Here is a 223,038-nt window from a genome sequence, read left to right on the forward strand (position 1 = left end):
GCGAACGGAAGGTGGCGATTCTCGGCGTCGCATACAAGGGAAACGTCGGCGACACGCGAATGAGTCCCGGGCTGAACCTCGGAGACGAACTCCAAGAGCGAGCGGTGGGCGAGTCGCCCCTCGAGACGCGAGCGGACGGCGACGAGCCGATTCACCTCTCGTTTCACGATCCGCACGTGACCGACCAGTCGCTCGCCCTCGAACCGTTCGACGAGGCGGTGGCGGACGCCGACGCGCTCGTCGTGTCGACCGATCACAAGGAGTACGAGACGCTGGATCCGGCGGCTGTCGAGCAGAAGATGGCGGGCGATCTCGTCGTCGACACCAAGTCGATCCTCGACGAGGCGGCGTGGAACGCAACCGATCTCGAGTTGATCCGACTGTAACATGCCCCGCACAATCATCGTCACCCAGAATTTTCCGCCGGACAGTTTGGGAAACGCTTCTCGCATCCACGACAACGCGAGGCATCTCGCTGCGGACGACGAGTGGGAGGTGACGGTGCTCGCTCCGCCACCGACGTTCCCGTTCGGGTCGTTCGAGCGCTCGTGGGAACGCTCTCGGACTTACGAGCGAGACGGCATGACCGTCCACCGACTGTGGGCGTGGCAGCCGACGACCGAGGATCCGGGGCTCGCCAGCCGCCTCCTCTACTACGTGCTCTTCCCGCTCCACGCGCTGCTGTGGCTGACGATCAACTATCGGTCGTTCGACGTAATCTTCCTCTCGTCGCCGCCGGTGTTCGTCGGCATCGCCGGGCTTCCGTTCGCCCTCCTCGATCGAAAACCGCTGGTCGTCGACGTCCGCGACCTGTGGATCGACAGTGCGATCGAACTGGACTTTATCGAGGAGGGCGGCCTCTTCGAACGATTCAGTCGAGCGTACGAGCGCGTTCTCCTCGAGGCCGCCGATCGGATCACCGTGACGACCGCCCTCCTCGGGTCGCGGCTGGCGGCCACCTACGGCATCGACGAGGAGAAGATCCACCACATCCCGAACGGCGTCGACGTCGATCGGTACACGCCCACCGAGACGGAGACGGAGGGGACGAAGACAATCGTCTACACCGGTAACGTCGGTCACGCACAGGACCTCGAGTCGTGCATCCGTGCGGTGGGGCGACTCGAGCGCTCGGACGTCGTCTTCCGCATCGTCGGCGACGGCGACCGAGCCCCCGCACTCAAGCGTCTCGTCGCCGAGGAAGGGTTAGAGGACGTCGTCGAGTTCGAAGGCCTGGTCCCGCGAGAGGCGGTGCCCGGCTACATCGAAGACGCCGAGGTCGGCCTCGCGCCCATCAAGTCCGACGAGGCGCTGGAGTACGCGGTGCCGACGAAGACCTTCGAGTATCTGGCCTGTAAAGTGCCGGTCGTCGCGACGGGATCCGGCGAGATCGAGTCGGTGATCGAGTCCTCCGGCGGCGGCGTCGTCGTCGACAACGATCCCGACGCGATCGCGACGGTTCTCGATCGGTATCTGGACGACCCGCAGCGACGCGAGCGGCTCGGCGAGCGGGGACGGCGTCACATCGAAGCCCACTACGATCGGGCCGCTACCGCTCGACGACTCGGAACGGTCCTCGAAGACGCCTGCGGAGGCGGTTCGGGGACGTCGTCGCCGCGAGGGCGACCGGCGACGACCGAAGCCGAATAGCGTCTCGAACTGTCGCGACGTCGTCCGACCGTTCTACTGATTCACGAGCGTCTGCAGGCCCTCCTCGAGATCGATTTCGGCGTCGAAACCGAGCATCCGCTCGGCCCTGGAGACGTCCGCGCGGCTGTGGCGGATATCGCCCGGGCGACCCTCGACGTGTTCGATCGGGGAGTCCGAGCCGGTCAACTCGCGGATCGCCTCGGCGAGTTCGTTGATCGTCACGCTCTCGCCGGTCGCGACGTTGAACGCCTCGCCGACGGCGTCCGTGGTCGCCGCAGCGATGTTAGCCCGCACGACGTCGTCGACATGAATGAAATCGCGAGTCTGCTGTCCGTCCCCCTGGACGGTAATCGGCTCGCCGGCTCGAGCCTGTTCGAGGAAGATACCGATGACGCCGCTGTAATCGCCGCCGGACTGGCCCGGACCGTAGACGTTGAAGTACCGAAGGGCGACAGTCGGCAGATCGTACAGCTCGTTGTATAGCCGCGTGTACCGGTCCGCGGTCAGTTTCTCGAGTCCGTACGGCGACGAGGGGGCCGGGGTAGCGTCTTCGGAGACCGGAAGGGTCTCCGGCGCACCGTAGATCGCGGTACTCGACGCCGTGACGACGCGAGATCCCGCCTCTCGTGCGGCTTCCAGGACGGTTACCGTCCCTTGGATATTTCTCGAGTTGCTCTCGATCGGATCTTCGATGGACCGTTCGACGCTCGGATTCGCCGCCTCGTGGAACACGATATCGGTCCCCGTCATCGCCTCGCGGACCGTTTCCCGATCGCGAACGTCTCCCTCGATGAACGCGGCATCGTCGGGGATCTCTCCAGCGCCCCCCGTCGAGAGGTCGTCCAGTACGCGTACGTCGTTGTCGCCGACGAGCGCCGAGGCGAGGTGGCTCCCGATGAAGCCAGCACCGCCCGTAATCAAGATGGTTCGTCCCGCAAGCGAGTGAGAGAGTGTGTCCGACATCGGTCACCTCCGAGCGAACTGCTCGAGAGTGGTACTCGTCTCGGGTCGGTTCCACCACGTGACGTTCGGATAGAGGAATTTGAGCCCGTCGTAGTAGGTGAGGGAGGACTCCTCGTCCGCGTAGATACAAGAGATGGGGACTTCGTCGATCCCCGCACCGAGCGAGTCGAACGCCAAGATCTCTTCGACGCCGATCTGAAAGTCGTTCGAGAACGATCGATACGGCGTCTGTGCGAGTACGTTCGCGTCCATCGCCCGATAGCCACACGGCGGATCGTGGACCCGTTTCCCGAGCCGGAGGCTCGTCGCCAGCGCGACGATCCGGTTCCCGAACCGCCTGTCGAGCGGCATCGCATCTCGAAAGGACGGATCCGCGAACCGATTCCCGAGTACGTACTGGCAGTCGGACCGTTCCAACTTCCGGGAGAACCGATGGAGTTCGTCAGGATCGTGCTGGCCGTCGGCGTCGAGGCGGAAGATCACGTCGACGCCGAGTTCGATCGCACGCTCGTAGCCGCGTTTGATCGCGCCGCCGTAGTCGCGGTTCCGTTCGTTCGACAGTAACAGTGCGTCGGTCGCTTCGACGCGAGCGGCGGTCTCGTCGCTCGAGCAGTCGTCGACGACGATCGTGTGGTCGACGAGTCCGGTTTCCCCGATCCGGGCGATGACGTCCTGTACGTGCGATTCCTCGTTGTGCGCCGGAAGGACGGCTGCCGTGTCTGTCATGAGGATGATGGCGAGGACGATTCCCGCTTCCGTCGCTGCTCGAAGTACTCGATCGTCCGTTTGATACCTTCGCGGACCGTCGTCGTCGGTTCGTATCCCAACCGGGTTTCCGCGCGGGAAACGTCGGCACACCGGCGTTCGATGCGGTAGGGTCGGGGGTGTTCCACGTGTACTGCTTCTGCGCCGTCGACCACGTCGGCAACTGCCATGGCGAGCGATCGGATCTTGGTCTCGGTCCCCGTTCCGATGTTGAACGTCTCGTTCCGGCCCTCCGGACCCAGCGCGGCTATCGTACAGTCGACGGCGTCGGAGATGAACGTGAAGTCTCGCGTCTGGTGACCGTCGCCGTGGATCTCGATCGGCTCGCCCGAGAGCGCTCGGTCGACGAAGATCGGAATGACGTAGCCGTACGCCGAGCTGTCCTGACGCGGACCGTACGCGTTGAAGTACCGAACGATCGTGTGATCGAGGTCGCGTTTCGACGTGTACGCTCTGACGAAGCGTTCGCTCGCCAGTTTCGCGACGGCGTAGTTGGTTTCCGGAGCCAGCGAGTCGTCTTCGTGGTACGGAACGTCCGGGACGTCGCCGTACACCTCCGACGTCGAGGCGAAGAGGACGCGGTCCACGTCCGACTCGGCGGCCGCGTCGAGGACGGTTCGGGTTCCGTCGATGTTGACTCGGAGTACCTCGAGGGGCTTCTGGAGGGTGCGACGGACGCCCATCATGGCCGCCATGTGGACGACGACGTCGTGACCGTCGACTGCGTCTCGGACCGCAGCCGTATCACAGACGTCGGCGTTCACGATCCGCTCGGACGGGAGGAAGGAGAGATGTCGCTCACTACCGACCGAGAAGTCATCCAGAACGGTCACCGTGTTCTCGGACAGCAACTGTTCGGCCACGTGGCTGCCGATGAATCCCGCGCCGCCGGTCACCAGCACGCGCTTGTCGCTAATCATCCGTCTCCCTCCGATTCTCTCCCCGTCCATCCGCCTGAACGCCGCTCGTCGGTTCGGTGACCTGCGGATGCTGCGACCAGTTCGGATCGATATCGCGCGGGCGTATCAATCCGCTCTCAGCGACGGCGTCCGGATCGAGCGTCTTCTGGGGGTCGATCAGAATCGGATCGGGAGCCATCGCGGCAGCCAGTGCCGACGGATCGAACCGATGGAACAGGTCATGCCCCGTCGCCACCACGACGACGTCGGCGTTACGTACCGCCGCGATCACACTCGAGTTGTTTCCGATGCCGGTCTCTTCGATCTCTTCACCCGGCGGATACTGGGAATCGAACGCCTCGACGGAGACGTTCTCGTTCCGAAGCAACTCGATCAACTCGACTGCCGGACTGTTTCTGATGTCTTTGACGTTCGGCTTGTACGTGACGCCGAGCACTGACACGACAGTAGACGAACGGGACTTGCCGACGCCGTCGATCGTCTGCAGGATTTTGTCCGCGTACCACTTCGGCATCGAATCGTTGATTTCGCGGGCGGCCGGGATCAACGCTAGATCGGCCCCTCGTTCTTCCGCGGCGGATCGAAAGTAGTGCGGATCGATCGGCAAACAGTGGCCGCCGACACCGAGTCCCGGTTCGTAGCGATGGAAGTTCCACTTCGTATCGGCCCCATCGATCACCTCCGAAATGTCGATGCCGAGGCGCTCCGTCGCGGACGCGAATTCGTTTACCAGCGCGATGTTGACGTCTCGTTGGATATTCTCGACCAGTTTCGTCGTTTCGGCGACCTCGAGTGACGATACCGGGGCGGTGGTATCAGCGATATCCTCGTATAATTCCGCGGTCAGGTCACGCCACGCGTCATCGATCGACCCGACGACCCGCGCCGTTCGTTTGGACTCGTCGTTCCCGGGACTATACCGCTCCGGGACGTGTGAGACGCCGAAGTCGGAACCAGCGTCGAGCCCGGAACGCTCGAGTTCCGGGAGCACATCGTTTCGCGTACAGCCCGGATAGACGGTGCTCTGGACGACGACCAGGTTGTCCTCCTCGAGGACGCTCGATACGTCCCGGGCGGCGGCCTGAACGGCGGAGAGATCCGGCGAATTGTCCGCAGATAATGGTGTAGGAACACTGATAACGTACACGTCCGCGCTGGCGGCCTCCGATATCCGCGTCGTCACTTCACAGTTCCCGTCGTCGATATGCTCCTCTAGCTCTTCCGTTTCGAACGGCGAGTTGCCGTCACGAACTGCCTCGACGAGCGCGTCGTCCGTATCGACACCAACGACGGGATACTCCGAGCGACTGAACGCCAGTGCGGAGTTGTATCCGACGAAACCGAGGCCGACGCACGCGACGCGAACGATCTCGGAGAGATCTCCCGTTTGGTCGGTGTCGGCAGGATCGGACCCCGTCTGGTCGGTGTCGGCGGGATCGAACCGTTTCATCGGACGATTCCCCGGCGCTGTGTCCGATTCCTGCTTTTCCGTGAGGCGCTTTTACTACTATCGCGTCGGCCCGTGGACGTTCCCGGTGACCGACCGAGCATCGGGGGCGACGTTCGGACGAACGATCGGTGAGAGGCAATTGCTGCTGTATGTATAGACTGTGCCGGCATAGCTACCGGGTCTAGTGGGGTTCCGCGCAAAAGCGTCGTATACTGTTACGGCGATCGCCCACGTATTACGTTATATCATCGCCTCCGCATATCAGAACGGCGATTGCGCACGAATCGTTTTAGCCGGCAACAGTTTGTTTCTCGGATCGTAATTTACTATAATATGTCAAAATTGCAGCCGCTGTATGCTAGTTGTCATATATAGCACCAAATCGGTTCGAACGGGCTACTCTGATCGTCGATATGGATCCACTCATCCCCTCTCTGGCGGATATGAGCTTTTCTCACCCCAGTATTACCAATTGCTATATCTCCGGTGTGTGAGTGTCATACTCGCCGTGGAATCGACCGACAGAATTCGAGATATCCGTCGGAAATAGCGCATAGTTCGTTATTTTGTGGTAATCCTCGATAACTGCGACTTACCGCCGTCGACCGGACCGAAAGCAACCGTCAACGATACGACGGTTTTAGGTCCTCGCTGCGCACAGAGTACTGTCAATGACTACCGAACGTCGGCTGTGGTTCGTTCGCGGACAAGTCGCCTGGATGGTCGTGACGATACTCGCATTATCGGTGCTGAGCGTGTTCTCCTACGAGTCGTTCTTCATCGTCTCTCTCATCGGTTTTCTCGTGGTGACGGAACTGACTGCGCCCGCCGTCGCGACTCCGGCGTGGCGCAAGCGGGTACGGTGGCTCATTGCGCTCGGATTGGTCGGGTTCGCACTCGTCATTGCCAGACGGATTTCCGTCACGGTATCCACCGGTCTCGTGGCGTGGTGAGACCTCGGACCGCAACTGGTACACTGCGCGAAACTCCGACGGCTCCCGCCGCTGAACCGATCTCGAGTGCCCGCTCCGTCGCGTCTCGCCTCGTCGACGGGTGGACACCGTGAGCGAGTTCGGTCGTGGGATCGGGACGGGGAGACGGGTGATCGCCGCGTGTGGAGTTAGTCTCCGCTCGCGAGCGGATTCGAACTCGTTACTCGGAGAGACAGTTACGGATCGGTATCATCGTCAGACGCGTTCCACTGGCAGTTCACGACCCACTCGGTCCGATCGTCCCCCGGCGTGACCTCGAGTGAAACCGGTCGCTCGAGACCGGCGGCGAACCCGACTGCGAGGAACGATGCAATCGGATGATCGAACCGATCGACGTCGCCGAGTGCGCTCCCCGATATCGCGATCGTGGCGCTCCCGCGTCCGTCCGCGTAATCGACGCTGGGATCGACGCGCTCGGCGAGTTCGAACTGCTCGACGAGGGCGTCCGCGAGGGAGACGGCGAGTTCGGGCGGTGCGTCGGGGAGATCATCGGACAACGTCCGGTCGAACTCCCGAAGGAGACCTGCACCGGTCGACTCGAGGATCACTCCTTCCTGTCGACTGTCGTCTCCACAGATCGATCCGTCGAGCGTGTCGGGAACGTCATACTCCGATCGTTCGGGAACGAAGAGCCGAGCTCCGTCGCGGCCGTCGGGGACGTAAATATGCTCGTCTCTGAGGCTCAACTCGTCGGCAATGGTCGCACCGTTGGTTGCGACGGCAGTGTAAATCCCCTCGCAGACCGCTGCATCGAGGAACCGGCCGTATGAGAGGTAATACGTCAACAGACCACCGAACAGCCCGGTAGCTCCGATGGCAAACAGCACTCCCTGTGAATCGCGAAATACGATCGCAGCCAGACCTGACAGCGCGCCGAGGAGAGCCAGACAGAGCCCCATTCGTCGATATGGGGACCCGTTCGGAGTGTTTCCGCCTCGAAGTCGCTCGTTCTCTTCACGAAGCCGCTCGTTCTCTTTGGTCAACAGAGTGACCCGTTCCGTGAGTTCGGACCGATCCGCCTCGTCGACCTGAACCGCGATGCCGTCGGTGTCCCGCGAGAGATCGTCTCCGTCGAAATTATTCGCGCTCATGCGTTGCTCGATATGAATCGGCGGTCGCGTCGATCTCGCCCCCGGTGAGGGCGCTGATTCACGAGAGCGTCTGCCGGTTTCGTCTCGATGAGGGCGGCGAATCCACCACCTCTCCGACCGAACCACCGCGGGCGAACGACGCTATCAACGTCGTGACCGGAAGCGGGGCGATGAGGTCGCCGGCGCTCAGCGGTCTTGGAACGGACGGAGTCCGGATCGACGCGACTCGAGGACGCAGCTGAGATCGCTGCCGGTAGACACTCGTCGAAGAGCAGTAATCGACCCCGATCGCACGTGAGACGCATATTCTCGTGCTATGCCGAACGGATGTTTGAAACCAGTGGTCGTAACAGAGCGGTATGACGATATTATTCCCCTCGTCACGAGGTCCGCGACGAGACAGTCTCTCTCAATATCTTGTTGTTGGTGATCGCAAAGTCAGACCCTGTACTGGAATGGGGACGGTACGCAGACCGGTCACCTCGCCGTCGAGTCGTTCCGGCGAACTCCGCCTCGCGATCCGACTTCCATCGATTCGAACGTCCCCGAACGGACGCCACGACGGATCGAAATCCGGCGCAGATACGACAGAGCCCGTGACTGTCGGCCGGCCAATTTTACGGGCCGACGACGTGGTCGGCAATTGATGACCGCCGATCGACCGTCCCGCCCCCGTCGGCTCGACAGAGTTCCGATAGATCTCGTCGGAATACTCGCCGTGACGTTACTCGTAAATATCGCTGTCTTCGCACCGATCTTTCGCGAAACGTCGCTCGACGTTCCCCTGGGATTCCTGTTCGTTTTCTTCGTCCCGGGGTACGTTCTCGTCGCGACTCTCTTCCCCGAGGCCGATCGGTCTGCTGCTGGCGCGGGACCGTCGGTACCCGATGATCGAACCGCCTCGGTATCGAACTCCCCGTGGCAGACGGAGATCGACGGTTTCGAACGGATCGTTCTCTCGTTCGGTCTGAGCGTCGCTATCGTTCCCGGTTCCGCACTCCTCCTGAACTACACGCCGTGGGGAATCGGGCCGGTATCGCTACTGGCCGCGACGACGGCCATCACGCTGCTACTGACGATCACGGCCACCGCCCGACGGCTGCGACTTTCCGAGGAGGAGCGGTTCCGAGTACCCGTCCGAGGCTGGTTGACGTCGGTCCGATCCACACTGGTCGGCCCGACCGATCGAGGCGAGACGGTAATTACCGTGCTACTCGTTGCGTCGATCTTGCTCGCTGTCGGCGGTGTCGGCTATGCGGCGACCACTCCTTCCGGCGGAGAGCAGTTCTCTGAGGTGTATCTCTTGAGCGAGGACGGGGACGGTGAACTGGTCGCCGGGGAGTACCCGACCGAATTCGAACGCGGCGAACGTCAAGAACTGGTCGTCGGGATCGAGAACAACGAACACGAGACGGTGAATTACACGACTGTCGTCGTCGAACAGGCCGTCGAGTCGGACGGTGACGACCTCGTCATCACCGACCAACAGGAGATTGACCGGTTTGAAACGCGACTCGATTCGGGAGAAACGTGGCGGCAGGAACACGGTATCGAACCGACGATCGGCGGCGAGAACGTCCGCTTTTTGTGGCTAGTCTATCTCGGTGGTGACGTTCCGGAGGACCCGTCAATGGAGAACGCAGCGTATGCCGTCCATCTCTGGGCCGACGTAGACGAGTCGAACGGGGACCCCTGAGACCGGGCGAACGAACTCGAGCTCTCGAGCGATAACGCCGAATCGAACCGGAGCGAGACTGTGTACTGTCCGCCGAGTGTAACTTCACTCGCTCGGGATCTGAATCGCCATTAGAACCTGATATCGGACGATCAGTTCAAATCCTGTATTGATAGGAGCGAAACGATCGGAGCGGCGCGTGTGAACAATTGTTCTTCTGATGGATAGCAGCCGTCCGACCGCGAAGACGGCTACTGACCCGAGAAGCGGCGAGACTTCACCGAGCGGTTCATCCTCGTTCGTTCGACGCGGCGACGAAACGGCGTCACGGTTCTGTCGTACGATAAGAAACTATTTACCGAATTTCCATAATGTTGCCCCGAATATACGAGACATATTGTATATTTCGCCGACAATACTTTCAGAGGTTCAAAACAAGCGGGCGTAAGCGGAGTGAATATGGATGTGAAGACGGCTATTGTACTAGCTGCTGGTGAAGGAAATCGACTGCGGCCGCTCACTCGGAACCGACCAAAGCCGATGCTCCCCGCGGCGACGAAACCGATTCTCGAACACGTCTTCGATCAGCTCGTTGATGCCGGACTCTCGGAAATAGTCGTCGTCGTCGGATACAGGTGTAATCGCGTCCAGTCGTACTTCGGATCGACGTACCGAAACGTCCCGCTCACGTATGTCACTCAGGAGAAACAACTCGGAACCGGTCACGCCCTACTTGCCGCTGAATCCGCTGTAGACGGCGGCTGTCTCGTTATCAACGGAGACCAGATCGTCGATAGCCGAATCATTCGGGAGACGATAGCAGGACACGAAAATGACTCCGCTGCGACCCTCGGGTTACTGCAGCGCCCAAATATCGAAGAGTACGGCGGCGTCATCGTTGACAACGGACGCGTAACGAGCATCGTCGAAAATCCCCGCGATGACCGCGACTACTTTCTCAACGCCGGCGTCTACGTTCTCGAGCCGGCAGTGTTCGATGCAGTTCGAACGGCAGAGCCGAGCACCGGCGAACATCACTTGGTAGACGACCTGTCAACACTCATCGACTCGGAAGAAATCGTCCGCGGCGTGGTTTCCGAGGGGCTCTGGGTAGATGCTACCTATCCCTGGGACCTGCTCGACGTCTCGTTCGAGTTGTTCGACGCAGGAGTCGTCGATGGCAGTCGACCGCCTGACAGTCGCCACGGGACGACCGTTCACGAGTCGGCGGTGATTCGCGAACCGGTCGTCGTCGATCAGGACTGCGTCGTCGGACCGGGTTCCGTCGTCGGACCGTACGTGTGTCTCGGCGAGAACGCGACCGTCGGCTCGAACGCGGTCGTCGAAGAAAGCGTCATCGACGCCGACACGCGCATCGAAGCCAACGCGACGGCGCTCGAGTGCGTTACCGGCGTCGGCGTGACGATCGGGGCGGGATCGATCATCGGCGGTGGCCCCGGGGACGTTCGCGTCGAGGACCGAATCTTCGAGGACGAATCGCTCGGCGCGCTGCTGGCGGATCGAGCCAGCGATAGGGGCGGAGTCACGTACGTCCCCGGTTCGATCGTCGGCCCTGACGTGGACGTGCATCCGGGAACGACCGTTCGCGGAACGCTCACTGAGGGCACGGAGGTGCGGTCCTAATGTGTGGTATCATCGGATACACCCCGACTCGGACGGACCACCACTCGAATAGAGATATCCTCAACGTGTTGATGGATGGGCTCTCCGACCTCGAGTACCGGGGATACGACTCGGCGGGAGTGGCGATCGCGAACGCGTCGGTCTCGGTGTACAAGCGAAACGGGGAACTGTCGGAACTCGAAGAGATGGTTCCGAACGGACCGATCGACGGATACGCCGGAATCGGGCACACTCGGTGGAGTACGCACGGCCCGCCCTCGGACGAGAATGCCCATCCACATACCGACTGCGACGGTTCCGTCGCAGTCGTTCACAACGGAATCATCGAAAACTACCGAGTACTCCGCGACGAACTCGAAGCCGCAGGCCACGAGTTCGACAGCGAAACTGACACCGAAGTCATTCCACACCTGATCGAAACGTCGCTCGAGCAGGGAGCAGACATCGAGACGGCATTCCGACGCGCGATCGATCGGTTGAACGGAAGTTTCGCCGTCGCAGCGGTATTCTCCGGGTCCGAAGCGGTTTACGCGACGCGAAACCAGTCGCCGCTCGTCCTCGGAATCGGCGACGACGGCTATCACTTGGCGAGCGACGTCCCGGCGTTTCTCGAGTACACCGATCAGGTCGTCTATCTGCAAGACGATCAGTTCGCGAAGCTCAGTCCAGCGGGCGTCGAGATCTCCGACAAGCGAGGCACGGTCGTTGACATGCCCGTCAAAACGGTAGAGTGGGACCCGGAAGAGGCCGGCAAGAGCGGTTACGATCACTACATGCTCAAGGAGATCAACGAGCAGCCACGAGCGATTCGCAACTGTATCCGCGGACGGACCGACGAAATGGCCGGAACCGTGTCGATCGACGAACTCGACGGAATCGATCGACCGAAACGCATCCACCTCGTGTCCTGCGGGACGTCTTACCACGCCTCACTGTACGCTGCTCGGCTGTTTCGCGCGGGTGGCATTCCGGCCACGGCCTTCTATGCGAGCGAATACGATGCGGGCGCGGTACCGATCGACGGAGATACGCTCGTCATCGGCGTCACCCAAAGCGGCGAGACGGCCGATACGCTCGGTGCACTTCGGGATGCGAATCGGAGGGGTGCCGAGACGTTAGCGGTGACGAACGTAGTCGGTAGCTCGGCGTCGCGCGAGACCGATCACGTCATGTACATTCGCGCCGGCCCGGAGATCAGCGTCGCTGCAACGAAGACCTTCGCCTCCCAGCAGGTCGCGCTGGCGATGCTCTCGAGTACCCTGACTGACGAGTGTTCTCGCGAGTTCGTCGAAGGACTTCGAGCGTTGCCCGACCAGATTCAGTCGATTCTGGACCAGTCCCGTGCGACAGAGATCGCCGACGTCTACGCGAACTCGGACGCGTATTTCGTCATCGGCCGCGGATACAGCGCACCGGTGGCGCTCGAGGGCGCGTTGAAGATGAAGGAGATTACCTACAAACACGCCGAGGGCTTCCCCGGCGGCGAGTTGAAACACGGGCCACTGGCACTGGTGACCGAACGGACACCAGTGATCGCGATAGTCACCGGTGAATCGAACGCCGAGGAGATGATCGGGAACATGAAGGAAGTCGAAGCTCGCGAAGCGCCCGTGATCGCGGTGACGGATTCGCCGGATGTAGTCGAGAATTACGCCGATCACATCTTGCGAATTCCCCAGACGGCGTGGCAGTTCACACCGATTCTGGCGAACGTACAGTTACAACTGCTCGCGTACTGGACTGCGAATCAACTGGGCCGTTCGATCGACAAACCCAGAAACCTCGCGAAGAGCGTGACCGTCAAATGAGTACCGGTTACGCGATCGGCTGAATTCGACCGTCTGACCGACTGTCCTACTCCTCCCGCTTCCCCTTCTCGTCGCCGGATTCGTCCCGATGCTCCGTCAGGGCCTCGTCGATGGTCAACTCGCCGGCAGCGACCCGACGGGCCAGCACCTCGTCGATCGCTCGGTTGTGCTCGCTCGCTTCGCGCGAGCGGTCCTTGATGACCTGAATCTCGCCCTCCGTCGGCTCGATCTCGCGGGCGTCGACCACCTCCCCCTCGAGCCGAGCGATGTTGACCGCGGCGAGGACGTCGCCCATCCCTCGGGCCCCCGTGCCGAGATAAGGAGTCGTTCCGGTCTCGTCGACGAGTTCGACTTTAAGCGCATCGAGCTCGTTGACCAGTTTCGCGCTCTCGAGGCGGGAGCCGTCGCCGATCCGGACGACCGGGGACGGCGCGTCGGCCGCTTCGCGCTGAATCACGTCGACGGCGTCGCCGAGCGGGACCTGGAAGGTCGCGACGATCGTCTCGCCGGTCAGGACGGCGATACCGGGCCGCTGGCCCGGGTCGACGCCGATGATCGTCCGCCCACCGTCGCCGCGAACTGCGGCCAACGCCTGATCGACCGCGCGCCGGGGGTCGTCCGGATCGGCGACGATCGTCGTCACGTCCGCGAAGTCGTCGGCGTCGTCAGTTCCAGTGACGACGACGGTGGCCCGTTCGGGGAGGTCCTCGTCGGGTTCGACGGTCGTAAACGTCGTTCCGCGGTCGCGGAGCTCGTTGACGACGCCGTGGTACACCTCGAAGTCTGACGTTGCGACGACGATCACACCGAAGGGTTCGCCCTCGCGACGAATAAACGTACTCGAACGGTCGGTATCGACCGCGGGCCGACCGGGGATCGGGTGTCACGAAGACATAACGTTACGCGTTGGACTGAGAATCGACCGGGATGCACACAGGTCAGTGGAGATAGACGTGTGCGAGGAATGCGGAGCGGTGCGAGGGTGGGATGGAACACGCTTAACCGCTACGCGAGCACCCCGCTCGTCTGCATCACGAACCGAGTCAGTAGTGGACGTCCGATACCGATACCGATCTCCGGCCCGTTCCGGGGCCTTTTTGCGCGTTCCCTGTCAACTGAAACCGTGACCGACGAGCCGATTTCAACCGGTTGTGGCCCGGTCGACGAGTTGCTCGGTGGGGGGTTCGAACGCGGGACCGTCACGCAGTTGTACGGCCCGCCGGCCGCCGGGAAGACGAATATCGCGCTGTCGGCGGCCGTCGAAACGGCCGTCGACAGCGGGACCGCGGTCTACATCGACACCGAGGGCGTCTCGGTCGACCGCTTCCAGCAGTTGCTCGAGGCCAAAACCGGCAACGGGCCGTCTCGAGACGGTGAGGAGACCGACGACATCGAAGCCGTCGCCTCGCGAATCGTCATCGAGGACGTCCTGGACTTCGAGGAACAGGCGGAGGCCGTCCGCGACGCCGAGGAGTTCGCCGAGCGCGCGGAACTGATCGTCCTTGACAGCGCGACCGGCTTCTACCGCCTCGAGCGCACGGCAGACGGCGACGAGGGCGAGGCGCTTCGGAGCGTCACCCGGCAGGTGACGCATCTGCTCTCGCTCGCACGAAAATACGATCTCGCGGTCGTCCTGACGAATCAGGTCTTCGCCGATCCCGACTCCGATCGAACCCGCGGACTGGGCGGCAACACCTTAGAGCACTGGACCGGAACGGTCGTCCGCCTCGAGCGCTTCCGCGGCGGGAAGCGACGCGCGACCCTGGAGAAACACCGCTCGAAACCCGCCGGCGAGTCGGTACAGTTCCGGATTACCGAGACCGGGCTCGAGGGCGAAGACGGAACCGGCCGCGCCTGACTCGCGTCGTCCCGGCGCGCCGATCCTCGCAGCGCTCGCCTCGTTTCGCGGCTGAATCCCTGCACTGCCCGCCTCGTTTCGCGGCCGAACCGTCTCTCGTGTCCACGCCGGTATCGATCGTTTCATCGACGCGAACCGCCCACAGACGACTCGATCCCGATTTCGACACTGCGGCAAAAATACGCGACCGTCGGTTCGATGACCCGGTCCGATGGCCTCGAGCACGGGTGACCGATCAGATCTGGTTGAGCTTCCGCAGGAGTTGGCCGCGGTACTCCTGGTCGCTGGTGACGCCCTTGAGTTCGAGGACGTTGCGCTCGAGTTTGTCGAGTGCGACCCGGAAGGAGTTCTCCGCGCCGTACCCTTCACCGGTGCCGGCGACCTGGTCCTTGTTGGTACGCAGGCGGATCTGACACTGCACGAGCGGGGTGCCACGGAGCTTCTCGTTGTGTTCGTGGAAGCGGACGTGGGCGTGCATCACCTGCATGTCGGCGTACTTGTCCGAGACGTCCTCGATGCTCTGGACGATCGACTCCCGAGTGATGGTGTCGAGCATCGAGATGTTCGTGATCTGGACGTCCATGTGTTCCTCCTCGGTGAACGTCAGCGCGCGCAGGACGTCCGTCTTGGTGATGACGCCGATGACGACGCGGTCGTCGTCCGCCGGCGTGACCATCAGTCCCGCGTAGTCCTTGTCGAGCATCGTTTCGACGGCATCCTTGGCGGTGGCGTCGAGCGTCGTCGTCTCGACGGGACTGTTCATAATGTCGTAGACCGGGACGTCGAGCAGGCGCTGCGTGTCGCCGACCCGATCGCCGGTCGTCGTCGTGTGGTTCTCCCGAATGACGAAGTCGGCGATGTCGTGAGTCGTCACGACCCCGGAGAGGTAGCCGTTCTCGTTCATGATCGGGAGTCGAGAGATGCCGTGCTCGCGCAGGAGGTTGATCGCCTTGCCGATCCCGTCGTCCTCGGTGAGCGTGACCGGATCGGCGGTGTAGATGTCCTCGACGGTCAACGTGTCGAGGTTCTCCAGGACCGCCTCGAGAATGGCGTCGTCGGTGATGACGCCCCAGAGCTCGCCGTTCTCGAAGACCGGCGCGACCTTGGCGTTGCTCTCGACGAGCACGCGTGCGGTCTCTCGGACGTCTTCCTGCCGGTCGACCTTGGGCGACGGCGTGCTCCGGCTCGGTTTGGTGAGTGCCGCGACCTTGGCGTCGTCCTCGACGTGGGATTGGAGGATCTCCCGCTCGCTGATGACGCCCTCGTACTCCCCGTCGTCGGTGACGATGATTCCCTTGGGGTTGCCGTTCTCGAACATTGAACGGACCTTCCCCATGCGTGTGCCGACGTCGACTTCGATGAACTCCGTGGTGGCGATATCAGCGATATTCATCCTTCTAGGAGTACGTACTGTCGCAGAGGTATTTAACGTACTGCCCGTTTTATCCAGGGAGGACCAGCCCGGGGGTTTTTGCATCGGCCGTTGAATCGGCTGCCGATGCCCGATATTAGCGTCTTCGGTCGCTACACCTACCTCGTCACGGAGATCGTCTGGGGAGTCGTCGCCGCCCTCCTGCTCCGTCGCGCGAACGCGCTCCGGAAGGCGGCGGTCACGATCCTCGCGCTGTATCCCATCGCCTACGTCTGGGACCGATACACTCTCGCCGTGGGCGTCTTCGACATCAAACTCCGAACCGGCGTCGACGTCGCCGGCATCCCGCTCGAGGAGCACCTGTTCATGGCGGTCGTCCCCGGACTCGTCATTGGGATCCACGAGACGATCTTCGGCGACGGAGCCGCGGACGGCTGAGACGCCCGCTCTCCGGCTCTCGATAGACGATCTCGTCCTCCTCTCACTGAGTGGAAACGCCGTCTCACGACGTGTAAGCGACCGCGACTGTCTTGTGCCGAGCGGTGGACGCTCGATTCAATGGACGGTCGGTGGTCCGCGGCGACGGCGCTCGACACGGCAGAGAGCACTGACCGCGCCCTGCTTCGGGGCGTCGTGAGTCTCCTCATCGCCGTCGCCCTCGTCTGTTCGCTCGCGCTCGGAACGGCACTGTTCGCACCGCAGCTCATCGACGGCCTCGGCCTCGAGAGCGACGTCTCTCCGAGTTCCGAGCCGCCGCCGGCCGGCGAGCGTAACCCCGCCGTGACCGACCCGGACGACCCCGGGAACTCGAGTTACGAAACCGACGTCGAGACGGTCGCCTCGCCCGCCGTCGAGGACTTCGTCCACGCCGAGATCAACGAGCGTCGGGCCGAACACGGCCTCGAGCCCCTCGAGTGGGACGGAACGGTCGCGTCGGTCGCCCGCGCTCACACCTACGATATGGCCCGCCGGGAGTACTTCTCACACACGAACCCCAACGGAGAGGGGCCCTACGACCGGTTCGAGGACGTCGACAGCTACTGTCAGGGCTACGGTGAGAACATCGCCATGACGTGGGTCGATCGGCGCGTCCAGCGATCCGACGGCGACGACGTCGTCCGCTATCGGACCGCTGAGGACCTCGCGACCGGGCTGGTCAATCAGTGGATGAACTCCACGGATCACCGACACGCGATCCTCGAGGAGGGCGAGACGCCCCGCTGGGATCGCGCCGGCGTCGGCGTCTACATCGCCGAGGACGGTTCCGTCTACGCGGGCCAGAACTTCTGTCGCGAATGGTGACCATCGGTCGGACACACTGTCTCGAGCCGTGATAGTTGTGACAGAAACGGCGTGACTGGACCGGCCACAGGAACTGCGAATCACTTACACGTTCTTAGACCTGACCGTCGTACGGACCGTATGGAAATTCCCGAGACACTCACCGCGATCTACCGGACGGCGAGTGACCGCGATCTGACCTTTCTCGCCGCCGGCTTCGCCTATTACGCGTTCGTCTCGCTGATACCGCTCGTCCTGCTCGCGCTCGTCGTCGGCTCGCTGCTCGGCGGCGAGCAGGCGGCCCAGCGGCTGATCACCGTCGCCGGCGACTTCCTCCCGGCGTCGGGCGAGCAGCTGGTCACCGAAGCGCTAACGACCGAATCGGGTCGCGCCGAGGCGACCGTCGTCGCGTTCCTCGTCGCTACCTGGGGCGCACTCAAGGTCTTTCGCGGCCTGAGCCTCGCGTTCGATAAGGTCTACGACGAGGTGGCCGAAGACACGCTCGTCGATCAGATCAGGGACGGACTCACCGTGATCGTCGCCGGCGCGGTCGCACTCGTCCTCATGATCGGGATCGGCGCGGCGCTCCGTCTCGTTCCCGAGAGCGTGCCGTTCGCCGGTCTGCTCGGCTGGGTTGCCCTGCTGGCCGGGCTCGTCTTCGTCTTCCTGCCGATCTACTACGTCCTCCCACCGATACCGGTCGAACTCGGCGAGGTCCTCCCGGGCGCGCTCTTCGCGGCCGTCGGCTGGACGATCCTCCAGCTCGGCTTTCAGCTCTACGCGGCGAACGCCGGTCAGTACGAGGCCTACGGAGCCGTCGGTGCCGTCCTCCTGTTCGTCACTTGGCTCTACTTCGCCGGCATCATCATTCTCGTCGGTGCCGTCCTCAACGTCGTCCGAGCGCGTCCGCCGATCGCCGAGTAGGCCGTCCCCGCGTCGGCCTCCGTCTCGGCCCGCCGAGCCCTGGGGGAAGGATTATGTCCCCGGCAGCGACAGAGAATCACAATGAGCGACGAGCAATCGACCACCACCGCGACCGACGACCCCGGCGCGGCCGACGAGACCGATTCGACGGGCAGTCCCGAACCCGGCGGCGGTCCCCAGCGCGTCGTCTCCGACGAGAGCGTCGACGACATCCTCGAGTCGCTGGATTCGACGGCGTCGGACAACGCAGCGGTCACGACGAGCGACTCGAACGATTCCGTCACGACCGCGTTCGACGAAGAGGAGATTCCCGAAGCCGACGAGACGGCAGCCGACGACGCCGATCAGTCGGCGGCGGAAACGACCACCGCGACGGCCGACGACACGACCGCCGAAGCTGAAACCGAGACGGAGACGACCGACGCTCAGTCCGACGAGGGATCGACCGCGACCGACGCCGCGACGGTCGACGCGGCCGCGTCCTCGCTCCCCGACGACGCCTCGCTCGAGGATCTCGCCGCCCGCGTCGAAGACGGAACCGTCACCGGCGCGGACGTCCGCGCGTCCGAATCCGGCGCGGATCGGGAGTCGACCCCCGAGATCGACGACGTCGACCTCTCGATGGACGACCTCAAGACGAGCCAGAGCGGCGGGACCGATACCGACGACGCGTTGCCCGACGACGCCGGGCCGCTCGCCGGGTCGGTCGACCGCGACTCGGTCCCGACCTCGTCCTCGAGCGACGATGGGAGCGACGGGGACGACAGTCCGGGACTATTCGGCCGACTCAAGCGCCTCTTCTCGCGATAAGAGCGGGTCTACGGCTCCGATTTCTTTCCATCTCCGCTCGAGGGTCATCGACAGCGGCCGGAGGCGTCGGTTTCAGCTCACGAGCGTGATCAGGACGAACAGCGTCGCGACCGAGACGAGCGTCGTGACGAAGACGTTCAGCGAGGCGAACTCCCTGTCGCCGCCGAGTTCGTTCGCGAAGACGAACGTGGAGACGGCTGTCGGCGTCCCGAGCATCACCACGCAGGCGGTAAACGTCGCGGAGTCGACGGCGAGCGCGGAGAAGACGCCCCACGCGATGAGGGGCATCAGACAGATCTTGAGCGCAACGACGGCGGCGGTCGCACCGACGTCGATCGAGGGGAGGTCGACCTCGAGGGAAGCCCCGACGCAGAGCAAGGCGACAGGTAACGCGAGCGAGCCGACGGCGTCGAGACCGGTCGCGGCGGGCGACGGAATCGCGATCCCGATCGAGCCCACGGCCAGCCCGGCAATCAGCGTCAGCAGTACCGGGTTGGTCGCGAGCCCGCGGACCTCACGCGCGATCGACGTGTCGGCCCCGTTGAAAATCGAGAGCACCACGACCGTCAGCGGTACCTGCGTCAACGACATGACGCCCAGCACGACGCTCGCGATCGCCGTCACCGCCGGATCGAAGGTTGCAGCGACCAGGGGAAGTCCGAGGTAGCCCAGATTCGAGTGATAGGATTGGATGATCGCGACGCTCCGGCGCGCCCGCGAGCCGCGGTTCCGGTGGACGAGCCAAGCGACCCCCGCGGTCGCGAACAGCACGAACAGGAGTCCGCCGAGCAGTGCGGGGGAGAGGAGTTCCCCGATCGACCGATCGTAGGTCGAGACGAAGATCAGCGCCGGGAGCGCGACGTAGTAGGCGAGGGCGTTCAGCAGTTCGGTCCGGCGCGTATCGAGAATGCCGGTCGTCCGCAATCCAGCGCCAACCACCAACACGACGAGCAACGACAACAGCCGACCGACGACTTCCATGTCCCGGCCGAATCGACTCGCGGGTTTGTACCGTTCGATCCCGCTCGGGGGTGGGACGGCGTTTCACACCCGTCCTTGAGTCTGAGGGGCCAAGCCGACGGAGAGTCTCCGTTCATCGTCACAGTAATGACACTTAGTTTGATATATGAGACCAATGTCATCGGACGCAGCACGCCAGTGGGCCGGGAGACGAGAAACAACGAACCTGGTCCTCGGAACGAATATCGTAGTGCTCGCAGCCGGATTCATCCGGCTCGGCGACGTCGGTCCGTGGACGGGGAGCCTCTACAGCCACGAGTAGAGTCCTGCCTGCACTCACGAACGCGTCGCTCGCCGTCGGAGGTGTTCGCGAAAGAAGTAGTGGGTTGGAGCAGATTTGAACTGCCGGCTCCTCCACACCGTTCAAAGCGATTGTAACCGATTGGACTCCACCAACCAGTCCAACATGGCAAACATTGAAGAAACGCCGAGAGCGGTCGTAGAACAGTTTCAGAAGGAGCGAGAGCATGAAGTACGGGAAAGTACTCTCATCAATCAGAAGTACCACCTCCGTTCCTTTATCGAATGGACAGAGGAAACTGGACTCGAACAAATCGGGGCTCTGAATGGATTTATACTGAATCAATATAAGACATGGAGAAGAGAGAATTCAGAAATCAATGAACAGACGCTCTACAATAATCTAACCACATTACGTGCCTTACTCGGATGGTGTGAGCAACGAGAATTGGTAGAAGAAGGTCTGACTGAAAAGCTGGATATTCCTAAGCCAGAGAATCCGGTCAAAAATGAGACAATCGCACCCGAGCGAGCAAATCAGATTTTAGAGTACTATCATCGGTTCGAATATGCCTCTCGTGACCATGTCTTGTTCTATCTTCTCTATCACACGGGAATGAGAGTTGGTACTGTCCATGCGTTAGATGTGGGTGATTGGGAGTCAGAAGAAGGGTTACTACATATTCGACACCGTCCAGAGCAAGGTACACCGCTCAAGAACGGAAAAGATGGACAGCGAGCTGTGGCTATCTCCAAAGATGGTCTTATAACTGCTCTTTCAGACTATATCCGACACAACCGACTCGAGAAGGTAGATGAGAACGACCGGAAGCCCCTCTTTCCTACTAGACAGGGGAGGGCTTCGACACAAACACTTCGACTGTATGTAGAACATCTCAGCGAACCTTGCCAATATACTGGAGAATGCCCCCATGGGAAGGATTTAGAATCATGTGACGCACGCCGAAAAATGCGAGACTCATATGAGTGCCCATCGGCAGTAAGTCCTCACCCAATTCGGCGGAGTGCGATAACAGACCATCTGAATTCAGATGTACCAAAGGATGTGGTTTCTGACCGCATGAACGTAAGCCAGAAAGTGCTGGATAAGCACTATGATGCAAGGACAGAAGAAGAAAAAGCGAATACACGGAAGCAATACCTTGACAACATATGAAATGAAGGATTGGTAAGGAATAGTCATAAAACTACCAATTCAGTTCCTTTATCCGACGAGAAGGGAAATCGTTAATCTTGTAACCATATGTTCTCCCACCAATAATTATTATTGGTGATAACTTATATGGTTCTCTAATATCCTTTTGCGGAGGACTTATTTAAGAAGCGTCAGTCGCTCTCGCTCCCTCCGCTTCCCGTCGAATAAGTTGACTTAATGAAGGTTCTGCAAGTAAGGATTCTTCTTCATTGCTGCCTTCACTTATAAGAATGCAATAGGGTTTATATACCCCCTCTATCTTGCCACCGGTTTTCGAACGATCGATAATTCCTATCTCTGATACGGTCTCTATATGACTGCTGTTCTAATTTAGCATACTGGCGTTGTATCTCACTTTCACACAAATCAATACTCTCTGCTATATCTGAAAAGAGACTATCCTGATGTTCCTTTCTCTGATTATAGTGGTACGTGCGATTAGTATCATCTCTATGTACAGAAAGGGCACAGACGCAAAATGCTACAAGTTCAGCCTTGACACCACAGGTTTGGAGATCAATCTCCATGAACCATCGGTAGGATCTCTCACATTGCTTCTTTGTGAGATCTAACTGTGCCGATAGGGATTTAATCAAGTGGCTATTAAGTTGGTATGTGATGTATTCTTCATTATTCCATTTTAGATTCTGTATTCCTGAATTATAAGCGTCTAGATGTTTGTATTTCTCTGAATTGTAAGAGTTAGAATTTACATTAGATATGTCGTGAATGCGGGTAGCATTGTTAGTATCTGGTTTTGTTAGAGAATATTCCAATAATTCTATCAATTCAGTGTTGGTGAGCCATGGTCTATTTTGTTTCGCAGACCAATCACTAAAGGTCTGGACTTTTTCTTTTGGTCTTTGCGCATTAGAGGCCATTGTCATGATGCAAGAGGGAGAAATAGATGGCTCTCCAAAGTGGATCGCCTAACGCAAAATTCCCTCTCTTACAAAGAGAGGGTATCAACTTAACATCTTTGATATCTCTGGAGCCAGTGACAAAATCTGATTATTTTCTAGAGGGGTTACTTACACTCATACGTTTTCGAATTCGCTCAATGTTCCAACCCTCCACTGCCTTCTCGTCAAATGAAGGACACCTATACATATTATCATTAAATATATATTCCTAAGAACTTCAGAAATGGTATGGTCTCCGCAAAAAAGGCAGGAATTGCATTTTGGTTTAAGGCGTTTGGTATTAGTCTAGTTTTCTCTTTCCTTATTGGTCCACTCATCTCCTCTGGAAACTTTGTACTAGTGTATTTAACAAGTGCTGTGGCCGGCCTTTCCATTGTAATAATACTGTTTAGAGATATAGAGAAATTCACTAAAAAGCTCATTTCGGAGTCACGGGCTAAGGAACCAAGTCGGAAGACTGACTCGAATTGGAAAGGCGGTACAAATTCTGGAAATACTTCGGAAGACGGCTGGTACAAAGATGGAAGCCAAGAAGATGCAAAGGAAACATACGAAGAAGCCACTTCTGGAAATAAGAGCTAGTGCGATCGAAGTATAATGTGACCTATTGATAGAGTTGCCCTGTTTTTCCTGTACTGATAGAAGAGAGGTCTAAGACCATAGTATACCTAAGAAGGGAGATGCTGCCTGTTATGCCTACTCTTTTATTTTGCCCTCTTCTAGTATAGGGGAGTAAATATATATGGCTACAATCTAACTTCCTATTTGGATCTAATCGGTAGCACTCGCTGGGGATGGTTGCTTCCCGCAATGAATTGAGAGCAAAAACTCCGATCTCAGAGGGGAATCTTAGGAAAAAGTCCCCTCCGTAATGCGGTTCACACGACCGGAGGGAGTGTAGTGGGTTGGAGCAGATTTGAACTGCCGGCCTCCTCCATGTCAAGGAGGTGTCGTAACCAGACTAGACCACCAACCCTGGTTGCGCTTTCGTCCGTGGCGTCCGTCGCCACCTCGTCTGCAATCAATCGTTGCTCCCCACACCAATTGAAGGTTTCGAATCGGTTGCCGTACGCGAGTCTCCCCCACGCACCCGGTCGATACGCTTAAGTCGATGTACTGATTTGGTCATTACAAGACAACTACGTACATTGGTGTTCACTATGCAGGAATACGTCGAACGAGTCACGGACGGGGAGGATCTCACGCAATCGGACGCTCGAGCCGCCTCGACGGCCGTTTTCGAGGAGGCGACGGAGGCACAGATCGGCGCACTGCTGGCGGCACTGCGCGCGAAGGGAGAGACGGAAGCCGAGATCGCGGGCTTCGCGGAAGGGATGCGCGACGCGGCCCGAACGATCACGCCCGAGCGAGAGCCGCTGGTCGACACCTGCGGCACGGGCGGCGACGATTACGACACGATCAACGTCTCGACGACGAGCGCGATCGTCGCGGCCGGAGCCGGCGTCCCGGTCGCCAAGCACGGCAACTACTCGGTCTCCTCCTCGTCGGGCAGCGCGGACGTCTTAGAGGAGGTCGGCGTGAACGTCGAGGCCGAACCGCCAGCCGTCGAGGAGGCTATCGAGGACGACGGCATCGGCTTCATGCTCGCGCCGGTGTTCCATCCGGCGATGAAGGCCGTCATCGGGCCGCGCAAGGAACTGGGCATGCGGACGATTTTCAACGTGCTCGGCCCGCTGACCAACCCCGCCGGCGCGGACGCACAGGTCGTCGGCGTCTACGATCCCGATCTCGTGCCCGTGCTCGCGGACGCGCTGTCCCGGATGGACGTCGAGCGCGCGCTGGTCGTCCACGGCGCGGGGACCGACGAGATCGCTATCCACGGTGAGACGGTCGCCGCCGAAGTGACGGGTTCGGAGGTCGAGGAATACACCCTCGAGCCGGCCGATCTCGGGCTCAAGGAACACGACATCGAAGACATTTCCGGCGGCTCGCCCGAAGCGAACGCCGACGACATGCGCGGGATCGTCGAGGGGACGGTCACCGGCGCGAAGCGAGACGTCATCCTCGCGAACGCCGGCGCGGCGATCTACGTCGCCGGCGAGGCCGACTCGCTCGAGGCCGGAGCCGACGCGGCCCGGGAGGCGATCGAGTCCGGTGCGGCGGCCCGGAAACTCGAGCGACTCCGCGGCGCGACGCCGGAGCCGGTAGAGGAGGGACGATGACGCGCGTCAAGATCTGTGGACTGACCAGCGAAGTCGACCTCGAGGCAGCGATCGACGCGGGCGCGGACGCGGTCGGCATCATCTGTGACGTCTCGGTCGACACGCCGCGGGAGGTCTCGGTCGAACGGGCCGCGGCGCTCGCGGCGGCCACCCCGCCGTTCGTGACGAGCGTGCTCGTGACGATGCCCGCCGGCCCGAAGGAAGCGATCGAACTGGTCGAGGAGGTCGAACCCGACGCGATTCAGATCCACAGCGACATCCGGGTCGGCGACCTCGCCTATCTGCGCGCGAAACTCGAGACGGAACTCCTGCTCGCGGTCGACGCCGACGACGCGGCGACCGCCGAGACCTACGATGACGTCGTCGACGGCCTCATCGTCGACACGCCGGGCGAGGATGGGGGCGGTGGGACGGGACGGACCCACGACTGGGACCGGACGCGGCTGGCCGCCGTGGACCTCGACTCCCCGCTGATCCTCGCGGGCGGACTGACGCCCGACAACGTCGGCGATGCGGTCCGAACCGTCGAGCCGTTCGCCGTCGACGTGGCCAGCGGCGTCGAGAACGACGGCGGCGTCAAGGACGTCGACGCCGTCCGATCGTTCGTCGACCGAGCCAAGAACGCCCACAGACCGGCGGAGCCGTAACCGTGACCGGACACGACTCCGATTCGGTGCCGGCCGACCGGCCGGCGTTCGACATCGACCGGGAGACGTTCCGCGACCACGCGGGCACGAGCGAGGACCGGGCGGATCAGCCGGTCGTCGTCCACACCGTCGCGACGCTCGAGGTCGAGACGACACCGCTGTCCGCCTACGCCGCGCTCACCGGCCGCTCCGAGGCGATCGATCGCGAGCGCTCGCCGTACGCGTTCCTGCTCGAGAGCGCGGAGAAGACCGCCTCGAGCGATCCGGACGGGGCCTTCCGGCCGAGCGCTGCGGACGCCGAACGGCACGCGCGCTACTCCTACGTCGGGTACGATCCCGAGGCCGTCGTGACGGTCGAATCCGGCGAGGCCACCGTCGAGGCGCTGTCCGACGACGCGCCGCTCGACTCGATTCGGACCGACGCCGAGGGCGACACCGTCGACGCGCTCCGGGCCGCGATGCCGGACGTGCGCCTCGAGAACGCGCCGGACCACGACCGTCAGCATCTCGAGGGCGGATTGGTCGGCTTTCTGGCCTACGACGCCGTCTACGATCTCTGGCTCGAGGAGGTCGGCTGCGAGCGGCCGGACTCGCGGTTCCCGGACGCGCAGTTCCTCCTGACGACGAAGACGCTGGCGTTCGACGAGCGCGATGGCACGGTCTCGCTGGTCTGTACGCCGGTCCTCGAGGCCGACGACGACCCCGACGCGGTGTACGACGCGCTGCAGGCGGAGGCCGCCGAGGTCGCGGCGACGCTACGCGAGGCTGATCGACCCGAGACGGGCGGATTCGTCCGCGAGGACGAGGTTGCGGGTCCCAGAGACGAGTACGAGGAGAGCGTTCGGCGGGCCAAAGAGCACGTCCTCGACGGCGACATCTACCAGGGCGTCATCTCGCGGACGCGAGAGCTCTACGGCGACGTCGACCCCATGGGCTTCTACGAGGCGATGCGCGAGGTGAACCCGTCGCCGTACATGTATCTGCTCGACCACGACGACCTGACCGTCGTCGGGGCCAGCCCCGAGACCCTGATCTCTGTCCGCGGGCGCGAAGTCATGTCGAATCCGATCGCCGGCACCTGCGACCGGGGCTCGAGCCCCGTCGAGGACCGCCGACTGGCGGGCGAGATGCTGGCCGACGGCAAGGAACGCGCCGAGCACACGATGCTGGTCGATCTCGCGCGCAACGACGTGCGCCGCGTCTCCGAGCCGGGCTCGGTCCGCGTCGACGAGTTCATGAACGTCCTCAAGTACAGCCACGTCCAGCACATCGAGTCGACCGTGACGGGAACGTTGGCGGCCGACTCGGACGGGTTCGACGCGACTCGTGCCTCGTTCCCCGCCGGGACCCTCTCGGGAGCCCCGAAGATCCGGGCGATGGAGATCATCGACGACCTCGAGTCGAAACCTCGCGGCCTCTACGGCGGCGGCGTCGGTTACTACTCGTGGACGGGCGATACGGACTTCGCGATCGTCATTCGTACAGCGACCGTCGAAGAGGGCGCGGCGCCACGCGCCGCGGATGAGCGAGCGGGGAGGGACGACCCGCGAGACGAGGGCGACCGGGATCGAATCACGGTCCAGGCCGGCGCGGGGCTGGTCGCCGACAGCAATCCCACCGCCGAGTACGAAGAGACCGAGCAGAAGATGGGCGGCGTCCTCGCCGCGCTCGAGGAGATCGAGCTCCCGGCCGGCGAGGCCGGTTCGGACGCGGACCGCGAAGCGACGCCGGAGGTGGGGCAATGAGCCCGGCCGCGACTGACGAGGCGGCTGCGACCACCGACGGAGATGCGGACCCGATCACGGTCCTCTTCGTCGACAACTACGATTCGTTCACCTACAACCTCGTCGAGTACGTCAGCCAGCAGGCCGGCACCGAGACCGAGGTGCTAAAGAACACCGCCTCGCTCGCGGACGTCCGCGCCGTCGACCCCGACGCGATCATCGTCAGTCCCGGCCCCGGCCACCCGAAGAACGACCGCGACGTCGGCGTCACGATGGACGTGCTCCGGGAACTCTCGCCCGAAATACCGACGCTCGGCGTCTGTCTCGGCCTCGAGGCCGCCGTCTACGAGTACGGCGGAACCGTCGGCCGCGCGCCGGACCCAATCCATGGCAAGGCCTCCGCCGTCGACCACGACGGCGAGGGCGTTTTCGAGGGCCTCGAGCAGGGCTTTCGAGCGGGTCGCTATCATTCGCTCGTCGCGACGGAAGTGCCGGACTGTCTCGAGGTGTCGGCGACCGCGGAACACGGCAGCGCGGAACACGGGTCCGCCGACTCTGCGGCGGAACCGCAGGACGAGGAAACGCTCGTTATGGGCGTCCGCCACGAGGAGTATCCCCTCGAGTGCGTGCAGTTCCACCCCGAGAGCGTGCTCACGGCGGCGGGTCACGACGTGATCGAGAACTTCCTCTCGAACGTCTAGACGCGAATCGAGCCGCGGCGCTCTGGAGACGGATCGAGTCGAAAACGGATAGCGTTCTCGTAGCGGGGCGATTCGTCACTGGTATCGTCAGTTGTCCGAAGCCGTCTCAGACGCCGGGGAGCAACTCGAGTTGCCCGACCGCGTAGAGGGCCGCGAGGACGACTGCGGCGACGATGCCGACTCGGACGGCCAGTTTGATCGCGATTCGGAGCGCGATGACGGCGACCGCGAAGGCGGCGAGGACGGCCAACACCAGTAGGATCGGTGGTGCCGACGTCAGTGCATCGATCATACGCTATTTCCCACGCCCCAGGGACGTAATCTTTCTGGATAGCGTGACTAACTCGTGACGACGACTGACTCACAGAGACACATTTTCAAAAGAGAAAATCACGGGACTGCGACGCCATCTCGTCGGTTACAGTCACTTTCAGTCCGGTCTGAAAATCGTTAAGGCGGTCCGCAACGTAGGTATCGTTGACCACACAGGCGGCCGTTTCGGCGGTCGCGGCAGACTGAATCACGACAGGTTACAGAGACATCTCTGAAACTGAAGTTGTATTACTACAAGAAAAGTAGGACAACAACACCACGTTTTATGAGGGATGCATGAATACCGAACCTTCGTCACGAATGATGAGAGCAAGGAGCCCGACCCACGCCAGAATCGACACGCGGCGGCGGTATAGCGACGAGGTGACCCGCGCATGAGCGACGCCGAACTCTCCGCGGCGGATCTCACCCTCCCGATCAAGCGCACCGACGGGGACACCCTCGAGGAGCGATTGACCGACAACGCCTACAACAACATCCTCCCGGCTCGCTATCTCCGAAAGGACGCCAACGGTGACCTGATCGAGAGTCAGGAGGACCTCTTCGACCGCGTCGGTAAGAACATCGCCCTCGCGGAAGCGGTCTACGAGGCCAAAAAGCAAGACCGCGAGATCACGGTCACGCCCGACCAGCTGAAGCCCGACCACCCGCGCCGAGACGAACTCGCCGAGGACGTCTTTGGCGAGGGTGTCACAGCCGACGACGACGTCGAAGCAGTACTCACCGAGCGCAACGTCAACAAGTTCGCCTACGATACGATCGTCCCCGAACTCCCCGACGAGGTACGCGACCACGTCGAGGACGTCGCCGAGACCTTTACCGACGGGATGGAGTCGCTCTCCTTTATGCCGAACTCGCCGACGCTGATGAACGCGGGCGACGAACTCCAGCAGCTCTCTGCCTGTTTCGTCATGTCGCCCGACGACGACCTCTCGGATATTCACGAGACCGCCAAGAAGGCGGCAGAAGTCTTCCAGTCCGGCGGCGGCGTCGGCTACGGCTTCTGGCAGCTGCGTCCCTACGGTGACTCGGTCGGCTCGACCGGCGGCATCGCCTCCGGCCCGATCACCTTCATGCGGACCTACGACCAGCTCTGTGAGACGATCGCTCAGGGCGGGACCCGCCGCGGTGCCCAGATGGGCATCATGCGCGTCTCCCATCCCGACGTCATCGAGTTCATCCACGCCAAGAACAAGGACGTCTCGCTCGCGCACACGCTGCGACTGAACGACCCCGACGACTACACCTACACCACCTTCTCGGAAGCCCTCGAGGAGGCCCGCGACCTGATCGACGAGGACGGGCGCGTGCCCAAACACCTGCGAAACGCCGTCGAGGGCCACCTCTCGAACTTCAACATCTCCGTCGGCGTCACCGACGACTTCATGGAGGCCGTCCAGAACGGCGAGGAGTACACCTTCACCAACCCGCGCACGGAAGAGCCTCACATCGCCACCGAGGAGACCAAGGAGATGTACAGCCGGTACGATCTCGGCGAGCACGTCGAGGTCGGCGAACCGCTTTCGGTCCCCGCGGAACTCGTCTGGGAGCGCATCGTACAGGGCGCCCATGAGAACGGCGAACCGGGTGTCATCTACCTCGAGCGAGTCAACAAGGAACACTCCTTCGACGTCGAGAAGGAAGACGACCACCGGATGCTCGCGACGAACCCCTGTGGCGAGCAGCCCCTCGAGGAGTACGAGGCCTGTAACCTCGGTCACATCAACCTCTCGACGCTGGCGGATCTCGACGCCCCCGACTGGCGCGTCTGGTCCGACGAGCACGGCGACGAGTACGACTCACAGGAAGCGGCCGTTTCGGCCTTCCTCGAGGAGGCCATCGACTTCGAGGAGTTCGACGAGCGCATCGAGTACGGCACGCGTTTCCTCGAGAACGTCGTCACGATGTCGGACTTCCCGGTCGAAGAGATCGAGGAGAAGGTCCGAGACATGCGCAAGATCGGTCTCGGCGTCATGGGTCTCGCACAGCTGTACGTCCAGCTCGGAATCAAGTACGGCAGCGACGAAGGGAACGAAGTCGCCAGTCAGCTGATGACCCACATCAACCACGGCGCGAAGGCCAAGAGCCACGAACTGGCCGAAGAGCGCGGGTCGTTCAACGACTGGGACGAGTCCAAGTACGCGAACCCGACCGAGTACCGCGAGTGGTTCGAGCGTCAGACCGGCGAGAGCGCGGACGACTGGGAGGACGGCTTCCCCATCCGTAACCACAACGTCACGACCATCGCCCCGACCGGGACGACCTCGATGGTCGGCAACACGACGGGCGGCTGTGAGCCGATCTACAACGTCGCCTACTACAAGAACGTCACCGACGACGTCCAGGGCGACGAGATGTTGGTCGAATTCGACGACTACTTCCTCCGCGTCTTAGAGGACAACGACATCGACGTCGACGCCGTCAAGGAAGAGGCCCAAGAGCAGATGGCGACGAACCAGTTCGACGGCGTCGAAGGCCTCTCGACCGTGCCGGACGCGATCGGCGAACTGTTCGTCATCACCAGCGACCTCACCGCGAAACAGCACGCCGCAGTGCAGTGTGCCTGCCAGAACGGCGTCGACTCCGCCATCTCGAAGACGGTCAACGCGCCGAACGACTCCACACTCGAGGACGCCAAGGAGGTCTTCGAGTGGGTCTACGAGAACGGCGGCAAGGGCGTCACCTACTACCGCGACGGCACCCGCAGCAAGCAGGTGCTGACCACGCGGGCAGACAACGCCGACTTCGCCGACGAGACCGAGGCCGCTCAGGCCTTAGTCGAACAGATCGACGAGATCTTCGGCGGGCTCGAGGCCTTCCTCGAGAGCGAGGAAGTCCGTGATGTCCTCGAGGAGGACGTCGGCTCGCTGGTCGACGACGACGACCGTCAGCCGGTCGAGATCGACTTCACCGAGAAGCGCGAGCGACCCGACGCGCTACAGGGCGTCAGCCAGCGCATCGACACCGGCTACGGGAAAATCTACGTGACGATCAACGAGGATCCCGAGACCGGCCAGCCGTTCGAACTGTTCGCGAACATCGGCCACTCCGGCGGCTTCACGAACTCCTTCACCGAGGCGCTGGCGAAGGTCATCTCGACCTCGCTGCGCTCCGGCGTCGACCCCGAGGAGATCGTCGACGAACTCTGTGGCACGCGCAGTCCGAAGGTCGCCTGGGACAAGGGCGAACAGATCCAGTCCATCCCGGACGCCATCGGCACCGCGATGCGCCGATACCTCGACGGCGAGATCGACAAGCCGTACCCGAAACAGCAGACGCTCGAGGAGTCGGCCGACGCCGAGATCGCCGACTACGACGGTCCCAAGACCGACGGCGGCGCGGCCGCCGCGCAGGGCGATTCGGCCGCGGATGACGACGACACGACTCAGGACCTCATCGACGCCGGCGAGTCGCCGGAGTGTCCCGACTGCGGCTCGATGACGCTGTACTTCTCCGAAGGCTGCAAGACGTGCGAATCCTGTGGCTGGAGCGAGTGCTGAGCGCTGACTGAGGCCGTTTCGGCGACGTCTTTCTGCATCCGGTTCTCCTCTCCCCTCTCGTTTCGCGCTCGCCGAACACCGGAAACACTACACTTAGCATCGGCCGGCGAGAACGCTATCGTATGACTGTCGACGGCGAGACGGAGTCGGACGGTGGTGTCGATACGGACGGCTCGAGCGATCGGACCGCCACCGGCCCGCGCTGTCCACACTGCGACGCGGCGATGTACAAGCGCCACTGCAAGTACGTCTGTCCCCAGCACGGGGTCATCATCGATTGCAGCGATCCCTTCCGCTGAGCGCCGTCTCTCGAGTCTCTCGAACGAGAGAGAGGCCGTCGCGGACGACTTTGGTCGAGGAGTTACTGATCTGAGGAGTCGCTCGCCGGGGATTCCGACGACGAGTGATCGGCATCGGAGTTCACCTCACGGTCCGCTTCCGAATTCCATCCTTGCGACTGCGGGACCCGTCAGTGACGCCGTTAGCTGTCCGTTGATCGGCTCGCACTGTCCGCGCCGTCCGTCCGCGTTCGGCTCCCCGTCCGAATCCTGTGGTAGGCGGGTCCGGCGAGGAGGAGAACGGCGGCGACGCCACAGGCCAGCGACAGCGCCACACCGACGCCCTCGAGCCCGCTCGCGGTGATCGTCGCCGCCGAGGCACCGACGACGACCGCGGCGACCGTCCACGGGAGTTCGCCGATCACCGTTCCGATCACCAGTCGGCGAGCCTCGATGCCGCTGACCGCGGCGGCACACGTCGCGACGTCCGAGGGAATCGGTGCCAGTCGCGAGGCGATGACGCCGCGGAGCGGGCCCGCCGTCTCGTAGTAGCGCGCGACGGTCTCGCCGGCCCGCTCGAGGAGACCGCTGTCGGAGTCTTCACTGGATACGCCGGCGGTTCGAGGGTCGGCGTCTCGAGTCGCCTCGGCGTTATCGGTAGCCAGCCAGCGCGCCGCGACGAAGACGGGAAGCACGGTCACGACGACGCCGGCGAGTGCGACGGGGATACCGACGGCGACGCCGTAGCCGTAGCCGACGACGACCGCGAGCGGCGTCGTCGGCCATGCGAGGAGGGGGCGCACGAGGTAGAGGCCGGCAACGAGGAGGCCGAACAGGAACGGATCCGCGGCGACGGCGTCGACGGTCCCGACGATCGCCGACGGCGAGACGAGCACGCCCGCGGCGACCGCGCCGCTGGCCACGGCTACACCTGCGAGCGCGCGCGTTCGAACCGACCACATCGACATCGGTCGACCATTTCGCTCGAGTACTGAAACCTTTGTGTCTCTCGCGGGTCGCGAGGGGATTTCTGGTGTGGAGAGCCCTACGAGCCGGTGCAGATCGAGCGCCGGCGGGACGAGTGGCTCGAGTGGCCGTCACTCGCGGGCCCCGTTCCCGTGGGATCTGGCCGCAGTCGCCGACCTAAAGGAAAGGGCTTTTATAATCACACTGGATACGAATGAGTGCAGACAGAGACCGCGAGCGTGGGTAGCCAAGCCAGGCCAACGGCGCAGCGTTGAGGGCGCTGTCCCGTAGGGGTCCGCCGGTTCGAATCCGGTCCCACGCATCGCATAGGTGGAACACTCCACCACAAACCGATGCAGGTGATCTCCCTCCGAGGACATCACCCACGCATAATTCCTTCCGACGCTACACCGACGAGCGATAGCTTCGGTTATCACGACGGTTACTACTCGAGGATTAGGGTACCGTCGAGCCGAATCACTCGGCGGGGAATAGATCACGTCAAGTGATGAATACTTTTAGCAATGATGGACGAGTATTCGAATATGAGCTGGCAACTGCTGTTCAGTTACACGACTCTCGTCGGGCTGTTGTTCCTCGTCGCCGTTGTGGCCGCATCGTACGCGGGAACGACGATCGCACTGAAGCGGTTTTTCGGATCGGGAACCCGGAAACCCGCAGATAACGACCCTCGATAACTGTTCGAGCCGCGTTAGCGGACCGGCGAGCGGGTCGCCCACCGGAGAGAGCAACCACTTTCCCGTTGCACTCGAACGTCCACACATGGAATACGTCCCTCGAGAGCGCGTGCGCCTCCTCACCGGCGTGTTGAGCGTCGTGTCGCTGGCGGTCGTCTTCGCGGCCGCGGGCGGACGAATTCCGTCCTCGAGCGTGCCGGCTGCCCCGGAGTGGGTCCTCGAGACGATCCCGCTCGTCAACGCCGTGCTCAGCGCCACCGCGATCGGCACGATCGCGGTCGGCTGGCGGGCGATCCGTCGCGGGCGAATCGAGCGCCATCGCGTCGCGATGATCGCCTCGTTCGGGCTGTTCGTGGCCTTCCTCGCGCTCTATCTCTACCGACTAACCGTGACCGGCGGGCCCCAGCCGTTCCCCGGCCCAGATCAGGTCTACCAGTTCGTCTATCTGCCGCTGCTGGCGATTCACATCTTCCTCGCGATCGTCTGCATCCCCCTGCTCTACTACGTGCTCTTGCTCGCGCTCTCCCGTCCGATCGCGGAGCTTCCGGACACGAGTCACGCCCGCATCGGCCGCGTCGCGGCGACGCTGTGGCTGATCTCCTTTTCGCTCGGGATCGTCGTGTTCGTCCTCCTGCACGTCGTCTACTGACTCGAGTCACCGGAAAACCGGACGTCGGCCCGTTTCGGACTCTGTCGGAATAGTTCAGTCGAGAATGTCACCGATACGGCGGGGCTCGCCCTGCAGGTTCGGCTGTTCGGCGACGATCTGCAGCACTTCGTGGTCGGTCACGTCGTAGTAGGACTTCTCGGTCGCTTCCTCGATGAGCTCCTGCTCGAGACGGAACTCGGTGCCTTCGTAGACGACGTCGACTCCCTTGTCGTCGAATGCGAGTGTAGTCATGGCCGAACGTACGGGGTGGGGTAGTAAAAGCGAGGCGACTGTGATCGACGGCTGAAACGATACGAGGCCGAGAACAGCGGACGGGCGTCAGACGCACGACTGACGACGCGCGAGCTTTATTAGGTGGTACTCCCTTTGGGCCCGAGTGTGGCCTTCAGCAGGGATCCGCTCGACGAACTCGTCGTTCCCGACGGCACGGAAACGCAGGAGCGCGACCTCGTTACCGACGGGGATATCCTCGTCGGCGGGCGCTCGAGCATCGAGTTCGGCGTCCGCGGCGGGAACGTGCTCGCCGGCGAATCGGCCGAGTTCGGCGGGGCGATCGAGGCCGGCGGCGACTGCCGGCTCGACATGTGGTGTGACGTGGCCGAGAACGTCCTCGTCGGCGAGGACGCCTACATCGGCGAGCGCGTCCACATCGGCGGCCGACTGAAAGTCGCCGGCGATCTCGACATCGGCGACGACGTGGAGATCGAGGACGGGTTCGAAGCCAACGGCTGGATCGTCATCCGGAACCCGATGCCGACGATCGTCTTCCTGTTCGTCTACCTCAAACACCTCCTCCTGCTCGGCGAGGAAGACGCCGCCCAGCGGCTCATCTCCGAAATGGTCGACGACGAGGGGGACGGTGAACCCGACGCGGAACCGCTCGTCGTCCCTCGGAACGCGACCGTCGGCGACGACGCCTGGCGCGTCTCGACGCCCGCGACGATCGGTGACGACTGCCGACTCCACGGCAACGTCCGCGCCGAGACGATCGATATCGGCAACGATACCACGATCTTCGGCAGCCTCCGTGCCCGCGGCGACATCACCGTCGGTGCGGGGACCAAGATCCACGGCGATCTGACCACCCGCGACGGCGACGTCACGATCGGAGCGGATGCCCGCATCCTCGGCGACGTTTCCTCGGCCGACCTGGAACTCGGTCCGGACGCCGAGGTCGACGGGACGATCCGCGCCGACGGCGAGATCACGATGGGCACGACCGAGCGCGACCCCGAGTAATTACCCCTTCTCCGCCGCTCGAGTTCGTTTCCCCGATAGCCGCCGGTCCACGATGACCCTGCTAGCAGCGCCTCTGGCGGACGCTATCGCGCGAACTGAACGGCGAATCCTGCTCTCCAGCGACCGCTCGGCGCGGGTAGCGGTTTCTCTCGGCGATACGGACCCCTATTCTTAATACTGAGACTTACGACAGGGTATGACGAGCATGGGAGAGAACAACAAGCAAGTAGAACGGAGGGTGTCATGCGATCGATCGTTCTGACGAAGGGCGTTCCGGACTTCTCGGAGGGAGCCGTCTCGTTCGACGAGGACGGTCACTTAGAGCGGGGGAAGACGCCGACGGTGATGAACCCGAACGACGAGTTCGCGCTGCAGGCTGCACTTCAAACGAAGGTCCGCCACGGCGGCCACGTTAGCGGGATGAGCATGGGGCCGCCGGGATACGGCGACGTCCTCCAGGGGGCGATGGAAACGGTCTACACCGACGACAGCTATCTCCTCTCGGATCGAGAACTCGCCGCCTCCGACACGTGGGCGACGGCGATCACGTTGAGCGCCGGCCTCGAGACGTATCAGGAGGAAGTCGCCGACATCGACCTCGTCTTTGCGGGGTTCAAGACGGCGGACGGAGAGACCGGCCAGACCGGGCCGCAGACGTGCTGGGCAATGGACTGGCCGATCGTCACACACGTCATCGCGCTCGACATCGACCCCGACGAGCGGACCCTGCGCGCGAAACGGCTCGTCGAAGGGGATATCGACGAGATCGAGACGGTCGAAGCGCCTTTGCCCTGTTTCGTCGTCACCGATCCCGAGTTCGAGCCGACCTATCGGAAGGCGTCCCATCGATTGACGCACAAAGAGCTCCGGGCCGAAACCGAGGAGCGGGCCGCCGAACACGACGACCATCTGACGACGTGGGATCACACCGATCTGAACCTCGATCCCGACTACATCGGGCTCGACGGCTCGCCCACGATCGTCTCCTCGGTCGATCCGATTCCCAAAGCACCGTCCGAGCGGGAGGCGACGATGATCGATCCCGACGACGGCATGGACGACGTCCTCGAGGAAATGCAACCCTACGCCGCGGGGGCGGGTGATTAGAATGACAGCACTAGATCCGAACGATCACACGGTCGACGAACTGACCGAGAAACTCGAGACGGTCGACGACGAGGACGAACTGCAGGCGATCCTCGAGGCCGAGCGGGCCGGCCAAGATCGAGCGACGGCCCGGGAAGCGGTCCACCGGCGGCTCGAGGAGATCGGTGCCGAAGCCGACGGCGTCGCGGGAGACACGGAGACCGAAGGCGAGTACGAGGAGACGAGAGAGGACGTCGGCGACGAAGCAGAGGGTGAGGAGGTAGACGAAGACGAAATCGACGAGTCGGAAACCGACGAATCGGAGACCGAGCCGGACGGAGCCGATGCGGAAGAGGCGGAGGAAGACGACGGGCTTTCCCACCCGACCCGCGACAAGAAACACGTCCGGGCGCTCGAGGACGGCGACTACGCGGACATGTGGATCTTCTGTGAGACCCAGGGCGGGGAGTTGCTCGACGTCTCGAAGGAGATGCTCGGGAAGGGCCGCGAACTGATGGATCAGTTCGAGGCGGACTACGGCGACGAGGAGGACGTCGTCGCGTTCCTGATGGGCGACGACTGCGAGGCCCTCGCCGAGGAGTGCATCGCGTACGGGGCCGACGTCGCGGTCTACCACGAGGACGAGCGCCTCGAGCGGTTCCTACACAAGCCCTACACTGAAATCGCGTCCCACATGGCTCGCGGCGAGGGGACCGTCGAGAGCACCGACTGGCGCGAGTACGACAAGCCGCGCTATATCCTGTTCCCGGCGACGAACAACGGCCGCGACCTCTCAGCGAAGGTCCAGGCCGAACTCGACTCCGGGCTGGCCTCGGACTGTTCGGACCTGTTCATCGAGGAAAACGAGATCTCGAACCCGGTCAAGACCGGCGAGCCCGGCGTCAAGAAGACCGTCGAGAAGGTCCTGCACATGAAGCGGCCCGACTTCTCGGGCTTCGAGTACTCGACGATCCTCTGTCTCGACAACCCGGATCGGGACTTCCATCCGCAGGGAGCGTCGGTCATCCCGGGCAGCTTCGAGCCGATGGAGCCGGACGCCGATCGCGAGGGACTGGTCGTCGAACACGAGATGGAGCTCCCCGACGACTGGTTCCGCGTCGAGATCACCGAGCACGATCAACTCGAGGCCGGTATCGATCTCACGGGCCACGACGTGATCGTCTGTCTCGGCCGCGGGATCGCGGACGATCCCACCGAGGGGATGGAGCTCGGCCTCGATCTGGTCGACGCGTTCGAGGACGCCGAACTCGGCATCACGCGGGGCATCGTCACCTCCTCCTATCAGTTCGAGGGTCACGTCGAGGCGTACTCGAAGGAGGAGCGCCAGATCGGCGAGACCGGTCAGGTCGTCGCGCCGGACGTCTACATCGCCGCCGGCGTCTCCGGCGCGGTCCAACACAAGGTCGGCATGGACGAGTCCGACACGATCATCGCGATCAACACCGATCCCGACGCCCGCATCAGGGACTTCAGCGACTACTTCGTCGAGGGGGACCTCTTTGAGGTCCTGCCGCGCCTAACCGAGGCGATAGAAGCGGGCGAGACGGATCTCGGGCCCGAGGCCGTCGCCGACGGAGGTGACGACGATGACTGACGACTACGAGCACTACGAGGCCGTCGTCGTCGGCTGTGGGCCCGGCGGGGCCGCTGCGGCCGCGCGGCTGGCCGATCACGGCGTCGAGACGCTCGTCTTAGAGCGGGGCACCGAGGCGGGCTCGAAGAACGTCTCCGGCGGGCTGATCTACGCCGAGGAGTCCGCACCGTACACGCTCGCGGACCTCTTCGACGGCTTCCGCGAGGAAGCGACCGAGCGTCCCGTCACGGACTACTACATCCACAACGTGGCCGGGAACAACGTCAAGACCTACGACCTGGCCGACCTCCACGAGCACGACACCGACTGGTGTGACGCCGTGCTCCGGCGGGAGATGGACTCCTGGCTCGAGCAGCGAGTCCACGAGAAGACGAGCGAGACCGGCGGCGGCGTCCTGACGAACGTTCGGGTGAACGGCCTGCTCCGCGAGGACGGGGAGATCGTCGGCGTGACGTGCGACGAACTTGATCCCATCGAGGCGGACCTGATCGTCGCGGCCGACGGCGTCAACTCCGAACTCGCCCGCGACGCCGGGCTGATGGACTGGGAGGAGCCCGAGGAGTGGTTCCAGGGCGTCAAGGCCGTCGTGGACATGGATCCCGACGCGATCGACGATCGGTTCGATATCGGTTCGGACGAGGGTGCCGCTCACCTGTTCTCGGGCGACCTCTTCGAGGACGTCCGCGGCGGCGGTTTCCTCTACACGAACGAGGACTCGCTCTCGATCGGGACCGTCTTCCACCTCGACAGTCTCGTCGAGCAGGAGGCCGAACCCCACGAACTGCTCGACGCCCTACTGACCCATCCGCTGCTGGCGGGCTGGTTCAAAAACGAGTATCACGAGCGGGAGTACGCGGCGAAACTCGTCCCCGACTCGAAGAAGGTCGCCCACCGAGAGCCTTACCGCGACCGCCTCGTCCTCGTCGGCGACGCCGCCGGCCAGATGCAGGCCCAGGGGCCGATCATCAAAGGGATGAACCACGCCGTCACCGCCGGCGCGCTCGCGGCCGACGCCTTCGCCGTCACCCGCGGCAACGGCGATCCCGAGGCCGCCGGCCGGCGATATACCGAGATGCTCGAGGACTCCGGCACGATGGACAAACTCCGGCCTCGGCGGTACGAACTCTCCCGGACCGTCGGCGAGCGCGACGCCGTGACGAACGCCGTCGAGCGAGTCCTCGAGTCGCCGATCGGCTCGCTCGCGGTCGGGAACCCGATCGCGGACCGTCTGCTGCAGCGGGCGTACAACTCGCCGTTCCTCGTGTCGATGCTGCCCGACACGAAGACCGGCTACGTCTCCCTGCCGACGCTGATCGCCGAGGAACACGGCAAGACGATCCACTGGGAGAACGATATCGAGCCGCCGAGCCTCGAGGAGCGCATCGGCGACCTCACCTACGACACCGACGTGGGCAACCCCCACATCGAACTCAGGGACGAGTCGTTCGACGCTAGCGGCGCGGCGGTCACCGCCTGCCCGGTCAGTGCACGGGACTTCGGCGGCGGCTGTTACCGCTCGGAAGCGGTCAAGACCAACGGTACCGAGGAGACGCTGGTCAGCCTCGACACCCAGCCCTGCGTCGAGTGTGGGACCTGTGCGATCGTCGCCGACACCGAGTGGGAACACCCCCGCGGCGGCAAGGGCGTCGAGTACCGCGAGGGATAGGATGAGTCGGTACGGTCCTCGAATCGCCGCGCTCGCGCGCCGCGCCGAGCGCGAGCGGGCGGCGTTCGACGACGGCTCCGGCCCGGCGGATTCGGCGGACGCGGTGACGGACCCCGACGACGCCGACGTCTACCTCCGAGAGGGCGCAGGACCGGCCATCTGGCTCTACGTCGAGGCCCGGACCGGCGGTCGCATGGTCCCGTTCACTCGCCCCGAACTCGCCGCCTTGGAGGACGCCATGAACCGCTGGTTCGAGTGTTACGCTCGCTGTCACGGCGTCGCCCTCGAGGCCGAGTTCACGGTCCGCGAAGCGGCCGAACTCCTGCTCGAGACGCGAAACGTCGTCGATACGGCCCAGTTGCTGACGCGCGTCCCGGAGCGAAACCCGGGGTTGAACCGCGACTGACGACGCCGTCTGTTCTCTCAGCGATAGTAGCCACTGAAACGATTTATATACTGATCACAACGCTGTCGTGCGATCAGATATGCAATGACTTTCAGTGGCTACTATAAGTGCGACGGCCGGAATCGGAAATCGGCGATAGCCCCTCTCAGACCGCCCCGTACTTGACTCCCACGCAGTAGACGGGTATTCGACTATTCCCGTTGAGCGCAAAGTCAACCTGATGGCACGAGACGATCGGTTATCCCGACGGCGAATGCTTCAGTTGACTGGTGTCGCGAGTTCGACGGCGTTCATCGCAGGCTGCGGCGGTGGTGGCGGTGGCAACGGTAACGGCAACGGTGGTAACGGTAACGGCGGTGGCAACGGTGGCGGTAACGGCGGCGGTAACGGCGGCGGCGGCGACGGGTTCGAGATCGAGCCCGGTACGACCATCGAGTTCAGCGGCCAGACCAGCCACTGGGAAGGTCTCGCACCCTCGTCGATCGAGGGCGAAGAGAACCCGACGCTCATCCTGCAAGAGGGCGAAGACTATACGATCGGCTGGACCGAGGGCAACAACCAGCCACACAACATCGAGATTCGCAACGACAGCGACGAAGTGATCGACGATCTCTCGACCGAAGTGGTCTCCGAGCCGGACGACAGCCAGATGCTCGACATCACGGCGAGCAGCGAGATGGCCACGTACGTCTGCCAGCCCCACGAGACCCAGATGGTCGGTGATCTGCAGATCGGTGGCGGCAGCGGCGGCGGCGGTAACGGTGGCGGCAACGAGACCGAAGGCAACGAAACTGAAGGAAACGAAACCAGTGGCAACGAGACTGAAGGCAACGAAACCGGTGGCAACGAGACTGAAGAGAACGAGAGCGAGTGATCGGTTCCGTTCGGTGGGATGCGTTCCGGGAACGCCTCAGTAGATGAGTTCGTCGTCGTTCTCGACCATGTACAGGGTCCGCGCGGCGATGTTGACGGTGTGATCGCCGACGCGCTCTAAGTCACGAATCGTCAACAGGAGCCGCGAGACGTCCTGCAAGATCTGTTCGACCTCGTCGGCCGACTCGAGTTCACGCTCGATGAGGTCCCGGACGACGATCTCGCTGGCTCGTTCGGCGAACTGGTCGAGTTCGTCGTCACGGGCGGCCAGTTCCCGACACGTATCGGTGTCCTCGGTGTCGTAGGCGAGCATCGCATCCTCGAGCATATCGAGGGTCAGTTCGCCCATCTCCTGGACGTCGACGTCGGGGAACAGGTCCCGTTCGGCGTCCATCGTGTACTCGCCGAGGTTGGTCGCGAGGTCGGCGATCCGCTCTAAGTCGGTGATGATCTTGAACGAAGCAGCGATGAACCGCAGGTCGCTCGCGACCGGCTGCTGAAGCGCGAGCAGGTCGATGCAGTCCTGTTCGAGGTCGAGATACATCCGGTTGATCTCGCCGTCGCCCTCGATCACTTCTCGGGCGAGGTCTTCGTCTTTCTGCTCGAGCGCGTCCAGTCCCATGCGAAGCCGTTCCATGACGACCTCGCTCATGTAGAGGACGTCCTCACGGAGCTCCGTGAGCTTATCTTGGTACGATTGTCTGGCCATACCTGTGAAAGCTCGCTCGTCACTGATAAAGACTGCGTGCGAACCCCCTCTCACCGCCGGAACGGGGTCAAGAGCACTATGGTGACTTCCGAGCTCGTCGAACCGCTGGGGTCTTCTCAAAGAGACGACTGAGCTCGGAGACGAGACCGGGGAGGGGCCTCGATCGGTACCGGTGATTCGCGATGTGAGGGCCGGTACAGCCACGGCGCGGAGACAACCGGACCGACGAGGCCGGTCAAGCGATCGCGTTATCGGAACCACTCGAGTCCCGGTCTCGGAGCGGACACGGGCACTCGATACTCGAAATCGTGTTTCATAGCGAGCAGTCCGCCGAGGATCACGGTCACTGCGACGGCCGCCGTGAGGGTATTGAGGAGCAGCCAATCGAACGACGCCCCGTACAGCGTGTCGTCGACGGGAGCGAGTAGGCGGACGCCACCGCTCAGGAGATCCATCACGATATGGGAGCCGAATCCGACGGCGGCGGCGCGCCACGGACCGAAGTACGAGAGCAGCCCGACGACGACGACCCCGACCAGAAGCGAGTGTGTCAGTGCCCGATGGCTCCAGAGAAGGCTCTCTCCGTACCCGATATCGGCCAACAGCGGAAAGATGACGATATCGATGTCGGGGAAGGCGGCGGCGAGCGCCGCCACGAGATACGGTTCGGGCCGTTCGGCTCGAAAGAGCAGCAATACCAATGCTAGACTCAGCAGGATATGGACCCCGTCGGCGACCATCGTTCATCCACCCATGTTATGTCGGATAATAAGCGACATGGTCAGGGAGAGACACTTATTCGCCCGCGAAACTGTTCAATTCGACTCATTCGAAATATCGGATTCGAATGAGAAAGGCGACGGGAGGACGCTTCCGATGGAAAACCAAACCGACCGCGCGACCGACCTACCCGAACTTGCCGGTGATGTAGTCCTCGACGCGGTCGTGCTCGGGGTTCTCGAAGATCTTGTCGGTGTCGTCGAACTCCACGAGTTCCCCGCCGGTCAGGAAGACCGCCGTCTTATCGGAGATGCGGGCGGCCTGTTGCATGTTGTGGGTGACGATCACGACCGTGTACTCCTCGGCGAGGTCCTCGATCAGGTCCTCGATCTTCGAGGTCGCGACCGGATCGAGTGCGGACGCGGGCTCGTCCATCAGGATCACGTCCGGGTCCGGCGCGATCGCCCGTGCGATACAGAGCCGCTGTTGCTGGCCGCCCGAGAGGTCCAGCCCGCTCGAGTCGAGTTGATCTTTCACTTCGTCCCAGAGCGCGGCCCGACGGAGCGCTTCTTCGACGACCTCGTCGTGGTCGCCGCTGATCCCTTGGACGTTCAATCCGTAGGCGACGTTGTCGTAGATGCTCTTGGGGAACGGGTTCGGCGCCTGAAACACCATGCCGATCTTGCGCCGGAGGACGACTGGATCGACGTCGTCGTCGTAGACGTTCTTTCCTTCGAAGAGGAGTTCGCCCTCGACCCGTGCGGCGTCCACGAGGTCGTTCATCCGATTGATACACCGCAGGAAGGTCGATTTCCCACAGCCTGACGGACCGATAATCGCCGTCACCTTCTCGGCCGGAATTTCGATGTCGATCGACTGCAGCGCCTGCACGTCGTCGTAGAACACGTCGAGATCGCGTGATTCGATCACTGCCCGAGTCGCGTCGCCGGACGGGCTCGTGCGGCCGTCGATGTCGATCGACGAATCGACGAGGGGTTCGGTCGTCGGATCGGATCCCTCGAGGTCGTTACTTGCGAGGCTCTCACGCCCCCCATCGGTCGATTGGGTGTCAGTGCGGCTGTCCGAGTCGGTCATTGGATCTTGTGTCATGGGTCAGTCCCTGCGTTGATACTTGTTGCGGATGATGATGGCGGCGCCGTTCATCAGGAGGAGGACGACCAACAGCGTGACGACGCCGGCCGCGAGGACGCCGTGTTGGAACGCTGCGTCGATCTCGCTCGACCAGGTGTAGATCTGTCGAGGCATCGCGCTGAACTTGTTCGTGAACGACGTCGGCGCGATGCGAACGACCGCTGGTGCGCCGATAATGAGCAACGGAGCCGTCTCGCCGATCGCCCGTCCCATCGCGAGGATGTTGCCCGTCATGATTCCCGGCAGCGCCTCCGGGAGAACGACGTTACGAGTCGTCTGCCATTTCGTCGCTCCCATTCCGTACGACGCCTGTCGCATCGAGTCGGGAACGGCACTGATCGCTTCCTGCGAAGAGATGATGACGATCGGGAGGATCAGCAATCCGACGGTAAATCCGCCGACGAGGGCGGTCCCGGAACCGAGCCCGCCTCGTCGAATGAACAGCGCCAGCCCGAGAACCCCGTAGACGACGGACGGGACGCCGGCGAGGTTACCGATGTTGACTTCGATCAGATCGACGAGACGACCCCAGCGTCCCCGCTCCGGGGCGTATTCCTCGAGATAGACGGCCGCTCCGACGCCGACGGGGAACGCGGAGATGACGATGACGAGCAACATCATCACCGAACCGACCAGCGGCGGATAGAAGCCCGCGTCTTCGGGCGTTCTCGACGGAGCACTCGTGAGGAACCCCCAGTCGAGCCACGGGTTCGGACCGGTGAACCCGAGCGCGTCAGTGATGATCACGCCCGCGATGATACCGCCGCCGACGAGCACCGGGAACGCGAGCCCGGCGACGCCGGTTCGACGGCGAACGACGCTTTCGACGTAGAGACCGACCGGAACGCCGGTGATCGTCACGAGCAGCATCCAGACGAACGGGCTGAGGCCGACGGCGGGAGCGATCCCGAGGCCCGCTGCCGCCCCCACGACGGTTAATGCCGCAGCAACAGCGCCGTCGCGGTCGCTCTCGCGCTGTCGGCGGACGAACCAGCCGACGGCGAGCGAGACGGGCCCGACGAACGAGCCCAACAACGCGAGCGACTGCGTCGGCAACATCGGCAGGGAGAGAATGACGTCGGGAACGAACCAGAGTGAGAGGGCCGGAGCGCCAAGGACGACTGCGAGTCGCTCGAGGTCAGCCTCCGGTCGAAGCCGGCCGTGCGCGTACACGATCGGGGCGGCGGCGACGAGTGCGACGAGAATCGAGAGCCACAGATAGACGCTGACGATGTGTTCGAAGGTGATGAACACGCCACCGGTGAGCAGGAGAGCGACGACCGGCAGCCCGAGTGCGATGGTCGCGGTCTCGCCGGCCCTCGTGTCGCGGGTATAGTAGTATCCGATCGCGATCAGTGCGGGGAGAAGAACCGTCGCGGCGAACGTGAGGAGCCAGCCGGGATCGGCCGAAAGCGGTTGGAACGCGTCGTTCGCGACGTACAGGAGGAGAACGAAGACCGAGAGCAGCGCGAGCAGGGTCGCGCCGAGACAGAGGGCCTTGAACGTCTGGCCGCGAACACGGCTGACTGCCTCGTTCGCGCCGTACCACGTTCCGGGACGCTGGTCGGTCGCCATTATCGATCCGCCTCCGTCGTTTCGTCGGTTCCAATCATTGGTACTCCTCCTGATAGCGTGCTGCGACGTAGTCGCTCGCGAGGTTCATCGCGAACGTGATCGTAAACAGCGTCAGTCCGAGAGCGAACATGCTCAGATACGTCGACGAGCCACCCGTCGCGTCGCTCGTCACCGCGTTGACCATCCCTGCGGTCATCGGCTGACCCGAACTGAGCAAGTTGTCGAGCGGGTTCGAGAAGTTGAACATCCGCGGTCGCAGGCCCGCAGCCATGACGACGATCATGGTTTCGCCGATCGCCCGGGAAAGCGCGAGGATGAACGATGAGAAGATACCGGAGACGGCCGCCGGGATGACGATCCCGGTCGACACCTCGTACTTCGTCGCACCCATTCCGTACCCCGCTTGCCGGAGCGAGTCCGGGACGGAACTCATCGCGTCCTCTGACAGCGACGATACCATCGGGATGATCATTATCCCGACCATGATCGACGCGCTCAACAGATTGAACGTACTCACTGGAATCCCGACCCACTGCAGCGCAGGGGTCAAATAAACGAGGGCGAGGTACCCGTACACAACCGTCGGGATCCCGGCGAGCACTTCCAGCGCTGGTTTCAGAACGGATCGCATACGGGCACTCGCGTACTCGCTGAGGTAGACGGCGGCCGCGACGCCGATCGGCATCGAAACGATCGCCGACACGACGGTGATTATCAGCGTCGCAGTCACGAGCGGCCAGACGCCGTAGGTACCGCTGTCGCCACGGACGAACCACTCGGTCTCGGTGAAGAACTCGACCGGAGAGACCAGTCTGAAGAATGCGATCGCGTCGGTCGCGAGCGTGAAAATAATGCTCGCCGTGACGAACACCGTCAACGCAGCGCAGCCGAACAACAGCCACTTGTAGACGCGTTCTTTGACGACTCGACCCGACGATGACCGCGTCAGGTCGACGTCTATCGATCGCTCACTCATTGATAGGGGGTAATTGGATGACCATCGTGAATCGTTCGGTTCGCCGCGCTCAGTTCACTGCGCTCTCGAGCTTCTCGAGGTTCGACTGAACCTGGTCTTCGCTCGCCGGAACGTAACCGACGTCGCTGACGGTATCGGTCGACGACTGTTCGATGTAGAACTCCACGAAGTCGTAGACCGGATCTCGCTGGAGCGATTCCTGACTGACGTAGATGTACAGCGGCCGTGCCATCGGGTACGAGCCGGACTGTGCGGCATCGAGGCTCGGCGGGGTACAGTCGCCGTCTTCGCTTTCGCGAATTTCGAGCGCCTTTAGATCGGCCTCGTTCTCTCGGTAGTACGCGTAGCCGAAGTACCCGATCGCGTTTTCGGTCGACGAGATGCCCTGGACGAGCTCGTTGTCGTTTTCCGTGCTCTCGTACTGCGTGACGTGACTTCCGTCGTCGCCGATCACGTTGCTCGTGAACCAGTCGAACGTTCCCGAGGTGGACGGCGGACCGAAGCGTTCGATCTCCGTATCTGGCCAGTCGGAATTGACCTCGGACCACGTTTCAGCACCGCCTTCGCTCCAGATCTGGGCGAGTTCGTCGTAGCTGATGCAGTCGATTGGAGAGTCGTTGTGAACGGCCACGGTGAGTGCGTCGGCACCGATCTGGAACTCAAGAGGCTCGACGCCGTTGTCCTGACAGGTCTGGCGTTCCGCGTCCTGGATCTGTCGTGATGCGCCGTTGATGTCGGAGTCGCCCGGACAGAAATTGTTGCTGAACCCGCCACCGGTCCCGGTCGAGTCGGTGGTGACGTTGATACCGTCGTTTTCGGCCATGAACGCCTCGGCGAGCGTGTCAGAAACCGGGAACACCGTACTGCTCCCCGTAACGATGACGCGCTCGTTTTCACCGTCACCGGTGTTTTCGGTACAGCCGGCGAGCGACAGTGCGCTTACTGTTCCCGTCGCAGCGAGGAACTTCCGTCGAGAGAACGAGCGAACTGAACGGTCCGTCTGCGTATCAGTCATTACGTGAAGGTTCGACCCTATATAGAAATACGATGCTATGTTAGCTATATAGGTCTACATACTCGGCCATAGCTACGGATGGCCCGGGCCCCGTCCCGAAATTCGGCCCGTTGAGGGCCTTCGGGCCCTTTTTCGACGATACGAGAAACGGGAATGGTACATATTATTATATAACCGAGTATAGAGATGAGATACTATAGATTTCATAAAACTATAGTGGTCGATCGGCAGTCGCTGACGATCACTCGTTCAACGCCCGGGAGACGATTATTCCTCGGAAAATCGACCGTACAGATTTAGTCGCTCGAGAACCGATCGACGGAAGCCGCTATCTGGCGCAGAATCGGTCATCGTCCGGAGTCGAATCCCTATGCGTCGACGATTTCCGCGAGTGTCCTCAGGTTCGCCTCGGCCTGCTCGTCGCTCGCGGGCACGTAACTGACCTCCTCGGCGATCCAGTCGGCCGTCGAGTTCTCGAGGTAGAATCGGACAAACTCGCGGACCTCCTCGCGCTGGAGGGCCTCCGCGGAGGGGTAGACGAACAGCGGACGGGCCATCGGGTACGTCCCGTCACTGGCCGCCTGCAGGCTCGGTTCCCCGCAGGCGTCGCCCTCGTTCGCTTTGATATCGAGCGCGGTGACCCGGTCTTCGTTCTCCGCGTAGTAAGAGAAGCCGAAATAGCCCATCGCGTACGGGCTCTCCTCGAGCCCCTGGATGATGGTCGTGTCGTCTTCGGTGCCGACGTAGTCGCTCCGATGGGTGCCGACCTCGCTGACGACGGTCTGGGTGAACCAGTCGTACGTTCCGGACGTCGTGTCGGGGCCGTAGAGTTCGAACTCCTCGTCGGGCCAGTCCGGGTCGATCTCGGCCCACGTCTCAGCACCGTCCTCGCTCCAGATCCGGGCCAGTTCGTCGAACGACAGACAGTCCGCCCACGTGTTTTCGGTACTGACGGCCATCGTCAGCGCGTCGCCCGCGATCTGCATCTCGACCGGCGTGACGTCGTTTTCCGCGCAGTGGTTTTTCTCCGTGGACTTGATTCGCCGGGACGCACCGTTGATATCCGAATCGCCCGGACAGAAGTGCCGCTCGAACCCGCCGCCGCTTCCGGTCGATTCGACCGTGACGGTCACTCCCGGATTCGCCGCCATGAAGCGGGCGGCCATCTCATCGGAAATCGGATAGACCGTACTCGAGCCCGTGACTGTCACTTCGCCCGAGAGTTCCTCGTTCCCCTCGGGTTCGCCCTGATCGGTGGTCTCGGACTCGTCATCGTCGTCGGTATCGGACCCGAGACAGCCACCGAGCGCCGTCGCGCTTCCCACACCTGTCGCCGTAATGAATTGCCGCCGCGAAACCCCCTGGAGAGCCCCATCGAACTTGTCTGTTCTCATCACGTGAACGACACGGAAGCATATAAAAATACGATGCTATGTGTCGTATATATCGATCAATAGCTCCTCATTCGGGCGTGACATCCGCCTCGCAGTGAACGACGAGGCTTCCCGTACTGTACGGTTAGATTTCGCCGGCCGACGGTCTAATCGGTTTCCTCGGTGGTCACTCGAGAATATTCGTCCGGTGCCGGTCCGCTCAACGATGGTTCCCGATGAATCACAGCAATTCCGTTCGACCGACGGTCACGGTCACGCGAGTAACTCTTCGCTACTCTCGAGCGCGTACAACGTCCGGGCCGCCACGTTGACCGCGTGATCGCCGACGCGCTCGAGGTCACGGACGATCACGAACGTTCGCGAGACGTCCGTGAGTACGTCCTCTATCGGCCGGTCGTCGGACGCGTTCCGGCTCGGCCGTCTGCCGATTCGACCGTTGCCGTCGATGCGGACGTCGATGAGAGTCTGGACGATACGCTCCATCACGATGGCACACCGGTCGTCGAGTTCGTCGTCTCGCTCGGCGACCGCGAAACAGGCCGCGGCGTCGTCCGTCACGAACGCGTCGATCGCGCCTTCGAGCTGCTCGAGTGCGAGTGCTGCGATCCGTTCGAAGTCGACGTCGGGAAGCGTCGGCGCGGTTTCGGTCGAATCCACCGTATACCCCGCCAGGTTGGTCGCGAGATCGCCCACCCGCTCGAGATCGGTGACGATCTGAAAGGCGGCGACGACGAATCGGAGGTCACCGGCGACGGGCTGGTACAACGCGAGTAGGTCGAGACACTCGTGTTCGATGTCGAGATAGCGATCGTTGACCGCATCGTCGCCGGCGATTACCTCGCTGGCGAGCGTTCGATCGTCGGTGAACAGCGCGGTGATGGCGTCGGCGAGTCGCTCGGCGACCAGATCGCCCATCGCGACGACCGCCTCGCGGAGGCGCTCGAGGCGCTCCCGGTAGCCCGGTCGGGTCATCACCCGAACTTGCCGGTGACGTAGTCCTCGACGCGCTGGCTCTCCGGGTTCTCGAAGATCTTGTCGGTGTCATCGAACTCGACGAGTTCGCCACCGGTCAGGAAGACCGCCGTCTGATCGGAGATCCGGGCGGCCTGTTGCATGTTGTGCGTGACGACGACCACCGTGTACTCCTCGGCCAACTCCTCGATCAGGTCCTCGATCTTCGCGGTCGCGATCGGATCCAGAGCGGAGGCCGGCTCGTCCATCAGGATGACCTCGGGATCGACGGCGAGACAGCGGGCGATACACAGCCGCTGTTGCTGACCGCCCGAGAGGCCCAGCGCGTTGTCGTCGAGTCGGTCGCTGACCTCCTCCCAGAGGGCCGCCTGTTCGAGACACCGCTGGACGAGTTTCCGTTCCCGCTCGCTCGAGTCGTCTCCGAGCAGCCGCGCGAGGAGCCCGGTTTCGATGTCGCCGTGCTTGCGCGGGCCGTAGGCGATGTTGTCCCGAATCGTTTTGGGGAACGGGTTCGGAGACTGGAACACCATCCCGACGCGTTTGCGGAGTTCGACGAGATCGAGACCGTCCTGATAGATCTCTTCGCCCTCGAGTTCGACCGAACCGTCGACGCTGGCGCTCTTGATCCGGTCGTTCATCCGGTTGAGACACCGAAGGAACGTGGACTTCCCACAGCCTGAGGGGCCGATGAGCGCGGTCACGCTGTTCTCGGGGATGTCCATGGTGATTCCCTGGAGCGCCTGTTCGTCGCCGTAGTAGACGTCCAGGTCCTCGACCGAGAGCTTCGGTTCGCCCCGGAACTCGTAGTCGGTCCACTCCGTCTGTGTCTCCTCCTGGGACTCGCCGGCCGTGGTCTGCGTGACGGCGTCGGCCGATCGGACGTCCCGATTCGATTCCGCCGGATCGTGGCTCGCGTTTTGCGTATTGCTCATGCTTGTAGTTTCTTTCTGAAGTATATCCGCGTGGTAATTCCGATCACGTAGAACGACAGGACGACCAACAGGAGGACGAACGCGGTCGCCCATCCGTATCCCGGATCGTCGCCGACGACGCCCGTCGTGATCGCACCGTACAGCTGGTAGGGGAGCGCGCTCGAGCCGCTCAACAACGCCTCGTTGACGATGAACGGCGGCGAGGTCGTGAGTTCGAACGATCCCATGATCGCCGGTGCCGAACTCCGCTGGGGGTTGTCGGCGGTGACGATCAGGATCGGCGCCGTCTCCCCGGCGATGCGGCCGATGCCGATGATGATTCCGGTAACGATTCCGGGCATCGCCGAGGGTATCGTGACGGCCTTGATCGTCTCCCACTTGGAGACGCCCAGCGCCGCGCTGGCGTCCCGGTAGTCGTCGGGGACGCTCTTGATCGCCTCGCGGCTCGTGATGAGCACGAGCGGGAGCAGCATGAACCCGAGGACGATCATCCCGGCCAGCAGGCTCGTGTTGTTCCCGAGTCGCGGGACCAGAAACGCGTAGCCGAACAGGCCGAAGACGACGCTGGGCGTGCTCCAGAGCCCGTTCGTCGCGATGTCGATCACGCTCGTGAACCGCCCCTCCTCGGCGTACTCGGTCAGGAATATCGCTGCGCCGACCCCGAGGGGAACGGCCATCACGAGGGCGCCGACGACGAGCCAGAACGTGCCGATGATCGCCGGATAGATCCCCTTCTGATCGAGGACCACGTCGTAGCCGTCCATTACGAACGGCCAGTGGAAGTGCAGTCCCGGACCCATCTCGATACCGTCGACTGCATACCAGAACCCGTTCTTGACGATGAAGGCGATCAGCAGGAGTAAGACCAACAGGATGAGCGCGGCGTTCGCGCCGATCAGGAAGAACGCCCCTGCCTGTCGACCCGCCGCGCCGAACCCTTCGAAGGCGTTTGCCGCGGCCCACGCCGTGACGAAACCGGTGACGATCGCTAGCAGCGGAATGAGGACGGTCCCGTTGAACGTCACGCCGAACCCCGCCGGACTCCAGGCCCAAGCGGGCGTCAGTACGTCGAACAGGATCAGACCGCCGATGACGACCGAAAACAGGCCGGCGGGGACAGTCACGCCGAGATCCTCTCGTGCGAACACGATCGCACCGGCGACCGTGAGGCCGGCGGTCAGCGCGAGGGGCGCCCACACGAGACGACCGAATCCGAACGTCTGTGACGTGATCAGCCCGACCCCGCTGAACGCGACGAACCCGAACCCGCCCGCGACGCCGAGGCCGGCCGATCTGTCCGGGGTCGTCTCGACGACGCCGTATCGGGAGCCGACGCCGACAGCGAGGAGACAGCCGCCGGAGACGAACAACAGCGCCGTCAGCACAGTCTCCAGCCCGATACCGAGGACCGTCGATCCGAGGGAGCGTTGTCCGGCCAGCGCGAGGCCGCCGACGACGAACGCCGCGAGGAACGTCGCGATCGGAACGATCGAAAGTCCGGCCAGCGTGGCCGAATACTCGACAGCTAACGGGTTCCGCGACTGGTTTCGTAGAGTGCGTTCGCTCATAGTTCACCTCCGAGCTTCCGTTTGACGCGCGCCTCGATCAGCTGGGCAGTGATACTCAACGCCATCACGGTCAGAAACAGGATCACGCCGGCAGCGAACAGCGCCTGCATGTGGAGGCCGTGTGCGTTACCGTACTGACTGGCGATGAGGCTGGTCAGCGTCACCGTGTTGCCGAAGACGTTGTAGAGCGGCTCCGGTAACTGCATCACGTTCCCCAGAATGACGGTCGCGGCCATCGTCTCGCCGACGGCGCGGCCGACGCCGAGCAACACCGCGGCCGAAATTCCCGAGAAGGACGCGGGAAGGGTGACGCTCTTGATCGTCTGCCACTCCGTCGCGCCGATCGCGACGGCCCCGTCTTTCATGTGATCGGGCACGCTCGAGATGGCGTCCTCGGCGACCGATGCGACCGTCGGGAGCGCCATCAACCCGACGACGACGCCGACGACGACGATGCTGCCGCTCGAGGTGAGGCCGAAGTTGTCCATCATGTAGCCGTTGATGATCGTAAACCCGATGAACCCGTAGACGATCGAGGGGATTCCGGCGAGCGTTTCGACGGCCGGTTTCACGATCTCGTGTGCCCACGACGGTGCGATCTCGCTGATGAAGATCGCCGAGGCGACTCCGAGCGGAGCGGCGACGAGCGTCGCCAGGATGGTCGTCAGGACGGTGCCCCAGATGGCGGGATACAGCGAGTATCTGTCGTCACCGCGGCTCCAGTAGTTCCCGTTCGTGTAGAGGATGTCGAGTCCCATCCGTTCGAACGCGGGAAACGAGCGGAGAAACAGGTACGCAGTGATGAGCACGAGGACGAGCGCCGTCGAAATGGTCGCGAGGAACATCAGTCCCTTCGCGGTCGTCTCTTGGTGTGCGAACCAGCCGTACACGGCCACCACGAGAAACGCGAAGACGAAAAACACCGTCACTCCCGGAGCGAATAGAAAGCTCAGTAGCGAAGCCACCAACGCAGCGCCACCCGCGACGAGGACGGGCGATCGCCCGCCGTCTGCGTTGCGGTCATCGATACCCGACGAATCACTCGTTCGTAATGAATTCAACATTGGTGAATCAGTTCGTACAGTTGCGAAAGCAGTAGACGTCGTGGTGCTCAGTTACTCGGCTCGGGGAGTTTGTCCAGCTGGGTTTGCTGCCGCTCGTCCGTCAGTCCGAGGTAGTCCGCGTTTTCGACGAAATTCTCCTGACCGTAGTCGTGCAGGATCATCCGAAGGAACGCGGCCTCCTTGTCCGACGTGTCCTCCCAGGTGTAACAGTGGAGGTCGCGTGCGAGCGGATACGACGGGTCGGCCATCCGCTCTCGAGTGTACTCCGTGCCGTCGATCACGAGATTGACCATCGGCGCGCCGTCCGAGATAAACGCGAGGCCGGCGTAGCCGATCGCGTTGTCCGAGTTCTCCAGTACCGTCTGGACCTGCTGGTTCTCTCCGTGACGAGCGTCGACGCTCATGTCGGCGTCGGGATCACCGAGCACGTTGTTTCGGAATGACGTGTCCGTCCCGGAGCCCTCGGCGCGGCCGATGACCTGAATCTCCTTAGAGTCGCCACCGTAGTCCTCGACCTCGGTCCAGTTGCTGATCTCTCCCTGATAAATTCCCCGCACTTCCTCGATCGTAATCGATTCGAGACCGGCATCTTTGACCTCGCTGCTGACCATGATCGGCTGTGCGTCGACGCCGACGACGTGATCGACGAAGTCCGAGAGTTCGTCCTCGCTCCGGTCGGGGAACTCGGCCGCAACGGGGGCGCTCGCATCACCGATGTCTACCTGCCCGTTCTCGAGTTTCTCGAGGCCGACACCGGTGTGGTTCAGTCCGATCGAGGTCTCGAACGGTGGACCATCGCCGTCCGACTCGAAGCCGTAGAGACCGCCCCAGTACTCCGCGAGGTTCTGATCGGTATCGATATCGTAGTCGCTTGGCATCCAGTAGTCCTCGTCGCCGGCGGGCGGATTCGAGTTCCACAGCGATCCGGCTCTGCTCGTGATCGGGTAGACCGTCGACGAGCCGTCGGCCGAAAGCGACTCAGTGCTACTTCCGTCGTCGCTCCCGAGACAGCCGGCAGCCGTCACCGCACCGATCGCACCGGTCGCTGCGATGAACTTTCGTCGCGATACCCCGTCGACAGAGCGTCCGAACTGGTTGTCTGCCATCACGTGGTCAATTCGAGAGGGTATAAAAATACGATGCTATGAGCCGTATATATTACTCAGAGGGAACATACTCCTATATAGGTCTCAATCGGGGCGTCGGAAACGGTCCGGTCAGGCCTGCTACCGATCGTGTAACTAACGGAACACGGTCAGACGACGACGATCGGTCAGTGACTCGGCCCGCGAGCTACCGCCGTCAACGCCGGGCATCGAACACGACAGACGCCGTCCCGGTCGGTGATCCGACGTGAGTCCCCGCCCGTTGACTCCCGCCGCGTGCGGACCCAGAGTCGGGTCGTTCGCGCCCGTCTCCGGCACAACGGCGAGCGGATCAGAAATCGAACTATATCTATATACGACTATATTAGGCACTATCTATACGGGTATTGATACGGATATCTTCTCCTCAAGAGCGATCGAAACGACCGTTTCTGCGGCGGCTGTGTCCCGATCGGGGCGAGACTCTATAGAGACATGTATATTTATATTCCGGCATCCAAAACCCCGGCACATGGAAACGCGCAAGGTGCAGGTGACCGGCGGATCGACGTACACCGTCTCCCTGCCGAAGACCTGGGCGACGGATAACGACGTCAGCGCCGGAACGACCGTCGAGTTCTACCCCGAGGACGACGCGCTCTTGTTGACACCTCGCGACGAGACGGACCGACAGGAGGGCACGCTCGACATCTCGAGCCTCGAGGGCGAGCGCCTGACCCGGGCCGTGATGACGATGTACGTCAGCGGCTTCGACATCATCAGACTCGAGGCGGGCCGGATCACGACGGACCAGCGCCGGGCGATCCGCGACGCGACCCAGGGCCTGGTCGGCGTCGAGGTGTTAGAGGAGACGACCGACAGCGTGGTCATTCAGGACCTGCTGGACTCCTCGGAGCTGTCGATCGTCAACGCCGTCACGCGCATGCGCCTGATCGCCCAGTCGATGCTCGCAGACGCCGTCCGGGCGCTGATCGAGAACGACGACGACATCGCACACGACGTGATCGAGCGCGACGACGACGTCGACCGCCTCTGGCTGGTCGTCTCGCGGATCTTCCGCGCGACGCTTCGGTCGCCCCGCGCCGCCGAGGAACTCGGCGTCCCCCGCGAGGACTGTTTCGACTTCCACTCGAGCGCTCGCCAACTCGAGCGCGTCGCCGACCACGCCGCCAAGATCAGTAACATCGCGCTCAAACTCGACGAGATCCCCGAGCCGGTCGCCGAGGGCCTCGAGGAACTGCAGGCCGACGCCTCGACCGTCCTCGAGAAGGCGATGGACGCGCTGTTCGCTGACGAGACCGAGGAGGCCAACCGGCTCGGGCACGAGGCCCGCGAGGCCGTCCTCGAGATCGACGAGCACACCCGCCAGATCGACGACATGCTCCGGGACCTCGAGCCGGTGCAGGCCCAGTCACTGGGGTTGATCGTCGACTCGCTGTCCAGAAGCGCCGACTACGGCGGCAATATCGCCGAGACGGCGCTCCAGAAGGCCGCACCGCGACCTTGACGAGACGATCATACCGCGTGCGATCATTTTGCTCCGGGATCTCGCCGTAAATGAGTGAGTGGTGCTAGTGAACGGGTGTATGGTCCAGTGGATTTTGACGGGGATACGTGAGGAGAGAAGTGTCCTGCTACCGTGGCGACAGGGAATCGCCACGCCCTCCCCAGCCGATTCGCTCACGCCTCCGGCGCTCGCTCATCCCTCGCGCAGTGTTATCAACCGACCTCACCATCGTTCGGTCGGCCGACAGTGCGCGCCACTGCACGCCGGTTAATTGGTCCGGAGTAAGACAGCGAGCTCCTGTACTGACCATGCGTTTCAGGAGATATTCTTCACGAAGAACTCGTGTGGCCCTCTACTGATCGTCTCTCGGCACGCCTGCTGGACCCCGTGACGGATGCCGAACGGCTCGAGTCGGCGTCCGGTGCGTTCACTTCCGCCCTCCTCCGGGAACGCTTTTTACGCCCCGACTCGAAAGGCGAGTGATGGAACTCGACGATCATGCCGAGGATCTCGCCTCCGACCTCGGTGTTGACAAAGAGGAGGTCAAAGACGACCTGCAGAACCTGGTGGAGTACAGCGTCCCGGTCGACGAGGCCAAGCAGAGCCTCCGACGGAAGTACGGCGACGGGTCCAGCGGCGGTGGCGGAACGCCGTCCGCGAAGGACATCGCCGAGATCGCGCCCGACGATAGCAACGTTACCGTCACGGGCGTCGTCCTCACCGCGGGCGAGCGATCGATCCGCTATCAGGGCTCCGATCACGTCATCGTGGAAGGGCGACTGGCCGACGAGACCGGCGTCATCGACTACACGGCGTGGGAGGACTTCGGCCTCGAGCCGGGCGACACGATCACCGCGGGCAACGCGGGCGTCCGCGAGTGGGACGGCGAACCCGAACTCAACCTCGGCGAGAGCACCTCGCTGTCCTTCGAGGCCGACTCGCTCGAGGTTCCCTACGAGATCGGCGGCGACGCTCAACTGGCCGACCTCCGGACCGGCGATCGTGCGGTCACGATCGAAGTCACCGTCCTCGAGTGCGAGCTCAAGACGATCGACGGTCGCGACGGGGAGACGGACATCCTGAGCGGCGTCTTCGGCGACGAGAGCGGCCGCCTCCCGTTCACGAACTGGGATCCGGCCCCCGAAATCGAGGACGGCGGCACGGTTCGCATCGAGAACGCCTACGTCCAGGAGTTCCGGGGCGTCCCCGAAGTCAACGTCTCGGAGTTCTCGACGGTCACTGCGCTCGACCGAGAGATCGACGTCGGCAGTAACACCTCGACGATGGACGTCGGCGACGCCGTCGCCACCGGCGGGATCTACGACGTCGAAGTCGTGGGCAATCTGCTCGCGGTCCGGGACGGCTCCGGCCTCATCCAGCGCTGTCCGGAGTGTTACCGGGTCATCCAGAAGGGACAGTGTCGAACGCACGGCGACGTCGACGGGATCGACGACATGCGCGTCAAGGGAATCCTCGACGACGGCACCGGCACCGTCACTGTCGTCCTCGACGACGAACTCACCGAGCGAGTCTACGGCGGGACCCTCGAGGACGCCTTAGAGCAGGCTCGCGAGGCGATGGACCAAGAGGTCGTCGCGGATCGCATCCGCGAGCGCATCGTCGGTCGCGAGTACCGCGTGCGCGGTCACCTCTCGGTCGACGAGTACGGCGCGAATTTGGACGCCGAGATCTTCGAAGAGAGCGACGACGATCCGGCCGCCCGTGCGACGGCCTTCTTAGAGGAGGTGGACGCATGAGCGCGAACGGCAACGGGAACGGCGACGGTGACGACGAGATCCCGGGACGAGAACTCGCGTACCGACTCTTCGCCGCCGAGTACGACGACGCCTCGCTCTCCTACGCCGAGAGCGACGAAGAGCGGGCACCCAACTACGTGATCACGCCGACCGGTGCACGACTCAACCGCGTCTTCGCCGTCGGGACGCTGACCGAAGTCACGTCGGTCAACGACGAGATGGTGCGCGCCCGCGTCGTCGATCCCACGGGCGCGTTCGTCGTCTACGCCGGCCAGTACCAGCCCGACGAACTGGCGTTCTTAGAGCAGACCGAGCCGCCCGCATTCGTCGCGGTGACGGGCAAAGCTCGGACCTTCCAGCCCGACGACTCGGATCAGGTCTACACCTCGATCCGCCCCGAGAGCATTGCCACGGTCGACGCCGACACCCGGGACCGCTGGGTCGTCAGTGCGGCCGAACAGACGCTCGACCGTATCGGGACCTATGCTGGAGCCGCAGAACTCGGTGTGACTGACGAGGCGCTGACCGACGCCCTGCTCGAGGCCGGCGTCGAATCCGGTCTCGCAGCGGGGATTCCGCTCGCGCAGGACCACTACGGAACGACGCCGTCGTACCTCGCGGCGCTCCGGAACTGCGCCCTCGAGGCCTGCGAAGTCGTCGCGGGCGACCGCGATCAGGTGAGCGGGCTCGACGTCGCACCGGATGCGACGAGTCCCGAGTTCGACGCGACGTTCGTCTCACTCGCCGACCTCGATGGCGTCGATATCGAGGCGCTCGAGGCCGGTGTCGAACCCGAACCCGACGCCGACGCCGACGCAGCGCCGACGGAACCCGTCGCGGCCGCGGCCGGCGGGAGCGGCGCGGCGGCCGACCCCGAGGACGCACATTCGGGCTCCGCGGCCGGAACGGCGACCAGTGACGGTTCCGACGTGACCGAAACTGCCGACATCGACGTCGAATCCGAGACTGAGACCGGAACGACCGAGATCGAGTCCGAGCCCGATACCGACGCGGCCGAACCCGACCTCGAAGCGGACTCGAGCGAGACCGACGGATCGGTCGTCACCGACGACGCCGATGACTCGAATGTCGCCGCCGATGTCACCGAGACGACGGCTACCGAGTCGGCGGCCGACCCCGAACCGGTCGGTGACGAGACCGACTCCGACGGCGAGACGCTCGAGACCGAGCCCGCCGAGACGACGGCCGACGCCGCCGAGGGGTCCGACGACGTCGCCGAGTCGGCGGCCGACGACGGCGACGACGAACTCGGCGATTTCGACGCCGGCGACGTCGACGACAGCATGTACGAGATGGACGAGGAGGAACGCGAACAACTCGAGGAGGAGTTCGGTGCGGAGTTCACGACCGGGAGCGAAGTCGAGGAGCCCGGCGAGGCCGATATCGACGTTCCCGACTCGGAAGACGTCGACGCCGGCGAACCGGCTGGCGAATCGGCATCGAGCGAGAACGGGTCCGCAGCCGACGACGATACCGCCGGTACACAGGCCGCCGACTCCGACGACGATCTCGGCGCGCCGCCGGAGTCCGGACTCGAGGCCGAAGCCGAATCGGAACCGGAATCGGGCGCGGACGAGCCAGCGACCGACGACTCCGAGGCCGACGACTCCGAGGCCGAACCGGCCGACGACGTCGACCTCGAGGACTACGTCGTCGAAACGATGGAGGAACTCGACGACGGCGACGGTGCCGACCGGACGACGGTGATCGAGCGGGTCGCTGCCGACACCGGCGCGTCCGCCGACGACGTCGAAAACGCCATTCAGGACGCCCTGATGGGCGGCCAGTGTTACGAGCCCGACGACGAGACGCTGAAAGCGATCTGATCGGGCGACGATGCGAGACGATCCCCGACGTGCCGCTGCGGAGTCCGCGTCGACGCCCGCTCGAGTCGAACCCGTTCCCGGTGAACCGGCCGCGACCGCGGTAATCGGGGGCGAACGCGCCCTGCTCGTCGCCGACTATCACGCCGGCTACGAGGCCGGGCTGCGATACGAGCGCGGCGTCGACGTTCCCAGTCGGGCACCTGACCGGCGCGAGCGACTCGTGTCGCTGCTCGAGCGCACCGACCCCGACCGATTGGTCGTCCTCGGCGACCTCATGCACTCGATCGGCGACCCGGGCGGGGCCGAACGCGGCGAGCTCGAGGTGCTGTTCGAATCGTTCGCGGCCGATCTCGCAGTGACTGTCGTCAAAGGCAACCACGACGGCCGGATCGAGACCTGGCTCGCGGATGGCGACGATATCGAAGCGGCCGTCGACGTCGTCCCAGGCGATGGTATCGCCCTCGGCGATGTCGGGATCTGTCACGGGCACACGTGGCCCTCGCGGGCCGCCCTCGAGAGCGACGTGCTCTGTCTGGGTCACGAACATCCCTGCGTCCGACTCGAGGACGAGGTCGGCGGCAGCCGCGTCGAACGCGCGTGGCTCCGCGGACGGCTCGATCCGGCCCCGTTTCGCGACCGGTCCGAATACGAGGGGGTCTCGTGGCTCGAGCGTGCTGACGAATCGCCGCCGAAGGCGATCGTCGTACCGGCGTTCAACGACCTCGTCGGGGGGACGTGGATCAACGTGACCGGACAGTCGTTTCTCTCGCCGTTTCTCCCGGCGGGGCTGGCCGAGGGCGAGGCCTACCTGCTGGACGGGACGCGGCTCGGACCATACGACTCAGTGTGACGAACGTCGACTTCCCGCGTTCGGCTACCGCTGGACCGTCCTCGATCTGATCTCGTCGCCCTCGCGCCACTGATAGTAGTGATATTCGGTGTCGCCGATTTCCGTCACCGAGACCGTCGCACGCTCCGGGACGCCCTCGGGATACGCGTCCGGATCGGCTGCCGATTCCGATTCGCTCTCGCCTCGCGCTTCCTTCCACGCAGCTACGTCGTCGATGTACGCACTCACTGTCCGGAGCGTCGCTGCGTCTCGCTCGAGGAGTTCCGCGAGTACCTCGCCGTCCACGCCGTCCAGTTCCGGTGGTGGTGTCGGTCGCTCGTCCGCGGTCATATACGCCGATGACGGACGGTCGCCGTAAAACGTCGTCTTTCGCCTCGAGATCGCTTCGCTCGAGACGCTTGTGATCAGTTGACTCGGTCCATATTGAGTCCTAGTATCCGTTGGTACCCAATTACGTGTGGATTTATATACACGAACGAGGTGCCTATAGCTGACAATGAGTTCACAGCAACACCGCTCCGCGACACAGATCGATCCGGTTCCCGACGACCTCGAGTCAGCACAGGCGAAACTCGTCTACATCTATCTCGACGTGGTCGAGGGCGCAACGGTCGACGAACTGGAGGAGATACTGGCGATGAAGAAGATCAACATTCTGAGTATACTGAACTCGCTTTCGAGTGCCGGCTACGTCGAACGGACCGGGTCGGAGTACGCCGCGAACTGACCGGGAGGCAGTGCCACCGACAGCGTCGAGTCGTTGTTCTCGCCGTGCCGTCGAAAATGAAATCGATTCGCGGGGAGTCGCTTCGGTGCGGGCATCGGGTTCCACGCCGTCGGAGCGACGGTGCCGAGAGCCAGCGGTCGTCGCAGTCGGTCAGTTAGAACGTCTCGAGGTAGCGGTCGAGTTCCCAGTCGGAGACGTCGACGAGGTAGTCCTCGAACTCCTGGCTCTTGGCCTCGACGAACTTGGGTCCGACGTGCTCGCCGAGCGCGCTGTAGATGACTTCGTCCTCCTCTAAGGCCTCGACGGCCTCGCCGAGGTTCGTCGGCAGCGTGTCGATGCCGTACTCCTCGCGTTTCTCCTCGTCGAACTCGTAGATGTTCTCTCGGACCGGGTCGGGGCAGTCGAGGTCGCGCTCGACGCCGTCGAGACCCGCGTGGATGAGCGCCGCGAGCGCGAGGTAGGGATTACACGATGGATCGGGGAAGCGGGCCTCGATGCGCGAGGCGGCCGGGACGCGGGCGGCCGGCTTGCGGATCAGCGCCGAGCGGTTACGGTCCGACCAGGCGACGTAGACCGGTGCCTCGTAGCCGGGCACCAGGCGCTTGTAGCTGTTGACGGTAGGGTTCGAGACCGCCGTGATCGCCGGTGCGTGCTCGAGGATCCCGGCGATAAAGGAGTGGGCGGTCTCCGAGAGGTCGAACTCGTCGTCCTCGTCGTGGAACGCGTTCTCGCCGTCCTCGAACAGCGAGAGGTGCGTGTGCATGCCCGAGCCGTTGATGCGCGGGATCGGTTTCGGCATGAACGTCGCGTGCTGGTCGTGCTTGGCGGCGATCGCGCGGACGACGGTCCGGAACGTCGCGACGTTGTCGGCCGTCGAGAGCGCGTCGTCGTACTCGAAGTTGATCTCGTGTTGGCCCTTGGCGACCTCGTGGTGGCTCGCTTCGATCTCGAAGCCCATGTCCTCGAGGCCGTAGATGATGTCCCGGCGAACGTCGCTGGCGAGGTCTTTCGGCGCGAGGTCGAAGTAGCCGCCGTGGTCGCCCGTCTCGGTCGTCGCGCGGCCGTCCTCGTCCTCTTCGAAGAGGAAGAACTCCGGCTCGGGTGCGGCGTTGACCGTGTATCCGAGCTCGTCGGCGCGCTCGAGGGCGTTCTTGAGAACGCGTCGCGGATCGCCCTCGAAGGGCTCGCCCGTCGACGTATCGATGACGTCACAGATCATGCGGGCCGACGCGCCGTCCTCGCGGTTCTGCCACGGGAGGACCGCGAACGTGTCGGGATCGGGTTTGAGCCGCATGTCCGACTCCTGAATGCGCACGAACCCTTCGATCGAGGAGCCGTCAAAGTAAATCCCCTCGGTGAAGGCCTTCTCGGCCTGTCGGGCCGGCACGGAGACGTTCTTGACCGTCCCCAGAATGTCGGTAAACTGCAGGCGAAGGAAGTCGATGTCTTCCTCCTCGATTTCGTCCAGTACCTCCTCTTCCGCAGCGGTCAGATTTCCGTTCGTCATCTTCTGCTCGCCTAAGCCAACGGATTCTACTATTAAAACTCTACTGTTGTTGGCGAATATCCGCAAATAGCTCGAAAAGTGGTCAAACGTACGTTGTAATATGATATATTCGGAGTGCGGATGACATCGGACGAAAAACTCACGTCAAAATTGAATAGTCGTTCGGATGCCGCCATCACCACCGTCGGTAATTGTCGCTTGCGGTCGGTCCGGCCGTCGCTCGACGAATCGGTTAGCGGGTTCCGAAACGCCCGCGGATACCAGCGGTCGCTCCGACACCGACGAACGCGGCCAGACTCGAGACCCCGACGTCGACGCTCACTCGCCAGATCGCCGCCGACGCGCGGACCGCCCGCTCCCAGGCCACCAGTGGTCCGTTCGTCGCTCGCTCGCGCGATGAATTGGTCGACTGCGGCCGTTTCGCGAGCGTCGTCTCACAACCGGGGCAGACGTACGCATCGTACCGGTCTCGAGATTCCACTAGCCAGTCACCGTCGACCGGACTCGAGTGGTCGCACTCCCAGCAGAACAGCGTCGCTTTCCGGGGGGTCGGCGCACCGTCGTCGTGGTCAGTTGCGGGCCGAGTCATCGAGCGTTGGTACAGGACCCAGCTATAAAGTCACACTCCGTAATCAGTTCACACAATACAATTTCCCGGTGAATCTTCGATACGACACCGTCAACCGAGCCGGGAAATGCGCAGTGGTCACGTGACTCTGGCCCACGAGTGACCGACGAGGCCGTCGCTCTCGAGTCGCCTCGACGTCCGTCAGGGGTTTCCGCCGAGGATCCGTAGCCGCGACTATGGCCGCAACCAGCAAACCGAGCCGATTTGAGACGGGCGAAGAGCTCGACGAGTTCGTGGCGAGCCACGACGTTGCGCTCGTGGAGTTCTACACCAGCGGCTGTGCGCTGTGTCAGGCGATGGAACCGGTACTCGGTAACGTCGCCCGCGCGACGGACGTCGCGATCGGAATGGTCAATCCCGGCGACGACATCGAACTCGTCGACCGGTTCGACATTCGGTCGGTGCCGACGCTGATCCTGTTCGAGGACGGAGCGGAGACCGCGCGGCTGGCGGAGGGGTTCCAGGGCGGTGACGCGGTGACCGACTTCCTCGAAACCCACGTTCCGACCGCCGTCGACGCCGACTGAGGCGAGTAGTCGACGGCGCGTCGATCGACACACCCTTCTCACCGCTCACTCGAATTCGTCTATCGTGTCCGACCGGCGACGGTGGTCGACGAGAACGGCTCGCCCGACGGCCGCCACCACCTCGGCTCCTGAGATCGCCGGTCGACAGGGAGAGGAGACGGCGGCAGAACGGACGATACCGAACGGTCGCCCGCCGGACTCGAGATTCGAATTGATCGATTGCGCGTGCGGGCACGAGGAAGGTCTGCCGCCCGCGTCGAACTCGTGCGGCTACTCGTCGGGCTCGAGTTCGCTCGGATCGAGGTCGCCTGCGAGGTACCGCTCGCCCGCGTCGGTGATCTCGTAGACGCCGGGCATGTGGCGTTTCAGGAGGCCGTACTTGGCCAGTTCTCGACACCGGTAGGCCGCGAACTTCCCGGGGCAGATCCCCTCCTCTTCGAACTGGCTCGGCTCGAAGACGTCCTCCGACTGTATGAACTCGAGGATGCGCCCGTCGGCGGCGTCCATCCACCTGGCGTCGATTTCCGATCCGGCGTCGGCATAGATCGGGGCTCCGGCCTTCGTCTCGACAACGTGTCCACCCTCCGCGTGGCTGTGAGCCTCCGTTTCGACCGTGATATCGGTGTCTGTCTCGACACCGGTGTCCCTCTCCGCATCGGCGTCGGAAGTGTGGTCGTCCATGTGGGGACGTTGGATCCCCTTCCAGGAGTATGTTTACGTCTCGGTTCGCCGGGAGAGTACAGCGCGGGCGTCTCGATCGGTACGGCTCCCCGGTTTCGGACGATACGCTGCGCGTGAGAGGAAGAACGCGTCCGGTTACGACTGCGACCGCTCCGGTACGTCGTAATCGACGTGAACGTTCGGGGTGGTCGCCGGCGTCCGGCCCGTGATCCCGCGATCGACAAATGTCACGTCAGTCAACTCGCCGCTGAACCGAACCGTCACCGTGCCGTTCTCGACCGTTCCCTCGACCGTCGTCCCCGAGAGGACGGTCACGTCAGTCACCTCGTCCTCGTCGGCCGGTTCGATCTCGCCGTCGACAGTGAGTTCGAAACTCGAGGGCACTCCCTGACCGATGATCGTCAGCGTGTTCGGGAGGGTGCTCGCACCGGCACTGTCCGCTCCCGTCCTCGTCGCTGCGACGGTCGCCGTCGCGGTCGTGTCGGTGCTGTAGAATGCTGCGTCCTCGGTCTCGCTCTCGGCTGCGACGACCCCGGTATCGGGGTCGACTGTCGCTTTCTCGCGTGCCATATGGTGGGTAGAGTCGGGTATGACAGTATAAGCCTTCTCACTGAACTAACGGTCGGATCCGACGAAATATATCCTCTCGAGCGGAACGTCGACGAAATTTTGAACGAACGCGCTGGATTTCGCTCTCGTCGATCGAGGGCATCGACCACTCGCTCCTCGTTACGATTGCAGGGGCAATGCTTGTCCCAGCGATTACCGTAGTCGATGGGTATGGATTCGAAACGGCCCGACGTCCGACTCGACGACAAGCCCGATGAGGACGGTCTCGTCACCAAACGGGACCGAGAGGATCGATCCGCCCGCTCGCTCGTCGACAGGATCCGCGAGTACTTCAGTCGCTGATTCGAGGGCGGTCAACGGGCCGAGAGCGTTCAGTCGGCGTCCTCGAGGAGTCCGAGTTCGGTGGCGACGAGATCCGCGATGCGGTCGGCGACATCGGGATCGACCTCGGCGACGTCGTCGCCGTCGTGGAGCTGGTTATTGTGTCGTTCGATCGCGTCGGCGACGTCCGAGAGCGGAACGCGGGAAGTCGTTTCACAGTCAGGACAGACGACCGGGACGCGCGGCGCGTCCCCGTCCGACTCGCTTGTGTTCGTCATTTGTCGGGTATCTCGCGTCGACCGGTAAAACCTAATTGGTTCGAGCGACGGCTGAGTCGCGTCGCCGTTCGGAGCGGTCAGCCGGTCAGCATTGCTATGCTATACCAAGTCATATCGGCCGTTCACCGAATTCTGCCGTCCGTTTCCGCCGCTTTTCCCGCGAATTGGCCAGCAGTATTATTGTGGTCCGAGCGAACAGTCAGGTAGACGGGGGGTACGACAGTCTGTCGGTGGGTGACCCCATCCGATCCGTCCGCCCCGTCGTGACGTGCGAGGAGCTCCATGGTTCCCGGCTACATCTGTAGCCGTTCCCTGTCTTTCGGCCGACTCGTCTCTCGCCGAGTCGTGACACCGTACTGGATTCCGTCCGAATCGAACTGTGACCCGAACCGACGCGCCTCGAGTCCGGCGTTAGCCGCGGTTGCGGTGGCGCGCAAGGACGGCGACCGACAGCGCAATGAGGGCCGCGAGCGCGCCGAACCCGGGCATCGGACTGTCGTCTTCGGGTTCGTCGTCGATCTGCTGGTCGCTCGCGTTCGTGGTGTCGTTCGTCTCGTCCGTCTCGTCCATCTCGTTCACGTCCGAATCGGTCGTATTCGAGCCACCGGGGTCGGACCCGCCGCCGGTCGCTGCGTCGAGTTGCAATACGACGACGACTTGTCCGTGAGAGGCCTCGGTCCGGTAGGTCCAGCCGCCGCCGGCGTCCTCGTAGGGCTCCGCGGCGGTGACCGGATCGATGTCAGTGTCCCAGCCGTCGCCTTCGGGGACCTGCTGGATGTATCCGGCGACGTCGATCTCGTCGGCGTGTTCGCCGCTGATCTCCGCTTCGCCGTACTCGATAGTCGCGTCTTCGGGATTCCCGTGCAGTTCGATACAGTGAGAGTCCATGTATCCGTCACCCTGGGCGACGTCCGGGCTCGTTCCGAACTGGTCGGCATCGAGCGGGCGATCGTAGTGGTCGGTCATGGGGAACTGGACGGTCATCGGATCCGCGTGAGAGTGCCAACTCGTGACGTCGTTCGTCGGGATCGTGACGGACGTGTTCGGCACCGACTCGCCGACAACGTGATCACCGTTTTCGTTGACTAGCGTGACACAGACCTTACCGGAGCCGTCTCCGAGGTACGGACTCCGGTACTCGTCACGCGGGTTCTCGTAGCTGACCCAGCTGCCGTCCTCGGCAGCTGCCTCGAAGTAGGGATCGCCCGGCTCCGGTGCGGGCTCGACGTACTCCTCTTCGGAGACGGAACTGTTCGAATCCGGATCGACGATACCCGCGGACGCGCCAGCTCCCGTCGCGATGAGACTCCCGATTACGGCCAGGCCGAGTCCGAGCGCGAGCAGCCCGCGCCACCCGCCGGGAAACGGACTACGCGATCCTCGTGATCCGAGCATGGTCACTTCCCGCCCCCGGTTTCGGTTCCGTGTGAATTGATCGGACAACTGTTCCGCGACGACGACTGTCGTGTGACAGTACCGGTCATCAAACTGAGGTACCGGATTCGCCGTTCTATATATGAGCAGCGTACCCGGGGAGTAGCAGGCTGCTACCCGGAGTAGGCGGCCGTTTGAACGATCAGTTGCAATCGAAACCGGTCGCTACCGGACTCACCGTTGGAATGGGTACCGGACTCGCCATCGAGATCACTCGCGGCCGGTATCGCTTCCGACCCGGCTTGCGAACTGGCCTCCTGCTCCGTGGGTCCGCATCGTCTCTGGGAGCGAGAGTTGTTGTATGTAATCCAGCTTGGTGTGGTTAGATAGTATAGAGTTCTGGTAGATTGGATTCAGTTAAACTTAACACCCATCATTTGGCAGTGAGTGGTATGGCAGAGAACGACAGTGATTTCGAGCGTATCTTGACGAAGAAAGACCTCTTCGTGCTCGCGTTCGGTGCGATGATCGGCTGGGGATGGATCATCCAGACCGGGTTCTGGATCGACGAAGCCGGTGTGACCGGCTCCGTTCTCGGCTTCGTCGTGGGCGCGATTATGGTCAGTATCGTCGGACTAATTTACGGCGAACTCGCCTCCGCGCTGCCGTTCGTCGGCGGAGAACACGTGTACAGCTTTCGGGCGCTCGGTCCGCTTTGGTCGTTCGTCTGCACGTGGTCGCTCGTCCTCGGCTACGTCGGCGTCGTCGTGTTCGAGGTCGTCGCACTGCCGTCCGCGATGGCATATATCGTCCCCGGATTCAACGTCCTCGAGCTCTGGACGGTCGCCGGTGAGCCGGTGTACGCGTCCTGGATTCTCGTCGGCGGGATCGGTGCGATCGTGATGACGGCGCTCAACTATCGCGGCGTGAAACCCGCGGCGCAGTTCCAGACGTTCCTGACGCTCGTCATCGCCCTCGCCGGGATCATGCTCGTCGTCGGGGCACTGTTCAACGGGCAGACACAGGCGAACCCGCCGCTCTCGGACGTCGGGACGGCCGGCGTCGCCACGGTCGCGATCATGACGCCGTTCATGTTCGTCGGGTTCGACGTGATCCCGCAGTCGGCCGAAGAAGCGGACGTCCCGCCCCGTCTCATCGGACTTCTCATTCCGGCGTCGGTCACGCTGGCCGCACTGTTCTACATCGGCGTCATCTGGGCGTCCGGGCAGGCGATGCCCGGCGTCGAACTCGTCGAGAGCCCGCTGCCGGCCGCCGCAGCCATGGAAACGATCTTCGATAGCCAACTAATCGGTCGTATCATGGCGCTGGCCGGAATCGCGGGGATCCTCACGAGCTGGAACTCCTTCCTGCTCGGGGCCAGTCGTGCCGTCTTCGCGCTCGCCGATTCCGGCATGATCCCGAAGCGGATCAACACGCTCCACCCCGAGTACAACACGCCCTCGACCGCCGTCCTCCTCATCGGCGGCCTCTCGGTCTTCGCACCGCTGTTCGGCGAACAGATGTTGGTCTGGATCGTCAACGCGAGCGGGCTCGGCCTCGTCGTCGCGTGGTTCCTCGTGGTCGTTTCCTTCTTCGTGCTCCGCCGTCGCGAGCCCGAACTGAACCGACCGCTCGAGCTCCCGTTCGGCTACGCGTTCGGTGCCGCCGGACTCGTCCTGACGCTCGGATTCATCGGGCTCTACCTCCCGGGCGGCCCGTCGGCGCTCGTCTGGCCCTACGAATGGGGGATCGTCCTCTTCTGGGCGCTGCTCGGCGTAGTCCTCTACGGCAGCTCGTCGACGGACGCGGACCTCGAGCTGGCGGATCTGGAGACGGAGGAACTCGAGTAGTCGGTTGATCGAGACCGACTCGTTGACCCGAACGGCTCCTCGAGCGGCCGAGGCGACGATTCGACCGTTCAGTCCTCGTCGACCGTCGACTCCACGAGCGTTTCCAGTTCGAAGTCGTTCAGCGGATGCGGTTCGTCTTTGACGGTTTCGACGACGAACTGCGAACTCGTCCGAACGACTTCGTCGATCGCTTCGTAGTCGCTGATGAGGCGATGAACCATCTCGCGATCCGACAGGTGAGCGATGACGATGAAGTCGGTATCGCCCATCGTGAAGTACACCTGATTGACGCCCTCGATGGCAGCGAGTTGCTCCCCGACCTCCTCGTGATACTGTTTGTCGTACTCCGCGATGACCTCCGAGATGACCGTGATCTCGAGGCCGAGTTTCTCGAGGTCGACGTCGAACAGATCGTTGGCCACGATCCCGTCCTCTTTGAGTTTCGTGAGTCGATAGTGGACGGTCGACTTCGGAATGTCCGTGTGGTTCGAGATCTCGTCCGGACTGCCCGTTCCCAGTTCCGCGATGGCCTGTAGAATGCGAACGTTTCGCTCGTCCATATCCCGCATGAGGGAGCGGGCGAATAAACAACGTTCGAACGTGAGTCGCGATAGCGGACGAAAGTCGAATCCAGTTCGACGGTTCGATCGACCGACCGTCCCGAGTCTGTCGGTTGATCGGCGAACGCCCCCTCGAACTGCGCCATATATCGGACTAAGTACTATATAGTATATTTTATTAGGATAGAGTCCAGGTATAGCCACTATGTCCGAACAACAATCCGATTCGTCCGTCGACGGGAGATCGAATTCGTCCGTCGAGTCGACGTACGACGACCACGTGATGCCGATCTGGAAATCGCTCGACATCCCCGTCGAGCGGGCCTCGGGGTGTACGCTCGAGGACTTCGAGGGCAACGAGTACCTCGATCTCTTCTCGGGGATCTCGGTGACGAACGTCGGGCACGGGAACGACGCCGTCGTCGACGCCGCGACCGAGCAACTCGAGGAGTTCGTCCACGGCTGTTCGTACGTCCATCCCAACGAGCCGGTCGCGGACCTCGCCGAACGGATCGCCGACGTGACGCCGGGCGATCTGCAGAAGAGCTTCTTCTGTAACTCCGGGACGGAGGCCGTCGAGGGGGCCGTCAAGCTCGCGCGGAAGTACACCGACTCGAAGGAAGTGATCGCACTCGAGATGGGATTCCACGGCCGCACCCTCGGCAGTCTGGCGCTGACGGGGAACAAGGCCTACAAAGAGGGGATGGCCCCGACGCTCAACGACGTCGCCCACACCGCGCCGCCGTACGGCTACCGCTGTCCGCGCTGTGACGGCGATGAGTGCGACGCCAGTTGTGCCGACGAACTCGAGCGGATCATCGGCTCGCACACCAGCGGCGATCTCGCGGCGGTCGTCGTCGAACCGGTCATGGGCGAAGCGGGGATCATCGTCCCGCCGGAGGGGTGGCTCGAGCGGGTTCAGGAGATCGCCCACGACCACGACGCACTGCTCATCGCCGACGAAGTCCAGACCGGTTACGGTCGGACCGGCGAACTGTTCGCGAGCAGCCACTTCGACGTCGAACCGGACATCCTGACACAGGCGAAGGGGATCGCGAACGGTCTGCCGCTCGGCGCGTTCACTGCCTCCGAAGAAATCGCGGACGCCTTCGAGTCCGGCGACCACCTCTCGACGTTCGGCGGCAACCCCGTCGCCTGCGCCGCCGCGCTGGCGACCATCGACGAACTGCAGGACGGAATCGTCGACAACGCCCGCGAGCAGGGCCAGTGGCTCGAGACCGAACTCGCGGCGCTCGAGGACGAGTACGACGTCGTCGGACAGACGCGCGGACTCGGACTGATGTGGGGCGTCGAGCTCGTAGACCCGGGAACGACGGGGCCGCGGAACGTCGCACCGCGACCGGACAACGAGCTGGCGTCGGCCGTCAGCGACCACCTCCGCGAGGAGTCCGACGTCGTGATCGGCGTCGGCGGCTACTACAAGAACGTCATGCGCTTCCAGCCGCCGCTGACCATCTCGCGCGAGCAACTCGAGTACGCCGTCGACGAGCTCCGGACGGCCCTCGAGACGGTCGCCTGAGTCGTCGAGAGCGCCGGGGTAGCAGCGAACGCGGAGGGAATTTTGAGAGAGGCCGTGACGGTACGCCGACGCGGCGGCCGACCACCGGCCGATCGACGGCGCGGCAGGAGTCAGTTCGGGACGGTTCTCGAGCGAGACGTATCGCGGTTCGGGGACGCTTTCTGTGGCTCCAGCGCGTGGCTCACCCGTCGGGATCGTCTTCGAACGAGACCGTCGACAGCGACCCGTCGACGGCGGTGAACTCAGTGCTCCCGCACCGACAGCCGTCCCGACTACCGATCGGACGGAGTTTCTCCTCGGCTAACTCGAGCGCTGCGTAGAGGGATCCACACTGCTCGCAGGCGGCTATCGTTCGTCGATTATCGTCGCTCTCGTCCATCGTCGCGGTGGTACGTCGGGAAAGTGACTACAAGAATTCGCCGTGAGCACGAGAGCGACATCGAGAGTGTTACTACGGCCGAAACAACAGCCGAGTATCGTCGGTCGACGCTCTCGGCGGCGACTCGAGCGATGGCCAGTATGCGGCTGCAGACGCGCCGAATAGGCCTCGGGAGCCGAAGCGAATCCGCCGTCTAAGGGCGGGAACAGAGCGCGAGAGCGGCGATACCGTAACCGGATTCGCGCGGGAGCGGGCCACGCGAGCGCCGGCCGACCGCTTTTCTGACGGCTGGTGATAGCTCCGGCCATGAGCGACGACGGACCGAGCCGCGACCGGGTACAGGACCGTTCCGAACAGCGTAAGTCCGAGCGGGCCGACCACACCGAATCGATCCTCGAGGACGTCGAGCGCCACCTCGGTGAGATGGAGTATCCGATCACGAGCGAGGAGATCGCCTCGGAGTACGGCAACGAGCCGATCGACATGCCCAACGAGACGGAGTCGCTGGGGAGCGTCTTCGATCGACTGGCGGGCGAGCAGTACGAGTCGCCCGAAGAAGTCCGCGAAGCGGTCTACGGCGAGATCACCGGCGAGGCCGGGAGCCCCAACGAGGCCAACGCCGAACGCGATCTCGACGAACTGGACGAGGAGAAACAGGGCTCGCTCAGTGAGAGCGGCGGCGGCACGTACTGACCGCCGGGACAGCGACTCGTCGAACGCCGTTTCCCGCCCGAGCACCGTGCTGTCGGGCGGATTGCGATAGCAGAACGGATTTACGTTCGGGTCACCTGTTTTCGCGTATGGATTACGAATCGAGTCTCGACCGAGCGATGGAGGACGTCCCCGATATCGGGGGCGACGAACAGCGACTGCAGATCCCCGACCCGCAGCCACAGAAAGACGGCGCGTTCACGCGAGTGACGAACCTCGACGAGATCGCCGGCGTCCTCTCGCGGGACACCGAACACCTCCACCGGTTCATCCAGCGCGAACTGGGGACCAGCGGCAAACTCGAGGACGGCCGCGGCCGATACAACGGGACCTTCTCGCAGACGGACCTCGACGCGGCGATCGACGCCTACGTCGACGAGTACGTCCTCTGTTCGGAGTGTGGGCTGCCGGACACTCGTCTCGTCCGCGAGGATCGGACGCCGATGCTGCGCTGTGACGCCTGCGGTGCGTTCCGCCCGGTCACCAAGCGCTCGACCAGCAGCACGCAGCAACAACAGCAGGACGCCGTCGAGGAGGGCAACACCTACACGGTCGAGATCACCGGTACCGGCCGCAAGGGCGACGGCGTCGCCGAGAAGGGCAGCTACACGATCTTCGTCCCCGGCGCGGAGGAGGGCGACGTCGTGGACATCTACATCAAGAACATCTCGGGCAACTTGGCGTTCGCCCGCCTCGACTGACGCCGCGATTCGATTCGTTCGATTTTCTCGACGACCGCCGACGAACCGATAGCGCAGCGGCCGTCACCGCGCGGATTCGGGGATCGCGTCCGGCAGGCAGACGACCTTTTCGCGCCCGAGCCGGTAGCGGTCGATGACATCGCGCTCCTCTAAGTCCGAGAGGAGGCGGCTGAGCGTGGCGTGTGCCCAGCCGTAGCGGTCGGCGAACCGCCGCTGTTTGATCCGACCGCCGTGTTCGACGAGGACGGCGCGAACGTACTCCTCGGGCGTGACGCCGTACTCGAGGACATCGCTCCTGCTCGTGGGGCCGCTCTCGGGATCGACGATTCCGCTCGCGATCGAATGGTCGTCGTCCGATCCCGCCGACTCCTCGCCGGGAGGGCCGTCGTTCGGGGGATCCGCGGCGGCCTCGAGCCGTCCCGATCGCGCCGCGAACCGTCGCCGGTATCGAGTCGCCGATTCCGCGGCGCGTCGGGTCGCTCCCGCGGGGTCGACCGAGTCGAGACAGATCCGAACCGTCCGTTCGACGGCGGTCACGAGCCGGGAACCGATCGGTGTGCGTCGTCGATTCATCGTGTTTCCCGCTGGCGACCGTGTACTCAAAGCGGTATGCACAAAACCGTCCAAACAACCCCCGCCGGGATACCGCGAAATTAAAGTTAGGTTGTGCTAGTCACACTGGTGTGGGAGTATCGTTCGACCTCTTCGGAACGCTGGTGACCGCCGACCGCCCGGACGACCCGGCCGACGCCGTCGCGACGGAACTCGCGAAGCGAGACGTCGCAGTCCCCGACGACTGGGCCGCGGCCTACGCGGAGCCACACGTCGACGCGCCCGAGGGCGCGGAGGTGCCGCTTCCAGCCCACGTCTCTCGCGCGCTCGCGAGTCGCGATGTGGACTACGAGCACAACGCCGCCAGGCGGGCCGTCGTCGCGGCGTTCGATCCGACCGTCGAGACCAGACCGGGCGCGCTCGAGGCGGTCGACGCCGCTCGAGAGCGGGGGCCGGTCGCGATCTGTTCGAACTGCAGCGTCCCGGAGTTAGTCGGCCGCACGCTCGTCAGGTCCGACTTCGAGCGCGACGATTTCGACGCGATCGTCACGAGCGTCGGCTGTGGCTGGCGCAAACCCGCGCCCGAAATCTTCGACCAGACCGCCGACGAACTCGGCGTCGCCGCCGCCGACCTCGTCCACGTCGGCGACGATCCGCGGACCGACGGCGGGATCGAGGCCGTCGGCGGCACGGCGCTGCTTCTCGAAGATCTCTCGCTCACGGACGTGCCGGCGCGACTGGCGGCGCTGACGCCGGACGAACACAGCAGTAATGACTGAGCGCCCCCATTCGGACGACAGTATGGAGGCGAAGGCGGCGTGTTAACGACGCTCGCGGTCGTCGGGCTGGCGTTCAGCCTCGATCTGTTGATCGGCGAACCGCCGACCGCGATCCATCCGGTGGCGTGGTTCGGTCGACTCGTCGGCGCGGTCGATCGGCCGTGGAGCGACGACGAGCGCCGCCAACGCCTCGCCGGGGTCGCGATCGCCGCGCTCGCCCCGCTCGTCCCCGCCGCGGTCGTCGGCGGAGTCGTCCTCGGAGCGACCGCGTTCGGACCGACGGCCGGCGGTATCGCCGCCGCGCTCGCCCTCTTTCTGACGACCAGTCTGCGCTCGCTGCTCGAGCTCACCGAGGACGTCATCGCAGCGACCGAGGGGGTCGTCGCGACGGGAGCGAGCGACGGCTCGGAAGGCGGTTCGTCGTCCGATGGCCTCGAGCGGGCCCGCGAGCGGGTCCGCGGGTTAGTCGGTCGAGACACCGCGACGCTCTCAGCCGGCGAACTTCGCAGCGCTGCCGTCGAGAGCGCGGCCGAGAACCTCGCGGACGGGCTGGTCGCGACGCTGGTGCCGTTCGCGGTGCTCGCGCCGATCTCGCTCCCGGCCGCGGCGGCCGCCGCCGCGTGGATCAAGGGCGTCAACACGCTGGACTCGATGTTGGGCTACCCCTCGAAACCGATCGGCACCGCGAGCGCGCGACTCGACGACCTCGTCATGTACCTGCCCGCCCGACTCGCGGCCGCGGCGATCGCCGTCGCCGCGGTCGATCCGTTCGCGATCGTGCGCGCCCGACAGTGGGCGCGCGCGCCGCCGTCGCCAAACTCCGGCTGGCCGATGGCGACCCTCGCCTGCGCGCTCGGCGTTCGGCTCGAGAAGGCGGACGTCTACGTCCTCAATCCCGATGCCGAACTCCCGACGGTAGCCGACGGCGAGCGGGCCGTCACCGTCGTCGGCCGGGCGGCCGTCGTCTCGATCCTCGTCGCCATCGCGCTGGCGATCGCCGTTCCGGAGCTCGCGGGGGGCCTCGAGACGAACTGGCAGTCGATGACGGCCTCGAGCGCGGGGTCGACCACGGGGGTGAGACCGAGATGGCTGTAATAGGCCGCTGGATCGGTGCCGTTCGCGGCGCGCTCGGCTTCCTGACGCGGCTCCCGGTCGGCTACCGCGACGGCGACTGGGACGCGTTTCGATCGACGCCGGCGGCGTTTCCGGTCGTCGGCCTCGTCGCGGGTACGCTGGCGGCGATCCCGTTGCTCGCCGCCGGGACGCTCGCAGCGCCGACCGTTGCGCTTGGCTACCTGCTTTCGGTCTACGCCGTCACGGGAATTCACCACCTCGACGGAATCGCGGATCTCGGCGACGCGCTGGTCGTCCACGGCGACCTCGAGCGCCGCCGCGAGGTGCTGAAGGACACGACGACCGGCGTCGGCGCGCTGCTCGCGGTGGCGATCACCGTCGCCGCGCTGGCACTGGGCGGGCTCGGTCTGGCCGACCTCCCCGTCCTTGCGGCGGTCGGCGTCGCGGTGGGAGCCGAAGTCGGAGCGAAACTCGGGATGGCCGCGATGGCCTGCTTCGGGCGTGCCGCTTACGAGGGAACGGGCGAGCAGTTCACCGACGCGAGCACCGCCGGCTCGTTTCTCGTCCCCGCAGCGATCGCCCTCTCGGCGGCCGCGTTCGTCTGGCCCCACCCGGGCGCGGTCGCCCTTCCCGGTGCCGTCGCCGGAATCGGCCTCCCCTGGTACTGGGCGAACCGCTCTCTCGGGGGCATCAACGGCGACATCTTCGGCGCGGCCAACGAGATCGGCCGCGTCGCCGGCGTCCATCTGGGGGTGATCGCGTGGACGCTCTCGTGATGTGCGGCGGAAAGGGCACCCGCCTCGAGAGCTCCCGGGAGAAGCCCCTGCACCCGATCGACGGGACCGCGATGGTCGACCGCGTCCTCGCGGCGCTCGAGGCGAGCCGGGTCGAGACGATCTCCGCCGCCGTCTCGCCAAACGCGCCGGCGACGCGAGCCCACCTCGAGGAGCGCGACGGCGTCGCGACGATCGAGACGGCCGGCGAGGGCTACGTGGCCGATCTGATGGCCGTCCTCGAGCCGCCCGAACTCGAACCCCCCGTCCTGACCGTCGCCGCCGATCTGCCGCTCCTCGAGGGATCGGTCCTCGACCGAATCCTCGCGGTTCACGGCGACAGCGACGCCTCGCGGACCGTCTGTGTCCCCGCGGCGCTCAAGCGGCGACTCGGCGTCAGCATCGATTCGCGACTCGAGTCCGACGATCACCTCGCGCCGACCGGGGTCAACGTGGTCGGCACTACCGACGAATCCACGACGATGACCGACGTACACTACGATCCACGACTGGCGGTGAACGTGAACCGACGCGAAGACGCCCGTATCGCGGCCGGCATGCTGCGGAACCGGTCCGCGGAGGATCGCTGAGATGCGCGTCCTCCTCCCCGCCGGAACGACCGAGACCGCGCTGATCGACGGCATCAGCGCCGCCGGGGCCGCCCCGGAGCTGATGGAACACACGCCCTCTGCGGACGTCGAAATCCTCGAGTACGGGGAACCGGTCGCGTCGCCGGTGACGCCGGTGAGCCCGAACGGCTGTCCGACGCCGGCCGCCGTGACCCGTGCGGTCAGAGAGGTCGTCGACTTCGACGTCTCAGTGATCGATGCGGGACTCACCCAGTCGACGGCCGCGCCGACGGTCGACCTCGGCGGCGAACCCGGGGCCGACATTCGCGAAGCGGTCGCCGTGCCGGACGCGAACGCCGCCTTCGACCGCGCCTACGACTACGGCGCGAGCCTGCCGGACGAGCGGCTCGTGATCGGCGAGACGGTCCCCGGCGGGACGACGACTGCGCTCGGCGTCCTCACCGCGCTCGGCGAGCCGACTGGCGTCTCCTCGTCGCTCCCGGAGAACCCGATCGAACGCAAACGGCGAGTCGTCGACGAGGCCCTGGCCGCGAGCGACCTCGAGCCGGGTGACTGCGAGGGCGAGCCGCTCGCGGCGATCGAGGCGGTCGGCGATCCCGTCCAGCCGACGGTGGCCGGGATCGCGGCGGGCGCGCTCGAGTCCGGCACCGCGGTGACGCTCGCCGGCGGGACCCAGATGGTCGCGGTCGCCGCCGCGTTGCGCCACGCGGGAGTCGACGCGCCGCTGTCGATCGCGACCACGTCGTTCGTGGCCGACGAGCAGGGCGACCGGCTCGCGGACGCCTGCGACCGGTTCGACTGCGAGCTGACCGTCACCGACCCCGGCTTCGACGGGCGCGATCACGTCGCAATGGCCCGCTACTGCGCCGGCGAGGCCAAGGAGGGCGTCGGGATGGGCGGCGCGCTCTCGCTCGTTCCCGACGGCGAGATGGGCGCGGTCAGAGATCGGCTCGAGACGGTCTGTCGCCGGCTCGGAATCGACGCCGAGGGCGAACCGAGCGCCGAGAGCGGCGAGGGAACCGGTGATCGAACGGAGGGCGGCCATGGATCCTGACGCGATCCGAGGTGGCGAGCGGGTGCCCCACGGCGGCGAGACCGACCGCGACCTGCTCGACTTCTCGGCCAACACCAACCCCAGAACCCCCGAGGGCGTCGGCGACGTATACGCGGCCGCGCTCGAGGAGTCCCGGCGCTACCCGGACGACGACTATCCGGACTTTCGCGCCGCCGCCGCCGACTTCGTCGGCTGCGATCCCGAGCGAGTGATTCCGACGCCGGGCGGACTCGCCGCGATCCGGCTCGCGATGGAAACCGCCCTCGAGCCGGGCGACGAAGCGCTCGTTCCGTATCCCAGCTTCGGGGAGTACGCCCGCGAGGTCGAGCTACAGGGGGCGACGCCGCGGTTCGTGCGCTACGACGACCTGTGTGAACTCGGCCCCACCGTGCTCGAGCCGTGCGCGCTCGCCGTGTGCTGTACGCCGAACAACCCGACCGGGGACGCGATCGATCCGGACGCGCTCGAGTCGTTCGCCGCCCGCTGTGCGGACGCCGACACGACGCTGCTCGTCGACGAGGCGTTCCTGGGCTTCACCGATCTCCAGTCGATGGCTGGGCTGGACCGCGAGAACGTCGTCGTCACGCGCTCGCTGACCAAACTGTTCGGGCTGCCGGGGCTCCGGGCTGGCTTCGCCGTCGCGACCGGCGAGCGGCGGGACGCGCTCGAGACGGCTCGCCGCGCGTGGTCGCTCGGGACGCCGGCCGCTCGGGTCGGGACACACTGCCTGCGACGGGACGAGTTCGTTCGCGAGACGCGCGCTCGCGTCGCCGGCGAGCGCGAGCGGATGCGCGAGGCGCTCGAGGAACGATTCGACGTCCACGAATCAGACGCGCCTTTCCTCCTCTGTGACGTCGGCGACCGCGACGTAGCGACGGTGATCGACGACGCGCGTGCGTCCGGCGTCGCCGTCCGCGACGCGACGACGTTCCGTGCGCTCGACTCCCACGTCCGCGTCGCGGTCACGGATCGGACGGCCAACGACCGCCTGCTCGCCGCCCTGGGCGTCCGCAATCGCGAGGACGCCGATTCGGAAACGGAGTCATGACCGAGTCGGACCCGGATTACGACGCGCTCCGACGAGACGGCGTGCTTCGAGTCACTCGACCGGACACCGAGTGGCTCTCGACCGGCTGGAACGGCGGCCGCTCGACGACCGACTGCGCGTACAACGTCTCGGTCCCGGAGGGGTGGGATCGGACGGATCTCGAGACCTACGTCGACGACCGCCTCGAGCGGGCGGGATTCGAGACGAGCGCCGGGACCGCGGCCGCGGCCGGACCGGTGCTGTTGACCGGCGTCGATATCGCGAACGCTCGCGGCGCTCGCCGCGGCCCGGTGACGGCCTACGCGACCGCCGGGATTTCGAACCCCGCCGCGCTACCGATGGAGCCGACCCCCACCGACGAGTCCGATTCCGCCGAGGGCACAGCCGACGACTCGGGACTCGAGCGGGGACGAGGGACCGTCAACGTTATCGTCGGAACGACGCGGGCGCTCGCACCGGGCGCGCTCGAGAACCTGATCGCGGTCGCGGCGGAGGCGAAGGCGGCGACGCTGCTCGCTGAGACCGGTTTTCCGGGAACGACGACGGACGCGGTCGTCGTCGGCCACGATCCGTCGGGTTCGACAGCGAATTTCTCGGGCAGCGGTACCGAGGTCGGCGCGGCGACGCGCGCCTGCGTCCGAGACGCCGTCCGGGCGTCGCTCCGTGCCCGCTACGCTGCCGCCGACGCGGACCTGCCGGCATCGGTCGACGATGCGACCCACGGCGTTTCGACGGACGGTCGGGCCAACGTTTTTCGCCCGGCGCTCGCGACCGATCGATCACAACCTGACAGTTAACCCGTCGCGAGCCTAATCGCCGGCCGATGGTCGAGGACGACGATCCGTCAGCCGAAGCCAACGATGCGTCAGCGATTCGGTCGATCGCGCTGTCGCCGGAGGACGCCGTCGACGCCTACGTCTACAGTCGAGAGAACCCGGGCGACGCCGTTCTCCGGGTGACGCCGCCGTTCCACGGGCGAATGCGGGCCCGAATCCACGTCTACCGCGTCGACGACACCGAACTGACCGGCGCGGTGCACCTCTCCCCCGAAGCCGTCATCGCGGACGACGTCGTCGAAGCGTACCCCGACCTCGAGTCGGCGGTGGCGGACGCGGACGACGACCCAAGCGAGGCCGATCGGATCCGCGAGGACCACACCGAGGCCGTCGCGGAGTGGCGAGCGCGCGCTCGCGAGTCGATCGTCGATTCGGTCGCCCTCGAGACCGACGACGGACCCCGCCGCGTCGACCTCAAGACGCTCGGGTAGCGAGATCGCGATCGCGGCGGTCGGCTCAGACCCGTGCGATCCTCGTCCGCTCGGCGGACCGGGTCGCTGTCCCGTACTTTCACTTTCACTCCGGACGGATCGGTTTGACGTACTATCAGCCTAACTGAGATGTATGCCACTGACCGTCGAGAAGAGCGACGAACGGACCGATCGCGACGCGCGACGTCACGGACGCGAGTCTCGATCGCCCGCGAGCGACGACGGGGAGACACGGCGACAGCGCCGACGGATCGACGTCAGCGACCTGCACGCCGCCGGGATCGGCGAGTTCGTCCGATCGAACGTCGAGACCGACGCCGTCTCGCTCGAGCACCGCGGCGGCCGAACCTACCTGCTGCTCGAGGAGTGAGAGGCCGATCGGTCGGGTTCGGGACCGGTCCCCCGTATCGTTTTGCGCCGGTCCGTGGGAGGGGAGCGCATGTCGACCGCTCGAGGTGACGAAGCGGACCGCTCGCCCGACACCGCGACGCGACGCCGGCTACTCGCGGTCGCGGGAACGACCGGACTCGCCGGACTGACTCCGGGACCGAGTCTGGCCCGAAACGGCGATGGGGCCCCTCGAGTCGCGCAGCCCGACGCCGACCGAGACGACTCTGTCTCCGAGCGACCGTTGTTCGACGCCCACACGCATCTGATCCCTCACGAAACGCTCGATAGGGACTCGCTGTCCGCCGACGGACTGGTCGCCTGGATGGACGACCACGGGGTCGACCGCGCCGTCGTCCACGCGCTCGAGTCACCGGAGAGCTATCCCGTGCAAGCGCCGAGCTGGTGGGTCCTCGAACAGGTCGCCGCGTACCCCGATCGGCTGGTCCCGTTCTGTTCGATCGATCCCCGGACGCTGGTCTACGGGGACGACGCCGTCAGGGAGCTGCTTGAAGGGTACGTCGAACGCGGCGCGCGCGGGTTCGGCGAACTCAAGCCCGGCCTGCCGATCGACGACCGGCGACTCGAGACGATCTACGAGTACTGCGCCGAGTACGGGCTGCCGATCCTCTGCCATCTGGACGAGAAGGCGCTGCTGGACGATGTCGGACTACCGGGGTTCGAAGACGTCCTGGCGTCCTATCCGGGCGTCGATTTCATCGCCCACGCGCACTTCTGGTGGGCACACATCTCCGCGGACGTGACGGCCGCCGACCGGGGCCGCTATCCCGAGGGCGCGGTCGAGCCCGGGGGCCGCGTCCCCGAACTACTCGCAACGTACGACAACGTTTACGGCGACCTCTCGGCCGGCTCGGGCTGGAACGCGCTGACTCGAGACCCGGCATACGCTCGAGCGTTCCTCGCGGCCCACCACGAGCGACTCGTCTGGGGATCCGACTACCTCGCTCCCGGACAGGAGATCCCGCAGCTCACCGTGTTCGACCGATTCGATCTCCCGGACGAAGCGTGGGCGAACATCCGCTCGCGGAACCTCGAGAGTGTCCTTCGGTAACGGGGCCCGGCGACTCACTTCGGCAACGCGAACGCGTTTCGGCACCTCGAAAAACGGTATCTGGGGCGTTCAGAGCTGCTGAATCCGAATCTCGTCGTCGGTGATCGATTCGACGCGATCCGCGTCGAGCGGGTAGGTCTCCGCGTCCTCGTCGCCCCAGCCGAGCTTCGATTTGATTGTATCGGTGATGCCGGGGCTGAGATCGATGTGGGCGGTCCCCTGGCTAACGTTTTGTACGATTCCGATCTCCTCGCCGTTCGCGTTGACGACTCGTTTCCCCTCGTCGTCGTCCGTGAAATTCGCGCACATACGGTTTCCGTTCCGTGCAGTAGTCGGGTATAGACTGCCCCTGCATCTGCCCCGAGGCCGTGATCGCACGGCGTCCACGGGGATCATCGCCGTCCGACGTACCGTCGTTGGAGTCGCTCAGAACCGCTGTAATCGGATCTCGTCGGCGGTGATCTCGTTGATATACTCCTCGTCGAGTCGGTAGTTCTCCATCCCGTCGGCGACGTCTCGGTCCCGACGGAGACGCGACTTGATCGAGTCGGTCATCTCCGGGCCGGGTTCGACGTACGCGACGCCCGCGTCGACATCCTGAACGACGCCGATCTCCTTCCCGTTCGTGTTGACGACTCGCTTCCCTTCGTCGTCGACCGTCAGGTTGGCGCACATGGACGGGCGTTGGCCGAGCGGCGGGGTATACGTTGGACCGACATGTGCGTGGGTGCAGGGACCGTGCTCAGTTTGGGGCTGGGGACGTCCGCCATGCTCGAGGACCCCGTTCCACCGACACCGAGACGACGGCAAACCGGTACCACTAATCTCCCGGAATCGAGACCGCCGATAATGAAACTCGCGCGGATCGCGACGGACGACGGGCCGGTCACGGGACGGTACGAGGACGGCGTCGTCCACACGGACGACGGCGTCTACGAGATCAGTACGGACGACGACTTCCTGCCGCCGTGCGAGCCCTCGGCGCTGTACTGCGTCGGGCGCAACTTCGCGGCGACGCTCGACCAGATGGAGTACGAGCGACCCGACGAACCCGACTTCTTCATCAAGCCGCCGGCGTCGCTCGTCGGCCAAGGGGACCCGATTCCCTACCCCGAATTCAGCGACGAGGTAACCTACGCCGGCGAACTCGCAGCCGTCATCGACGAGCCCTGCCGGAACCTCTCCGAAGACGAAGTACCCGACGTCGTCCGCGGCTACACGATTCTGAACGACATGGACGCGCTCGATCAGGGCGGTCGAACGGCCCGCAAGGCGTTCGACGCCTCCGGCCCGCTCGGTCCGTGGATCGAGACCGCCGTCGACCCGACGGAGATCGACATGCACACCGACGTCGCGGGCGAGCGCCGCCAAGAGGCCAACACCGAACTGATGCTCTTCGACCCGTACGAGGTCATTTCGTACCTCTCCCGCCACTTCACCTTCCGCCCCGGCGACGTGATCTCCTTCGGCAGCCCCGCCAACCCCGGCCTCGTCGAACCCGGCGACACCGTTGAGATCACCTACGAGGGCGTCGGCACGCTCCGAAACACGGTCGTCGACTCGAGCGAACGGGAGAAGCTGTCGCTCGAGTCGGAACCGTCTCGCACATAGACGTGAGTTCGGACACGTCACAGCACGCCGACCGATCCACCCGCGGGTGGGACTGAAAGGGGCGACATCGCTCGATAACGGACGGCGATGCGAGCGCTGACCGACGGGAAGAGCGCAGCGAGCCGCCCGAATCGAGCGATTCGGGGCTTTCGGGGTAGCGTCGTCGTCGTTGTGACTCCCGCAAGAGACGGGTAGAAAGGCACTTGGGTCCGACCCGCCTCTCCACGGTCGTGAGCGCTGACGCTACGCGACGCGTCGAGGTGTACCCCGACCGCGAGGTCGTCGTCGAGTTCGACCCCGACCTCACCTTCGAGTGCGTCGACGACTGCACGTGGTGCTGTCACCACGGCGTGCTCCTCTACGACAGAGACCTCCTCGAGTTGGCCCAACGGGCGAATCTCTCCGAGACGACGACGGAGTTCCGCGGCGAGAAGTTCGTCACGCGCGAGGGGAAAGACCGTGAGGACCACGTCGCCGAGGACGGCTCGGCCTGTGCGTTCCTCCGGGAGGACGGCCTCTGTTCGCTGCACCTAGAGGAGGACTGGAAACCGACGCGGTGTTCGGTCTTTCCGCTCGGCGTCTGGCTCGAGGACGGCGACCTCCACGTCGACATTCGGGACTCGGCCCACGAGCACTGTGAGGGGCTGAACGTCAGCGAACGAAGCGTTATCGACAACCTCGAGGCCTTTCTGCCGGAACTCCTCTGGGAGCTCGAGAACCCGGATTCGGACCGCGAACTCTAGGTCCTGTCCGGTAGCGTTCGATGAATAGACGATGAACAGTCATTCGAGATAATTGACTGATATATAGACGGACAATACTGTGGGGTGAGATACCACGTCTCTCCAAGCGTTTAAACGTCTGCCGCACATAGTTAAAGTGTGACAGAAGACTCCGGGCGACGGAACCTCCGTATGCCCAACAGCGATGAAGTATTCGCCGTCGTAACCGAACACCTCGGTGGCAATCACGTCCGCCTCCGCTGTGAGGACGGCGAGGAGCGACTCGGCCGCATCCCGGGTCGCATGAAATACCGTACCTGGATCGAGCAAGACGACATCGTCGTCGCCGAGCCGTGGGACTGGCAAGACGAGAAGGCCACCATCGAGTGGCGCTACACCGGCCAGGACGCAGATCAACTGCGTCGCGAAGGCCACATCGATTGATCCCCGGTATCGGGTCCGGTAACTACTAGATTTCTCTCTCGATAGATCGCCCGTAGCGGCCGCGCTGGCGCTCGTCTTCGTCTGCTTGATGAAACCCGAACGATACGAGCGGTGATCCCGACCGACGAGACCGGAAATAAACGACGCGTGCTAACAGAAGTACACCCAGTAGGAATGGTCCTCTGAGCACGTAACTGTCGTATACTCGCCGAACGCCGCGACCGATTTCCGCACTTTCACGTCCACCTCCTCACCGGGGAGCGAGACGCTCGCGCGCTCTCCACAGTGGGGACAGCTGACCTCCCGCGTTGCGACGGTTTGCATTTCGATACACCGTGTTACTGTACGTCACGGACGAGCATAAACTGCACACCCCGTTCGGAGAGTGAGCCGACCATCACGGGTCGAGTCGCGGCCGGTGAGTTCGCGGGAGGCGGCTACCGCGTCGCTCGCTTCCACTCGCGCAGGCCGACGATCTCCTCGTCCACGACCGTCGACTCCGCCTCGGTCGCCGCCCAAACGAACATCGGCGCGACGGCGTCCGGATCGCGGCCGTTCCCGCCCGAGAGCGCCGTCGCGACGACGCCGGGGTCCAGACACCCCACCACGTACTCGGTGTCGGCGGCGAAGCCCCGCGCTACCGCCTCCGCGGTCGCCTTCGAAATCGCGTAGGAGCCGTACCCCGATGTTCCGTCTCGAGCGACCGAGCCCGTCGGCACGAGCACTCGCGCATCGTCGTTCAGGTGCGGGAGCGACTCCCGGATCGTCGCGTACACGCCGCGACCGTTCGTCCGCCAGTGATCGTCGAACGCGGAATACGATTCGTCGTCGGTCGGCGTCGCCCCCGCCTCGCCGTGATAGACGCCCGCCGCGGGAACGACGATATCGATGCCGGCCGCCTCGCCCGTCCGCGAGGCGGTCTCGGCCAGCCGCTCGACATCGTACTCGTCGCGAACGTCGGTCCTGAGCCCCGCCGCGGTGGTACCCGCATCCTCGAGCGCGTCGACGGTGTCCTCGACCTCGTCGGCGTCTCGAGCGCCGACGACGACGGTCGCTCCGTCGGCAGCGAACGCCTCGGCGACGGCGCGTCCGATGCCGCGCGTTCCACCGGTCACGATGGCCGTCTGGTCGTCCATACGATCATTACGGGATCGACCCACAGGAACCCACCGGGCGGGGTCGACGGTCGCGACCGACGCGAACCCGGCGCGGTCGTCCCGGCGTCGCACCGTCGATAGATCGGATTCCCTACCTATGTATGATACACGTTTAACAGCGGTCCGATACTCACGGTCGACTATGCAATCGCTGGCCGGTGAGTCAGTCGTCGTGATCGGAAGCGGGATCGGCGGGCTCTCGACGGCCTGTTACCTCGCCGACGCAGGTGCGGACGTGCGCGTCATCGAGAAGAACGAACAGCTCGGCGGGCGAGCGAGCCGGCTCGAGAAGGACGGCTTCAAATTCGACATGGGACCGTCGTGGTACCTGATGCCCGACGTCTTCGAGCGGTTTTTCGCCGATTTCGGCCGGACGCCGAGCGAGTACTACGACCTCGAGCATCTCGATCCCCATTATCGGATCTTCTTCAAAGACGGCGATCGGGTGGACGTCACGCCCGACTTAGAGCGGACGAAAGACGTCTTCGAGGAGTACGAGTCGGGCGCGGGCGAGGCCCTGGAGCGCTACCTCGAGAAGTCGAGGGAGAACTACGAGGTCGGCATGGAGCACTTCGTCTACGAGGACCGGGAGCGCCTGCGGGACTACCTGGATCTCGACGTGGCGCGACAGGCGCGAGGCCTCTCGCTTCTGGGGTCGATGCAGGGCCACGTCGAGAGCTACTTCGACCATCCGAAGCTCCAGCAGATCATGCAGTACACGCTGGTCTTTCTCGGTGGCTCTCCGACCAACACGCCGGCGCTCTACAACCTGATGAGTCACGTCGATTTCAACCTCGGCGTCTGGTATCCCGACGGCGGGATCGGCGCGGTCATCGACGGCATCGCCGAACTGGGCGCGGAACTCGGCGTCGAGTACGATCTCGAGCGGCCAGCGACGGAGATCAAGGGCCGCACGGGCGGGTTCGAGGTCGAAACGCCGAGCGGACCCGTTCAGTCGGATCTGGTCGTGAGTAACGCGGATTACGCTCACACCGAGCAGGAACTGCTCACCCCCGAACGGCGCGGCCACGACGCGGACTACTGGGAGAAGCGGACCTACGCGCCCTCCGCGTTCCTGCTCTATCTCGGCGTCGAGGGCGATGTCGACGAACTCGCTCACCACACGCTCGTGCTCCCGACGGACTGGCAGGATCACTTCGACCAGATCTTCGAGGATCCCCAGTGGCCCGACGATCCGGCGTACTATCTCTGCGTTCCCTCGGAGACCGACGACGACGTCGCCCCCGAGGGCCACAGCGCCCTGTTCGTCCTCGTCCCGATCGCGCCCGGCCTCGAGGACACCCCCGAAATCCGCGACGGGTACCGGGACCTGATCCTCGCCGACATCGCCGAGAACGCGGGCACGGACCTCCGGGACCGGATCGTCCTCGAGGAGCGGTTCTCCGTCGCGGACTTCGCGAGCCGGTACAACAGCTACGGTGGGACGGCGCTGGGACTGGCTCACACCCTCCGCCAGACCTCGCTCTTCCGGCCGCCGCATCGATCGAAAGAAGTCGACGGACTCTACTTCGTGGGCGGCGATACCACGCCCGGAATCGGCGTCCCGATGTGTCTCATCAGCGGCGATCTGACCGCGGAGAAAGTGCTCGAGGATCACGGTCTCGAGGGCTGACCGTGTCGGACCCGCGAGGGAGCGATCGGGCCGATCGACCGAACCGAACGACTCACAGAACCGAACTGCCCGTCCGCGGCGGACGGCTCGCGCGCTCGAGACATCACTGATGACCTCGGAACCGACGGCAACGGGCGAGGGAAACGTCGGCGAGCAGCTGTCGTACCTGCTGACGCTCTCGCGGCCGCGGTTCTGGCTCTATCTGGCCGGCCCGGTCCTCGTCGGGGCGGCCTACGCCGCGGCGTCCGTCGAGGACCTGTTCGCGCCGGCACCGATCGCGTTGTTCGCGTACTTCCTCCTCCCGGCGAACGTCTTCCTCTACGGGATCAACGACGTCTACGACCGGGAGATCGACGCGGCGAACCCGAAGAAGGACGATCGGGAGGCGCGCTATCGGGGGCAGCGATCCGTTCCGGTCGCCGTCGCCCTCTGTGCGGCCCTGCCGCTGCTGTTCGCCCCATTCCTCGAGACGGCCGCGATCCCGTGGCTCGTCGCCTTTCTCGGCCTCGGCGCGGCCTACAGCGCCCCGCCGGTCCGGTTCAAGACGACGCCGCTGCTGGACTCGGTCTCGAACGGCCTCTATATCGCGCCAGGCGCGGCCGCGTACGCCGCCGTCGCCGGCGCACAGCCGCCCGTCCTCGCTATCGTCGGCGGCTGGCTGTGGGCCATGGGGATGCACACGTTCTCGGCGATCCCCGACATCGAGCCCGACCGCGAGACGGGGATCCGAACGACGGCGACGGTGCTCGGAGAGCGCCGGACCTACGCCTACTGCGGCGCGTGCTGGCTGGCGAGCGCGGCCGCCTTCGGCGCGCTGGACGTCCGGCTGGGCGCGCTCATGCTCGTGTATCCGGGACTCGTCGTCGCGATCACCACCGCTGGCGTCGCCGTCGACCGCGCCTACTGGTGGTTCCCGGCGATCAACACCGTCGTCGGCGCGCTCCTGACCGTGGGCGGCCTCTGGAGGCTCCTCTATGGGTAGCGAGGACCCGACGCGCTCGCCCTCGAGTCCGAAGGCGGACACGGACGGGGACGCGGGTACGGACGTCAACCCGGGCGCGGACGTCAACGCGGGCCCGGACGGGGACGCCGACTCGAGACGGCACGCCCGCGAGCGCGACGGAGTGGCCGGCGACCGACGCGAACGCGATGGCGAGGACGACGCGTCGAAGACGCGGGGATCGAGGGGGCCGACCGAGACGACACGGGAAACGGTCCAGCGGCGTCTCGAGGCGCTCGTCCGCGAGAACCGATTCACGATCGCGGTGGTGTTCCCGGTCGTCGGCGCGGTGACGCTAGTCGGCAGCGCCGAAGGAGCGCTTCCGGCACCGCTCGCGTACAATCCGCTGTTCATCCTGTTCGGGACGCTGGTGATGCGTTCGCCGCTGGTCGTCGCCCTGCTGCCGACGGTCGACCGGCGAGCGGTCGGGTTCCTCGGACTGTTGACGGCCTACACCTACGCTATCGAACTCGTCGGCGTCCGAACGGACTGGCCCTACGGCGCGTTCGAGTACGGGATTCGGCTCGGGCCGATGGTGGGCGGCGACGTGCCGCTGGCGCTGCCGCTGTTTTTCGTCCCGCTGGTGCTCAACGCTTACCTGCTGACGCTGCTGGTCCTCCGGGACCGAGCCGCGAGCGTCGTCCCCCGATTGCTCGCGGCGATCGCCGCCGTCGTCGCGGTCGATCTGGTGCTCGATCCCGGAGCCGTCGCGATCGGGTTCTGGGAGTACGTTCCGCCTGGCGGCTACTACGGCGTCCCCCGCTCGAACTACTGGGGATGGCTCCTCTCGGGGACCGTCGCCGTCGTCCTCGTCGATCGCGCGTTCGATCGCGCGGTCCTGCTCGAGCGCGTCCGGACCTGCGAGTTCGCACTGGACGATCTGGTGAGCTTCGTCCTGCTGTGGGGCGCGATCGACGTGCTCTACGGCAACTGGCTGGCCGCCGGCGTCGCCGGCCTGTTCTGTCTCGGACTGTTCCGCACGAATCGCTACGATCTCGCGATGCTGATGACGGTGCTCCCCGAGCGGTGGCGCGGCCGATGACCGACGGCGATTCGATCGTTCGCCGACCGACGGGAGAGCATGCCGGCACACCACTTTTGCTCGCGCCTGTCCTGTCATTGCTATGGCAACCCGCGAGTCTATCGAGTGCCCCGTCTGTCGGGAGCTGCCGGCCGCCGATCAGCAACTCGAGGAGCACCTGCTCGCCGAACACACGAAACGAAAGCTCGCGAAGTTCATCGTCGCCGAAACCACCGTGCTCTCGAACGAAGACGTCTCCGAGTAGCCCACCGTCGCGGGACCGCAGCTGGTCCGTTCAGACGAACAGACTCGAGAGGGCGTCGCCGAACGCGAGCAACAGTATCACGGCGGCGAGCGTCAGGGCGAGCCACACGCCGAGACCGATCGCTGTCGTTCGGGCCATCCGCCGTTCCTCGTCGATAACGTCGGAGTTCGACTCTACGGACATACACTAGCGTTCGGACGCTGAGACTACGAAAGGAAGACCGCTATATCGTGGGATTTGATAACCCGATCGTTACGACCGGGTCGGAACGCCGTCCCCGTGCTCCGGATGCCGACGGTCCCGGTCGGTCGTCGGCACCGCCGAGACCCGCTGAAACACCGCCTCCGGATCCCGATTCCAGTGCCAGTGCCAGCGCGTCTTCGCCAGACACCACAGCTTTCGGGCCGTCGACAGCGACGGCTCCCGCGAGAGTACGTCGTACTCCTGGTTGCGGATGACGGTGTGGTGTTCCGCGTAGAGGACCGCCGCCAGCAAGACCGGAAGCTGGCAGTCCGCCGGTAGGTACCGGATCCCGGCGACGCCCTCGCGATAGAGCTCCTCCGTGCGCTGGAGTTCGGCGGCCATCACCCCCGCGAACGACTCGGAGTGTTCGAGTCGCTCGATCTGTGCCGGGTCGACCCCGTGGTCCCGAAGCGTCTCCAGCGGAACGTAGATCCGGTCGCGCTCGACGACATCCTCGCGGACGTCCCGCAGGAAGTTCGTCATCTGGAACGCTTCACCGAGTTTGACGGCGTGGGGGATCGCGACGTCCTCGGCGTCGGGTTCCATGATCGCGGTCATCATCACGCCGACCGACGCGGCCGATCCACGCATGTAGGACTCGAGGTCGCCGTAGGTCTCGTATCGGCTGGTCTCGATGTCGGTCGCCATCGCGTCGACGAACGTGTCGATCTCCTCGTCGTCGATCCCGTAGCGCTCTCTGAGTTCGCCGAACGCCTCGAGTACCGGATCGTCCGGCTCGCGCTCGCCCAGTGCCTGTGCCCGGAGGTCCTCGAGCTGGGCCCGCTGCGTTGCCGGATCGACGCCGTCGGCATCGTCGACGACTTCGTCCGCGATCCGGAAGAACGCGTAGAGGACGTGGGTCGCGTGACGCACTCGCTCGGGGAGAAACCGCGTCGCGAGATAGAACGTCTTCCCGGTGCGTTTCTGTATCGCCTTGCCTGCGTCGATGTGTTCCTGTTGCATTCTCTGCCTCGTTGACCCTGCCCACAGCGAACGGATGTATACGGTACGACAGATGCATATAAAATAACCACCCCTCACTATGTTCAGTCGACCCGGAAACGGCGTGCAACGGCGGCGTCGTTACTCGAAGAGTTCGTCGAGCAGTTTCCGCTGGGCGGTCCGCAGGTGCTGGTGAAACGTCGACCGGGAGATATCCATCGATTCGGCTAACTCCTCGCCCGACACGTCGCGGGGCCACTCGAAGTAGTTCGCGTAGTAGGCCTTCCGGAGCACCGTAAGCTGGCGTTCGGTCAGCGAGGACTCGACGCGCGTCGCGACGCCCTCTCGAGTCGGCGTCGGCTCCTCGGTCTCGTGGTAGCTGACGAGTTCGACGCGATCGTATCGGCGCTCGAGCAGGTCGTACGCCGAGCGGGCGGAGCGCCCGTCCGGGAGTTCGACCGTGAGGTCGGCGACGGCATCGGCGACCGTCAACTCCTGAATCACCGCGCCGTGTTCGCTCAGCGCCGTCACCAGCCCGTCGTCGGTTGCGACCTCGAGGACGGTGCCGCCCGCGTTTTTCGAGAGGATCGTCACGTCGCGTCCGTCCGCGGTCGCGTCGGCGACGTCCTCGGCGGCGATCTCGCGATCGGCGTGCAGGAAGACGAGCGGCGTTCCGTCTCCGTCGTAGGTCACCCCTCGGTAACCGATCTCGGCGTCGAGCGTCGCCGACAGCGCCGTGACGAACAGCGACGGGTCCTCGATGGCGACCTCGATCGAGACGACGGTCTCGGTCGTGAGCATCCGCCTGACCTCGAGCGCGTTCATCGCGGTCGCGATCGTCTCGGCCAGCGACTCGAGCACGAGGCGTTCCCGCTCGTCGAAGGCGTCGGTCTCCGCGGCGAAGACGACGAGGACGCCGTAGGTGAGATCACCGTACGAGAGCGGCAACGCGATGACCGACTCGACGTACTCGCCGACCCCGGCGGGCCACCATCGGTCGGCGTCCGCGAACGACTCGAGGTCCTGGATGACCGTGGCCTCGCCGTCGGCAAACGCCCGAACGGCCGGATGGGTGTCGTCGGTCCCGATGACGAGTTCGTCGTCCTCTAAGGGAACGTCGCCCCGACTGGCCCACTCGCGAGGCGAGAGCCGCTGGTCCGTGACGTCCGCGCGGCCGATCCAGGCGAGGGCGTAGGGGTCCGTCTCGGCGAGACACGCACAGACCTCGCGTTCGATCTCCTCGCGAGTCCCCGCGCTGACGGCGGCGTCGGTGACGTTCCGGACGAGACCGTCGACGCGCTCGAGGACGTGTTCGAGCGCCTCCCGCTCGTCGCGTACCTGCCGGGCGTTCTCCTCGGCGGCGATCTCGGCCAGTTTCCGCTCGGTGATCTCGAGGTGGACGAGCGAAACCAGTCGCTCACCGTCGTCGGTGAAGGAACTGGCACGCATCATGAACCAGCGTTTCTCGTCCGGCGAGTGACACGGGTACTCCATCTCGAAGGAGTCCCGCTCGCCCGCGAGAACGGAATCGATCCCCGCGGCCGCTCGGCGGGCGTGTTCGTCGTCCGCACTCGCGGCGGTCGCGACGTAGTCGATGCCGACGTGGTCGTCGGTCTCCGGTCCGAATTCGCGCCAGGAACGGTTCGTCAGCAGGATTTCGCCCTCGTCGTCGATGACGGCGACGGTGATCGGGAGCGTCTCGAGCGTCGCTGCCGCGAGGTCGTGCCGGGAAACCATCGCTCGGGGATACGGCCTGCCGGGGCTTAACACGATTGGCGCGTTCGCCTCGGAACGGGCGCGGAGATCGGTCCGTACCCCCACTGTCGGCACCGCTTCCAGTCCGCTCGTGCCGAATCGGCCGACGACCGTCGATAGTCACCCATATTGTATCCTTGCCATCATGTTAACCAATATTTATGTGTTCGTTTGTGGACTGTTCCCACGGAGATCAGGCGGAGGAGGGTCTGCCCCACCGTAGCGCCGATTCGAGCGCCGCATACGGGCGGCCGTCAGCGATGATGACCCCCGCAAACGCTCGACGACGATGGCCGACCAGACGAGGAGATCTCCGATCGAACCGACGGGAACCGACGGACCGAGTCGACGACGGCCCGTCTCGTCGAATTCGACCCGATCGAGTCGTCCCGTCCACGCTCGACCCTGTCACCGACAGCGCGCTCGCGATCGATCGTCACGCGGCGATCGGTCGCACGGCCCGTTGGCGTCCGTGACGTTCTCCGACCGCTGAACAAACGCCTATGTGGATCTATGGCATACCTCGAGACATGGCAAGCGACCAGATGACACACGATCGGTCACGGTGTCGGAACTGCGGCTTCGAAGCGCCCGGCGGGGGCGACGAGTGGCGGCGAATCGAGGTCCCGAAACTGGGCCGGATGACTCAATGTCCCGATTGCGAGAGCACGGACGTCATTACCAGTCGGTGACTGCGACTCCCTCGGCGGCTTCAGTGGGTCGGTTCCCGGTCCCGACTCCGCCGGGATCGACGGACGGGTCGACCGCGCAGACAGACTCTTGAGTGTCTCGCTCCTACTGGCGTCCATGAGCAACGAGGCAGATCACGTCCCGACGAGCGACGACGAGTGGCGCGAGCGACTGAGCGACGAGGAGTACCGAATCCTCCGCGAGGCGGGCACCGAGACGCCGTTCAGCGGCGAGTACGTCGATCACAAGGACGACGGCTCCTACGCCTGTGTCGGCTGCGGAGCCGAACTGTTCGATTCGGAGACCAAGTTCGACTCCGGCTGTGGCTGGCCCAGTTTCTACGATGTCGACGACGACCTGGTCGAGACCCGAACCGACACCAGCCACGGCATGCGCCGCACCGAGGTCGTCTGTGCGAACTGCGGCGGTCACCTCGGCCACGTCTTCGAGGACGGCCCCGAGCCGACCGGCAAGCGATACTGCATCAACTCCGTCGCCCTCGAATTCGACGACGAGTAACGTCGGCAGTTCGGGGTCGGAAACCGGGCCGTCGTGGCGTCGAACTGTAGCGAGTGCAGGCACCACGTTTTTCGAGATACCTGGCCCACCTCCGGCCATGTCCGACGAACGACCGACCGCCGAAGAGCTGCGACAGGGGATGACCGTCGAAATCGTCCAGGACGACGCGGATCCGCAGTCCGAGGACACAGAGCCGATCATCGGCGAGGTCGGGACGATCTACGGCGACGAGCCCGAAGGACCCCACGTGAAGCTGAAAAGCGGTGTTGTCGGCCACGTTCAGTCGGTCGTCCCCGACGAGTAACCTCTCTCCCTTGATTTCCGTCTGCCCACTCGTCGGGACGATCCGATTCTATTGCCGGCCGAAGCGGTTTCCGGCGCGTCGTTGATCCGTGGCTATGCGCGCCTCGAGTCTCACCGGACTCGCCCACGACATCGCCGCGGTCGCACGGGAACGCCAGCTCAGCGTCACCGCTGCCGGCCTCGCCTATCACGCGTTCAACACCATCGTTCCGCTGGTGATCCTCTCGCTCGTCGGCGTCTCGCTGGTCGACTCACTCGGGCCCGTCCTCGAACTCCTCGTCCGGGGGACGGGCCTCGAGGACTCGGTGACGGGGAGCGACCTCGAGGCGGTGACCGGTGACGGCGGGGGCAGAACGCGGGCGGCGCTGTTGGCGTCGGGAATCTTCCTGTGGAGCGCGGCGCGGCTGTTTCAGGCGGCCAACAGCGCGTTCACGGACATCTACGACGATCGACGGGAGCAGTCGTACGTGGACGCGGCGACGACGGTGACGCTCGTCACGGTGCTGAACGCCGTCCTCCTGACCGCGACGGTCGCCGCGGGCGTCGCGCTGGTCGGCGTCGTCGGCATCCGGCTCCCGGCGAGCAATGGCGGACCATTGACGACCCTCCTCAGTACGGTCGCGCTGGCCGCGCTCCTGTTCGTCGTCTTCCTCCCGATGTACTACCTCTTCCCACATCCCGAGGTCTCGCTCCGGGAGGTGGTGCCGGGAACGGCGTTCGCCGCGCTCTCGTGGACCGGCCTCGCCGTCGGGTTCCGGCTCTACGTCGCCACTGCCGAGAGCGTCGCGCTGTTCGGCATCGCGGGTGCAGTCCTCCTCGTTCTGACGTGGGTCTATCTCGGCGGGTTCTGTCTCCTGTTGGGAGCCGTCCTCAACGCGGTCCTCGCCGACCGCGTGGACCCGGAAACTGGGTGGGTTCCGCTGCGGGACGTCTGGTCGAAGTACGCCTGAGGAGTCGATCGGTCGATCCGACTCGCCGGAGCTGTGTCTAACTTCGGCCGAATTTGGTTTGAGAACTACAGAATTAAATCGCATTTATCCGAATGTTCAAACAACTATTCGAGAGTTATCGATACATTCATGGTAGATGGGGCGTTACTTCTGAGTATGGTGTCCGAAGCAGCGTCGGTCGGAAGCCGATCGAGCGATACGGACGATGTCGTCGCGGCCGTCGACGAGATCGACGGAAACCCGCACCTTGTCATCGCCGATATCGCACGGGACGAACGCTGGATCGCCGTGACCGAGACCGATGCCGCCGCGCTCGACGAGTGGCGATGATCGCTTCTGACGCGTGCTGACCGACGACCTGTCGCTTTCCTTCTCACTCACCGGTTCCGTCGTCGCGAAACGCAGCGCGAATCGTCTTCGCCCGCGTCTCGCCGATCCCGTCGATCCGCGTGAGGTCTTCGTCTTCCGCCTCGAGCAGCGCTTCGACGGTCGGATACCGATCGTACAGCGTCGCCGCGAGTTCGGGGCCGATTCCGTCGATACAGCCGTACATCCGCTTTGCCGTCGGTTCGCGGCGACTCGGCACCGAACCGACTGGTAACTGGGCGGTCGTCGGCGCTTCCGCGTGTTTCCGTCCGAGTCGGATCGCGAAATCGATCAGTTGCCGGCGGTCCGTACAGGGGATGACGGGCACCCCCTGCCGGGCGGTGATCGACGCCATCGACCCGCGGATCGACGCCGGGGATACGTTGGTTCGAAGCGCCTCGAACTCGGCGAAGTCACCCTCGAGTAAGACGTAGGAGTCATCGTACGCTGCGGCCATTCGCTCGACCTGATCCGTGAGGTCCGACCCGTGCCGGCCCATGGCACTGGTGACGTAGTCGCGGAGCGTCTTGCGTTCGAATCCGACCGAACCGATCGCGAGATCGCCCGAGGACAGCCGGTCGACGGCAACCTCGGTGACGTCGGAATGGGATCGGACCGCCTCGACGAGGCCGGCGGGCTCCCGATCATCCACGGTGACTGCGACGCGCATACGCGCCGTACGCGCTCGAGCGGTGAACGGGTGTCGGTCGATGATCGGCCCACGGTCGGCGATCCGTTCCGTGACGAGAGCGATGCTTTCTATCTCCAGGGGCCCGTAGCAGGGACGAATGGCTTCCGCACGAACGCTCGACGATGCCCGACTCCTCGTCGTCGCGCCTCCCGACACGAGAGCCGGTCTGTCACCGGACGCGCTCGAGGACGAGGTGACCGACGTGACCGCAGTGTCGACCGCGGGCGCTGCGCTCGAGCACCTCGAGACCGAGTCCGTCGACTGTCTCCTGACCGCGCAGTCCCTGCCGGACGCAGCGACGACCGGACTCGACCTCCTCGAGGCGGTTCGCGAGCGCGACCCCGATCTCCCGGTCGTGCTCGCGCCGATCGACGGCGACGAGTCGCTGGCCGGCGCGGCGATCGACGCGGGCGTCACGGCGTACGTTCCGCGCGACGGCACCGCCGACGGTCCGGCTGAGGACTGCCGGACGGCGATCGAGCGGGCGCTCTCGACGGGCCGCGAGCGACGAGACCAGCGGGAGCGCGCTCGCCGATTCGACGCGATCTTCGGGGATCCGGAGACGTACTCGTGGGTGCTCGAGCCCGACGGGACCGTTCGACGGGCCAACGAACCGGCGCTCGAGGCGATCGGCGCGGCTGCGAGCGACGTACGCGGTCGGCCGTTGTGGGACCTGCCCTGGTGGCGGTCACCCACCGACGGGGAAGCGGCGATCGAGGACGCGATCGAACGGGCGGCGGCCGGCGAGGTCGCACACCGGGAACTGACGCGCGTTCGCGCCGACGGTGGCGGTGCGACCGAGCGGGACGGGAGCGGCGCTTCGAACGAGGCTGCAGATCCGACCGAGGCCCGCGCGTTCGAGGTGACCGTCCGGCCGGTCCGCGACGAGTCCGGCGACGTCGTCTCGCTGCTCGCGCGAGCGACCGACGTTACCGATCGCGCCCGGCTCGAGCGGGAGTTGCGCGAGTCCGAGGAGCTCCACCGGGTGACGCTCAACAACATGACCGATACCGTCCTCATCACCGACGACGACGGCGAGTTCACCTACGTCTGTCCGAACGTCCACTTCATCTTCGGCTATTCGGACGACGAGATCCACGAGATGGGGGCGATCGACGAGCTGCTCGGCCCGGATCTCTTCGATCGCGACGACCTCGAGGAGGCGGGCGTGCTCACCAACATCGAGTGTACGACGACCGACCGGGCGGGCCGCGAGCACACGCTGCTGGTCAACGTTCGCGAGGTCTCGATTCAGGGCGGGACGACCCTCTACAGCTGTCGGGACGTGACGAAGCGAAAGCGCCGCGAGGAGGCGCTGACGGCGCTCCACCGGACTGCCCGCGAGCTCCTGTACGCCGAAACCGATCGCGAGATCGCCGACAGTATCGTCGACGACGCGACGGACGTTCTCGATCTCGAGGCGAGCGCCGCGTACCTGTTCGACACGGACGAGAACGTGTTACGACCCGCCGCGTCCTCGCCGGGGATGGAGCGGCTACACGGCCCGACCCGCGACCACCGGGCGACGGACGATAGCATTCCGGGGCACGTCTTCGTCGACGGCGAGAGCCGGTTCTTCGCGGACGTTCACGACTCCCCGTCGCTCTCCCATCCCGGGACGGACCTGCGAAGCGCCGCGTACGTCCCGCTCGGCGATCACGGCGTCTTCGCGGTCGGATCCGCGGAGCCGAACGCGTTCAACGACGTCTCCCGGGAACTGACCGACCTGCTCGCGGCGACCGCGGAGGCCGCGCTCGATCGGGTCGAACGGGAGCGGACGCTGCGCGAGCGGGACCGCGAACTCGAGCGCCGGAATCAACAGCTCACTCGCCTCAACGGAGTCAACGAGATCATCAGGGACCTCGATCAGGCGCTGGTCCGCGCGGAGACCCGCGACGAGATCGAACGCGCCGTCTGCGATCGGCTCACGACTGCCGACCGGTTCTCGTTCGCGTGGATCGGCCAGCCCGACGCCGCCGGTGACCGCCTCGAGTCGCGCGCTCACGGGGGCGAATCCGAGGGCCCGCCGTATCTCGACGGCGTGTCGCTCTCGCTCGCCGACTCGAGCGAACCCGCGGTCGAGACGGCGAACGACCGGGCGGTGACCGTCGTCTCGAACGTCGCCGACGGACTCCGCGACGAGCCGTGGCGGCCGGCGGCACTGGCCCGCGAGTATCAATCCGCCGCGAGCGTCCCGTTGTCCTACGACGAGTTCACGTACGGCGTACTGACCGTCTACGCCGACCGACCCGAGGCGTTCGACGACATGATCCGCGCCGTCCTCGCGGAACTCGGCGAGACGATCGCCTCGGCGATCGCCGCGGTCGAGCGCAAGCGCGCACTGGTCTCCGACGCGAGGACGCGACTCGAGTTCGAGGTGGCCGACGACTCGTTCGTCTTCGCTCGGCTCGCTCGCGAGAGCGATTGCGTGCTCTCCGTCGACGGAGGCGTTCGACAGCGCGAGGACGGCGCATCAGTGCTCGCGACCGTCGACGGTGCGTCGCCGGACGCCGTCGCGGCGACGGCCGAAACACTCGTCGGCGTCGAGCGTGCCCAGGTCGTCAACAGCGGCGGAGCCGCCGACAGTGACGACAGCGAGGCGACAGACGACACTGATAGCGACGAGACCGGCGGTGCGATCCTCTTGTCCCTTTCGCGGCCGGGTCTCGCTCTCCGACTCGCGGACCACGGCGTGGTGTTGCGAGGCATCGAGGCGACCCCCTCGAGCACTCGCGTCGTGGTCGACGTTCCGCGATCCGTCGACGCGAGGGAGAGCGCCGACGTCGTCTCGACGGCGTTTTCGGCCGTCGAACTGCGGTCGAAACGGACCGTCGAGCGGACGACACCGCGGGACTTCCGCTCGGAACTGCGCGAGCGACTCACCGACCGCCAGCTCGAAGTCGCCCAGTTCGCGTACCACGGCGACTACTTCGAATCGCCGCGCGAGAATTCGGGCGAAGACGTCGCCGATGCGCTCGATATTTCGCCGGCGGCGTTCTACCGACACGTCCGAACCGTCCAGCGGGCGCTCTTCGATATCGTGTTCGACGAGATCGGGATACCGGCAAAGCCGTCATCGGGGGTTGAATAGTGAACGGCACTGCGTCGGCGGCGCTAGCTATCTGACGGACACGTTCATCCTAATATCCCTATTATTCCTAGGTGCGACAACAGCTGCGAGCACGACTGCTCGCCGTCTCCCCCATGAACCAGAAAGACGCGGAACTCGATACGCAGACGGAATCGACCTACGAATGCTTCGATTGCGGAACCGTCGTCCGTGCGGCGGCGCCGGACGCCTGTCCCGAGTGCGGTGCCGAGATGCGGAATCGACGCACACCGATCGAGTGAGCATGTCCTCTCAGGAACGTTCGTCGACGCCGACCCGGGAAGCGACGGCCGCATCGACCGATCCGGAGACTGCACTCGAGACCGCGCGCCGACAGCTCGACCGCGTCGCCGCCCAGTTAGACGTCGACGACGCCGTCATCGAGCGCCTCGAGCATCCCGCAGCGGTCCACGAGGTGACCGTCCCCCTCGAGCGCGACGACGGGAGCGTCGAGGTCTTCACCGGCTACAGGGCCCAGCACGACAGCGTCCGCGGCCCCTACAAGGGCGGGCTGCGGTACCATCCCGACGTGACCCGCGACGAGTGCGTCGGCCTGTCGATGTGGATGTCCTGGAAGTGTGCGGTGATGGACCTCCCCTTCGGCGGCGCGAAAGGCGGCATCGTCGTCGAGCCCAAGTCGTTGAGCGACGACGAGAAAGAACGGCTCACGCGTCGGTTCGCACAGGAGATCCGCGACGTGATCGGGCCGAACACTGACATCCCCGCGCCGGATATGGGCACCGACCCGCAGACGATGGCGTGGCTGATGGACGCCTACAGCATGCAGGAGGGCGAAACGATTCCCGGCGTCGTCACCGGCAAGCCGCCGGTCGTCGGCGGCAGCTACGGCCGGGAGGAAGCGCCGGGTCGGAGCGTCGCCATCGTCACGCGGGAGACCTGCGAGTACTACGACTACCCGCTCGCCGAGACGACCGTCGCCGTCCAGGGCTTCGGCAGCGTCGGCGCGAACGCCGCCCGCCTGCTCGCGGAGTGGGGCGCGACCGTCGTCGCCGTCTCAGACGTCAACGGCGCGGTCTACGACCCCGACGGGATCGACGTCGCCGACATTCCCTCTCACGACGAGGAACCGGAAGCGGTGACCGAGTTCGCGACCAGCGTCGGAGACGGCACTGACGGCGTGCGCCGGCTCTCGAACGACGACCTCCTCGAGTTAGACGTCGACGTCCTCGTTCCGGCCGCGGTCGGCAACGTCATCACCGCTGACAACGCCGACGCGATCGCCGCCGATATCGTCGTCGAGGGCGCGAACGGTCCGACGACGTTCGCCGCCGACACCATCTTAGCGGAACGCGGGATTCGCGTGATCCCGGACATCCTCGCGAACGCGGGCGGCGTCACGGTCAGCTACTTCGAGTGGCTCCAGGACATCAACCGCCGCGCGTGGTCCCTCGAGCGGGTCAACGAGGAACTCGAGTCCGAGATGGTGACGGCCTGGACCGCGCTGAAAGACGAGGTCGAAGAGCGGAACGTGACGTGGCGCGATGCTGCGTACGCGGTCGCGCTCGATCGAATCGCCGAGGCACACGAGATGCGCGGCCTCTGGCCGTAACTGAGCGAGTTTGTCGAATCGTGGTGGGACCGTTTCACTTGTCACTCTTTGTTCAGAGGGAACCACGAAACGCACGGTGCGTACAGGTGTCTCGATAGCGTCAGCTCGGTGTGTAACCGTCTGAAAAATCAAGATCGTTGTTCGTCGCTGTGAGCGACGGTGTGTCCCGGTATTACTGCCGGACGACGTTCGCCGCGCGAGGTCCCTTCGGCGAGGACTCGATGTCGAACTCGACCTCAGTACCTTCCGTGAGGTCCTCGCCGCCGACGTCCTCCATGTGGAAGAAGACGTCTTCGTCGTCGTCGAGGTCGCCGTCGTCAGTCGAAATGAAACCGTAGCCGCCTGTGTCGTTGAAGAAATCAACGTTACCGTTTGCCATTACAAACAAATGTAGGGGTGAGTGAGGGATAACCCTTCCGAGGGTCGAGGTACCACGACTCCCCGTAATACATTTGCAGACGAACGTACCGAATCGCTCGACCCGATTCGCTCACGACGTTCGCGAAGGCCTCGCACGGCTTCGTGCCACGACTCACAGTCGTTCGCGGTTCCCTGCGCTCACCGCTTCCAATACCGAGGCCGTCACTTCGTTCAGGCCTCGCAGTTCGCCGTAGTCCAGCGCGCGCCATCGCATGTAGGGTAACCGATTGCTGCAGTCCGTCGTTCGTCCGGATCGACCGGGAGCCCGGTTCACGATTCTCGATCCAGGTACTCGAGCGCCTCCTCGTCGCTCACCTGACCGAAGGTCCGGTAGAACTGGCCGACGGCGCGGAAGTCGGCGGGCGTCTCGAGGGCGATCACCGCGTCGGCCTCCCGCTCCAAGTCGTCGACGGCCCGCGGTGAGCCCACGGGGATGGCCAGGCCGACCCAGTCGGCCCCGGTGTCCTGGACCTGTCGGAGGCAGGCCGTCGCGGTCGCGCCGGTCGCGACGCCGTCGTCGACGAGCAGGACTCGCTGTCCCTGCAGGTCGGGCAGGTCGTCCGTGTCGCGGTATCGGTCCGCCTTCTCGCGCGCGTTGTCGGCTTCCTCGGCCCGGACCTCCTCGAGATACTCCTCGGAAGCGTTCACCCGATCGATCAGATCGTCGTTGTACCAGACGCTCCCGTCGCTCGCGACTGCGCCGAGCGCCAACTCGGGGTTCTGTGGTGCCCCCATTTTCCGTGCGACGACGACGTCGAGGTCGGCGTCGAGCGCGTCGGCGACCGGCCGCGCGACGGGCAGGGCGCCGCGGGGAATCCCGAGGACGACGTCGACCGCGAAGTCACGGGCCTCGAGTTCCGCTGCGAGGCGTTCGCCCGCGTCGGTTCTGTCGTCGAACATGGTTCTGGGGAAGACTACGGCAGCGGTATACTATGCGTTTACGTCGCACACGCCGGGCGGACGCGAATCGAACCGGAACACGCCTGCCGAACGCCTACACGGTGTCGTTTCGGGAGGGGTGGTATGGGACGGCTCCAGCAAACGCTCTCGAACGTCAGCGACGAGACGGGACTCGACAACGGTCGCGTCGGAATCGTCGGCGGGAGCGTCGCGTATCCGAACCAGCCGGCGCTCGTCGGACGAGCCGCGCTCCGGACCGGCTCCGATCACGTCCGGGCGTTCGTCTGCGAACCGATTTACGAGATCGTCGCGACTCACTCGCCGGACCTGCTCGTCGACCGCCACGGCCAGGAGGAGTTCTACGACGGCGCGATCGAACGCACGCTGGAAGTCAGCGAGTGGGCCGACGCGTTCGTGATCGGTCCCGGTCTCGTCGACGCCGAGCCCGATGCAGTGCGCGAGGCGGTCGATCGCATCGAGATTCCGATCGTCGTCGACGCGCTGGCGATCGAACCCGCGCTCGAGGCGGACCTCTCGAACGCCATCCTGACGCCCAGCGGTGCCGAGGACGACCCGATCTACGAGGCCTACGGCTCGCTCGAGACGTTTTCGGAGGAGACGGGCGCGGTCATCACGCTCACGGGCGACGTCGACGAGATCGTCGCCGAGGGCGAGCGGATCGAAAACGAGACGGGAACGTCGGCGTTGACCGTCGCCGGAACCGGGGACACGATGGCCGGCATCATGGCCTCGCTGCTCGGCCAGGGGATGGATCGCCGCGAGGCCGCCGAACTCGGCACGTGGGTCCTCGGCAAGACCGGCGAACTCGCGACGGCCGAGTACGGCCCCGGCGTCGTCGCGACCGACGTCATCGAGCGGATTCCGAAGGCGATCCGCTAGCCGTTCCGGAGTCGACTTCACTGGTCGATCGAGAGCGACGGATCCCGTCGGCGTCGAAGTCGCCCGCGAACGATCGGCGTCACCGGAAACACCCCGACGCTGACTCGCTCCAGCTCGAGGACGTCGAACGCGTCGTGTCCGACGAACCGCTCGACCGTCTCGCGGTTCAACTGGCAGCCGCCCGCAGCACGTTCCCACACCGGATTCAGGCGGTCCTGTGCCCGCGCGCGCCAGCCGTCGTTTCGGACGTGCTCGAGGAATCGCAGTTCGCCGCCGGGTTTCAGGACGCGGGCGACCTCCTCGAGCGCCGCGTCGGGGTCGCCGATGGTACAGAAGACCAGACTCGAGAGCACCGCGTCGAAGGCGTCGTCGGCGTACGGCAGCGACTCGGCGCGAGCGTCGCGGAGGTGGACCTGCACGTCGGATCGCTCGGCCGTCCCGGCCGCCCGGCGTCGCATGTTCGGATCCGGCTCGACCGCGTGGTACTCGAGGTCGGCATCGCCGGCGTCGGCCGCGTAGGGAATCATCGCGCCGGTGCCCGCGCCGAGGTCGAGGACGCGCCCGGAGAGGTCGGCCGCGAGGTATTCCCGGTGCGGACCGATGAGGAACCGGTCCGGCATGAACCGGTCGTAGAGGGCTGCAAACAGTGGGTGTTCGATCCGCCGCTCGCCCATCGTGCGCCGTGACTTGCAGTCTGCCATCCGTGTCTCGGTGCAACTGACGGCAACCTGACTGAAACTCGTTTTCCCGTCGGTACTCGAGACCTCGTGCACGAGTTCGAGAGAGACCGTTCGGTGGCCCGATCGGCAGGCAGGATAGGAGAGACAAGACGTCACTGTAACAGCCGAATTGAGCAGCCGGCGTTCGGTGGCGCGCGCTGGCGGCCGGCCGAGCGGTAGCGAGGACGGCCGACGATACTGCGCGAGGGATGAGTGAGCGAGCCTGCGAGCGAGCGAATCGGCTGGGGAGGGCGGTGGCGATTCCCCGTTGCCACGATAGCAGGACGCTCCGTTTCACCCGTTTCCCGCAGAATCTATCTCACTCGAGAATCTATCCCACTCGAGAAGGCGCATCGTCTCGAGTGGTTTTATGGCCGGAGGTCCCGGTAACAGCCGTATGCCCGACGATCGACTGCGCATGACGCCCGGTCCGACCGAGGTGCCGGCGGCCGTCCGCGAGCGGATGAGCGAATCGACGCCGAACCCCGACGTCGAGCCCGAGTTCTTCGCGTTCTATCGCGACCTCACGAGCGAACTCGAGGCGATCTACGGCGGCGACGATATCGCGATCCTCGGCGGCGAGGGCATCCTCGGGCTCGAGGCCGCCATCGCGTCGCTGGTCGAACCCGGCGACCGGGTGCTGTGCATCTCGAACGGGCTCTACGGTGAGGGGTTCGCCGACTTCGTCGAGATGTACGACGGCGAAGCGGTGCTCTGTGACGCGCCGTGGCGGGAGCCCCTCGATCTCGATGCGATCGAGTCCGAACTCGAGGACGGGTCGTTCGACGTGGCGACGATGGTCCACTGCGAGACACCGACGGGCGTCCTGAACGACATCGAACCGGTCCTCGAGGTGCTCGAGGACCACGACGTCATCAGCGTCGTCGACGCGGTCTCTTCGCTCGGCGGGGTTCCGGTCCCGACCGAAACGATCGACGTCTGTCTCGGCGCCTCCCAGAAGTGTTTCAGCGCGCCGCCGGGGCTGACCGTCTGCTCGGTTAGTGACCGCGCCTGGCGAAAGATCGAGTCGTTCGAGACCGAGAGTCTGTACACCGACCTCGAGCCGTGGCGCGACGCCGCCGACGAGGAGTGGTTCCCCTACACCCACCTGTCGTCGAACCTGTACGGACTCGACACCGCGATCGACCTGCTGCTCGAGGAGGGGCTCGGAGACGTCTTCGAGCGCCACGAGGCGGCCGCGACTCGGTGTCGCGAGCGTGCGGCCGAACTCGGGCTCTCCGTCTACCCCGACGACGCGCGGTCGTCACCGACCGTGACGGCGCTCGAGGTCCCCGGCCGAGCGACGGCCCTCCAGCAGACCCTAGCCGACGAGCACGATATCGTCCTCGCGACCGGCCTCGGCGACCTCGAAGCCGACGTGCTCCGAATCGGCCACATGGGCCACAACGCGCGCCTCGAGCGCGTCGACCGGACGATGGACGCGCTCGAGGCCGTCCTCTCGGTCCGAGACTGAACGGTCACTGTACTCGATTGGTTCCGGATCGCCTCGGCGGCCGACCGTTCCGAAATCGATCACTTCCTGACGGTCTGGCGAACTTGCCGTTCATTTCGCTCGCGAATCTATTTCCGAATACAATTAGTACTAGTGTTGTGGTCGGCGAACTGCCACGCCAGTTCAGTTTCTCGTGGACAATTGACCAATTCCCACTATCGATCGTATATTCTAAACGGGCCCTACAGCCGTTCTATCGGGAATTTTATCCTCTTTGACGGAAACCGCCGTTCCCTATCCACGGAAGAAATACAATTAAAAAACAGAGCTAGGGACCCTAATAAAGACAAATAACAATTAAGGTCATTGGACCCCCTGGATTTGTGTAGACGTAGCATGACACAGATAATCTGGATCATCGCGGCAGTACTGGTCACCTTTACCGTCGGCTACGTGGGGTACTCGCAGTACCTCACGCAGTTCGTCGAACTCGACGAGGAGGCGGAAACACCGGCCCACAAATACGAGGACGGACAGGAGTACGTCCCCTCGAAGAAACCGGTCCTGTTGGGTCACCACTACTCGAGTATCGCGGGTGGGGCCCCGATCGTGGGACCGATCACGGCCGGTGCCATCTGGGGGTGGGTGCCCGCGTTGCTGTGGATCGCACTCGGAAACCCGCTGATGGGTGCCGTTCACGACTTCGTCTCGCTGTCGGGGAGTCTCCGTCACGAGGGGAAGTCGATCGGCTATATGATCGGTGAGTACGTCGGAAAGGGCGGCAAAAACATGCTGTTGTGGTTCGCGTTCCTGACGATCATGTTGGTCGTGGCAGTGTTCGCACTGGTCGTGGGAATCGTCTTCAACGCGTATCCACAGGTGGTAACGGCGTCCCTGCTCTACATCGGGCTGGCACTGGTGTTCGGCGTCTACCTCTACCAGTTCAACGGCCCGTTCATCCCCGGGACGATCCTGTTCGTCGGGGGCGTCTTCGCGGCCGTCTGGGTGGGGCTCGAGTACCCGCTGGCGCTGTTCGCCGGCGACTACCCGGCCGGGACGATCGTGCTGCTCGGCGGTGCCGGCGACTGGGTGCCGGGAGCGGCCGCGCTCGGCGGTAACACAGCGGGATGGATTCCGGTCGTCATGATCTACGCCGCGATCGCGAGTGCACTCCCCGTGTGGGTGTTGCTCCAACCGCGCGACTACCTGTCGTCGTTCCTGCTGTACACCGGTGTCGGTGGGGCGATCGTCGCAATCATCGTCGGAACGCTCCTCGGAACGTCGTCCAGTCCGCTGGTCATCGACAGTTCCATCGGCGCGTTCGAAGGGTTCTGGGGCGTCGAAGGTGCCGGATTAGCACCGCTGTTCCCGCTCCTGTTCATTACGATCGCCTGCGGGACGATCAGCGGATTCCACTCGCTCGTGTCCTCCGGGACGACCGCCAAACAACTCGACAACGAGACCGACGCCCGCTTGATCGGATACGGGGGGATGCTCGGTGAAGGGCTCCTCGCGGCGGTCGCGCTCTCGACGCTCGCGGTGGCTGGCTTCGCCGACCCCGCGGGCGGGATCGGTGCCGCACTGCCGAACTTCGCCGAAGGCGGCGGTATCATCCTGACGAGCCTCGGTATTTCCGAGACCGTCGGCGCCGTGTTCATGGCGCTCGTCCTCTGTAGCTTCCTGCTCACGTCGACCGACACGGCCGTCCGTCTCGGTCGGTACATGATGGAAGAGCTCGTCGGCACGCCGGCAGGGCGCACCGATACGGGGCTGAACCTCGATCCGCGCTCGATCGCACGCGGTCGGTACACGAACCCGATCGTCCAGATCGTTCCCGCGTACCTGCTCGTCGTCTCCGGCCAGTGGGTCGTCCTCTGGCAGCTGTTCGGCGGCGCGAACCAGCTGCTCGCGGCGCTGGCGCTGCTCACCGCGACCGTTTGGCTCGCCAACTGGGACGACAACAAACAGCTCATCTCGACCGGCGTCCCGATGGCGATCATGGTCACGATCACTATCCTCGGGCTGTCGATTCTGGTGTTCTACGAGAACCTCTACCTGAACCTGATTCAGGGTGGCGCTGAGACCTTCGGTGCACAGATCTCCGCAGTCGTGCAGATGGCTCTCGGTCTCGTCCTCATCGGCCTGGCGCTCGCGCTCGTCAGGCTGGGATACAGGAACATTCAGACCGTCCGCAGTGGACCCGAGCGGCCTGCGGCCGAACCGGGCGACGACTAACGGCCGTCGATTCACGTTCGTTTTCTTTCAGCCGCCGGCTGCGACACATCGGGAGAACAGTCCGACCTCACCGCCGCGTCGCTACCGCCAGAACCGCTTTGCGAACCGCGAGAGCAGTCCCTCCTCGGGCGCGCTCACGGTCTCCCAGAGGGTAAACGCCTCCACGACATCGGCGGCCTCGCTGCCGACGTGATCCTCGGTATCGGGGGCGACGACGACGAGGTTGATCTCGTAATGACCGTGATAGCCGAACTTCAGTAACGTCCGGTCGCGGAAGCCGGCGACGAACTCGCGGACGTCGTCCGGAATCTCGTCGGCGACGAGAACGAACGTGAAGTCCGTCCCAAAGTGTTCCTCGTCGGCGACGACGCGCTCGTCGGCGAGCTCGTGACCGAGGTCGACGAGTCGCTCGAGTTCCGCGACCGTCGGCCGGGAGTCGCGTCGGGCGAAGAGATACTCCTCGGCCTCGTGGTCGGCGTAACTCAACGCCGGGTGGAAGAACTGTTTCTGGCTGAGCACGCGCATTTCCCCGTAGAGGTCCCATCGTTCGCCGCCGACGCGGCGATCCTTCTCGAGGTCGTAGTTGTACATCAGCCGGTCGGACACCCGATCGAGATACTCGTCGTCCCAGTCGGGCACCGCTTCGCGGATCTCCGCCGGCAGTTCTGCTGGTTGCGTTTTTTCGCTCATCGTGCGTTATCGGGGTGTGACAGTGATCGCTCACGATCCGACTGCGATTCCGTTCTCGCCGGATCCGTGACCCGTCCTCTCATACCACCGGTTACCGTCGGGGTATCAAATAATCGTCGGTGGAACGGATGTCGAGACCTCACCTGTCGTCGGTCCGCGTCGACACAGCCGATAGGCTTTAGCCGCCGGAGACGGAATATCGTGCAAGATAGTCCCATGGGAGGAAAGAAAACCGAGTCCTGCGGCCGCTGTTCCATGTCGACGGTCGTCGACGTCGCCTCGTCCGACGACGAAGACGACGATGCCGAGGCGAGCCGAGATCCGTTCGGCGAGGCCGCCATCGAGATCGACGACGAGGAACTCCGACGGGTATCGCCGGGCGCGTGGGCCGGACGCGTAACCGAGCACCTCGACGACCTCGGTCGCCAACTCATTTACGGCCGATAGGCGGACCCGGCGAGTCCGCGCTCACGCCATTGTCACGAGATACGTCATCGCGAACAGCAGTATCGCCGCCGTGGCGACGTTGATGAACCCGAACTCGAGGAAATCCAGATACGAGAGTCCCCAGACGATCGACCACGCGAACAGCGTCGACAGCACGGCGTTCATCGCGATCAGGACGCGAGGGTCGCCTTGTGAGGACGACACGCCGGCCTCGAATCCGTCCCTGTCTCCGTCCCGTTCGGTGTCACCATCGCTCATACAGGGAGAGGACGTCAGTATCACTTATACTGTTCGCTGTCAATACCGACCGTCTCGACCGCCGGAGTCGGCAACTGCGGCCGAACCGTGACAGCGCACGGTATAGCTCTTTATCGCTCGACGGTCAACGACCCGTATGCGACTTCGAAACCGTCACGGCGCGTCCGTCGATCCCGTTCCGTTTTTCGTGGTCGTCGGGCTCGCCTTCATGATCCTCCTGTCGTTCGGACCGCTGTACGGACAGGCCCTGGGATTCCCACTCGAGATCGCGATCGCGCTCTCCGCGGCGGCGTTCACCGTCGCCGCCGTCGCCGCGTTCTATCGACAAGTATGGACATTCCGGCCGGAACACACCAGCGCCGTGCCGTCCGCAGTTCGCGCCGAACGACTGTTTCAGCTCATTCCGATTCTCGCGGCGCTCCTCGTCGCGCTCGCGGTTCCGCTCGTCGTCGGCTAGTCGACCCTCCCGCGACGGACGGGATTGCGCGCCCGTCACGCGCCAGCGGTCATGAGACAGTGACACACATCCGCATAATACTATTGTCGTCCCCGGTGAACCGTCGAATATGGGTCTCATCGAATCGATGAAATCGGCGCTCGCGTCGCCCTCGCCGAAAGGCCGTCCCGACGACGGCTCCGAGGGTGCCTACTGGTGTGACGACTGCGCCGTCCGAATCAGGGATGTCGATCTCGAGGGGGAGCCGGTCTGCCCGGACTGCGGCGCGGAGATGCGCTTCGAGCGCTCGACGGGCCGGGACTGCGCGTGCTGATCAGGATCAGGGCTCCCGAACGACGGCCTCGTCGCCCTGTGCTTCGGGGAAGGGTCCGTCGAACTTCGTCTCCCACTCCGCGTCGGTGACCAGCGCATCCTCGAGCGCCGCCCGGAGTTTTCCCTCGTCGTAGTCGGTACCGATGAAGACGAGCTCCGTCCGGCGATCGCCGTGTTCGTCGTGCCACTCGAGGTCGGGTCGGTTCGATCGATACATGTCGCGCTCGACCTCCGGGAGGCTCGCGATCCAGGGCCCCTGTGCGGTGGCCCTGACCGACGGACCGGCCTGGGCGATCGAGACGCGCATCTCGTTGTCGGCGAGCCAGGCGGTCCCCTTCGAGCGGACGATCGATCGCGGAAGCTCCCGGAGGAACGCGGCGAATCGCTCGGGATGGAACGGCCTGCGGGACCGATAGACGAACGACGAGACGCCGTATACCTCGTCTGGGTGGTGGTGGCCGCGGTGGTCGTCCTCGTCTCGCCGGCCGTCGTGATCAGCGTGCCCGCTCTCGTCGTGGTCGTGATCGTCGTCGGCCGACTCGAGCGCTCGCTTCCAGCCCGGAAGGTCGTTCACGCGCCCGGGATCGAACAGGCCGGCACCGAGCAGCCGGTCGGGATCGACCCCCGAGAACTCCGTCGGGATCGTCTCGGCCTCGGGCTGGAGCGCGCGGACGAGTTCCTCGGCCTCCGCGAGTTCCGCCTCGCTACAGAGATCCGCCTTGTTGAGCAAGACGAGGTTCGAGACTTCCACCTGCTCGACCAGCAGATCCGAGAGCGGCCGGTCGTCCTCGTCTCCCCGGCGCTCCGGCCGCTCCTCGCCCGCGAAAGCCTCGAGGAACGCGGGCGTGTCGAGGACGGTCACGAGCGTGTCGACGTCGTAGAGCGCGGCGACACGGGATTCGGTGGTGAACAACCGAGCGACCGGAGCGGGCTCGGAAATCCCCGACGACTCGACGACGAGGTGATCGAACGACCGATCGCGAGCCAGCCTGACCACGGCGGTCTCGAGGTCGTCCTGGAGTTCACAGCAGATACAGCCGTTCGAGAGCTCCGCGACGCCGTCGTCGAGCTCGAGTTCCGAGCCCTCGGCGACGAGTTCGGCGTCGACGTTGACCTCGCCCATGTCGTTGACGAGGACCGCCAGCGTCCGATCGCCGGCGCTCGAGAGCAGGTGATTGAGCAGCGTCGTCTTGCCGGCACCGAGACTCCCCGAGAGGATGGTCACCGGGATCTCCCCGTCCGTGTCCGTCTTCATATCCGGATACTGGGATCGGAGCGCCTTGAAAGCGAGCCACGAGAGTTTTTGCCGTTCGGTACACAGATACGGGCATGGACCTGGCCGATCGGATCGAAACGTTCCGTGAAACACTCGACGAGTGGCTGCGGGGGCTCTATCACGGAATGATCACGCATCCGTCGTACGAGAAGATCGAGAAGGAAGCCGAGGACGCCGAGGACGCGTTCATTCTGGCGTGTTTCCCGGACGCCTTCGGCATCCCGTCGCCGGTTTCCTACTACACCGCGGAACTGCTCCCCTACCTCGAGGACGAGTTCGAATCGTGGGAGCGACGGCTGTGGGACCGCGGAACGTACCTCGAACGAAAAGGACAGCAGTATCACTTCTGATGGAACCGTTCGTCTTCTTCGGCGGCAAGGGCGGCGTCGGCAAAACGACCGTCTCGTGTGCGTACGCGCTCCGCTGTGCGCGCGACGGCGAGCGAACCCTCGTCGTTTCGACCGACCCCGCACACTCCGTCACCGACGTGTTCGACCAGCAGTTCGACGACTCCCCGCAGCCGGTCGGGGGAGTCGACGGGCTCGACGCGATGGAGATCGATCCCGAAGACGAGGTGACGCGTCACCTCGATGAGATCCGACAGGACCTCTCCGAGCAGGTGTCGGCGTCGATGGTCAACGAGATCAACCGCCAACTCGAGATGGCTCACGGCACGCCGGGCGCCTACGAATCGGCCCTGTTCGACCGGTTCGTCGACGTGATGCGGAACTCCGATCCGTACGATCGCGTCGTCTTCGACACCTCGCCGACGGGCAGCACGCTCCGACTGCTCGGACTCCCCGACCTGCTTGAGGGCTGGATCGACCGACTGATGCACAAGCGACGGACGAGCATCGACCTCTTCGAAAAGGCCGCCGTCGGGAACAACGAACCGCGCCGCGTCATGGAGGGCGATCCCGTCCTCGCGCGACTCCAGGGCCGAAAGGAGTTCTTCGAGTTCGCCGGCTCGGCGCTGCACGACGACGCCGCCTTTTTCCTCGTCCTGAACCCTGACGAACTCTCGTTGAACGAGACCGAGCGTGCGATCGCCAACCTTCAGGAGAAGGATCTCGCGGTCCGGGGCCTCGTCGCCAACAAACTCACGCCGTCGCCCGATCCCGACGAGGACGGCCGCGGCGCACGCTACCTCCGCGAGCGCGTCGAGACGGAGACGGAACGTCTCGAGACGATCCGCTCGGAGTTCGAACCGCCGCTGGTCGCCGAAATCGGCTGGCGGAGTTCGGAAGTCAAGGGCGATCTCCTGGCGGATGTCGCCGACGAACTCGACATCGAAACGACCGCCGAGCCGCCGACGCACGTCTAGCTCGAGTCGGCGGCACGGATTTGCTACGTCCACTCATACCACTCCGCCGCCGGACAGAAACCCGTTTAGGCGGGCCGCACCACCGACGGATAATGAGTACGAGTTACCGAATCGGACTCGTCGGCAAACCCTCCGTCGGCAAGTCCTCCTTCTTCAACGCAGCGACGATGAACGACGTGCCCGAGGGGGCCTACCCGTTCACGACGATCGATCCCAGCGTGGGCGAGGCCTACGCTCGCGTCGACTGTGCGGCACCCGAGTTCGACGAGGAGTGCACGCCGAACGTCGGCTACTGCGACCACGGGACCCGCTTCGTCCCGACGAAACTCGTCGACGTCGCCGGGCTGATCCCCGGCGCACACGAGGGCAACGGGCTGGGCAATCAGTTCCTCTCCGACCTCAACGAGACCGACGTGCTCGTCCACGTCGTCGACTTCTCCGGGAAGACGGACGCCGAAGGCGAACCCACCGAGGGCCACGACCCGCGAGACGACATCGGGTTCTTAGAGGAGGAGCTCGATCAGTGGTATCTGGGCGTCTTAGAGAAGGGGATCAATCGATACGAGTCGGGCTACACTACTGAGGACGACGCTATCGAGGAAGAGCTCGCCGAACAGATGAGCGCGTTCAAGACGACCGAGGACGAGATCAAACGACTCATCCGACGCGTCGACGTCGGCTTCGATCCCGCCGCGTGGGACGAGGACGACCAGCTCGCGCTCGCCCGCGAGATCCGGAAAGAGACCAAGCCGATGGTCATCGCGGCGAACAAGATGGACACGCCCGAGGCACAGGAAAACTACGAGGAGATTACCAGCGATCCCGACTACGATCACCTGACGATCGTCCCCTGCAGCGCCCACGCCGAGAAGGCCCTCAAGTCGGCCGACCAGGCCGGTGTCGTCGACTATCGGCCCGGCGACGCTGAGTTCGAAATCGTAGACGACGTCTCGGGCGAGCAGGAACAGGGCTTAGAACAGATTCGCGACTTCCTCGACGAGTTCGGCGCGACGGGCGTTCAGGCGGCCCTCGAGACGGCGCTCTTCGACGTGCTCGGCGTCACACCGGTGTTCCCCGGCGGTGCGAACGGGTTGGGGAACGAGCGGGGCGAAGTGCTGCCGGACTGTTACCTGATTCCGCCGAACTCGACCGCGGAGGACTTCGCCTACAGTCTCCACTCCGACATTGGCGACGGCTTCCTCCACGCAATCGACTGCCGAACGAACCGTCAACTGGGCAAGGACTACGAAGTCGAGTCTCGAGACGTGATCGAAGTAATTACGACGAACTGATCGACGGGCGGGTCGGTCGTTCCCTCGCGGGACCGTCCGCTCGTTGCCGCTCGAGTTGTACTGAGGAAGCGCGTGGAGCGGTACTATCGTCGCATATCACGTGATTCTCGACGACGAAACACCGAATCCGCTCTCTGCGATCCGTCGGGTCGCGCACAAATACGGAGAAGCATCAGTTTGCGAGACGTCGACAGCTCGGTATCGATCCGAACGGCATGTCATCGTCCGGCGCAGTCGGGCGGCCGATCGGGGTCGAAACCGAGGTCTCCATTAGTCCCGTGACGGATGAACGTAGCCGATCGACCGGACGTCGCCGTACCGGAGCGTCGCGTACCCGATCTCGTCGGCGTCGACGGAGACGGTATCTCCCTCCGCGAACTCGCCGTCGATCTCCTCGTCGAGATCGATCTCGGTGGATTCTCCGGCTCCCCGGACATGCAGCGTGAGTTCCGACGCGGGAACCGAATCGCCGCCGACGTGTTCGATCGTCCCCTCGTCCTCGTCGAACTCGAGTTGGACCCGCGGTCGCGGATGGGTCCCGCCGACGCGGACGTCGTCCTCGCCCCAGACGACGGTGACGTTCGCACCGACCTCGACGTCGTCGACCTCGATCGTCGCCCCCGAAGAGACGGTCTCCGCCTCGTCGGCCCACTGCGTGTCGGCCGGCTCGTCGTCGATCAGCAGTTCGTACTCGTCGGCCGGGCGTTCGCTCTCGTCCTCGAATCGGAGCGTCGCAGAGAGCGTCTCGCTCTCGAAGTCGTAGTCGAAGTCAACGGCACCCGGCGGTCGGGCGCGGAAGTGTCCGATACTGTCCTGGTGAGTCGTTCCGTCCCAGCAGACGAGGACGGTGTCACCGGGGCGGATATCCTCAACGGTCGCCTCGTCTCCCGTACTCATCGTTCCGGACCACGGCTGGACGGTCGTTCGCGGCTCGGGACCGTCCTCGCGGGGTCGGTACGCCGGCCGTTCGTCGTAGACGACGATGGAGACCTGCTCGCCGTCGAGCGGGAATTCGTCCGCGTACTCGACGGTGAGCGTCCCGGCGTCGACGTCGTAGTCGTACTCGAACTGGAAGTGACTGAGGATCGTCGTCCCGCTCGAGCTCCCGCCGAGTTCGTGGTCGTGACGGAGCCGGATCGACAGGTTCGGCTCGACGTCGTCCATGTCGATGACGATCGTATCGCCTTCCTCGAGGGTGCCGTGACCGTCGGCCCAGATGTCGCGGTCGTACTCCTCGCCGCCGACTTCGAGCGTGAGGTCCTCGATCGGGGTCGGATCGCCGCGGCCGATCTCGATCTCGAGAACGTCGTCGTCGAGGTCGACGTCTCGCTCGGGCCGGAGATGTCCCGGACTATCGTGTTCGCGGACCTTTCGCTCGGCCGCGAGGTCACGCTCGACGGTGACGGTCACGAGGGAGCCGTCGACCTCGACCGTGGGATCGCCCGTCGTCGCCATGTACGACAGTTCGCCCTTGAGCGATTCGACCAGTTCGTCGGTGACGTTGGACGCGTCCTCGAAGGCGATCGCGTTGTTCATCTCGATCGTATCCGGATCGAGCACGGTTAGCGCTTGAGCGATGTATTTGACGGAAACCTCGTCGCTGGCGTTCGGCGGTTGATAGTCGTTACCGATCTGGACGTTGTAGCCGGCATGCTCTCCCTCGAAGAGGTCGAAGGCCTCCTCGAGCAGGGGGTCGGCGTCCAGCAGCCGCTCGGCTTCGCCCGCATTCGCGGCGAGGGAATCAGCGATCGTCTCGGTATCTTCGGCGAGCACGGCGACCGTATCGGTGACGGCGGCGACCATCTCGTCGGTCTCGTAGCGTTCGTACTCGACACCGCCGTCGGTCTCGCGCGTTTCGCCCTCGCTCTCGAGGTCGAAATCACCGGTGAGGACAGTGAGCGGCGAGGAATATCCGTCTCCAGTCGTATAGATGGTAGCCTGTTTCGAGATGGACTCGGCGTCGATCCGGAGCCGTCCGGTGGTGGGGCGGGGCTGATAGGGTTCGTTTGCCTTTCGTCGGCGCTCGAAGTCGATCACTCTCGCCATCAGCGAGTCCGAGTGAGCCGAGGCCGGGAGATACTCGAGGAGGCTATCTACGGATTCCGACTCGGCGTCGTCACCGGACTGGGCAGCCGTGTCCGTCGCACTGACGGCGTTTCCTGCCAGTGCAATGGTCATCGTCGTGCCGATGCTGCCGAGGAGGGTACGGCGGGGACACTGTGGCATACGAGTCGTATTTCTTCCCACCCATATAAGTAGGTTTTCATTACATTCTGTTTCGTTAACCACTCCCGCCGATCGGAGCGGACAGTCGAACCGACTTCCCCCGGTCCAGTCGCTCGAGAGCGGGGGACCGAGAGCGAAGAACGAGTCGCAGACGACGGCGCAGTCGCCGCGAACCCCGCTTCCCGTCGTCCTCAAGCGAGTTCGGTTTCGATCGTCTCGAGGATACCCTCGAGCTCTCCCCGTCGCTTCCAGGCGGCGATCCGGTCGCCAAACGGCAGCGGGGCGGCGAGTCCGACCGCCGATCGGATCGTCACTCGGGTTCGCTCGGCGTCGACGGACTCGGTCTCGAGCCACGTCTCCATCTCCGAGAAGGGGCCGTGTTCGCCCTCCTGCGTGTAGTAGATCGCGTCCTCGCGGTCCTCGAATCGCAGCGGCAACCGGATACCGGGGCCGCTGGCGACGACGATCGTCGCGTCGTCCTCGTCGTCGACGGTCTCGACCGAAAAGCTTCCCTCGGCTTCGACGATCGCCGCCGGCTCGAGCCATGCCGATAGCTCGGCCGAAGAGACGTCGACGACTCGAGAGACCGATACCTCGCGCATATCGGTTCCGTCCCACCGAATCACCATAAAAACCGTCGTACCGGTGGAATCGAACGCGATCGTATCGACTCCGCACGGGACGCGCCCGCTTTCTCTCCAGACACGCGTCATCGGCGGCCGAAGGCGTCACCGGCGGGGCGACGCGAGTAGCGGCGACGACCGTGGTGAGGCGACAGGTTCTCGTCGGCGGCTCACTACTGATCCGATAATGAGTGTGCGGCAGCCGTCCGCCTACCGGCCGACCAAACCCGACGTCGCGGTGTTCGTCTCCGGTATCATCAGCATGGGGCTGGAGATTCTCGCCGGCCGAATCATCGAACCCCAGTTCGGCAGTAGCATCTACACCTGGGGGAGCATCATCACCGTCTCCCTCACCGCCCTCAGCCTCGGCTACTGGCAGGGCGGCAAACAGGCGGAGAGCGCGTCCACCCGGCGACTGATCTGGCTCCTACTGGGAACCGCTGGCTACGTCGCGATCATCATCTACGCGCGCGATCAGTTGTTGCTCTCGGCATCGGTGCTCCCGCTCCCGCCGCGATTCGCCTCGCTGCCGGCCGCGATCATCCTCTTCGGGCCGCCGACCTACCTGCTGGGATTTATCAGTCCGTACTCGGCCGAACTCTCGCAGAAAGAGGGGACCGGTGAGGCGTCGGGCCACGTCTACGCGCTGGGGACGATCGGCAGCATCGTCGGCGCGGGCGCGACGACGTACTTCCTCATCCCAGCGCTGGGTATCGACGCGATCGGCCTCCTGTTCGGATTCATCCTCGTCGGCACCGCGTTCGCGCTCACGCTCCCCGCTCTCACGCCGAAGCCGGCGGTCGCGAGCATCGCCGTCGCACTGTTGCTCGTCGTCGCGGCCGGCATCGGTCCCGTGGCGTTCGACCACCGCGGCGACGTCGTCTACGAGACGCAGACGGCCTACCAGGAACTCGAGGTCATCGACGACGGCGATACTCGAACGCTGTACCTAGACGGGGCCCGTCACAGCGCGATGGACCTCGAGGATCCCGACCGACACGTCTTCGAGTACACGCGCTATTTCCACATGCCCATGCTGATGGTCGACGACCCTGCCGAGGTCGAGAACGTCCTGTTCATCGGCGGGGGCGGGTACACCGGGCCGAAGGACTACGAGCGGACGTACGACGTCGACGTCGACGTCGCCGAACTCGATCCCGAGGTCTCCCGGACCGCCGAGGAGTACTTCGGCCTCGAGGAGAGCGAGAACCTGACCGTCCACACGGAAGACGGCAAGCGGTTCCTCCGAGAGACCGACAAGAACTACGACGTGATCGTGCTGGACGCCTACCAGAAGGATCAGGTCCCGATTCACCTGACCCAACTCGAATTCATGGAACTGGCCGAGGACCGGCTGACCGACGACGGGGTCTTCCTCGCGAACGTCATCTCCGCGCCCAGCGGTGCCGGCTCGGACTTCTATCGCGCGCAGTACAAGACCATCGACGAGGCCTTCGCGTCGACGTACAGCTACCGCACGTCGAACTGGGACTCGGTACAGAACATCGAGGTCGTCGCGACGAAGGAAGACACCGACTTCACCGCGGCCGAACTCGCCGAACGAAACGACGAGCGCGAGCTGGGGATCGATCTGAGCGACGAGATCAACGCGTCGCTCGACGAGCCAAACACCGACGACGTACCGACCCTGACCGAAGATTACGCGCCCGTCGACAATCTGCAGGCGTCGACGGTCGGTCAGGAGTACGTCATCGAGCAGACGGGCGAGGAGGAGACGCAACCGGAACCCGCGTCGATCGTCATCGGGTCGGAATTCCCCGACCGCGCGCGGCCCGCGCCGGAACTCGAGTCTATCGCCGCCGAACCGGGGCCGCTCGAGCCCGCAGCGGCGTAGAGCCGCGAGCGGCGTCAGTCGGGGAGCGGCGTCCAGCCGCGCGGTCGATACTTACTCGGACAGCGTCTCGGACTCGAGGGGCGTCGCCGTCCGCCAGTAGTGATCGAGCGAGTCCTCGGCCCACGCCCGCACCGCGTCGTCGTCGGTATCGACGGAGGCCCGCAGGACCCCGTTCTCGTCGCGCAAGAGGAGGTAGACGACCTCGTCGACGATCATTATCGCGATCGGGACGCCCTCTTCGCGGACCCTGATCTCGACGTCCTCGGCCGCGAGCAGCGCCTCGAGTTGCTCTCGGAGTTCGGACTCGTCGGCGAGCGCGTCGATCGCGCTCCGGCCGAAGACTCCCTTGAACCGCTGGTCGCCGGCGGTGGCTCGCTCGCGAACGACCCGCAGCGTCTGTTCGTTGAACGTGTGGGAGAACGCCCGGACCTCGTCGGCCTCCCGGAGGAAGCCGAGCAACCGTCCGAGGGGCGCGTTGGGTCGCGTCGCGCTCGGAACGGTGATCGTCGCGTCCGCGAGCCGCCGGAGATCGAAGTCCATCGCGTGCGTGGGCAGGTAGTCCACGATCTCGCGGAGCCTGTCCTCGGTCTCGAGGATTTCCTGAAGGTCGGTGAATCCCTCCGCAACCAGTCGGCCGGTGGCGGTCGCGACGTACTCGCTGCCGTCGTGTCTGATCCACGATCGATCCTCGAAGTCCCCGAGAATCCGTCCCAGGGTCGCCTGCGAGGCACCGGTCTCGTCCGCCAACTCGGTGCGCGTGCGCCGGCCCTCCGCGAGTAGCCTGAGCACCTCGACGCGGTTCGACGAGAGCGCGAGGAACTCGATTTCCTCGAGCGCAGATTCCATACTGACTCTCGTGTCCCTGGTGATAAACAGGTTTCGCACCGTGAAACTGTTGCAGGGTCTGAAAGTATATTGCGTGTGCCGGCTCTTTCTCGCCTCGTCGCACTATCTTCCCGTGAAATATTTTCTGAACGAAACTATAAACCCGTAGCTCGTACGTGTGAGTACGATGATTTTCGCTATTCACGCGTCGACCGATATCGGTTCGACGCAGACGGTTTCGACGGGGGTGACGGCATAATGGTGTCCCGCCGCACTGCCGTTTTCTTCGCCCTCTCGAGTCTGTTCTTCGGCGGCACGTTCGTCGCCGCGAAGGCCGGACTCGCGTACTTCCCGCCGCTGCTGTTCGTCGCCCTCCGGTTCGACGTCGCGGCCGTCCTCATGCTGGCGTACGTCGGCCTGACCTCCTCGCGAGCGGAGTTGATTCCCCGGACTCGCGGCGACGTCGCGGGCATCCTCGCGACCGGCGTGCTCGCGATCGGCCTGACGAACGCGCTGTTGTTCGTCGGCCAGCAGTACGTCACCAGCGCTGTCGCCTCGATCATCTATAGTCTCAATCCCATCATGACGCCGGTGTTCGCCGCGGTGTTGCTCTCCGACGAGCGCCTCTCCCCGCGGGGCGCTGCCGGACTGCTGCTGGGACTCGTCGGCGTCGGACTCGTCGTCAGCCCCGATCCCGCGAACCTGCTGGGCGGAGCCGTCGGCAAGGGGATCCTGTTCGTCGGCGCGATCGCCGCCGCGCTCGGCGCAGTGTTGATCCGCCGGGCCGACAGCGACCTCTCGAGTACGGTCCGGGTCGCCTGGGGGCTACCCTTCGCTGCGGCGCTGTGTCACCTGCTGGCCTGGTCGGGCGGCGAGTCGGCGGCCGCGATCACGTGGACGACCGAAGCGGTCCTAGCACTGGCGTACGTCAGCGTCTTCGCGGGTGCCGTCGCGTACATCGCCTACTTCGGCCTGCTCGACGAGACCGGCGCGATCAGCGCGAACCTGATCTTCTACGTCGTGCCCGTCGTCTCGACGCTCGGCGGCTGGGCGTTGCTCGACGAGACGATCGACGCGCTGGCCGTCGCCGGTTTCCTGACGATCTTCGCCGGCTTCGCGGTGCTCGGCAGCAAATCGATCGACGTTCGCTCGCTGCTCCCGAGCGTCCCGTCCGACGCGCCGCTCTCCGACGAGGATTCGCCGGTCAGGGAGGAACCGCGCGGCTACCGCTCGGACTAGCGAGTCCGTTCTCTCCGTCGGTTTCGGTCTCTTACTCGAGTCGCCGTCCCCACCGCCGATCGATTCCTAGCTATCAGAAGAGCGAGAGTTCGCCGGTCACGCTGTCGACGCGGTCGTCCGCCGCCGGCCCGACGGCCAGCGCGGTGACGGTTCCGGGCTCGAGTTGGGTGTGGCCGGCGTCGCGGATGACGGCGTTGGGAATCCCCTCGCGGTCGGCGATCTCGGCGAGTTCGTGGAGTTGGCGTTCGCTGTCGCCCTTCAGCACGACCTTTTTCTGACCGCCCTGCTTCCACTGGCTCTGTAGCTGGCTGTCGGCCTTCTCGTAGGCCGACAGCGACGCGTGGGCGACCTGTGCGGCGAGCTTTCCGGTCCCCATACCGATGTCCGTGCGGGCGACGATGGCCTGTTTCATGACCGAGACGAGAACGGGGAAACCTTTAGCCGTACCTATCCCGTCGACCGTCGGTCAACGGGCGGTTCCCGTGCCTCTCGGCGAATCCCGTCCGATTTCAGCGGACGAACCGGTCGGTCGATGGGTCAGCACCGGGTCAGCGTTCGCGACGAAATTCGTCTCCGTCCCCCAGAGGGGTGCGGTATTCGTGTTACTATCCGGGTGAAAGTGCCTTTTTTGCATGTGGGACGGTAACATTCATCTGGAGGGAGTAACGAAACCGAGACGAGGGCCGAGAGCGGTCCTCCCCGTTCGGCCGGCTACGGATCGTTCGAAACGAAACCATGAGTCCACGCGACACCGATGGAGGTGGGAATATCCGCGTCGATTACACTGAATACGAATCACCGTCTCACGCGCTCGCAGTGACGATAGCCGCAGTAGAAGACGTCCACGTGACCGAACTCGATCCGCTCTTCGATTACGTCGATCTCGAGGCCCTCAATCGGCTCGTTCAACGGACGAACGCGGGCGAGACCCTGGCCGTAGACGTGACCATCGACGGACACGACGTTACGATCAGGGACGACGGATGGTTGACCGTTGACGACTCCAACACGTAACGGTATTCGAGGGCGCATCCGGTTTCCGCGAGTGACGATCCCGGTCGACCCGCGTCAGTGGATGACTTCACAATCGAGGATGAACGTCCGTTCCGTCCGTTCCGCCTCCGGACCCGCGTCGACGAGGGTCGGCTCGTCGACCGACTCCGCGAACCGATCGGGATCGGGTTCGACGCGCTCGAGCATCGCCGAGAAGACCGAGCCGCGACGACCGCTCGCCGAGACGACGCCGCCGTATTTGCGCTCCTCGAACGACGTTTCGTCGGGGTCGGGGAACTCCTCGCGGATGATTTCCGCGGTCTCCCTGAGGTATTCCGCCGCCTGTTTCTGGGAGTAGAGACTCTCCTCGTAGTACGTCTCGGTGTGGTCGTCGTCGAGCTCCTCGGAGCAGTGCTCCGGCGATTCGTAGCGGACCGACTCCGTCGTCGTGTAGCCGCTGGCAAAGCGGATGTTCATCGTGAAACTGTCGGGGTAGCGGAGGACCAACGGAGCGTACAGCATGTCCGTAATCGTGGCCTGCTGCTGTGCCCGCCACGCTCCCTCGAAGTAGTACGCGGTGAGCGCCCCGATCCGGTCGTCGCGCTCGCCGCGGTGGTACGCCATCGCGACCTCTTCGTAGTCCTCGCCGGCGATCTGTCGGAGCCGTCGCTCGAAACTTTCCGAAACGTGGTCGATCTGTGCTTCGTAGGCGTCCAGTACGGACGCTCCGGGATCGGCGAGCAGCTCCGCCTTCCGCTCCCGGGCGGCGGCCACGTTCATCATGTTCTCGTGGAACACCCGTTCGGCCGCCATGTCCGGGAGCGGGATTCTGACCGCTCGCTGATGCAGAACCCTCGTGTCTCCGGTGAACCGTTCCTGCTCCCCATCCATGTCCCGGCCTTCGTCGCGCGGCGTTATAATGGATTAGGCCGTTCGAGAGCGGCATTTCAGACGTTTATCACTATCAGCTAGTACCGATGACGTGGCCGCTCGACAGAGCGTGACGGTTGGTATCTCATCTACACCCTCGAGATGCGCGGCCGGGTCGCGGCCGCGTTCCGGAACCGGCCGCGGACCGAGGAATTTAGGGCCCCGTACTCGCTCCTACTCCGTATGATCCTCTCCGATGCGGACATCCTCGAGCGCCTCGAGGCCGGCGACCTCGTCGTCGAGCCGTTAGACGACCCGGAACTGCAGATCCAGCCCGCGAGCGTCGATCTCCGACTGGGTCGGGAGTTCCTCGAGTTCCAGCGGACGAACATCCCCTGTATTCACCCGAACTCCGAGGACGAGGTCGACGATTACGTCACTGAAACCGTCGTCGACGATGACGACGATTTCATCCTCCATCCCGGGGACTTCGTGCTGGGGACGACCCACGAGCGCGTCGAGATCCCGGCGGACCTGATCGCCCACGTCGAGGGGCGCTCCTCGCTGGGTCGGCTCGCCGTCGTCGTCCACGCGACGGCCGGCCTCTGCGATCCCGGCTATCGGGGCCAGATCACCCTCGAGCTGTCGAACCTCGGCTCCGCACCGGTCGCGCTCACGCCCGGGATGCGGATCTCGCAGCTCACCTTTACGGAACTCAAGACGCCCGCGGAGCGACCCTACGGCAGCGAGCGCGGCTCGAAGTATCAGGATCAGGACGGCCCGCAGGCCTCCCGCATCCAGAGCGACGACGAGTTCGGCGGCGACCAACTCGAGCGCGGAGACTGAACCCGCTCGCCGGAGACGGTCGAACGACGACGGCTGAACACGCCGGCAGGGGATACAACCCCGGGTCGCTCGTAGCCGCGGGCACTGATTGCAGATGTCTCTCGCGAACTACGAACTCCACGAGCGACTCGACCGCCTCTCGACGGCGTCGGCCGACCGAGACGTGCTCGTCACGCTGACCGTCCCGTCCGAGGAATCGATCGGCGAGGCCCGTCGACCCGTCGAGACCGACTACGCCGAGGCGACGCAACTCGACGAGCAGTCCATGGCCCGGCCACTCGTGAACGCCCTCGAGGAGACCCGGAGCCGCCTGAACGAGTACGACGAGATCCCCGAGCGCGGGCTGGCGATCTACGCCGGCGTCGTCGACGGCGACCTCGTCGCGACGACCGTCGACGACCTGCCCGTTCCGATCGAGGAGTTTAGGTACGAACACGGCAACGAGTTCGATCTCGAGCCCCTCGAGGACGTCACGGAGCCCGAGTCGACCTACGGACTGCTCGTCGTCGAACGCGGCGGGGTCGCGCTGGGGCGGCTGGACGACGAGGGCGTCGAACCGATCGAGACCCTCGACAGCGACGTCCCGGGCAAATCCAGCGCCGGTGGCCAGTCGGCCGAGCGGTTCGAGCGCGACCGCGAACGCCAGAAGCGTGACTTCTTCGACGCGATCGCCGAGCGCGCCGAGATGGAGTTCCTCGGCGACGATCCGGTCGACGGCGTCCTCCTCGGGGGGACGACGGGCACCGTCGAGGACTTCCGCGACGAGGCCGACCTCGACCACCGGCTCGCGGACCGCCTCGTCGGCGAATTTCCCGTCGAGTACGCCTCCGAACAGGGCCTCCGACAGCTCGCGGCGAAGGGCGAAGATGCGATCGACGAGCGCGACCGCGGTGACGTCCGCGAGACGCTCGGGGCGTTCTTCGAGGCGGTCCGAGACGACGACGAGCCCGTCGCGTACGGCGTCGACGAGGTCGACGACGCCCTCGAGTACGACGCGGTCGAGACGCTGTTGCTCTCGACGGGTCTCGAGGGCGGCGAGCTCCAGGAGTTGGGCGACCGAACGGCCGAACAGGGCGGCGAGACCGTCGTCGTGCCGGACGATTTCCCGGACGGGAGCCGGTTCCGCGACGCGTTCGACGGCGTCGGCGCGCTGCTTCGGTTCCCGATCGACTGACGGGGCGGCTCGGGCCGGTGGGCGTGCAGTTCGATCTGCGATTCTCTTTGCAGTACTCGGAGCGCTACGAGAACGCGGGCGCAATGGTACTCGAGCGGCTCGAAGACGGCCCAGCGCCAGCCGATCTCAGAGGGCGTTCCCGAAAATTTCCTCGAGGTCGTCCCGGGAGACCCGCCGCGGGTTCCCAACCAGCAGTCGCTGGATGTCTTCGGTCTTCTCGGCGAGCCGCGGGACGTCGGCGTCCTCGACGCCGAGATCGGTGAGTCCCGACGGGATGCCGATGTCGGTCGAGAGCCGTTCGACGGCGGCGGCGGCGCGCTCACCTTTCTCGCGGTCGGCGAGCCCGTCGACGGGTTCGCCGAGGAGTTCGGCGACGCGGCCGTAGCGGTCGAACGCCGTCGGCGCGTTGTATCGCATGACTTCTGGCAGCAACACGGCGACGGTGACGCCGTGGGGCGTGTGGTTCTCCCCGGCGACGGGGTAGGCCATCGCGTGGGTCGCGCCCAGCCCGGCGTTCGTAAAGGCGATCCCCGCGAGGAGGCTCCCGAGGGCCATATCGCGCCGAGCCTCGACGTCCGAGCCGTTGTTGACCGCCCGACGCAGACTCCCGCCGATCAGTTCGATCGCCTTCTCGGCGTAGAGATCGGTCATCGCCGTCCGGCCGCCGTAATCGGGGCGGTCGGCGGCGGTCTCCGGCGCTTCCTTCGCGTCGTAGCGGCGAGTCGTGTACGCCTCGATCGCGTGCGTGAGCGCGTCCATTCCCGAGGACGCGGTGATCGCGGGCGGCAACGACACGGCCAGCAGCGGATCGACGATCGACAGCTCGGGATAGAGGTGGCGACTCGAGATGCCGACCTTGAGTTCGCGGTCCGGCAGCGAGACCACGGCCGCGGGCGAGCTCTCCGATCCGGTTCCGGCGGTCGTCGGCACCGCCGCGACGAGCGTCTCGGAGTCGGGGACCGATTCGCCGCCGCCGATCGGCGGCGCGACGTAGTCGAGCACGTCGCCGTCCGCGGCGACGAGCGCGCCGGCGACCTTCGCGACGTCCATCGAACTCCCGCCGCCGACGCCGACGATCGCATCGGGACCGACCGCCGCCGCGGTCTCGATCGCGGACTCGTAGACGTCGACGTCCGGATCGGGCTCGACGCCGTCGAAGACGTCGATCGCGGTCTCGGCGGCGACCGACTCGAGGACGGTATCGACGATTCCCGCGTCCCGGAGCTGTTCGTCCGTGATCACGAGCAGACTCGAGACGCCGCGCTGTTCGAGTTCGGACCCGAGTTCGTCGACCGCACCGCGACCGAATTTGATCGCGTCGGCGATCGCGAAGTCCCACACTGAATCGGACTGATACATCGTTCCGAAGGAGTATTCGGCGGGTTTACTTAACTGTGTGGAGGGGCCCCACGGCGGGGACCGGCGAACGCGGCGTCGCGGCGTCAGTACCAGACCGTTCCGGCGTCAACGTTGACGTCCTGTGCGGTGATCCGCCGCGCGTTCGGGCCCAGCAGGAACGAGACGGTTTCGGCGACGTCCTCGGCCTCGACGAGTCCCCCGAGCGCCGCGTCGTCGGTGAAGACGTCCCGCTTCGCCTCGTCGAACGAAATCCCCCGCTGCTCGGCCTGGTTCTCGATCACGCGCTCGATGCGCGGTCCCTCGGTCGCGCCGGGACAGACGGCGTTGACCGTGATATCGTCGTCGCCCAGTTCGAACGCGAGCGTCCGTGTGAGCCCGATCACCGCCATCTTCGAGGCCGCGTACGGCGTCCGGTCCGCGAGCGGTCGCTTCCCGCTGATCGAGGAGATGGTGACGATACTCGCGCGGTCGCTCTCCCGCAGCAGCGCCGCGGCGTGTTTCGCGACGAGGAACGGTCCTCTGGCGTTGACCGCCATCGTCCGGTCCCAGTCGTCGGCGTCGACGTCGGTGACGGGAGCCGTCGGTCCGGCGATGCCGGCGTTGTTGACGACGCCGTCGAGACCGTCGAACGCCTCCTCCGTCCGCTCGATCAGGTTCTCGACCGACGACTCGTCGGTCACGTCGGTTCGGACCGGTAGCGCTCGATCCCCGGCGTCCGCCATCGCCGCCGTCTCCTCGATCCCATCGCTGCGCGCCGCCAGCGCGACGTTCGCCCCCTCCTCGAGCAATCGGAGCGCGATCGTTCGTCCGATACCGCCGCTCGCACCGGTGACGATGATCGTTCGGTCGTCGTGCATGCGAACCCCGTTTCTCGCGGTTGACAATAATTCCTCTCCCCGACGATCGAGGTACGGCCCCTCTCTACGGCTGAATCCGAGATAACTGACCCAGTGTTTTATAGAGTGTCAGATAGATGATCGGGCCGGACAGATGGCAGAGTCAACCGAGTACCTGAAAGCGGCGGGGAGCGCTTCGATCGAGATCGACCGGGAGGTCACGGACGCGGTCCACGATATCCTCAGCGAGGTGAACGACCGCGGCGACGACGCCGTCCGCGAGTTCACCGAGCGGTTCGACGGCGTGGACGTCGACGAGTTCCGTGTCGCCGACGAGGAGATCGAGGCGGCGGCCGCGGACCTGACCGACGCCGAGACGGAGACCATCGACAACACGATCGAAAACGTCCGCGAGTTCCACGAGGAGCAACGCGACCACATCGAGGGCTTCGAGCGGGAGTTCGAGGAGGGCGTGCGCCTCGGTCAGCGCATCGTTCCCGTCGAGTCGGCGGGCACGTACGTCCCCGGCGGTCGCCACCCGCTCGTCGCCGCGCCCGCGATGTCGATCGTCCCCGCGAAAGTCGCCGGCGTCGAACGGGTCGTCACCTGCGCACCGCCACAGGACGACGGGAGCATCCAGCCGGCCCAACTGTACGCCATGGACCGAGCCGGCGCGGACGAGATCTACAGCATCGGCGGCGCGCAGGCCATCGGCGCGATGGCCTACGGCACCGAGTCGGTCCCCGGCGTCGCGAAGATCACGGGGCCCGGCAACGTCTTCACCACCGAAGCGAAGCGGCAGGTCTTCGGCCACGTCGGCATCGACTTCCTCGCCGGCCCCTCGGAGGTGCTCATCCTCACCGACGAGACGGCCGACCCCGAACTGGTCGCGACCGACCTGCTCGCACAGGCCGAACACGATCCCAACTCGCGGCCGATCCTCGTCTCGACCGACCGTGACGTCGCCGAGGCGGCCGTCGAGGCCCTCGACGAGCAGGCCAACGACCTGCGCACCGAGGACGTCGCCCGCGAGTGCTGGGAGGAGAACGGCGAGGTCGTCGTCGCCGACGACATGGACACCGCCGTCGACGTCGTCAACGACTACGCGATCGAACACCTGCAGGTGATGATCGACGAGCCCCGCTCGATCGTCGACGACCTCACCGACTACGGTTCGCTGTTCCTCGGCGAGCACTCGCCGGTCGTCTTCGGCGACAAGGCCGTCGGCACGAACCACAGCCTGCCGACCCTCGAGGTGGCCCGCTACAGCGGCGGGATCACGGTCGACACCTATCTCAAGACGCTCACCCATCAGGAGGCGACCGAAGCGGGCGCCGCCCGCATCGCGCCGTGGGCGGCCGAGATCTGCAAACTCGAGGGGACCCACGCCCACCAGCTCTCGGCAGAAGCGCGCCTCCGCGACGACATCAGTCCCGACTACGGCCCCCAGGAGTGATCACTACGGCCGCCAGAAGTGATCGATCGACCCGCGGTCGGCTCCCGTTCCCGCTCGAGTGGGAGCGAGCCGAGTATCGTCCGGGTTCGACGCTCGTCACCGGCCCGACTCGTCCCGGCCGTTGCAGGCACCACGGGCTTGCTTCGAGTGCCGGTAGCCGACGGTATGTGCGCCACGTTTACCGACGACGATCTCGGCAAGCCCGTCGAGAACGACAACGGCGAGGCGGTCGGCGTCGTCACGGTAGTCGACGGAGACGTCGCCCACGTCAGACCCGATCCGTCGGTCGTCGAGTCGATCAAGTCCTCGCTCGGCTGGGAGAAGGGAGCCGAGGAGACGATCACGCTCGATCGCGGCTCGATCCGGGACATCACCGACGACGCGGTCCGACTCGAGGGCGGGCTGCCGATCCGGGACGAATCGGGGACCGAACCGAACGTCGAGCGCGACGAGTCGCCGGACGGGGAGCCGGAGACGGAGCCCGTCGGCGGCACGAGCGGGATCGACGAGACTGAAATCGCCGAGGACATGGCGGACGACGAGGGTCTGGACGCGGCCGAGGAGATGGACCAGATCGAAGAACAGGGCCGAGGCGCGACGGTCGATCCGACCGAACTGGCGGACCGCGATTCGGAGCTCTCGGTCCGGCGCGACGAGGACCTCGAGCGGACGGACGCAGCGGTCGACGTCGACGAGGACGCCCAGCGAACGGACGCGGCCGTCGAACCGGGCGAAGGGGCGAGCCGCACCGATGCCGCAGTGGATCCGGACGCGCTGCGCGAGACGGAGGCGACCGATCGAGGCCCGACGACCGAGGACGGCGCGCGGTCGGTCGAGGGCGGGCCCGAAACGGAACGGCTCACGGACGCCGGCTCCGACACCGAGAGCGACGACCGCGAGGACGAATAGGCACGCGAGAGCGGGCGCGAGCAATCTGCTCGAGCCGGACCGAGACGGCGGATATCGCTCACTCCTCGTCGAGCGTCCGCAGAATCCGGTCGGCGACGTCGGTCGTCACGTAGTACGTATGCTTGCGGTGGGTCTCGTCTTTCGGCTTGAGCTTCCGCTCGGTTCCCTTGATGATCGACCCCTCGTAGGTCGTGACGAGTCCGACGGCCTCCATCGCCCGGTAGCGGTGCCGAACGGCCGTGAGGTCGAGTCCGAGTTCGTTCGCGGTCATCCGCGGGTAGTCCGGGCCGCCCCGCGAGAGGCGGCGAGCGAGGCGTTCCGTGCCCTCGATCCATCGGAGGAACCGCCGCTTCCCCTCGCGTTCCTCGAGAAACGATAGTATTCCCTCACCGTCGTCGGTGAGCCGATAGGCGGGACGCGTCCGGTCACCGTCCGCGGGACGCTCCGCGAGCAGGCCGCTCCGTTCGACCGCCGCGCACAGGTCGACGACCGTCTCGTGGTCGGCGTCCAGCGCGCCCGCCATCGAGCGCGAGTCGTCCGTCCTGACCGTCTCGAGGTGGTCGAGAATCAGGACGGCGAGCGGCTCCGGCGGCACGGCGGCGAGTTCGCCCGCGACCGCTTCCCGTTCGTCGAGCTTCGCTGCGAGTTCGCCGGCGCGTTCGTACCGCTGCTGGGCGTTCTCGGCGGCGCTCCGATCGAGGTCCAGCGTGACCTCGATCGAGTCGCCGGTCGGGGTCTCGAGCTCGAGCGCTAGTTCTCGATCGTCCCAGTGCTCGCCCGGCCGGTCGCGCGCTCGCTCGAGGGCCTCGGTGACGGTGTCGATCCGCGTGAAGATCGTCTCGGCCTCCGTCCGCAGCCGCGCTACGTCCGCTCTCGAGGCGATCATCGACGGTACGAGTCTCGGGATCCGCGCCGGAAACGCCTTGTGGTAGCCGTCTCCGCCGTGACTCGCCGGGCAGGCTACTAAGGCCGTCCTCGTGATACGTTCAACGGCTATGAACTGGACAGGCGAGACCGGCGGCGACGAGGGCGTCGACGTCGCCGGCCCGACAGACGCACAGTCGATCGTGTTCGTCCACGGCGCGATGTTCACCCGGAAGATGTGGTTGCCCCAAACGCGCGAACTCTCAGAAGAGTATCACACCGTCGCCCCCGATTTACCGGGTCACGGCACCCGGGCCGGCAAGCCGTTCCGAATGGAGCCGGCGATCGACGTCCTCGAGGAGGTTTTCGAGACGCACGTCGACGGCTCGGCGGTGCTCGTCGGGCTCTCGCTCGGCGGCTACGCGGCGACAGAGTACGCCTACCGCCATCCCGAGCAGGTCGACTCGCTGGTGCTGTCAGGGAGCAGCGTGAACCCGGTGAACACGATGCAACTCGGCACGCGGCTGACCGGCGGACTGACGCGGCTCCTGACCAAACCGGACCTCGGAAAGCGCGCCGGCGAGAAACTCGCGGCCCGCTGGGTGCGAAACCGGGAGCTCCCGCCGGACATCGAGCGGGAAATCATCGACTCGGGGTTCTATCCCAAGCAGTTCGGCGACGCGGCACCGGACATCGCGGGCGAGGACTTCCGGGCGAAGCTCTCGAGTTATCCCGGCTCGACGCTGATCCTCAACGGGGAGAACGACAAGCTCATGCGCCGCGGCGAACAGGCCCACGCCAAGGCTGCACGGGACGGCCGGGTGGAAGTGCTCGCGGGCGTCGGCCACATCTGCAACCTCCACCGGCCGGCGACGTACACGGATCGGGTCCGCCGGTTCGTCCAGCAGACCGTCCCCGCACAACGGTAGGCGTCGCGATCGTGCTCGCCCGAGCCGGATATCGATTCGAGAGCGGTCTCGCGAATGAGCAGGGATTCGAACGCGGAACTAGGTCGGTGACAAGAGAGCCGTCGGACCGTCGAGCGCGAGCCGCGTCCCTCAGGAGCGTCGCTCGCCGACCAGGTTCCGGATCCGGCCGGGGATCCCCAGCAGGGAGATCCCGAAGCCGAACAACACCATCAGGACGTAGACGCCGAGCGTCGAGGTCCAGACGACGAGCATCGCGAGGACCGCCCAGACGCCCTCGAGGAAGTAGAACGCGGCGATCGACATCGCCGTCCCGTACAGCAAGACGAGATACGGTCCCCAGTCCTGGGCGTGGCCGCGCCGTACCCGCCGCCGCACGTATCGTTTGAGTTCGCCCTCGAGCGACTCTTTTCGAACGGTCCTGTCCTCGACGTCGGCCTCGAAGTCGTCGACGCGGTCGCGAAGCCGCTCGATCTCCTCGCGGAGGACTTCGGCGTCGCTCGAGCGGTCGCGCGTCCGGGCGCTGGCGCTCCTCGCGGTCGCACGGTCGCTCGCGCGGTCCTCCGCGGCTCCCTCGTCGGCACCCGTAGCGTCGTCGGTCATCGCTTCTGTCGGAATCTGTCGATGTCCGGGACTTTGTAGCTGCCGATCCACTTCACGGTCGGCGAGGACCGCATTGAGGACCGCACCGAAGACGAGGATGATCGAGCCGACGTACAGCCAGACGAGGACGAGAAAGACGGCCCCGAGCGCGCCGTAGACCGCGTAGCCGGTGACCAGACCGGTATACACCGAGAAGCTCTGACTCAGCGTGTACCACCCGATAGCGGCGACGATCGTTCCCGGTGCCGCCTCGCGGAGACTGACGTTCGCGTCCGGAAAGATGACGTACAGCGGGAGAAACGTCGCGATCAGACCGAGCACGACGAACAGCTGTCCGACGACCGAGAGCCCGTATCCGGGAACGAATCGGGTCGCGAGCTCGAGGAGACCGACCACCACGAGCCCCAGTGCGATGCCGATGGACACGATCGTCGCGTCCCAGACGGTGTCGAGCAGCGACTTCTCCCCCGCAGTGCCGTACACCTGCGAGAACGCCCGATCGAGCCCGCGAAGCACTCGACTCGAGCCCCACAGCAGCCCGAGAATACCGACGATGGTCGCCCCCTGCCGACCGGTGTCGTCGACGATCGTCTCCGCGAGCAGTTCCCGGGCCGCCGGCGTGAGCACGTCGCTGGCTGCCGCCGTGAGCCGCGCTGCGAGCGCCTCGCCGCCGATGGATGCGGCGATTCCGAGCGCGAGCAACATGAGCGGCACGAGCGAGATGAACCCGTAGAACGCGACGCCCGCCGCCAGCAGCGTCAACTGTTCGGTCCGTGCGAGCCGAAGCGCCTCTCCCGTCACCGCCAATCCCCGTTTGCGATCGAGCACGCGCGACCCTTCCACGCGAGCCGCCATATGTAGTCTCGTCGGACAGGCCCACAACGAAGTCTTACACTGCGGCGCTCGTCAGGGTGTCTACGACCCAGTCACGACCGAAGCGCCGTAGCCGCTCCTTTCGATCGGCGAACAGCCGTATGGGGTCGATCTCGGTCGCACGGCTCTGATCCGATCCGGTCCGTCCCGTCCCCTGCCGACCGAACCCAACCGTTATCGGTTGTTACATTGACAGCAATGTATGGACCAACGACGTTGTCCGGACTGTGGCGTGACGATGGAATCGGTCCCCGTTCGCGACACTGAGGGGATGAGCCTGTCCATCGCGACGGGGAAACGCGACGGACTGCTGGGGAAAATCGGCCTCCGGAACACGACGAAGTTGCAGGGCGTCTGCTGTCCCGAGTGCGGGCTCGTTCGCCTGTACGCTGACGTAGCGTAGCGGCACTCGATTAGCCGAGATTCGACTCGGTCGCCGCGCGGATCTCGCTCACGCTCGCGTCCGTCTTGAACGTCGTTCCTCCGTAGTGGGCTCGAGAGGCCGCATACCCCGCCTCGCGCAGATCTGCCAGGAACTCGTCCATTGCGTTCGCGGGCAGCCCCCAGTTCCGACAGAGCTTGTGCTGGTCGTAGTGGGTCGGCTCGTCGAGTTCCGCCGCGAGCGTGTCACAGAGTTCGCGGGCCTCCGGTGCAGTGTCGAACGTGTAGGGAATTTCGTCCCGAACCGCGCCGATGAACGTCGGGTCCTGGACGGTCCCGAGCCAGACGGGACCGGCGGTGAGCATCCGATTGCCGTCGCAGTGCGGACACCTCTCGAGCGGGTCGGCGATCAGTCCGGGGTCGGCCTCCCGGTAGAGACAGTCTTCGCAGTGGTAGAGGTGCCCTAACTCGTTGATCGCGGCGTCCGAAGCGGTGGGCTTGTGCTCGAGTTCGAGATAGGTCCGGACGTAGTGGCTGGTCGCGTGGGTCAGGATCGGCTCGATACCGACGTCGAACCGGGCGGCGCTCCGCGCGAGCGCCGAGATGAGGATTCGAACGCCCATCTCGGCGTGATAGTCCGTGTTTCGGGGGATCGCGGAGTACGAGCGGACGCCGCTGTTGAAGTGGGCCCCGCACAGCGGCGCGGTGTCCGTCGCGGTGACGCAGACGAGGTCGCGACAGTTCGCGAACGCGGCGTCCGCGAAGGGCATCGGCGTCCCGTAGGGGTCGAGATCGATCACGTCGAACGGCTCGTCGTGCATGAGAGCGTTGACGTTCCGGTGTTCGACCCGCGCACCGTCGCAGTCGTTTCGCTCGAGGTTCGCCCACGCGAGGTCGACCGCCTCCTCGTCGACGTCACAGCAGGTCACGTCCCAGCCGTCGGCGGCGGCCCGAACCCCGCGGATACCGCTCGCGGTCATCGCGTCCAGATACGAGGTGGCGCGGTCCTCGCGCTCGCGATACGCCCGCAGCGTCGCGATCGTCAGATCCCGGTTCAGTTCCTGTCGCGGGTTGTAGAAGACCGCCTCCTCGATGCCCTCCGTCTGTTCGCCGGGGACCTCGAGTTCGACCCCGCCCTCTGTGACGCGCATACGTCGTCTCGTCGGTAGCGGGCGAAAAACGGTGTGGTCTCGAGCGGCCGATAGTGCCGCCGAGTTCCCTCCGAGAGACGGCGGCTATCGCGGCGGTCCCAGCTGAGCAACCGCAACAGTGGAAGAAAGCGGTAATTGGTTTTCGAGGAGTTTTCGGCCGCGGAATTCACGGTCTGTATCACAGCGGCCCCGACGGACAACCAAACCGATTTTACAGTTCGATACACAGTTTCAGTTGTGTCAGAGGCCAACCCCGTCGAGCGATGGCAGGCCGCTCTCGAGGAGGCCGGCGAGCTCACGCCGGAGATCGTCGGCCAGATCTCGGAGATCCACGGCGACCGTGGGGTTCGGGCCATCGAAGCAGTGGGCGAAAACCGCGTGAAGTCCTACCGCGATTTCACGATCGTCGTCGGCTACGACGACGAGTACATCGTGGAGGACGGCGGCTGTACCTGCAAGGACAGCGAGTACAACTTGGACGCCGACGACCCGACCGAGCGCTGCTGGCACTCGCTGGCGGTCGCGATCGCTCGCCGGGTCGGCCACGTCGATTACCACGACATGTGGTACTCAGAGGTCCGCGAACTCCTGTAACTCCGCCGAGCGGAACTCTTGCGGTTCTGACTCCGTCGTGAACTCGCTCGTCTGCTCATCTGCGTACTGTGCTACTGTCGTACGTCTCAACTGGGGAGAGTCTCAGACTCGGAATGGAGAGCACTTGAAGTAGCTCTTCGGCGGAGTGTGTCCGTATGCGTCGCCGCCGCTATCTCGCCGTCAGTCTCGGACTGATGGGGCCGATCGTCGGATCAACGGGGAGCATTGCTGCGGTCGGTCAGGAGACCGATACCGACTCGGAATCGGAACCCGAACCAATTCGATTCACCGGCTCGGGAACGAGCGTTACTGAGGAGTTCGAACTCGAGGGCGGCGTGACGATCACCGAAGCCGTCCACGACGGGGAATCGAACTTCATTGTCGAGTTGATTCCGACAGATGACGGCTTCGAGGAGCTACTTGTCAACGCGATCGGCGACTTCAACGGGGCGTCAGGTGTCCTCGCCGAGGAGGGGACGTATCTGCTAGACATCGATGCGGACGGTAGTTGGGAGATCGAGATCCAACAGCCGCGCGCTGCAGTGGACGACGCAGACGCGCTGCCAGTCGAACTCGAGGGTGACAGACCTGGGTGGGACGGTCCGTTCCGATTCGATGGACTCGGCCAGGCTCGTGGAACCCACGAGGGGGAAGAGAACTTCATCGTCGAAATTCTGCCGCAGGATGGCCTCTTCTCGGAACCCGTCTTCAACGAAATCGGTCAGTTCGACGGCGAAACGACGTTCGATATCGAAGGCGTCGGGTATGTGACGATCGACGCCGATGGACCCTGGTCGCTCTCGCTGGAATGACAGTCGAACTCGAGGACACTACCGGACGCGGTAGCACTAATCGGACTCGTTACAGGCTGCGATGATGACGTCGGGATCGTCGATCAGTCGGTTCTCCATGTAGTTGCCCTTCCCCTTGCCGGCCCACTTGCGTTCCTGATCGATGATCGAGAGAAACTCGAGTTCCGAGAGGATGTCCCGAACCCGGCGCAGTTTCAGGTGCTCCGAGCCGTCCCGATCACAGAGTCGCTTGTAGAGGTCGTAGGCTTCGTTGGTCGTCACCGGCGCGTTGTCCTCCGCTTTCTGCTGGGTCAACAGCGCCATCGCCTCGAGAACCAGTTTCGCGTGGCTGGGGCTCTTCGAGATGAGTTCGGCCAGCCGGCTGGTCTCCTCGCGCTCGTGGGCCTGATCGACGCAGGCCTCCGTGACCCGCTCTCGGTCGGTTTCCTCGGCGATCTCGCCGGCGAAACGGAGGATGTCGATCGCCTTCCGCGCGTCGCCGTGTTCGCGGGCGGCCAGCGCCGCGACGCGGGGGATGACGCCGTCCTCGAGGACGTCCTCGTGGAAGGCGTCGGCCCGAGTGCGAAGGATCTCTCGAATCTGCGTCGCATCGTACGGCGAGAAGACGTACTCGCGCTCACAGAGGCTCGATTTGATCCGCTCGTCCAACGAATCCTTGTATCGGATCTTGTTCGAGATACCGATGACGCCGACGGTGCTCTCGGTGAGTTTCCCGGATTCGACGGCCCGCGAGAGCTGCATCAGGATGTCGTCGTCCTCGATCTTGTCGACCTCGTCCAAGATGATCAGTGCGACGTCGTAGCGACTGTCGACGATGTGCCACAGGCGGCGGTAGTACTCGGCCGTGCTCAGCCCCGAATGAGGAATCGAGACGTCCGTCTTGGACTGGTCGTTGAGCTGGTGGCCGGCGGATTGGACGGCCTGGGTCTCGGTCGACTCCTGCAGGCAGTCGACGTACGCGACGCCGATCGAGACGTCGTTGCCCTCGGCGCGGTCGATCGCCTGATTCGTGATGAACTTCGAGCAGAGGGACTTCCCAGTTCCTGTCTTCCCGTAGACGAGGACGTTGTTCGGCGTGTTCCCTCGCGTCGCGGGTTTGATCGCGTTCGCGAGGTTCGTCAGCTCGTCCTCGCGGCCGATGATCCGATCGCCGTCGGGGAGATGCGAGACCTGCAGTAGCTCCTTGTTCCGAAAGATCTCGTTCTCGCTTCCGAAGTAGTCCATCGAATCCGGCATTCAGATACCGGGTACTTTCGGGGTCGGGTACTTAATCGTTCGGAACCGGAGTGCCGCTGTATACTCGAGATTTTCCGGTTTGAGTGCCTGAGTGAGGAGAAATACACCCCAGGGTGCCGCTGTATAAGCGGTTTCATACCCCTCGATTCCGCTGTATGAACGGTCCGGTCGTGCTGTCCCGTTGCCGAGGGATCGCGCCTGTATTGATTGAGACCGTCGCGCGCATCGGGAACCCCGGAGTGCCGCTGTATGGGTGGGACCACACCCCTCGGTGCCGCTGTATAGCCGCCGTAGTTCACTGCGTCACGCGTTGGCGGACCCCGGAGTGCCGCTGTATGGCGAGATGCCTACGCGACGACGGAAACTACCCGGCAAGCGGTGAGTCAGCAACGGTATAGGCTGGGTCAGACGGCCGTCTCCGGCAGCGGTGGGTCCAGTTCGATGGACTGAACGGGTACCGAAGTTCCGCTGTATCGGATGAAAAGAGTTTCCATCGCGCGTGAGTCAGCCGGTTTCCACCCCTCGGTGCCGCTGTATGCGGAGACACACACCCCGCGGTGCCGCTGTAACGATGTGGCGGTGTCCGTCGACTCGAAGCGGGGGTCGGGTGGGGAGATTCACAGCACGATCGATGGCACGCGACGAAATTCGCTATCGATAGTACGCAACGGGATTGACTACCAATAGCACGCGACAAAATTGGCGATCAATGGCACGCGACCGGGCCGGAACAGCGTCGGCAACGGGATCACTGCAGAACAGCGGTAACGCAGCAACTGAATCAGGAACATCGGTAACGCAGCAACTGAATCAACAGGTATCGTCACGGCAGGGTCAAGGATTACAGTTGCTATCCCGAAACGAGGGGTGTCGTTCGACTCGAGCGACAGAGCCGCGTCCAATACCGATTTGACGCATTCTCGTCCAATTAACTCAATGAACTATAGCACAGTATTAGTATTTAGTATTGGTGATCCTCGCCGACCCTCAAATCGGGGGTAACCGCTATCGAACAGTTACTGAGAATGGGACCCAGTGATTCCTCGGGGTAGCAGCCATCTCGTAGACCTATACAGCGGCACCGCGGGGTGTGTCTCTACATCCATCAACTGAAGCACTGACGTCTGAGTAACTGAGTGACGCCTGAGTAACTGAGAAGCGAACAGCAATATCGGAAGCAAACAGCGACCGGAGACCGGAGACCTAGCGGTCTCGTGCGGACCCAGCGGTCCCGTGTGACTACTCGTCGGCGCAGATCTCGACGAAGTTCCGCAGGATTTGTAGTCCCGTCTCACCGCTCTTCTCGGGGTGGAACTGCGTTCCGAAGACGGTTCCCTCATCGTTGGCTACGATCGAGGGGAACTCGCGCTCGTAGTCCGTCGTCGCGACCGTCGCGTCCTCGTCGTCCGGAGCCGCGTAGTAGGAGTGGACGAAGTAGGCGTAGTTGCCGTCAACCCCCTCTACGAGCGGGTGGTCACGCTGGACGTGGAGTTCGTTCCAACCCATGTGCGGAACCTTCTGGCCCTCGGCGAACCGGACGTTCGTTCCGGGGATCAGATCCAGGCCCTGGACGGCCGACTCACCGTCGTTGTCACCCTCCTCGCTGGTCGTGAGCAGCATCTGCATGCCGAGACAGATCCCGAACAGAGGGGTGCCGCTCTCGGCCACCTCGAGGAGGTCCTCGCGGAGCGGGTCGGCGTTCTCGACGCCTTCCCGAAACGCGCCGACGCCGGGGAGGACGACGCCGTCGGCCGCGGCGAAGGCCGCGGGATCGTCGGTGATCTCGACGTCGGCACCCGCGCGCTCGAGACCGCGAGTAACGCTGCGGAGGTTCCCGAGCCCGTAGTCGACGATGACGACGGAAGCGAGAGACTGCTCCTGTGGAGACGAAACGGTGCTCATACGCGTACTCGGAGCGGCGCGTTGAAGTGAATTACCCTTCGGGCAACCGGCTGCTACTCGAGTTTCGGTCAATCGCTCGCGGGCTCGGCCGTCCCGCCGCCCTCATCGCCGTCGCGACCGCCGAGACGCTGCCGTCGCCGGTACACGTAGTACCCGATCGCCGGGACCGAGAGCAGGTACGGAACCGCCAGGACCGCTCCGGCGAAGTGACTGAGTCCGAGCCCGCCCGCGAGCCACGGATTCGGATTCCACGCCGGATGTTCTCGCAGCCCGAGCGCGTCCATGACTAACGCGACCGCCACGACAACGGCGAACAGGTACGACAGCCAGCCGGCGAGGACGGTCACGACGAAGGAGGCCAGTCCGACGCCGAGAGACTCTGTGTCAGCAGTCTGGACGAAGAGACGGAGCGCAGCGTTGGAGGTCAGCGTCGAGAGCGGTGCGATCGGAAACAGGTACGCGCCGTACCGCCACGCGGGATCAGCGGGCCCGAATTCGGAGCCGGGGGACATGCGCCCCAGTTCTTGACAGGCGATACTAATACGTTCGTTGAAATCTCTCGCTTCCGTCCAGATACTCGCCGACGCAACCCTCTCGGCGAGTAGTCGCCGACGTCACCGACAGGGTCACGCCCGGTCGTTCAAAACCCGTCGAGTCGCGACTGCCCGCCCTCGCTGTCCGCGACGCCCGCGAGGTCGGCCGCCCGCTGCAGGGCGTTCTCGAAGGTCTCCTCCTGACTGCGATCGTACAGCGTCGCCGCCGGATGCACGCAGATCAGGAGTCGACGCGGCTCGCCGTCGATCCGGATCTCCTCGAGGTCGCCCGCCTCCGTGGTCACCGCGACCGACCGCTCGAGCAAGTGTTCGCTTGGCACCTTCCCCAGCGTGACGATTACCTCCGGATCGAGGGCGGAGATTTCCTGCTCGAGGTAGCCGCGACAGTTCGCGAGTTCGTCCTTTTTCGGATCGCGGTTTTCGGGGGGCCGACAGCGCACGCAGTTGGTGATACGGACATCGCCGCGCTCGAGACCGACGTCCCGAAGACCGTCGTCCAGAACGGTGCCACTTCGACCGACGAACGGCTCGCCCTGCTCGTCCTCGTTGGCCCCGGGGCCTTCGCCGACGAACAAGAGGTCGGCGTCCTCGGGACCGCCGCCGTTGACGATCCGACTGCGAGAGTCGACGAGCGCCGGACAGCGCGTACACTCCGTGACACAGAGGTCCTCCATCTCTCCCATACAGGTGGCTCAGTCGGTCGCCTCCTACGTCTTTCGGGACGCGGCCGCCGGTCGTGATCTCCTCGGCCTCCGGAGCGGGTCATTCGAACGACCGAGCGTACGAGTCCGCCGCTCGAGCCGCCATCCGCGCGATCCTGATCGGTTCCGGACGGCCGCCCTCGGGCGTGAACGCCCGGACGACGTCGTCGGCCTTAGCGGGCTCGAGGCCGACGTGCCTGACGTAGACGGTCTCGTCACCCACAGACAGTTCGCGTCGGTCCGGCAGCGCTCGGTAGACCGCGAGCCGTGCCTCGAGTTCGGGGCCGGAAAACGCGTCTCGGAGGCCGGTCTCGAGGCCGTCGCTGGCCTCGAACGTGACGGCGATGACCGGCCGGTCGACTGCCTCTCGAATTCGAGAAAGTGCGAGGATGTTGTACCACGCGGGGGCGATAGCGCCGAGCAGAACGTACCGGGCGTCCGGACGATCGAGTTCCTCGATGACCTCGATGACGGCGTCGGTTCCGTCAGTGCCGCCGACGCGACAAGTGCCGTACGCGAGTCCGTCGCAGACGCGGTCGGCACGAACGACGGCACCGGCGAGCGTACTCCGGGTCCGATCGCAGTCGCGGTCGCCGCGGTACGATTCGGCGATGCCCAGCGCCCGTACCCCGGCCTTCATCCGTCAGTCGCTCTCGTCTTTGATCTCTTTGAGCCGGTCGAGTAACTCGTCGCTCGACGCACCGTTTTCGAACTCGATGGTTCCTTCGTGGCTGTTCTCTCCCGACTTGACCGCATCATCGTCGTCAAAATCAGCGTCGACTTCCTGTTGCTCGGATTCGTCGTAGCTCCCGAATCCCATACAGTGTTCCCTACGGGGTTCCGATTGAAAAACTCAGTGGTTACCAGTTTATTACGGTTCCCCAACCAGTCGACGCGTCCGGGAGCGCCGCTGGAACGGACGGTCCTTGGATACTATATAAAAAATCCGCCATATGGGGTGCGGGGCGATATCACCGTCCCGCCGGCGAGGGGACCGTTTTTGCCGCCGGCCGTCCACTGTCCGCGTATGGAAGTCCACCACGTCACCGAGGATGCGGAGACGTTCACCTGCAACGCGTTCCTCGCCGTCGGCGAGGACGGAACGGCGACGCTGGTCGACGCCGGCGCGTGGGAGGGCGTCGTCGACGAGATCAGGAGTCACACCGACGAGCTCGAGGCGGTTGTCATGACCCACCAGCACGGCGATCACGTCGCCCAGCTCGAGGCCGTCTGCGACGCCTTCGCTCCCGAGGTGTACGCCTACGACGATCATCCGACGCGGACGCAGGCGATCGGCGACGGAGACGCGGTCCGGATCGGCGACGAGGAGTTCGATGTCGTCTACACGCCGGGTCACGCCGACGACCACGTGTCGTTCGTCTCCGACTCGTCGCTGTTCTCCGGCGACGTCGTCGTCCACGACGACGGGGCCTTCGACTACGGCAGCTTCGGCCGGACCGACATGGCCGGCCAGTCCCGCGAGCGACTCATCGAGAGCATCGAGGACCTACTCGAGCGCATGCCCGAGGGCACCGAACACATGTACGCGGGCCACGGCGGCGTCTTCCACGGCGACGTCCGCGACGTAGTGACGACGGCGCTCGAGCGAGCCGAGAAGCGAGAACCGAAGTATCCGGACGAGCAGTGACCCAGCTCACGCGTTCCGACGAGTAGCGACCCAGTTCCTGCTCGCCGACACGACAGCGTCGCCACTCCGAAATAGCGACCGAAAGAAAACGGATCGGAACGGCCGATCCGCCAACGTCGATTACGCGGCGCGCGCTTCCTTCGCCTTGGGACGAAGCTTCTTGTATCCGCACTTCCGGCAGCGGTTGGCTCGCTTGGAGTTGCGAGCGTTACAGCGCATACAGATCATCTTCTCGAGCATCCGTTTCTCAGCTGCGTCGAAACTGGCCATACCCGCCCTTTGCCCGTGGTGCATTTAATCGCTATGGTCCGACCGCCGAGAGCGCCCTTCCGAGACACGTCGTAGAACGAACACTTAGGAGCGGGCGACGCGTACGGTCCACTGATGGCGACCGATCCGCTCGCGTGGACGTTCGGGCCGCACAACAGCCGGCTCTCTCGGATCGCGACGTACGCACCGTACGGGCTCGGCGGCGGGCTGGGCCTCGTGGTGGTGCTGAGCGGCGTGACGCTGGCCGCGCACGGGGCGTTCGACGAGTCGACGCTGGCAGCGATCCTAGTCTTCGCGCTCGTCGGTGGGCCGGCGTCGCTGCTCTACTGGTGGGCGCTCGAGAGGTACGGGTCTAGCGGGTCGAAATGGTTCGTACAGTACGCGGGTACGTCCCGGCTCACGAAACGGGACGTGTCCATTGCGACGGTCGTCGGCGCGATCCTCATCGCGGCCTCGATAGCCGTCGCGCCCGAACTACTGGCCCTACTGTTCGCCGTCGTCGTACTGTCGGTCGTCCTCGTCAGTCCGCTCGCGACAGCGGTCGCCCTCGAGCCCGACGAGCGGCGGCTGACGCTCGGCGACGACGCACAGTTCGGCGGCGAGTTAGTCGTAGACCTCGAGAACGTGACCGGCGTCCGGCGGCTGTCGCTGGGTCCGCTGTCGCGCTGGCAGGTCGTCGTCGTCCGCCGGGTTCACGGCCCGCCGCTGTTCGTCCCGGTCCCGAATCGACACGCCGAGACGTTCGATCGGGCCCTCGAGCGGGGGCTCGCAGCGACCCCGACCGCGGAGCCGAAATCGCCGGGGACGACGCGGCCGATGCGGATCGTCCTGGCGACTATCGGAATCGGGTTCCTCGCGATCGCGATCGGGCTCGCCGTCCTCGTCGCCCGGACGTGGCGAACGGGCGGCGGGCGTGCGGTCTATCCCATCGTGCTCCTCGTCACGTTCGCCGTCATCGCGCTCGGCTACGCCGGCTACGAGTCGTGGCTCGCGCGCCGCGCCGTCGCGTCAGACGAGTAGCGGATCCGTCCATAGACGACCCGCCCCTCCACCGTTACTCGACTTCCTCGACTTCCTCGTCTTCCTCATCGGCCAGATAGTCCTCCTGAACTGCGACGACCTCGCTCGAGTCCGCACACTCGCTGTACCGGCGCAGCGGTTCCTCGTTGAGCGTCAGGAAGGTCTCGCCCCAGCGGAACGGCTCAAGTAAGTCCTCGGCTCGCTCCCACTCGTCGAAGATGCAACATGCACCGGCGAGCGCCTCGACGGTGGTCAACCGGAACGGACGGCCGTAGTTGATCGGGTTCGCGGCGACGAGAAAGGGGAGCGCTCGGTGGACTCCGCGCATCTGAAACGACGCTTCCTCGGCGGACTCCCAGGAGCAATCGAGGGCCACCAGCGTCCCCAGTCCCTCCTCGAGATCGGCCGGTGAGAGCGCCTGCTCGGCGTGGGGGTTCAACACGACCCCGTAGGGAACCTGCCCCATCGACCGATGGAGGATCGCCTTATCGAACTTCTCGAGGCGACGCGCGGTACACTTCTCGGGGTCGTCGTCGCCCTCGTAGTACACGTGACACTCCACGCGAGGCGATACGGCCGGCCGAGAGAAAAGAACCCCGGAACGCGAGTCAGTACCGCCCGACTGTCCGGGAAGCGTTTTCCGCGCCCTGTCTGGCCGGCCCCCGTCGGAACACCAGCCGTCTGTCAGGAGGTGCCACGCGAGACCGCCGACGAAACAGAGCAAAGCGGGACCCAGCAAAACGAGCCCGTCGGGCCGGAGCGCGGCATCGGCCGCGAGTAACACACGGCCGATCAGCGAGGACTGATTCAGATATCGTATCTTCACAGCATTGTGACTGCTAAGACTGGTACTTCCCAACCGACGTAATCAGCTAAATCGTATCGACGAGTTGATCATGAGAAAGTCTGCGTCTGGATGTGTTCAGCATCCGTTTACAGCCGTCGTCCGACCGCGAAAGGGTGGGCGCGACCTGCCCGAACAGTTCACATTCCAGACGTTCTGTGGCTGGATTCGCCACGAACTAGAAGCAGAGGTAGCGCGGCGGTGGAAGATCGAGACGAACGTATCGGCGTCCCGACGCGTACGCTCCGGTCGCGGGCTGACGGCCAGCCCGCGACCTTGGGCCGGCGAGTCTTCAGTAACAGTACTCGTCAGAAACCGCTTTAACTCCCTCCTTCACGCTGAGGTCAACACTCAGTTTTCAGCGTGCCTAAATACTTTATACTCCTCACATCAAAATTAAATATGAAATATAATACAGAAAACTCGGTAGTTTCACCGGATGGATTGGGTCCTCGATTCGGCGTGCTCGTCGGCAGCTACGTAGCCGCGCTGATTGCGCCGACGCTTACTCTGTTCACTGTGGAGTATTTGGGCTTGCGCAGCAAAGTGCTTGCATTCGCCGTTCTAGGAACGATCGGTATTACTATCGGTTCCGGGACGGCATTCCTAACAACCGACAACGGACAAATAGCCTCTTGGCTGAACTCAGGTTGGGTAGCCTGGCTCTTCCCGCTTCTCGGACTCGTTCCAATAATGGCTTACCATTTTAGTGTCCTCGAGGTGGTCGCTGTCTATCTCATTGACCCGGCTTCCATCCCCGTGTCAAGTCTCGTCGGTGCGACTGGGTTCCTACTCGGGATTGTCGCAGCTGGGGCAGGTGAGATCGCCATACGAGCGGCTCGTAATCGGGTTGCGTCTTCCGCTATCGCATCCGAGAACGTCCTGATAGAATGGACTTCCAGGTGGCCGCGGGCTCACAAAATAAGAGTGCAGATATTCACCATGGTCACTGGATTGGTCCTAGTTGGGCTACTTTCATTTTGGCTTCCTCCACATCTGACTGTGTTAACTGCTCTCGTTGTCGTCGTCACAGTATCTAGTACAACAAACACAGTGCTGTCTGATAGAGCCTATAAGCTTACTCCGGCTGGGTTAGAGCTTCGTCGGAGTGGAAGTGGAAAATTGGTAACCTGGCGCCAATTTATACCAATGTCACAGATAAAATACGTTACAGTGTTGGAGAACCATGTAATATTACATCGATCCGGTCTTTTACCGAGTATTCGATTCGATCGAAACGATCTCCGGTTTGATGACGAAGAAATCATCAATAATCTCGGAGAATATCTTAATAGACGAGAATAAGGTGACACAGATCCGTCCCATAGCGTGATAACCCTGCCTTACGGAGCGTCTTCTTGCCCTGTGCTTTCGCCTCGTCGTCGCTATCACAAACTACGAACACGGAGACGATCCGGGAAGCACGATCATCACGATGTGAGAGGAGTTCTATGACACCCTCCATTGTCACGAAAGTCCCGAGCGACAGCGACGGGGGTCCGGTGGTCACGTCACACGTTCGCCTCGGCTCAGCCGCCCATAGAGTCGCACACTTTTGTCGGTCGCACCGAAACGTCGGGTATGGATTCGGTCGCTCTCGTCCGGCGATACTACGACGCGCTCGACGAGCACGATTACGACGCACTCGAGGCGCTCCTCTCGCCCGAGTTCGTCCAGCACCGGCCTGACCGGACGTTCGAGGACCGCGCGGCGTTCATCGCGTTCATGCGCGAGGGGCGACCGAACCCGGACACGGACCACGAACTCGAGTCGGTGATCGCCGAGGCCGACCAGGTCGCGGTTCGCGGCCGCGTGATCGATGACGGAGCGACGTTGTTCGAGTTCGCTGACTTCTTCGACCTATCGGCGGGAGAGATCCGCTGCCTCGAGACGTACTCGCGGTGATCGGTTTCGCGGTGGTCGAGCCGCCGATGTGAACGTGGGCAACAAATTTCAGGCAGGCTTCCCATTCGATCGCTATGGTCCACTGCCCGGACTGTGGAACGACCCTCGCCGAGGCGTCCGACATCGACTTCAGAGAAACCGACGCGGAGATGGGGTTCATCGCGGCGTCAAAACGTTTCTATACGGCGTCCTGTGCCGCCTGCGGCGCGACGATCGGCAGCGGTGTCGCCGGGGCGAAAGCCGGTGGAGGCGGAGGTGGCGCAGTGTGAGGACAAGAAATATAGTCCCACTATCATAACGCCGGGTATGGTCCACTGCCCAGAATGCGACGCGACCCTCTCGAAGAAGACCGACGTCGAGTTCGTCGAAATGGACGCCACGACCGGCTTCTTTGCGGCCTCGAAGCGGTTCTATCTCGTCGCGTGCAACGACTGCGGCGCGGCGATCGGCAGCGGCGTCGCCGGCGCGAAGCGGTAGGCCGACGCGACGTTCAGCCGGTGGGTCGCTCGGAACTCGCTCGAGTCACGCGGAACAGTTGTTCGGTCCGAGCTCGAGTTCGACCCGCTCTTCGGGCGGCAGTTCCCGAACGCCGCGGTTGCACTCGATGATTTCCTCGTAGTTCGACGGCTTCTCGCCGGCGTCGGCCATGCGGTCGACGAACTCGTTTTCCTCGAGTCCGAGCAGGTCGATTTCTGTCCGTGCGTCGCGGATCGTCGTCCGGATCGCCTGGCCTGGCGCGCCGTGCTCGAACTCGCCATCGGCGGTAACCGTGACGTGACCCGGCAGCACGACGACGCTTTCGGGCTCGGCCAGAATCGTTCGGTGGAGCGTCTCGTAGAGGAGTCTGGCTCCCCGCTGCCCTTCGTCGTCGCTAAATTCGAGTTCCGTCCGCCCAGTCGAATCGACGTGGAGCGTATCGGCGGTCAACAGCGCTCGGTCGTCCACGAGCAAATCGATCATCTCGCTCGTGTGGCCGGGCGCGAAAAGGGCCTTGATCTCGCGCTCGCCCACCTCGAGCACCTCGTTGCGCTCGAGCGGCGTGTACTCGTACTTGACGTCGCGGTCGCTGGCTCGCTCCCCGAGGTAGTACGGCACCGCGAGGTCGTCGGCGAGGTTGCGACCGCCGGAGACGTGATCGGCGTGGACGTGGGTATCGATCACGCCCGCGACCGTGAGACCGGCCTCCTCGGCCGCGACCGCGTACTCGTCGGTGTCGGCCGTCGGATCGACGACGACGGCCTCGCCCGTGGCCGCACAGCCGACAACGTAGCCCAGACACCCCTTCGCGCGACGCTGGAGTTGGACGACCGTCAGGTCGCCTCCGACGTCGACCGCAACGTGATCATAAACGCCGCTCCAGCCCTTCATTCCGCCGTCGACGGTCGCCACGTCGTACTCGTCGGTCGCCGACTCGAGGCGCGTCGCCAGGTTGCCCGACGAGAGCCCCTTCGCACAGACGGTGATCACGCGCTCGGTGTCGCCGACGACGTCTCGGAGCTCCTCGAGGCGACCGTCGAGCTCCGCGTCCGGGTCGAAGGGGAAGTTGACCGCCTCCGGGATGTGCCAAGCGTCGTAGCTGTCGGCGGGACGGGTATCGAGGAGGACGAAATCCGCGTCTTCGTCCCGCAGTTCCGCGAGCCGATCGGCGGAGAACGTGGTGACCATATGCGTCCCTACGATCACGGTTCACGTAAAATCACGAGCGACCGGTGAGCGAAGCCGGAGCGTTCATTTAACTGATATGGGCTCGAAGGGGTCGGTATGGCCCTCTCCGATTTCGTCGCCGCCGTCGTCGCCGTCCTCCGCCGCCGCCCGGGCGACCTCCTTCCGATGTACGTCCTCGGCGTCGCGATCACCGCGATCGTACGCGTCGTCCCCTTCGCTGCGATCGGCGTCGCCTACCTCTATCTCGCGACGACCGGTCGGCTGGACGCGATTCGGACCCAGCTGGCCGACCTGGATCCCCCGCCGACCGATCCGACCGCCGATCCCGAGGAGTTCGACGCGTGGGCCAGCGGCCTCGAGCCGGTCTTCGATCAAGTACTGACACCACCGCTGCTCGCCCTCGCTGCGGTGACGGTGGTCGTCAGCGTCGCGCTGTTCGTCCTGCTGTCGGCCGCCGTCTCCGCGGGACAGCTCGCGACCTGTTACGGCCGGTTGCGAAACGACCGTGGGCTCGTGGCCGGGCTCGCGGGAGCCCGCCGCTACTGGCTGCGGTTTCTCGGACTCTTCGCGCTCGAGTTCCTCTGCTGGGGCGTCGTGCTCGGCACCGTCGGGATCGGGGCCGCGCTGTTGGCCGGCGCGGTTTCGCTCGCGACCGGGTCGACAGCGGGGTCCGTTTTGGTCGCCCTGCTCGCGGGTCTCGTGGCGGTCGTCCTCCTCGTCGTCGTTCGGGCGCTGTTCGCGTTCGCGCCGGTCGCGATCGTCATCGACGACGCGGGCGTCTTCGAATCGGTCCGAAGCGCCGGCGGATTCGTCCGCGCACAGCCGGTGGAGGCGGTCTTCTACTACGTCATCGCGCTCCTGTCGATCATCGGGCTGTCGACGGTCACCGGCCTGCTCTCGCTCGTCGACGTCGTCACGGCCGGCTCGCTGCTCTCGGTGTTGGTCCTCCTTCCGGCACTGGATCTGCTGAAAACGGCCGTCTACTGCGACTATCGTGAGAGACTGAGACCGCCGGACTCACCGACGGGTTCGCTTCGCGGCCAGCTCTGGGCCGGACTCCGCCGCGGCTGGGCCGAAATGACGTCGTTCATTCGGACGACGCCGGGAACGCACGCCCTCGTCGTCGCCCTCGGCGTCCTCGGGTTCTGGATCGGCTGGGCGGCCGCCGGCTCCTACGTCGGGGCGTTCGAGACGTCGATCTCGGCCCGCCTCGTCGGCTGGCTCCCGCCGGCGATGGCGGTCGAACTGTTCGGCAACAACTGGCTGGTCGCGCTCACGACGGCCTACGCCGGTATCGCCCTCGCGATCCCGGCGATCGTCTCGTTACTGTTCAACGGCGTCGCCCTGGGGATCACCGCTCGCCTCGAGGTCGATCCGACCGAACTCGTCGCCTTCGTCGTCCCCCACGGTATCATCGAGATTCCGGCGATCCTCGTCGCCAGCGCGCTCGGGATCTCCGTCGGCGTCAGCGCCTGGCGGACGTGGCGGGGTCGCGCCGGACGAGCGGCCCTCGCGGACGCGCTCGAGCGGGCGTTCTGGGTGCTCGTCGGCGTCGGCATTCTGCTGGCGATCGCGGCCGTCATTGAAGCGTTCGTGAGTCCGTACTACTATCGGCTGTTCCTCTGATCGCCGCACGACTGCATCGCGGGCGATTATCGATACGCCGCGAACTCCTCACCGAACACCACGAAATAGGCCGTCCCGACCAGTCCGATCGCGGTCGCGAGACCGAACGCGACCGTCGGATCGCCGGTGAACACCTGAGTGTCGGTCAACGGATTCGTAACCCCCTCCCAAAGCAATCCGCCGAGCGCGGCACTCGGGATCACAATCAGGTTCCGCAGGAGGTAGTACGCCCCCGTCACTCGGCCGCCAGCGCCCGTCTCAGCGGGGCCGACGATCAGCGCCTTATGCGCCGGCAAGCCCGCGAATCGCAGCCCGGAGAAAGCGAAGAGGCCAGCGAGGACGGCTGCGTCGGCGGGTGCGTTGATCAACATGATCGGGAAGATCGCGTAGACGGCGAAACCGAGCGCGACGACGGGCTTGAGACCGATCCGCTCGGCCGCCTTGGCGGCCGGCAGCATCGTCAGGAGGGCGACGAGCATCTCGATTCCGAGCAAGATTCCGAAGTACGACTGCGGCGAGAGGGAAACGGTGCCAATCGCCGGCAGGGACAGGGTGAGCCCGACCTCGAGAAAGCGAGTGACGACGATGACGAAGAAGACGTAGACCATCCCGTTGGCGAAGCGAACGAGCGTGTCGCCGATCAGTAGGGGCCGGAGTTCGTCCGGCATCGATCGGAGATCCGCCAGTAGCTGCGAGACGCCTTCGAACGCCTTGCCGACGTCGTCTTCCGGCCGATAGAGGACGTGCTGGACGACAGTTCCGAGCACACCGAAGGCGACCGCGACGAGCAGGATGAACTGAAACGCGGTGACGATCTCACCGTCGCTCGAGCCGAACGGATAGAACAGCGCCGCGGCGAACAGGGGGCCCACGAGAAACGCCGCCCGGCGGAACGTCTCGGTGCTCGCGAAGCCGGCGGCCAGCTGCGAGGGCGGTACCGACTGCTTGACGATGGCGAAGGTGGCTCCGAGCCCGAAAGACTTCCAGGCCTGTGCGAGGAGCAGTCCGAGAAAGATCGCGACGATCACCAGCGACGTCGGACCGATCGAGACGTCGGCGAACGCGGGCGCGACCAGCCAGATTCCGAAGCCGACCGTCGAGCAGAGGCCGAACGCGGTCAGGGCGTACCGCGACCCGATGCGATCCGAGATCGCCCCGCCCGGATAGGGGTAGACGGCGCTGATGACGTTCCCGAAGGACCCGAACAGGCCGATGACGACCGCCGACGCGCCGAGCGCCGACATGTACTCGGCCATATACCGATTGGTCATCTGGAAGCCGAGACTGAACGCGAACATCGCCGCCGAGAGGACGAGCACGTCCCGCTCGAGCGCGAGGAACTGCCGGAACGGGTCCAGGGGATCGGCCGCCTCGTCCGATCGCTCCTGTTCGAGGCTCATACGTCTCGGTGCGCAGCGGACGGGCTTGAAATTTGGTCCACCGGGAGCGTCGTACTCGACCGGTTCCGAACGGAATGACGTTCGCCGACGGCCATCGCGTTCGATGAGCCGCTCGAGACGGTATCGACCGACGGCCGTCCCCGGCGAGGTCGAGGACGGGATACGACAAAGGGAAGCGCTCATTAGCCAGTAGTGTGAGTTTCGGCACATGGCTTCGTGGAAACGGGATTTCGCCAGCGGACTGATCGTCCTGGTCCCGATCCTCATTACGCTCTACGCGATCTACTGGCTCTACGGCCTCGTCGCCGGTCTGACGCCCGGCCTCATTCTCGATCCGACCGCGCTCGAGGCGTTCATCCCCGGCGACAGCGAACAGGCAGTCCAGACCCGCGAGCAGGTCGCGCAGTTCCTCCGCGTGATCGTCGCGCTGACCGTTTTCATCATTCTGACGTTCTCCGTGGGCTATCTTATGCGGACGACCGTCGGGGGGCTCGTCGAACGGCTCGTCGACAACATTGCGAACCGCGTGCCCGTGATCCGCGTCGTCTACAACGCCTCGAAGATGGCCGCCGAGACGGCCTTCGGCGAGCAGGAATCGCTCCAGAAACCCGTCAAACTCGAGACGTGGGAGGGGCTCCGGATGACGGCGTTCAAGACGGGGAAGGTGGCCGACGACGGCCGCGAGGTGCTCTTCTTGCCGACCTCGCCCAACATCACGACCGGCTACGTCATCGAGGTCGAACCCGATCGAATCACCGAACTCGACGAGGACGTTGAGGACGCGCTGACGCGCGTGTTGAGCGCCGGATTCGGCGACGCTAACCACCGCGGCATGGACGCCGGCATCTCGATCGACGTGGTCGACGAGGCCAGAACCGACGGTGGGAACGGAGACGAGCGGACGAACGGAACCGACGGCGACTAACGAAATTTTGCTCTGCGGTCTATCGCGCTGGCGGCTTCGCCGCACAGCGCGATGTCCCTCGGCAAAATCCTCAAAAGAGCGCGTAGCGCTCTTTTGGACCTCGCGGAGCTTCGCTCCGCTCAGTTTCGATCAAAAGCACTCCTCCTTTCCACTTCGTTACGGGTCAGTCGTCGGCCCGCTCGCTCCCTACGGTCGCTCGCGGCAGGTGTCGGTAAACCGCCTGCCCTCCCCCGGGTTGCACACCTCTCGCACTGCTCGAGGCGCGCTCCCGGCCACGACAATCAGTTTTCGAGAGAACAGTACGACAACTTCGATTTGCAACCGAGGACCCTGTTTCGAGACCGCTCAGACTCGTTCCCTACCGGGAAATTGCCTTCACACGTCGACGTACTCGAACCACTCGTCGTACTCTTCGGGGGCCTGTTCGACGATGTCGAAGAACTGCTGTTGAATTTCCTCGGTGACGGGGCCGCGAGAGCCGTTCCCGATGACGACGTTGTCGACCTTTCGGATGGGCGTGACTTCGGCGGCGGAGCCGGTGAAGAACAGTTCGTCGGCGGTGTTGAGCTCGCCGCGCGAGATGGAGACGTTGTCGTGGACGGTGTAACCCTGCTCTTCGGCGATCCGAATGACGGAATCTCGAGTGATGCCGTCGAGGATCGATTCCGACAGGCCGGGCGTGTAGATCTCGTCGTCGCGCACGAGGAAGATGTTCTCGCCGGGGCCTTCAGCGACGTTGCCCTCCTTGTTGAGGACGATCGCTTCCGCGTAGCCGTTCCGGCGCGCCTCCTCGCCCGCGAGCATGCTGTTGACGTAGAGGCCGGTGGTCTTGGCGTTGGTCGGAATCTGGCTCGAGGCGTGTTTTCGCCACGAGGAGATCATCACGTCGATCCCGTTCTCGAGGGCCTCCTCGCCGAGGTAGGCGCCCCACGGCCAGACGGCGACGGCGGTCCGGGTGGGACAGTCCTTCGGGCTGACGCCCAGCGAGTTGTAGCCGTAGTAGGCGATCGGCCGGACGTAACAGGAGGGGAGCTCTTGGCGCTTGATGAGCTCTTTCGTCGCCTCGGTGAGTTCGTCCTTCGTGAACTCGATGTCCATGTCGTACGGTTTCGCGGACTGATAGAGGCGGTCCAGATGCTCTTCCCAGCGGAACAGCGCCGGCCCGTTTTCGGTGTCGTAACAGCGCGCCCCTTCGAAGACGCCCGACCCGTAGTGGAGTCCGTGCGTGAGCACGTGGATCTCGGCGTCGTCCCAGTCGACGAACTCGCCGTCCATCCAAATCGTGTCGACGTCCATCTCGTCGAATCCCATGATCGAGAGTGTTGAAAGCCACCGTACTAAGTGTTCGCGGTTTTCGGGAGCGAACGTCGGAGATCGAGGAGGAGGCCCACCGAGCGCTGCTCAGTCGCGTGTCGGCAGTCACAGCTCTCCGCCACCGACTGTGCCGGCAATCACTGCGATCCAGACGTGTTCTCGAACACGCCGTCGACCAGTCGGGTAACGCGATCGAACAGCCAGTCCGGGACCGTCGGCGAGATCTCCGAGAGGCGAAGCGGGGCCCTCGAGTCGATGGTTTCAAAATCTGCGTGAAATATAGTCGGCGACACTGCGTAGCCGGCGGTCGTCCGGGCCCTACTGGTCCGGTCCGTGGAACTCCTCGAACTCACGGATAGAGACGTACGCGCCGCCGTCGCCGTCCGGCATTATCGCGTACGACGTCGGGTAGTCGTCGGTCTCGAAGTACACACCCGGCGTTGCGACGTCCACTGTCGTCTCTTCCTCGAGGTCGTTCCGAAGGAAGTCGGTCGTAACCATCGGCTCGACGAAGTGAACCCTCCCTTCACCGTCCCCTTCGTAGACTGGGACCTCGACACGTTCTCCCTCTAGCTCTATCACCTCGGTGTCAGCGGGCTGCTCCGGGTCGATACTCGGATCGTACACACCGTAGACGTTCGTGTGAGTGAACGCTTCACCGTGGAACTCCGGAGCCGTCTCGTCGAGCAGGTGTTCCCCCATCCTTTCGACGATGAGCCGATGCTCCTCGAACATGTACCCCTCCGGGAACTGGTCCGCGGGAACGTCGTAGTCGGCCAGACCGACGAAGGGGAGCGGCGTGGACTCGAGCGGCCCCCCACTGATTCCCTCGACGATGTCTTCGGCCATCATGTAGAAGTGGAAGTCGAAGTGCGGAACGTCGTAGATGCCCGGCGGTGCATGGCCCTGAGGGTTGTAGTGGAAACCCACGTAGGTGAACTGATGGAGGTCGATATCGACTCCGTCGTCTGTCTCTTTCGGGAAGTGGAGATGTGTCGCGCTCTCCTCCTCGTCGAACGCCATCAGCGCGTCGCCGCCGACGTGGACGCCCAGCGACGAGAGTCGCCCTTCCCGGTCGGTGGTCGCGTACGTCCGGACGCCCCCGTCCGTGTCCGATTCACCCCAGTGGACGTCGTGATCCGCCGGCGTCGGGAGTTCCGACGGGACCGAGTCGCGCCGGGATCCGTCGACCGTTCCGGTTACGAGCGCTCCACCCGCCAGTACAGCCGTCGTCTGCAGGAACAGTCGTCGATCGATGCCGTCGATATGCCGTTTCGTTTTTTGCCTCGGTGTCATTGTCTCGGTTCTCGATTCGGTCGTGATCGGTCGAAACGACGCTACGCCTTGACGGTTCGTTCCCCGAACGGTTCGAGGTCCGCTTCGAACTCGGAGACGGTGGTACTATCCGAGAAGACGCCCAGGAACCGGGCCGTCACGTCACCGGTATTGCGGAACCCGTGCGGAGCCATCGGCGGAATAACCGCCAGGTCGCCGGCACTGATGGTTCCCGTCGCGTCCCCAGTCCAGGCCTCGACTTCGTCGCCATCGAGACAGATGATGAGTTCCTCGGGGCTGTCCGTGTGGGTCCCGAGTTCCTTCCCAGGTTCGATCTCGAAGTAGACGACGTTGTGGCCACCCTCGAGTTCCATCCCGGTCGTCGCTGGGAACGCCGGTGAGAACGGGAAGTTCACGTTCACGTTCATCTCCGAGTCCGATTGCGTCACTCCAACGAGCTCGAGTTCGTCGAGGCTGAGTGTTTTGAGTTTGGACATTAGTATTGACTATTCGAGGTCGTTTCGATCGAACTGATCGTCGAGGCGCGTGAGTTCAGTCACCGGGAGGCCCGCGCGCTCGGAGTGCTCCGCGATGGCTTCCTCGCTCGGGGCGCGGTAGTGACAGTACGCGCAGTCAGTGTCGCCGTCCGTGTCTTCCAGCACGTCGGTACGGACCCACTCGACCTCGACGTCCTCCTCGCTGAGTTCCGCGATCGCCCGCTGAGACGCCGCGAGCGCCTCCTGTTTCGCTTCCTCGGTGGAGAGGTCTTCGTCCATCTCGCGCCAGATTCCGAAGTCGATCAGGTCTTGTTCTGACATGACCAGCTAGGGCTACGGCAGGATCGTACTTAGACATAAGGAGAACTACACTTCACTAGCTAATTCTAGTGAAATCCCGTTCACGAACTCGGTCTGTGGGTTCGTATTCACCCCCAATCGGGTCGAGAAACCGATGGACTCCTGATATCAGACTGACGGCTGTCCGTCGATACCGACGACGTTCATGTCGTCGTCCAGTGAAACGGTGAGCGTCGTCGCTTCACCCTCGACGGTGACGGTCACGCGGAACGGATCATCCGTGACGGCCGTCTGGAAGCGGGTCTGAAGCAAGTCGATGACTTCGTCGAAGGAGGGAGCGAGCACGTCGATTCCCTGGTCGTCGAGGAATCCAATTACGGGTGTGAGACTCATGACGAACGGTTCGATGGGCAGATTCTTCGCGAATCCGCAGGTATCACACCGCTGTTCTGCCCAAACGGGGAATCGTGTCCCACAGTGCGGACATGGTTTCCCCTCCCGAACCTGATGTGTCTCACAGACCGAAACCGACGCCGAGATGGAGCCCGCACACTCCCGACAGACATCGCGCATCATGTAGGCGATATCCAACATACACCGGTAGAATCCGGTTGCGAGTGCCTCGTCGGGGGTCCGATCCGTCAGCCCTGCAGCCGGGTAGCTCGAAAAGAAGACAGAGTCCCGTGGCGCCTTGTCGCCGAACATCCCGTCACACTCGGTACAACTGATCCGAAGCCACTGGTCCTCGTAGGTCGCCATCATGGGCGCGTCACACAGCGGACAGTCCTGCTCGAGGTCGGCGGAGAAGTCGAGGTCTTCCGCACCCGAGACGGCGATTACGGTTCTGGCGATCTGCTTGCCGGCACTGCTCAACCGGTACCCGTCGTCGGTTTGCCGAACGAAGTGGGGGGCCAGTTGCGAGAGGTGGTAGTTGAATTTCCCGTTGTCGTCAACGTCGACCTGACGACGTAGTTCCGAGAACGATATTGTCTCGGCGGTATCGGAGACGTCGTCGTATTTGTGGGCGGCATCGGCGTGCCAGAGCACGCGAATGATGTCTAACCGGATCTCGTTGCCCAGGATGGTAAAGGCCTCGTCCGGGGAAATACCGTCTAGATCGATTGCTGGTGTCAACCGGGTTCCAGCCATGCTAGCAGGGCCCACATAGAGATCAATAAACGTGTCCTACTGTTTTCAAATCAGACCGAACCGGTTGTAAGATACGCACGTTGATGCAGGACAGACCGGTTTGTAGCCGGGAGTTCGCACATCTGCATCGAGTCTGCTTCGGTAAGATCTAGTACGAATCTTCTACGACTCCGGCCGCTACTCTACTCGCTCGAGGACCTCGCTGCCCTCGAGGTAGGCGAAGCCGTGCCGATCGGCGTAGGCGCGAGCGTCGGCGGGAGAGAGCGCCGCGCCGGTCTCGTCGTCGAGCATCTCGCAGACGACGACGGCGGGCGAGCGGCCCGCGGCGTCGGCGAGGGCGACGCCGAGTTCGGTGTGGCCCTCGCGCTGGGCGAGCAGGTCGGGCGCGGCCTTAAGCAGGTGGACGTGGCCGGGGACCCGAAACTCGGCGGCGAACTCGGTTTCCTCGGGTGCCGCGGCGGCCTCGCCGAGCGCCCGGATCGTGGTCGAGCGATCGTCGTCGGTGATCCCGGTGTAGGTGTCGCGGTGGTTGACCGTCAGCGAGAACGACGAGCGCTCGTCGTAGCCGAGTTCGTGGTCGCCCGTCGCGGGGTGGTCGACCGCGTCGGAATAGAAGGGCAGGTCGAAGGCCTCCGCGACGTCGTGGCCGAGCGCGACGCAGATCAGCCCGCCGGCGTCGTTTCGCAGTCGGGCGACGGCCTCGGGCGTCACGCTATCGGCGTGGTAGATCAGGTCCGTCTCGCCCTCGCGGTCGGCCGCGTCGTGGACGAGGACCGGCTCGCCCGCGCGCAGCGACTCGAGGGCGCGTTCGAACGAGTTCACCGATGCGTTCGCGCTCGAGTTCGAGCCCGCCGCGCTGCCGTCGGCGTTCGACTGCGGGCCGGCGTGGTGACCAGTCATTCCCGATCACCCACCGAGACGGTGACGTGATCGCCGTCTTCGAGGGCGAGTTCCTCGCGGAGCTTGTCGGGGGCGATGACCTCGAGCTGGTCGTCGTCGTGGTGGGTGCGTTCGGGGGCGATAGTGTAGGCGTTCTCGTAGAGTTCGCCATCGGCCGTCTCGATCGTCGCGGGATAACAGACGGCGGGGCCGTAGGTCCGTTCGTCGGACTCCCAGCCGTCGATCGGGACGGGCTCGAGCGAGGCCATGGCGCTACGTCGACGGACGCTGTCCTCGCGGAGGTCGACGTTCAGCGTGCCGGGGAACGGCTCGTAGCCCAGCCGCTCCTCGAACTGGCGCTTGTAGCCCGGCAGGGAGATGTAGTGGCGGCCCTCGCCCATGCCGCTGGTGACGGTGCCCTCGAGTTCGACCTGGGAGTCCGTCTCGAAGATGCGACGGTAGTCCTCGTACTCGGCGTGGAGCGTTCGCTCGCCGGTCTCCGTGATCTCGACCCACTGACCGTCGCTGACCGTATCGCGCTCGAGCAGATCGGCGCTCTCGAGGCGCTGGAGCCGTCGCGAGGCGGTCTGGTTCGACGCGTCGAGGCGTTCCGCGAGGTGAGAACAAGAGATTTTGACGTCGCCCTCGAGTCCGCCCTCGAGTGCGAGGAGTTTGAGCACGGCGAGTTCGTCGTGCCCGACGGCGGACTCGGCTATCACTGACATACACCCACCTATTCTCTAAGCCGGTAAAAGCATATCGAATGTGGCATGCATCACGAAACCGTGACGGCGTTCACGAGAGTTTATCGCGTACTCGGACGTCCCGAGCCGAGTGGAAAAAGCCACCGGTCCGACGAATTCGGCTCACCGGATACCGCTACTGGTAGTTGATGGGCCCGTCCTCGATCGCCCGAACGTGTACGGTTCGATGACAGTAACAGTCGTCTCACCTTGCACAATGCAAGCCGACGGGCTTTGCAGCGGACCGTTGAGCGTTGAGGCGTACTCGCATGAAGCGTCTCCTCGAGGCCCTGTTCGGCCTAGTCGCGCTGACCGGTCTCCCGTATCTGATCTACCTCGGCGTCTACTATCTCCGGCGGCCGTCGGGAACGCCCGCCGAGACGTGGCCCCGAGAGCCCTCGGTGAGCATCGTCTTGCCGACCTACAACGAGGCGGCGATCGTCGAGTCGAAACTCGAGGAACTCGTCGAACTCGACTATCCGATGGATCGGGTCGAGATCGTCGTGGTCGACTCGAGCGACGACGGGACGGCCGATCTGGTCGAGACCTTCTTCGCCGGCCGTCGGGAACCGAAGTTAACGCTCATCCGCGAGGACGAGCGGCGGGGGTTGGCACCCGCACTGAACGAGGCTTACGCCGCCGCGGCGAACGAGGTCGTCGTCAAGACCGACTGCGACTCCCGGATCGCACCGGGCGCCATTCGAAGGGCCGCCGCGAACCTCGCCGATCCGTCCGTTGCAGCCGTGACCGGACGTAACGCGGAGGTCATCGGCGAGAGCGAGGTCGAGCGGGGGTACCGCGACATTCAGACGATGATTCAGGTCCTCGAGTCGCACATCGACTCGACGCTGATCTTCCACGGACCGTTCTCGGCGTTCGAGCGCGACGCGATCGTTCCGATCGACGAGGACTCGATCGCCGACGACAGCGAACTCGCCCTCAAAATCCGCCGCAACGGGGGCCGGGTCATCTTCGATCCGGACATCCACTACAAGGAAGCGGCCCACTCCGAGTTCGGCAAGCGCCGCGAGCAGAAGGACCGGCGCGCGATGGGGCTACTCCGACTCCTGTGGCGACAGCGCGACGCGCTCGGCCGGCACGGGGCCTACGGCCGCGTCGTCCTGCCCTTCAACTGGTGGTTTATGGTCGTCTCGCCGTGGCTCGTCGCGACCGGGATCGGCGTGGCGACGGTCGGCTCGCTGGCCGTCCTCGGGCCGCTCGGACTGGCGACGCCCGCCGGCGTCCTCGCGTTCACGGCGCTCGGCTCTCGCGACGCCCTCGGCCCGCTCCAGCCGCTGTACTCGCTGTTCGACAGCCAGATCTCGCTGTTCCGCGCGAGCGTCTCGCTCCTCCGCGCTCGCGCCAACGGTGACGAGGAGACCCACGACGGCACCTGGTCGCCCGACCGGGAGCTCCGGGAGGTGTTACAGTGACCGACGCCGACACCGACGCGGACGTCGCGATCCTCCACGACCGGTTCCCCGGCATCGGCGGCGGTGAGGAGTTCGCCATCGAGGCCGCCCGCGTCCTCGAGGCGCCGATCTACACGACCTACGTCGCCGACGGGACCGAGATCCCCGACGACGTTACGGTGATCCCGTTCCGGCAGGCGAAGTACACCTCGCTGCCGTGGCGCCCGTTCCTCGAGTGGAAAAACGAGGGGATGAACCCGCTCGAGACGCTCAACGTCGCACTCGATATGACCGACGCCCATCCGGACCTCGCGGAGTACGACGTGATCCTCGAGAGCGCACCGCTGTCGAAGTACTACGTCCCCGACGTGGGCCAGCGGATCGTCCACTATCCCCACAGCCCGCCGCGGTGGCTGTACGACCTCTATCGGGACCGGCTCTCGTCGTTCGAGCTACCGTTCGTCGAGATCGGACTCAAAGCGTACGCGAAGGCGTGGCGAGCGCTGGACAAGGAGGCCAACGACTACGTCGATCAGTTCGTCGCGAACAGCGAACTGGTCCGGGACCGCATCCGGCGGTTCTACGACCGCGACGCCGCGGTCGTCTACCCGCCCGTGACCGGCGACTGGCGCAACGAGGGCGACGACGGCTACTTCGTCACGTGGTCCCGGCTCGCCCCCGAGAAGCGGATCGATCTGATCGCGAAGGCGTTCGCGGGGCTCGACGAGCGCCTCGTGATCGCCGGCGACGGGGAGCAACGGGAGCGTCTCGAGGCCTTCGCCGAAAACTACGACAACATCGAGGTCCGGGGCTACGTCGAGGACATCGAGTCGCTGGTCGCCCGGGCCACCGCCGTCGTCTACGCCCCCAAGCAGGAGGACTTCGGCCTCGTCGGGGCCGAGGCCATGATGGCCGGCAAACCACTGCTCGGCGTCGATGAGGGGTTCACGCGGTACCAGGTCCGGGAGGGACGGACCGGGCTGTGCTTCGAGCCGACCGTCGAATCGATCCGCGAGACGGTTCGCCGGTTCGATCCCGACGACTTCGACGCCGGCGAGATCCGCGAGGAGGCCCGGCGCTACGAGTACAACCGCTTCGCAGCGGGGCTGCGCGAGGTCGTCGCCGAGACGGCGGCCATCGATGCCTCACCGGAACCGGAGCGAGAAGCGGAATCCGCGGACGACGCTCGAGGATCCGGACAACAGCGTGCCGAGGGGGTGCCCGATCAGTGACGGCGAGGACGACTGCTCGCGACCGGGACGGCGACTCGACAACGCGAACGGAGACCGAGACGTCGCGTCCGCGGCGAGCGGCGACGAGCGATCGGTGTCTGCTCTATCAGAACAGCGACGCACACCCCGCACATCGAGTGTTCGCCGACGCCGTCGGCGCCGACCGTCGTCACTTCGAAACCGGGAGCTGGCCGCCCGAACCGGGCGGCAACACCGAGCGGACCATCGACCGGCTCCGAACCGCCGGGACGCTGCCCGCATACGATACCGTCATCGCGGAGGGGAGCGCGCCGCTCCAGACGGGGCTCGCCTACAAACTGCGCCACCCGAGGACGACGCTCGTCTACCTCGCCGCCGACGAGACGTTTTATACCCTGCGCCAGCGTCCGACACGATACGTCTGGCACGGGCTCAAGCCCCTCTCGAGTCGGCTGCTGGACGGCGTGATCGCGGTCGGCAGGGACGCCTACCGCTGGGGGCGACCGTACCTCGGCGACGTTCCGGTCGCGTACGTCCGGCCGCCGATCGCCGACGACAAGTACGAGCGGCTCGCCGCGCTCTCCCCGAACTCGCCCGCGAATCCGTTCACGATCCTCTCGGCTGGCGAGGCCAAACCCGCGAACGGCTACGATCGACTTGCTCGAGCGGTCGAGCGGTTCGCCGGGACTGTCGACGCCGACGTTCGATTGGTTATTCTCGGGGAGGGCCACGACGAGCGGCCGTACGCGGCGATGCCCCACGTCGTCACGCCCGGGTTCGTCGATCTGGACGCGTTCGCCGACTGGTTCGACCGCGCGAGCGTCTACGTCCAGTCGTCGCGGGGCGACGCGTTTCCCGTCGCCGCGCTCGAGGGGATCCTCTCGGGAACGCCGACGACCGTCACCGAGACGACCGGCGTCCGGGAACTCCTTCCCGCTCGACAGGTCGTTCCGCCGACCGAAGCGGGCCTGTTCGACGGGCTAGTGTCGTTCGCCGACCTGTCGCCCGCCGAGCGGCAGTCTATCGCGAGCGATCAGCGCAGTCTCGTCGCCGATCTGACCGAATCGAACCAGCGAGAGCGCTTCAGCGCCGCACTCCGGAAATTCACATGAGCGGAAATACCAGTCCGAACGTCGTCGTCCTCTGTCTGGACACCGTCAGGAAAGACGTCTACGACCGATACGCCACTCGCCTCCGAGAGATGGCGACCGTCCGCTTCGAGGGAATGCGGGCGCTCGGCGGCTGGAGCGTCCCGAGCCACGCCGGAATGCTGACGGGTTCGGTTCCGTCGGAAACGGGCGTCCACGCACACCAGCGGCGGTTCGACCCGATCGACGCCGAGGACACGTGGATCGCGCCCCTCGAGCGACAGGGGTACGAGTCGGTCTGCGTCACGTCGAACATCTACGCTAGCCCCGTCTTCGGGTTCGATCGCTTCTTCGATCGGACGGTTCCCATCTCGCCGAGCCGCAGACTCCCGGCGGGGATGGACGTTCAAGAACACATCTCCGATCGATCGACCGACGGCGCGGAAGCCTACGCTGATTTCGTCCGCGAAGCCCTCGCGCACGACCACCCGCTGCGCTCGCTGGCCAACGGCGTCCTGCTCAAACTGGACGACGTGAGCCGGAAGCTGCCGCTCGAGAAGCCGACCGACTTCGGCGGCCGCGCGATCGCTCGAGCCCTCGAGCGGGAGGTCACCGAGCCCGACGGACCGGTGGTCGCCTTCGCCAACCTCATGGACGCCCACGGCCCGCATACGCCGTTTCGCGGGTTGGACGACTCGATCCACGGCGTCTCGGCCGACTTCCACTCGAGTTCGTTCCGCGATTCGGACGTGAACGCCGCAGACGGCCTCGGCGAGTTCGAATCTGACGTCGAGCGCGTTCGCGGGCTGTACGCGGCGACGGTCGACTACCTCGACCGGATCGTCGCTGACCTCGTGACCGCGCTGGCCGCCGGTGACGACCGCGAATCCATCGTGATCGTGACGGCGGACCACGGCGAGAACCTCGGCTACGAGTCGGACGGCTACCTCATGAATCACATGAGCAGCCTCTCGGAGGCGCTGTTGCACGTTCCGTTCGACGTCATCGCGACCGGTGATCGCGACCTCGATCTCGCGGTCGATGATACTCGTTCTGACGAGCGGGGCGCAGTCGCCAGCGGCACTGCCCGCCCCGTCGACGTGGACGGACTCAGTTCCCACGCCGATCTCGGGGACGTAATCCGATCGCTCGCGGACGAGGAGCCGTTCGATCCGTTCGCCTTCGAGCGCGAGCGCGCTCGCGCCGAGATCGTCGGCTCCGGCTCCGGCATCCCGGAGGGCGAGGACGAGTCGTACTGGGACCGCGGCCAGCGGGTCGTCTACGAGGACGAGCGGAAGTACTATCGCGACCAGCTCGGTACCGAGGCGGTGTACGACGTCTCCGGGCCGCCGTCGAAGCAGGTCGAACTGCCCGACGAGACGGTGCCGGACGGGCTCTTCGAGTCCGCCTTCGGCGACTGGGTCACTGACGACGAGCACGATGAGGCGGCGTTCGCCGAGGAGGTAGACGCGGCGAGTCGCGCACGACTGGAGGACTTGGGATACCTATGAGAACGAATTCGCTTCGAACGGTGAACGCATGACGGAGACAACCCTGCTAGTCACGGTCGACTCGCTCAGGACCGATCACGTCCAGTACATGCCCCGAACTCTGGAGTATCTGGACGATACCCACGACGCCGCCTTCGCCACGAGCACCGCGACGCCCGGCAGCTTCCCGGCGATTATCGGCGGGGAGTACCCGGCCGGGAACGGCCTCGAGTCCGAGGCCAGCGTCGCCCACGAGTTCGACGCCCACGGCGTCGGGATCACGACGAACCACCTGCTGTCCGCGGAGTACGGCTACGCGGCCGGTTTCGACTCGTTCACGTCGCCGAAAGGCGGCGGCGAGTCACTGAAGGACAAGGGCGCGATCCTGCTCGAGCGGGGCTCGCTCCCCTACAAGGTCGCCAGCTGGGGCTACAACCGATACCAGCAGCTCCGGAGTTACGTCGAGGAGACTGAGAAGTCGTTCCGACCCGCCGACGCTGTCGTCGACCAGTTCCTGACCGAGACCGACGGCCGCGAGGAGTGGTTCGGCTGGCTGCACTTCATGGAACCGCACCACCCCTACGACCCCGACGGTGCGACCATCGGTCGGGCGAAAGCCCAGCGGGTCACCCGCCGCGTGCTCTCGGGTCGCGGCTCCGACGAAGACGAAGCCCTCGTTCGGGACCTCTACCGACGGGAGGTGAGCGAACTCGACGCGGCCCTCGAGTCCCTCTGGGACGCGATCCCCGACGGGACGCGCGTCGTCTTCTGTGGCGACCACGGCGAACTGCTCGGCGAGGACGGGCTGTGGGGCCACCCCGGCGAGATGCGCCCCGAACTGCTGAACGTTCCGTTCGGCACGCGGAACGCCCCCGATCTCGGGGACGTCGTCTCGCTGGTCGACGTTCCGACGATCCTGACGGGGACCGAACACGGCGTCGGCACGCTCGATCGCGAGGTCGCTTTCGCCGCCTACGGGGACCGGAAGGCCGCCATGACAGCCGACCACATCGCGACGGCGGACGGTACGTACCGACTCGACGACGGCGAACCGGTCGACGATCCCGGCCTCGAGCGGGAACTCGAGCGGTTCGATCCCGCCTACGTCGTCAAGGAAGACGCCCTGCAGGAGGATCTGGAGGATCTGGGATACGCATGACGGTCGTCGTCCTCGCGCTCGACGCGCTCGATGCCGGATTGGTCGACCACTTCGATCTCGACGCCGTCCGCCTCCAGTCGGGTGGCGAGATCGAGACGTTCGCGAACACGCAGGCGGTTCCGTACACGCCGGAGGTCTGGGCGACCGTCGCGACCGGGCTCGAGCCGGCCGAGCACGGGATCACGGGCGGCGGTACCAGCGAGTGGGAAAACCCCGCGCTCGACCTCGCGTCGACGGTCACCGGTCGCCTCGACGAGTCGACTCGGGGGACGCTCGGCAAACTCGTTCGGTCGCGGACCGGCACGCGCGAGCGCATCGGCGAGACGGACCGCGAGTCGATGTTCGACAAAGACGACGCGGTCGTTCACAACTGGCCGGGCGTCCACGACGGGCAGCCGCTTCAGCGGGCCTGGGACCTGATGAACGCCGTCGCGGAGGGGATGCCCCGCAGCGAGTTCGAGCGCGAACTGTTCGGGCTCTGCGCCCAGCAGTTCGGCTGGGCCCGCGAGATGCTCGCACACCCGGTCTCGATCGCCGGCGTCCACGTCCACACGCTGGACGCGGCGGGCCACGCCTATGCCGACGACGAGGCCGCGCTGGACCGCGCCTACGAGCGCGTCGGCGAGTTCGTACAGGAGGTCACCGCCGCTCTCGGCGAGGAGGACGAACTCCTCGTCGTCAGCGATCACGGCATGCGAACCGAGTTCTATCCGCCCGACGCGGGCGAGAAGCCGGCGAGTCACTCCTGGCGCGCGTACGCGAGTTCCACGGCGGACACATATCCGAAATCGGTCTACGACGTGCGACGCTGGGTGGAGGAACGCGCAGCGGAATCCGGCGCGGGCGCGACCGACGGCGACGAGGGAATCGACATGCCGACCGAGCGCCTGCGCGAACTCGGCTATCTCGACTGATTACTAGCACCGACCCGCTCGGCCGTCAGTCGGTGTCTCGATCAGTATCAATGACTTCCATTTCGTTCCTGCTGACCGACGATATGCAGTGGCGCGCGCTGTCCGCTGGCCGAACGTCGCGAGGCGCGAACACAGTGAGCGCCTCGGAAAGCGAGCGGTGACCGCAGGGAACCGTGAGCACAGTGAGGCCACGGACGATACTGCGCGAGGGATGAGCGAACGAGCATCGCGAGTGAGCGAATCGGCTGGGGTGGGTGTGGCGATTCACTGCCGCCACGATAGCAGGCTTCGACTCGTCGCGTTTCTACGGTACCGCTTCGCTGTCATCTTTCCACGTCTGCGTAGCAGTTGCCTCCCGTTTGCAGACGGGATGGTCGCATTCGACCCGCTGATGTCCGGCTTCAGAGCGTTCTGACCTCGAGTCCGGAATTTCCGAACAGCCACAGGAGTTCGTGACCGCCTCGAGAAGAAGGTTGGCGCAATTTGACGATTTGAACCACGCCGTCACCCTCGCGATGCTCGGGTGCCGTCTGGTTCAAATTTACCACCGTGCTATACTGCCGCTCGCGAATTTGCTCGCGGCAAAATATAGCGGGAGGTAGATTTGAACTACCGGTCTGCGGGTTATGAGCCCGCCGGAATCTCCTGGCTATCCCATCCCGCTACATAGCTCTCTCTGCCGGCCACGATTAAGGGTTGGTATTCGCTCGCCGTCTCCGAAAGACCGGTGGCCCGCCGATACGCTCGCAGAACCAGTTCCGGGCGACAGTTTCCTCGAGGCGATTCGACTCGCGAGCGTCGTCTGCGAACCACCAGTCCGGTGTCGAACCGGTCGCGTGCGGGCTGTAGCCCCCGCATAATTATGCCCCGGTCCGGTGGAGAGGGCCGCAATGCGAATCCTGCTTCTGCGAACGTGGACGACGAACATCGGGAACGGCTTCATCGACTACGGGGCGAGGGCGATGCTCGAGCGGGCGTTCCCCGACGCGGAGATCGTCGAAACGGGCGGGTATCCCAACCACGCGGCGGACACGGCGGCGCTGTGGCGGGGCACTCGAAAGTTCGAACGGATGACGGGGTACGGGGGGTCCGACTACGAGTCGCCGACCCACCGAATTCGGCGGAACACGGTGAACGTCAGTGAACTGATCGACGCCGATCTGGCGGTCCTGCCGGGCTGTGTGCTCTCCCGGCCGACGTTCCGGAAGTACTTCGACACGCTCACCCGACTCAGGGAGCGAGATATTCCGATCATTATCATCGGCGGGGGCGGCGAGGAGTACGACGAGGCCGAGCGAAAGGACGTCGAGGCCGTCTTCGACGCGCTCGACATCGAGGTCCTGCTCACGCGGGATCGGACCGCTTACGAGGAGTACGGCGACCTCGTCGAGTACCTGTACGACGGCATCGACTGTTCGCTATTCTTGGGCGATCGAGACCGGCCGCCCGAAGCGAACCGGGAGTTCGACGTCCACACGTTCGACAAGCAGGCGGAGCCCGATATCGACGGCGCGTCGTCGACGATCATCAGGCCCGATCACGCCCCCTTCGACGAACCGTACCACTTCCCGGTCGGCGAGCGGGCGCGGGAACTGGTCGGCCTCGAGACGCCGCTGTTCGAGGCCGAGAACGTCTTCGTCTCCGATCTCGTGACCGATTACCTCTTCCTCTACGCCAACGCGGACGTGGTGCGCTCGGACCGGATCCACGCCTGTCTCCCCGCCCTGACCTACGGCAACAGGGCCCAGTTCTACTTCGACACGCCGCGAGCGAACCTGTTCGATCGGGTCCCGATCGACGGCGACGTCACGAGCGAGCCGGTCCGATTCGATATGGACGAACTCGAGCGCGAGAAGGACGCGCAGGTCGAGGCGCTCGAGGAGGGGGTCACGACGGTCCTGTGATCGTGAGTATGACCGTCCCGCTGACCGGAGAGCGACGGCGACTCGCAGCCCCGCAGGCGGTTCCATTGCCGGGGATAGGTTCTTTTGAGGGGGGCTGGTAGGATGAGCGGACACGCGACCATGGGAGACGAGCCATCTATCGCCCTCGTCGTGCTCGATACCCTTCGAGCGGATTCCTTCGACGAGCACTTCGACTGGCTGCCGGGCGTGCAGTTTACGAACGCGTGGAGCACGAGCCACTGGACGGCCCCGGCCCACGCCTCGCTGTTCACCGGTCGCTACGCGAGCGAGGCCGGCGTGACGATCAAATCGCAGGACTTCGACCGACACACGACTCGCCTCCCCGAACTGCTCCGAGATCGGGGCTATCGGACGCGGGCGTTCAGCTGTAACGTCAACATCTCCGAGCAGTTAGGCTGGCACCACGGGTTCGACGAGTTCGACGGCGGCTGGCGACTCAGCGGCCTCGGCGAGGACGTCTTCGACTGGGACGCGTTCATCGCCGAACACCAGTCCGACGGCCCCGAACGGTACCTCCGGGCGCTCTGGCGCTGCGTCGAGGGCGACTGCGACACGACCCAATCGCTGAAACAGGGGGCCCTGATGAAGCTCCGGGACATGGGGCTCGAAAGACGCCATCCCGACGACGGCGCGGCGGAGTTCCTGGAGTACGTCCGAGATAGCTCGTGGAATCAGAACGACGAGTTCCTCTTCGCGAACCTCATGGAGGCCCACCTGCCGTACGACCCGCCCGACGAGTACAGAACCCACCCGGACGAGGACTCGCCGCACTTCGACAGCGTGAAGGCCACGCTCCGGGAGCCGTCGGCCGATCCGGACCGGATCAGGACCGCGTACGACGACGCCGTGCGGTACCTGTCTGACATCTACCGCGACATCTACGGGGAACTCGCCGCCGAGTTCGACTACGTCGTAACCCTCGCCGACCACGGCGAAGCGCTCGGGGAGTACAGCGCGTGGCAGCACGGCGGCGGCCTCCATCCCCCCGTAACGAAGGTCCCGCTCGTCGTCTCCGCGCCCGGCCCGAACGCCGACGACCGAACCCCCGACGCGGACGGCACAGAGCGACCGACGCGAGAGGCCCTCGTGAACCTGCTGGACGTCTACGCGACGGTGCTCGACCTCGCCGGAATCGAGTCGACCCACCGTCGCGGCGAGTCGTTCCGCCCACTGTGCTCGAGCGACCCGCCCGCGGCGGAACCGCGGTCGAGCGCGCTGCTGGAGTTTCACGGAATCTCGAAGCGACGCGCGCTCGCGCTCGAGGAGGACAGCTACGAGGCCGCCTCGATCGACACCGAACGCCACGGGCTCGCGACGGCCGACTGTTACTACTTCGAAGACCTGACCGGGAACCGGATGATCGGCGACTGTGACCCGGCCGCTCTCGAGTCGGAACTCGATCGGCAGGTCGCCGACCTCGAGCGCCGCGAGGGACTCTCCGAAGCAGATATGGACGGTCTGGAATCCCAGCTCGAGGAGCTGGGGTATCTGTGATCCTGGTCCCGATACGTGCGAGCGACCGGGGTAGCCACAGCTCCGTTCGGACATCGTCAGTCGATCGATCAACCGAGCGACGGCAACCGAGTCACCGGCAGCGATGAGTGACGCGACGTCGGTCAGCCTCGGCGGCGAGACGATCAAGGCGACGGCCGCGAAGTTCACGATGGCCGCGATCGGGTTCCTCGGCACGATCGTCTTCGCGCGAGTGCTCGGCCCGACTGGGTTTGGCGGCTACTACCTCCTCTTTTCGCTGGTGAAGATCGCCGACCGGGCGGTCAACGGATGGGGAACGGCGGTGAAAAAGCGATACTCGGAGGCCGACGCCCCGTCGGGGGAGCTGATCGGCAGTCAGGGCCTGTTCACGCTGGTATGGATGGCACTCGCCATCGCCGCGGCGATCGTCACCTCGAGCTGGCTCGTCTCCTACACGGGGCTCCCCGAGGCACCGGTGCTGTTCGTCCTCTTGCTGTTCGCGGTCACGCTCTTCGAGCCGCTGGATCTGATCGTCCAGGCCCGCGGGCGCGTCGGTGCCTCGATGTGGACCGATACGCTTCGATCGGTACTCACCTTCCCGATCCAACTGGGCCTGATCGTCCTCGGGTTCGGCGCGGCGGGAATGGCGTACGGACTCGCCGCCGCGACGTTCCTGACGGTTCCGATTCTCTGGTACTTCATCCGAACGCCGCCGGCCGCTCCGACGCGGGAGACCGTCGCGAATCTCTGGTCGTACGCCAGATACAGCATTCCGAACTCGTTTCTCGGGCAGGCCTACGATCGGTTCGACATCATCCTGCTGGGCTACCTGCTCGCGCCCGCGGCCGCCGGCCACTACGAGGTCGCGCTCAAGCTCACGGTGCCCGCGACGTTCGTGACGATGGCCGCCTCGAGCGGGCTGATGGCCCGCGTGAGCCACCGACACAGCGAGGGCGAGACGCTCGGAACCGACATCTCGAACACCCTCTCCTTTACGAGCATCATCGCGATCCCGATGTTCTTCGGTGCCGTCGCGATGCCGGAGCGACTCGTCGTGACGCTGTTCGGGGCCGAGTACGCCGCGGCCGCGGCGCTCCTCGTCGGACTCGCGGCCTACCAGATCGCGAAGACCCAGGCCGGCGTGCTCACGAGCGTGCTCTACGGGATCGATCGGCCGGACATCAACACTCGGATCTCGGCCGTGACGCTCGCGATCAACGTCGTCCTCGGCATCGCACTGACGCTCGCCTACGGTGCGATCGGCGTCGTCGTCGCGACGGCCATCGCGGAAACGCTCCGCTATGCACTCTCTGCGATCGTGATCAAACGCGAGCTCTCGACGGTCGTCCTGTTCCCGCGGACGCTCGGCGAACAGCTCGCGGCCGGCCTCGTGATGTTCGCCGTGATCGTCCCCGTCGAGCGCGCCGCCACCGTCGATCACTGGTACCAGCTCCTCGCGATCGTCGCGCTGGGCGCGGCGGTCTACGGCGTCACGCTGGCGGCCATCAGCAGAAAGCTCCGCGTCACGATCAGGGGCGTCGTCCGCAGTTCGCGACTCGAGTTCTAGAGTTCCCGCGCGACGTACTCGCCGATCGCCGCGACCCGCTCCGGGTCGTACGTCCAGAACCCGTCCCAGGTCCGGGGCTCGGTCTCGAGACAGACGAGTGCGACGGGACCGCTCGTCGGATCGGCGGCGTCCGCCGGCCGCTCGTCCGGTTCGTAGACGACGAACCAGGCGTCCCGGTACTCGCTGCCCGTTCCGGTGTGGACGGTGACGTCGATATCGACCGTCGCGCCGTCGTCGATCCCGTACACGTGCGTCTCGACGTCGGTCGCCGCGAGCGTGGCGTAGACCTCGCGCGTCCCGATCTCGTCGTCGATACGCGAGAGGCGCTGGAACGCCGAGCGAAGCGTCCCGCCGTCGGCCGCCCAGGCGCGCTGTTCGATGTATCGGGAGACGACGATCAGGAGGAGCTTTTCCTTGTCCGAGAGCGGATAGCCGCGGAGTCGCAGTCGCGTCTCATCGAGGTTCGCGAGGACGACCGGCAGGTCGATCTCGCCGATGTCGCGTGCGCCCGTGACGAACAGGTCGGAGTTGATCGCGAGGATCGAATCGTATAGCTCGAGCATCGGCGAGGCGGCGACCGGCCGCCCGTCCTCGAAGAGCACGGCCGTATCGCCCGCCGCATCGAGCGCGTCCTCAATCTGGGGACCGACAGCGGGATCGGTCGGGATCGTCGCGCCCGATTCGACGCCGACCGGTTGCTCCGCGAACGTCTCTTCGAGCATTCGCTCGAGGGGGCCCGTCGTGTCATCGCTGACGACGGCGATCGTCCGGTCGGGAACGCCGGTCTCGTCGATGAACGATCGGAGGCTCACTGGCGGACGTTTTTCGGTGGAGTACGTAAACCTTCCCGCCGCCGAACTGCGGTCTCCGTCGACGTCTCGCCCGCTGTCCCGGTTCGGTTCCCTCCCGATCAGTCGCCCGTGACCGGATCGCGCTCCCAGAACTCGCTTCCCTTCTGCAGCTTCGGGACCCACGTGTCTTTGGTCTTCGAGAGCAGGGCGACGCGGGAGGCCGGAACTCCCATTACTTCGTCGAATCCGGGCATGTACTCCCGGATCTCCTCGGCGAACTCGATGACCTCCTCGTGTTCGGGCATCGCGGTCCGGTCGAGACGGCCCCGCGAGTGGCCGACGTGCATGTAGGCCTTCAGTTCGATGAAGTCGGGATCGGCCTGCTGGTAGAACCCCGCGTACCAGTCCGGGTTCCGCATGTTTTCGCCCTTGACGAGCGTCGTTCGAAGGACGGTACGGGTCTCGTCCTTCTCCGCGAGGACGTCCATCGTCTCGAGGAGCTTCTCCCAGGCGTCGTCCTCCATCGCGCCGACGACCTGATCGAAGGTGTGGCGTTCGGGGGCGTCGACGCTGACGTAGAGCTGGGTCGGGTCGCAGTCCCGGAGCATCTCCGGCCGGGTGCCGTTCGAGACGAGGAAGGTAGTGATATCGCGGTCGTGGAAGGCCTCGATGAGTTCGGGGAGGTAGGGGTACAGCGTCGGCTCGCCGTCCAGCGAAATGGCGACGTGGCGGGGCTCCATCGCCTGCTCGAACACCTCGCGGGGGACCTCCTCGTTGCCGCCGAAGCCCGAGAGCAGCTTCTTCTGCAGTTTGATCGAGGCGTCGACGACTTCCTCGGGGTCGTCCCACTGGACGTCGTCCATCTCGTAGGAGTGGCCCTTGTGGTCGCGCCAACAGAAGACGCACCGCTCGTTACACCGGACGACCGGCGTCATCTGGATGCAGCGGTGGGACTCGATGCCGTAGAAGATGTTCTTGTAACACTTCCCCTCGCCGCGCATGGCGTTCGCCGTCCAGCCGCAGGTCTGGGCGGCCGTGTGATTCTCGCTGTGGTAGTCCGGGCTCGAGACCTGTGCCGGCCCACCGTCGTCGCCGTCGCCGTCGACCTCGGCGTCGCGGCTCGCTCCGTCGGCCCCCGGATTCGCGGAGTCGCTCATGTTGTCAGTCGTTGGACCGGGCCGGTCAAAAGGCGTGTGGTGTCCGGGCCGGCTACTCTTCGTTTCGGCGCTCGCTCGCGGCGTCGCCGCCGGGCCCGTCCGGTAGCGCGTGCGGATCGGCGGGCTCGTCGCCGTGTCTCGCGTCGTCGCGCTCGAAGAGGTAGAGCGCCGGACCCGCGATCACCATCACGAGCAGCCCGGGAATCGGCACGTCCGGGGGCCCCAGATACGTGGCCAGCCCGCCACCGCAGGTGACGATCACGAGCCCCGCCCACAGCACCGGCCGCGAGATCTCGAGCCGGGTCGCGTCCCGGTAGACGGCGGCAGCGGAGCCGAGGATAATCGCGAACCCGACGACGGCGACGGCGATCCCCTGCAGCGAAACCATACCTCGAGTTAGACTGCCGCCTGTAAGTCAGTGTCGCGATCCGGCGGCCCGTTCGCGGCGGATTCCGCGAGTCGTTCCGACGGCGTGAGCGCGCCGCGGCCCGGATCGAAACGAGTGCGGCCTCGAGCAGTCCTGCGATTACCCGATCATCCGCTTCCGTACGAAAGCCTCGCGCTCTTCCGCGCTCCGGTCCAACGCTCGTCCATGATTGGAGCCTACACGATCGGCAAGAAGGCAGTCACGTTCGGCTACAAACGCTACGGCGTTCCGGGCGCGGTCGCGTCGGGCGGTGCGGCGCTGGTCGGATACCTGATCGTCCGACGGGCGCTGAAGTCGTCGACGAGCGACGGGAACGTCGACTCGGCGATCGACGCGGGTGAGATCCAGTCCGCGGTCGAGGAGAAGGGACTGGGCGCGGTGACCGACAAGGGGACCCTCGATCGGGCGATCAACGAGGAGGAAGTCGGCTCGACGTTCGACATGAACGACGTCCAGTCGTCCGCCGAGGAGGAAACCGACGAGTTCGCCGACAGCGCGGGCGAGGGCGACTCGAGCGCCGAGAGCTAACTGCCGACGCAGTCGACTATCGCGAGACGGCGACTCCCTCGGACGGACTCGAGCCGCGTTCCTGACCCAGACAATATGAGCCAGACAGCGACTTCCGAGACCGACGACGGCGGCGGGACCGAGCGGAACAGCGCGGGAATCGGCCGCGAGCACGCCTCGCGGACGCTACGGTACGTCCGCAGCGGCCTCGAATCGGGTATCCCGGTCGGCGTCGTCGGCGGCGTGAACCTGTTCCAGGGCGTCCGCGCGGTCCGCCGGGGCGATCCCGAGCGCGGTTTCGGCCGACTCGCCCTGGGCGGCGTGCTCGTCGCGATTGCCCTCGCCCAACGCCGATCGGGGGGCGAGCGCGGCGACGACCGAACCGGGATCGACCAGACCGATGTCGTCAGCACCGGTCCCGACATCGACGATCTCGAGGGGCGAGCCGGCGGCGGGAGCCAGCGCGCCAGCGGCGACGAGGCTCGAGAGATCGCCGGGACCGCCATCGACATCGAGGACGCGGTGGACTCCGAGGACGCGGACGCGAGCCCCGACCTCGAGAGCGACGTCGACACCGCGGGGGTCGACCAGACTAACGTCGCGGGGAGCGGTCCCGACGAGGAGCGACTCGCCGACGCGGCCGGCGAGTCCGCTGATTCCGAGCGCGCGTCCGAGGCGGCCGATCGCGAGTCTGCGACGGCCGAGCCGGAATCGTACGAGCGATTGGGCGGAGCGGCCTTCGACGAACACAGCAGCGAGATTCCGGTTCCCCAGCGCGCGTTCAACCGGAACGTCCTGTCGCTTCGCTCCGAAGTGTTCTGGGGGATTCGCGACGGCGATGACGCCGTCTTCGTCTCACAGCAGTTCGATCCGATTCAGGACGCGGCGGGGATCCGATACGTCGCGAGCACCGAGATCGACGGCGACCGGAGCCTGACGATTCCCGACGCCGTATTGAACCACTGGGACGCGGTCGCGGGCGGCGGGATGGCCGTCGCCTCGGGCGACGACATCGAGTTCGTCACCGCCGACTCGCTGCAAGCCGACGGGCAGATACGGCTCGTCCCCGAGCAGTGGCTCGACGACGTGCTCGCGGAGGAGGACTAACGACGAGTCGTCGTCCAGCGACGCGTCGTCATGCCGTTACGGTCCGTCGCCTCGAACTCGTTCGAGGACCGCGAGCGTCCCGTCGGCGTGCACGTCGTCGAGCACCTCGTCGGCGGCCGCCTTCGCCGCTTCGTCTGCGTTTCCGACGGCGAACCCGCGACCGACGGCCTCGAAGGTCGAGACGTCGTTGATCGAGTCGCCGACGGCGACGCAGTCCGCGAGGTCGAACCCGACGTGATCGGCGATCGTCGCGATCCCCTCGCCCTTGTTCGGATCGGCGTCCTTGACGTGGTAGGCGTAGCCGGTGTCGATCACCTCGAGGCCGTACTCGGCGGCGATCTCGCGCAGGGGCTCGAGCGGTTGCTCCAGGTTGACGGCGATCTCGGTCTCCCGCCAGCGGTTGACGGTGTCTTCCGCGCCCCAGCCGAGCTCGTAGCCGGCGGCCCGGTACTCCTCGGCGACGGCTCGAGCGGCCTCGCGGTCGGCGGTGAAGAAGACGTCGTCGCCGGTGTAGACGACCCCGCCGTTCTCGGCGACGACGAGTTCGGGGATCCCGACGAAGTGACAGAGGGCGACGGGGTAGGGGAAAGCCTTCCCGGTCGCGACCACGACGGGCGCGTCCCACTTGCGCAGCGGATCGAAGACGCGGGGATCGATCCCCCAGCCTTCGGGGCGGGTCAGCGTGCCGTCGATATCGAGAACGAGCGGCGGATCGGCTGTCATATCGGCAGGTGAGCGGTCCGGCACCTAAAACGGTCGGGTCGGTGAATCGGCGTCTCCACCGGACTCGCGGCAGCGACGGGAGGCCGCCGCGTCGATCAGTCCCGCTTCTTTTCGGGCTTGGTCGCTTTGAGCGCGACGGGATTGACCGGACCGCCCGTGGCCCGTTCGACGTGCAGCGGTGCCGACGCGAAGAGGAAGTCGTAGACCCCGTCGTCGGCACACTGCGCCGCGAGTTCCTCGAGGCGCATGACCTCGTTGAGCGAGACGCCCAGATCGCGAAGGAGCGCGCCGTGCAGCGGGATGACGTACTGATCGCCGTCGATGGTCTGGGTGACCTTCTCGACGGCGACGTTGTCCGCGCCGATCATCGGGATCTCCATCTCGTGTGCCCAGCGGACGAGCTCCTCGCTGAAGGCCAGTCCGGGCTCGTTCAGCGGGTCCCACTCCGCTTTGGGGTCGGTGACGCGCTCGATCGCGCCGGTCCGGAACAGGATAATGTCACGCTTCCGGAGGTCGACCCCCTGGGCGTCGGCCGTCGCCCGGAGGTCCTCGAGCGTCACTTCCGCGCCGAGCTCGAGCCAGCCGCGGTCGTCGCCCTGCACGCGACCGACGTCGAGGAGGACGCCCCGACCCGCGACGCCGGCCTCGGCCAGCGGGGAGATGTCGGCGGCCGAGTGGCCCCGCGTTTCAGTCACCTCACCGGGTTCGCCGTCCACACAGCCGGGGACCGCGCGATCGAACTCCTTCGTCTGGGCCGTGACGGACTCGTCGTAACCGTTGTAGACCTCGTCGCCGTACCAGGCGTGGCCCAGCGCGTCCATATGGGTCGCGCCGTGGAGGAACAGCTCGGTGACGAACCGGTCGTCGGAGTACTTGATGCCGCCGGGATCGGGCGTGGCCTCGCCCTCGGCGTAGGTCCTCGCGTCCTGCGTGTTGTCGCGACGCCCCGGTGTCCGACCCGGGAACAGCGGATCGCCGGTCTCCGTCGTCGGCGCGTCGCCGTCGCCGGTGAGAACGTCGATCGTGTCGCCGGTCATCGGCAACTGGAGCGTGAACCGCTCGATCCCCTTCGGGCCGCGCCGCATCGCCGCCTCCATCCCCCTGTACGCCTGTTCGCTTCCCAAGAAGTTGAGCGCGCCGAGTTCGTCGTCCTCTCCCCACCGCCCCCAGTTGTCCGGCAGGTCCGCGAGCACCGCCCGGAGATCGGCACCCGTCGCCGCGACGGAATCGACGCTCAGTCCGGCCGCCGCCATCGCCGCGACCGCACCGCACCCCCGCATGAAGTTTCGTCGATCGACGTTCGCGTCACCGCTCGGACCGGTCTCGTGATCGTGTCCAGTCATCGTGGTATGTGATACCACTAGTCTGTATATTGGTGGATAAACTGTCCCATCAGTTCCACGAGGTGAATCGACACCGTACGTTTATTACGATCTAGTGCTCGAGGCCGTCGTCAAGACACGATCAAAACGGTAGCGGTGAACTACTCCTCTAGTAACGAGAGTGTATAGATATGTAAGGTGCCGTGATAGTGACTGTCGGAGAGAGGTGCGAAATCGCGGATCGATATCCGGACCGAATCGATGTATCCGTTCAGAGACCCAGGTAGCCCGCGTTGGGGAGGAGCCCGGCCAGATAGAGGACGCCCAGAACCAACATGAACGCCGCGATGGCCATCGCGGGCGGGTCGACGTGCGTCCCGGAGTGGGAGTAGAACACGCGCTGACTCACTTCGCCGATGAGACCGCTGATCGCGCCGAACGCACCGGCTGCGAGCAGGGCAGCCGGTTCGCTTCCGATGGCCGGCATTGCGATCACCGCGCCCACGGCTCCCAGGAGCGTGATGTGGTGGGTGACCGGAATCTTCTCGACGCCGAGGTTGAGAAAGAGGAGGCTCATCGCGGAGATGGCGTAGCCCAGGAAGATGCTCCCGGTCCTGAGCCAGATGAAGCCGCCGAGGATTCCGCCGACGATACCGATTGCGGTGACGCCGGACCACTCGTACTGGTGGGGCAGCCAGGGCTCGGTCGCCAACCGATCGGTCGCGGTGCCGCCGTCGGCCACCATGCGCTTCTCCTCTCGCTCGAACGGCGACATATCGAACAGGCTCGAGCCGCCGACCTTGCCGACCAGCGGGTAGCCGAACACGACGCGGGCCAGGAACGCCGTCGCGACGACCGAGAGCGCGATGTTGTCGGTCGGGAATCCGAGCCCGCCCATCACGCGGGTGATGAGCATGCCGAGCGCGCCGAAGATCGCCCCGACTGCGAGGATGTCGGGTTTGGTCCCGAACGCGTACAGGATGTTCTTCCCGAAGTGGTAGTCCCAGTCGTCGGGCTCCATCTCGGGGTACTTCCGGCCGGCGTACGCCGTCGCGGCGACGCCGCCGGCGAAGGCGATGTGGGGACCGGTCACCGCACCGAAGCCGATCGTCCCGGTGATGCCGGTCGCGATATCGCCTGCCCCGGCGACGCCGATCTCGCTACCGATTTCGTCCTGGAGAATGGCGATCCCTTCCCCGAGGAAGACGACGAAGCCCGTGAAGACGAACGAGGGCAGCGCACCGAGCGCCGCGCCGAACGCACCCCCGGCGAGCGCGGCGATTAGCAGGACGGCGAACGCCTCGAACTCCATGCCGATGACGGGAACCTGCAGTAGCACCTGTATCATGGGTCACTCCTCACCGTCCCGCGCCCAGTCGCGCGATCGCTCGACGGCGTCCGACCAGCGGTCGTACCGTCGGTCGGCCGTCTCGGGATCCATCTCCGGTTCGAACTCCGCGTCGACCTGCCAGTTGCTCCGCAACTCGTCCGGGTCGCTCCAGTACCCGACGGCGAGTCCGGCCGCGTACGCCGAGCCCAGCGCCGTCGTCTCGTCGACCACGGGCCGGACGATCCCCGAGCCGATGATGTCGGACTGGAGCTGACAGAGGAAGTTGTTCTTGACCGCGCCGCCGTCGACCTTCAGCGACGTCATCTCGATGCCGGAATCGGCCTCCATGGCCTCCGCCACGTCTCGAGTCTGGTACGCGATCGACTCGAGGGTCGCCCGAACGACGTGCTCCCGCCGCGTTCCCCGGGTCATCCCGACGATAGTGCCGCGTGCGCGCTGGTCCCAGTGGGGTGCACCCAGTCCGGTAAACGCCGGGACGACGTAGACGCCGTCCGTCGAGTCGACGCTGCGGGCGAGTTCCGCCGTCTGGGCGGGGTTATCGATCAGCGACATGTCCTCGAGCCACTCGATCGCCGCGCCGGTGATGAAGATCGATCCCTCGAGGGCGTACTGGACCTCCTCGCCCGAGCGCTGGAAGCCGATCGTCGTCAGGAGCCCGTGATCGGATTCGACGGCCTCGTTCCCGGTGTTCATCAGGAAGAACGACCCGGTACCGTAGGTGTTCTTCGCGTCGCCGGCGTCGAAACAGGTCTGGCCGAACAGCGCCGCCTGCTGATCGCCGAGCGCACCTGCGACCGGCACCTCGGCCTCGAGGAAGCCGTCCGGATCGGTCGACCCGTAGGTCGCGTCATCGCTGGACGGACGGACCTCCGGCAGCATCTCTTTCGGAACGTCGAACTCCGCGAGGAGGTCGTCGTCCCACTCGAGGTCGTGGATGTTGTACAGCATCGTCCGCGACGCGTTGGTCACCTCGGTGATGTGCTCACCGGTGAGGTTGTAGATCAGCCACGTGTCGATCGTGCCGAACAGCACCTCGCCCTTCTCCGCGCGGTCGCGGATGTCCTCGGGGCGGGAGCGCTCGAGTTTGATCGGGTCGGCGTTGTCGAGCAGCCACTCGGCCTTCGTCGCCGAGAAGTAGGCGTCGGCTTCGAGCCCGGTCTTGTCGCGGATCGTCTCGACCAGTTCGTCCTCCTCGAGCCGTTCGACGCGGTCGGTCGTGCGCCGGTCCTGCCAGACGATGGCGTTGTGGACCGGCCGGCCCGAATCAGCGTCCCACAGCAGCGTCGTCTCGCGCTGGTTGGTCACGCCGATGGCCTCGAGTTGATCGGGGCTGACCCCTGCCTGCCCGAGCGCCCGTTGAATGACGTCTTTGGTGTTCTCCCAGATCTCTATCGGATCGTGCTCGACCCAGCCGGGTTCCGGGTATATCTGTTCGTGTTTCTCGTAGGCGTTCGCGACGACTTGCCCCTCGTGATCGAACACGATGAAGCGCGTGCCGGTCGTCCCTTGGTCTACCGCACCGACATAGGTATTGTCTGTCATAGGTGGAATCCCATACTCCCACGCACCGTCTTTACTGACGGAAGCGTGCTACTGGTAAACAATTCCTACGATCATTATAAATGTTTTCAAAGCCATAAGTTGCGTTTCATAAGAGGGTCTGAATACCGGACCGTATATCTGCTATAGACATTATTTTCGGCAGAATCGCAGTATTGGCTGCAGCGCTGGTCGGTATTCGAAGCTGCGATCGAGATGCGAATCGTCCCCGATCGATCAATTGGTATGGCCGTTCCGGTACCGCCGATAAAATAAAGGCGGAGGTGTCCGTAGAGAGCAGTGACAGAATGGCACGGGATACCGAGGTCCTCGTTCTCGGCGGCGGCTCGACCGGCTGTGGCATCGCCCGCGACCTGGCAATGCGCGGCCTCACGGTCACGCTCGTCGAGCGGGGGAACCTCACGGACGGAACGACCGGGCGGATGCACGGCCTGTTACACAGCGGGGGGCGGTACGCCGTTTCCGACCGGGCCAGCGCGACGGAGTGTATCGAGGAAAACGAGATCCTTCGGGAGATCGCCGGTCACTGCGTCGAGGAGACCGGCGGCCTGTTCGTCCAGCGACCCGAGGACTCGGACGACTACTTCCGGGAGAAACTCGAGGGCTGCCGGGAGTGTGGGATTCCCGCCCGCGTCCTCTCGGGGCGGGAGGCCCGCGAGGTCGAACCGTATCTCGCGGACGACGTCGAGCGAGCGATCGAGGTCCCCGACGGCGCGGTCGACCCGTTCCGGCTCTGCGTTGCGAACGCACTCGACGCCGAAAATCACGGTGCGCGGGTCGAGACCCACGCCGAAGTGGTGGACCTCTTACGCGACGGCGACAGCATCTACGGCGTCGAGGTCCGCCACGACTCCGGGCCGGGCAAGCGCACGCACGCTACCCCAGGCACCACGGAGGAGATCACCGCCGACTACGTCGTCAACGCGACCGGCGCGTGGGCGGGCCAGATCGGCGCGATGGCGGACCTCGAGATCGAGGTCCGGCCCTCCAAGGGCGTCATGACGATCATGAACGTCCGGCAGGTCGACACCGTGATCAACCGCTGCCGGCCGAAGGGCGACGCGGACATCGTCGTCCCCCACGAGACGACGGCCATCCTCGGGACGACTGACGAGGAGGTCGCCGATCCGGACGACTACCCCGAGGAGGGATGGGAGGTCGATCGGATGATCGACACCCTCTCGGAACTGATCCCGATCCTCTCCGAGGCCCGAACGATCCGCTCGTTCTGGGGCGTGCGCCCGCTGTACGAGCCGCCGGGGACCGGCACGCAGGACCCGACGGACATCACGCGGGACTTCTTCCTGCTCGATCACGCCGACCGCGACGGCGTCTCGGGGATGTCCAGCATCGTCGGCGGCAAGTTCACCACCTACCGGGCGATGGCCGAGGAGATCGCCGACCACGTCTGCGAGAAGTTGGGCGTGAACGCGTCCTGTTCGACCGCGGACGAGCCCTTGCCGGGCAGCGAAACCATCGAAACCCTCGAGGCGGGGATGGACGACTTCGGCCTCCGATCGCCGGTGGCTCGTCGGAGCAAACAACGACTGGGGAGCCGGGCGAGCGAGGTCCTCGAGACCGAGAAGCCGAATCCGGTCGTCTGCCAGTGCGAGGGCGTGACCCGCGCGGAGATCCGGGACGCGATCTCACAGTCCGGCTCGGACCTGAACGCGGTCCGCATCCGGACGCGGGCCTCGATGGGGAACTGCCAGGGCGGCTTCTGCTGCCAGAATATGGCGAACGAACTCCACCCCACGCACGACGAGGAGACGGTCCGCGAGGCGCTGGACGAACTCTTTCAGGAGCGCTGGAAGGGCGAGCGCCACGCCCTGTGGGGCGAACAGCTCTCGCAGGCGATGCTCAACTACGCGCTCCACGCGACGACGATGAACCGTGATCGCGATCCCGCGAACGAGAACGGCGACGTCGACTTCGCGGCGTTCGACGGCGGCCGGAGCGGGCGGACTCGCGTCGACGGCTCTCGGAGGGCCGACTGAATGGCGATCGAGGACGACGTGCTCGTCATCGGCGGCGGCATCGCCGGGGCAACCGCCGCGCTCGCCGCTGCAGAGCGGGACGTGCAAGTGCGAATCGTCTCGTATAAGCAGAGCACGCTCCGCAACGCCAGTGGACTGATCGACGTGCTGGGCTACACGCCGGCGGGCGACGGGCCGCTCGCGGACCCCTTCGAGGCGCTCGCGGCCCTCCCCGAGGGCCACCCCTACGAGCGCGTGGGGAGCGAGGCGGTCCGCGAGGCCCTCGCCTTCTTCGACGAGATCGCGGGCGACGCGTACCAAGGCTCGCACACGGACGCCAACGCGCTCGTCCCGACCCACGGCGGGACGGTCAAGCCAACGGCGCGGTATCCGACGTCGACCGCGGCCGGGCTGGCAAGCGACGACCGCGACGCCCTGCTCGTCGGCTTCGAGACGCTGCCGGACTTCGAGGCTCCGCTGGCGGCGTCGCACCTCGAGGCGACCGGTGCCCCCTTCGCGGCCCGCGGCGTGACGGTTCGGTTCCCCGGTATCGTCCGGGACGACGCGAAGATCACGCGGTACGCGCACCTGCTCGATCACGATGAGGCCGTCGAGACGGCAGACGAAACGCGAGCGGGCGAGCCCACCGCTCGCGAGGCCCTCGCCGAGACCGTCCGGAGCCACCTCGCGGACGAGGCCCGCGTCGGCTTCCCCGCGATCCTCGGTGACGACCGCGCCGACGCGGTCAGGGCCGACCTCGCGGACCGGCTCGGCGTCGACGTCTTCGAGGTCCCGATGGGGCCGCCGAGCCTGCCCGGAATGCGACTCGAGGACCTGCTCTACGAGGCGCTCGAGGCGGCGGGTGTTCGCGTGACGACGGGCGTCCCCGTGGTCGAGTACGAGACCGACGACGCGGAGGCGAGCGCGACCGGCCCGGAACGGATCGATCGCGTCATCGTCGACCGCAACGGGGCCGAGATTCCCCACCGCGCCGATCAGTACGTGCTCGCGACGGGCGGACTGGTCGGCAAGGGCGTCCGGTCCGAGCGCGAACGGGTATTCGAACCGATCTTCGACTGTCACGTCCCCCACGCCGCGGACCGCTACGACTGGTTCGTCGACGACGTCTTCGGCGACCAGCCCTACGCGCGGTTCGGCCTGCCGGTCGACCGCGACCTCAGACCGCTCGACGCCGTCGACGACCCGGAGTTTTCGAATCTGCGCGCGGCGGGTGCGGTACTCGGCGGCTACGACTTCGCCGCGGAGAAGTCCGGGAGCGGCGTCTCGCTGGCGACGGGCTACGTCGCCGGCCGGCGCGCCGCGGAGGGCTGCCGATGACGGCCGGATCAGCCCGCTCGAGGAGCGGAATCGACGGACGACCGACGAACAACGAACGACCGACCGACCGACGCGAGCGACGAACCGACCCACGTGATCCCATGAGCGACGCAGAACAGCCGACCGACGATGGCGTATCGGGCGACGACGAATTCGAGCCGATCCAGGTGTTCCCCGAGGCAGAGGAGATGGATCTCCGGCCGGGAGCCGATAACTGCTACAAGTGCTCGACCTGCGACACCAACTGTCCCGTCGCCGAGGTCGACGACGAGTTCCCCGGGCCGAAGTTCCAGGGGCCCGAGCAGTGGCGGCTCAAACGCCAGGACGACCAGGACGTCGACGACTCGGTGATGAAATGCTCGAACTGCATGCGCTGTGATAGCGCCTGTCCCTCCGACGTCCCCCTCTCGCAGATGCACAACACCGCTCGAGGCGAGTACGTCGAAGAACAGATGGAGAAGCTCTCGCGGGAGTACATTCGCAACCGAATCCTGGCGAACTACCGGCGACTCGCCCCGCTCGGATCGATGTTCCCGCGGACGACGAACTTCGTGATGGGGCTCTCGGCGACGCAGTGGCTCGGCGAAAAAGTGCTCGGCATTACGGGCGAGCGGGACTTTCCCGAGTTCGCGACGGAGACCTTTCGTGAATGGTGGACGAAACGAGGTGGCAACGCCACCTCGAAAAAGCGAGCGCAGAAGGCGCGAGCAAAGCGCGGCGACGCACAGGTCCGGAGCGACGAGAAGCGCATCGCGTACTTCCACGGCTGCTACGCGAATTACAACACCCCCGAGGTCGCGAAGGCGCTGGTCCGCGTCTACGAGCACTTCGGCTACGAGATCATGGTCCCCGACCAGCACTGCTCGGGGACGCCGATGTTCGCCAACGGGATGCTCGAGGACGCGCGCCGGTCGGCCGAGACGAACGTCCGCGAACTCCGCGCGGCCATCGCGGACGGCGCTGACGTCGTCGCCTCCTGTAGCTCCTGCTCGATGTCGCTGCGCCAGGAGTACCCCGAACTGTTCGACTTCGAGGGCACCGAGGACGTCGCGGAAAACACCTGGGACGCCGTCGAGTACCTCCGGGTTCACGAGGATCTCGAGGGCGAACTCGAGGACACCTCGGTCGGCGACGAGTTCGACGACTTCGCCTACCACGCGCCGTGTCACGCCCGGAACCAGGGGCTCGACGGCCAGACGACCGACGTACTTGCCGCCATCGACGGCGTCGATGCCCACGACGTCGGCGACTCCTGCTCGGGGATTTCCGGCACCTATGGCTGGAAGGCGGAGAATTACGAAACCTCCATGAAAATCGGGGCAGAAATGTTCGACCACATGGAGGAGTCAGAGGCGAAAACGGGACTCACGGAGTGTCCGACCTGTTCGATGCAGATGGAACACGGAACCGGGTACGAGATCACCCACACCCTCGAGGTGCTCGAGGCAGCGCTCGTCGGGGACGCGACGGAGGCGACCGCGCAGTAATGGATCTCCAGGAGCGCATCGCTCGCCGCCGATCGGCGCGGACGGGGCCGCACGTCGTCGTCGACCGCGAGCAGCTCAGCCCGGTCGTCCACCGGCCGGAACCGGTCGGGCGCGGCCCCGTCTTAGAGCAACTGCTCGACGCGCTCGAGCCGGTCTTCGATGGCGAGCTACCGCCGCCGGTCGCGGTGGTCGGGCCGGCGGGATCGGGAACGTCCGCGATCGTGACGGCCCTGTTCGACGCACTGAACGAGCAGTTCGGCGACTCGAACCGAACGATCGCCACGACGACGCGGGGCGGGAGCACCGGTCCGGTGACGTGGTTCGTCACCGTCGACGGCCGCCGCGTCGAGAGCCCGTTCGCGTTCTACCGGGCCGTGCTGTCCGGCATCTCCACCGAGCGGGTCCCCGAGAGCGGCGTCGGTACCGACGACCTGCGCGAGCGCTTGTCCGACAGACTCGCTCGCTCCGACCGCCGCGCGATCGTCGCGATCGACCACCACGACGAACCGGAGACGCTCAGTGCCGAGCGCGTCCGCGAACTGCTGGCCCCGGTCGCGGACCGCGTCGCCACCGTCGCGGTCGGACAGCGAACGCCCGACGGTCACCGGGGACCCACCGTCACCGTTCCGGCCTACCGAGATCACGAACTCGTTGACGTCGTGACCGACCGCGCCTCGACGGGCCTCGCCGCCGGCGCGCTCGACCACGACGCCGTTCGCGATCTCGCCGGCTGGGCCGACGGAAACGCACACGACGCGCTCGCGACCCTGTTCGGTGCGGCCGTCCTCGCGAGCGAGGCCGACGCGGATCGGATCGAACCGGCCCACCTCGAGCGGGCGCGGGACGACGTACCCGAGGACGGCGTTCACGTGAGCCGAGCGCTCGCGCTCTCGGAGACCCGCCAGCGGGTGTTGCTGGCACTGGCCGATATCGAGTCGAGCGAGCGGCCGATTCGCGAGATCGCGGCGGCGATCGCCGATCGATCGTCGCTGACCGCCGGGACGGTCAAGCGATTCCTGTACGAGCTCGCGGATCGCGGCGTCATCGCCAGAGTTCCATTGCCGACCACCGACAATGGTAGCGGACGACGGCCGAGTACGGTCGAGCTCCGGTTTCCGACGATCGCGTTTCGCTCGCTGACGACGTCCACGATTCCAACCCGCGGCGACGATACCGACGCGTAGTTTCGACCGTCCGACTCCTTTTTGACTGTGGGAAGAGTGGGTGCAGTCAATAACGGGTGAGCAATGACGATTAATATCGAGGAAACGACCGACCCGTGCGGGCTCACGGTGTCCGATTCGATCGAGCAACGCCGTCTGCAGGTCGAAACGTCGAGTCCGGTTCGGCCCGCCGCGATCGATCCCGACGACTTTCCGCTTCCGGTCGATACCGTCTGTGCCATCGACGCGGACGAACTCCGCTTGAACCAACTGTATTCGATCACGATCCACGACCGGACCGGCCAGACCGAAGCGAGTTTCGACGCGGGCGAAACGGCCCGGCTCGAGGACAGACCGCAGTTCGTCGGCGTGAGCGGTCCCATCAAACTCTACTGTCGAATCGACGTCCCGGGCACGATCGACATCGGGCTCGCATCGATCCGGATCGGCCTCGATCGCGAGAGCGAGATCGAACTCGGCGGCAGATCGCTTCACGAGCGACCCGCCGCGACCATCACGACGCCGCCCGATCCCGAGTCGATGATGGAGGCGATCTCCGCGTTCCCGTCGGCACTGAAGACGACCACGGCCGAGCGAACGTGGCCGACCCTGCGCGGCCATCCGCCGTTGGTCGAACTGGGCGACCGACTCGAGATACCGGAGACGCTCGACGGGCCCGACGGCGACGTGACGCTCACCGTTCCGCCGGAGTATCTATCGCTGTATCGGGCCGCACCGTTAGCGTTCTTTCTCGGCGCGACCGTTCGGCCGGGGTCCGAACCGGTACTCGAAACGAGCCGGTTCGAACGACCCTTACCAACCGGTGACGGATTCGAGGACGCAGTCGCACGGCTGCTGAAGCGCTTTTTCTTCCTCGAATGCCTGACTCGAACGGAGGGGATCTTCCAGTACGAACTCCACGGACGGCGGGCGCTCGAGGACAAGCTGCCGTACGATCTCGCGGAGATCTACGAGGCCGCCCCGTCGGAACGACTCGAACGCTATCTCGAAGTCCCGTACGAACGACTCGAACCGTACATTCCCCGCTGGCCGGTGACTGCGCACGTCCCGGCCGATCCGGACACCGTCGAGCTGTTACCGTTCATTATCAACGAACTCGGCATCGTTCGCGATTCGCGCGGCGGACCGCCCGAAACGGTTCCCGGTTCGGGAGACATCTCGGGAATGACCCGGTCGACGAGCCGAACCGGCGGGACGTCGCCGTCGCCGAGTGCGGACCGATCGTCGTTCGTCGTCCCCCACGTCACCGACGAGTCCGTCGAACACGCCTGGTTCGCCGACGACATTCCGCACGGGGCCTCGAAAGCGACGCTCGAGGCGTACCGAAACCAACTCGACCGCGACGCCAGAAGCGAGTCGATCGAGATCCTGCTCGTCTGTAACGACGCGCGGATGATCGGGGAACACGACCTCCTCGATAACGTCTACGGGAACCGAGAACTCCTCCCCTTCGAGGTTCACTCGGAGTTCGGCGTCGATACGGACCGACTGGCGACCCTGCTCACCGAGGGGGGCTACGACTTCTTCCACTATATCGGTCACGCGACCGCGGACGGTATCCGCTGTCCCGACGGGGAACTCGACGTCCGATCGCTCTCGTCGGTCGATCTGGGCGTCTTTTTCCTGAACGCCTGTCAGTCGTACGAACAGGGGCTCGCACTCACTCGACGCGGTGCGTTCGGCGGCGTCAGCACGTACGCCGATGTCGTGAACGATCGGGCCGTCGAGGCCGGAGAGACCATGGCTCGGTTGCTCAACTGGGGATTCCCGCTCCGGGCCGCGCTCGAAATCGCCAGGACGAACTCGTCACTGGGCGAGCAGTATCTCATCGTCGGTGACGGGTCGGCGGATATCGCTCAGTCGGACGGCGGGGCGCCCTCAGTCGTCGAACTGGAACGATGTGGGAACGACCAGTTCGATTTCGCTATCCAGTCGTACTCCACCAAGGAGTTCAAACTGGGAACGGCCACTGAATCGACGCTGCCGTCCGTCGCGGATCGCCACCTCAGTCCCGGGAAGACCGCCTTCTCGACGGTCGATAGAGCGGCTGTTCGGGAGTTACTCACGTGGAACGAAGCAGCGGTTCGAGTCGGCGACACGTTAGAGTGGGACGACGGATTCGGCTCTACCGTCTCCGAGTAACGCACGCTAATAGCGAAACCGTTCGTTGACGCACACTGTTTCTTCCGCCCGTCTTTCGAAAGAGTCCGACTACGCTTCGATATCGCTATTCAGGGGCCGACCTGCGACGAGCTCACTGCCACGGCCGATCCGGCCTGACTGAGCAGGACGAACAGGGTGAACAGTGCGCCGATCATTCGTGGGTGCTGTGCGAGGTAATCCGTCATGCTGTCTTTCACGGACATTACATTCCAATGGTTGTCACCAACCGCAATAAAATTATCTTATACTTACAAATAGTAGTAATTATAAAACAACGAGGGTCCGAAGCGATCGGGCGAAACCGATGTCCTCCGACAATCCGGTGCTATCGACCGAATCTACCGATGTACGGTCAGCGTATCGGTCGAATAAGACGTGCCTAGAGACCAACGATGCAACTCTGCAGTCGTCGGACGCTCTACCACTGGCGCTCTTCGCTCGTCGCGACTGCGACGACGTACCGAAACACCCCAGATCGAAGTCACGAGAACGACGAGCGTCAGCGCTCGAGACGTGGGCAATGTCAAAAAGACGGCTCACTTCTCACAGCAACCGAACCGCGAGTATCGTCGAGAGGCAGTCCTCGGCCGCTCAGTGGGCCGGCTGGGCCGCAACCGGCGTGATCGACGCGGCCGTTTCGTTGTCGGCCGTTCCGTCCGTCGATCCGGAGTCACTCGAGTCCGCGCTTCCGTCGTCGGCAGTGCTTTCGTTGCCGGTCGTCTCGTCGCTCTCGTTACCGGTCGTCTCGTTGCCGTCGGTCTGCTCCTGACTCTCGGTTTCCTCGAGACTGACGTCGACCGTCTCACCGTCGATGACGGCGGTCTCGGAGACGGTCGTCTCGCCGGTGTACTGCGTCATGCCGTCGTCACCCGGCACCACTGCACCGACGGTGTAGTTGCCGGTCGCTTCGACGCTGCTGTCGGTGTAGCCGTCGTCGACACCCAGCTCGTCGTCGGTCGCGTACGGAACCGTCAGTTCGAAGCTGCCGTCCTCGGCGAGATCGGCCTGTTGCGTGTAGGTGAACGTCCGGCCGGTGTCGGTCTCGAGTTCGACCGAGGTCCCGACCGTCGCGTTAGCGGCGTCGATCCCGCTCGCGTCGATGCTTCCAGCAATCGTCGCGCCCTCGACGCGCTCGAACGTCTTCACCGACGAGACGACGTGGGCGTCCCAGACCGGCCGCCCGAGCCCGCTATAGATCTGATCGTTGCTTCGAGCCGTCGCGAGTTGGCTCTGGATCGCTCGCGTTTGATTGGTCCATCCGGACTCGCGGAGCGAGACGGAACTCCGCGGAGTCAGACCGCCGCGCGTTCGCATCCCACCGACGATCGAGTACTCGTCACTCTCGTGGACGAGCCGGTACTGTTCCATTCCCGCAGCGTCCTGAAGGTACAGCGACGCCATCGTCGTGTTCTCGTAGTTGTCGTTGACGGTCGGCACCTCTCCCGTCTCGTTGCCCATCTGGAACTGTCGATTCTCGACGTACGAGCTGTAGCTGGGGCCCGACCACTGCGTGATCGCCCCGAACTTCCCGCCGGCCATCTGATCGTCGATCATGACGTACCGGATCTCCTCGTCGGTCTCGTTGCCCTGCGCGATCGCCTCGAGTTCCTCGTTGGACTTATCCGCGACGGAGCCGCCGGCGGCGATCCCGTCAAGGATCAGTTCCGCTCGCTCCTCGGACTGCGCGGTCAGATACGCCGACGACGACCGCGCGTTCTGCTGGAACGGGTTCGAGTGCGGGATCCGTTCGGCCTGAGTCGTTATCAGGTGGCCGTAGTCCCACCAGGACATGACTCCATACGATCCCTCCGGATAGTCGTAATCACCGTCTCCGGGGTTGTACGTGCCGTAGTAGTCGAGTTGACTGGCACTGTCTGCATCACCGTAGTTTCCGACCGCGGGCGTGTTCTCCTGGAGCCACTCGTTGGACCCCTCCCACTTCGTCGAACTCGACTGCGGATAGGTCTGTTCGGCCTGCCCCCAGGCCGTCGCAGTGGCCAACGGCGGCAACAGCGGTGCGAACAGGAGTAAGACGACGAGCGCGACGACGATGACCTGATAGGTCTCGATCGACCGCAGCGACTCGAGACTTCCCGTCAGGTCCAGACTGAAGAGTTGCACGAGTTCCGCGATGAACGCGGCGTTGACGATCGCGACCGCGAGCAGGAGGTAGTACGAGAAGCGGATCTGCGTCGCCGCCATACTGATCAGGAACACCGACCAGACGAGGACGAGCGCGTGTTCCGCACGGAACTTGCGACCCAGGAGCGGCCGGATCGCGAGGAAGGCTAACCCAGCGAGCATCGTGTAGAACGCAGTTCCGAACTCGCTGAAGACGTGATTCAGGAAGTTATCCGGCGCAGACGCCTCCTGAATGGTAACGTCGGTACCCTGCCCGCCGAAGGGGATCATCCGACGCGTCGCGTTGCCGATGATCGTATCGAACAGATCGGGCACGGCAAGCCACATCAGCAGGAACGTCGCGGCGATGAGCCCACCGACCGCGGCGGGGTAATACTGGCGCTCGAGGTCCCGGTTGTTCCACTGCCGGGCGAGCCAGGCCATGAAGACACAGCCGGCGGCCACGAGGAAGGCGGCGAGGGGCTGGAGCAGTCCGAAACTCGTCGATCCAGTGCTGCCCGGATCCTCTATCAACAGTGCCGTTAGCACCGCAGTCACGCCGAGACTCACCGCGCCCACGAAGGCGACGTGGTCCGGTGAGATCCCTCGCAGATAATCGAGCGAGAGCTGCACGGTAAAGAAGACCGCGAGGATACCGATCAGCAGGACCGCCGACGGCCAGATCCAGATGTACAGTGTGAGCGCGAGCCCCGCCAGCCCGCTGTAGATCGCGGGCGTTCGGAGCGCGTCCCAGTCTCGGTCGACGACGAGTTCGTAGACCGGTTTTTCGCGTTCGGCGACGGTGAGCGCGACCATCATCGCGAGGATCGCGAGTCCCATGAACAGCACCTCGGCGACGTGGTGGTCGAGCTGGCCTACCGTCGACCGGCTCAGGAACTGTCCCCGCGAGAGGGCGAGAACCAGCACGGCAACGATCCCGCCGAGCGTTCCACCGAGCCGTCGACCGGCGTAGAAGACCGGAATCGCCACGAGCGCGGCCATGACCGGAATCGAGAGCAGAGAGACCGCGTACAGCGTTTCACCGGACGGGTTACCGAGTCCGACGATCATCGCCGCGGTGACGATGAGCTGGTCGAACAGCGTCCCGAACTGGCCGACGTAGGTCCCGGTCGGGAACCCCGTCCAGACCTCGTAGGGCATCGTCCGCGGATAGTTCTCTGCCGTCCAGTTGATCGTCCGCCAGTGATACCACGAGTCGATCCCGGCCAGCGCGGGCGTTCCGTCCTCGGTGACGAACCGGTCGTACGACTGGGTTCGCAACCAGACCATAAACAGCATCACGACCCCCAGAACGGGGAGGTGATACCATTCCCGCCACGTCTCGAGGACGGACGTATCGGTCCCTTCCTCGACGTGTTCTGTGTCGGTACTCATTAGCTTGCACCAGACCCAACCCAAGAATAAGTCTTGTTATATACTCGTGGTCGTTTGATACCCGGTCTCGCATCGGTGCCGATTCCCTGACCCTCGCCTCGTCGTGAGCGTTACCGCGAGTCCGTTCGAACGAAAAAGCTTATTCGGGACTCACCGAAATCCGACGGCAATGAAGGTCTCCGTCGTCGTCTGTACCTACGCGATGGATCGCTACGACGTCTTTTCGGAGTGCGTCGACAGCGTCCTCGCACAGAGCTACGAGCCGCTCGAGGTCGTCCTCGTCGTCGACGGTAACGAGCCGGTTTTCGAGCGCGTCCAAGAGGACTACGGCGGTCTCGACGATGTCGTGCTCCACTGTAACGACGAGAATCAAGGTATTTCCTACAGCCGAACGCGAGGCGCGAAGATCGCGACCGGAGACGTCGTTGCGTTCATTGACGACGACGCCGTCGCCGAGGACGACTGGGTAGCGGAACTGGCTCGTGTCTACGACGAGACTGACGCGATCGCAGTCGGCGGCCACGTCGCCGCGGACTGGGTGACCGAAAAGCCCGATTTCTTCCCCGAGGAGTTCTACTGGCTCGTCGGCTGTGACGAGCGCGGGATGGGCGAGCACATGGACGAGTTGCGGAACACGTACGGCTCGAACATCTCGTTCCGGCGAGACGTATTCTTAAATGTCGGCGGCTACGACGAGAATACGGGTCGGCACGGTGATCGGCACATACAGGCCCACGAAGCGCCTGTCTGTATTCGGATGGCGAACACGTACGGGAAGGGCGTGATTTATAATACTGATGCGGTGGTTCACCACAAACTGTTCGACTACCGCGGAGACTTCCAGTGGCTCGTGTTCCGTTCGTTCTGGCAGGGGTACTCGAAGCGGATCATGGATATTCTCCTACCTGAAGCGAAGGACGACAAGAACGAGTACTTAGGACAGTTGATGCTCGAGTTCGTGCCGAATCGGCTGTCGGATCTCGTACAGCGGCCCTCGAGTGCGAAGGCGCAACAGCTCATGACGATCTTTATCTTTACCGCTGCAGTCGGCTTCGGCTATCTGTATGGGCTGGCCGACGTCAATCGGTCGGAACTGACCCTCGATCGCGATACGGCGGTCGAGGCCTGACAGAGACGCAGTTCTGTTCTGTACTCGAGACGATCCTCGGGTATCTTTTTACGACTTGACGTATTTCACCGCCGATTTCGATCGAATATCCGCTCGAGAACCGTTACTGCTCGAGTTCCGGGATTCCGCCGAGGTCATTGAGCCGATCGCCCATGAGGTACTCTTGGTAGTAGCCCAGTCCGCGGACGCCGGTGAGGAATCTCGAGAGCGCTCCGAACGCGAGTCGGTCGCGCGTCTCGAGGTCAGGATCAGGGGATTTGACACCACTCGGCCGCAGCGGGATACCGGGTGTGCCGTAACGATCGGGGTAATAGCGCTGGAGTTGACAGAGCCCGCGGCCAACGCGGCGGTCTTTGTTGATGAGTTCGGGGATAGAGTTACGCGTTGGATGGTACATAGTGACGTTTTCGGCGTAGTGCATGTCGTAGCCCGCCTCGTGAACGCGATTTCCGAACTCTTTGTCGCCGCCGGAAACGAGTCGATGGTCGAAGAGGCCTACGTTTTTGAAAACGGCTCTACGGGTCACGAGACAGCAGGTCGGCGTAAATTGGTGGTGCTCAAGGTATTGTTCGACCGGGAAACCAGTGTGATGATCGTAGCGGGCCGCTAGTGTCGGGTCGTCAGGGAGAATCAGTTCGACGCTGCAGCCCATGTAGTCCGTATTCGTTGATTGGAACGTTCGAAGTGCTGATTTGAGCCAGCCGTCAGGGACAGTCATATCGGCGTCGATAAACACAATAACATCACCGTTCGACTCCTTTATTCCCTCATTTCGGGCAGCGTACGATCCAGATATTTCGTCTTCGATGGCTAATCTGACTCGTTCGTTTCTTCGTTCGATTTCTTCGAGTACCGCCCGAGTACGATCAGTCGATCCATTATCTACCGGAAGAATTTCGAATCGTCCGCTGGAAAACGTTTGGTCAGTCAACGATGAAAGCGTTGCTCGAATCCCCTCTGGATCGTTATAGACAGGAATGATTATCGAGACGTCCGGGCGGGATCTATCGGTCGACTGCTTTTCACTCAGCATAACCCAAGGCCGTGAGTCGGTCCTCGACAATGGAATCGTCTATAGATTCGTAGCCGTTCGGTTCTTCCGCAGTTACTTTCTTCCGCTCACCATCGATGATCAGCCACGGCACTTCGACGAGTTCTCGACTCCGGAGCCCTGACGGGTGCCCGTATGCTCTCACTGGTATTGGATTCATTCGTTCCCCGAGCAGGTTCCCGTGGTCCGAACTAATAACTGTTTGACCGGGCAATTTAGGTATTAGTTCTGATACGTACTCCAATACGATATCCAGGTTCTCTTCGTAGGCTTCAACCACGTCTTCGAGTTCATAGTTTGCAACTCCATACTGTAATTCGTCCCAGACTGAGAATGAAAGACCATCTTTCTCACTTGTCGGCTGGTAGCCACGATGGTCAAGCGACTGACCTTTCGGTCCGATAAAGGGATAGTGTGGCTGCATGAAATGTACGAGTAACCGCTTGTTTGGGTACTCCGAGATCGCTCTTTCAGTCGCCTTAACGACTGTTTCTGGCATCACCGTCTGGTGTTCTTCATTCCACTCGGGAAGCAAATTTATTATATCGTGAAACGTTCCACTTTTTATTTGAGGAGAGAACGGATTTGCTGTGATATACACAGTATCCGTTAATTCGTTCCCATAAAAGTTTTCTTTAATAAATTCGAGACTCTGTGATCCGGCAGAAATTCTCTTCTCCAATTGACCATCGATCGTACTTTGTCGGGAAAACAGATCGTACCGACAGCCGTCGAGAAGGATCAGGTTATCCCAATCTTCCTCCATTATATGTGACACATCCGCATCAGAATCCGGCTTCTGCAGTACCTTATTGATGCTAATGAGAGATTTGGTAGCCTCTCCGCGAAGGATACTAGGGTTTTCTAATACGCGAAAAAAATTCCGTAGAGAAAACTTCTCTAACGACATATCTGTTGAATAATCGATGACGTATATATACTTTTCGCCCTATCTTAATCAGATATCAACCGATAAATATCATCGAGACCTTCGAGGTCACTTTCGAAGAAGTCCTTATTTCGAGAAATCTTTTTATCGCTCCATTCCCACCATTGAACGTCGAGAAGCTGATCCCGAACCGTCTCGGGAAATCGCCAACTTTTCCGTTTAGCAGGAACGCCAGCGACGACAGCGTACGGATCGACATCTCGAGTTACAATAGATCCTGCCCCGATAATTGCACCGTGGCCGATCTCAACTCCAGAGAGGATTACGGCACCCGTTCCTATCCACACATCACTCCCAATCCGTGTCGGGCCTTTTGTTACATGTGGGAGCTCCGAGTCGAGATACTTATCGTAGAAACGCATTTGGATGCTTGGACGGGTCATTAGATGGTCTCTTGCCTGAACAGTTACGTCACGGGCAACCGCACAGAAGTTTCCAACAGATATCTCTCCTATAAGCTCATCGTTGCGTACGAGGTACGTCCCTCGTCCGACCCGAACATCTCCCTCGAGATGGCTTCCAGTACCGACTGTTACGTCACGATCGAGGGAAATGTCTCCGATAAACTTGCAACCTCGTTCGATCGTGACTGAATTATCGAAATCGAGAGTAGTGTCGACTGGGGCACGGTTTACTATCGTTACGAGCGGCTTCGAATAGCGAGTTCGACGTAAAACACCCATTCCAGCCCTTCGAAGAGCATCTCCGACCATTTCCTTGTATCTCTTGGAGAACAAGTATGGTCCTTTCGATCATCTATTTGTTAGAACTGAGATGCGTGAGGTAGAAGTAATCGACGGCCTGTAAGTAAGGATAGTTACACCGTAATGACCCTCTTCCGACAAGGACTCCGAAAAATACGACGAGACGGTATCTACCAATTTTGCAAACAGGCAAAAAAAGAAGCAATCCAAGATAAGATATTACGATCCTATGTGAACGAAAGAATTGACGAACAAAGAGACATTACTACTGTAAATGAAATTGCAAGCTCCGGACAGCTATTATCTTGCGATCGTATCGAGCCACGGTTACATGAGATTCCTCGTAAAGAGTCTGTCAGAAGTGACGAACCGATCGCGAATATTCAAGCACATAAACCCTGCCCACAAGTATGTGGAATCGTTAACGGGGCAACTGTTCTGACTTCGTCCGGGATTGTTTCTCTGCCTGACGGAAGATTTGTTGCGGACTCCGTCGGACCTGTTCATCTTGCGTCGCGCAGGGTCAGTGTTGCTCTTTCTATGTTCGGATATCAGCACGGATTCACCAAACTTCAAGAGGTATTACCTACGACAGAGAGAGATATTCAACCGGATAGAACGATTGACATGGCAATTATTCTCATTCCTCTTTGGCCGAATTATTTCCATTGGACTATTGAATGCTTACTTAAGATTCATTGGCTGGAGAGATACAAGGAATCATCGGCCGATGATGTAAAAATTATCGTTCCAGAAACGTTGTCATCGTGGATGCGTGAATCCTTGTCTTTACTCGGTTACGATGATACTGACTATATATCTGTTCCCTCTCGAAAAGTATTTGTAAACGAACTCTTGATTCCGTCGCAAATAGAGCCAATTCCCGCACACGTGAACTGGCTGCGCGACCGAATGTCGAATTCGGTTGAAATGAGCGAGGAGAGAAATAATCGCATTTATATTTCTCGACGCGGAGCCACGAAAAGACGAGTGAGAAACGAAGGAGAAGTCGTCGCTTCGCTCCAGGCGAGAGGTTTCGAATCGTATGTACTCGAAAACCTCTCTGTTTCCGAACAAATAAAACTATTTTCAAACTCAAGCGCTGTAGTTGGGCCGCATGGTGCTGGATTTGCGAATATTATCTATTCGAATGATGCTAATGTTATCGAGTTATTCGGCCAAAAACGGCTCAATACCTACCAGAGACTTTCGATGGCGCTTGGACTTGAATACGAACCAGTATACTGTGAGGGTGACGGTTCAGATTTGGTCGTTGACACCGATGAACTCCTTCACACAGTTGACGATCAACTCGGCACTATCTAGGCAGAAAATTCGAACGGAAAACGGATCCTGTCAAATATATTTATTTCTGTCGGGACTCAGTTGAGTACTACACGAGAAGATTTTCGGTTAGACGCCGATTTGGCGTTCCGTATTACATCGGTCCCGGTCAGGTGATTTATCGAAGTATACAAATACACTGATTGGGACCCCTACGTATGGATCAGCCGAACGTTCTTCTGGTAATTCTCGACAGTGTCCGTGCCCAGAACGTAGGCCACCTTGGCTATCCACGGAACACGACACCACGGCTGGACGAGTTCGCGAACCAAGCGACGAGCTATACGACTGCGAAGGCGCCTGGTATTCACAGTATCTCGAGCCACGTCAGCATCTTCACTGGCCATCATGTGTCTCAACACCGTGCAACCACACATACGGCAACCTTGACTTCTGGACACACTATCTGGGAAGAATTAAACGATAAGGGATACCAAACCGGGCTTTTTACGTCGAACGCTGTCGTTTCTGAATCCTCAAACCTTTCGTCATTTTTCGATCACGTGGAGGGTCCGAAACGTCAAGAGCTGATATTTCCGAATGCGCTCGGTCCCGAAAACGTATCCGGTAACCCAAGTTATGGAGAGTACCTCCGAGCATGTCTCCAGAGTGATTCGCCAGCGAAATCTATTGTAAACGGACTGGGGCGAGAGTTTGGCAGTTCGACCGCAACACACGACCCCGAAAAGGAACACGGCGGTGAATACGTACAGGATTTCCTAGAATGGCGAGAATCGGGCTCTGGTCCCTGGGCGGCATGCGTTAATCTCATGGATGCACACTATCCATATCTGCCACAAGATTCGTACAATCTGTGGGGAGACGAGCGCCTAGAAAACCTCCATCGAGAGGCGATGGGAGGGCCGCTTACGACGCAATATCTCGGCGAGCGACCGCTCTGGGAACTTAAATCTTCGGAAAACCTATATGACGGCTGCATTAGGCAGGCTGACGCTTACGTCGCTGAGTTACTCAAGCGACTAGATGCAGCAAACGAACTCGAGGAGACGTTAGTCGTCATAACGAGCGATCACGGAGAGGGATTCGGCGAGTATAGCGTCGTGAACGACGCAGTACGTCTAATCGATCACAGTTGGGGTATCGGTGATGAACTCTCGCACGTTCCATTGGTTGTCAAGTACCCCGAACAGTCGACAGCGAAAACCGTGACCGAACCCGCGTCGCTGACTCGATTTCCGTCAGTCGTCAGAAGCCTCATCGAGGGTGAAAGGGAAAGCTTCGTTCCGGAGGAGGGACATGTGATCACGAGCTCGTATCGAATCGAGGAACCCGGTGACGGGTTACCGTTACCGGAGGCCGATCGAGAACCATATTTCGGTCCGTGGCACGCGGTCTGTCGCAAACAGGATGATACCGTGATCGTTGACGCCGTCCGTCGTGACGATCAAGTTCGGTATGAGACCTTGACACCAGACCGGCAAGCAATGAGAGATCGCGGGGACCGCGAGTTCGTCGAAGTGACCGTTGACGACCTAGCTAGGGTCGATGTGACTGGCACCGAGGAAGATATTGGGCCTGAAATCGAGCAACGATTACACGAACTCGGCTACAGGGCATAGGACGAACTAATGCTGTACAACGACATATCTAGCGTCTCGTCGTGGTAGTGAAAAGGAGGTCTTATTGTCTTCGCACTCACCGATAGGCGTATGCGGCTGGGCCAGACGTCAATAGTACATTTCGCCTCTCGGTTTTCGGCCTCTCTACTGGGTTTTATCGCGACGATATTTATTGCGCGATTTCTCGGCTCCGAAACCCTCGGAATCTATTATCTTGTCCTCTCGACGGTAGCTTGGCTGAGTATCGCTGTGAAAATGGGTGTTCCGAGCGCTATCACCAAACGAGTCAGCGAAGGAAACGACGAAGCCGCCTATCTGATTGCCGGCGGGACGATCGTCCTCGGTCTCTTCTTCGTTATATCCTTTCTCGTCATAATTTCACAAAATAGAATAAATGATTATCTTGGCTATCCAGCTGCAGAAGTCGTAGTGTTGTTTCTGTTCGTTACTCTCACACAGGCGGTCGTCAATTCGGTACTAAAGGGACAGCATCTCGTTCATGTATCGGGCGTCTTGACGCCAATTCGTACCGGAACACGGAGCCTAATTCAGATCGGTGCTATCCTCGCTGGGTTCAAAATTGCGGGCCTATTCGTAGGATATACTGTCGGTTACGTACTCGTCTCCGTACTCGGTCTCTGGATAGTCGTACGTCAGTTCGATGCTATTACCACACCGACAGTATCGCACTATCGTCGAATCATCTCCTATGCAGAGTACTCCTGGCTCAGCGAAATTCGTACGCGCGCGTTCAATTGGGTTGACGTAGCTGTACTTGGGTTCTTCGTGTCGTCGTCTCTCGTTGGAATCTACACGGCCGCTTGGAATATCTCGGTCTTCCTGATACTGTTCGGTGGATCATTGAGTCAGACGCTGTTCCCCGAGATGAGTTCACTATCAGCCGACGAAAACCCACAATCGGTAGCGGATCTATTCGAAACTGCGCTCTCCTACGGCGGATTGGTTCTTATCCCAGGGCTGGTTGGTGGCGTACTGCTTGGAGAACACTTGCTCCGAGTGTATGGTGAAGAATTCACGCAGGGCTCAGTCGTTCTTATAGTTCTCATCGTCGCGACGCTGATTCAAGGATATCAACGACAGTTCACGACGACGCTCGACGCCATCGACAGGCCAGATATGTCGTTCCGAGTCAACGCTGTGTTCATCGTCACGAACGTGGTTTTCAACGTCATTCTGATACCCTACTTCGGGATTCGAGGCGCAGCTGTGGCAACTGCGTCCTCGGTTTTCGTTAGCCTTCTCGTCGCCTACGGATCTCTCTCGGCGCTGATCGACTTCTCTATTCCCATCGGAGAAATCGGAAGACAGTGGATTGCAGCCGGTGTCATGGGAATGACGGTCTATGCTGGGCTTTACCTCGAATCGACGTACGGCAACGTCCGCAATATCGTTCTTGTATTGGTACTCGTCTCTTTCGGTGCGATCGTGTACTTTAGTACCTTGCTACTGATATCAAGACGCTTTCGGACTACCGTCGACCAGAACCTTCCCGTGGATCTTCCGATTGTTCAGGCATGAACTCCGAAAGTACACATGATCTTATATAATATGGATATATGATGGTTGATTTATCGTTCTAACACGGTCTCGAACCATATCGACGTCAAACTTCCGTCGGTGTTTCGTGACCGACCATCCCCGAAGACATATAACACTCAAGTAGAATCAGTGTGCACATGCAAGCAGTCGTTTTAGCAGCCGGCAAGGGCACCCGCCTCCGGCCGCTCACCGAAGACAAGCCGAAGGTCCTCGTCGAGGTCGACGGGAAACCCCTCATCGAGGACGTCATGGACAACCTCATCGAGGTCGGCGCGACCGAGTTCGTCCTCGTCGTCGGCTACATGAAAGAGAAGATCATCGAGCGCTACGGCGACGAGTACGAGGGCGTCCCGATCACCTACGCCCACCAGCGCGAACAGCTCGGGCTCGCTCACGCCATCCTCCAGGCGGAACCCCACATCGACGACGACTTCATGCTCATGCTGGGCGACAACGTCTTTCGGGCGAACCTCGGCGACGTGATCAACCGCCAGCAGGAGGAACGAGCCGACGCCGCGTTCCTGGTCGAGGAAGTCCCCTACGAGGAGGCCTCGAGGTACGGCGTCCTCGACACCAACGAGTACGGAGAGATCGTCGAGGTGACGGAGAAACCCGAGGACCCGCCGTCGAACCTCGTCATGACCGGGTTCTACACGTTCACACCCGAAATTTTCCACGCGTGTCACCTCGTCCAGCCCTCGGATCGCGGCGAGTACGAACTGCCGGACGCGATCGATCTGCTCATCCAGTCAGGCCGGACCATCGACGCGATCCGGATGGACGGCTGGCGCACCGACGTCGGCTACCCCGAGGATCGGGACCGCGCCGAAGAACGGATCTCGGAGCAAGAAGCCGAACCGGTCGAACAGTAGCGCTCGTCGCTCGATCGACGAGCCGTTCTCGAGTCGGTCGTCGACTCGAGGACGACCCAAAAGCGACTAATCACTGCCCTTCCTCTCACACGCCATGAACGTCTCCATCATCGGGAGCGGCTACGTCGGCACGACCGTCGCCGCCTGCCTCGCAGATCTCGGTCACGACGTTGTCAACGTCGAGATCGACGAGGAGATCGTCGAGACGATAAACGCCGGCGACGCCCCGATCCACGAGTTGGGACTCGCGGAACGGATCGCCGACCACGCGGGGACAAGCCTCCGTGCGACGACCGAGTACGACGCGGTTCGCGAGACGGACGTCACGTTCCTCTGTCTGCCCACGCCGCAGACGGACGACGGCGGTCTGGATCTCGCGATCATGCAGGCCGGCTCGGAGTCGCTCGGTCGCGCCCTCGCAGAGAAAGATGACGATCACCTCGTCGTCGTCAAGAGCACGGTCCTCCCCGGTACGACCGAGGACGTCGTCGGTCCGATCCTCGAGCGCGAGTCCGGAACCGAGATCGGCGACGGCCTCGAGCTCGCGATGAACCCCGAGTTTCTCCGGATGGGGACCGCAGTTCGAGACTTCCTCGAGCCGGACAAGATCGTCTTCGGCACTGCGAGCGAGGAGGCAGCCGCCACCCTCCGCGAACTCTACGCACCGATCCTCGAACGCGAGGAGACGGACCTCGTCGAGACGGACGTCCGCGAGGCCGAACTCATCAAGTACGCGAACAACGCCTTCCTCGCGTCGAAGGTCTCGCTGGTCAACGAACTGGGCAACATCGCCAGGGAGTACGACGCGGACGCCTACGAGGTGCTCGAGGCGGTTGGACTCGACGATCGGATCTCGGAGCGGTTCATGCGGTCGGGGCTGGGCTGGGGGGGTTCCTGTTTCCCCAAGGACGTCAACGCCCTGCGGGCCGGCGCTTGCGAGCAGGGGTACGACCCCGAACTCCTCGATGCGGTAGTCGCTGTCAACGACGAGCAACCGCGGCGACTCGTCGGCCTGCTCGCTGACCACGTCCCCCTCGAGGGGGCCAGGATCGCGGTGCTGGGCCTGTCGTTCAAGCCCGGGACCGACGACGTCCGTAAGTCGCGCGCGCTCGACGTGATCGAGTACCTGACGGAGCGCGGCGCGGACGTCGTCGCCTACGATCCGGTGGCGATCGAGAACGTCCGGCCCGACTATCCCGACATCGAGTACGCCGACTCGGCCGAGAGCGCGCTCGCGGGCGCGGATGGAGCCGTCGTCGCGACCGACTGGCCGGAGTTCGACGACCTCTCGTTCGAGGACATGGCCCGCTCGGTCGTGGTCGACGGACGGCGGATCGACGTCGACGAGGACGCTCTCGACGTTTACGAGGGGCTGACCTGGTAGCCATCGGGTTCTCGCGGCTGCAGTGAGGCCCCCGCTCGTAAAAGCCCGACACTGATCAATCAGTAGTCTTTTGCAGTTCGGTAGGGGAGTACTGCCCGATGGAAGACGATGCGGTCCACACGGGCTCAAGCGTCCTCTCGGACGGCGGCGAGACGATCGCCGCCACGGAGGAGGCGAGCGAGATTTCGCCCGACGAGGTGTGCGTTCTCATTCCGACGCTCAACGAGGCCGCCACGATCGCGGACGTGATCGAGGGCTTCTACGAGCAGGGGTACACGAACGTCGTCGTCGTCGACGGCGACTCGACCGACGATACCCGTGAGATCGCTCGCGAGCACGGCGCGGAGGTGCTGGTTCAGTCCGGCGACGGAAAGGGCCAGGCCGTCCGCGAGGCCCTCGAGTACGTCACGGTGCCGTACGTGTTGATGCTCGACGGCGACGGGACGTACGACCCGGCCGACGCCGACAGGATGATCGAACCCCTCTCTCGAGGGTACGAGCACGTCATCGGGAACCGCTTCGCCGATATGGACGACGACGCGATGCGCGCGTTGAACGGGTTCGGAAATCGGATGATAAATCGCACGTTCGGATTCGTCCACGGCGCGAACTACGAGGACATCCTCTCGGGCTATCGGGCGTTTACCGTCGACTCGTTCAGGCGGCTCTCGCTCGATTCCGACGGGTTCACGATCGAAACCGAACTCGCCGTCGAGTGCGTCAAACACGGCGTCGAGACGACGGTCGTCCCGATCAGTTACAGCGCCCGACCCGACGAGTCCGAGACCAACCTGCACCCGGTCAAAGACGGGGGGACGATCATGCTGGCGCTGTACTCGCTGGCCAAGACCAACAACCCCCTGTTTTACTTCGGGAGTCTCGGCATCGGTGGCATCCTCTCCGGCGCGCTCATCGCGACGTACGTCCTCTGGGAGTGGGTTCAGTACCACCAGAGCCACGAAGTCATGGCTCTGGCCTCGGCGGCCGCGATCCTGCTGGGCGTCCAACTGCTCATGTTCGGCGTCCTCTCGGACATGCTCGTGACCTTACACCGCGAACAGCGCCGGCGGCTCGAGCGGATCGCTCGAAACGAGCGCGACGAGTGACTGCGAGTGCGACGGTGACCGGACGACAGCGTGACCGACCGCACCACTGGTGAAATCGGCCTCAGAAGGGTAGAAGCGAGCGGACCTGTGCGACGACGCCGCCCGAGTTGTTGTGGCGGTACGCCTCGAACGGCTTATGCAGTTGGTTCAACAGCTCCTGACGGGAGTCGAACTGTTCCGTCGGCACTTCGGCGAGCATTTCGCTCAGCGCCACGTCGTTTCCGTGAACGTCATAGGGGATGCGCTCGTGTCCGATTTCGGCCTCGACCTCGTCTTTCGTGGCCGGGAAGGACAGATCTGCGTCCCTGAGATGAGCGTCGACGGCAGCGATGCCGAACTCGATACTGTCGGGTTCCTCGTCGTCTCCGCTCGATGGTGGCCGGACTCCCATGCCTGTACATCTCGCTACGGAGCCGATTATAAAAATGGCTGCGGAGACGACCGGCGACCGCCGGTCCCCGTCGACACTCCTTTGGGGACCGCGCCGGAGTATGGCATATGACCGAGTACACCACGGTGTCGATCCCGAAGGACCTCGCGGACCGGGTCGACGAGACCATCGAGGGAACGAGCTTCCAGAGCACGAGCGATCTCGTCCGGTTCCTGCTTCGAAGCATCGTCATTCAACATCAGAAGGAAGGCGAACTCACCGAAGCGGAGTTCGAAGAGATCACCGAACAGCTCCGCGGGCTGGGCTACCTCGAGTAGGCGCGCCGACGGACGAGGCTACCTCGAGTAGGGAGGCTCCGCGGTCGATCGCCGACGGAGGACGGCCATTCGTCGCGGACGGCCACCGGGACAGCGCTTTTCAGAGTCGAAGCGAGTAGTACCGAATGGAGGTCCAAACAGATGCCGCATATTCCGGACTTCCCGTCTCGGGACTCCGACGAGTCCGACGACGATCGAGGCGAACGGGCACCTAATAGCATCATCGATCGCATCATCGGTAACGGCGAGTTGCCGGTGACCGCCGGGATCTGACTCCCGGCCCCTCTCGTCTCGTTTTTTCGTCACTGACGGAGCTATCGATCACTGACCGTTCCTCGCCGCCTCGAGTGGCGACCGTCGTCTCAGTCGGTCAACGATTGCCCCGGCGGCGAGGCGTCGATGATCTCGAGCGGCTGGCGCTCGCCGCTCCGGTCGAATGCGCCGAACGACCGTTCGTCGACTTCCCACGGCGGAACGGCCACGAAGATGACCTGTGCCAGATCGTCCCGCCGCGTCACCTGGAGTTCGCCGACGGGATGGGACACGAACCGACCCTGTGCCTGTCGAGCGGGCGTCGAGAGATCGACCCCGAAGACGGCGTTGACCGGATTGCCGGGATCGGGGAGGAAGAAATCGGTAAAGACTGGCGCGTCCGGCGGGAGCCCGTCCGCGCCCTCGAGTTCGCTCGCGGGAACGACCGAGACGCCGGTCGTCACGTCGTCGGGATCGGCGTCGCTGGCCAGGTCCAACAGGACGTCGACGAGCCCGCGGGTTACGTAGACCACAGGCGTGCTATGGGTGGACGGTAGTTAGATGTATGCCCAACGGCAGTCGGGCGGCCGACATCGCGTCCTCAGACGGGAAGCATCTCCCAGGCCGTCTCCGCGTACAGCCGGGGCGCTCGCTTGCGGGAGCGGGAGAGCGCGTCCTCGAGGACGCGCGCGGCACCGTCCATCACGCCGGCTCCGTGACCGACGAGCACGCGTTCGGGCGCGACGCCGCGGAGGGCCGTCCGGGGCGGTTTCAGTCGCAACATCGGGTGGACGCCGAGTCGCTCGTCGCCGGCCAGGAAGAAGTCGGCGGTCCCGACCGTCTCGGGGACGACGAGGGTGCCGTCGGCCGGATTGTACAGTGCGATCTCCTGCCAGAACCGGCTATCGACGACCGTGATCGCCCGAATCCCGGTATCGGAGAGTTCGTCGTCGAATCGAGCGACCGCGGCGTCGATCTCCTCGGTGACGCCCGTGAACCAGTCGGGAAGGTAGACGGGAACGTCGTGGCGGTCCGCGATCGCGGCGGCGTCGCGTTTGTGCCGGTCGAGCCCGACGACGACCCCGGCCACGTCGCCAAACTCGGCGAAGAGGTCGTCAATCCCCTCGGCGTCGACGGGATCGACGACCCAGACCTCGCCGTCCACCTCGAGAGCGTGGCTGGCGCGTTGCATCTGTTCCTCCGGATGGGCGATCCAGCCGACGCCCCCGTCGAAGCGGTCGATCTCGCGGTAGTCGGTGGCGCGCTCGTCGACGCGAAAGCTCATACGCGTGGTACGGCCTCTCAGTCCATAAACGTGGGTAAACGGTGCGTCGCGCAGTCGCCGTTGTCTCCGGTCGCCGATGACCGCCACTGCGAGCGGCCGCTCGCAGCGCCCGCTCCGCCGGACCTCGGCGACGCTTCTAAACGCGCGCTCCGCGTACGGTCGCGTATGCTATCCGGGCTGGCCTGGCTGGCGCTCGAGGCGAAGTACCTCGAGCCGGCGAGGGAGTTCTACGAGGAGCGGTTGGGACTGACCGTCCGCGAGCGCGGACCGGACGAGGTCGTCTTCGCGGCCGGGGAGACCGACCTCGTGTGTCGCCGCCCCGACGCGCTCCCGCGGGGCGGGCTACACACCCACTACGCGTTCTCGATCCCCGCGAGCGAGTACGACGACTGGTGGGAGCGACTGGCCGCGGAGTACGATCTCGAGGAGGCCCAGTTCGGCTCCGCGCGGTCGCTGTACCTGTACGATCCCGACGGGAACTGCGTCGAACTCGGCCAGCAGGACGTGGCCGGCCCGGGGATCGACGGAATCTTCGAAGTCGTCCTCGAGGTCGAGAGCCTCGACCGCGCGCGCGACTTCTACGAAGATCTGGGCTTCGAGACGGTCGACGAGGGCGACGACCGCAAGCGCTTGCGGCTGCACGGGCCGATGGCGCTCGAGCTCTGGGAGCCCCATCTGGGCATCGCCGACGCCCGCGGCGGCGTCCACGTCGACCTCGGGTTCGAGACGGACGATCCCGAGGCGGCGCTCGAGGCGGTAGCCGATCGCGTCCGATCGGTCGAGCGAGCGGCCGACGACGAAGTCGTCGTTCGCGATCCGGACGGCCACTTTCTGACGTTTACGTCGGCGTGATCATCGAGAGCTCGAGTGGACGGCCGCCTCGCGTGAATGGGTTCCAACTCGGGCACGATTTCACGCCCAGAAACTCTCGGGGAAGTGATTTAAATCAACGGCCACTTGTGACGAATATGTCGTTTCCTATTCGCCGCGCGGATGTCGTGTCCGGCAGTATCGTCGCCCTGCTCACTGCACCCACCGGTATCGGAGCCGCGGTCGGCGGCTGGATCGCTGCTCGTCGAACGAGTCATCCGAGGACGGGCGCGGTCGCGGGCGGGACGGTCGGCCTGCTCAGTGCGATCCCGTGGGCGGCCGTGGTGTACGCGGCGAGTGCCGGTATGATCGGACGAATCGGGTATCACGGCGAGTGGTTCCACATCGGTCTCACCCCGGTCGCGCCCGACGCGCTCGTTCCGTGGCAGGAGATCGGCATCGCCGTTCTCGTTGCGCTCGGTCTCGTTGCCGCCGCCGCTCTGGGCGGACTCGTCGCCGGACGCTCGTCGAACGAAACTGGCGAGGTTCGGCGGGAACCGGGACGAGCCGACTAGGTGCCATCGACCCGTCGCAACGCTCTCGGAACCCGGCTAGAGTCGCTCCGTATTCACGTCGACGCCTGGCGGCAGCACGAGCAGAAAGCCTCGGAAGTGGACGAGTTCGCCGCCCGATTCCTTGACGTCCCGCGCGAACCCGGCGGCCAGTTCGTTGACGTTGCCCTCGACGCTCAGAATGAGGACGTTCCCCTTCGAGATCGCCTCGAGCCACTCGTCGGCCGGTGTCTCTCCGTCGAGGACGCCGAGAACGAGGCTGCCCTCGAGATCGAGTTCGTCGTCGATGTGCTCCTCGACGGCCCGAAGGTCGAGGTCGAAATCGCTCATACCGGGTGGGTCGAACCGGGACGAGAAAAACGTTCGCCTCCGAACTTTTGCTCTGCGGGCGCGCCGGAGGCGCGCCCTCGGTAAAATCTCGAGAGAGCGCACAGCGCTCTCTCGGACCTCGCGGGAGCGAAGCTCCCGCTTAGCTTCGATGAAAAGCCTACGTCACCCCCTCAGCCGCGCCGGTGGCGCGGCTTCGAGGGCTCCTCGGCCCGCTCGCTCACTCCGTTCGCTCACGGATGCTGTCGAATACGGATAATCAGTCCATCGGGAACTCCTTCTGGAACCCACGGAACTCGGTGCGGTGGGCCTCCTCGTCCGCGAGGATCGTCACCGCGACATCCTCGGTGACCGGGTCGTTCGCCTCGGACGCGGCCTCGTGGAGCGACTGGTAGGTCTCGATCGCGTCGTTCTCGGCCTCGAGGACTCCCTCGATGACCGACTGAACGTCAGTCGTGTCTTCGGGCGGCTGGAGGCTGTGCTGGTTGGCCTCGAACGACTCCGACCCCGGCGGCGACTCGTCGAGTTGCTTCAGGCGCTCGCCGAGCATCCGCGCGTGGTCGAGTTCCTCCTGAATGTCCTCCTCGAGACTCGTCTTGACCTCCTCGGCGTGGATACCGTCGAGGACGATCGCGTTCGTCTGGTAGTTCATCACGGTCTCGAGTTCGTCGATGTACGCTCCCGTCAGTAGATCGGTGATTTCGTCGGTCGTCATGCGCGCCGACCTACCACGACCGAGCATAAAACACCCACACGCGCGTTTGCTCCATTCGGGTCCGTGATTCGGGCGTCGCTCCCGGGACCCGTCGTCGCTCGTGGCGACGCGATCGCGGACGGTCGTGACCACCCGAGCGCGGAGCCGGCCGACAGCCGAGTATGGACGTTCGTCCATTCTGTTCGCCCACAATTAGATGTGAGAATCATTCGGCCGGCTCGAGATCGGATCAGCTGACCGAACGTCTATCGACGATCGCGCGCCAGCGCTCGAGCGGCTCGATTAAGACGGAATCGAGTATAATTCAGGGAGCGTTCTCGGGAATTGACTCGAACGCCCGGTTCCATCTAAACAGTACTAGGAGATACGATCTGATAATAGGCCGCCGCAGTCGTGCGGTTTTCTAACTACTATGATCGATAGTGAACTTCTCGGCCACCGAACATCGTCGGCTACAGCGATAGTTTTATATACTTCGTCGCACCTCGGATTCAGATACAATGTCTTCACAAGACAGCCCATCCTCTGACAACAGTCAGGGGGGTCGAGTTCTTCCAGGGCACGTTAGATTCCACTGACGAAATAGAGTCAGCACGTGTCTTCGATACGACCCTCCGGGACGGCGAACAGTCGCCCGGCACTTCGTTCTCCTACGACGATAAACGGCAGATCGCGTCCATCTTGGACGAGATGGGAACCCACGTCATCGAGGCCGGGTTCCCCGTCAACTCCGACGCGGAGTTCGAAGCCGTTCGTGATATCGCTTCGGCGACCAGCTCGACGACCTGCGGCTTAGCCCGCGTCGTCGACGGTGACATCGAAGCGGCCCTCGATTCCGGCGTCGAGATGGTGCACACGTTCGTCAGCACCAGCGACGTCCAGATCGAGGACTCGATGCACGCCACCCGGGAGGAAGTCGTACAGCGCGCAGTCGAATCGGTCGAACGCATCACGGAGGCGGGCGCGACCTGCATGTTCTCGCCGATGGATGCGACTCGAACCGACGAGGAGTTCCTGATCGACGTGATCGAAGCGGTCACCGAGGCGGGAACCGACTGGATCAACATTCCCGACACCTGCGGCGTCGCCACGCCGACCCGATTCCGGGCCATGATCGAGAAGGTCTGTGCCCACACCGACGCGCGGGTCGACGTCCACGCCCACGACGACTTCGGGCTGGCCACCGCGAACGCCCTGGCCGGCATCGAAGCGGGCGCGGCACAGGCGCAGGTGTCGGTCAACTCGATCGGCGAGCGGGCCGGTAACGCCGCCTACGAGGAGTACGTGATGGCCGTCGAGTCGCTCTACCAGTGCGATACCGGTATCGACACGACGCGCATCACCGAACTCTCGGAGATCGTCGAGGAGAAGAGCGGCATGGATACGCCCGGCAACAAGCCGATCGTCGGCGACAACGCCTTCTCCCACGAGAGCGGCATCCACGCCGCCGGCGTCATCGAGAACTCCGACACCTTCGAACCCGGCGTCATGACCCCCGAGATGGTCGGTGCCGAGCGCCGACTGGTCATGGGGAAACACACCGGGACTCACTCGGTCCGCGAGCGACTCGTCGAACGCGGCTTCGAGCCCACCGACGACCAGGTCCGAGCGGTCACCCGCCGCGTCAAGGACTACGGGGCCGAGAAGCGCCGAGTCACGGTCGACGATCTCGAGCGCTTCGCCGAAGAGGCTGGCATCGAGCGCCAGTCCGAGGAGGAGGAGGAGGTGCGCGTCTGAGGGATGTCTTCCTCGTTTGCCACCGTCCGCGAGCACCCGCTGTCGCACTCGAGCGGCCGGACCCGCGCGACTCGTAAGGATTATGACCCTCGAGAGAGCTACCTATGCAGTAATGACGGTCCGCGCTCCACTGTCGGCTCGCGTTCGCACGGTCGGCAGCAGCGCGCTCGCTCCGATTCGTATTGTAGGGGCGTTCTAGCCCCACTTCCAGTACCTCGTAGCCTCAGACCCGAATTGCATCGTTCTCCGAGCGATCAGCTATCCAGCAGATGACACACTACCGCACACAACTCGATCGCCAGACAACGGCGGGAGACAACCGATGAGCGAACGCGCAGCAGAGATTTCGCCAGCGGACGACGAACAGGACGACGACCAGATCACCGACAGCGCCGCGCCCGACGCGGTCACCGAGGACGGGACGGCGAGCGACGCCGAGACCGCGACCGACCCCGTCACGACGGGTGCCGAGTCGGTCGTTCGCGCACTCGAGAACGCAGGCGTCGAGTGCGCCTTCGGCGTGCAGGGCGGGGCGATTATGCCCGTCTACGACGCCCTCTACGATTCGGACATTCGCCACGTGACGATGGCCCACGAGCAGGGCGCGGCCCACGCGGCCGACGCCTACGGCATCGTCTCGGGCGAGCCCGGCGTCTGTCTCGCGACGTCGGGGCCGGGCGCGACCAACCTGGTCACCGGGATCGCGGACGCCGACATGGACTCGGATCCGCTGCTCGCGCTGACCGGTCAGGTCCCGACGGAGTTCGTCGGCAACGACGCCTTCCAGGAGACCGACACCACCGGCGTCACGACGCCGATCACGAAAGACAACTCCTTCGCGAGCGACTCGGATCGCGTCGGCAGCGACGTCAGCGAGGCGTTCGCCCTCGCCGGCGCGGGCCGACCGGGGCCGACCCTAGTCGACCTGCCGAAAGACATCACGAAGGGCGAAACCGATCAGGAGCCCGACGATCCGAAAGTTCCCGACACCTATCAGGTGCAGGAGCGAGCGGATACGGAAATCGTCGAGGCCGCGGCCGAGCGCATCGAGAACGCCGCTCGTCCGGTCATGCTGCTCGGCGGCGGCGTCATCAAGGGCGAGGCCAGCGAGGCCTGTCGGGAGTTCGCCATCGAACACGAGATTCCGGTCATCACCACGATGCCCGGCATCGGTGCGTTCCCCGAAGATCACGAGCTCTCCCTCGAGATGGCGGGGATGCACGGCACGGGGTACGCTAACATGGCGATCACCCACTGCGACACGCTGATCGGGATCGGCACCCGATTCGACGACCGGCTGACCGGCGGGATCGAGACCTTCGCGCCCGATGCGGAGCTCATCCACGTCGACATCGACCCCGCGGAAATTTCGAAGAACATCCACGCGGACTACCCGCTGGTCGGCGACGCCGAAACGGTCGTCGAACAGTTGGCCGACGCGGTCGACGAATCGCCGGACGCGACGAAGTGGCGTGCCCAGTGCCAGCAGTGGAAGTCCGACTACTCGATGGCCTACGACGCGCCGAAGGACGAACCGGTCCAGCCGGAGTTCGTCGTCGAGGCCTTGGACGAGGCCACGAGCGACCGAGCCATCGTCACGACCGGCGTCGGCCAACACCAGATGTGGGCCTGCCAGTACTGGACCTACACCGAGCCCCGCACCTGGGTCTCGAGTCACGGACTCGGAACGATGGGGTACGGTCTGCCGTCGGCGATCGGCGCGCGAATCGCGGCCGACGACGATCAGGAGGTCGTCTGTATCGACGGCGACGGCTCGTTCCTAATGACCTTACAGGGCCTGTCGGTCGCCGTCCGCGAGGAACTCGACATCACCGTCGCCGTGCTCAACAACGAGTACATCGGCATGGTCAGACAGTGGCAGGACGCCTTCTTCGACGGCCGTCACTCCGCGTCGGACTACGGCTGGATGCCCGAATTCGACAAGCTCGCCGAGGCGTTCGGTGCCGAGGGCTTCCGGATCGACGACTACGACGACGTCGCCGAGACGATCGACGCCGCGATCGCGTACGACGGTCCCTCGGTGATCGACGTTCACATCGATCCCGACGCCAACGTCTATCCGATGGTTCCGAGCGGCGGCGATAACGGCCAGTTCGCACTGGCGGAGGACCAGCTATGAAACGAGGACTCGAGGGCCCCGAACCGGAGGAACGACCGACCCCGTCGGGACGGCGCAACAAGCAGGGCATTCGCATCGACCCCGAGGTCGAAGCGACTCACGAGCCCCGTCGGACCGTGATCTCGGCGCTGGTCGAACACGAACCCGGCGTGCTCTCCGACGTCTCGGGACTGTTCTCGAGACGACAGTTCAACATCGAGAGCCTGACCGTCGGCCCGACCGAAGACGACGACCGCGCCCGAATCACGATCGTCGTCGAGGAGCCCGATCCAGGGATCGATCAGGTCGAGAAACAACTGCGCAAGCTCGTGCCGGTCATCTCCGTGCGCGAACTCGAGCCCGACGCGATGCGACGGGAACTCGCGCTCATCAAGGTCGACGCCACGGATCCGGCACAGGTCAACGCCGTCGCAGAGATGTACGACGCCGAGACGGTCGACTCGAGCCCGGAGACGGCGACGATCGAAGTGACCGGCGCGCGCCCGAAGATCGAGGCCGCGGTCGAGACGTTCAGCCAGTTCGGTATCCGGGAGATTTCCCGGACAGGGACGACGGCACTGGCCCGCGGAACGGACCGAACCGCGGCGGCCGAATCGACAGCACAGCCCGCCGACGAGGCGAACCACGGCGACAACTACCAGACAGCAGACGATGACTGACGAATTCACCACCGACATTTACTACGACGACGACGCAGACGTATCGACGCTCGACGACGACACCGTGGCCGTGCTCGGCTACGGGAGCCAGGGCCACGCCCACGCGCTGAATCTCCACGAGAGCGGGGTCGACGTGATCGTCGGCCTGCGTGAGGGATCGGCCTCGCGATCGGCCGCCGAAGCCGACGGGCTGACGGTCGAGACCCCCGATGACGCGGTCGCAGCGGCCTCATACGTCTCCGTGCTGGTGCCCGACACCGTGCAGTCGGACGTCTACGACGCCGTCATCGAGCCGAACCTCGAGGCGGGCGACACGCTGCAGTTCGCTCACGGGCTGAACATCCACTACAACCAGATCGAGCCGCCGGAAGACGTCGACGTGACGATGGTCGCGCCCAAGAGCCCGGGCCACCTCGTCCGACGAAACTACGAGAACGACGAGGGGACCCCTGGTCTGCTGGCGATCTACCAGGATACGACGGGCGATGCCGAGGAGCGCGCCCTCGCGTACGCAAAGGGTATCGGCTGTACCCGTGCCGGCGTCATCGAGACGACGTTCCAGGAGGAAGTCGAGTCCGACCTCTTCGGCGAGCAGGCCGTCCTCTGTGGCGGCGTCACCGCGCTGGTCAAACACGGCTACGAGACGCTGGTCGACGCGGGCTACTCGCCGGAGATCGCCTACTTCGAGTGCCTCAACGAGCTCAAGCTGATCGTCGACCTGATGTACGAGGGCGGCCACTCCGAGATGTGGGATTCGGTCTCCGACACCGCCGAGTACGGCGGCCTCTCCCGTGGCGACCGGATCGTCGACGAGAACGTTCGCGAGAACATGGAGGAGACGCTCGAAGAGATCCAGAACGGCGAGTTCACGCGCGAGTGGATCCTCGAGAATCAGGCCGGTCGCCCGAGCTACACCCAACTTCGGCAGGCCGAGAAGAACCACGAGATCGAGGAAGTCGGCGAGCGACTGCGCGACCTGTTCGCGTGGGCCGAGGAAGGAGACGAGAGCGAAACCGAAGACGAGTCCGTCCAGGTGCAGGCGGACGACTGAGAGCGAACCCATGACAGAGAACGATAACACGGACACGATGGCTGACGTCAGCCACACGAACCCTTACACGGGGGAGACGGCTGGCCGACTGTTCAGCCGCGGGCCGATCGTCGCGGCCGACGGCGGGACGTCAGACGTGACGGAGGCCGACGAAGACGAGAGTACCGATACAGGCGGAACGATGCGCGACGTCGATCACACGCCACCGAGGGAGGCCGACGACGCGAACCGCGTCTTCGAACGCGGGACCGAACATGGACGACGAACAGAGAGCGACACGGTAGTAGAGGAATGAGTAAGGGCACACTGTACGACAAGGTCTGGGATCGACACAAAGTCACCACGCTGCCGACGGGACAGGATCAGCTGTTCATCGGGCTCCACCTCATTCACGAGGTGACCAGTCCGCAGGCGTTCGGGATGCTCCGCGAGCGCGACCTCGAGGTCGCCTTTCCCGAACTGACCCACGCGACGGTCGACCACATCGTCCCGACGGCCGACCAGTCCCGCCCCTACAAGGAGGACGCGGCCGAGGAGATGATGGCCGAACTCGAGGAGAACGTCCGCGACGCGGGCATCGAGTTCTCGGACCCGACGACGGGCGATCAGGGGATCGTCCACGTCATCGGTCCGGAGCAGGGCATCACCCAGCCCGGCAAGACGATCGTCTGTGGCGACAGTCACACCTCGACTCACGGTGCCTTCGGCGCGCTCGCGTTCGGCATCGGCACCTCCCAGATCCGCGACGTGCTCGCGACGGGAACCGTCGCCATGGAGAAACAGAAGGTCCGCAAGATCCAGGTCGACGGCGAACTCGGCGAGGGCGTCGAGGCCAAGGACATCATCCTCGAGATCATCCGCCGACTCGGCACCGAGGGCGGCGTCGGCTACGTCTACGAGTACGCCGGCGAGGCCATCGAGAGCCTCGGCATGGAAGGTCGGATGTCGATCTGTAACATGTCCATCGAGGGCGGCGCTCGCGCGGGCTACGTCAACCCCGACGAGACCACCTACGAGTGGATGAAAGAGACGGACTACTTCCAAGAGAACCCGGCGAAGTTCGACGAGCTAAAGCCGTACTGGGAGTCAATTAGATCTGACGAGGACGCTGACTACGACGATATTGTCCACATCGACGCGAACGAACTCGAGCCGGTCGTCACCTGGGGGACCACGCCCGGTCAGGGGATCGGTATCTCCGATCCGATCCCGGAGCCGGAGTCCCTTCCAGCAGAGAAGCAGGACACTGCCCGGCGCGCCCAAGAACACATGCGCGTCGAACCCGGCGACACGATGGAGGGCTACAACATCGACGTGGCCTTCCTCGGCTCCTGTACGAACGCTCGCCTGCCGGACCTGCGACGCGCCGCCCGGATCGTCGAGGGACGGGAGGTCGCCGACGACGTCCGCGCGATGGTCGTCCCCGGCAGCCAGCGCGTCCAGAAGGCCGCCGAGGAGGAAGGGCTCAAGGACACCTTCGAGGAAGCCGGTTTCGAGTGGCGTAACGCCGGCTGTTCGATGTGTCTGGGCATGAACGAGGACCAACTCGAGGGCGACGAGGCCTGTGCCTCCTCCTCGAACCGGAACTTCGTGGGCCGCCAGGGATCGAAGGACGGGCGGACCGTCCTCATGAACCCGCGGATGGTCGCGGCGGCAGCGATTACCGGCGAAGTCTCTGACGTGCGCGATCTGAAGGAGGTGAATCTGGCGTGACTCGCGAGATGCTACGCATCTCGGATATGCGAATGCGTCCGGAAACGAGCGGAGCGAGTGAGGTGGACGCATGAGCGACGAAGTCGAAATTCCGGAAGTCAACTACGTTGCCGGCTCGGGCATCCCGATTCGGGGCAACGACATCGACACCGACCAGATCATCCCCGCGCGGTTCATGAAGGTCGTCACCTTCGACGGGCTGGGCGAGTTCGCGTTCTTCGATCTGCGGTTCGACGACGACGACAATCAGAAGGAGCATCCGTTCAACGAGGACCGATTTCAGGATTCCTCGGTGATGGTCGTCAACAGCAACTTCGGCTGTGGCTCCTCCCGCGAGCACGCGCCCCAGGCACTGATGCGCTGGGGCATCGACGCGATCATCGGCGAGAGCTTCGCCGAGATCTTCGCGGGGAACTGTCTGGCGCTCGGCATTCCGACCGTGACCGCCGATAGCGAGACGATCGAGGACCTCCAGGACTGGGTCGACGCGAACCCCGACGCCGAGATCGACATCGATATCGAGGCCGAGGAAGTGACCTACGGCGACGAAACGATCGACGTCACCGTCGACGACGCCCAGCGCAAGGCCCTCGTCGAGGGCGTCTGGGACACGACGGCGCTGATGAAATCGAACGCCGGTGCGGTCCGCGAGAAGGCTCGAGAACTGCCGTACGTCGACGACGCGGCGATCCCCGAAGCCGAGTAGGCAGCGCTCGTTTTCGCGACTCGTTTTCACCGTTTACCGCGTTCGATCGATTCGTCTGAGTCACGTCTCATCCAATCGGCCTCGAGCGACGGATTTGCACCGTGGTACCACACCGGAACCGGCAGGAGACCGCCGAAATCGCGAGATATTTCGGCGACAGTCCGATACCGTTCAGTATGTCTCGTTCCCTCGACGTGGGGCTCTTCCTGTTGCTCGCCGTCCTCTGGGGGCTCTCCTTTCCGGCGATTTCGATCGGTCTCGAGTACCTCCCGCCGCTGCTGTTCGCGGCCGCTCGCTACGATATCGCGGCGGTCCTGTTACTGATCGCGGCCGTCGTTCGAGTCGACGAGTGGCGGCCGACCGCACGGAACGACCTGCTGGCGGTCGCGGGCGGCGGCGTCTTCCTCATCGCCGGGAACGGCCTCCTCTTTCTCGGCCAGCAGACGGTGCCGAGCGGCGTCGCCGCGATCCTGCAGGGACTGGTGCCGATCGTGACCGCACTGTGGGCGATCCCGCTCCTGGGCGAGCGGCTCTCGCTGCTCGGGGCCGTCGGCGCGGCTATCGGCTTTCTGGGCGTCGGCCTCGTCATCCAGCCCGATCCCGGGAACCTGCTGGCGGGCGACACCGCCTCGCGACTGCTCATCGTCGGGCAGGTCTGCAGCGTCGCGCTCGGCGGCGTCCTGATCCAGCGGGCCGGCCCGACGCTCGAGCGACTGCCGCTGGTCGGCTGGTCGATGCTCGTCGGCGGACTCGTGTTGCACGGCGTCAGCCTCGGTTCCGGCGAGTTACCGAGTGCCGACGTCCTCGGTCCCGTCTCCGTGAGTGCCCTGCTCTACCTCGGGGTGTTCGCGACCGCCATCGCGTTCATGATCTACTTCGCCATCCTCGAGGAACACGGCGCGTTCGAGGCGGCATTGATCGGCTATCTGGTCCCGATCGTCGCGACAGTCGCGAGCGTCTTCCTGCTCGGCGAGGAGATCAGCGCGCTGACGGTCGCCGGCTTCGGCTTGGTCGCCGTCGGCTTCGCCCTGCTCAAGCGGCGCGCGATCGCCGACGCGGTGGGGTTCTCGACGGGCGTCGGCAGTCCGTGACGAACCGTCTGCGACGGTCCGCACGGTGATCTCCGATTACTCTTCGGCGGCCTCGTCTCCGGTCGAGCCGGCCCGCTTGGCGGCCAGTAGCCCGCCGACCAGTCCCGTGATTCCGGCCGGGACGCCGAACCCAGGGGTGCCGTCGTCTGCACCGGTGTCGTCGCCGGTTTCGTCCGTGTCGTTCGTTTCGTCCGAGCCGTCCTCGTCCTCCTCTCCATCATCGTCGCCCGTTCCGTCCGGTTCGTCGGATTCCTCCTCGAGGACGATCGACAGCTCGTCGTCGACCTCGAAGGTACCCTCGAGGCGGAGATCGCGGGACGATCGGCCGACGGCGACGTCGAAGGCGCCGGGTTCGACGACCCACTCGCCGCCGTCCGCGTCGTAGAACGCGAGATCGTCGTGGTCGACGCGGAGCGTCACTCGCTCGCTCTCGCCGGCAGTTACGGAGACCTTCTCGATCGCGGCGAGCTCTCGCTTCGGGCGGTCGACGCTCGCGTCGACGTCACTGACGTAGAGCTGGACGGCCTCCTTCCCGTCGTAGTCGCCGTCGTTCGCGACGGTGAGGGAGACGTCGAGGCCGTCGTCGTTCGCCTCTAACTCGAGGTCCGAATACGCGAACTCGGCGTACGACTCGCCGTGGCCGAAGGGGAACACCGGCTCGATATCGCGTTCGTCGAAGTGACGGTAGCCGACGAAGACGCCCTCGTCGTAGTGCACCGTCCCGTCGACGCCGGGGTACGCCCGCGCGTCGTTGGGGACGACGTCGATCTCGCCCGGGAGGTAGTCCTCGAGGTCACGCGCGAACGTCACGGGTGACTTCCCGGACGGCGTCGTGCGTCCGAACAGGAGGTTCGCGACGGCGGTGCCGGCCTCCTGTCCGGGGAACCAGAGTTGGAAGATCGACGAGACCGAATCGATCCACGGCATCGCGACCGGCGATTCGGTATTGAGGAGGACGACCGTCTCGTCGTTCGCGTCGGCGACGCGCTCGACGAGCGCGTTCTGATTGCTCGGAAGCCCAAACTGGATGCGATCGTCGCCGTAGGTGGTGTTCGACTGCGCGAGAACGACGGCCGCGTCCGCGTCGCCGGCGGCCGCGACCGCGTCGTCAAGGGCGGCGGGCGGGTTCCACTCGAACCGAACGGGCGAGCCACCGACCGCTTCGACGCGGAGGTCGTACTCGACCCCTTCCTCGAGGTTGACTGCGGTCTTGACGGTGTTCGGTCCGGCGAATCCGCCACCCAGGTTCTCCGCCACGACGTCGCCGTCGACGTACAGGGTGCTCTCTCCCTGACTGGTGAGTGCGAGTCCGAACGATCCCGATTCGGGCGCGGTCACCGTTCCCTCCCAGACGGCCGCCGCAGCGTCGTCGTCAAAGTCGACGGCGGAGACCGATCCGGTTTCAGTCGGTTCGCCGTCGAAGTTCTCCCCGTCGTAGTACTCGTACGCGAACCCGTCGTCGGCTTCGACGAGCTCTCGACGGTCCGTCTCGACGGCCGTCACGTCGACCGCCTTTCCGACGACCGCTTTGATACCGTCGACTGGACCGCGGCGACGGATGGCCGGGACGGCGTCGCTCCCGCCGACGCTGTTCTTGAACTCCTCCGGGGACGGCCCGACGAGCGCGACCTCTTCGATCTCGCTCTCGTCGAGCGGAAGAACGTCGTCCTCGTTTTTCAGGAGTACCGTCCCCTCCTCGGTCATCCGTTCGGCGAGTTCGAAGTGTTCGTCAGTTCCGTGAGCGGGCTCGCTCCCGATCCGGTCGCCCTCGAGCGCGCCGATTTCGGCTTGCGACGTCAGTGTCCGGCGAACCATCTCGTCGACGACGGACTCGTCGATGTCGCCGGCCTCCACGGCCTCGGCCAGCGTCTCCCCGAAGTACTCCTCGCTCGGCATCTCCACGTCCAGTCCGGCCTCGGCGGCGTCGACCGTGCTGTGAGTTCCGCCCCAGTCCGAAACGACGAACCCGTCGAAACCCCACTCGTCTCTGAGCACGTCGGTCAGCAGTTCGGGGTGTTCCGAGGAGAACGTCCCGTTGATCCGGTTGTACGCCGGCATGACCGCACCGGCGTCCCCCTCCCTCACACCGGCCTCGAACGGCGGGAGGTAGAGCTCGCGGAGCGCCCGCTCGCCGACGCGCACGTCGTGTTCCGACGTCGAATAGTAGTCGTAGACGTCGCCCGTCGCCCGCGTCTGGTTGTACGCGACGAAGTGTTTCAGCGTCGCGATGACTCCCTCGGACTGAACGGCGCCGGTGAACGCCGCGGCCATCCTCGAGGCGAGGTACGGGTCCTCGCCGTAGGTCTCGCCGGCGCGGCTGTGCAGCGGGACCCTGAACGTGTCCATCGACGGCCCGAGGAGCACCGAGACGTCGAGGGCTTTCGCCTCGCGGGCGATCGCTCTCCCCTCGGATTCGATCAGCGTCGGATTGAACGTCGCCGCCGCCGCGATCGGATGCGGAAAGTCCGTCGCGGGATCGGCGGCGACGACCCCGGTCGGCGAGTCCGCCATCCCCATTCCCGAGACGTCGAGCCGTTCGACGCCCTGCAGATAGCCGGCGATCCCCTCCGGGCCGCCGTCGGCGCCGTGGGTCCGGCTCACCTTCTCTTCCAGCGTCATCTCCTCGACGATCGATGCCGGGTCGTCCTCGTCGGCCGCGGCGCTACCGGCACCGATCGTTCCGAGGAACAGGCTCGTCGATGTCAGGGCGCCGGTTTTCAGTGCGGTTCGTCGGGTGAGTCCCGCGTCCGAGCGAGACCGATCATCCTTCCTCATAGTTCAGCTACAATCATTTACAAGGATGATAATAAAAATTCATGGCATGTTGCGCGCAGTTGACAGTATATGTGGAAATACCGATCCCCCGTCGATATTATTTAAGATCGGAGAGCTGTTATTTGACGGAAATCGGGGGTGCTGTTGGCGACCGGGCGGCCGACATTCCGTGGGCCGCGGGTCGAACGCACAGCGGTCGGTTCGCGGGACACCATCCGGAGACCGATCGGCGGTGGCACCCCGGGTCGCGGTATCGATACCCTCTTTTCGGCCGGCCAGAGAGTATCCGGCATGACTCACGAGATCGCCGTCATCCCGGGCGACGGAATCGGACAGGAAGTGACACCCGCAGCGGTCGAGGTGCTCGAGGCCCTCGAGATCGACTTCGAGTTCGTCGAGGCCGACGCCGGCGACGCGGTAAAGGCGGAGACGGGCGAGGCGCTGCCCCAGGAGACCTACGACCTCGCGGCGTCGGCGGACGCGACGCTGTTCGGTGCGGCCGGCGAGACGGCCGCGGACGTCATCCTACCGCTCCGGACGGCGGTCGACTCGTTCGTCAACGTCCGCCCCGCGAAGGCGTATCCGGGCGTCGACGCCGTCCGCCCCGAAACGGACCTGATCTTCCTCCGCGAAAACACCGAGGGCGTCTACGCGGGTCACGAGGATCGACTGACCCAGGACGTCTCGACGCTCACCCGGGTCGTCACGGAGTCGGCCTCCGAACGGCTCGCCGAGTTCGCCTGTGAGTACGTCTCCGGGGACGAGCACGACGGCTTCTCGATCGTCCACAAGGCGAACGTCATGCGCGAGACGGACGGTCTCTTCCGCGACACGGTCAAATCGGTCGCCGACGAGCACGGCGTCGAGACCGATCAGGTCCTGATGGACGCCTTCGCGACGCGGGTCTGTCTCGACCCCGAACAGTTCGACGTCGTCGTCTGTCCGAACCTCGCGGGCGACGTGCTCTCGGATCTGGCCGCCGGACTCGTCGGCGGTCTCGGCCTGCTCCCCTCGGCCAACATCGGTCCCGACCGCGCCCTGTTCGAACCCGTCCACGGCACCGCGCCCGACATCGCCGGCGAGGGCGTCGCGAACCCCGCCGCGACGATCGTCTCCGCCGCCATGCTGCTCGAGTATCTGGGCTACGACGAGGAGAGCGCGGCCGTCCACGAGGCCGTCGAGGCCACGCTCGAGGACGGGCCGCGGACGCCCGATCTGGGCGGTGACGCCTCGACCGAAGACGTGACCGCAGCGATCATCGACCGGCTGTAAGCGACGGAGCGCTCGCCGTTTTTTAGTAGCGTGCGGTCGCCGAACGAGTATGGATCGGAACGACAGGGCCGTGACCGCCTTCGCCATGCTCGGCCACGCCACGTTCCACACCTACGAACTCGTCATTCCGATCTTCGTCGTCAGCTGGCTCGAGGCGTTTTCGACGACGACCGCATTTCTGGGCGGAATCGTCGGCGCGAGCTACGCCCTGATCGGCGTCGGCGCGCTCCCGACGGGGCTGCTCGCCGACAGATTCAGTTCCAAGCGGCTCATTCTCGCCTGTCTACTCGGGATGGGTGGTGCCTTCGCGATCGTCGCCGTCGCGCCGAATATTGCCGTTCTGACGGTCGGATTGTTCCTGTGGGGGGCCGCGGCGAGCCTCTATCACCCGGCCGGCCTGGCGCTGCTCAGCCGCGGGGCGAAAGAGCGGGGCACCGCCTTCGCGTACCACGGCGCTGCGGGCAACGTCGGCGTCGCGACCGGTCCGCTGCTCGCGGCGGTCCTGCTGGCGTTCGTCGGCTGGCGAACCGTCGCCGCCCTGCTCCTGGTTCCGGTCCTCCTCGCGGCGGTCGTCGGAACCCGCCTGGAGTTCGACGAGACCGCCGGCAGTTCGGCTCGCGGGACGGACGACGATACCGCGGACCGCGAGCGACCGCGCAGCCTCGCGGCGTTCGTCGCCAGTTCGCGGCGGCTGTTCACCGTCGGCTTCGCCCTCGTCTTCGCGACGGGAATCCTCTACGGCGTCTACTACCGGGCGACGTTTACCTTCCTGCCGGACATCCTCGCGGACCTGCCGCTGTTCGATCCGGTCTCGCTCGTCGGCCGCTTGTTCGACCCCAGTCAATACGTCTACTCCGGGCTCTTGTTGGTGGGCGGGGTCGGCCAGTACGTCGGGGGCAAGCTCGTCGACCGCGCACGACTCGAGACCGTCCTCCTGGGCGGCTACGCCGCGCTGTCGGTCGTCGCGCTCGCGTTCGTTCCGTCGACGAACGCGGGCCTCGTCCCGCTGTTGGTCGTCGCCGGGGCCCTCGGATTCCTCACCTTCATGATCGCGCCGGTCAATCAAGAGGCGATTTCGGCGTACACTCCGGTCGGCGCGCGAGGCCTCTCCTTTGGCTACTCGTACGCGGCGATCTTCGGCGTCGGTGCGGTCGGATCGTCGCTCGCGGGTCTCATCCTGACGCGGTCGACGCCGGCGGCGCTGTTCGCCGTCGTCGCCGCCTGCGCCGCGATCGCCGCCCTCATCGGCGGGACGCTCCGCCGCCGCTCCGGGCGGCGAACTCGAGACGGCGTCACCGCGGACGACTGACTCGCGACTCGCGGCGGTCGTTTCTCCCGCGGACTCAGCGATCGGGTTTCGGCCCGAGAGTTATCAAGGGGGCCGTAGTACCGGCGGCCATGACTCGAGACGACACCCTCGTCGGGGTCGACTCGCGAACCGTCGACACTGATCGCCTCGAGACCCACTACCTCGAGTCGGGCGGCAACGATCGAGCCACAGACGAGGGCCGGACTATCGTCTTTCTCCACGGAAACGTCTCGTCCTCGCGGTTCTTCGAGGACGTGATGGCCGACCTGCCGGGTCGCCACCACGCGATCGCGCCCGATCTGCGGGGGTACGGCGATTCGGAGACGAAACCGATCGACGCGACGAACGGCCTCGGCGACTTCGAGGGGGACGTTCGCGCGCTAGTCGACGAACTCGACCTCGAGCGGCCGTTCGTCCTCGTCGGCTGGTCGAACGGCGGCGGGGCCGCGATGCGATACGCGATCGACCACCCCGACGACGTCGCCGACCTCGTCCTCGTCAATCCGCTCTCGCCGTACGGCTTCGGGGGGACGAAAGACGTCGAGGGGACGCCGTGTTTCGACGACTACGCCGGCTCCGGCGGCGGGATCGGCAACGACGGCTTCGTGGCAGGCCTCGAGAACCGCGACCGGAGCGAGGAGGGCCAGACCTCCCCGCGAAAGGTGCTGCGAACCTACTACGTCGATCCGACCCACGAGTTCGACGACGACCGGGAGGAGTCGTATCTGACCGGCATGCTCGATACGGTGACCGGCGACGAGCACTATCCTGGCTCCTCGAAACCGAGCGATAACTGGCCGGGTATCGCTCCGGGAGAAACAGGCGTGAACAACGCGATCTCGCCGAAGTACTGCGACCTCGAGAGGATCACCGAGATCGACCCCGACGAGAAACCGCCCGTGTTGTGGATCCGCGGCGATTCCGACCAGATCGTCTCGAACGCCTCCCTCTTCGATCTGGGAACGCTCGGTCGGATGGGCGAACTGCCGGACTGGCCCGGCGAGGACGTCTTCCCGCCCCAGCCGATGGTCGACCAGACCCGCGCCGTCCTCGAGACCTATGCCGACCGCGGCGGTGAGTTCGAGGAGGTCGTCTTCGGCAATACGGGGCATACGCCGCATCTCGAGGTCCCCGGCGACTTCTTGGACCGACTCGAATCCGTTCTGGACGGCTGAGTGGCTGAAGTGCGAGCACAGTGCGGTTTCAGGGCTTCGGGTTCCGCTCGGGGACGCCCTCCTCGGCCGCCGCTTCCTCCCGTTCGTCGGTCGCGCCCTCGCTGCGCATCGTCCGGAGCGTCGACAGCCCTCGCTTTCGAGTGACGCCCTTCGAGATCCTGACGCCGTCGAACGTGCCTGCCCAGTGCTCGTCGCTCGCGCCGAGGTGGTCCATGTAGTACGCGAAGGACCCGACCCACAGCAGCGCGGCGGTGAGCGCGAGGAAGGCGACCGCCGAGACGAGCGTGGACGGGCCGAGCGCGCCGACCGCGATCCCCGCGACCACGTAGACGAACGCGGCGATCACCATGAGGACGGTGATCGTCGCGAACATGTCGTTGACGGCGGTCACCCGGGCGTTGTACTCGATCCACCGGCCGTAGCTGCGAAGCAGCCGCACCTCGAACCGGTCGGCGTCGGCCTGGGGATCGGCTCGCGCCGTCGCGAGCGCGGCCTCGACCGCGTCGCCGTCGACGCCGCCCCGGAGGTTCGAAGCCGTGTACGTCACGCCGGCGAGTCCCGTCGAGACTAGCAGGAGCAACGCGCTGGCGATCGTAAAGAGGTTGACGAAGGGCGCGACGTCGATCGTGGTCTGGACGACGATCGAGCCGCCGGTGACGACCAGCCCGATCAACAGGAGGTTCGCCTTCAGGATCTCGATCGCCTTCTCGTCGATCTCCTGGACGCGCTCGACCTGATACTCGAACGTCGCACGGAGCTCTTCCCGGGCCAGTTCGAGGGTCTCCCGATCGAGGCCGTCCCGATCGCCGTTCCCCGTCGACCCCTCGGGACGAGCCCCGTCGTCCGTGACCTCCGGACCGCTCATGGCCCATCCTTACCCGCACCCACCGTAAATCCCTCGGCGTCCGTTTCCGATCGAAACACCGTTAGTCGCTGGGGACGGTCACGACCCTCGAACCGCTATCGCCGCCGTCAGGCGATCTCGAGGGCGTCACGGTCGGCCCCCGCCAGTTCGACCAGCGCGTCGGCCTCGAGCAGGTGACACTCCCCGGGAACGACGAGCAGATGCAGCGGGTCGCCGAACTCCCGGTCGGCCAGCTCGGTCATCGTCCCGGCCTCGACGAGCGGATCGGGGCTGCCCGCGCGAGCGACGACGACGCCCACGAGGTCGGGGTACGCCTCGGCGAGCAACTCGGCACCGACGTCGGCGGTCATGTACTCCTCCCGCTCCGCTTTGATGTCCAGATAGACGACCGTGTGCAGGCCGTCGGCCCGGTTGTCGTCGATCGTCTCCGTCACGCTCGCGGGGAGGCCTTCGGCCCCGTGGGCGTAGGGAAACGGCAGCGTCGTCGCCTTCCCGAACCGGTAGTTCTGCAGCCCGGTGAGCGCGCTGGTGGCCGTCTGGGCAGTGACGCCGTGGATCACTCGCGTCTCGATCCCGCGATCGTGGGCCCGCAGCCGGAGGTCGACGTGGGTCGTCGAGATCATCGTGTCGCCCGCCGTCAGGAACGCGACGTCCTCGCTCTCGGCCGCCTCGAGCATGTCCTCGGGATGCTGTTCGACACCGGCGCGGTCCCGGACCTCGATCTCTGTCTCGTGGTAAGACTCGAGGTCCTCGATCGTCGTTCCGATCAACCGGCTGGTATAGAACTCGGCGTAGACGCGGTCGGCCGCCTGCAGGGCGTCGCGCCCCTCGACGGTGATCGAGCGCTCGTCGTAGAGACCGAGGCCGATGAAGGTGAGCATAGGCGGTCGTACTGCCAGCGCCCGGAATACCCTTTCGAGACGACGGCCGAGCCGTCGGTACCGACGCGGTCAGAAGCCGATGTGAGAGGTCGACGCCGGGCCGTCGTCATCGCCTCCGTCGTCGATGCCGCCCTCGTGGGCGAAGGTCACGTCGTCGTCGGTCAGATAGACGACGCCGTCCTCGACCGTGACGTCGACGGACGGCAGCGTCGTGTCGGCCGCCTCGCCGTTGTCGCAGTAGCCCG

224 protein-coding genes, 3 tRNA genes and 1 pseudogene (2 of these 228 running past the window's edge) are annotated in these 223,038 nt (G+C 64.5%); 131 read left to right on the forward strand and 97 right to left on the reverse strand.

Going from position 1 to position 223,038, the window contains the following annotated elements:
- On the forward strand, positions 1–386 hold the end of the coding sequence (locus LDH66_RS04950) for a nucleotide sugar dehydrogenase (RefSeq protein ID WP_226479958.1). Its footprint begins 907 nt before the window's first position; only the last 386 of its 1,293 coding nucleotides appear in the window; the start codon falls outside the window, past its left edge; the stop codon is at positions 384–386.
- Positions 387–432: 46 nt separating this feature from the next.
- Positions 433–1,650: a glycosyltransferase family 4 protein gene (locus LDH66_RS04955; RefSeq protein WP_226479959.1), complete on the forward strand. Its 1,218-nt coding sequence runs from the start codon at positions 433–435 to the stop codon at positions 1,648–1,650.
- A 33-nt stretch (positions 1,651–1,683) separates the two neighbouring features.
- Here the strand turns inward: LDH66_RS04955 and LDH66_RS04960 are convergent, their stop codons facing one another.
- Genes LDH66_RS04960 through LDH66_RS04975 form a run of 4 tightly spaced genes read right to left on the reverse strand, consistent with a single transcriptional unit; the run spans position 1,684 to position 5,748 of the window.
- Positions 1,684–2,613, reverse strand: a complete 930-nt coding sequence (locus LDH66_RS04960) for an NAD-dependent epimerase/dehydratase family protein (protein WP_226479960.1) — start codon at positions 2,611–2,613, stop codon at positions 1,684–1,686.
- Positions 2,614–2,616: 3 nt separating this feature from the next.
- On the reverse strand, positions 2,617–3,339 hold the full coding sequence (locus LDH66_RS04965; protein WP_226479961.1) for a glycosyltransferase family 2 protein: 723 nt from the start codon (positions 3,337–3,339) through the stop codon (positions 2,617–2,619).
- Positions 3,336–4,298 (reverse strand): NAD-dependent epimerase/dehydratase family protein, encoded by a 963-nt coding sequence (locus tag LDH66_RS04970; RefSeq protein ID WP_226479962.1) that lies wholly within the window; start codon positions 4,296–4,298, stop codon positions 3,336–3,338. The genes LDH66_RS04965 and LDH66_RS04970 overlap by 4 nt, the downstream gene beginning before the upstream one ends.
- On the reverse strand, positions 4,291–5,748 hold the full coding sequence (locus tag LDH66_RS04975; RefSeq protein ID WP_226479963.1) for a nucleotide sugar dehydrogenase: 1,458 nt from the start codon (positions 5,746–5,748) through the stop codon (positions 4,291–4,293). Before LDH66_RS04975 ends, LDH66_RS04970 begins: the two co-directional genes overlap by 8 nt.
- 671 nt (positions 5,749–6,419) lie before the next feature.
- Here LDH66_RS04975 and LDH66_RS04980 point away from each other — a divergent pair.
- Positions 6,420–6,701, forward strand: coding sequence for a DUF8044 family membrane protein (locus LDH66_RS04980; protein ID WP_226479964.1), 282 nt, complete (start codon positions 6,420–6,422; stop codon positions 6,699–6,701).
- Positions 6,702–6,916: 215 nt separating this feature from the next.
- Here the strand turns inward: LDH66_RS04980 and LDH66_RS04985 are convergent, their stop codons facing one another.
- Positions 6,917–7,831 carry a DUF7982 domain-containing protein gene (locus tag LDH66_RS04985; RefSeq protein ID WP_226479965.1) on the reverse strand — a complete coding sequence of 305 codons (915 nt, stop codon included), beginning with the start codon at positions 7,829–7,831 and terminating at the stop codon, positions 6,917–6,919.
- Positions 7,832–8,549: 718 nt separating this feature from the next.
- On the opposite strand from LDH66_RS04985, the gene LDH66_RS04990 reads away from it, so the two are divergent.
- The 3 genes from LDH66_RS04990 to glmS all read left to right on the forward strand — a co-directional run bounded on the left by LDH66_RS04990 (position 8,550) and on the right by glmS (position 12,958).
- Entirely contained in the window at positions 8,550–9,527 is a 978-nt protein-coding gene (locus tag LDH66_RS04990; protein ID WP_319004342.1) for a DUF1616 domain-containing protein, read from the forward strand.
- A 438-nt stretch (positions 9,528–9,965) separates the two neighbouring features.
- Complete coding sequence (locus LDH66_RS04995) at positions 9,966–11,150, forward strand: sugar phosphate nucleotidyltransferase (RefSeq protein WP_226479967.1); 1,185 nt, start codon at positions 9,966–9,968, stop codon at positions 11,148–11,150.
- Positions 11,150–12,958: a glutamine--fructose-6-phosphate transaminase (isomerizing) gene (gene glmS / locus LDH66_RS05000; protein WP_226479968.1), complete on the forward strand. Its 1,809-nt coding sequence runs from the start codon at positions 11,150–11,152 to the stop codon at positions 12,956–12,958. The genes LDH66_RS04995 and glmS overlap by 1 nt, the downstream gene beginning before the upstream one ends.
- A 46-nt stretch (positions 12,959–13,004) precedes the next feature.
- Here glmS and LDH66_RS05005 read toward each other — a convergent pair whose 3' ends face one another.
- Positions 13,005–13,763, reverse strand: coding sequence for a hypothetical protein (locus tag LDH66_RS05005; protein WP_226479969.1), 759 nt, complete (start codon positions 13,761–13,763; stop codon positions 13,005–13,007).
- A gap of 318 nt (positions 13,764–14,081) precedes the next feature.
- On the opposite strand from LDH66_RS05005, the gene radB reads away from it, so the two are divergent.
- Positions 14,082–14,816 carry a DNA repair and recombination protein RadB gene (gene radB / locus LDH66_RS05010; RefSeq protein WP_226479970.1) on the forward strand — a complete coding sequence of 245 codons (735 nt, stop codon included), beginning with the start codon at positions 14,082–14,084 and terminating at the stop codon, positions 14,814–14,816.
- Between the two features lie 235 nt (positions 14,817–15,051).
- Here the strand turns inward: radB and LDH66_RS05015 are convergent, their stop codons facing one another.
- A complete protein-coding gene (locus LDH66_RS05015; protein ID WP_226479971.1) occupies positions 15,052–16,209 on the reverse strand; it encodes a CBS domain-containing protein in 1,158 nt (385 codons plus the stop codon).
- A 105-nt stretch (positions 16,210–16,314) separates the two neighbouring features.
- Here LDH66_RS05015 and LDH66_RS05020 point away from each other — a divergent pair, with 105 nt between their 5' ends.
- From LDH66_RS05020 to LDH66_RS05035, 4 genes are all read left to right on the forward strand, one after another.
- Positions 16,315–16,626 carry a lycopene cyclase domain-containing protein gene (locus tag LDH66_RS05020; protein ID WP_226479972.1) on the forward strand — a complete coding sequence of 104 codons (312 nt, stop codon included), beginning with the start codon at positions 16,315–16,317 and terminating at the stop codon, positions 16,624–16,626.
- Between the two features lie 120 nt (positions 16,627–16,746).
- Complete coding sequence (locus LDH66_RS05025) at positions 16,747–17,490, forward strand: CAP domain-containing protein (RefSeq protein ID WP_226479973.1); 744 nt, start codon at positions 16,747–16,749, stop codon at positions 17,488–17,490.
- Between the two features lie 120 nt (positions 17,491–17,610).
- Entirely contained in the window at positions 17,611–18,393 is a 783-nt protein-coding gene (locus LDH66_RS05030; RefSeq protein ID WP_226479974.1) for a YihY/virulence factor BrkB family protein, read from the forward strand.
- An 81-nt stretch (positions 18,394–18,474) separates the two neighbouring features.
- A complete protein-coding gene (locus tag LDH66_RS05035; protein ID WP_226479975.1) occupies positions 18,475–19,203 on the forward strand; it encodes a hypothetical protein in 729 nt (242 codons plus the stop codon).
- Between the two features lie 72 nt (positions 19,204–19,275).
- Here LDH66_RS05035 and LDH66_RS05040 read toward each other — a convergent pair whose 3' ends face one another.
- Positions 19,276–20,184: an AEC family transporter gene (locus LDH66_RS05040; RefSeq protein ID WP_226479976.1), complete on the reverse strand. Its 909-nt coding sequence runs from the start codon at positions 20,182–20,184 to the stop codon at positions 19,276–19,278.
- Between the two features lie 445 nt (positions 20,185–20,629).
- Here LDH66_RS05040 and LDH66_RS05045 point away from each other — a divergent pair, with 445 nt between their 5' ends.
- Positions 20,630–21,640: a tyrosine-type recombinase/integrase gene (locus LDH66_RS05045; RefSeq protein ID WP_226479977.1), complete on the forward strand. Its 1,011-nt coding sequence runs from the start codon at positions 20,630–20,632 to the stop codon at positions 21,638–21,640.
- Positions 21,641–22,830: 1,190 nt separating this feature from the next.
- A complete protein-coding gene (locus LDH66_RS05050) occupies positions 22,831–23,184 on the forward strand; it encodes a hypothetical protein (protein ID WP_226479978.1) in 354 nt (117 codons plus the stop codon).
- A gap of 319 nt (positions 23,185–23,503) precedes the next feature.
- Here LDH66_RS05050 and LDH66_RS05055 read toward each other — a convergent pair.
- A tRNA-Val gene (locus tag LDH66_RS05055) sits at positions 23,504–23,578 on the reverse strand.
- 184 nt (positions 23,579–23,762) lie between these two features.
- Here LDH66_RS05055 and trpD point away from each other — a divergent pair.
- From trpD to trpG, 4 genes are read left to right on the forward strand one after another with little or no spacing between them, the layout of a single operon-like run.
- Positions 23,763–24,785: an anthranilate phosphoribosyltransferase gene (gene trpD / locus LDH66_RS05060; RefSeq protein ID WP_226479979.1), complete on the forward strand. Its 1,023-nt coding sequence runs from the start codon at positions 23,763–23,765 to the stop codon at positions 24,783–24,785.
- Positions 24,782–25,432: a phosphoribosylanthranilate isomerase gene (locus LDH66_RS05065; protein WP_226479980.1), complete on the forward strand. Its 651-nt coding sequence runs from the start codon at positions 24,782–24,784 to the stop codon at positions 25,430–25,432. The genes trpD and LDH66_RS05065 overlap by 4 nt, the downstream gene beginning before the upstream one ends.
- Positions 25,433–25,434: 2 nt before the next feature.
- Positions 25,435–27,177 (forward strand): anthranilate synthase component I, encoded by a 1,743-nt coding sequence (trpE, locus tag LDH66_RS05070; protein WP_226479981.1) that lies wholly within the window; start codon positions 25,435–25,437, stop codon positions 27,175–27,177.
- A complete protein-coding gene (gene trpG, locus LDH66_RS05075; RefSeq protein WP_226479982.1) occupies positions 27,174–27,857 on the forward strand; it encodes an anthranilate synthase component II in 684 nt (227 codons plus the stop codon). Before trpE ends, trpG begins: the two co-directional genes overlap by 4 nt.
- Before the next feature lie 106 nt (positions 27,858–27,963).
- On the opposite strand, the gene LDH66_RS05080 is transcribed toward trpG, so the two are convergent.
- Positions 27,964–28,149, reverse strand: a complete 186-nt coding sequence (locus LDH66_RS05080; RefSeq protein ID WP_226479983.1) for a DUF8029 family protein — start codon at positions 28,147–28,149, stop codon at positions 27,964–27,966.
- Between the two features lie 415 nt (positions 28,150–28,564).
- Between LDH66_RS05080 and LDH66_RS05085 the strand changes: the two genes are divergently transcribed.
- Together LDH66_RS05085 and LDH66_RS05090 are read left to right on the forward strand one after the other, a co-directional pair.
- Positions 28,565–31,690: an adenosylcobalamin-dependent ribonucleoside-diphosphate reductase gene (locus tag LDH66_RS05085; RefSeq protein WP_226479984.1), complete on the forward strand. Its 3,126-nt coding sequence runs from the start codon at positions 28,565–28,567 to the stop codon at positions 31,688–31,690.
- 122 nt (positions 31,691–31,812) lie between these two features.
- The gene (locus LDH66_RS05090; RefSeq protein WP_226479985.1) at positions 31,813–31,989 is read left to right on the forward strand and encodes an HVO_2523 family zinc finger protein; all 177 of its coding nucleotides are present in this window, start codon (positions 31,813–31,815) and stop codon (positions 31,987–31,989) included.
- Between the two features lie 182 nt (positions 31,990–32,171).
- Here the strand turns inward: LDH66_RS05090 and LDH66_RS05095 are convergent, their stop codons facing one another.
- Entirely contained in the window at positions 32,172–32,936 is a 765-nt protein-coding gene (locus LDH66_RS05095; RefSeq protein WP_226479986.1) for a TVP38/TMEM64 family protein, read from the reverse strand.
- A gap of 235 nt (positions 32,937–33,171) precedes the next feature.
- Between LDH66_RS05095 and LDH66_RS05100 the strand changes: the two genes are divergently transcribed.
- From LDH66_RS05100 to LDH66_RS05110, 3 genes are all read left to right on the forward strand, one after another.
- Positions 33,172–33,256 (forward strand) — tRNA-Leu (locus LDH66_RS05100).
- A 223-nt stretch (positions 33,257–33,479) separates the two neighbouring features.
- Complete coding sequence (locus tag LDH66_RS05105; protein WP_226479987.1) at positions 33,480–33,632, forward strand: hypothetical protein; 153 nt, start codon at positions 33,480–33,482, stop codon at positions 33,630–33,632.
- An 85-nt stretch (positions 33,633–33,717) separates the two neighbouring features.
- Positions 33,718–34,281: a DUF420 domain-containing protein gene (locus tag LDH66_RS05110; RefSeq protein ID WP_226479988.1), complete on the forward strand. Its 564-nt coding sequence runs from the start codon at positions 33,718–33,720 to the stop codon at positions 34,279–34,281.
- 54 nt (positions 34,282–34,335) lie between these two features.
- Here LDH66_RS05110 and LDH66_RS05115 read toward each other — a convergent pair whose 3' ends face one another.
- Positions 34,336–34,533 (reverse strand): DUF5800 family protein, encoded by a 198-nt coding sequence (locus LDH66_RS05115; RefSeq protein ID WP_006431251.1) that lies wholly within the window; start codon positions 34,531–34,533, stop codon positions 34,336–34,338.
- A gap of 147 nt (positions 34,534–34,680) precedes the next feature.
- Here LDH66_RS05115 and LDH66_RS05120 point away from each other — a divergent pair, with 147 nt between their 5' ends.
- The 6 genes from LDH66_RS05120 (at position 34,681) to LDH66_RS05145 (ending at position 41,188) form a co-directional block, all read left to right on the forward strand.
- Entirely contained in the window at positions 34,681–35,541 is an 861-nt protein-coding gene (locus tag LDH66_RS05120; protein ID WP_226479989.1) for a polymer-forming cytoskeletal protein, read from the forward strand.
- A gap of 243 nt (positions 35,542–35,784) precedes the next feature.
- The gene (locus LDH66_RS05125) at positions 35,785–36,648 is read left to right on the forward strand and encodes an electron transfer flavoprotein subunit beta/FixA family protein (protein WP_226479990.1); all 864 of its coding nucleotides are present in this window, start codon (positions 35,785–35,787) and stop codon (positions 36,646–36,648) included.
- Position 36,649: 1 nt separating this feature from the next.
- Entirely contained in the window at positions 36,650–38,242 is a 1,593-nt protein-coding gene (locus LDH66_RS05130; protein ID WP_226479991.1) for an electron transfer flavoprotein subunit alpha/FixB family protein, read from the forward strand.
- Positions 38,235–39,908, forward strand: coding sequence for an FAD-dependent monooxygenase (locus LDH66_RS05135; protein WP_226479992.1), 1,674 nt, complete (start codon positions 38,235–38,237; stop codon positions 39,906–39,908). The genes LDH66_RS05130 and LDH66_RS05135 overlap by 8 nt, the downstream gene beginning before the upstream one ends.
- Position 39,909: 1 nt before the next feature.
- Positions 39,910–40,314, forward strand: coding sequence for a DUF8055 family protein (locus tag LDH66_RS05140; protein ID WP_226479993.1), 405 nt, complete (start codon positions 39,910–39,912; stop codon positions 40,312–40,314).
- A 253-nt stretch (positions 40,315–40,567) separates the two neighbouring features.
- Positions 40,568–41,188, forward strand: coding sequence for a plastocyanin/azurin family copper-binding protein (locus LDH66_RS05145; RefSeq protein WP_226480946.1), 621 nt, complete (start codon positions 40,568–40,570; stop codon positions 41,186–41,188).
- 36 nt (positions 41,189–41,224) lie between these two features.
- Here the strand turns inward: LDH66_RS05145 and phoU (LDH66_RS05150) are convergent, their stop codons facing one another.
- From phoU (LDH66_RS05150) to LDH66_RS05205, 12 genes are all read right to left on the reverse strand, one after another.
- Entirely contained in the window at positions 41,225–41,896 is a 672-nt protein-coding gene (gene phoU, locus LDH66_RS05150) for a phosphate signaling complex protein PhoU (protein WP_226479994.1), read from the reverse strand.
- Between the two features lie 248 nt (positions 41,897–42,144).
- The gene (locus LDH66_RS05155) at positions 42,145–42,636 is read right to left on the reverse strand and encodes a metal-dependent hydrolase (RefSeq protein WP_226479995.1); all 492 of its coding nucleotides are present in this window, start codon (positions 42,634–42,636) and stop codon (positions 42,145–42,147) included.
- A 166-nt stretch (positions 42,637–42,802) separates the two neighbouring features.
- On the reverse strand, positions 42,803–43,726 hold the full coding sequence (gene pstB / locus LDH66_RS05160) for a phosphate ABC transporter ATP-binding protein PstB (protein WP_425492887.1): 924 nt from the start codon (positions 43,724–43,726) through the stop codon (positions 42,803–42,805).
- A 3-nt stretch (positions 43,727–43,729) separates the two neighbouring features.
- Positions 43,730–45,343, reverse strand: a complete 1,614-nt coding sequence (gene pstA, locus LDH66_RS05165) for a phosphate ABC transporter permease PstA (protein WP_226479996.1) — start codon at positions 45,341–45,343, stop codon at positions 43,730–43,732.
- A gap of 34 nt (positions 45,344–45,377) precedes the next feature.
- Positions 45,378–46,319 (reverse strand): phosphate ABC transporter permease subunit PstC, encoded by a 942-nt coding sequence (gene pstC / locus LDH66_RS05170; protein ID WP_226479997.1) that lies wholly within the window; start codon positions 46,317–46,319, stop codon positions 45,378–45,380.
- Between the two features lie 49 nt (positions 46,320–46,368).
- The gene (locus LDH66_RS05175) at positions 46,369–47,334 is read right to left on the reverse strand and encodes a phosphate ABC transporter substrate-binding protein PstS family protein (RefSeq protein WP_226479998.1); all 966 of its coding nucleotides are present in this window, start codon (positions 47,332–47,334) and stop codon (positions 46,369–46,371) included.
- A gap of 368 nt (positions 47,335–47,702) precedes the next feature.
- Entirely contained in the window at positions 47,703–48,728 is a 1,026-nt protein-coding gene (locus LDH66_RS05180; protein WP_226479999.1) for a PstS family phosphate ABC transporter substrate-binding protein, read from the reverse strand.
- Positions 48,729–48,980: 252 nt separating this feature from the next.
- On the reverse strand, positions 48,981–49,700 hold the full coding sequence (gene phoU / locus LDH66_RS05185) for a phosphate signaling complex protein PhoU (protein ID WP_226480000.1): 720 nt from the start codon (positions 49,698–49,700) through the stop codon (positions 48,981–48,983).
- Positions 49,700–50,632, reverse strand: a complete 933-nt coding sequence (pstB, locus tag LDH66_RS05190) for a phosphate ABC transporter ATP-binding protein PstB (protein ID WP_226480001.1) — start codon at positions 50,630–50,632, stop codon at positions 49,700–49,702. Before pstB (LDH66_RS05190) ends, phoU (LDH66_RS05185) begins: the two co-directional genes overlap by 1 nt.
- On the reverse strand, positions 50,629–52,200 hold the full coding sequence (gene pstA, locus LDH66_RS05195; RefSeq protein ID WP_226480002.1) for a phosphate ABC transporter permease PstA: 1,572 nt from the start codon (positions 52,198–52,200) through the stop codon (positions 50,629–50,631). Before pstA (LDH66_RS05195) ends, pstB (LDH66_RS05190) begins: the two co-directional genes overlap by 4 nt.
- Positions 52,197–53,264, reverse strand: coding sequence for a phosphate ABC transporter permease subunit PstC (pstC, locus tag LDH66_RS05200; RefSeq protein WP_264182206.1), 1,068 nt, complete (start codon positions 53,262–53,264; stop codon positions 52,197–52,199). The genes pstA (LDH66_RS05195) and pstC (LDH66_RS05200) overlap by 4 nt, the downstream gene beginning before the upstream one ends.
- Positions 53,265–53,311: 47 nt before the next feature.
- Positions 53,312–54,370, reverse strand: a complete 1,059-nt coding sequence (locus LDH66_RS05205; protein WP_226480004.1) for a substrate-binding domain-containing protein — start codon at positions 54,368–54,370, stop codon at positions 53,312–53,314.
- Positions 54,371–54,881: 511 nt separating this feature from the next.
- On the opposite strand from LDH66_RS05205, the gene LDH66_RS05210 reads away from it, so the two are divergent.
- The 4 genes from LDH66_RS05210 (at position 54,882) to LDH66_RS05225 (ending at position 60,331) form a co-directional block, all read left to right on the forward strand.
- Positions 54,882–55,877 (forward strand): phosphate signaling complex PhoU family protein, encoded by a 996-nt coding sequence (locus LDH66_RS05210; RefSeq protein WP_226480005.1) that lies wholly within the window; start codon positions 54,882–54,884, stop codon positions 55,875–55,877.
- Between the two features lie 482 nt (positions 55,878–56,359).
- Entirely contained in the window at positions 56,360–57,634 is a 1,275-nt protein-coding gene (locus LDH66_RS05215) for a Single-stranded DNA binding protein (protein WP_226480006.1), read from the forward strand.
- Positions 57,631–59,481, forward strand: a complete 1,851-nt coding sequence (locus LDH66_RS05220) for a hypothetical protein (RefSeq protein ID WP_226480007.1) — start codon at positions 57,631–57,633, stop codon at positions 59,479–59,481. The genes LDH66_RS05215 and LDH66_RS05220 overlap by 4 nt, the downstream gene beginning before the upstream one ends.
- A 10-nt stretch (positions 59,482–59,491) precedes the next feature.
- The gene (locus tag LDH66_RS05225; RefSeq protein ID WP_226480008.1) at positions 59,492–60,331 is read left to right on the forward strand and encodes a metallophosphoesterase; all 840 of its coding nucleotides are present in this window, start codon (positions 59,492–59,494) and stop codon (positions 60,329–60,331) included.
- 24 nt (positions 60,332–60,355) lie between these two features.
- On the opposite strand, the gene LDH66_RS05230 is transcribed toward LDH66_RS05225, so the two are convergent.
- On the reverse strand, positions 60,356–60,661 hold the full coding sequence (locus LDH66_RS05230; RefSeq protein ID WP_226480009.1) for a hypothetical protein: 306 nt from the start codon (positions 60,659–60,661) through the stop codon (positions 60,356–60,358).
- A gap of 166 nt (positions 60,662–60,827) precedes the next feature.
- Between LDH66_RS05230 and LDH66_RS05235 the strand changes: the two genes are divergently transcribed.
- Positions 60,828–61,058 (forward strand): helix-turn-helix domain-containing protein, encoded by a 231-nt coding sequence (locus LDH66_RS05235; RefSeq protein ID WP_226480010.1) that lies wholly within the window; start codon positions 60,828–60,830, stop codon positions 61,056–61,058.
- A gap of 154 nt (positions 61,059–61,212) precedes the next feature.
- On the opposite strand, the gene glnA is transcribed toward LDH66_RS05235, so the two are convergent.
- The gene (gene glnA / locus LDH66_RS05240; protein ID WP_226480011.1) at positions 61,213–62,565 is read right to left on the reverse strand and encodes a type I glutamate--ammonia ligase; all 1,353 of its coding nucleotides are present in this window, start codon (positions 62,563–62,565) and stop codon (positions 61,213–61,215) included.
- Positions 62,566–62,797: 232 nt separating this feature from the next.
- Positions 62,798–63,154 carry a DUF8106 domain-containing protein gene (locus LDH66_RS05245; RefSeq protein ID WP_226480012.1) on the reverse strand — a complete coding sequence of 119 codons (357 nt, stop codon included), beginning with the start codon at positions 63,152–63,154 and terminating at the stop codon, positions 62,798–62,800.
- 215 nt (positions 63,155–63,369) lie between these two features.
- On the opposite strand from LDH66_RS05245, the gene LDH66_RS05250 reads away from it, so the two are divergent.
- Positions 63,370–63,720, forward strand: coding sequence for a thioredoxin family protein (locus LDH66_RS05250; protein WP_226480013.1), 351 nt, complete (start codon positions 63,370–63,372; stop codon positions 63,718–63,720).
- A gap of 270 nt (positions 63,721–63,990) precedes the next feature.
- Here LDH66_RS05250 and LDH66_RS05255 read toward each other — a convergent pair whose 3' ends face one another.
- Both LDH66_RS05255 and LDH66_RS05260 read right to left on the reverse strand, forming a co-directional pair.
- Positions 63,991–64,401 carry a hypothetical protein gene (locus tag LDH66_RS05255; protein ID WP_226480014.1) on the reverse strand — a complete coding sequence of 137 codons (411 nt, stop codon included), beginning with the start codon at positions 64,399–64,401 and terminating at the stop codon, positions 63,991–63,993.
- A gap of 135 nt (positions 64,402–64,536) precedes the next feature.
- Positions 64,537–64,971 carry a hypothetical protein gene (locus LDH66_RS05260; protein WP_226480015.1) on the reverse strand — a complete coding sequence of 145 codons (435 nt, stop codon included), beginning with the start codon at positions 64,969–64,971 and terminating at the stop codon, positions 64,537–64,539.
- Positions 64,972–65,181: 210 nt separating this feature from the next.
- Here LDH66_RS05260 and LDH66_RS22865 point away from each other — a divergent pair, with 210 nt between their 5' ends.
- A complete protein-coding gene (locus LDH66_RS22865) occupies positions 65,182–65,313 on the forward strand; it encodes a hypothetical protein (protein WP_264182207.1) in 132 nt (43 codons plus the stop codon).
- 29 nt (positions 65,314–65,342) lie between these two features.
- Here the strand turns inward: LDH66_RS22865 and LDH66_RS05265 are convergent, their stop codons facing one another.
- Together LDH66_RS05265 and LDH66_RS05270 are read right to left on the reverse strand one after the other, a co-directional pair.
- A complete protein-coding gene (locus LDH66_RS05265) occupies positions 65,343–65,570 on the reverse strand; it encodes a DUF8149 family protein (RefSeq protein ID WP_226480016.1) in 228 nt (75 codons plus the stop codon).
- A 411-nt stretch (positions 65,571–65,981) separates the two neighbouring features.
- The gene (locus LDH66_RS05270; protein WP_226480017.1) at positions 65,982–66,965 is read right to left on the reverse strand and encodes a PGF-CTERM sorting domain-containing protein; all 984 of its coding nucleotides are present in this window, start codon (positions 66,963–66,965) and stop codon (positions 65,982–65,984) included.
- A 431-nt stretch (positions 66,966–67,396) separates the two neighbouring features.
- Between LDH66_RS05270 and LDH66_RS05275 the strand changes: the two genes are divergently transcribed.
- The gene (locus tag LDH66_RS05275; RefSeq protein ID WP_226480018.1) at positions 67,397–68,794 is read left to right on the forward strand and encodes an APC family permease; all 1,398 of its coding nucleotides are present in this window, start codon (positions 67,397–67,399) and stop codon (positions 68,792–68,794) included.
- A gap of 68 nt (positions 68,795–68,862) precedes the next feature.
- Here LDH66_RS05275 and LDH66_RS05280 read toward each other — a convergent pair whose 3' ends face one another.
- Complete coding sequence (locus tag LDH66_RS05280) at positions 68,863–69,354, reverse strand: Lrp/AsnC family transcriptional regulator (protein WP_226480019.1); 492 nt, start codon at positions 69,352–69,354, stop codon at positions 68,863–68,865.
- Positions 69,355–69,559: 205 nt separating this feature from the next.
- On the opposite strand from LDH66_RS05280, the gene LDH66_RS05285 reads away from it, so the two are divergent.
- Entirely contained in the window at positions 69,560–70,894 is a 1,335-nt protein-coding gene (locus LDH66_RS05285; protein ID WP_226480020.1) for an aspartate aminotransferase family protein, read from the forward strand.
- 181 nt (positions 70,895–71,075) lie between these two features.
- Here the strand turns inward: LDH66_RS05285 and LDH66_RS05290 are convergent, their stop codons facing one another.
- Positions 71,076–71,273 carry a hypothetical protein gene (locus LDH66_RS05290; protein WP_226480021.1) on the reverse strand — a complete coding sequence of 66 codons (198 nt, stop codon included), beginning with the start codon at positions 71,271–71,273 and terminating at the stop codon, positions 71,076–71,078.
- 306 nt (positions 71,274–71,579) lie between these two features.
- On the opposite strand from LDH66_RS05290, the gene LDH66_RS05295 reads away from it, so the two are divergent.
- Positions 71,580–71,966 carry a DUF5789 family protein gene (locus LDH66_RS05295; protein ID WP_226480022.1) on the forward strand — a complete coding sequence of 129 codons (387 nt, stop codon included), beginning with the start codon at positions 71,580–71,582 and terminating at the stop codon, positions 71,964–71,966.
- Between the two features lie 107 nt (positions 71,967–72,073).
- Positions 72,074–72,685: a translation initiation factor IF-2 subunit beta gene (locus tag LDH66_RS05300; protein WP_226480023.1), complete on the forward strand. Its 612-nt coding sequence runs from the start codon at positions 72,074–72,076 to the stop codon at positions 72,683–72,685.
- Between the two features lie 63 nt (positions 72,686–72,748).
- Here the strand turns inward: LDH66_RS05300 and LDH66_RS05305 are convergent, their stop codons facing one another.
- Entirely contained in the window at positions 72,749–73,258 is a 510-nt protein-coding gene (locus LDH66_RS05305) for a helix-turn-helix transcriptional regulator (RefSeq protein WP_226480024.1), read from the reverse strand.
- A 110-nt stretch (positions 73,259–73,368) separates the two neighbouring features.
- Between LDH66_RS05305 and LDH66_RS05310 the strand changes: the two genes are divergently transcribed.
- The 10 genes from LDH66_RS05310 (at position 73,369) to LDH66_RS05355 (ending at position 81,281) form a co-directional block, all read left to right on the forward strand.
- On the forward strand, positions 73,369–74,016 hold the full coding sequence (locus tag LDH66_RS05310) for an HAD family hydrolase (RefSeq protein WP_226480025.1): 648 nt from the start codon (positions 73,369–73,371) through the stop codon (positions 74,014–74,016).
- 39 nt (positions 74,017–74,055) lie between these two features.
- Positions 74,056–75,111, forward strand: a complete 1,056-nt coding sequence (locus LDH66_RS05315) for a CobD/CbiB family cobalamin biosynthesis protein (RefSeq protein WP_226480026.1) — start codon at positions 74,056–74,058, stop codon at positions 75,109–75,111.
- The gene (gene cobS, locus LDH66_RS05320; RefSeq protein ID WP_226480027.1) at positions 75,102–75,866 is read left to right on the forward strand and encodes an adenosylcobinamide-GDP ribazoletransferase; all 765 of its coding nucleotides are present in this window, start codon (positions 75,102–75,104) and stop codon (positions 75,864–75,866) included. Before LDH66_RS05315 ends, cobS begins: the two co-directional genes overlap by 10 nt.
- The gene (locus LDH66_RS05325; RefSeq protein ID WP_226480948.1) at positions 75,866–76,453 is read left to right on the forward strand and encodes an NTP transferase domain-containing protein; all 588 of its coding nucleotides are present in this window, start codon (positions 75,866–75,868) and stop codon (positions 76,451–76,453) included. The genes cobS and LDH66_RS05325 overlap by 1 nt, the downstream gene beginning before the upstream one ends.
- Position 76,454: 1 nt before the next feature.
- Entirely contained in the window at positions 76,455–77,507 is a 1,053-nt protein-coding gene (gene cobT, locus LDH66_RS05330) for a nicotinate mononucleotide-dependent phosphoribosyltransferase CobT (RefSeq protein ID WP_226480028.1), read from the forward strand.
- Positions 77,497–78,555 carry a pyridoxal phosphate-dependent aminotransferase gene (locus tag LDH66_RS05335; RefSeq protein ID WP_226480029.1) on the forward strand — a complete coding sequence of 353 codons (1,059 nt, stop codon included), beginning with the start codon at positions 77,497–77,499 and terminating at the stop codon, positions 78,553–78,555. Before cobT ends, LDH66_RS05335 begins: the two co-directional genes overlap by 11 nt.
- Positions 78,552–79,352, forward strand: a complete 801-nt coding sequence (locus LDH66_RS05340) for an adenosylcobinamide amidohydrolase (protein WP_226480030.1) — start codon at positions 78,552–78,554, stop codon at positions 79,350–79,352. Before LDH66_RS05335 ends, LDH66_RS05340 begins: the two co-directional genes overlap by 4 nt.
- Positions 79,353–79,378: 26 nt before the next feature.
- Positions 79,379–79,822, forward strand: a complete 444-nt coding sequence (locus LDH66_RS05345) for a DUF8009 family protein (RefSeq protein WP_226480031.1) — start codon at positions 79,379–79,381, stop codon at positions 79,820–79,822.
- A gap of 133 nt (positions 79,823–79,955) precedes the next feature.
- A complete protein-coding gene (locus LDH66_RS05350) occupies positions 79,956–80,192 on the forward strand; it encodes a hypothetical protein (RefSeq protein ID WP_226480032.1) in 237 nt (78 codons plus the stop codon).
- 69 nt (positions 80,193–80,261) lie between these two features.
- The gene (locus LDH66_RS05355; RefSeq protein ID WP_226480033.1) at positions 80,262–81,281 is read left to right on the forward strand and encodes an amidohydrolase family protein; all 1,020 of its coding nucleotides are present in this window, start codon (positions 80,262–80,264) and stop codon (positions 81,279–81,281) included.
- Positions 81,282–81,350: 69 nt separating this feature from the next.
- Here the strand turns inward: LDH66_RS05355 and LDH66_RS05360 are convergent, their stop codons facing one another.
- Together LDH66_RS05360 and LDH66_RS05365 are read right to left on the reverse strand one after the other, a co-directional pair.
- Complete coding sequence (locus LDH66_RS05360) at positions 81,351–81,590, reverse strand: PRC-barrel domain containing protein (protein ID WP_226480034.1); 240 nt, start codon at positions 81,588–81,590, stop codon at positions 81,351–81,353.
- A 117-nt stretch (positions 81,591–81,707) separates the two neighbouring features.
- Entirely contained in the window at positions 81,708–81,956 is a 249-nt protein-coding gene (locus tag LDH66_RS05365; RefSeq protein ID WP_226480035.1) for a hypothetical protein, read from the reverse strand.
- Positions 81,957–82,130: 174 nt separating this feature from the next.
- On the opposite strand from LDH66_RS05365, the gene LDH66_RS05370 reads away from it, so the two are divergent.
- The 3 genes from LDH66_RS05370 to LDH66_RS05380 all read left to right on the forward strand — a co-directional run bounded on the left by LDH66_RS05370 (position 82,131) and on the right by LDH66_RS05380 (position 84,058).
- Positions 82,131–82,892, forward strand: a complete 762-nt coding sequence (locus LDH66_RS05370) for a fumarylacetoacetate hydrolase family protein (protein ID WP_226480036.1) — start codon at positions 82,131–82,133, stop codon at positions 82,890–82,892.
- A 230-nt stretch (positions 82,893–83,122) separates the two neighbouring features.
- Positions 83,123–83,635: a YkgJ family cysteine cluster protein gene (locus LDH66_RS05375; protein WP_226480037.1), complete on the forward strand. Its 513-nt coding sequence runs from the start codon at positions 83,123–83,125 to the stop codon at positions 83,633–83,635.
- Positions 83,636–83,773: 138 nt separating this feature from the next.
- The gene (locus LDH66_RS05380; RefSeq protein WP_081603348.1) at positions 83,774–84,058 is read left to right on the forward strand and encodes a translation initiation factor eIF-1A; all 285 of its coding nucleotides are present in this window, start codon (positions 83,774–83,776) and stop codon (positions 84,056–84,058) included.
- A 150-nt stretch (positions 84,059–84,208) separates the two neighbouring features.
- Here the strand turns inward: LDH66_RS05380 and LDH66_RS23250 are convergent, their stop codons facing one another.
- Positions 84,209–84,382, reverse strand: coding sequence for a hypothetical protein (locus LDH66_RS23250; protein ID WP_425492889.1), 174 nt, complete (start codon positions 84,380–84,382; stop codon positions 84,209–84,211).
- 113 nt (positions 84,383–84,495) lie between these two features.
- Positions 84,496–85,194 (reverse strand): SDR family NAD(P)-dependent oxidoreductase, encoded by a 699-nt coding sequence (locus LDH66_RS05385; RefSeq protein ID WP_226480038.1) that lies wholly within the window; start codon positions 85,192–85,194, stop codon positions 84,496–84,498.
- Between the two features lie 163 nt (positions 85,195–85,357).
- Here LDH66_RS05385 and LDH66_RS05390 point away from each other — a divergent pair, with 163 nt between their 5' ends.
- The 4 genes from LDH66_RS05390 (at position 85,358) to LDH66_RS05405 (ending at position 89,134) form a co-directional block, all read left to right on the forward strand.
- On the forward strand, positions 85,358–86,848 hold the full coding sequence (locus tag LDH66_RS05390) for a phytoene desaturase family protein (protein ID WP_226480039.1): 1,491 nt from the start codon (positions 85,358–85,360) through the stop codon (positions 86,846–86,848).
- Positions 86,849–86,957: 109 nt separating this feature from the next.
- Positions 86,958–87,830, forward strand: coding sequence for a prenyltransferase (locus tag LDH66_RS05395; RefSeq protein WP_226480040.1), 873 nt, complete (start codon positions 86,958–86,960; stop codon positions 87,828–87,830).
- On the forward strand, positions 87,823–88,890 hold the full coding sequence (cruF, locus tag LDH66_RS05400) for a bisanhydrobacterioruberin hydratase (RefSeq protein WP_226480041.1): 1,068 nt from the start codon (positions 87,823–87,825) through the stop codon (positions 88,888–88,890). The genes LDH66_RS05395 and cruF overlap by 8 nt, the downstream gene beginning before the upstream one ends.
- Before the next feature lie 82 nt (positions 88,891–88,972).
- On the forward strand, positions 88,973–89,134 hold the full coding sequence (locus tag LDH66_RS05405; protein ID WP_226480042.1) for a hypothetical protein: 162 nt from the start codon (positions 88,973–88,975) through the stop codon (positions 89,132–89,134).
- 30 nt (positions 89,135–89,164) lie between these two features.
- On the opposite strand, the gene LDH66_RS05410 is transcribed toward LDH66_RS05405, so the two are convergent.
- From LDH66_RS05410 to LDH66_RS05420, 3 genes are all read right to left on the reverse strand, one after another.
- Positions 89,165–89,317, reverse strand: coding sequence for a hypothetical protein (locus tag LDH66_RS05410; protein WP_226480043.1), 153 nt, complete (start codon positions 89,315–89,317; stop codon positions 89,165–89,167).
- A gap of 69 nt (positions 89,318–89,386) precedes the next feature.
- Complete coding sequence (locus tag LDH66_RS05415; RefSeq protein ID WP_226480044.1) at positions 89,387–90,340, reverse strand: phytoene/squalene synthase family protein; 954 nt, start codon at positions 90,338–90,340, stop codon at positions 89,387–89,389.
- A gap of 120 nt (positions 90,341–90,460) precedes the next feature.
- Positions 90,461–92,056, reverse strand: a complete 1,596-nt coding sequence (locus tag LDH66_RS05420; RefSeq protein ID WP_226480045.1) for a bacterio-opsin activator domain-containing protein — start codon at positions 92,054–92,056, stop codon at positions 90,461–90,463.
- 548 nt (positions 92,057–92,604) lie between these two features.
- On the opposite strand from LDH66_RS05420, the gene LDH66_RS05425 reads away from it, so the two are divergent.
- The 5 genes from LDH66_RS05425 (at position 92,605) to LDH66_RS05445 (ending at position 94,866) form a co-directional block, all read left to right on the forward strand.
- Entirely contained in the window at positions 92,605–92,766 is a 162-nt protein-coding gene (locus tag LDH66_RS05425) for an anaerobic ribonucleoside-triphosphate reductase (protein WP_226480046.1), read from the forward strand.
- A gap of 115 nt (positions 92,767–92,881) precedes the next feature.
- Entirely contained in the window at positions 92,882–93,283 is a 402-nt protein-coding gene (msrB, locus tag LDH66_RS05430; RefSeq protein WP_226480047.1) for a peptide-methionine (R)-S-oxide reductase MsrB, read from the forward strand.
- 97 nt (positions 93,284–93,380) lie between these two features.
- The gene (locus tag LDH66_RS05435; protein WP_226480048.1) at positions 93,381–93,587 is read left to right on the forward strand and encodes a DUF2196 domain-containing protein; all 207 of its coding nucleotides are present in this window, start codon (positions 93,381–93,383) and stop codon (positions 93,585–93,587) included.
- A 94-nt stretch (positions 93,588–93,681) separates the two neighbouring features.
- The gene (locus LDH66_RS05440; RefSeq protein ID WP_226480049.1) at positions 93,682–94,536 is read left to right on the forward strand and encodes a YihY/virulence factor BrkB family protein; all 855 of its coding nucleotides are present in this window, start codon (positions 93,682–93,684) and stop codon (positions 94,534–94,536) included.
- Positions 94,537–94,692: 156 nt separating this feature from the next.
- Positions 94,693–94,866, forward strand: coding sequence for a DUF7556 family protein (locus tag LDH66_RS05445; protein WP_226480050.1), 174 nt, complete (start codon positions 94,693–94,695; stop codon positions 94,864–94,866).
- Between the two features lie 43 nt (positions 94,867–94,909).
- Here the strand turns inward: LDH66_RS05445 and LDH66_RS05450 are convergent, their stop codons facing one another.
- On the reverse strand, positions 94,910–95,572 hold the full coding sequence (locus LDH66_RS05450) for an ERCC4 domain-containing protein (protein ID WP_226480051.1): 663 nt from the start codon (positions 95,570–95,572) through the stop codon (positions 94,910–94,912).
- 118 nt (positions 95,573–95,690) lie between these two features.
- Between LDH66_RS05450 and LDH66_RS05455 the strand changes: the two genes are divergently transcribed.
- The 3 genes from LDH66_RS05455 to gdhB all read left to right on the forward strand — a co-directional run bounded on the left by LDH66_RS05455 (position 95,691) and on the right by gdhB (position 100,272).
- Positions 95,691–98,684, forward strand: a complete 2,994-nt coding sequence (locus LDH66_RS05455) for a GAF domain-containing protein (protein ID WP_226480052.1) — start codon at positions 95,691–95,693, stop codon at positions 98,682–98,684.
- Between the two features lie 113 nt (positions 98,685–98,797).
- Complete coding sequence (locus LDH66_RS05460; RefSeq protein ID WP_226480053.1) at positions 98,798–98,944, forward strand: rubrerythrin-like domain-containing protein; 147 nt, start codon at positions 98,798–98,800, stop codon at positions 98,942–98,944.
- Between the two features lie 2 nt (positions 98,945–98,946).
- On the forward strand, positions 98,947–100,272 hold the full coding sequence (gdhB, locus tag LDH66_RS05465) for a glutamate dehydrogenase GdhB (RefSeq protein ID WP_226480054.1): 1,326 nt from the start codon (positions 98,947–98,949) through the stop codon (positions 100,270–100,272).
- A gap of 172 nt (positions 100,273–100,444) precedes the next feature.
- Here the strand turns inward: gdhB and LDH66_RS05470 are convergent, their stop codons facing one another.
- The gene (locus LDH66_RS05470) at positions 100,445–100,651 is read right to left on the reverse strand and encodes a cold-shock protein (RefSeq protein ID WP_226480055.1); all 207 of its coding nucleotides are present in this window, start codon (positions 100,649–100,651) and stop codon (positions 100,445–100,447) included.
- A gap of 311 nt (positions 100,652–100,962) precedes the next feature.
- Positions 100,963–101,592: a phosphoribosyltransferase gene (locus tag LDH66_RS05475; protein ID WP_226480056.1), complete on the reverse strand. Its 630-nt coding sequence runs from the start codon at positions 101,590–101,592 to the stop codon at positions 100,963–100,965.
- A gap of 123 nt (positions 101,593–101,715) precedes the next feature.
- Between LDH66_RS05475 and LDH66_RS05480 the strand changes: the two genes are divergently transcribed.
- Positions 101,716–102,492 carry an NAD(P)H-hydrate dehydratase gene (locus tag LDH66_RS05480; protein ID WP_226480057.1) on the forward strand — a complete coding sequence of 259 codons (777 nt, stop codon included), beginning with the start codon at positions 101,716–101,718 and terminating at the stop codon, positions 102,490–102,492.
- 17 nt (positions 102,493–102,509) lie between these two features.
- Here LDH66_RS05480 and LDH66_RS05485 read toward each other — a convergent pair whose 3' ends face one another.
- Complete coding sequence (locus tag LDH66_RS05485; protein WP_226480058.1) at positions 102,510–103,193, reverse strand: class I SAM-dependent methyltransferase; 684 nt, start codon at positions 103,191–103,193, stop codon at positions 102,510–102,512.
- Positions 103,194–103,608: 415 nt separating this feature from the next.
- On the opposite strand from LDH66_RS05485, the gene LDH66_RS05490 reads away from it, so the two are divergent.
- Positions 103,609–104,685 (forward strand): pyridoxal-phosphate-dependent aminotransferase family protein, encoded by a 1,077-nt coding sequence (locus LDH66_RS05490; protein ID WP_226480059.1) that lies wholly within the window; start codon positions 103,609–103,611, stop codon positions 104,683–104,685.
- A 375-nt stretch (positions 104,686–105,060) separates the two neighbouring features.
- On the forward strand, positions 105,061–106,899 hold the full coding sequence (locus LDH66_RS05495) for a carbon starvation CstA family protein (protein WP_226480060.1): 1,839 nt from the start codon (positions 105,061–105,063) through the stop codon (positions 106,897–106,899).
- 81 nt (positions 106,900–106,980) lie between these two features.
- Here LDH66_RS05495 and LDH66_RS05500 read toward each other — a convergent pair whose 3' ends face one another.
- Positions 106,981–107,589: a DUF8052 family protein gene (locus LDH66_RS05500; RefSeq protein ID WP_226480061.1), complete on the reverse strand. Its 609-nt coding sequence runs from the start codon at positions 107,587–107,589 to the stop codon at positions 106,981–106,983.
- Between the two features lie 216 nt (positions 107,590–107,805).
- Between LDH66_RS05500 and LDH66_RS05505 the strand changes: the two genes are divergently transcribed.
- On the forward strand, positions 107,806–108,036 hold the full coding sequence (locus LDH66_RS05505) for a DUF8007 family protein (RefSeq protein WP_484549484.1): 231 nt from the start codon (positions 107,806–107,808) through the stop codon (positions 108,034–108,036).
- A 21-nt stretch (positions 108,037–108,057) separates the two neighbouring features.
- On the opposite strand, the gene LDH66_RS05510 is transcribed toward LDH66_RS05505, so the two are convergent.
- Positions 108,058–108,294, reverse strand: coding sequence for a DUF8107 family protein (locus LDH66_RS05510; protein ID WP_226480063.1), 237 nt, complete (start codon positions 108,292–108,294; stop codon positions 108,058–108,060).
- Between the two features lie 136 nt (positions 108,295–108,430).
- Here LDH66_RS05510 and LDH66_RS05515 point away from each other — a divergent pair, with 136 nt between their 5' ends.
- Both LDH66_RS05515 and LDH66_RS05520 read left to right on the forward strand, forming a co-directional pair.
- Positions 108,431–108,751: a hypothetical protein gene (locus LDH66_RS05515; RefSeq protein ID WP_226480064.1), complete on the forward strand. Its 321-nt coding sequence runs from the start codon at positions 108,431–108,433 to the stop codon at positions 108,749–108,751.
- 109 nt (positions 108,752–108,860) lie between these two features.
- Complete coding sequence (locus LDH66_RS05520) at positions 108,861–109,064, forward strand: hypothetical protein (RefSeq protein ID WP_226480065.1); 204 nt, start codon at positions 108,861–108,863, stop codon at positions 109,062–109,064.
- A gap of 6 nt (positions 109,065–109,070) precedes the next feature.
- On the opposite strand, the gene LDH66_RS05525 is transcribed toward LDH66_RS05520, so the two are convergent.
- A complete protein-coding gene (locus tag LDH66_RS05525) occupies positions 109,071–110,318 on the reverse strand; it encodes a CobW family GTP-binding protein (protein WP_226480066.1) in 1,248 nt (415 codons plus the stop codon).
- Positions 110,319–110,392: 74 nt separating this feature from the next.
- Between LDH66_RS05525 and LDH66_RS05530 the strand changes: the two genes are divergently transcribed.
- From LDH66_RS05530 to LDH66_RS05540, 3 genes are all read left to right on the forward strand, one after another.
- The gene (locus tag LDH66_RS05530; RefSeq protein ID WP_226480067.1) at positions 110,393–110,689 is read left to right on the forward strand and encodes a DUF7990 family protein; all 297 of its coding nucleotides are present in this window, start codon (positions 110,393–110,395) and stop codon (positions 110,687–110,689) included.
- Positions 110,689–111,663: an ArsA family ATPase gene (locus tag LDH66_RS05535; protein ID WP_226480068.1), complete on the forward strand. Its 975-nt coding sequence runs from the start codon at positions 110,689–110,691 to the stop codon at positions 111,661–111,663. Before LDH66_RS05530 ends, LDH66_RS05535 begins: the two co-directional genes overlap by 1 nt.
- Positions 111,664–111,755: 92 nt before the next feature.
- Entirely contained in the window at positions 111,756–112,955 is a 1,200-nt protein-coding gene (locus tag LDH66_RS05540; RefSeq protein ID WP_226480069.1) for a redox-regulated ATPase YchF, read from the forward strand.
- 270 nt (positions 112,956–113,225) lie between these two features.
- Here LDH66_RS05540 and LDH66_RS05545 read toward each other — a convergent pair whose 3' ends face one another.
- Complete coding sequence (locus tag LDH66_RS05545; RefSeq protein ID WP_226480070.1) at positions 113,226–115,181, reverse strand: hypothetical protein; 1,956 nt, start codon at positions 115,179–115,181, stop codon at positions 113,226–113,228.
- A 191-nt stretch (positions 115,182–115,372) separates the two neighbouring features.
- Entirely contained in the window at positions 115,373–115,783 is a 411-nt protein-coding gene (locus LDH66_RS05550; protein ID WP_226480071.1) for an SRPBCC family protein, read from the reverse strand.
- 208 nt (positions 115,784–115,991) lie between these two features.
- On the opposite strand from LDH66_RS05550, the gene LDH66_RS05555 reads away from it, so the two are divergent.
- Positions 115,992–117,659: a spermidine synthase gene (locus LDH66_RS05555; RefSeq protein ID WP_226480072.1), complete on the forward strand. Its 1,668-nt coding sequence runs from the start codon at positions 115,992–115,994 to the stop codon at positions 117,657–117,659.
- 51 nt (positions 117,660–117,710) lie between these two features.
- Here the strand turns inward: LDH66_RS05555 and LDH66_RS05560 are convergent, their stop codons facing one another.
- A complete protein-coding gene (locus tag LDH66_RS05560; protein ID WP_226480073.1) occupies positions 117,711–118,505 on the reverse strand; it encodes a helix-turn-helix transcriptional regulator in 795 nt (264 codons plus the stop codon).
- A gap of 237 nt (positions 118,506–118,742) precedes the next feature.
- Between LDH66_RS05560 and LDH66_RS05565 the strand changes: the two genes are divergently transcribed.
- The gene (locus LDH66_RS05565; protein WP_226480074.1) at positions 118,743–119,723 is read left to right on the forward strand and encodes a DMT family transporter; all 981 of its coding nucleotides are present in this window, start codon (positions 118,743–118,745) and stop codon (positions 119,721–119,723) included.
- Between the two features lie 73 nt (positions 119,724–119,796).
- Here LDH66_RS05565 and pth2 read toward each other — a convergent pair whose 3' ends face one another.
- Positions 119,797–120,135, reverse strand: coding sequence for a peptidyl-tRNA hydrolase Pth2 (gene pth2, locus LDH66_RS05570; protein WP_226480075.1), 339 nt, complete (start codon positions 120,133–120,135; stop codon positions 119,797–119,799).
- Positions 120,136–120,458: 323 nt separating this feature from the next.
- Between pth2 and LDH66_RS05575 the strand changes: the two genes are divergently transcribed.
- Positions 120,459–120,737: a HalOD1 output domain-containing protein gene (locus LDH66_RS05575; protein WP_226480076.1), complete on the forward strand. Its 279-nt coding sequence runs from the start codon at positions 120,459–120,461 to the stop codon at positions 120,735–120,737.
- Between the two features lie 54 nt (positions 120,738–120,791).
- Here the strand turns inward: LDH66_RS05575 and LDH66_RS05580 are convergent, their stop codons facing one another.
- On the reverse strand, positions 120,792–121,607 hold the full coding sequence (locus tag LDH66_RS05580) for a hypothetical protein (protein ID WP_226480077.1): 816 nt from the start codon (positions 121,605–121,607) through the stop codon (positions 120,792–120,794).
- A 222-nt stretch (positions 121,608–121,829) separates the two neighbouring features.
- Between LDH66_RS05580 and dcd the strand changes: the two genes are divergently transcribed.
- The gene (gene dcd / locus LDH66_RS05585; RefSeq protein WP_226480078.1) at positions 121,830–122,432 is read left to right on the forward strand and encodes a dCTP deaminase; all 603 of its coding nucleotides are present in this window, start codon (positions 121,830–121,832) and stop codon (positions 122,430–122,432) included.
- Between the two features lie 94 nt (positions 122,433–122,526).
- Positions 122,527–123,606 (forward strand): Vms1/Ankzf1 family peptidyl-tRNA hydrolase, encoded by a 1,080-nt coding sequence (locus LDH66_RS05590; protein ID WP_226480079.1) that lies wholly within the window; start codon positions 122,527–122,529, stop codon positions 123,604–123,606.
- A 126-nt stretch (positions 123,607–123,732) separates the two neighbouring features.
- Here the strand turns inward: LDH66_RS05590 and LDH66_RS05595 are convergent, their stop codons facing one another.
- Both LDH66_RS05595 and LDH66_RS05600 read right to left on the reverse strand, forming a co-directional pair.
- The gene (locus LDH66_RS05595) at positions 123,733–124,965 is read right to left on the reverse strand and encodes a hydroxyacid-oxoacid transhydrogenase (RefSeq protein ID WP_226480080.1); all 1,233 of its coding nucleotides are present in this window, start codon (positions 124,963–124,965) and stop codon (positions 123,733–123,735) included.
- 83 nt (positions 124,966–125,048) lie between these two features.
- Positions 125,049–125,822: an SDR family NAD(P)-dependent oxidoreductase gene (locus LDH66_RS05600; protein ID WP_226480081.1), complete on the reverse strand. Its 774-nt coding sequence runs from the start codon at positions 125,820–125,822 to the stop codon at positions 125,049–125,051.
- A 133-nt stretch (positions 125,823–125,955) separates the two neighbouring features.
- Here LDH66_RS05600 and hisD point away from each other — a divergent pair, with 133 nt between their 5' ends.
- Positions 125,956–127,257, forward strand: a complete 1,302-nt coding sequence (gene hisD, locus LDH66_RS05605) for a histidinol dehydrogenase (protein ID WP_226480082.1) — start codon at positions 125,956–125,958, stop codon at positions 127,255–127,257.
- Positions 127,258–127,422: 165 nt separating this feature from the next.
- A complete protein-coding gene (locus LDH66_RS05610) occupies positions 127,423–128,166 on the forward strand; it encodes a hypothetical protein (protein WP_226480083.1) in 744 nt (247 codons plus the stop codon).
- 58 nt (positions 128,167–128,224) lie between these two features.
- Here LDH66_RS05610 and LDH66_RS05615 read toward each other — a convergent pair whose 3' ends face one another.
- Positions 128,225–129,052, reverse strand: a complete 828-nt coding sequence (locus LDH66_RS05615) for a DUF2250 domain-containing protein (RefSeq protein WP_226480084.1) — start codon at positions 129,050–129,052, stop codon at positions 128,225–128,227.
- A gap of 109 nt (positions 129,053–129,161) precedes the next feature.
- On the opposite strand from LDH66_RS05615, the gene LDH66_RS05620 reads away from it, so the two are divergent.
- Positions 129,162–129,959 carry an alpha/beta fold hydrolase gene (locus tag LDH66_RS05620; RefSeq protein WP_226480085.1) on the forward strand — a complete coding sequence of 266 codons (798 nt, stop codon included), beginning with the start codon at positions 129,162–129,164 and terminating at the stop codon, positions 129,957–129,959.
- A gap of 129 nt (positions 129,960–130,088) precedes the next feature.
- Here the strand turns inward: LDH66_RS05620 and LDH66_RS05625 are convergent, their stop codons facing one another.
- A complete protein-coding gene (locus LDH66_RS05625) occupies positions 130,089–131,414 on the reverse strand; it encodes a YihY/virulence factor BrkB family protein (RefSeq protein WP_226480086.1) in 1,326 nt (441 codons plus the stop codon).
- A 220-nt stretch (positions 131,415–131,634) separates the two neighbouring features.
- Here LDH66_RS05625 and LDH66_RS05630 point away from each other — a divergent pair, with 220 nt between their 5' ends.
- Positions 131,635–131,835, forward strand: coding sequence for a hypothetical protein (locus LDH66_RS05630; RefSeq protein WP_226480087.1), 201 nt, complete (start codon positions 131,635–131,637; stop codon positions 131,833–131,835).
- 10 nt (positions 131,836–131,845) lie between these two features.
- Here LDH66_RS05630 and LDH66_RS05635 read toward each other — a convergent pair whose 3' ends face one another.
- Positions 131,846–132,964 (reverse strand): tRNA (guanine(26)-N(2))-dimethyltransferase, encoded by a 1,119-nt coding sequence (locus LDH66_RS05635; protein WP_226480088.1) that lies wholly within the window; start codon positions 132,962–132,964, stop codon positions 131,846–131,848.
- 237 nt (positions 132,965–133,201) lie between these two features.
- On the opposite strand from LDH66_RS05635, the gene LDH66_RS05640 reads away from it, so the two are divergent.
- Both LDH66_RS05640 and LDH66_RS05645 read left to right on the forward strand, forming a co-directional pair.
- Positions 133,202–133,558, forward strand: a complete 357-nt coding sequence (locus LDH66_RS05640; protein WP_226480089.1) for a hypothetical protein — start codon at positions 133,202–133,204, stop codon at positions 133,556–133,558.
- A gap of 155 nt (positions 133,559–133,713) precedes the next feature.
- Positions 133,714–134,370 carry a hypothetical protein gene (locus LDH66_RS05645; RefSeq protein ID WP_226480090.1) on the forward strand — a complete coding sequence of 219 codons (657 nt, stop codon included), beginning with the start codon at positions 133,714–133,716 and terminating at the stop codon, positions 134,368–134,370.
- A 36-nt stretch (positions 134,371–134,406) separates the two neighbouring features.
- Here LDH66_RS05645 and LDH66_RS05650 read toward each other — a convergent pair whose 3' ends face one another.
- From LDH66_RS05650 to LDH66_RS05675, 6 genes are all read right to left on the reverse strand, one after another.
- Positions 134,407–135,606 (reverse strand): Cdc6/Cdc18 family protein, encoded by a 1,200-nt coding sequence (locus LDH66_RS05650; RefSeq protein ID WP_226480091.1) that lies wholly within the window; start codon positions 135,604–135,606, stop codon positions 134,407–134,409.
- A 1,239-nt stretch (positions 135,607–136,845) separates the two neighbouring features.
- Positions 136,846–137,508, reverse strand: a complete 663-nt coding sequence (hisH, locus tag LDH66_RS05655) for an imidazole glycerol phosphate synthase subunit HisH (protein WP_226480092.1) — start codon at positions 137,506–137,508, stop codon at positions 136,846–136,848.
- Positions 137,509–137,576: 68 nt separating this feature from the next.
- Positions 137,577–138,020, reverse strand: coding sequence for a hypothetical protein (locus tag LDH66_RS05660; RefSeq protein ID WP_226480093.1), 444 nt, complete (start codon positions 138,018–138,020; stop codon positions 137,577–137,579).
- A gap of 128 nt (positions 138,021–138,148) precedes the next feature.
- Entirely contained in the window at positions 138,149–138,745 is a 597-nt protein-coding gene (locus LDH66_RS05665) for a uracil-DNA glycosylase (protein ID WP_226480094.1), read from the reverse strand.
- 79 nt (positions 138,746–138,824) lie between these two features.
- Positions 138,825–139,403, reverse strand: coding sequence for an endonuclease dU (locus LDH66_RS05670; protein ID WP_226480095.1), 579 nt, complete (start codon positions 139,401–139,403; stop codon positions 138,825–138,827).
- A 3-nt stretch (positions 139,404–139,406) separates the two neighbouring features.
- Positions 139,407–139,583 (reverse strand): DUF5786 family protein, encoded by a 177-nt coding sequence (locus LDH66_RS05675; RefSeq protein WP_006431152.1) that lies wholly within the window; start codon positions 139,581–139,583, stop codon positions 139,407–139,409.
- A 207-nt stretch (positions 139,584–139,790) separates the two neighbouring features.
- Here LDH66_RS05675 and LDH66_RS05680 point away from each other — a divergent pair, with 207 nt between their 5' ends.
- The gene (locus LDH66_RS05680) at positions 139,791–140,411 is read left to right on the forward strand and encodes an MBL fold metallo-hydrolase (protein WP_226480096.1); all 621 of its coding nucleotides are present in this window, start codon (positions 139,791–139,793) and stop codon (positions 140,409–140,411) included.
- A gap of 120 nt (positions 140,412–140,531) precedes the next feature.
- On the opposite strand, the gene LDH66_RS05685 is transcribed toward LDH66_RS05680, so the two are convergent.
- Positions 140,532–140,681 carry a 50S ribosomal protein L40e gene (locus LDH66_RS05685; RefSeq protein WP_226480097.1) on the reverse strand — a complete coding sequence of 50 codons (150 nt, stop codon included), beginning with the start codon at positions 140,679–140,681 and terminating at the stop codon, positions 140,532–140,534.
- 114 nt (positions 140,682–140,795) lie between these two features.
- Here LDH66_RS05685 and LDH66_RS05690 point away from each other — a divergent pair, with 114 nt between their 5' ends.
- On the forward strand, positions 140,796–141,701 hold the full coding sequence (locus tag LDH66_RS05690) for a hypothetical protein (protein ID WP_226480098.1): 906 nt from the start codon (positions 140,796–140,798) through the stop codon (positions 141,699–141,701).
- Between the two features lie 34 nt (positions 141,702–141,735).
- Here the strand turns inward: LDH66_RS05690 and LDH66_RS05695 are convergent, their stop codons facing one another.
- Positions 141,736–142,263, reverse strand: a complete 528-nt coding sequence (locus LDH66_RS05695) for a DUF367 family protein (protein ID WP_226480099.1) — start codon at positions 142,261–142,263, stop codon at positions 141,736–141,738.
- 370 nt (positions 142,264–142,633) lie between these two features.
- Here LDH66_RS05695 and LDH66_RS05700 point away from each other — a divergent pair.
- The 5 genes and pseudogenes from LDH66_RS05700 to LDH66_RS05720 form a co-directional block, all read left to right on the forward strand.
- Positions 142,634–142,795 (forward strand): annotated as a pseudogene (locus tag LDH66_RS05700) (ISH3 family transposase); the annotation flags it as partial.
- 152 nt (positions 142,796–142,947) lie between these two features.
- Positions 142,948–143,850, forward strand: a complete 903-nt coding sequence (locus tag LDH66_RS05705) for a hypothetical protein (protein ID WP_226480100.1) — start codon at positions 142,948–142,950, stop codon at positions 143,848–143,850.
- Between the two features lie 276 nt (positions 143,851–144,126).
- Positions 144,127–144,450 (forward strand): nuclear transport factor 2 family protein, encoded by a 324-nt coding sequence (locus LDH66_RS05710; RefSeq protein WP_226480101.1) that lies wholly within the window; start codon positions 144,127–144,129, stop codon positions 144,448–144,450.
- A gap of 74 nt (positions 144,451–144,524) precedes the next feature.
- Positions 144,525–144,719: a hypothetical protein gene (locus tag LDH66_RS05715; RefSeq protein WP_226480102.1), complete on the forward strand. Its 195-nt coding sequence runs from the start codon at positions 144,525–144,527 to the stop codon at positions 144,717–144,719.
- Positions 144,720–144,756: 37 nt separating this feature from the next.
- A complete protein-coding gene (locus LDH66_RS05720; RefSeq protein ID WP_226480103.1) occupies positions 144,757–144,927 on the forward strand; it encodes a hypothetical protein in 171 nt (56 codons plus the stop codon).
- A 45-nt stretch (positions 144,928–144,972) separates the two neighbouring features.
- Here LDH66_RS05720 and LDH66_RS05725 read toward each other — a convergent pair whose 3' ends face one another.
- Positions 144,973–146,115, reverse strand: coding sequence for an MBL fold metallo-hydrolase (locus LDH66_RS05725; RefSeq protein ID WP_226480104.1), 1,143 nt, complete (start codon positions 146,113–146,115; stop codon positions 144,973–144,975).
- Positions 146,116–146,211: 96 nt separating this feature from the next.
- Here LDH66_RS05725 and LDH66_RS05730 point away from each other — a divergent pair, with 96 nt between their 5' ends.
- Positions 146,212–147,741 (forward strand): stage II sporulation protein M, encoded by a 1,530-nt coding sequence (locus LDH66_RS05730; RefSeq protein ID WP_226480105.1) that lies wholly within the window; start codon positions 146,212–146,214, stop codon positions 147,739–147,741.
- Between the two features lie 26 nt (positions 147,742–147,767).
- On the opposite strand, the gene LDH66_RS05735 is transcribed toward LDH66_RS05730, so the two are convergent.
- On the reverse strand, positions 147,768–149,141 hold the full coding sequence (locus LDH66_RS05735; protein ID WP_226480106.1) for an MFS transporter: 1,374 nt from the start codon (positions 149,139–149,141) through the stop codon (positions 147,768–147,770).
- Between the two features lie 208 nt (positions 149,142–149,349).
- Between LDH66_RS05735 and LDH66_RS05740 the strand changes: the two genes are divergently transcribed.
- On the forward strand, positions 149,350–150,066 hold the full coding sequence (locus LDH66_RS05740) for a DUF502 domain-containing protein (RefSeq protein ID WP_226480107.1): 717 nt from the start codon (positions 149,350–149,352) through the stop codon (positions 150,064–150,066).
- A 375-nt stretch (positions 150,067–150,441) separates the two neighbouring features.
- On the opposite strand, the gene LDH66_RS05745 is transcribed toward LDH66_RS05740, so the two are convergent.
- From LDH66_RS05745 to LDH66_RS05780, 7 genes are all read right to left on the reverse strand, one after another.
- Entirely contained in the window at positions 150,442–151,377 is a 936-nt protein-coding gene (locus LDH66_RS05745; RefSeq protein ID WP_226480108.1) for a branched-chain amino acid transaminase, read from the reverse strand.
- 321 nt (positions 151,378–151,698) lie between these two features.
- Entirely contained in the window at positions 151,699–152,676 is a 978-nt protein-coding gene (locus tag LDH66_RS05755; RefSeq protein WP_226480109.1) for a hypothetical protein, read from the reverse strand.
- A gap of 41 nt (positions 152,677–152,717) precedes the next feature.
- Positions 152,718–153,152: a cupin domain-containing protein gene (locus LDH66_RS05760; protein WP_226480110.1), complete on the reverse strand. Its 435-nt coding sequence runs from the start codon at positions 153,150–153,152 to the stop codon at positions 152,718–152,720.
- Between the two features lie 9 nt (positions 153,153–153,161).
- Complete coding sequence (locus tag LDH66_RS05765) at positions 153,162–153,473, reverse strand: nickel-binding protein (RefSeq protein ID WP_226480111.1); 312 nt, start codon at positions 153,471–153,473, stop codon at positions 153,162–153,164.
- A 147-nt stretch (positions 153,474–153,620) separates the two neighbouring features.
- Positions 153,621–154,601, reverse strand: a complete 981-nt coding sequence (locus tag LDH66_RS05770; RefSeq protein ID WP_226480112.1) for a DUF7351 domain-containing protein — start codon at positions 154,599–154,601, stop codon at positions 153,621–153,623.
- 177 nt (positions 154,602–154,778) lie between these two features.
- Positions 154,779–155,501, reverse strand: a complete 723-nt coding sequence (ribB, locus tag LDH66_RS05775; protein ID WP_226480113.1) for a 3,4-dihydroxy-2-butanone-4-phosphate synthase — start codon at positions 155,499–155,501, stop codon at positions 154,779–154,781.
- Complete coding sequence (locus LDH66_RS05780) at positions 155,498–156,205, reverse strand: DUF120 domain-containing protein (RefSeq protein WP_226480114.1); 708 nt, start codon at positions 156,203–156,205, stop codon at positions 155,498–155,500. Before LDH66_RS05780 ends, ribB begins: the two co-directional genes overlap by 4 nt.
- A gap of 287 nt (positions 156,206–156,492) precedes the next feature.
- Between LDH66_RS05780 and LDH66_RS05785 the strand changes: the two genes are divergently transcribed.
- Genes LDH66_RS05785 through LDH66_RS05810 form a run of 6 tightly spaced genes read left to right on the forward strand, consistent with a single transcriptional unit; the run spans position 156,493 to position 163,497 of the window.
- Complete coding sequence (locus LDH66_RS05785) at positions 156,493–157,656, forward strand: glycosyltransferase (RefSeq protein WP_226480115.1); 1,164 nt, start codon at positions 156,493–156,495, stop codon at positions 157,654–157,656.
- Positions 157,653–158,867 carry a glycosyltransferase gene (locus LDH66_RS05790; RefSeq protein ID WP_226480116.1) on the forward strand — a complete coding sequence of 405 codons (1,215 nt, stop codon included), beginning with the start codon at positions 157,653–157,655 and terminating at the stop codon, positions 158,865–158,867. The genes LDH66_RS05785 and LDH66_RS05790 overlap by 4 nt, the downstream gene beginning before the upstream one ends.
- Positions 158,864–159,958, forward strand: a complete 1,095-nt coding sequence (locus LDH66_RS05795; protein ID WP_226480117.1) for a glycosyltransferase — start codon at positions 158,864–158,866, stop codon at positions 159,956–159,958. Before LDH66_RS05790 ends, LDH66_RS05795 begins: the two co-directional genes overlap by 4 nt.
- Complete coding sequence (locus LDH66_RS05800) at positions 159,955–161,445, forward strand: sulfatase-like hydrolase/transferase (RefSeq protein WP_226480118.1); 1,491 nt, start codon at positions 159,955–159,957, stop codon at positions 161,443–161,445. The genes LDH66_RS05795 and LDH66_RS05800 overlap by 4 nt, the downstream gene beginning before the upstream one ends.
- 28 nt (positions 161,446–161,473) lie before the next feature.
- Positions 161,474–162,583, forward strand: coding sequence for a sulfatase-like hydrolase/transferase (locus LDH66_RS05805; protein WP_226480119.1), 1,110 nt, complete (start codon positions 161,474–161,476; stop codon positions 162,581–162,583).
- Positions 162,580–163,497, forward strand: a complete 918-nt coding sequence (locus tag LDH66_RS05810) for an alkaline phosphatase family protein (RefSeq protein WP_226480120.1) — start codon at positions 162,580–162,582, stop codon at positions 163,495–163,497. Before LDH66_RS05805 ends, LDH66_RS05810 begins: the two co-directional genes overlap by 4 nt.
- A 589-nt stretch (positions 163,498–164,086) precedes the next feature.
- On the opposite strand, the gene LDH66_RS05815 is transcribed toward LDH66_RS05810, so the two are convergent.
- Positions 164,087–164,161, reverse strand: a tRNA-Met gene (locus LDH66_RS05815).
- A 226-nt stretch (positions 164,162–164,387) separates the two neighbouring features.
- Between LDH66_RS05815 and LDH66_RS05820 the strand changes: the two genes are divergently transcribed.
- From LDH66_RS05820 to LDH66_RS05830, 3 genes are all read left to right on the forward strand, one after another.
- A complete protein-coding gene (locus LDH66_RS05820; RefSeq protein WP_226480121.1) occupies positions 164,388–165,401 on the forward strand; it encodes a polysaccharide pyruvyl transferase family protein in 1,014 nt (337 codons plus the stop codon).
- Positions 165,402–165,503: 102 nt separating this feature from the next.
- On the forward strand, positions 165,504–166,916 hold the full coding sequence (locus LDH66_RS05825; RefSeq protein WP_226480122.1) for a sulfatase-like hydrolase/transferase: 1,413 nt from the start codon (positions 165,504–165,506) through the stop codon (positions 166,914–166,916).
- Positions 166,917–167,019: 103 nt separating this feature from the next.
- A complete protein-coding gene (locus LDH66_RS05830; RefSeq protein WP_226480123.1) occupies positions 167,020–168,462 on the forward strand; it encodes an oligosaccharide flippase family protein in 1,443 nt (480 codons plus the stop codon).
- On the opposite strand, the gene LDH66_RS05835 is transcribed toward LDH66_RS05830, so the two are convergent.
- The 3 genes from LDH66_RS05835 to LDH66_RS05845 all read right to left on the reverse strand — a co-directional run bounded on the left by LDH66_RS05835 (position 168,459) and on the right by LDH66_RS05845 (position 170,798).
- Positions 168,459–169,274, reverse strand: coding sequence for a histidine kinase (locus tag LDH66_RS05835; RefSeq protein WP_226480124.1), 816 nt, complete (start codon positions 169,272–169,274; stop codon positions 168,459–168,461). The two genes, LDH66_RS05830 and LDH66_RS05835, sit on opposite strands and share 4 nt — an antisense overlap.
- 98 nt (positions 169,275–169,372) lie before the next feature.
- Positions 169,373–170,410: a 4-demethylwyosine synthase TYW1 gene (gene twy1, locus LDH66_RS05840; protein WP_226480125.1), complete on the reverse strand. Its 1,038-nt coding sequence runs from the start codon at positions 170,408–170,410 to the stop codon at positions 169,373–169,375.
- 52 nt (positions 170,411–170,462) lie between these two features.
- On the reverse strand, positions 170,463–170,798 hold the full coding sequence (locus LDH66_RS05845) for a hypothetical protein (RefSeq protein ID WP_226480126.1): 336 nt from the start codon (positions 170,796–170,798) through the stop codon (positions 170,463–170,465).
- A gap of 204 nt (positions 170,799–171,002) precedes the next feature.
- On the opposite strand from LDH66_RS05845, the gene LDH66_RS05850 reads away from it, so the two are divergent.
- On the forward strand, positions 171,003–171,365 hold the full coding sequence (locus LDH66_RS05850; RefSeq protein ID WP_226480127.1) for a hypothetical protein: 363 nt from the start codon (positions 171,003–171,005) through the stop codon (positions 171,363–171,365).
- A 75-nt stretch (positions 171,366–171,440) separates the two neighbouring features.
- Positions 171,441–172,451: a hypothetical protein gene (locus tag LDH66_RS05855; protein ID WP_226480128.1), complete on the forward strand. Its 1,011-nt coding sequence runs from the start codon at positions 171,441–171,443 to the stop codon at positions 172,449–172,451.
- A gap of 36 nt (positions 172,452–172,487) precedes the next feature.
- On the opposite strand, the gene LDH66_RS05860 is transcribed toward LDH66_RS05855, so the two are convergent.
- The 4 genes from LDH66_RS05860 to glpK all read right to left on the reverse strand — a co-directional run bounded on the left by LDH66_RS05860 (position 172,488) and on the right by glpK (position 177,389).
- On the reverse strand, positions 172,488–173,174 hold the full coding sequence (locus tag LDH66_RS05860) for an HAD-IIB family hydrolase (protein ID WP_226480129.1): 687 nt from the start codon (positions 173,172–173,174) through the stop codon (positions 172,488–172,490).
- Positions 173,175–173,269: 95 nt separating this feature from the next.
- A complete protein-coding gene (locus tag LDH66_RS05865; RefSeq protein WP_226480130.1) occupies positions 173,270–174,517 on the reverse strand; it encodes a cyclase family protein in 1,248 nt (415 codons plus the stop codon).
- A gap of 250 nt (positions 174,518–174,767) precedes the next feature.
- The gene (locus LDH66_RS05870) at positions 174,768–175,844 is read right to left on the reverse strand and encodes a DUF7973 family transport facilitator (RefSeq protein ID WP_226480131.1); all 1,077 of its coding nucleotides are present in this window, start codon (positions 175,842–175,844) and stop codon (positions 174,768–174,770) included.
- A gap of 3 nt (positions 175,845–175,847) precedes the next feature.
- Positions 175,848–177,389 carry a glycerol kinase GlpK gene (gene glpK / locus LDH66_RS05875; RefSeq protein ID WP_226480132.1) on the reverse strand — a complete coding sequence of 514 codons (1,542 nt, stop codon included), beginning with the start codon at positions 177,387–177,389 and terminating at the stop codon, positions 175,848–175,850.
- 305 nt (positions 177,390–177,694) lie between these two features.
- Here glpK and glpA point away from each other — a divergent pair, with 305 nt between their 5' ends.
- The 5 genes from glpA (at position 177,695) to LDH66_RS05900 (ending at position 185,534) form a co-directional block, all read left to right on the forward strand.
- A complete protein-coding gene (gene glpA / locus LDH66_RS05880) occupies positions 177,695–179,404 on the forward strand; it encodes an anaerobic glycerol-3-phosphate dehydrogenase subunit GlpA (protein WP_226480133.1) in 1,710 nt (569 codons plus the stop codon).
- Positions 179,405–180,721, forward strand: coding sequence for a glycerol-3-phosphate dehydrogenase subunit GlpB (glpB, locus tag LDH66_RS05885; RefSeq protein ID WP_226480134.1), 1,317 nt, complete (start codon positions 179,405–179,407; stop codon positions 180,719–180,721).
- A 101-nt stretch (positions 180,722–180,822) separates the two neighbouring features.
- Positions 180,823–182,208, forward strand: a complete 1,386-nt coding sequence (locus tag LDH66_RS05890; protein ID WP_226480135.1) for an anaerobic glycerol-3-phosphate dehydrogenase subunit C — start codon at positions 180,823–180,825, stop codon at positions 182,206–182,208.
- Positions 182,208–183,392, forward strand: a complete 1,185-nt coding sequence (locus tag LDH66_RS05895) for a Cdc6/Cdc18 family protein (protein WP_226480136.1) — start codon at positions 182,208–182,210, stop codon at positions 183,390–183,392. Before LDH66_RS05890 ends, LDH66_RS05895 begins: the two co-directional genes overlap by 1 nt.
- A 63-nt stretch (positions 183,393–183,455) precedes the next feature.
- Complete coding sequence (locus LDH66_RS05900; protein WP_226480137.1) at positions 183,456–185,534, forward strand: hypothetical protein; 2,079 nt, start codon at positions 183,456–183,458, stop codon at positions 185,532–185,534.
- An 89-nt stretch (positions 185,535–185,623) separates the two neighbouring features.
- Here LDH66_RS05900 and LDH66_RS22870 read toward each other — a convergent pair whose 3' ends face one another.
- The gene (locus LDH66_RS22870) at positions 185,624–185,758 is read right to left on the reverse strand and encodes a DUF7503 family protein (RefSeq protein WP_264182212.1); all 135 of its coding nucleotides are present in this window, start codon (positions 185,756–185,758) and stop codon (positions 185,624–185,626) included.
- A gap of 388 nt (positions 185,759–186,146) precedes the next feature.
- On the reverse strand, positions 186,147–189,071 hold the full coding sequence (locus LDH66_RS05905) for an oligosaccharyl transferase, archaeosortase A system-associated (protein WP_226480138.1): 2,925 nt from the start codon (positions 189,069–189,071) through the stop codon (positions 186,147–186,149).
- Between the two features lie 169 nt (positions 189,072–189,240).
- Between LDH66_RS05905 and aglG the strand changes: the two genes are divergently transcribed.
- Positions 189,241–190,200: a glucosyl-dolichyl phosphate glucuronosyltransferase gene (aglG, locus tag LDH66_RS05910; RefSeq protein WP_226480139.1), complete on the forward strand. Its 960-nt coding sequence runs from the start codon at positions 189,241–189,243 to the stop codon at positions 190,198–190,200.
- Positions 190,201–190,303: 103 nt separating this feature from the next.
- On the opposite strand, the gene LDH66_RS05915 is transcribed toward aglG, so the two are convergent.
- The 3 genes from LDH66_RS05915 to LDH66_RS23095 all read right to left on the reverse strand — a co-directional run bounded on the left by LDH66_RS05915 (position 190,304) and on the right by LDH66_RS23095 (position 192,913).
- On the reverse strand, positions 190,304–191,233 hold the full coding sequence (locus tag LDH66_RS05915) for a glycosyltransferase family 2 protein (RefSeq protein ID WP_226480140.1): 930 nt from the start codon (positions 191,231–191,233) through the stop codon (positions 190,304–190,306).
- The gene (locus LDH66_RS05920) at positions 191,223–192,017 is read right to left on the reverse strand and encodes a hypothetical protein (RefSeq protein WP_226480141.1); all 795 of its coding nucleotides are present in this window, start codon (positions 192,015–192,017) and stop codon (positions 191,223–191,225) included. Before LDH66_RS05920 ends, LDH66_RS05915 begins: the two co-directional genes overlap by 11 nt.
- Before the next feature lie 188 nt (positions 192,018–192,205).
- A complete protein-coding gene (locus LDH66_RS23095; RefSeq protein WP_319004343.1) occupies positions 192,206–192,913 on the reverse strand; it encodes a CatB-related O-acetyltransferase in 708 nt (235 codons plus the stop codon).
- Between the two features lie 114 nt (positions 192,914–193,027).
- On the opposite strand from LDH66_RS23095, the gene LDH66_RS05930 reads away from it, so the two are divergent.
- From LDH66_RS05930 to aglJ, 6 genes are all read left to right on the forward strand, one after another.
- Positions 193,028–194,230 (forward strand): glycosyltransferase family 61 protein, encoded by a 1,203-nt coding sequence (locus tag LDH66_RS05930; protein WP_226480142.1) that lies wholly within the window; start codon positions 193,028–193,030, stop codon positions 194,228–194,230.
- Between the two features lie 176 nt (positions 194,231–194,406).
- Entirely contained in the window at positions 194,407–195,828 is a 1,422-nt protein-coding gene (locus LDH66_RS05935; protein WP_226480143.1) for a sulfatase-like hydrolase/transferase, read from the forward strand.
- 90 nt (positions 195,829–195,918) lie between these two features.
- Positions 195,919–197,367 carry a flippase gene (locus LDH66_RS05940; protein ID WP_226480144.1) on the forward strand — a complete coding sequence of 483 codons (1,449 nt, stop codon included), beginning with the start codon at positions 195,919–195,921 and terminating at the stop codon, positions 197,365–197,367.
- A 158-nt stretch (positions 197,368–197,525) separates the two neighbouring features.
- Positions 197,526–198,260, forward strand: a complete 735-nt coding sequence (gene aglF / locus LDH66_RS05945; protein WP_226480145.1) for a UTP--glucose-1-phosphate uridylyltransferase AglF — start codon at positions 197,526–197,528, stop codon at positions 198,258–198,260.
- A gap of 94 nt (positions 198,261–198,354) precedes the next feature.
- Complete coding sequence (aglM, locus tag LDH66_RS05950) at positions 198,355–199,644, forward strand: UDP-glucose 6-dehydrogenase AglM (RefSeq protein ID WP_226480146.1); 1,290 nt, start codon at positions 198,355–198,357, stop codon at positions 199,642–199,644.
- Between the two features lie 98 nt (positions 199,645–199,742).
- Positions 199,743–200,750 carry an S-layer glycoprotein N-glycosyltransferase AglJ gene (gene aglJ, locus LDH66_RS05955; protein ID WP_226480147.1) on the forward strand — a complete coding sequence of 336 codons (1,008 nt, stop codon included), beginning with the start codon at positions 199,743–199,745 and terminating at the stop codon, positions 200,748–200,750.
- 61 nt (positions 200,751–200,811) lie between these two features.
- Here the strand turns inward: aglJ and LDH66_RS05960 are convergent, their stop codons facing one another.
- The gene (locus tag LDH66_RS05960; RefSeq protein ID WP_226480148.1) at positions 200,812–201,141 is read right to left on the reverse strand and encodes a DUF5789 family protein; all 330 of its coding nucleotides are present in this window, start codon (positions 201,139–201,141) and stop codon (positions 200,812–200,814) included.
- A 107-nt stretch (positions 201,142–201,248) separates the two neighbouring features.
- Between LDH66_RS05960 and LDH66_RS05965 the strand changes: the two genes are divergently transcribed.
- Positions 201,249–201,458 carry a ribbon-helix-helix domain-containing protein gene (locus tag LDH66_RS05965; protein WP_207289379.1) on the forward strand — a complete coding sequence of 70 codons (210 nt, stop codon included), beginning with the start codon at positions 201,249–201,251 and terminating at the stop codon, positions 201,456–201,458.
- A 141-nt stretch (positions 201,459–201,599) separates the two neighbouring features.
- Complete coding sequence (locus LDH66_RS22875) at positions 201,600–201,731, forward strand: hypothetical protein (protein ID WP_264182214.1); 132 nt, start codon at positions 201,600–201,602, stop codon at positions 201,729–201,731.
- A gap of 89 nt (positions 201,732–201,820) precedes the next feature.
- On the opposite strand, the gene LDH66_RS05970 is transcribed toward LDH66_RS22875, so the two are convergent.
- Positions 201,821–202,243 carry a JAB/MPN domain protein-containing protein gene (locus tag LDH66_RS05970; RefSeq protein WP_226480149.1) on the reverse strand — a complete coding sequence of 141 codons (423 nt, stop codon included), beginning with the start codon at positions 202,241–202,243 and terminating at the stop codon, positions 201,821–201,823.
- A gap of 68 nt (positions 202,244–202,311) precedes the next feature.
- Complete coding sequence (locus LDH66_RS05975) at positions 202,312–202,995, reverse strand: hypothetical protein (RefSeq protein ID WP_226480150.1); 684 nt, start codon at positions 202,993–202,995, stop codon at positions 202,312–202,314.
- A 165-nt stretch (positions 202,996–203,160) separates the two neighbouring features.
- Here LDH66_RS05975 and LDH66_RS05980 point away from each other — a divergent pair, with 165 nt between their 5' ends.
- Together LDH66_RS05980 and LDH66_RS05985 are read left to right on the forward strand one after the other, a co-directional pair.
- Positions 203,161–203,847 (forward strand): VOC family protein, encoded by a 687-nt coding sequence (locus LDH66_RS05980; RefSeq protein WP_226480151.1) that lies wholly within the window; start codon positions 203,161–203,163, stop codon positions 203,845–203,847.
- 116 nt (positions 203,848–203,963) lie between these two features.
- Positions 203,964–204,380, forward strand: coding sequence for a hypothetical protein (locus LDH66_RS05985; protein ID WP_226480152.1), 417 nt, complete (start codon positions 203,964–203,966; stop codon positions 204,378–204,380).
- 36 nt (positions 204,381–204,416) lie between these two features.
- On the opposite strand, the gene LDH66_RS05990 is transcribed toward LDH66_RS05985, so the two are convergent.
- Together LDH66_RS05990 and LDH66_RS05995 are read right to left on the reverse strand one after the other, a co-directional pair.
- Complete coding sequence (locus tag LDH66_RS05990; RefSeq protein WP_226480153.1) at positions 204,417–204,707, reverse strand: DUF5779 family protein; 291 nt, start codon at positions 204,705–204,707, stop codon at positions 204,417–204,419.
- Between the two features lie 256 nt (positions 204,708–204,963).
- Complete coding sequence (locus LDH66_RS05995) at positions 204,964–205,419, reverse strand: ferritin-like domain-containing protein (protein WP_226480154.1); 456 nt, start codon at positions 205,417–205,419, stop codon at positions 204,964–204,966.
- Positions 205,420–205,908: 489 nt separating this feature from the next.
- On the opposite strand from LDH66_RS05995, the gene LDH66_RS06000 reads away from it, so the two are divergent.
- The 8 genes from LDH66_RS06000 to LDH66_RS06035 all read left to right on the forward strand — a co-directional run bounded on the left by LDH66_RS06000 (position 205,909) and on the right by LDH66_RS06035 (position 214,516).
- Positions 205,909–207,156 (forward strand): LeuA family protein, encoded by a 1,248-nt coding sequence (locus LDH66_RS06000; RefSeq protein WP_425492908.1) that lies wholly within the window; start codon positions 205,909–205,911, stop codon positions 207,154–207,156.
- A 322-nt stretch (positions 207,157–207,478) separates the two neighbouring features.
- Complete coding sequence (ilvB, locus tag LDH66_RS06005; RefSeq protein ID WP_226480155.1) at positions 207,479–209,296, forward strand: biosynthetic-type acetolactate synthase large subunit; 1,818 nt, start codon at positions 207,479–207,481, stop codon at positions 209,294–209,296.
- Positions 209,293–209,955: an acetolactate synthase small subunit gene (gene ilvN, locus LDH66_RS06010; protein ID WP_226480156.1), complete on the forward strand. Its 663-nt coding sequence runs from the start codon at positions 209,293–209,295 to the stop codon at positions 209,953–209,955. The genes ilvB and ilvN overlap by 4 nt, the downstream gene beginning before the upstream one ends.
- A complete protein-coding gene (gene ilvC, locus LDH66_RS06015) occupies positions 209,948–211,006 on the forward strand; it encodes a ketol-acid reductoisomerase (RefSeq protein WP_226480157.1) in 1,059 nt (352 codons plus the stop codon). The genes ilvN and ilvC overlap by 8 nt, the downstream gene beginning before the upstream one ends.
- 10 nt (positions 211,007–211,016) lie before the next feature.
- Positions 211,017–211,301, forward strand: coding sequence for a DUF7989 family protein (locus tag LDH66_RS06020; protein ID WP_226480158.1), 285 nt, complete (start codon positions 211,017–211,019; stop codon positions 211,299–211,301).
- A complete protein-coding gene (leuC, locus tag LDH66_RS06025) occupies positions 211,298–212,719 on the forward strand; it encodes a 3-isopropylmalate dehydratase large subunit (protein WP_226480159.1) in 1,422 nt (473 codons plus the stop codon). The genes LDH66_RS06020 and leuC overlap by 4 nt, the downstream gene beginning before the upstream one ends.
- Positions 212,720–212,789: 70 nt before the next feature.
- A complete protein-coding gene (gene leuD / locus LDH66_RS06030; protein ID WP_226480160.1) occupies positions 212,790–213,425 on the forward strand; it encodes a 3-isopropylmalate dehydratase small subunit in 636 nt (211 codons plus the stop codon).
- Between the two features lie 176 nt (positions 213,426–213,601).
- Complete coding sequence (locus LDH66_RS06035) at positions 213,602–214,516, forward strand: DMT family transporter (protein ID WP_226480161.1); 915 nt, start codon at positions 213,602–213,604, stop codon at positions 214,514–214,516.
- A 36-nt stretch (positions 214,517–214,552) separates the two neighbouring features.
- Here the strand turns inward: LDH66_RS06035 and LDH66_RS06040 are convergent, their stop codons facing one another.
- Entirely contained in the window at positions 214,553–217,291 is a 2,739-nt protein-coding gene (locus LDH66_RS06040) for a glycoside hydrolase family 3 N-terminal domain-containing protein (RefSeq protein WP_226480162.1), read from the reverse strand.
- 291 nt (positions 217,292–217,582) lie between these two features.
- Here LDH66_RS06040 and leuB point away from each other — a divergent pair, with 291 nt between their 5' ends.
- The 3 genes from leuB to LDH66_RS06055 all read left to right on the forward strand — a co-directional run bounded on the left by leuB (position 217,583) and on the right by LDH66_RS06055 (position 221,047).
- Complete coding sequence (gene leuB, locus LDH66_RS06045; RefSeq protein ID WP_226480163.1) at positions 217,583–218,563, forward strand: 3-isopropylmalate dehydrogenase; 981 nt, start codon at positions 217,583–217,585, stop codon at positions 218,561–218,563.
- 49 nt (positions 218,564–218,612) lie between these two features.
- Positions 218,613–219,872, forward strand: a complete 1,260-nt coding sequence (locus LDH66_RS06050) for an MFS transporter (RefSeq protein ID WP_226480164.1) — start codon at positions 218,613–218,615, stop codon at positions 219,870–219,872.
- Positions 219,873–219,961: 89 nt separating this feature from the next.
- Entirely contained in the window at positions 219,962–221,047 is a 1,086-nt protein-coding gene (locus LDH66_RS06055; RefSeq protein WP_226480165.1) for an alpha/beta fold hydrolase, read from the forward strand.
- Positions 221,048–221,075: 28 nt separating this feature from the next.
- On the opposite strand, the gene LDH66_RS06060 is transcribed toward LDH66_RS06055, so the two are convergent.
- The 3 genes from LDH66_RS06060 to LDH66_RS06070 all read right to left on the reverse strand — a co-directional run.
- The gene (locus LDH66_RS06060; RefSeq protein WP_226480166.1) at positions 221,076–221,912 is read right to left on the reverse strand and encodes a hypothetical protein; all 837 of its coding nucleotides are present in this window, start codon (positions 221,910–221,912) and stop codon (positions 221,076–221,078) included.
- A 107-nt stretch (positions 221,913–222,019) separates the two neighbouring features.
- Positions 222,020–222,793 (reverse strand): diphthine synthase, encoded by a 774-nt coding sequence (dph5, locus tag LDH66_RS06065; RefSeq protein ID WP_226480167.1) that lies wholly within the window; start codon positions 222,791–222,793, stop codon positions 222,020–222,022.
- A gap of 69 nt (positions 222,794–222,862) precedes the next feature.
- Positions 222,863–223,038, reverse strand: partial view of a Rieske (2Fe-2S) protein gene (locus LDH66_RS06070; RefSeq protein ID WP_226480168.1) — the final stretch only. It continues 343 nt past the right edge of the window; 176 of the gene's 519 nt are visible here — the last part of the coding sequence; the start codon falls outside the window, past its right edge; the stop codon is at positions 222,863–222,865.

It is taken from the genome of Natrinema amylolyticum (assembly GCF_020515625.1).
Taxonomy (GTDB): domain Archaea; phylum Halobacteriota; class Halobacteria; order Halobacteriales; family Natrialbaceae; genus Natrinema; species Natrinema amylolyticum.

Excerpts from the sequence above, each read along its gene's own strand:
- LDH66_RS04960 (WP_226479960.1), bottom strand. The coding sequence starts at position 2,613 with ATGTCGGACACACTCTCTCACTCGCTTGCGGGACGAACCATCTTGATT.
- LDH66_RS04965 (WP_226479961.1), bottom strand. The coding sequence starts at position 3,339 with ATGACAGACACGGCAGCCGTCCTTCCGGCGCACAACGAGGAATCGCAC.
- LDH66_RS04970 (WP_226479962.1), bottom strand. The coding sequence starts at position 4,298 with ATGATTAGCGACAAGCGCGTGCTGGTGACCGGCGGCGCGGGATTCATC.
- LDH66_RS04975 (WP_226479963.1), bottom strand. The coding sequence starts at position 5,748 with ATGAAACGGTTCGATCCCGCCGACACCGACCAGACGGGGTCCGATCCT.
- LDH66_RS04980 (WP_226479964.1), top strand. The coding sequence starts at position 6,420 with ATGACTACCGAACGTCGGCTGTGGTTCGTTCGCGGACAAGTCGCCTGG.
- LDH66_RS04985 (WP_226479965.1), bottom strand. The coding sequence starts at position 7,831 with ATGAGCGCGAATAATTTCGACGGAGACGATCTCTCGCGGGACACCGAC.
- LDH66_RS04995 (WP_226479967.1), top strand. The coding sequence starts at position 9,966 with ATGGATGTGAAGACGGCTATTGTACTAGCTGCTGGTGAAGGAAATCGA.
- glmS (WP_226479968.1), top strand. The coding sequence starts at position 11,150 with ATGTGTGGTATCATCGGATACACCCCGACTCGGACGGACCACCACTCG.
- LDH66_RS05015 (WP_226479971.1), bottom strand. The coding sequence starts at position 16,209 with ATGAATATCGCTGATATCGCCACCACGGAGTTCATCGAAGTCGACGTC.
- LDH66_RS05020 (WP_226479972.1), top strand. The coding sequence starts at position 16,315 with ATGCCCGATATTAGCGTCTTCGGTCGCTACACCTACCTCGTCACGGAG.
- LDH66_RS05025 (WP_226479973.1), top strand. The coding sequence starts at position 16,747 with ATGGACGGTCGGTGGTCCGCGGCGACGGCGCTCGACACGGCAGAGAGC.
- LDH66_RS05030 (WP_226479974.1), top strand. The coding sequence starts at position 17,611 with ATGGAAATTCCCGAGACACTCACCGCGATCTACCGGACGGCGAGTGAC.
- LDH66_RS05035 (WP_226479975.1), top strand. The coding sequence starts at position 18,475 with ATGAGCGACGAGCAATCGACCACCACCGCGACCGACGACCCCGGCGCG.
- LDH66_RS05040 (WP_226479976.1), bottom strand. The coding sequence starts at position 20,184 with ATGGAAGTCGTCGGTCGGCTGTTGTCGTTGCTCGTCGTGTTGGTGGTT.
- LDH66_RS05045 (WP_226479977.1), top strand. The coding sequence starts at position 20,630 with ATGGCAAACATTGAAGAAACGCCGAGAGCGGTCGTAGAACAGTTTCAG.
- LDH66_RS05050 (WP_226479978.1), top strand. The coding sequence starts at position 22,831 with ATGGTCTCCGCAAAAAAGGCAGGAATTGCATTTTGGTTTAAGGCGTTT.
- trpD (WP_226479979.1), top strand. The coding sequence starts at position 23,763 with ATGCAGGAATACGTCGAACGAGTCACGGACGGGGAGGATCTCACGCAA.
- LDH66_RS05065 (WP_226479980.1), top strand. The coding sequence starts at position 24,782 with ATGACGCGCGTCAAGATCTGTGGACTGACCAGCGAAGTCGACCTCGAG.
- trpG (WP_226479982.1), top strand. The coding sequence starts at position 27,174 with ATGAGCCCGGCCGCGACTGACGAGGCGGCTGCGACCACCGACGGAGAT.
- LDH66_RS05080 (WP_226479983.1), bottom strand. The coding sequence starts at position 28,149 with ATGATCGATGCACTGACGTCGGCACCACCGATCCTACTGGTGTTGGCC.
- LDH66_RS05085 (WP_226479984.1), top strand. The coding sequence starts at position 28,565 with ATGAGCGACGCCGAACTCTCCGCGGCGGATCTCACCCTCCCGATCAAG.
- LDH66_RS05090 (WP_226479985.1), top strand. The coding sequence starts at position 31,813 with ATGACTGTCGACGGCGAGACGGAGTCGGACGGTGGTGTCGATACGGAC.
- LDH66_RS05095 (WP_226479986.1), bottom strand. The coding sequence starts at position 32,936 with ATGTCGATGTGGTCGGTTCGAACGCGCGCGCTCGCAGGTGTAGCCGTG.
- LDH66_RS05105 (WP_226479987.1), top strand. The coding sequence starts at position 33,480 with ATGAGCTGGCAACTGCTGTTCAGTTACACGACTCTCGTCGGGCTGTTG.
- LDH66_RS05110 (WP_226479988.1), top strand. The coding sequence starts at position 33,718 with ATGGAATACGTCCCTCGAGAGCGCGTGCGCCTCCTCACCGGCGTGTTG.
- LDH66_RS05115 (WP_006431251.1), bottom strand. The coding sequence starts at position 34,533 with ATGACTACACTCGCATTCGACGACAAGGGAGTCGACGTCGTCTACGAA.
- LDH66_RS05125 (WP_226479990.1), top strand. The coding sequence starts at position 35,785 with ATGCGATCGATCGTTCTGACGAAGGGCGTTCCGGACTTCTCGGAGGGA.
- LDH66_RS05130 (WP_226479991.1), top strand. The coding sequence starts at position 36,650 with ATGACAGCACTAGATCCGAACGATCACACGGTCGACGAACTGACCGAG.
- LDH66_RS05135 (WP_226479992.1), top strand. The coding sequence starts at position 38,235 with ATGACTGACGACTACGAGCACTACGAGGCCGTCGTCGTCGGCTGTGGG.
- LDH66_RS05140 (WP_226479993.1), top strand. The coding sequence starts at position 39,910 with ATGAGTCGGTACGGTCCTCGAATCGCCGCGCTCGCGCGCCGCGCCGAG.
- LDH66_RS05145 (WP_226480946.1), top strand. The coding sequence starts at position 40,568 with ATGCTTCAGTTGACTGGTGTCGCGAGTTCGACGGCGTTCATCGCAGGC.
- phoU (WP_226479994.1), bottom strand. The coding sequence starts at position 41,896 with ATGGCCAGACAATCGTACCAAGATAAGCTCACGGAGCTCCGTGAGGAC.
- LDH66_RS05155 (WP_226479995.1), bottom strand. The coding sequence starts at position 42,636 with ATGGTCGCCGACGGGGTCCATATCCTGCTGAGTCTAGCATTGGTATTG.
- pstB (WP_425492887.1), bottom strand. The coding sequence starts at position 43,726 with ATGACACAAGATCCAATGACCGACTCGGACAGCCGCACTGACACCCAA.
- pstA (WP_226479996.1), bottom strand. The coding sequence starts at position 45,343 with ATGGCGACCGACCAGCGTCCCGGAACGTGGTACGGCGCGAACGAGGCA.
- pstC (WP_226479997.1), bottom strand. The coding sequence starts at position 46,319 with ATGAGTGAGCGATCGATAGACGTCGACCTGACGCGGTCATCGTCGGGT.
- LDH66_RS05175 (WP_226479998.1), bottom strand. The coding sequence starts at position 47,334 with ATGACTGATACGCAGACGGACCGTTCAGTTCGCTCGTTCTCTCGACGG.
- LDH66_RS05180 (WP_226479999.1), bottom strand. The coding sequence starts at position 48,728 with ATGAGAACAGACAAGTTCGATGGGGCTCTCCAGGGGGTTTCGCGGCGG.
- phoU (WP_226480000.1), bottom strand. The coding sequence starts at position 49,700 with ATGACCCGACCGGGCTACCGGGAGCGCCTCGAGCGCCTCCGCGAGGCG.
- pstB (WP_226480001.1), bottom strand. The coding sequence starts at position 50,632 with ATGAGCAATACGCAAAACGCGAGCCACGATCCGGCGGAATCGAATCGG.
- pstA (WP_226480002.1), bottom strand. The coding sequence starts at position 52,200 with ATGAGCGAACGCACTCTACGAAACCAGTCGCGGAACCCGTTAGCTGTC.
- pstC (WP_264182206.1), bottom strand. The coding sequence starts at position 53,264 with ATGTTGAATTCATTACGAACGAGTGATTCGTCGGGTATCGATGACCGC.
- LDH66_RS05205 (WP_226480004.1), bottom strand. The coding sequence starts at position 54,370 with ATGGCAGACAACCAGTTCGGACGCTCTGTCGACGGGGTATCGCGACGA.
- LDH66_RS05210 (WP_226480005.1), top strand. The coding sequence starts at position 54,882 with ATGGAAACGCGCAAGGTGCAGGTGACCGGCGGATCGACGTACACCGTC.
- LDH66_RS05215 (WP_226480006.1), top strand. The coding sequence starts at position 56,360 with ATGGAACTCGACGATCATGCCGAGGATCTCGCCTCCGACCTCGGTGTT.
- LDH66_RS05220 (WP_226480007.1), top strand. The coding sequence starts at position 57,631 with ATGAGCGCGAACGGCAACGGGAACGGCGACGGTGACGACGAGATCCCG.
- LDH66_RS05225 (WP_226480008.1), top strand. The coding sequence starts at position 59,492 with ATGCGAGACGATCCCCGACGTGCCGCTGCGGAGTCCGCGTCGACGCCC.
- LDH66_RS05230 (WP_226480009.1), bottom strand. The coding sequence starts at position 60,661 with ATGACCGCGGACGAGCGACCGACACCACCACCGGAACTGGACGGCGTG.
- LDH66_RS05235 (WP_226480010.1), top strand. The coding sequence starts at position 60,828 with ATGAGTTCACAGCAACACCGCTCCGCGACACAGATCGATCCGGTTCCC.
- glnA (WP_226480011.1), bottom strand. The coding sequence starts at position 62,565 with ATGACGAACGGAAATCTGACCGCTGCGGAAGAGGAGGTACTGGACGAA.
- LDH66_RS05245 (WP_226480012.1), bottom strand. The coding sequence starts at position 63,154 with ATGACTCGGCCCGCAACTGACCACGACGACGGTGCGCCGACCCCCCGG.
- LDH66_RS05250 (WP_226480013.1), top strand. The coding sequence starts at position 63,370 with ATGGCCGCAACCAGCAAACCGAGCCGATTTGAGACGGGCGAAGAGCTC.
- LDH66_RS05255 (WP_226480014.1), bottom strand. The coding sequence starts at position 64,401 with ATGGACGACCACACTTCCGACGCCGATGCGGAGAGGGACACCGGTGTC.
- LDH66_RS05260 (WP_226480015.1), bottom strand. The coding sequence starts at position 64,971 with ATGGCACGCGAGAAAGCGACAGTCGACCCCGATACCGGGGTCGTCGCA.
- LDH66_RS22865 (WP_264182207.1), top strand. The coding sequence starts at position 65,182 with ATGGATTCGAAACGGCCCGACGTCCGACTCGACGACAAGCCCGATGAG.
- LDH66_RS05265 (WP_226480016.1), bottom strand. The coding sequence starts at position 65,570 with ATGACGAACACAAGCGAGTCGGACGGGGACGCGCCGCGCGTCCCGGTC.
- LDH66_RS05270 (WP_226480017.1), bottom strand. The coding sequence starts at position 66,965 with ATGCTCGGATCACGAGGATCGCGTAGTCCGTTTCCCGGCGGGTGGCGC.
- LDH66_RS05275 (WP_226480018.1), top strand. The coding sequence starts at position 67,397 with ATGGCAGAGAACGACAGTGATTTCGAGCGTATCTTGACGAAGAAAGAC.
- LDH66_RS05280 (WP_226480019.1), bottom strand. The coding sequence starts at position 69,354 with ATGGACGAGCGAAACGTTCGCATTCTACAGGCCATCGCGGAACTGGGA.
- LDH66_RS05285 (WP_226480020.1), top strand. The coding sequence starts at position 69,560 with ATGTCCGAACAACAATCCGATTCGTCCGTCGACGGGAGATCGAATTCG.
- LDH66_RS05290 (WP_226480021.1), bottom strand. The coding sequence starts at position 71,273 with ATGGACGAGAGCGACGATAATCGACGAACGATAGCCGCCTGCGAGCAG.
- LDH66_RS05295 (WP_226480022.1), top strand. The coding sequence starts at position 71,580 with ATGAGCGACGACGGACCGAGCCGCGACCGGGTACAGGACCGTTCCGAA.
- LDH66_RS05300 (WP_226480023.1), top strand. The coding sequence starts at position 72,074 with ATGGATTACGAATCGAGTCTCGACCGAGCGATGGAGGACGTCCCCGAT.
- LDH66_RS05305 (WP_226480024.1), bottom strand. The coding sequence starts at position 73,258 with ATGAATCGACGACGCACACCGATCGGTTCCCGGCTCGTGACCGCCGTC.
- cobS (WP_226480027.1), top strand. The coding sequence starts at position 75,102 with ATGGCTGTAATAGGCCGCTGGATCGGTGCCGTTCGCGGCGCGCTCGGC.
- LDH66_RS05325 (WP_226480948.1), top strand. The coding sequence starts at position 75,866 with ATGTGCGGCGGAAAGGGCACCCGCCTCGAGAGCTCCCGGGAGAAGCCC.
- cobT (WP_226480028.1), top strand. The coding sequence starts at position 76,455 with ATGCGCGTCCTCCTCCCCGCCGGAACGACCGAGACCGCGCTGATCGAC.
- LDH66_RS05335 (WP_226480029.1), top strand. The coding sequence starts at position 77,497 with ATGGATCCTGACGCGATCCGAGGTGGCGAGCGGGTGCCCCACGGCGGC.
- LDH66_RS05340 (WP_226480030.1), top strand. The coding sequence starts at position 78,552 with ATGACCGAGTCGGACCCGGATTACGACGCGCTCCGACGAGACGGCGTG.
- LDH66_RS05345 (WP_226480031.1), top strand. The coding sequence starts at position 79,379 with ATGGTCGAGGACGACGATCCGTCAGCCGAAGCCAACGATGCGTCAGCG.
- LDH66_RS05350 (WP_226480032.1), top strand. The coding sequence starts at position 79,956 with ATGCCACTGACCGTCGAGAAGAGCGACGAACGGACCGATCGCGACGCG.
- LDH66_RS05355 (WP_226480033.1), top strand. The coding sequence starts at position 80,262 with ATGTCGACCGCTCGAGGTGACGAAGCGGACCGCTCGCCCGACACCGCG.
- LDH66_RS05360 (WP_226480034.1), bottom strand. The coding sequence starts at position 81,590 with ATGTGCGCGAATTTCACGGACGACGACGAGGGGAAACGAGTCGTCAAC.
- LDH66_RS05365 (WP_226480035.1), bottom strand. The coding sequence starts at position 81,956 with ATGTGCGCCAACCTGACGGTCGACGACGAAGGGAAGCGAGTCGTCAAC.
- LDH66_RS05370 (WP_226480036.1), top strand. The coding sequence starts at position 82,131 with ATGAAACTCGCGCGGATCGCGACGGACGACGGGCCGGTCACGGGACGG.
- LDH66_RS23250 (WP_425492889.1), bottom strand. The coding sequence starts at position 84,382 with ATGCAAACCGTCGCAACGCGGGAGGTCAGCTGTCCCCACTGTGGAGAG.
- LDH66_RS05385 (WP_226480038.1), bottom strand. The coding sequence starts at position 85,194 with ATGGACGACCAGACGGCCATCGTGACCGGTGGAACGCGCGGCATCGGA.
- LDH66_RS05390 (WP_226480039.1), top strand. The coding sequence starts at position 85,358 with ATGCAATCGCTGGCCGGTGAGTCAGTCGTCGTGATCGGAAGCGGGATC.
- LDH66_RS05395 (WP_226480040.1), top strand. The coding sequence starts at position 86,958 with ATGACCTCGGAACCGACGGCAACGGGCGAGGGAAACGTCGGCGAGCAG.
- cruF (WP_226480041.1), top strand. The coding sequence starts at position 87,823 with ATGGGTAGCGAGGACCCGACGCGCTCGCCCTCGAGTCCGAAGGCGGAC.
- LDH66_RS05405 (WP_226480042.1), top strand. The coding sequence starts at position 88,973 with ATGGCAACCCGCGAGTCTATCGAGTGCCCCGTCTGTCGGGAGCTGCCG.
- LDH66_RS05410 (WP_226480043.1), bottom strand. The coding sequence starts at position 89,317 with ATGTCCGTAGAGTCGAACTCCGACGTTATCGACGAGGAACGGCGGATG.
- LDH66_RS05415 (WP_226480044.1), bottom strand. The coding sequence starts at position 90,340 with ATGCAACAGGAACACATCGACGCAGGCAAGGCGATACAGAAACGCACC.
- LDH66_RS05420 (WP_226480045.1), bottom strand. The coding sequence starts at position 92,056 with ATGGTTTCCCGGCACGACCTCGCGGCAGCGACGCTCGAGACGCTCCCG.
- LDH66_RS05425 (WP_226480046.1), top strand. The coding sequence starts at position 92,605 with ATGGCAAGCGACCAGATGACACACGATCGGTCACGGTGTCGGAACTGC.
- msrB (WP_226480047.1), top strand. The coding sequence starts at position 92,882 with ATGAGCAACGAGGCAGATCACGTCCCGACGAGCGACGACGAGTGGCGC.
- LDH66_RS05435 (WP_226480048.1), top strand. The coding sequence starts at position 93,381 with ATGTCCGACGAACGACCGACCGCCGAAGAGCTGCGACAGGGGATGACC.
- LDH66_RS05440 (WP_226480049.1), top strand. The coding sequence starts at position 93,682 with ATGCGCGCCTCGAGTCTCACCGGACTCGCCCACGACATCGCCGCGGTC.
- LDH66_RS05445 (WP_226480050.1), top strand. The coding sequence starts at position 94,693 with ATGGTGTCCGAAGCAGCGTCGGTCGGAAGCCGATCGAGCGATACGGAC.
- LDH66_RS05450 (WP_226480051.1), bottom strand. The coding sequence starts at position 95,572 with ATGCGCGTCGCAGTCACCGTGGATGATCGGGAGCCCGCCGGCCTCGTC.
- LDH66_RS05455 (WP_226480052.1), top strand. The coding sequence starts at position 95,691 with ATGGCTTCCGCACGAACGCTCGACGATGCCCGACTCCTCGTCGTCGCG.
- LDH66_RS05460 (WP_226480053.1), top strand. The coding sequence starts at position 98,798 with ATGAACCAGAAAGACGCGGAACTCGATACGCAGACGGAATCGACCTAC.
- gdhB (WP_226480054.1), top strand. The coding sequence starts at position 98,947 with ATGTCCTCTCAGGAACGTTCGTCGACGCCGACCCGGGAAGCGACGGCC.
- LDH66_RS05470 (WP_226480055.1), bottom strand. The coding sequence starts at position 100,651 with ATGGCAAACGGTAACGTTGATTTCTTCAACGACACAGGCGGCTACGGT.
- LDH66_RS05475 (WP_226480056.1), bottom strand. The coding sequence starts at position 101,592 with ATGTTCGACGACAGAACCGACGCGGGCGAACGCCTCGCAGCGGAACTC.
- LDH66_RS05480 (WP_226480057.1), top strand. The coding sequence starts at position 101,716 with ATGGGACGGCTCCAGCAAACGCTCTCGAACGTCAGCGACGAGACGGGA.
- LDH66_RS05485 (WP_226480058.1), bottom strand. The coding sequence starts at position 103,193 with ATGGCAGACTGCAAGTCACGGCGCACGATGGGCGAGCGGCGGATCGAA.
- LDH66_RS05490 (WP_226480059.1), top strand. The coding sequence starts at position 103,609 with ATGCCCGACGATCGACTGCGCATGACGCCCGGTCCGACCGAGGTGCCG.
- LDH66_RS05495 (WP_226480060.1), top strand. The coding sequence starts at position 105,061 with ATGACACAGATAATCTGGATCATCGCGGCAGTACTGGTCACCTTTACC.
- LDH66_RS05500 (WP_226480061.1), bottom strand. The coding sequence starts at position 107,589 with ATGAGCGAAAAAACGCAACCAGCAGAACTGCCGGCGGAGATCCGCGAA.
- LDH66_RS05505 (WP_484549484.1), top strand. The coding sequence starts at position 107,806 with ATGGGAGGAAAGAAAACCGAGTCCTGCGGCCGCTGTTCCATGTCGACG.
- LDH66_RS05510 (WP_226480063.1), bottom strand. The coding sequence starts at position 108,294 with ATGAGCGATGGTGACACCGAACGGGACGGAGACAGGGACGGATTCGAG.
- LDH66_RS05515 (WP_226480064.1), top strand. The coding sequence starts at position 108,431 with ATGCGACTTCGAAACCGTCACGGCGCGTCCGTCGATCCCGTTCCGTTT.
- LDH66_RS05520 (WP_226480065.1), top strand. The coding sequence starts at position 108,861 with ATGGGTCTCATCGAATCGATGAAATCGGCGCTCGCGTCGCCCTCGCCG.
- LDH66_RS05525 (WP_226480066.1), bottom strand. The coding sequence starts at position 110,318 with ATGAAGACGGACACGGACGGGGAGATCCCGGTGACCATCCTCTCGGGG.
- LDH66_RS05530 (WP_226480067.1), top strand. The coding sequence starts at position 110,393 with ATGGACCTGGCCGATCGGATCGAAACGTTCCGTGAAACACTCGACGAG.
- LDH66_RS05535 (WP_226480068.1), top strand. The coding sequence starts at position 110,689 with ATGGAACCGTTCGTCTTCTTCGGCGGCAAGGGCGGCGTCGGCAAAACG.
- LDH66_RS05540 (WP_226480069.1), top strand. The coding sequence starts at position 111,756 with ATGAGTACGAGTTACCGAATCGGACTCGTCGGCAAACCCTCCGTCGGC.
- LDH66_RS05545 (WP_226480070.1), bottom strand. The coding sequence starts at position 115,181 with ATGCCACAGTGTCCCCGCCGTACCCTCCTCGGCAGCATCGGCACGACG.
- LDH66_RS05550 (WP_226480071.1), bottom strand. The coding sequence starts at position 115,783 with ATGCGCGAGGTATCGGTCTCTCGAGTCGTCGACGTCTCTTCGGCCGAG.
- LDH66_RS05555 (WP_226480072.1), top strand. The coding sequence starts at position 115,992 with ATGAGTGTGCGGCAGCCGTCCGCCTACCGGCCGACCAAACCCGACGTC.
- LDH66_RS05560 (WP_226480073.1), bottom strand. The coding sequence starts at position 118,505 with ATGGAATCTGCGCTCGAGGAAATCGAGTTCCTCGCGCTCTCGTCGAAC.
- LDH66_RS05565 (WP_226480074.1), top strand. The coding sequence starts at position 118,743 with ATGGTGTCCCGCCGCACTGCCGTTTTCTTCGCCCTCTCGAGTCTGTTC.
- pth2 (WP_226480075.1), bottom strand. The coding sequence starts at position 120,135 with ATGAAACAGGCCATCGTCGCCCGCACGGACATCGGTATGGGGACCGGA.
- LDH66_RS05575 (WP_226480076.1), top strand. The coding sequence starts at position 120,459 with ATGAGTCCACGCGACACCGATGGAGGTGGGAATATCCGCGTCGATTAC.
- LDH66_RS05580 (WP_226480077.1), bottom strand. The coding sequence starts at position 121,607 with ATGGATGGGGAGCAGGAACGGTTCACCGGAGACACGAGGGTTCTGCAT.
- dcd (WP_226480078.1), top strand. The coding sequence starts at position 121,830 with ATGATCCTCTCCGATGCGGACATCCTCGAGCGCCTCGAGGCCGGCGAC.
- LDH66_RS05590 (WP_226480079.1), top strand. The coding sequence starts at position 122,527 with ATGTCTCTCGCGAACTACGAACTCCACGAGCGACTCGACCGCCTCTCG.
- LDH66_RS05595 (WP_226480080.1), bottom strand. The coding sequence starts at position 124,965 with ATGTATCAGTCCGATTCAGTGTGGGACTTCGCGATCGCCGACGCGATC.
- LDH66_RS05600 (WP_226480081.1), bottom strand. The coding sequence starts at position 125,822 with ATGCACGACGACCGAACGATCATCGTCACCGGTGCGAGCGGCGGTATC.
- hisD (WP_226480082.1), top strand. The coding sequence starts at position 125,956 with ATGGCAGAGTCAACCGAGTACCTGAAAGCGGCGGGGAGCGCTTCGATC.
- LDH66_RS05610 (WP_226480083.1), top strand. The coding sequence starts at position 127,423 with ATGTGCGCCACGTTTACCGACGACGATCTCGGCAAGCCCGTCGAGAAC.
- LDH66_RS05615 (WP_226480084.1), bottom strand. The coding sequence starts at position 129,052 with ATGATCGCCTCGAGAGCGGACGTAGCGCGGCTGCGGACGGAGGCCGAG.
- LDH66_RS05620 (WP_226480085.1), top strand. The coding sequence starts at position 129,162 with ATGAACTGGACAGGCGAGACCGGCGGCGACGAGGGCGTCGACGTCGCC.
- LDH66_RS05625 (WP_226480086.1), bottom strand. The coding sequence starts at position 131,414 with ATGGCGGCTCGCGTGGAAGGGTCGCGCGTGCTCGATCGCAAACGGGGA.
- LDH66_RS05630 (WP_226480087.1), top strand. The coding sequence starts at position 131,635 with ATGGACCAACGACGTTGTCCGGACTGTGGCGTGACGATGGAATCGGTC.
- LDH66_RS05635 (WP_226480088.1), bottom strand. The coding sequence starts at position 132,964 with ATGCGCGTCACAGAGGGCGGGGTCGAACTCGAGGTCCCCGGCGAACAG.
- LDH66_RS05645 (WP_226480090.1), top strand. The coding sequence starts at position 133,714 with ATGCGTCGCCGCCGCTATCTCGCCGTCAGTCTCGGACTGATGGGGCCG.
- LDH66_RS05650 (WP_226480091.1), bottom strand. The coding sequence starts at position 135,606 with ATGCCGGATTCGATGGACTACTTCGGAAGCGAGAACGAGATCTTTCGG.
- hisH (WP_226480092.1), bottom strand. The coding sequence starts at position 137,508 with ATGAGCACCGTTTCGTCTCCACAGGAGCAGTCTCTCGCTTCCGTCGTC.
- LDH66_RS05660 (WP_226480093.1), bottom strand. The coding sequence starts at position 138,020 with ATGTCCCCCGGCTCCGAATTCGGGCCCGCTGATCCCGCGTGGCGGTAC.
- LDH66_RS05665 (WP_226480094.1), bottom strand. The coding sequence starts at position 138,745 with ATGGGAGAGATGGAGGACCTCTGTGTCACGGAGTGTACGCGCTGTCCG.
- LDH66_RS05670 (WP_226480095.1), bottom strand. The coding sequence starts at position 139,403 with ATGAAGGCCGGGGTACGGGCGCTGGGCATCGCCGAATCGTACCGCGGC.
- LDH66_RS05675 (WP_006431152.1), bottom strand. The coding sequence starts at position 139,583 with ATGGGATTCGGGAGCTACGACGAATCCGAGCAACAGGAAGTCGACGCT.
- LDH66_RS05680 (WP_226480096.1), top strand. The coding sequence starts at position 139,791 with ATGGAAGTCCACCACGTCACCGAGGATGCGGAGACGTTCACCTGCAAC.
- LDH66_RS05685 (WP_226480097.1), bottom strand. The coding sequence starts at position 140,681 with ATGGCCAGTTTCGACGCAGCTGAGAAACGGATGCTCGAGAAGATGATC.
- LDH66_RS05690 (WP_226480098.1), top strand. The coding sequence starts at position 140,796 with ATGGCGACCGATCCGCTCGCGTGGACGTTCGGGCCGCACAACAGCCGG.
- LDH66_RS05705 (WP_226480100.1), top strand. The coding sequence starts at position 142,948 with ATGAAATATAATACAGAAAACTCGGTAGTTTCACCGGATGGATTGGGT.
- LDH66_RS05710 (WP_226480101.1), top strand. The coding sequence starts at position 144,127 with ATGGATTCGGTCGCTCTCGTCCGGCGATACTACGACGCGCTCGACGAG.
- LDH66_RS05715 (WP_226480102.1), top strand. The coding sequence starts at position 144,525 with ATGGTCCACTGCCCGGACTGTGGAACGACCCTCGCCGAGGCGTCCGAC.
- LDH66_RS05720 (WP_226480103.1), top strand. The coding sequence starts at position 144,757 with ATGGTCCACTGCCCAGAATGCGACGCGACCCTCTCGAAGAAGACCGAC.
- LDH66_RS05725 (WP_226480104.1), bottom strand. The coding sequence starts at position 146,115 with ATGGTCACCACGTTCTCCGCCGATCGGCTCGCGGAACTGCGGGACGAA.
- LDH66_RS05730 (WP_226480105.1), top strand. The coding sequence starts at position 146,212 with ATGGCCCTCTCCGATTTCGTCGCCGCCGTCGTCGCCGTCCTCCGCCGC.
- LDH66_RS05735 (WP_226480106.1), bottom strand. The coding sequence starts at position 149,141 with ATGAGCCTCGAACAGGAGCGATCGGACGAGGCGGCCGATCCCCTGGAC.
- LDH66_RS05740 (WP_226480107.1), top strand. The coding sequence starts at position 149,350 with ATGGCTTCGTGGAAACGGGATTTCGCCAGCGGACTGATCGTCCTGGTC.
- LDH66_RS05745 (WP_226480108.1), bottom strand. The coding sequence starts at position 151,377 with ATGGGATTCGACGAGATGGACGTCGACACGATTTGGATGGACGGCGAG.
- LDH66_RS05755 (WP_226480109.1), bottom strand. The coding sequence starts at position 152,676 with ATGACACCGAGGCAAAAAACGAAACGGCATATCGACGGCATCGATCGA.
- LDH66_RS05760 (WP_226480110.1), bottom strand. The coding sequence starts at position 153,152 with ATGTCCAAACTCAAAACACTCAGCCTCGACGAACTCGAGCTCGTTGGA.
- LDH66_RS05765 (WP_226480111.1), bottom strand. The coding sequence starts at position 153,473 with ATGTCAGAACAAGACCTGATCGACTTCGGAATCTGGCGCGAGATGGAC.
- LDH66_RS05770 (WP_226480112.1), bottom strand. The coding sequence starts at position 154,601 with ATGGCTGGAACCCGGTTGACACCAGCAATCGATCTAGACGGTATTTCC.
- ribB (WP_226480113.1), bottom strand. The coding sequence starts at position 155,501 with ATGACTGGTCACCACGCCGGCCCGCAGTCGAACGCCGACGGCAGCGCG.
- LDH66_RS05780 (WP_226480114.1), bottom strand. The coding sequence starts at position 156,205 with ATGTCAGTGATAGCCGAGTCCGCCGTCGGGCACGACGAACTCGCCGTG.
- LDH66_RS05785 (WP_226480115.1), top strand. The coding sequence starts at position 156,493 with ATGAAGCGTCTCCTCGAGGCCCTGTTCGGCCTAGTCGCGCTGACCGGT.
- LDH66_RS05800 (WP_226480118.1), top strand. The coding sequence starts at position 159,955 with ATGAGCGGAAATACCAGTCCGAACGTCGTCGTCCTCTGTCTGGACACC.
- LDH66_RS05805 (WP_226480119.1), top strand. The coding sequence starts at position 161,474 with ATGACGGAGACAACCCTGCTAGTCACGGTCGACTCGCTCAGGACCGAT.
- LDH66_RS05810 (WP_226480120.1), top strand. The coding sequence starts at position 162,580 with ATGACGGTCGTCGTCCTCGCGCTCGACGCGCTCGATGCCGGATTGGTC.
- LDH66_RS05820 (WP_226480121.1), top strand. The coding sequence starts at position 164,388 with ATGCGAATCCTGCTTCTGCGAACGTGGACGACGAACATCGGGAACGGC.
- LDH66_RS05825 (WP_226480122.1), top strand. The coding sequence starts at position 165,504 with ATGAGCGGACACGCGACCATGGGAGACGAGCCATCTATCGCCCTCGTC.
- LDH66_RS05830 (WP_226480123.1), top strand. The coding sequence starts at position 167,020 with ATGAGTGACGCGACGTCGGTCAGCCTCGGCGGCGAGACGATCAAGGCG.
- twy1 (WP_226480125.1), bottom strand. The coding sequence starts at position 170,410 with ATGAGCGACTCCGCGAATCCGGGGGCCGACGGAGCGAGCCGCGACGCC.
- LDH66_RS05845 (WP_226480126.1), bottom strand. The coding sequence starts at position 170,798 with ATGGTTTCGCTGCAGGGGATCGCCGTCGCCGTCGTCGGGTTCGCGATT.
- LDH66_RS05850 (WP_226480127.1), top strand. The coding sequence starts at position 171,003 with ATGATTGGAGCCTACACGATCGGCAAGAAGGCAGTCACGTTCGGCTAC.
- LDH66_RS05855 (WP_226480128.1), top strand. The coding sequence starts at position 171,441 with ATGAGCCAGACAGCGACTTCCGAGACCGACGACGGCGGCGGGACCGAG.
- LDH66_RS05860 (WP_226480129.1), bottom strand. The coding sequence starts at position 173,174 with ATGACAGCCGATCCGCCGCTCGTTCTCGATATCGACGGCACGCTGACC.
- LDH66_RS05865 (WP_226480130.1), bottom strand. The coding sequence starts at position 174,517 with ATGACTGGACACGATCACGAGACCGGTCCGAGCGGTGACGCGAACGTC.
- LDH66_RS05870 (WP_226480131.1), bottom strand. The coding sequence starts at position 175,844 with ATGATACAGGTGCTACTGCAGGTTCCCGTCATCGGCATGGAGTTCGAG.
- glpK (WP_226480132.1), bottom strand. The coding sequence starts at position 177,389 with ATGACAGACAATACCTATGTCGGTGCGGTAGACCAAGGGACGACCGGC.
- glpA (WP_226480133.1), top strand. The coding sequence starts at position 177,695 with ATGGCACGGGATACCGAGGTCCTCGTTCTCGGCGGCGGCTCGACCGGC.
- glpB (WP_226480134.1), top strand. The coding sequence starts at position 179,405 with ATGGCGATCGAGGACGACGTGCTCGTCATCGGCGGCGGCATCGCCGGG.
- LDH66_RS05890 (WP_226480135.1), top strand. The coding sequence starts at position 180,823 with ATGAGCGACGCAGAACAGCCGACCGACGATGGCGTATCGGGCGACGAC.
- LDH66_RS05895 (WP_226480136.1), top strand. The coding sequence starts at position 182,208 with ATGGATCTCCAGGAGCGCATCGCTCGCCGCCGATCGGCGCGGACGGGG.
- LDH66_RS05900 (WP_226480137.1), top strand. The coding sequence starts at position 183,456 with ATGACGATTAATATCGAGGAAACGACCGACCCGTGCGGGCTCACGGTG.
- LDH66_RS22870 (WP_264182212.1), bottom strand. The coding sequence starts at position 185,758 with ATGTCCGTGAAAGACAGCATGACGGATTACCTCGCACAGCACCCACGA.
- LDH66_RS05905 (WP_226480138.1), bottom strand. The coding sequence starts at position 189,071 with ATGAGTACCGACACAGAACACGTCGAGGAAGGGACCGATACGTCCGTC.
- aglG (WP_226480139.1), top strand. The coding sequence starts at position 189,241 with ATGAAGGTCTCCGTCGTCGTCTGTACCTACGCGATGGATCGCTACGAC.
- LDH66_RS05915 (WP_226480140.1), bottom strand. The coding sequence starts at position 191,233 with ATGCTGAGTGAAAAGCAGTCGACCGATAGATCCCGCCCGGACGTCTCG.
- LDH66_RS05920 (WP_226480141.1), bottom strand. The coding sequence starts at position 192,017 with ATGGAGGAAGATTGGGATAACCTGATCCTTCTCGACGGCTGTCGGTAC.
- LDH66_RS23095 (WP_319004343.1), bottom strand. The coding sequence starts at position 192,913 with ATGGTCGGAGATGCTCTTCGAAGGGCTGGAATGGGTGTTTTACGTCGA.
- LDH66_RS05930 (WP_226480142.1), top strand. The coding sequence starts at position 193,028 with ATGACCCTCTTCCGACAAGGACTCCGAAAAATACGACGAGACGGTATC.
- LDH66_RS05935 (WP_226480143.1), top strand. The coding sequence starts at position 194,407 with ATGGATCAGCCGAACGTTCTTCTGGTAATTCTCGACAGTGTCCGTGCC.
- LDH66_RS05940 (WP_226480144.1), top strand. The coding sequence starts at position 195,919 with ATGCGGCTGGGCCAGACGTCAATAGTACATTTCGCCTCTCGGTTTTCG.
- aglF (WP_226480145.1), top strand. The coding sequence starts at position 197,526 with ATGCAAGCAGTCGTTTTAGCAGCCGGCAAGGGCACCCGCCTCCGGCCG.
- aglM (WP_226480146.1), top strand. The coding sequence starts at position 198,355 with ATGAACGTCTCCATCATCGGGAGCGGCTACGTCGGCACGACCGTCGCC.
- aglJ (WP_226480147.1), top strand. The coding sequence starts at position 199,743 with ATGGAAGACGATGCGGTCCACACGGGCTCAAGCGTCCTCTCGGACGGC.
- LDH66_RS05960 (WP_226480148.1), bottom strand. The coding sequence starts at position 201,141 with ATGGGAGTCCGGCCACCATCGAGCGGAGACGACGAGGAACCCGACAGT.
- LDH66_RS05965 (WP_207289379.1), top strand. The coding sequence starts at position 201,249 with ATGACCGAGTACACCACGGTGTCGATCCCGAAGGACCTCGCGGACCGG.
- LDH66_RS22875 (WP_264182214.1), top strand. The coding sequence starts at position 201,600 with ATGCCGCATATTCCGGACTTCCCGTCTCGGGACTCCGACGAGTCCGAC.
- LDH66_RS05975 (WP_226480150.1), bottom strand. The coding sequence starts at position 202,995 with ATGAGCTTTCGCGTCGACGAGCGCGCCACCGACTACCGCGAGATCGAC.
- LDH66_RS05980 (WP_226480151.1), top strand. The coding sequence starts at position 203,161 with ATGCTATCCGGGCTGGCCTGGCTGGCGCTCGAGGCGAAGTACCTCGAG.
- LDH66_RS05985 (WP_226480152.1), top strand. The coding sequence starts at position 203,964 with ATGTCGTTTCCTATTCGCCGCGCGGATGTCGTGTCCGGCAGTATCGTC.
- LDH66_RS05990 (WP_226480153.1), bottom strand. The coding sequence starts at position 204,707 with ATGAGCGATTTCGACCTCGACCTTCGGGCCGTCGAGGAGCACATCGAC.
- LDH66_RS05995 (WP_226480154.1), bottom strand. The coding sequence starts at position 205,419 with ATGACGACCGACGAAATCACCGATCTACTGACGGGAGCGTACATCGAC.
- ilvB (WP_226480155.1), top strand. The coding sequence starts at position 207,479 with ATGAGCGAACGCGCAGCAGAGATTTCGCCAGCGGACGACGAACAGGAC.
- ilvN (WP_226480156.1), top strand. The coding sequence starts at position 209,293 with ATGAAACGAGGACTCGAGGGCCCCGAACCGGAGGAACGACCGACCCCG.
- ilvC (WP_226480157.1), top strand. The coding sequence starts at position 209,948 with ATGACTGACGAATTCACCACCGACATTTACTACGACGACGACGCAGAC.
- LDH66_RS06020 (WP_226480158.1), top strand. The coding sequence starts at position 211,017 with ATGACAGAGAACGATAACACGGACACGATGGCTGACGTCAGCCACACG.
- leuC (WP_226480159.1), top strand. The coding sequence starts at position 211,298 with ATGAGTAAGGGCACACTGTACGACAAGGTCTGGGATCGACACAAAGTC.
- leuD (WP_226480160.1), top strand. The coding sequence starts at position 212,790 with ATGAGCGACGAAGTCGAAATTCCGGAAGTCAACTACGTTGCCGGCTCG.
- LDH66_RS06035 (WP_226480161.1), top strand. The coding sequence starts at position 213,602 with ATGTCTCGTTCCCTCGACGTGGGGCTCTTCCTGTTGCTCGCCGTCCTC.
- LDH66_RS06040 (WP_226480162.1), bottom strand. The coding sequence starts at position 217,291 with ATGAGGAAGGATGATCGGTCTCGCTCGGACGCGGGACTCACCCGACGA.
- leuB (WP_226480163.1), top strand. The coding sequence starts at position 217,583 with ATGACTCACGAGATCGCCGTCATCCCGGGCGACGGAATCGGACAGGAA.
- LDH66_RS06050 (WP_226480164.1), top strand. The coding sequence starts at position 218,613 with ATGGATCGGAACGACAGGGCCGTGACCGCCTTCGCCATGCTCGGCCAC.
- LDH66_RS06055 (WP_226480165.1), top strand. The coding sequence starts at position 219,962 with ATGACTCGAGACGACACCCTCGTCGGGGTCGACTCGCGAACCGTCGAC.
- LDH66_RS06060 (WP_226480166.1), bottom strand. The coding sequence starts at position 221,912 with ATGAGCGGTCCGGAGGTCACGGACGACGGGGCTCGTCCCGAGGGGTCG.
- dph5 (WP_226480167.1), bottom strand. The coding sequence starts at position 222,793 with ATGCTCACCTTCATCGGCCTCGGTCTCTACGACGAGCGCTCGATCACC.